The sequence below is a fragment of the Leifsonia sp. EB41 genome (assembly GCF_041262565.1).
Taxonomy (GTDB): domain Bacteria; phylum Actinomycetota; class Actinomycetes; order Actinomycetales; family Microbacteriaceae; genus Leifsonia.
In genome coordinates, this window is sequence record NZ_JBGCCJ010000001.1 from 2,241,763 (window position 1) to 2,466,939 (window position 225,177).

At 70.5% G+C, this 225,177-nt stretch carries 217 protein-coding genes, 1 tRNA gene, 3 rRNA genes, 5 pseudogenes and 1 riboswitch (2 of these 227 cut by a window edge); of the genes and pseudogenes, 125 read left to right on the forward strand and 101 right to left on the reverse strand.

What is annotated here, in order from left to right; translation table 11 throughout:
• The 5 genes in view from ABH923_RS11105 to ABH923_RS11125 are tightly spaced (at most 3 nt apart) and all read right to left on the reverse strand, a layout consistent with a single transcriptional unit that may run on beyond the window.
• Positions 1–850 carry the 5' portion of a peptidoglycan D,D-transpeptidase FtsI family protein gene (locus ABH923_RS11105; protein ID WP_370055421.1) on the reverse strand. 605 nt of this gene lie to the left of the window's left edge, so 850 of the gene's 1,455 nt are visible here — the first part of the coding sequence; the start codon lies at positions 848–850; its stop codon lies beyond the left edge, outside the window.
• Positions 851–853: 3 nt separating this feature from the next.
• Positions 854–2,233: an FtsW/RodA/SpoVE family cell cycle protein gene (locus ABH923_RS11110; protein ID WP_370055422.1), complete on the reverse strand. Its 1,380-nt coding sequence runs from the start codon at positions 2,231–2,233 to the stop codon at positions 854–856.
• Between the two features lies 1 nt (position 2,234).
• Positions 2,235–3,482: a PP2C family serine/threonine-protein phosphatase gene (locus ABH923_RS11115; protein ID WP_370055423.1), complete on the reverse strand. Its 1,248-nt coding sequence runs from the start codon at positions 3,480–3,482 to the stop codon at positions 2,235–2,237.
• Between the two features lie 3 nt (positions 3,483–3,485).
• Positions 3,486–4,079 carry an FHA domain-containing protein gene (locus ABH923_RS11120; RefSeq protein WP_370055424.1) on the reverse strand — a complete coding sequence of 198 codons (594 nt, stop codon included), beginning with the start codon at positions 4,077–4,079 and terminating at the stop codon, positions 3,486–3,488.
• The gene (locus tag ABH923_RS11125) at positions 4,076–4,789 is read right to left on the reverse strand and encodes an FhaA domain-containing protein (RefSeq protein WP_370055425.1); all 714 of its coding nucleotides are present in this window, start codon (positions 4,787–4,789) and stop codon (positions 4,076–4,078) included. The genes ABH923_RS11120 and ABH923_RS11125 overlap by 4 nt, the downstream gene beginning before the upstream one ends.
• Before the next feature lie 153 nt (positions 4,790–4,942).
• Here ABH923_RS11125 and ABH923_RS11130 point away from each other — a divergent pair.
• Positions 4,943–5,026, forward strand: a tRNA-Leu gene (locus ABH923_RS11130).
• Positions 5,027–5,138: 112 nt separating this feature from the next.
• On the opposite strand, the gene ABH923_RS11135 is transcribed toward ABH923_RS11130, so the two are convergent.
• From ABH923_RS11135 to ABH923_RS11160, 6 genes are all read right to left on the reverse strand, one after another.
• Positions 5,139–6,200: a tetratricopeptide repeat protein gene (locus tag ABH923_RS11135; RefSeq protein ID WP_370055426.1), complete on the reverse strand. Its 1,062-nt coding sequence runs from the start codon at positions 6,198–6,200 to the stop codon at positions 5,139–5,141.
• Positions 6,200–7,429: a 26S protease regulatory subunit gene (locus ABH923_RS11140; protein WP_370055427.1), complete on the reverse strand. Its 1,230-nt coding sequence runs from the start codon at positions 7,427–7,429 to the stop codon at positions 6,200–6,202. Before ABH923_RS11140 ends, ABH923_RS11135 begins: the two co-directional genes overlap by 1 nt.
• Before the next feature lie 66 nt (positions 7,430–7,495).
• Positions 7,496–8,704, reverse strand: coding sequence for an ABC transporter permease (locus ABH923_RS11145; protein ID WP_370055428.1), 1,209 nt, complete (start codon positions 8,702–8,704; stop codon positions 7,496–7,498).
• Positions 8,701–9,384: an ABC transporter ATP-binding protein gene (locus tag ABH923_RS11150; RefSeq protein ID WP_370055429.1), complete on the reverse strand. Its 684-nt coding sequence runs from the start codon at positions 9,382–9,384 to the stop codon at positions 8,701–8,703. Before ABH923_RS11150 ends, ABH923_RS11145 begins: the two co-directional genes overlap by 4 nt.
• Positions 9,381–10,475 (reverse strand): peptidoglycan-binding protein, encoded by a 1,095-nt coding sequence (locus ABH923_RS11155; protein ID WP_370055430.1) that lies wholly within the window; start codon positions 10,473–10,475, stop codon positions 9,381–9,383. The genes ABH923_RS11150 and ABH923_RS11155 overlap by 4 nt, the downstream gene beginning before the upstream one ends.
• Positions 10,462–11,073 carry a hypothetical protein gene (locus ABH923_RS11160; RefSeq protein WP_370055431.1) on the reverse strand — a complete coding sequence of 204 codons (612 nt, stop codon included), beginning with the start codon at positions 11,071–11,073 and terminating at the stop codon, positions 10,462–10,464. Before ABH923_RS11160 ends, ABH923_RS11155 begins: the two co-directional genes overlap by 14 nt.
• Positions 11,074–11,201: 128 nt before the next feature.
• Here ABH923_RS11160 and ABH923_RS11165 point away from each other — a divergent pair, with 128 nt between their 5' ends.
• Positions 11,202–11,852, forward strand: coding sequence for a response regulator transcription factor (locus ABH923_RS11165; RefSeq protein WP_370055432.1), 651 nt, complete (start codon positions 11,202–11,204; stop codon positions 11,850–11,852).
• 11 nt (positions 11,853–11,863) lie between these two features.
• On the forward strand, positions 11,864–13,069 hold the full coding sequence (locus ABH923_RS11170) for a sensor histidine kinase (RefSeq protein ID WP_370055433.1): 1,206 nt from the start codon (positions 11,864–11,866) through the stop codon (positions 13,067–13,069).
• A 13-nt stretch (positions 13,070–13,082) separates the two neighbouring features.
• On the opposite strand, the gene ABH923_RS11175 is transcribed toward ABH923_RS11170, so the two are convergent.
• On the reverse strand, positions 13,083–14,255 hold the full coding sequence (locus ABH923_RS11175) for an APC family permease (RefSeq protein WP_370057346.1): 1,173 nt from the start codon (positions 14,253–14,255) through the stop codon (positions 13,083–13,085).
• Positions 14,256–14,422: 167 nt separating this feature from the next.
• Between ABH923_RS11175 and ABH923_RS11180 the strand changes: the two genes are divergently transcribed.
• From ABH923_RS11180 to ABH923_RS11195, 4 genes are all read left to right on the forward strand, one after another.
• The gene (locus ABH923_RS11180; protein ID WP_370055434.1) at positions 14,423–14,863 is read left to right on the forward strand and encodes a MarR family winged helix-turn-helix transcriptional regulator; all 441 of its coding nucleotides are present in this window, start codon (positions 14,423–14,425) and stop codon (positions 14,861–14,863) included.
• Positions 14,860–15,741, forward strand: a complete 882-nt coding sequence (locus ABH923_RS11185; RefSeq protein ID WP_370055435.1) for an MFS transporter — start codon at positions 14,860–14,862, stop codon at positions 15,739–15,741. Before ABH923_RS11180 ends, ABH923_RS11185 begins: the two co-directional genes overlap by 4 nt.
• Before the next feature lie 88 nt (positions 15,742–15,829).
• A complete protein-coding gene (locus ABH923_RS11190; RefSeq protein ID WP_370055436.1) occupies positions 15,830–16,267 on the forward strand; it encodes a hypothetical protein in 438 nt (145 codons plus the stop codon).
• A 102-nt stretch (positions 16,268–16,369) separates the two neighbouring features.
• Positions 16,370–16,933: a hypothetical protein gene (locus tag ABH923_RS11195; RefSeq protein ID WP_370055437.1), complete on the forward strand. Its 564-nt coding sequence runs from the start codon at positions 16,370–16,372 to the stop codon at positions 16,931–16,933.
• On the opposite strand, the gene ABH923_RS11200 is transcribed toward ABH923_RS11195, so the two are convergent.
• From ABH923_RS11200 to ABH923_RS11210, 3 genes are all read right to left on the reverse strand, one after another.
• On the reverse strand, positions 16,914–17,477 hold the full coding sequence (locus ABH923_RS11200; protein WP_370055438.1) for a dihydrofolate reductase family protein: 564 nt from the start codon (positions 17,475–17,477) through the stop codon (positions 16,914–16,916). The genes ABH923_RS11195 and ABH923_RS11200 overlap by 20 nt on opposite strands.
• A 43-nt stretch (positions 17,478–17,520) precedes the next feature.
• On the reverse strand, positions 17,521–17,745 hold the full coding sequence (locus ABH923_RS11205; RefSeq protein WP_370055439.1) for a hypothetical protein: 225 nt from the start codon (positions 17,743–17,745) through the stop codon (positions 17,521–17,523).
• Between the two features lie 125 nt (positions 17,746–17,870).
• A complete protein-coding gene (locus ABH923_RS11210; RefSeq protein ID WP_370055440.1) occupies positions 17,871–18,284 on the reverse strand; it encodes a MerR family transcriptional regulator in 414 nt (137 codons plus the stop codon).
• Positions 18,285–18,413: 129 nt separating this feature from the next.
• On the opposite strand from ABH923_RS11210, the gene ABH923_RS11215 reads away from it, so the two are divergent.
• Positions 18,414–18,632 carry a hypothetical protein gene (locus ABH923_RS11215; RefSeq protein ID WP_370055441.1) on the forward strand — a complete coding sequence of 73 codons (219 nt, stop codon included), beginning with the start codon at positions 18,414–18,416 and terminating at the stop codon, positions 18,630–18,632.
• A 22-nt stretch (positions 18,633–18,654) separates the two neighbouring features.
• On the opposite strand, the gene ABH923_RS11220 is transcribed toward ABH923_RS11215, so the two are convergent.
• Positions 18,655–19,092, reverse strand: coding sequence for a MarR family winged helix-turn-helix transcriptional regulator (locus ABH923_RS11220; RefSeq protein WP_370055442.1), 438 nt, complete (start codon positions 19,090–19,092; stop codon positions 18,655–18,657).
• A gap of 56 nt (positions 19,093–19,148) precedes the next feature.
• Complete coding sequence (locus ABH923_RS11225; protein ID WP_370055443.1) at positions 19,149–19,964, reverse strand: shikimate 5-dehydrogenase; 816 nt, start codon at positions 19,962–19,964, stop codon at positions 19,149–19,151.
• A 102-nt stretch (positions 19,965–20,066) separates the two neighbouring features.
• Here ABH923_RS11225 and ABH923_RS11230 point away from each other — a divergent pair, with 102 nt between their 5' ends.
• The 4 genes from ABH923_RS11230 to ABH923_RS11245 all read left to right on the forward strand — a co-directional run bounded on the left by ABH923_RS11230 (position 20,067) and on the right by ABH923_RS11245 (position 25,448).
• The gene (locus ABH923_RS11230; RefSeq protein WP_370055444.1) at positions 20,067–21,257 is read left to right on the forward strand and encodes an ROK family transcriptional regulator; all 1,191 of its coding nucleotides are present in this window, start codon (positions 20,067–20,069) and stop codon (positions 21,255–21,257) included.
• Positions 21,258–21,404: 147 nt separating this feature from the next.
• Entirely contained in the window at positions 21,405–22,952 is a 1,548-nt protein-coding gene (gene mmsA / locus ABH923_RS11235; RefSeq protein ID WP_370055445.1) for a multiple monosaccharide ABC transporter ATP-binding protein, read from the forward strand.
• Positions 22,952–24,301 (forward strand): multiple monosaccharide ABC transporter permease, encoded by a 1,350-nt coding sequence (gene mmsB, locus ABH923_RS11240; RefSeq protein WP_370055446.1) that lies wholly within the window; start codon positions 22,952–22,954, stop codon positions 24,299–24,301. The genes mmsA and mmsB overlap by 1 nt, the downstream gene beginning before the upstream one ends.
• A 55-nt stretch (positions 24,302–24,356) precedes the next feature.
• The gene (locus ABH923_RS11245; protein ID WP_370055447.1) at positions 24,357–25,448 is read left to right on the forward strand and encodes a substrate-binding domain-containing protein; all 1,092 of its coding nucleotides are present in this window, start codon (positions 24,357–24,359) and stop codon (positions 25,446–25,448) included.
• Positions 25,449–25,616: 168 nt separating this feature from the next.
• Here ABH923_RS11245 and ABH923_RS11250 read toward each other — a convergent pair whose 3' ends face one another.
• A complete protein-coding gene (locus ABH923_RS11250) occupies positions 25,617–26,267 on the reverse strand; it encodes a GntR family transcriptional regulator (RefSeq protein ID WP_370055448.1) in 651 nt (216 codons plus the stop codon).
• A gap of 114 nt (positions 26,268–26,381) precedes the next feature.
• Here ABH923_RS11250 and ABH923_RS11255 point away from each other — a divergent pair, with 114 nt between their 5' ends.
• On the forward strand, positions 26,382–27,062 hold the full coding sequence (locus tag ABH923_RS11255) for a GntR family transcriptional regulator (RefSeq protein WP_370055449.1): 681 nt from the start codon (positions 26,382–26,384) through the stop codon (positions 27,060–27,062).
• Between the two features lie 98 nt (positions 27,063–27,160).
• On the opposite strand, the pseudogene ABH923_RS11260 reads toward ABH923_RS11255, so the two are convergent.
• The 5 genes and pseudogenes from ABH923_RS11260 to ABH923_RS11280 all read right to left on the reverse strand — a co-directional run.
• A pseudogene (locus ABH923_RS11260) lies at positions 27,161–27,559 on the reverse strand (DUF6328 family protein); the annotation flags it as partial.
• Positions 27,556–27,960 (reverse strand): hypothetical protein, encoded by a 405-nt coding sequence (locus ABH923_RS11265; protein WP_370055450.1) that lies wholly within the window; start codon positions 27,958–27,960, stop codon positions 27,556–27,558. The pseudogene ABH923_RS11260 and the gene ABH923_RS11265, both read right to left, overlap by 4 nt.
• Before the next feature lie 52 nt (positions 27,961–28,012).
• Entirely contained in the window at positions 28,013–28,318 is a 306-nt protein-coding gene (locus ABH923_RS11270) for an AzlD domain-containing protein (protein WP_370055451.1), read from the reverse strand.
• Positions 28,315–29,058 carry an AzlC family ABC transporter permease gene (locus tag ABH923_RS11275; RefSeq protein WP_370055452.1) on the reverse strand — a complete coding sequence of 248 codons (744 nt, stop codon included), beginning with the start codon at positions 29,056–29,058 and terminating at the stop codon, positions 28,315–28,317. Before ABH923_RS11275 ends, ABH923_RS11270 begins: the two co-directional genes overlap by 4 nt.
• A gap of 30 nt (positions 29,059–29,088) precedes the next feature.
• Positions 29,089–29,652: a TetR/AcrR family transcriptional regulator gene (locus tag ABH923_RS11280; protein WP_370055453.1), complete on the reverse strand. Its 564-nt coding sequence runs from the start codon at positions 29,650–29,652 to the stop codon at positions 29,089–29,091.
• A gap of 90 nt (positions 29,653–29,742) precedes the next feature.
• Here ABH923_RS11280 and ABH923_RS11285 point away from each other — a divergent pair, with 90 nt between their 5' ends.
• Entirely contained in the window at positions 29,743–31,047 is a 1,305-nt protein-coding gene (locus ABH923_RS11285; protein WP_370055454.1) for an MFS transporter, read from the forward strand.
• On the opposite strand, the gene ABH923_RS11290 is transcribed toward ABH923_RS11285, so the two are convergent.
• The gene (locus tag ABH923_RS11290) at positions 31,031–32,050 is read right to left on the reverse strand and encodes an NADPH:quinone reductase (protein WP_370055455.1); all 1,020 of its coding nucleotides are present in this window, start codon (positions 32,048–32,050) and stop codon (positions 31,031–31,033) included. The two genes, ABH923_RS11285 and ABH923_RS11290, sit on opposite strands and share 17 nt — an antisense overlap.
• A 32-nt stretch (positions 32,051–32,082) precedes the next feature.
• On the reverse strand, positions 32,083–33,282 hold the full coding sequence (locus tag ABH923_RS11295; protein ID WP_370055456.1) for a MarP family serine protease: 1,200 nt from the start codon (positions 33,280–33,282) through the stop codon (positions 32,083–32,085).
• A 116-nt stretch (positions 33,283–33,398) separates the two neighbouring features.
• Here ABH923_RS11295 and ABH923_RS11300 point away from each other — a divergent pair, with 116 nt between their 5' ends.
• The 8 genes from ABH923_RS11300 (at position 33,399) to ABH923_RS11335 (ending at position 45,190) form a co-directional block, all read left to right on the forward strand.
• A complete protein-coding gene (locus ABH923_RS11300; protein WP_370055457.1) occupies positions 33,399–34,646 on the forward strand; it encodes an ROK family protein in 1,248 nt (415 codons plus the stop codon).
• A 139-nt stretch (positions 34,647–34,785) separates the two neighbouring features.
• Positions 34,786–36,138, forward strand: coding sequence for an extracellular solute-binding protein (locus ABH923_RS11305; protein ID WP_370055458.1), 1,353 nt, complete (start codon positions 34,786–34,788; stop codon positions 36,136–36,138).
• 1 nt (position 36,139) lies between these two features.
• On the forward strand, positions 36,140–37,102 hold the full coding sequence (locus tag ABH923_RS11310) for a carbohydrate ABC transporter permease (RefSeq protein WP_370055459.1): 963 nt from the start codon (positions 36,140–36,142) through the stop codon (positions 37,100–37,102).
• Positions 37,102–37,938 (forward strand): carbohydrate ABC transporter permease, encoded by an 837-nt coding sequence (locus ABH923_RS11315; protein WP_370055460.1) that lies wholly within the window; start codon positions 37,102–37,104, stop codon positions 37,936–37,938. The genes ABH923_RS11310 and ABH923_RS11315 overlap by 1 nt, the downstream gene beginning before the upstream one ends.
• Positions 37,939–37,967: 29 nt before the next feature.
• Complete coding sequence (locus ABH923_RS11320) at positions 37,968–40,958, forward strand: alpha-mannosidase (protein ID WP_370055461.1); 2,991 nt, start codon at positions 37,968–37,970, stop codon at positions 40,956–40,958.
• A 131-nt stretch (positions 40,959–41,089) separates the two neighbouring features.
• Positions 41,090–41,749 (forward strand): response regulator, encoded by a 660-nt coding sequence (locus ABH923_RS11325; protein WP_370055462.1) that lies wholly within the window; start codon positions 41,090–41,092, stop codon positions 41,747–41,749.
• Positions 41,746–43,434: a hypothetical protein gene (locus ABH923_RS11330; protein ID WP_370055463.1), complete on the forward strand. Its 1,689-nt coding sequence runs from the start codon at positions 41,746–41,748 to the stop codon at positions 43,432–43,434. The genes ABH923_RS11325 and ABH923_RS11330 overlap by 4 nt, the downstream gene beginning before the upstream one ends.
• Positions 43,435–43,873: 439 nt before the next feature.
• Positions 43,874–45,190 (forward strand): hypothetical protein, encoded by a 1,317-nt coding sequence (locus ABH923_RS11335; protein WP_370055464.1) that lies wholly within the window; start codon positions 43,874–43,876, stop codon positions 45,188–45,190.
• Between the two features lie 51 nt (positions 45,191–45,241).
• Here ABH923_RS11335 and ABH923_RS11340 read toward each other — a convergent pair whose 3' ends face one another.
• Positions 45,242–46,417, reverse strand: coding sequence for an RtcB family protein (locus ABH923_RS11340; RefSeq protein ID WP_370055465.1), 1,176 nt, complete (start codon positions 46,415–46,417; stop codon positions 45,242–45,244).
• A 292-nt stretch (positions 46,418–46,709) separates the two neighbouring features.
• The gene (locus tag ABH923_RS11345; protein ID WP_370055466.1) at positions 46,710–47,165 is read right to left on the reverse strand and encodes an Lrp/AsnC family transcriptional regulator; all 456 of its coding nucleotides are present in this window, start codon (positions 47,163–47,165) and stop codon (positions 46,710–46,712) included.
• Positions 47,166–47,247: 82 nt separating this feature from the next.
• On the opposite strand from ABH923_RS11345, the gene ABH923_RS11350 reads away from it, so the two are divergent.
• Positions 47,248–47,868 carry a LysE family translocator gene (locus ABH923_RS11350; protein WP_370055467.1) on the forward strand — a complete coding sequence of 207 codons (621 nt, stop codon included), beginning with the start codon at positions 47,248–47,250 and terminating at the stop codon, positions 47,866–47,868.
• A 21-nt stretch (positions 47,869–47,889) separates the two neighbouring features.
• On the opposite strand, the gene ABH923_RS11355 is transcribed toward ABH923_RS11350, so the two are convergent.
• From ABH923_RS11355 to ABH923_RS11375, 5 genes are read right to left on the reverse strand one after another with little or no spacing between them, the layout of a single operon-like run.
• A complete protein-coding gene (locus ABH923_RS11355; protein WP_370055468.1) occupies positions 47,890–48,564 on the reverse strand; it encodes an NUDIX domain-containing protein in 675 nt (224 codons plus the stop codon).
• The gene (locus ABH923_RS11360; RefSeq protein ID WP_370055469.1) at positions 48,561–48,920 is read right to left on the reverse strand and encodes a YciI family protein; all 360 of its coding nucleotides are present in this window, start codon (positions 48,918–48,920) and stop codon (positions 48,561–48,563) included. Before ABH923_RS11360 ends, ABH923_RS11355 begins: the two co-directional genes overlap by 4 nt.
• Before the next feature lie 58 nt (positions 48,921–48,978).
• Entirely contained in the window at positions 48,979–49,959 is a 981-nt protein-coding gene (locus ABH923_RS11365; RefSeq protein ID WP_370055470.1) for a YihY/virulence factor BrkB family protein, read from the reverse strand.
• Entirely contained in the window at positions 49,949–50,137 is a 189-nt protein-coding gene (locus tag ABH923_RS11370; protein ID WP_370055471.1) for a hypothetical protein, read from the reverse strand. Before ABH923_RS11370 ends, ABH923_RS11365 begins: the two co-directional genes overlap by 11 nt.
• Positions 50,138–50,148: 11 nt before the next feature.
• Positions 50,149–50,580, reverse strand: a complete 432-nt coding sequence (locus tag ABH923_RS11375) for a phage holin family protein (protein WP_370055472.1) — start codon at positions 50,578–50,580, stop codon at positions 50,149–50,151.
• A gap of 103 nt (positions 50,581–50,683) precedes the next feature.
• Here ABH923_RS11375 and ABH923_RS11380 point away from each other — a divergent pair, with 103 nt between their 5' ends.
• From ABH923_RS11380 to crcB, 3 genes are all read left to right on the forward strand, one after another.
• On the forward strand, positions 50,684–51,238 hold the full coding sequence (locus ABH923_RS11380; RefSeq protein ID WP_370055473.1) for a universal stress protein: 555 nt from the start codon (positions 50,684–50,686) through the stop codon (positions 51,236–51,238).
• Positions 51,239–51,312, forward strand: a riboswitch (Fluoride riboswitch).
• A gap of 20 nt (positions 51,313–51,332) precedes the next feature.
• Positions 51,333–51,782: a CrcB family protein gene (locus ABH923_RS11385; protein WP_370055474.1), complete on the forward strand. Its 450-nt coding sequence runs from the start codon at positions 51,333–51,335 to the stop codon at positions 51,780–51,782.
• A complete protein-coding gene (gene crcB, locus ABH923_RS11390; RefSeq protein ID WP_370055475.1) occupies positions 51,779–52,156 on the forward strand; it encodes a fluoride efflux transporter CrcB in 378 nt (125 codons plus the stop codon). The genes ABH923_RS11385 and crcB overlap by 4 nt, the downstream gene beginning before the upstream one ends.
• An 18-nt stretch (positions 52,157–52,174) precedes the next feature.
• On the opposite strand, the gene ABH923_RS11395 is transcribed toward crcB, so the two are convergent.
• The gene (locus tag ABH923_RS11395; protein WP_370055476.1) at positions 52,175–52,528 is read right to left on the reverse strand and encodes a nuclear transport factor 2 family protein; all 354 of its coding nucleotides are present in this window, start codon (positions 52,526–52,528) and stop codon (positions 52,175–52,177) included.
• A 67-nt stretch (positions 52,529–52,595) separates the two neighbouring features.
• On the opposite strand from ABH923_RS11395, the gene ABH923_RS11400 reads away from it, so the two are divergent.
• On the forward strand, positions 52,596–53,096 hold the full coding sequence (locus ABH923_RS11400; RefSeq protein WP_370055477.1) for a hypothetical protein: 501 nt from the start codon (positions 52,596–52,598) through the stop codon (positions 53,094–53,096).
• A 25-nt stretch (positions 53,097–53,121) separates the two neighbouring features.
• Here the strand turns inward: ABH923_RS11400 and ABH923_RS11405 are convergent, their stop codons facing one another.
• On the reverse strand, positions 53,122–53,574 hold the full coding sequence (locus tag ABH923_RS11405; protein ID WP_370055478.1) for a MarR family winged helix-turn-helix transcriptional regulator: 453 nt from the start codon (positions 53,572–53,574) through the stop codon (positions 53,122–53,124).
• Between the two features lie 134 nt (positions 53,575–53,708).
• On the opposite strand from ABH923_RS11405, the gene ABH923_RS11410 reads away from it, so the two are divergent.
• From ABH923_RS11410 to ABH923_RS11420, 3 genes are all read left to right on the forward strand, one after another.
• A complete protein-coding gene (locus ABH923_RS11410) occupies positions 53,709–54,938 on the forward strand; it encodes an MFS transporter (RefSeq protein WP_370055479.1) in 1,230 nt (409 codons plus the stop codon).
• 7 nt (positions 54,939–54,945) lie between these two features.
• Positions 54,946–55,953, forward strand: coding sequence for a hypothetical protein (locus ABH923_RS11415; RefSeq protein ID WP_370055480.1), 1,008 nt, complete (start codon positions 54,946–54,948; stop codon positions 55,951–55,953).
• 91 nt (positions 55,954–56,044) lie between these two features.
• Complete coding sequence (locus ABH923_RS11420) at positions 56,045–57,436, forward strand: beta strand repeat-containing protein (RefSeq protein ID WP_370055481.1); 1,392 nt, start codon at positions 56,045–56,047, stop codon at positions 57,434–57,436.
• An 80-nt stretch (positions 57,437–57,516) separates the two neighbouring features.
• Here ABH923_RS11420 and ABH923_RS11425 read toward each other — a convergent pair whose 3' ends face one another.
• The 7 genes from ABH923_RS11425 to ABH923_RS11455 form a co-directional block, all read right to left on the reverse strand.
• Complete coding sequence (locus ABH923_RS11425; protein WP_370055482.1) at positions 57,517–57,879, reverse strand: hypothetical protein; 363 nt, start codon at positions 57,877–57,879, stop codon at positions 57,517–57,519.
• Positions 57,880–57,972: 93 nt separating this feature from the next.
• Positions 57,973–59,013, reverse strand: coding sequence for an NAD(P)/FAD-dependent oxidoreductase (locus ABH923_RS11430; RefSeq protein ID WP_370055483.1), 1,041 nt, complete (start codon positions 59,011–59,013; stop codon positions 57,973–57,975).
• The gene (locus ABH923_RS11435; RefSeq protein ID WP_370055484.1) at positions 59,010–59,558 is read right to left on the reverse strand and encodes an isoprenylcysteine carboxyl methyltransferase family protein; all 549 of its coding nucleotides are present in this window, start codon (positions 59,556–59,558) and stop codon (positions 59,010–59,012) included. Before ABH923_RS11435 ends, ABH923_RS11430 begins: the two co-directional genes overlap by 4 nt.
• On the reverse strand, positions 59,555–60,667 hold the full coding sequence (locus ABH923_RS11440) for a type III polyketide synthase (RefSeq protein WP_370055485.1): 1,113 nt from the start codon (positions 60,665–60,667) through the stop codon (positions 59,555–59,557). The genes ABH923_RS11435 and ABH923_RS11440 overlap by 4 nt, the downstream gene beginning before the upstream one ends.
• A 71-nt stretch (positions 60,668–60,738) precedes the next feature.
• On the reverse strand, positions 60,739–61,143 hold the full coding sequence (locus ABH923_RS11445; RefSeq protein WP_370055486.1) for a RidA family protein: 405 nt from the start codon (positions 61,141–61,143) through the stop codon (positions 60,739–60,741).
• Positions 61,140–61,934 (reverse strand): IclR family transcriptional regulator, encoded by a 795-nt coding sequence (locus ABH923_RS11450; RefSeq protein WP_370055487.1) that lies wholly within the window; start codon positions 61,932–61,934, stop codon positions 61,140–61,142. The genes ABH923_RS11445 and ABH923_RS11450 overlap by 4 nt, the downstream gene beginning before the upstream one ends.
• Complete coding sequence (locus tag ABH923_RS11455; RefSeq protein ID WP_370055488.1) at positions 61,931–62,992, reverse strand: sugar kinase; 1,062 nt, start codon at positions 62,990–62,992, stop codon at positions 61,931–61,933. Before ABH923_RS11455 ends, ABH923_RS11450 begins: the two co-directional genes overlap by 4 nt.
• 113 nt (positions 62,993–63,105) lie before the next feature.
• On the opposite strand from ABH923_RS11455, the gene ABH923_RS11460 reads away from it, so the two are divergent.
• From ABH923_RS11460 to ABH923_RS11475, 4 genes are read left to right on the forward strand one after another with little or no spacing between them, the layout of a single operon-like run.
• Positions 63,106–64,356, forward strand: coding sequence for an amino acid deaminase (locus tag ABH923_RS11460; RefSeq protein WP_370055489.1), 1,251 nt, complete (start codon positions 63,106–63,108; stop codon positions 64,354–64,356).
• On the forward strand, positions 64,353–65,003 hold the full coding sequence (locus tag ABH923_RS11465; protein ID WP_370055490.1) for a bifunctional 4-hydroxy-2-oxoglutarate aldolase/2-dehydro-3-deoxy-phosphogluconate aldolase: 651 nt from the start codon (positions 64,353–64,355) through the stop codon (positions 65,001–65,003). Before ABH923_RS11460 ends, ABH923_RS11465 begins: the two co-directional genes overlap by 4 nt.
• A gap of 8 nt (positions 65,004–65,011) precedes the next feature.
• On the forward strand, positions 65,012–66,619 hold the full coding sequence (locus ABH923_RS11470) for an amidohydrolase family protein (protein ID WP_370057347.1): 1,608 nt from the start codon (positions 65,012–65,014) through the stop codon (positions 66,617–66,619).
• Positions 66,604–67,179, forward strand: coding sequence for an RBBP9/YdeN family alpha/beta hydrolase (locus ABH923_RS11475; RefSeq protein WP_370055491.1), 576 nt, complete (start codon positions 66,604–66,606; stop codon positions 67,177–67,179). Before ABH923_RS11470 ends, ABH923_RS11475 begins: the two co-directional genes overlap by 16 nt.
• 19 nt (positions 67,180–67,198) lie before the next feature.
• Here the strand turns inward: ABH923_RS11475 and ABH923_RS11480 are convergent, their stop codons facing one another.
• From ABH923_RS11480 to ABH923_RS11505, 6 genes are all read right to left on the reverse strand, one after another.
• On the reverse strand, positions 67,199–68,350 hold the full coding sequence (locus ABH923_RS11480) for a mannitol-1-phosphate 5-dehydrogenase (RefSeq protein WP_370055492.1): 1,152 nt from the start codon (positions 68,348–68,350) through the stop codon (positions 67,199–67,201).
• 12 nt (positions 68,351–68,362) lie between these two features.
• The gene (locus ABH923_RS11485; protein WP_370055493.1) at positions 68,363–68,800 is read right to left on the reverse strand and encodes a PTS sugar transporter subunit IIA; all 438 of its coding nucleotides are present in this window, start codon (positions 68,798–68,800) and stop codon (positions 68,363–68,365) included.
• Positions 68,797–70,410 (reverse strand): PTS mannitol transporter subunit IICB, encoded by a 1,614-nt coding sequence (locus ABH923_RS11490; RefSeq protein WP_370055494.1) that lies wholly within the window; start codon positions 70,408–70,410, stop codon positions 68,797–68,799. The genes ABH923_RS11485 and ABH923_RS11490 overlap by 4 nt, the downstream gene beginning before the upstream one ends.
• A 30-nt stretch (positions 70,411–70,440) precedes the next feature.
• Positions 70,441–72,144, reverse strand: a complete 1,704-nt coding sequence (gene ptsP, locus ABH923_RS11495; protein ID WP_370055495.1) for a phosphoenolpyruvate--protein phosphotransferase — start codon at positions 72,142–72,144, stop codon at positions 70,441–70,443.
• Between the two features lie 2 nt (positions 72,145–72,146).
• Positions 72,147–72,413, reverse strand: a complete 267-nt coding sequence (locus ABH923_RS11500; protein WP_370055496.1) for an HPr family phosphocarrier protein — start codon at positions 72,411–72,413, stop codon at positions 72,147–72,149.
• A gap of 63 nt (positions 72,414–72,476) precedes the next feature.
• Entirely contained in the window at positions 72,477–72,785 is a 309-nt protein-coding gene (locus tag ABH923_RS11505; protein WP_370055497.1) for a PTS sugar transporter subunit IIB, read from the reverse strand.
• Positions 72,786–72,950: 165 nt separating this feature from the next.
• Between ABH923_RS11505 and ABH923_RS11510 the strand changes: the two genes are divergently transcribed.
• Positions 72,951–74,657: a BNR-4 repeat-containing protein gene (locus tag ABH923_RS11510; protein WP_370055498.1), complete on the forward strand. Its 1,707-nt coding sequence runs from the start codon at positions 72,951–72,953 to the stop codon at positions 74,655–74,657.
• A gap of 105 nt (positions 74,658–74,762) precedes the next feature.
• A complete protein-coding gene (locus ABH923_RS11515; RefSeq protein WP_370055500.1) occupies positions 74,763–76,664 on the forward strand; it encodes a transcription antiterminator in 1,902 nt (633 codons plus the stop codon).
• A gap of 66 nt (positions 76,665–76,730) precedes the next feature.
• Here ABH923_RS11515 and ABH923_RS11520 read toward each other — a convergent pair whose 3' ends face one another.
• The 4 genes from ABH923_RS11520 to nucS form a co-directional block, all read right to left on the reverse strand.
• Entirely contained in the window at positions 76,731–77,141 is a 411-nt protein-coding gene (locus ABH923_RS11520) for a hypothetical protein (protein WP_370055501.1), read from the reverse strand.
• A 95-nt stretch (positions 77,142–77,236) separates the two neighbouring features.
• Positions 77,237–77,932: an HAD hydrolase-like protein gene (locus ABH923_RS11525; RefSeq protein WP_370055502.1), complete on the reverse strand. Its 696-nt coding sequence runs from the start codon at positions 77,930–77,932 to the stop codon at positions 77,237–77,239.
• 37 nt (positions 77,933–77,969) lie between these two features.
• Positions 77,970–78,392: an SseB family protein gene (locus tag ABH923_RS11530; RefSeq protein WP_370055503.1), complete on the reverse strand. Its 423-nt coding sequence runs from the start codon at positions 78,390–78,392 to the stop codon at positions 77,970–77,972.
• A complete protein-coding gene (nucS, locus tag ABH923_RS11535; protein ID WP_370055504.1) occupies positions 78,392–79,087 on the reverse strand; it encodes an endonuclease NucS in 696 nt (231 codons plus the stop codon). The genes ABH923_RS11530 and nucS overlap by 1 nt, the downstream gene beginning before the upstream one ends.
• A gap of 33 nt (positions 79,088–79,120) precedes the next feature.
• On the opposite strand from nucS, the gene ABH923_RS11540 reads away from it, so the two are divergent.
• Positions 79,121–80,164 (forward strand): lactonase family protein, encoded by a 1,044-nt coding sequence (locus ABH923_RS11540; protein ID WP_370055505.1) that lies wholly within the window; start codon positions 79,121–79,123, stop codon positions 80,162–80,164.
• Between the two features lie 72 nt (positions 80,165–80,236).
• Here ABH923_RS11540 and ABH923_RS11545 read toward each other — a convergent pair whose 3' ends face one another.
• A complete protein-coding gene (locus ABH923_RS11545) occupies positions 80,237–81,493 on the reverse strand; it encodes an MFS transporter (RefSeq protein WP_370055506.1) in 1,257 nt (418 codons plus the stop codon).
• Positions 81,494–81,604: 111 nt separating this feature from the next.
• Here ABH923_RS11545 and ABH923_RS11550 point away from each other — a divergent pair, with 111 nt between their 5' ends.
• Together ABH923_RS11550 and ABH923_RS11555 are read left to right on the forward strand one after the other, a co-directional pair.
• On the forward strand, positions 81,605–82,672 hold the full coding sequence (locus tag ABH923_RS11550; RefSeq protein WP_370055507.1) for a LacI family DNA-binding transcriptional regulator: 1,068 nt from the start codon (positions 81,605–81,607) through the stop codon (positions 82,670–82,672).
• A 161-nt stretch (positions 82,673–82,833) separates the two neighbouring features.
• On the forward strand, positions 82,834–84,042 hold the full coding sequence (locus tag ABH923_RS11555; protein ID WP_370055508.1) for an amidohydrolase: 1,209 nt from the start codon (positions 82,834–82,836) through the stop codon (positions 84,040–84,042).
• Positions 84,043–84,073: 31 nt separating this feature from the next.
• Here the strand turns inward: ABH923_RS11555 and ABH923_RS11560 are convergent, their stop codons facing one another.
• Entirely contained in the window at positions 84,074–85,408 is a 1,335-nt protein-coding gene (locus ABH923_RS11560; RefSeq protein ID WP_370055509.1) for an MATE family efflux transporter, read from the reverse strand.
• Positions 85,409–85,584: 176 nt separating this feature from the next.
• On the opposite strand from ABH923_RS11560, the gene ABH923_RS11565 reads away from it, so the two are divergent.
• The gene (locus ABH923_RS11565) at positions 85,585–86,211 is read left to right on the forward strand and encodes a hypothetical protein (protein ID WP_370055511.1); all 627 of its coding nucleotides are present in this window, start codon (positions 85,585–85,587) and stop codon (positions 86,209–86,211) included.
• Positions 86,212–86,411: 200 nt separating this feature from the next.
• Here the strand turns inward: ABH923_RS11565 and ABH923_RS11570 are convergent, their stop codons facing one another.
• Complete coding sequence (locus ABH923_RS11570; protein ID WP_370055512.1) at positions 86,412–86,735, reverse strand: hypothetical protein; 324 nt, start codon at positions 86,733–86,735, stop codon at positions 86,412–86,414.
• 46 nt (positions 86,736–86,781) lie between these two features.
• Here ABH923_RS11570 and ABH923_RS11575 point away from each other — a divergent pair, with 46 nt between their 5' ends.
• From ABH923_RS11575 to ABH923_RS11610, 8 genes are all read left to right on the forward strand, one after another.
• The gene (locus ABH923_RS11575) at positions 86,782–86,958 is read left to right on the forward strand and encodes a hypothetical protein (RefSeq protein ID WP_370055513.1); all 177 of its coding nucleotides are present in this window, start codon (positions 86,782–86,784) and stop codon (positions 86,956–86,958) included.
• A gap of 106 nt (positions 86,959–87,064) precedes the next feature.
• The gene (locus tag ABH923_RS11580; protein WP_370055514.1) at positions 87,065–88,015 is read left to right on the forward strand and encodes a hypothetical protein; all 951 of its coding nucleotides are present in this window, start codon (positions 87,065–87,067) and stop codon (positions 88,013–88,015) included.
• Positions 88,016–88,083: 68 nt separating this feature from the next.
• Positions 88,084–89,028: an ATP-binding cassette domain-containing protein gene (locus tag ABH923_RS11585; RefSeq protein ID WP_370055515.1), complete on the forward strand. Its 945-nt coding sequence runs from the start codon at positions 88,084–88,086 to the stop codon at positions 89,026–89,028.
• Positions 89,025–90,722 carry an ABC transporter permease gene (locus ABH923_RS11590; RefSeq protein ID WP_370055516.1) on the forward strand — a complete coding sequence of 566 codons (1,698 nt, stop codon included), beginning with the start codon at positions 89,025–89,027 and terminating at the stop codon, positions 90,720–90,722. Before ABH923_RS11585 ends, ABH923_RS11590 begins: the two co-directional genes overlap by 4 nt.
• A gap of 8 nt (positions 90,723–90,730) precedes the next feature.
• The gene (locus ABH923_RS11595; protein ID WP_370055517.1) at positions 90,731–91,204 is read left to right on the forward strand and encodes a GbsR/MarR family transcriptional regulator; all 474 of its coding nucleotides are present in this window, start codon (positions 90,731–90,733) and stop codon (positions 91,202–91,204) included.
• 98 nt (positions 91,205–91,302) lie between these two features.
• A complete protein-coding gene (locus ABH923_RS11600) occupies positions 91,303–91,758 on the forward strand; it encodes a hypothetical protein (protein ID WP_370055518.1) in 456 nt (151 codons plus the stop codon).
• Positions 91,759–91,791: 33 nt separating this feature from the next.
• Entirely contained in the window at positions 91,792–93,747 is a 1,956-nt protein-coding gene (locus ABH923_RS11605; protein WP_370055519.1) for a M13 family metallopeptidase, read from the forward strand.
• A 158-nt stretch (positions 93,748–93,905) separates the two neighbouring features.
• A complete protein-coding gene (locus ABH923_RS11610) occupies positions 93,906–94,820 on the forward strand; it encodes a serine hydrolase (RefSeq protein ID WP_370055520.1) in 915 nt (304 codons plus the stop codon).
• 3 nt (positions 94,821–94,823) lie between these two features.
• Here ABH923_RS11610 and ABH923_RS11615 read toward each other — a convergent pair whose 3' ends face one another.
• From ABH923_RS11615 to ABH923_RS11635, 5 genes are all read right to left on the reverse strand, one after another.
• Positions 94,824–95,879 carry an NAD-dependent epimerase/dehydratase family protein gene (locus tag ABH923_RS11615; protein ID WP_370055521.1) on the reverse strand — a complete coding sequence of 352 codons (1,056 nt, stop codon included), beginning with the start codon at positions 95,877–95,879 and terminating at the stop codon, positions 94,824–94,826.
• Complete coding sequence (locus tag ABH923_RS11620) at positions 95,876–98,443, reverse strand: rhomboid family intramembrane serine protease (protein WP_370055522.1); 2,568 nt, start codon at positions 98,441–98,443, stop codon at positions 95,876–95,878. Before ABH923_RS11620 ends, ABH923_RS11615 begins: the two co-directional genes overlap by 4 nt.
• 55 nt (positions 98,444–98,498) lie before the next feature.
• Entirely contained in the window at positions 98,499–99,887 is a 1,389-nt protein-coding gene (locus ABH923_RS11625) for a glycine--tRNA ligase (protein ID WP_370055523.1), read from the reverse strand.
• Between the two features lie 66 nt (positions 99,888–99,953).
• Positions 99,954–100,577 carry a GNAT family N-acetyltransferase gene (locus ABH923_RS11630; protein WP_370055524.1) on the reverse strand — a complete coding sequence of 208 codons (624 nt, stop codon included), beginning with the start codon at positions 100,575–100,577 and terminating at the stop codon, positions 99,954–99,956.
• A 34-nt stretch (positions 100,578–100,611) separates the two neighbouring features.
• Positions 100,612–101,928: a glutamyl-tRNA reductase gene (locus ABH923_RS11635; RefSeq protein WP_370055525.1), complete on the reverse strand. Its 1,317-nt coding sequence runs from the start codon at positions 101,926–101,928 to the stop codon at positions 100,612–100,614.
• 113 nt (positions 101,929–102,041) lie between these two features.
• On the opposite strand from ABH923_RS11635, the gene hemE reads away from it, so the two are divergent.
• From hemE to hemL, 11 genes are read left to right on the forward strand one after another with little or no spacing between them, the layout of a single operon-like run.
• Positions 102,042–103,190, forward strand: a complete 1,149-nt coding sequence (hemE, locus tag ABH923_RS11640; RefSeq protein ID WP_370055526.1) for a uroporphyrinogen decarboxylase — start codon at positions 102,042–102,044, stop codon at positions 103,188–103,190.
• Positions 103,187–104,830: an NAD(P)/FAD-dependent oxidoreductase gene (locus tag ABH923_RS11645; protein WP_370055527.1), complete on the forward strand. Its 1,644-nt coding sequence runs from the start codon at positions 103,187–103,189 to the stop codon at positions 104,828–104,830. Before hemE ends, ABH923_RS11645 begins: the two co-directional genes overlap by 4 nt.
• Positions 104,831–104,837: 7 nt before the next feature.
• The gene (locus ABH923_RS11650) at positions 104,838–105,158 is read left to right on the forward strand and encodes a hypothetical protein (RefSeq protein ID WP_370055528.1); all 321 of its coding nucleotides are present in this window, start codon (positions 104,838–104,840) and stop codon (positions 105,156–105,158) included.
• Positions 105,159–105,196: 38 nt separating this feature from the next.
• Complete coding sequence (locus ABH923_RS11655; protein WP_370055529.1) at positions 105,197–105,607, forward strand: phage holin family protein; 411 nt, start codon at positions 105,197–105,199, stop codon at positions 105,605–105,607.
• On the forward strand, positions 105,597–105,812 hold the full coding sequence (locus tag ABH923_RS11660) for a DUF3618 domain-containing protein (protein WP_370055530.1): 216 nt from the start codon (positions 105,597–105,599) through the stop codon (positions 105,810–105,812). The genes ABH923_RS11655 and ABH923_RS11660 overlap by 11 nt, the downstream gene beginning before the upstream one ends.
• Before the next feature lie 43 nt (positions 105,813–105,855).
• A complete protein-coding gene (gene hemQ, locus ABH923_RS11665; protein WP_370055531.1) occupies positions 105,856–106,590 on the forward strand; it encodes a hydrogen peroxide-dependent heme synthase in 735 nt (244 codons plus the stop codon).
• Positions 106,587–107,768: a ferrochelatase gene (locus ABH923_RS11670; protein ID WP_370055532.1), complete on the forward strand. Its 1,182-nt coding sequence runs from the start codon at positions 106,587–106,589 to the stop codon at positions 107,766–107,768. Before hemQ ends, ABH923_RS11670 begins: the two co-directional genes overlap by 4 nt.
• Positions 107,765–108,763 (forward strand): hydroxymethylbilane synthase, encoded by a 999-nt coding sequence (hemC, locus tag ABH923_RS11675; RefSeq protein WP_370055533.1) that lies wholly within the window; start codon positions 107,765–107,767, stop codon positions 108,761–108,763. The genes ABH923_RS11670 and hemC overlap by 4 nt, the downstream gene beginning before the upstream one ends.
• Entirely contained in the window at positions 108,760–109,557 is a 798-nt protein-coding gene (locus ABH923_RS11680; RefSeq protein WP_370055534.1) for a uroporphyrinogen-III synthase, read from the forward strand. The genes hemC and ABH923_RS11680 overlap by 4 nt, the downstream gene beginning before the upstream one ends.
• A 50-nt stretch (positions 109,558–109,607) precedes the next feature.
• Positions 109,608–110,579, forward strand: coding sequence for a porphobilinogen synthase (gene hemB, locus ABH923_RS11685; protein ID WP_370057348.1), 972 nt, complete (start codon positions 109,608–109,610; stop codon positions 110,577–110,579).
• Positions 110,576–111,931, forward strand: a complete 1,356-nt coding sequence (gene hemL, locus ABH923_RS11690) for a glutamate-1-semialdehyde 2,1-aminomutase (protein WP_370055535.1) — start codon at positions 110,576–110,578, stop codon at positions 111,929–111,931. The genes hemB and hemL overlap by 4 nt, the downstream gene beginning before the upstream one ends.
• A 65-nt stretch (positions 111,932–111,996) precedes the next feature.
• Here hemL and ABH923_RS11695 read toward each other — a convergent pair whose 3' ends face one another.
• From ABH923_RS11695 to ABH923_RS11715, 5 genes are all read right to left on the reverse strand, one after another.
• Positions 111,997–112,233: a hypothetical protein gene (locus ABH923_RS11695; RefSeq protein WP_370055536.1), complete on the reverse strand. Its 237-nt coding sequence runs from the start codon at positions 112,231–112,233 to the stop codon at positions 111,997–111,999.
• 38 nt (positions 112,234–112,271) lie between these two features.
• The gene (locus ABH923_RS11700) at positions 112,272–113,525 is read right to left on the reverse strand and encodes a sugar ABC transporter permease (RefSeq protein WP_370055537.1); all 1,254 of its coding nucleotides are present in this window, start codon (positions 113,523–113,525) and stop codon (positions 112,272–112,274) included.
• Positions 113,525–114,361, reverse strand: coding sequence for an ATP-binding cassette domain-containing protein (locus ABH923_RS11705; protein WP_370057349.1), 837 nt, complete (start codon positions 114,359–114,361; stop codon positions 113,525–113,527). Before ABH923_RS11705 ends, ABH923_RS11700 begins: the two co-directional genes overlap by 1 nt.
• Positions 114,362–114,501: 140 nt before the next feature.
• Positions 114,502–115,620 (reverse strand): sugar ABC transporter substrate-binding protein, encoded by a 1,119-nt coding sequence (locus ABH923_RS11710; RefSeq protein WP_370055538.1) that lies wholly within the window; start codon positions 115,618–115,620, stop codon positions 114,502–114,504.
• Between the two features lie 148 nt (positions 115,621–115,768).
• Positions 115,769–116,950 (reverse strand): ROK family protein, encoded by a 1,182-nt coding sequence (locus ABH923_RS11715; protein WP_370055539.1) that lies wholly within the window; start codon positions 116,948–116,950, stop codon positions 115,769–115,771.
• A 149-nt stretch (positions 116,951–117,099) separates the two neighbouring features.
• Here ABH923_RS11715 and ABH923_RS11720 point away from each other — a divergent pair, with 149 nt between their 5' ends.
• Positions 117,100–117,486 (forward strand): hypothetical protein, encoded by a 387-nt coding sequence (locus ABH923_RS11720; protein WP_370055540.1) that lies wholly within the window; start codon positions 117,100–117,102, stop codon positions 117,484–117,486.
• Positions 117,487–117,665: 179 nt separating this feature from the next.
• Positions 117,666–118,346, forward strand: coding sequence for a DUF3800 domain-containing protein (locus ABH923_RS11725; protein WP_370055541.1), 681 nt, complete (start codon positions 117,666–117,668; stop codon positions 118,344–118,346).
• 141 nt (positions 118,347–118,487) lie between these two features.
• Here ABH923_RS11725 and ABH923_RS11730 read toward each other — a convergent pair whose 3' ends face one another.
• Positions 118,488–118,877 (reverse strand): DUF1304 domain-containing protein, encoded by a 390-nt coding sequence (locus ABH923_RS11730; RefSeq protein WP_370055542.1) that lies wholly within the window; start codon positions 118,875–118,877, stop codon positions 118,488–118,490.
• Between the two features lie 24 nt (positions 118,878–118,901).
• On the opposite strand from ABH923_RS11730, the gene ABH923_RS11735 reads away from it, so the two are divergent.
• On the forward strand, positions 118,902–120,122 hold the full coding sequence (locus tag ABH923_RS11735) for an FAD-dependent oxidoreductase (protein ID WP_370055543.1): 1,221 nt from the start codon (positions 118,902–118,904) through the stop codon (positions 120,120–120,122).
• An 8-nt stretch (positions 120,123–120,130) separates the two neighbouring features.
• Here the strand turns inward: ABH923_RS11735 and ABH923_RS11740 are convergent, their stop codons facing one another.
• From ABH923_RS11740 to ABH923_RS11750, 3 genes are read right to left on the reverse strand one after another with little or no spacing between them, the layout of a single operon-like run.
• Positions 120,131–120,511, reverse strand: a complete 381-nt coding sequence (locus ABH923_RS11740; RefSeq protein WP_370055544.1) for a DUF1304 domain-containing protein — start codon at positions 120,509–120,511, stop codon at positions 120,131–120,133.
• A 28-nt stretch (positions 120,512–120,539) separates the two neighbouring features.
• Positions 120,540–121,562: an MDR family oxidoreductase gene (locus ABH923_RS11745; RefSeq protein ID WP_370055545.1), complete on the reverse strand. Its 1,023-nt coding sequence runs from the start codon at positions 121,560–121,562 to the stop codon at positions 120,540–120,542.
• A gap of 45 nt (positions 121,563–121,607) precedes the next feature.
• Positions 121,608–122,384 (reverse strand): isocitrate lyase/phosphoenolpyruvate mutase family protein, encoded by a 777-nt coding sequence (locus ABH923_RS11750; protein WP_370055546.1) that lies wholly within the window; start codon positions 122,382–122,384, stop codon positions 121,608–121,610.
• Positions 122,385–122,429: 45 nt separating this feature from the next.
• Here ABH923_RS11750 and ABH923_RS11755 point away from each other — a divergent pair, with 45 nt between their 5' ends.
• Positions 122,430–123,947 carry an LssY C-terminal domain-containing protein gene (locus ABH923_RS11755; RefSeq protein ID WP_370055547.1) on the forward strand — a complete coding sequence of 506 codons (1,518 nt, stop codon included), beginning with the start codon at positions 122,430–122,432 and terminating at the stop codon, positions 123,945–123,947.
• 25 nt (positions 123,948–123,972) lie between these two features.
• Here the strand turns inward: ABH923_RS11755 and ABH923_RS11760 are convergent, their stop codons facing one another.
• Together ABH923_RS11760 and ABH923_RS11765 are read right to left on the reverse strand one after the other, a co-directional pair.
• Positions 123,973–125,556 (reverse strand): Na+/H+ antiporter, encoded by a 1,584-nt coding sequence (locus tag ABH923_RS11760; RefSeq protein ID WP_370055548.1) that lies wholly within the window; start codon positions 125,554–125,556, stop codon positions 123,973–123,975.
• 99 nt (positions 125,557–125,655) lie between these two features.
• A complete protein-coding gene (locus tag ABH923_RS11765) occupies positions 125,656–126,543 on the reverse strand; it encodes a rhodanese-related sulfurtransferase (RefSeq protein ID WP_370055549.1) in 888 nt (295 codons plus the stop codon).
• Positions 126,544–126,624: 81 nt separating this feature from the next.
• On the opposite strand from ABH923_RS11765, the gene ABH923_RS11770 reads away from it, so the two are divergent.
• Complete coding sequence (locus ABH923_RS11770) at positions 126,625–127,413, forward strand: polyprenol monophosphomannose synthase (protein WP_370055550.1); 789 nt, start codon at positions 126,625–126,627, stop codon at positions 127,411–127,413.
• 10 nt (positions 127,414–127,423) lie between these two features.
• Positions 127,424–127,954: a YbhB/YbcL family Raf kinase inhibitor-like protein gene (locus ABH923_RS11775; RefSeq protein WP_370055551.1), complete on the forward strand. Its 531-nt coding sequence runs from the start codon at positions 127,424–127,426 to the stop codon at positions 127,952–127,954.
• A gap of 4 nt (positions 127,955–127,958) precedes the next feature.
• Here ABH923_RS11775 and ABH923_RS11780 read toward each other — a convergent pair whose 3' ends face one another.
• Positions 127,959–128,597: a LysE family translocator gene (locus ABH923_RS11780; RefSeq protein WP_370055552.1), complete on the reverse strand. Its 639-nt coding sequence runs from the start codon at positions 128,595–128,597 to the stop codon at positions 127,959–127,961.
• Positions 128,598–128,628: 31 nt separating this feature from the next.
• On the opposite strand from ABH923_RS11780, the gene ABH923_RS11785 reads away from it, so the two are divergent.
• Genes ABH923_RS11785 through ABH923_RS11795 form a run of 3 tightly spaced genes read left to right on the forward strand, consistent with a single transcriptional unit; the run spans position 128,629 to position 132,282 of the window.
• Positions 128,629–130,200: an MmgE/PrpD family protein gene (locus ABH923_RS11785; protein WP_370055553.1), complete on the forward strand. Its 1,572-nt coding sequence runs from the start codon at positions 128,629–128,631 to the stop codon at positions 130,198–130,200.
• Positions 130,200–131,099 (forward strand): methylisocitrate lyase, encoded by a 900-nt coding sequence (gene prpB / locus ABH923_RS11790; RefSeq protein ID WP_370055554.1) that lies wholly within the window; start codon positions 130,200–130,202, stop codon positions 131,097–131,099. Before ABH923_RS11785 ends, prpB begins: the two co-directional genes overlap by 1 nt.
• Positions 131,100–131,157: 58 nt before the next feature.
• Complete coding sequence (locus tag ABH923_RS11795; RefSeq protein WP_370055555.1) at positions 131,158–132,282, forward strand: bifunctional 2-methylcitrate synthase/citrate synthase; 1,125 nt, start codon at positions 131,158–131,160, stop codon at positions 132,280–132,282.
• 108 nt (positions 132,283–132,390) lie between these two features.
• On the opposite strand, the pseudogene ABH923_RS11800 reads toward ABH923_RS11795, so the two are convergent.
• Positions 132,391–133,597 (reverse strand): annotated as a pseudogene (locus ABH923_RS11800) (acetyl-CoA C-acetyltransferase).
• A gap of 130 nt (positions 133,598–133,727) precedes the next feature.
• Between ABH923_RS11800 and ABH923_RS11805 the strand changes: the two are divergent.
• The gene (locus tag ABH923_RS11805; RefSeq protein ID WP_370055556.1) at positions 133,728–134,480 is read left to right on the forward strand and encodes a RadC family protein; all 753 of its coding nucleotides are present in this window, start codon (positions 133,728–133,730) and stop codon (positions 134,478–134,480) included.
• Here ABH923_RS11805 and aspS read toward each other — a convergent pair.
• On the reverse strand, positions 134,404–135,732 hold the full coding sequence (gene aspS, locus ABH923_RS11810; protein WP_370055557.1) for an aspartate--tRNA(Asn) ligase: 1,329 nt from the start codon (positions 135,730–135,732) through the stop codon (positions 134,404–134,406). The genes ABH923_RS11805 and aspS overlap by 77 nt on opposite strands.
• A gap of 106 nt (positions 135,733–135,838) precedes the next feature.
• On the opposite strand from aspS, the gene ABH923_RS11815 reads away from it, so the two are divergent.
• The 10 genes from ABH923_RS11815 to ABH923_RS11860 all read left to right on the forward strand — a co-directional run bounded on the left by ABH923_RS11815 (position 135,839) and on the right by ABH923_RS11860 (position 149,502).
• Entirely contained in the window at positions 135,839–136,546 is a 708-nt protein-coding gene (locus tag ABH923_RS11815; RefSeq protein ID WP_370055558.1) for a histidine phosphatase family protein, read from the forward strand.
• Complete coding sequence (locus tag ABH923_RS11820; protein ID WP_370055559.1) at positions 136,543–137,163, forward strand: TlpA disulfide reductase family protein; 621 nt, start codon at positions 136,543–136,545, stop codon at positions 137,161–137,163. The genes ABH923_RS11815 and ABH923_RS11820 overlap by 4 nt, the downstream gene beginning before the upstream one ends.
• A 2-nt stretch (positions 137,164–137,165) precedes the next feature.
• A complete protein-coding gene (locus ABH923_RS11825) occupies positions 137,166–137,903 on the forward strand; it encodes a cytochrome c biogenesis CcdA family protein (RefSeq protein ID WP_370055560.1) in 738 nt (245 codons plus the stop codon).
• A complete protein-coding gene (locus ABH923_RS11830; protein WP_370055561.1) occupies positions 137,887–139,512 on the forward strand; it encodes a cytochrome c biogenesis protein ResB in 1,626 nt (541 codons plus the stop codon). Before ABH923_RS11825 ends, ABH923_RS11830 begins: the two co-directional genes overlap by 17 nt.
• Before the next feature lie 10 nt (positions 139,513–139,522).
• On the forward strand, positions 139,523–140,605 hold the full coding sequence (gene ccsB, locus ABH923_RS11835) for a c-type cytochrome biogenesis protein CcsB (protein ID WP_370055562.1): 1,083 nt from the start codon (positions 139,523–139,525) through the stop codon (positions 140,603–140,605).
• Positions 140,606–141,273: 668 nt separating this feature from the next.
• A 16S ribosomal RNA gene (locus tag ABH923_RS11840) occupies positions 141,274–142,797 on the forward strand.
• A 417-nt stretch (positions 142,798–143,214) separates the two neighbouring features.
• Positions 143,215–146,328, forward strand: a 23S ribosomal RNA gene (locus ABH923_RS11845).
• A gap of 133 nt (positions 146,329–146,461) precedes the next feature.
• Positions 146,462–146,578 (forward strand): 5S ribosomal RNA (gene rrf, locus ABH923_RS11850).
• Together the 16S, 23S and 5S rRNA genes form the textbook arrangement of a ribosomal RNA operon.
• A gap of 130 nt (positions 146,579–146,708) precedes the next feature.
• Positions 146,709–148,508, forward strand: coding sequence for a hypothetical protein (locus ABH923_RS11855; protein ID WP_370055564.1), 1,800 nt, complete (start codon positions 146,709–146,711; stop codon positions 148,506–148,508).
• Positions 148,483–149,502, forward strand: a complete 1,020-nt coding sequence (locus ABH923_RS11860) for an HAD-IIA family hydrolase (protein WP_370055565.1) — start codon at positions 148,483–148,485, stop codon at positions 149,500–149,502. The genes ABH923_RS11855 and ABH923_RS11860 overlap by 26 nt, the downstream gene beginning before the upstream one ends.
• A gap of 24 nt (positions 149,503–149,526) precedes the next feature.
• On the opposite strand, the gene ABH923_RS11865 is transcribed toward ABH923_RS11860, so the two are convergent.
• Positions 149,527–150,519, reverse strand: a complete 993-nt coding sequence (locus tag ABH923_RS11865; RefSeq protein ID WP_370055567.1) for an o-succinylbenzoate synthase — start codon at positions 150,517–150,519, stop codon at positions 149,527–149,529.
• 57 nt (positions 150,520–150,576) lie between these two features.
• Here ABH923_RS11865 and ABH923_RS11870 point away from each other — a divergent pair, with 57 nt between their 5' ends.
• The 3 genes from ABH923_RS11870 to ABH923_RS11880 all read left to right on the forward strand — a co-directional run bounded on the left by ABH923_RS11870 (position 150,577) and on the right by ABH923_RS11880 (position 153,753).
• Entirely contained in the window at positions 150,577–151,488 is a 912-nt protein-coding gene (locus ABH923_RS11870; protein ID WP_370055568.1) for a 1,4-dihydroxy-2-naphthoyl-CoA synthase, read from the forward strand.
• Positions 151,489–151,549: 61 nt separating this feature from the next.
• Positions 151,550–152,743 carry an AMP-binding protein gene (locus ABH923_RS11875; RefSeq protein ID WP_370055569.1) on the forward strand — a complete coding sequence of 398 codons (1,194 nt, stop codon included), beginning with the start codon at positions 151,550–151,552 and terminating at the stop codon, positions 152,741–152,743.
• Positions 152,744–152,769: 26 nt separating this feature from the next.
• On the forward strand, positions 152,770–153,753 hold the full coding sequence (locus tag ABH923_RS11880) for a 1,4-dihydroxy-2-naphthoate polyprenyltransferase (RefSeq protein ID WP_370055570.1): 984 nt from the start codon (positions 152,770–152,772) through the stop codon (positions 153,751–153,753).
• Here ABH923_RS11880 and ABH923_RS11885 read toward each other — a convergent pair.
• Positions 153,741–154,055, reverse strand: a complete 315-nt coding sequence (locus ABH923_RS11885) for a DUF4229 domain-containing protein (RefSeq protein ID WP_370055571.1) — start codon at positions 154,053–154,055, stop codon at positions 153,741–153,743. The two genes, ABH923_RS11880 and ABH923_RS11885, sit on opposite strands and share 13 nt — an antisense overlap.
• Before the next feature lie 42 nt (positions 154,056–154,097).
• Here ABH923_RS11885 and ABH923_RS11890 point away from each other — a divergent pair, with 42 nt between their 5' ends.
• Together ABH923_RS11890 and menD are read left to right on the forward strand one after the other, a co-directional pair.
• Positions 154,098–154,451, forward strand: a complete 354-nt coding sequence (locus ABH923_RS11890) for a PLD nuclease N-terminal domain-containing protein (protein ID WP_370055572.1) — start codon at positions 154,098–154,100, stop codon at positions 154,449–154,451.
• On the forward strand, positions 154,444–156,219 hold the full coding sequence (gene menD, locus ABH923_RS11895) for a 2-succinyl-5-enolpyruvyl-6-hydroxy-3-cyclohexene-1-carboxylic-acid synthase (protein WP_370055573.1): 1,776 nt from the start codon (positions 154,444–154,446) through the stop codon (positions 156,217–156,219). The genes ABH923_RS11890 and menD overlap by 8 nt, the downstream gene beginning before the upstream one ends.
• A 36-nt stretch (positions 156,220–156,255) precedes the next feature.
• On the opposite strand, the gene ABH923_RS11900 is transcribed toward menD, so the two are convergent.
• Entirely contained in the window at positions 156,256–157,182 is a 927-nt protein-coding gene (locus ABH923_RS11900) for a LysM domain-containing protein (protein ID WP_370055574.1), read from the reverse strand.
• Positions 157,183–157,274: 92 nt separating this feature from the next.
• Here ABH923_RS11900 and ABH923_RS11905 point away from each other — a divergent pair, with 92 nt between their 5' ends.
• Positions 157,275–157,820, forward strand: coding sequence for an acyl-CoA thioesterase (locus ABH923_RS11905; protein ID WP_370057351.1), 546 nt, complete (start codon positions 157,275–157,277; stop codon positions 157,818–157,820).
• A 26-nt stretch (positions 157,821–157,846) separates the two neighbouring features.
• Here the strand turns inward: ABH923_RS11905 and ABH923_RS11910 are convergent, their stop codons facing one another.
• Positions 157,847–159,217: an FAD-binding oxidoreductase gene (locus ABH923_RS11910; RefSeq protein ID WP_370055575.1), complete on the reverse strand. Its 1,371-nt coding sequence runs from the start codon at positions 159,215–159,217 to the stop codon at positions 157,847–157,849.
• Between the two features lie 94 nt (positions 159,218–159,311).
• Between ABH923_RS11910 and ABH923_RS11915 the strand changes: the two genes are divergently transcribed.
• Positions 159,312–160,265 carry a DNA-3-methyladenine glycosylase gene (locus ABH923_RS11915; protein WP_370055576.1) on the forward strand — a complete coding sequence of 318 codons (954 nt, stop codon included), beginning with the start codon at positions 159,312–159,314 and terminating at the stop codon, positions 160,263–160,265.
• A gap of 34 nt (positions 160,266–160,299) precedes the next feature.
• On the opposite strand, the gene ABH923_RS11920 is transcribed toward ABH923_RS11915, so the two are convergent.
• The 3 genes from ABH923_RS11920 to ABH923_RS11930 form a co-directional block, all read right to left on the reverse strand.
• Positions 160,300–160,854, reverse strand: a complete 555-nt coding sequence (locus ABH923_RS11920) for an SRPBCC domain-containing protein (protein ID WP_370055578.1) — start codon at positions 160,852–160,854, stop codon at positions 160,300–160,302.
• Between the two features lie 134 nt (positions 160,855–160,988).
• Positions 160,989–162,578, reverse strand: coding sequence for a phytoene desaturase family protein (locus tag ABH923_RS11925; RefSeq protein ID WP_370055580.1), 1,590 nt, complete (start codon positions 162,576–162,578; stop codon positions 160,989–160,991).
• Between the two features lie 10 nt (positions 162,579–162,588).
• Complete coding sequence (locus ABH923_RS11930; protein ID WP_370055581.1) at positions 162,589–163,494, reverse strand: LysR substrate-binding domain-containing protein; 906 nt, start codon at positions 163,492–163,494, stop codon at positions 162,589–162,591.
• Between the two features lie 248 nt (positions 163,495–163,742).
• On the opposite strand from ABH923_RS11930, the gene ABH923_RS11935 reads away from it, so the two are divergent.
• Positions 163,743–167,372, forward strand: a complete 3,630-nt coding sequence (locus ABH923_RS11935) for a proline dehydrogenase family protein (RefSeq protein WP_370055582.1) — start codon at positions 163,743–163,745, stop codon at positions 167,370–167,372.
• On the opposite strand, the gene ABH923_RS11940 is transcribed toward ABH923_RS11935, so the two are convergent.
• Both ABH923_RS11940 and ABH923_RS11945 read right to left on the reverse strand, forming a co-directional pair.
• Positions 167,369–167,725 (reverse strand): hypothetical protein, encoded by a 357-nt coding sequence (locus ABH923_RS11940; RefSeq protein WP_370055583.1) that lies wholly within the window; start codon positions 167,723–167,725, stop codon positions 167,369–167,371. The genes ABH923_RS11935 and ABH923_RS11940 overlap by 4 nt on opposite strands.
• Positions 167,726–167,761: 36 nt before the next feature.
• Positions 167,762–168,037: a hypothetical protein gene (locus tag ABH923_RS11945; RefSeq protein WP_370055584.1), complete on the reverse strand. Its 276-nt coding sequence runs from the start codon at positions 168,035–168,037 to the stop codon at positions 167,762–167,764.
• Positions 168,038–168,086: 49 nt separating this feature from the next.
• Here ABH923_RS11945 and ABH923_RS11950 point away from each other — a divergent pair, with 49 nt between their 5' ends.
• Positions 168,087–168,935, forward strand: coding sequence for an aldo/keto reductase (locus tag ABH923_RS11950; protein WP_370055585.1), 849 nt, complete (start codon positions 168,087–168,089; stop codon positions 168,933–168,935).
• A 45-nt stretch (positions 168,936–168,980) separates the two neighbouring features.
• On the opposite strand, the gene ABH923_RS11955 is transcribed toward ABH923_RS11950, so the two are convergent.
• The 5 genes from ABH923_RS11955 to ABH923_RS11975 all read right to left on the reverse strand — a co-directional run bounded on the left by ABH923_RS11955 (position 168,981) and on the right by ABH923_RS11975 (position 172,226).
• Complete coding sequence (locus ABH923_RS11955; RefSeq protein WP_370055586.1) at positions 168,981–169,187, reverse strand: ATP-binding protein; 207 nt, start codon at positions 169,185–169,187, stop codon at positions 168,981–168,983.
• Positions 169,156–170,493, reverse strand: coding sequence for a histidine kinase dimerization/phospho-acceptor domain-containing protein (locus tag ABH923_RS11960; RefSeq protein ID WP_370055587.1), 1,338 nt, complete (start codon positions 170,491–170,493; stop codon positions 169,156–169,158). Before ABH923_RS11960 ends, ABH923_RS11955 begins: the two co-directional genes overlap by 32 nt.
• The gene (locus ABH923_RS11965; protein WP_370055588.1) at positions 170,490–171,224 is read right to left on the reverse strand and encodes a response regulator transcription factor; all 735 of its coding nucleotides are present in this window, start codon (positions 171,222–171,224) and stop codon (positions 170,490–170,492) included. The genes ABH923_RS11960 and ABH923_RS11965 overlap by 4 nt, the downstream gene beginning before the upstream one ends.
• A gap of 89 nt (positions 171,225–171,313) precedes the next feature.
• Complete coding sequence (locus ABH923_RS11970) at positions 171,314–171,739, reverse strand: SRPBCC family protein (protein WP_370055589.1); 426 nt, start codon at positions 171,737–171,739, stop codon at positions 171,314–171,316.
• Positions 171,740–171,788: 49 nt separating this feature from the next.
• A complete protein-coding gene (locus ABH923_RS11975) occupies positions 171,789–172,226 on the reverse strand; it encodes an Lrp/AsnC family transcriptional regulator (protein WP_345839942.1) in 438 nt (145 codons plus the stop codon).
• 333 nt (positions 172,227–172,559) lie between these two features.
• On the opposite strand from ABH923_RS11975, the gene rocD reads away from it, so the two are divergent.
• The 3 genes from rocD (at position 172,560) to ABH923_RS11990 (ending at position 176,228) form a co-directional block, all read left to right on the forward strand.
• A complete protein-coding gene (gene rocD, locus ABH923_RS11980) occupies positions 172,560–173,822 on the forward strand; it encodes an ornithine--oxo-acid transaminase (RefSeq protein WP_370055590.1) in 1,263 nt (420 codons plus the stop codon).
• An 86-nt stretch (positions 173,823–173,908) separates the two neighbouring features.
• A complete protein-coding gene (locus tag ABH923_RS11985; protein WP_370055591.1) occupies positions 173,909–175,426 on the forward strand; it encodes a peptide MFS transporter in 1,518 nt (505 codons plus the stop codon).
• Between the two features lie 139 nt (positions 175,427–175,565).
• A complete protein-coding gene (locus ABH923_RS11990; RefSeq protein ID WP_370055592.1) occupies positions 175,566–176,228 on the forward strand; it encodes an MOSC domain-containing protein in 663 nt (220 codons plus the stop codon).
• A 14-nt stretch (positions 176,229–176,242) separates the two neighbouring features.
• Here the strand turns inward: ABH923_RS11990 and ABH923_RS11995 are convergent, their stop codons facing one another.
• A complete protein-coding gene (locus ABH923_RS11995) occupies positions 176,243–177,127 on the reverse strand; it encodes a hypothetical protein (RefSeq protein ID WP_370055593.1) in 885 nt (294 codons plus the stop codon).
• Between the two features lie 76 nt (positions 177,128–177,203).
• On the opposite strand from ABH923_RS11995, the gene panD reads away from it, so the two are divergent.
• Together panD and ABH923_RS12005 are read left to right on the forward strand one after the other, a co-directional pair.
• Positions 177,204–177,641, forward strand: coding sequence for an aspartate 1-decarboxylase (panD, locus tag ABH923_RS12000; RefSeq protein WP_370055594.1), 438 nt, complete (start codon positions 177,204–177,206; stop codon positions 177,639–177,641).
• Positions 177,638–178,168: a hypothetical protein gene (locus tag ABH923_RS12005; protein ID WP_370055595.1), complete on the forward strand. Its 531-nt coding sequence runs from the start codon at positions 177,638–177,640 to the stop codon at positions 178,166–178,168. Before panD ends, ABH923_RS12005 begins: the two co-directional genes overlap by 4 nt.
• Before the next feature lie 10 nt (positions 178,169–178,178).
• On the opposite strand, the gene ABH923_RS12010 is transcribed toward ABH923_RS12005, so the two are convergent.
• A complete protein-coding gene (locus tag ABH923_RS12010) occupies positions 178,179–179,465 on the reverse strand; it encodes a saccharopine dehydrogenase C-terminal domain-containing protein (protein WP_370055596.1) in 1,287 nt (428 codons plus the stop codon).
• Between the two features lie 133 nt (positions 179,466–179,598).
• Here ABH923_RS12010 and ABH923_RS12015 point away from each other — a divergent pair, with 133 nt between their 5' ends.
• Positions 179,599–180,507, forward strand: a complete 909-nt coding sequence (locus ABH923_RS12015; protein ID WP_370055597.1) for a LysR family transcriptional regulator — start codon at positions 179,599–179,601, stop codon at positions 180,505–180,507.
• Positions 180,508–180,521: 14 nt separating this feature from the next.
• On the opposite strand, the gene ABH923_RS12020 is transcribed toward ABH923_RS12015, so the two are convergent.
• The 3 genes and pseudogenes from ABH923_RS12020 to ABH923_RS12030 all read right to left on the reverse strand — a co-directional run.
• Positions 180,522–181,382, reverse strand: a complete 861-nt coding sequence (locus ABH923_RS12020; RefSeq protein WP_370055598.1) for an aldo/keto reductase — start codon at positions 181,380–181,382, stop codon at positions 180,522–180,524.
• Positions 181,383–181,503: 121 nt separating this feature from the next.
• Positions 181,504–182,475, reverse strand: coding sequence for an aldo/keto reductase (locus ABH923_RS12025; protein WP_370057352.1), 972 nt, complete (start codon positions 182,473–182,475; stop codon positions 181,504–181,506).
• 282 nt (positions 182,476–182,757) lie between these two features.
• Positions 182,758–183,381 (reverse strand): annotated as a pseudogene (locus tag ABH923_RS12030) (alpha/beta hydrolase fold domain-containing protein); the annotation flags it as partial.
• On the opposite strand from ABH923_RS12030, the gene ABH923_RS12035 reads away from it, so the two are divergent.
• The 3 genes and pseudogenes from ABH923_RS12035 to ABH923_RS12045 all read left to right on the forward strand — a co-directional run bounded on the left by ABH923_RS12035 (position 183,380) and on the right by ABH923_RS12045 (position 186,245).
• The gene (locus ABH923_RS12035) at positions 183,380–184,006 is read left to right on the forward strand and encodes an MBL fold metallo-hydrolase (protein ID WP_370055599.1); all 627 of its coding nucleotides are present in this window, start codon (positions 183,380–183,382) and stop codon (positions 184,004–184,006) included. The pseudogene ABH923_RS12030 and the gene ABH923_RS12035 overlap by 2 nt on opposite strands.
• Before the next feature lie 81 nt (positions 184,007–184,087).
• Positions 184,088–185,692: pseudogene (helR, locus tag ABH923_RS12040) on the forward strand (RNA polymerase recycling motor ATPase HelR); the annotation flags it as partial.
• Positions 185,693–185,756: 64 nt separating this feature from the next.
• Positions 185,757–186,245: a hypothetical protein gene (locus ABH923_RS12045; protein ID WP_370055600.1), complete on the forward strand. Its 489-nt coding sequence runs from the start codon at positions 185,757–185,759 to the stop codon at positions 186,243–186,245.
• Here the strand turns inward: ABH923_RS12045 and ABH923_RS12050 are convergent.
• Both ABH923_RS12050 and ABH923_RS12055 read right to left on the reverse strand, forming a co-directional pair.
• Entirely contained in the window at positions 186,242–186,490 is a 249-nt protein-coding gene (locus ABH923_RS12050) for a glutaredoxin family protein (protein ID WP_370055601.1), read from the reverse strand. The two genes, ABH923_RS12045 and ABH923_RS12050, sit on opposite strands and share 4 nt — an antisense overlap.
• Positions 186,491–186,499: 9 nt before the next feature.
• Positions 186,500–187,165: a nucleoside/nucleotide kinase family protein gene (locus tag ABH923_RS12055; protein ID WP_370055602.1), complete on the reverse strand. Its 666-nt coding sequence runs from the start codon at positions 187,163–187,165 to the stop codon at positions 186,500–186,502.
• Between the two features lie 102 nt (positions 187,166–187,267).
• Here ABH923_RS12055 and ABH923_RS12060 point away from each other — a divergent pair, with 102 nt between their 5' ends.
• Entirely contained in the window at positions 187,268–190,228 is a 2,961-nt protein-coding gene (locus ABH923_RS12060) for a glycosyl hydrolase (protein ID WP_370055603.1), read from the forward strand.
• A gap of 62 nt (positions 190,229–190,290) precedes the next feature.
• Positions 190,291–190,794, forward strand: a complete 504-nt coding sequence (locus ABH923_RS12065; protein ID WP_370055604.1) for a MarR family winged helix-turn-helix transcriptional regulator — start codon at positions 190,291–190,293, stop codon at positions 190,792–190,794.
• A 10-nt stretch (positions 190,795–190,804) separates the two neighbouring features.
• On the opposite strand, the gene ABH923_RS12070 is transcribed toward ABH923_RS12065, so the two are convergent.
• Both ABH923_RS12070 and ABH923_RS12075 read right to left on the reverse strand, forming a co-directional pair.
• The gene (locus ABH923_RS12070; protein ID WP_370055605.1) at positions 190,805–191,635 is read right to left on the reverse strand and encodes an amidohydrolase; all 831 of its coding nucleotides are present in this window, start codon (positions 191,633–191,635) and stop codon (positions 190,805–190,807) included.
• A gap of 1 nt (position 191,636) precedes the next feature.
• On the reverse strand, positions 191,637–192,977 hold the full coding sequence (locus tag ABH923_RS12075) for an alpha-L-fucosidase (RefSeq protein ID WP_370057353.1): 1,341 nt from the start codon (positions 192,975–192,977) through the stop codon (positions 191,637–191,639).
• 129 nt (positions 192,978–193,106) lie between these two features.
• Between ABH923_RS12075 and ABH923_RS12080 the strand changes: the two genes are divergently transcribed.
• The 8 genes from ABH923_RS12080 to ABH923_RS12115 all read left to right on the forward strand — a co-directional run bounded on the left by ABH923_RS12080 (position 193,107) and on the right by ABH923_RS12115 (position 201,964).
• The gene (locus ABH923_RS12080) at positions 193,107–194,483 is read left to right on the forward strand and encodes an alpha-L-fucosidase (RefSeq protein ID WP_370055606.1); all 1,377 of its coding nucleotides are present in this window, start codon (positions 193,107–193,109) and stop codon (positions 194,481–194,483) included.
• Between the two features lie 95 nt (positions 194,484–194,578).
• The gene (locus tag ABH923_RS12085; protein WP_370055607.1) at positions 194,579–195,826 is read left to right on the forward strand and encodes an ABC transporter substrate-binding protein; all 1,248 of its coding nucleotides are present in this window, start codon (positions 194,579–194,581) and stop codon (positions 195,824–195,826) included.
• Positions 195,827–195,830: 4 nt separating this feature from the next.
• A complete protein-coding gene (locus tag ABH923_RS12090) occupies positions 195,831–196,814 on the forward strand; it encodes a carbohydrate ABC transporter permease (RefSeq protein ID WP_370055608.1) in 984 nt (327 codons plus the stop codon).
• Positions 196,804–197,676: a carbohydrate ABC transporter permease gene (locus ABH923_RS12095; RefSeq protein WP_370055609.1), complete on the forward strand. Its 873-nt coding sequence runs from the start codon at positions 196,804–196,806 to the stop codon at positions 197,674–197,676. The genes ABH923_RS12090 and ABH923_RS12095 overlap by 11 nt, the downstream gene beginning before the upstream one ends.
• A 39-nt stretch (positions 197,677–197,715) precedes the next feature.
• On the forward strand, positions 197,716–198,840 hold the full coding sequence (locus tag ABH923_RS12100; protein ID WP_370055610.1) for a mandelate racemase/muconate lactonizing enzyme family protein: 1,125 nt from the start codon (positions 197,716–197,718) through the stop codon (positions 198,838–198,840).
• Complete coding sequence (locus ABH923_RS12105; RefSeq protein WP_370055611.1) at positions 198,840–199,823, forward strand: aldo/keto reductase; 984 nt, start codon at positions 198,840–198,842, stop codon at positions 199,821–199,823. Before ABH923_RS12100 ends, ABH923_RS12105 begins: the two co-directional genes overlap by 1 nt.
• 26 nt (positions 199,824–199,849) lie before the next feature.
• Positions 199,850–200,548, forward strand: coding sequence for a GntR family transcriptional regulator (locus ABH923_RS12110; protein ID WP_370055612.1), 699 nt, complete (start codon positions 199,850–199,852; stop codon positions 200,546–200,548).
• A 117-nt stretch (positions 200,549–200,665) separates the two neighbouring features.
• Positions 200,666–201,964: an enolase C-terminal domain-like protein gene (locus ABH923_RS12115; protein WP_370055613.1), complete on the forward strand. Its 1,299-nt coding sequence runs from the start codon at positions 200,666–200,668 to the stop codon at positions 201,962–201,964.
• Positions 201,965–202,039: 75 nt separating this feature from the next.
• Here ABH923_RS12115 and ABH923_RS12120 read toward each other — a convergent pair.
• Both ABH923_RS12120 and ABH923_RS12125 read right to left on the reverse strand, forming a co-directional pair.
• Positions 202,040–202,788 (reverse strand): annotated as a pseudogene (locus ABH923_RS12120) (SDR family NAD(P)-dependent oxidoreductase).
• Positions 202,789–202,831: 43 nt separating this feature from the next.
• Positions 202,832–203,683, reverse strand: a complete 852-nt coding sequence (locus ABH923_RS12125; protein ID WP_370055614.1) for a fumarylacetoacetate hydrolase family protein — start codon at positions 203,681–203,683, stop codon at positions 202,832–202,834.
• Positions 203,684–203,762: 79 nt separating this feature from the next.
• Here ABH923_RS12125 and ABH923_RS12130 point away from each other — a divergent pair, with 79 nt between their 5' ends.
• Positions 203,763–204,092 (forward strand): L-rhamnose mutarotase, encoded by a 330-nt coding sequence (locus tag ABH923_RS12130; RefSeq protein WP_370055615.1) that lies wholly within the window; start codon positions 203,763–203,765, stop codon positions 204,090–204,092.
• Between the two features lie 7 nt (positions 204,093–204,099).
• Here the strand turns inward: ABH923_RS12130 and ABH923_RS12135 are convergent, their stop codons facing one another.
• The gene (locus ABH923_RS12135; protein WP_370055616.1) at positions 204,100–205,110 is read right to left on the reverse strand and encodes a LacI family DNA-binding transcriptional regulator; all 1,011 of its coding nucleotides are present in this window, start codon (positions 205,108–205,110) and stop codon (positions 204,100–204,102) included.
• A 315-nt stretch (positions 205,111–205,425) separates the two neighbouring features.
• Here ABH923_RS12135 and ABH923_RS12140 point away from each other — a divergent pair, with 315 nt between their 5' ends.
• The 14 genes from ABH923_RS12140 to ABH923_RS12205 all read left to right on the forward strand — a co-directional run bounded on the left by ABH923_RS12140 (position 205,426) and on the right by ABH923_RS12205 (position 220,827).
• Positions 205,426–206,745 (forward strand): ABC transporter substrate-binding protein, encoded by a 1,320-nt coding sequence (locus tag ABH923_RS12140; protein WP_370055617.1) that lies wholly within the window; start codon positions 205,426–205,428, stop codon positions 206,743–206,745.
• A gap of 73 nt (positions 206,746–206,818) precedes the next feature.
• Positions 206,819–207,766, forward strand: a complete 948-nt coding sequence (locus ABH923_RS12145) for a carbohydrate ABC transporter permease (protein ID WP_370055618.1) — start codon at positions 206,819–206,821, stop codon at positions 207,764–207,766.
• Positions 207,763–208,596 carry a carbohydrate ABC transporter permease gene (locus tag ABH923_RS12150; RefSeq protein ID WP_370055619.1) on the forward strand — a complete coding sequence of 278 codons (834 nt, stop codon included), beginning with the start codon at positions 207,763–207,765 and terminating at the stop codon, positions 208,594–208,596. Before ABH923_RS12145 ends, ABH923_RS12150 begins: the two co-directional genes overlap by 4 nt.
• Positions 208,597–208,655: 59 nt before the next feature.
• Positions 208,656–210,926, forward strand: a complete 2,271-nt coding sequence (locus ABH923_RS12155) for a family 78 glycoside hydrolase catalytic domain (protein ID WP_370055620.1) — start codon at positions 208,656–208,658, stop codon at positions 210,924–210,926.
• A 135-nt stretch (positions 210,927–211,061) separates the two neighbouring features.
• Positions 211,062–211,379, forward strand: a complete 318-nt coding sequence (locus ABH923_RS12160; RefSeq protein ID WP_370055621.1) for an L-rhamnose mutarotase — start codon at positions 211,062–211,064, stop codon at positions 211,377–211,379.
• A gap of 19 nt (positions 211,380–211,398) precedes the next feature.
• A complete protein-coding gene (locus tag ABH923_RS12165) occupies positions 211,399–212,769 on the forward strand; it encodes an MFS transporter (protein ID WP_370055622.1) in 1,371 nt (456 codons plus the stop codon).
• Positions 212,770–212,792: 23 nt separating this feature from the next.
• Positions 212,793–213,956 (forward strand): L-rhamnose isomerase, encoded by a 1,164-nt coding sequence (gene rhaI, locus ABH923_RS12170; protein WP_370055623.1) that lies wholly within the window; start codon positions 212,793–212,795, stop codon positions 213,954–213,956.
• 50 nt (positions 213,957–214,006) lie between these two features.
• A complete protein-coding gene (locus ABH923_RS12175; RefSeq protein WP_370055624.1) occupies positions 214,007–216,043 on the forward strand; it encodes a bifunctional aldolase/short-chain dehydrogenase in 2,037 nt (678 codons plus the stop codon).
• Positions 216,040–217,488 (forward strand): rhamnulokinase family protein, encoded by a 1,449-nt coding sequence (locus ABH923_RS12180; RefSeq protein ID WP_370055625.1) that lies wholly within the window; start codon positions 216,040–216,042, stop codon positions 217,486–217,488. Before ABH923_RS12175 ends, ABH923_RS12180 begins: the two co-directional genes overlap by 4 nt.
• A gap of 10 nt (positions 217,489–217,498) precedes the next feature.
• Entirely contained in the window at positions 217,499–218,284 is a 786-nt protein-coding gene (locus ABH923_RS12185; RefSeq protein ID WP_370055626.1) for a nucleotidyltransferase domain-containing protein, read from the forward strand.
• An 89-nt stretch (positions 218,285–218,373) separates the two neighbouring features.
• Entirely contained in the window at positions 218,374–219,012 is a 639-nt protein-coding gene (locus ABH923_RS12190) for a hypothetical protein (protein WP_370055627.1), read from the forward strand.
• Entirely contained in the window at positions 219,009–219,179 is a 171-nt protein-coding gene (locus ABH923_RS12195; protein ID WP_370055628.1) for a hypothetical protein, read from the forward strand. The genes ABH923_RS12190 and ABH923_RS12195 overlap by 4 nt, the downstream gene beginning before the upstream one ends.
• A 176-nt stretch (positions 219,180–219,355) precedes the next feature.
• A complete protein-coding gene (locus ABH923_RS12200) occupies positions 219,356–220,087 on the forward strand; it encodes a dienelactone hydrolase family protein (protein WP_370055629.1) in 732 nt (243 codons plus the stop codon).
• Positions 220,088–220,179: 92 nt separating this feature from the next.
• Positions 220,180–220,827: a GNAT family N-acetyltransferase gene (locus ABH923_RS12205; RefSeq protein ID WP_370055630.1), complete on the forward strand. Its 648-nt coding sequence runs from the start codon at positions 220,180–220,182 to the stop codon at positions 220,825–220,827.
• 171 nt (positions 220,828–220,998) lie between these two features.
• Here the strand turns inward: ABH923_RS12205 and ABH923_RS12210 are convergent, their stop codons facing one another.
• The gene (locus ABH923_RS12210; RefSeq protein WP_370057354.1) at positions 220,999–222,297 is read right to left on the reverse strand and encodes an MFS transporter; all 1,299 of its coding nucleotides are present in this window, start codon (positions 222,295–222,297) and stop codon (positions 220,999–221,001) included.
• Positions 222,298–222,302: 5 nt separating this feature from the next.
• Positions 222,303–222,731, reverse strand: coding sequence for a MarR family winged helix-turn-helix transcriptional regulator (locus tag ABH923_RS12215; protein ID WP_370055631.1), 429 nt, complete (start codon positions 222,729–222,731; stop codon positions 222,303–222,305).
• 82 nt (positions 222,732–222,813) lie between these two features.
• Between ABH923_RS12215 and ABH923_RS12220 the strand changes: the two genes are divergently transcribed.
• The 3 genes from ABH923_RS12220 to ABH923_RS12230 form a co-directional block, all read left to right on the forward strand.
• The gene (locus tag ABH923_RS12220; protein WP_370055632.1) at positions 222,814–223,665 is read left to right on the forward strand and encodes an alpha/beta fold hydrolase; all 852 of its coding nucleotides are present in this window, start codon (positions 222,814–222,816) and stop codon (positions 223,663–223,665) included.
• A gap of 100 nt (positions 223,666–223,765) precedes the next feature.
• Complete coding sequence (locus ABH923_RS12225) at positions 223,766–224,815, forward strand: biotin/lipoate A/B protein ligase family protein (RefSeq protein ID WP_370055633.1); 1,050 nt, start codon at positions 223,766–223,768, stop codon at positions 224,813–224,815.
• An 81-nt stretch (positions 224,816–224,896) separates the two neighbouring features.
• Positions 224,897–225,177 carry the 5' portion of a hypothetical protein gene (locus tag ABH923_RS12230; protein ID WP_370055634.1) on the forward strand. It continues 88 nt past the right edge of the window, so 281 of the gene's 369 nt are visible here — the first part of the coding sequence; its start codon is at positions 224,897–224,899; its stop codon lies off the right edge, out of view.

Sequence of the window (225,177 nt, forward strand, 5' to 3'; positions counted from 1 at the left end):
CGAACGGGATGTTGCAGGACAGGATCTGCGCGGTCGCGATCGACACCGTCGCGCCCGGGCCGCAGGTGGTCAGCGAGTCGTTCTTGACGATGGTCGGGGAGCCCGGGAGGGGAAGCGAGGCCACGTTCGGGAGCTGGCTGTCCTTGGTGTACTGGCCCGTCCCGAAGGCGGAGGCGCTCATCACCGGCTTGAACGTGGAGCCGGGCGGGTTGAGGTTGCCGCCGATGGTGCGGTTGGTGAGTGGGCTGCCCGCGGTGTCCAGAAGCTGCTGGTAGGCCGTGTTGACGGCCGCGGTGTCGTGGGAGGCCAGAACATTCGGGTCGTAGGTGGGCTTCGACACCATCGCGAGGATCTTGCCGGTCTTCGGCTCCAGCAGCACCACGGCGCCCTGGTAGTTGCCGAGCGCGTCCCAGGCCGCCTGCTGGGCCTTCGGGTCGATCGTCGTCTCGACCGTCGCGCCCTGCGGGTTCTTGCCGGTCAGGATCGAGTTGATCCGCTCGAAGAACTGCGAGTTGGAGGTGCCGGACAGCCGGTCGTCGAGGGCGCCCTCCAGACCGGTCGCCTCGCCGTTGACCGGGTAGAAGCCGGTCACGGCCGAGTACAGCGGCCCGTTGCTGTACTCGCGCTGCCACTTGTAGACGTCGCTCGAGGGCACGGACTGCGCGATCGGCTGGCCGGCGACCAGGATCGCGCCGCGCTGAGCTGCGTAGCTGTCGTTCCGCGCGCGGGTGTTCCGTGCGTCGGCGGCCAGGCTGTCCGCCTGGAACGCCTGCAGGATGGACGTGGACACCAGGAGTGCCAGGAACATCACCAGCACGATCGTGCTGACCCGCTTGATCTCACGATTCATCGTTCAGCTCACCACCAGACGGGGTTGGTTGCGGACGGTGTCGGAGAGTCGCAGCAGCAGTGCCACGATGATCCAGTTGGCCACCAGGGACGAGCCTCCCGCGGCGAGGAACGGCGTCGTCAGGCCCGTGAGCGGGATGACCCGCGTCACGCCGCCGATGACGATGAAGCACTGCAGGCCCACCGTGAACGACAGCCCCACCGCGAGCAGCTTTCCGAAGTCGTCCTGCCCGGCGAAGCCGATCCGGAGGCCGCGCGCGACGAAGATCAGGTACAGCGCGAAGATCGCGAACAGGCCGGCCAGCCCGAGCTCCTCTCCGATGCTCGCGATGATGTAGTCGCTCTGCGCCACCGGGGTGACCCAGGGTTCTCCCTGGCCGAGCCCGGTGCCGATCAGGCCGCCGTGCGCGAGGCCGAAGAGGCCCTGGACGAGCTGGAAGCTTCCGCCCTGCGCGTCGTAGACCTTCTGGGAGAACGGGTCGAGCCAGTTCGCGAACCGGTCGTGGACGTAGGGGAGGAGCTGGCTGGCGATGATCGCGCCTCCGCCGATAAGCAGCAGACCGAGGATCACCCAGCTGATCCGGGCGGTGGCGACGTACACCATAACGAGGAACAGCCCGAAGATGAGGAGGCCGGTGCCGAGGTCGCGCTGGAACACGATGACGGCCATCGACATCAGCCAGACGATCAGCAGGGGGCCGAGGTCGCGGGCGCGCGGGAAGCGGATGCCGAGGAACTTCTTGCCCACCATCGACAGCGAATCCCTGGCCTGCACCAGGTAGCCGGCGAAGAAGATCGCGAGGCAGAGCTTGGCGAGCTCGCCCGGCTGGAAGCTGAACGGGCCGATGCCGATCCACACCCGCGCCCCGTAGATCTCCCGACCGATGCCGGGCAGCATCGGCAGGAGCAGCAGCACGAGCGCGGCGAGGCCGAAGATGTAGGTGTAGCGCTGCAGCACGCGGTGGTTGCGGATGACGACGATGACCGCGATGGCGCAGGCGATGGCGATGCCGGCCCAGGCGATCTGCTTGACGCCCGCGCTGTTCCAGCCGGAGTCCTTGAAATGGATGTCGATGCGGTAGATCTCTGCGATCCCGAGCCCGGTCAGGACGGTGGCGATCGGGAGCAGGAACGGGTCGGCCTGCGGGGCGACGATCCGCAACGCGATGTGCATCCCGAGCACGAGGGCCGCCAGGCCGGCGCCGAGGTAGACGAGCGTGAGGTCGACGTGGCCGAGCGCGCCGAGCTGCACGAGCACGATCGCGGCCGCGTTGATGCCGCAGGCGATGACCAGGAGGAACAGCTCGAGGTTGCGCTGTTTGGCGGGCAGGCGCAGCCGCTTGACCGGGCCGGTGGCCGGCCTGGCCTGCTTCCGCTCGCTCACGCTACTGTTTTGCGGCATCGGTCAACTGGTCCACGATCGCGCGGGCGGCCGCCAGGTCGTCCGCGTTGATGGTCTGCTGCACGAGCTGCTTGTCGTACTGCGGGAGGCTCTTCACCGGCACATCGGACTCCTCGTACACGTGCGAGAGCACGATCGGCCCGAGGTTCTGCTGCACGCCCTGGTAGATCGCGACCTTGCCGGTGGGCGACGAGCCGACGAAGAAGCGGGACTGGGTCCACTGGTACCCGAAGAGCACCGCGAGCACGATCGCGACGACGAGCACAGCCAGCCCGATCATCCACGTGAGCCGGCGGCGGCGCGCCCGGCGCTCGTCCTCCTCGATCAGCTCGTCGAAGTAGTCGTCCGACTGCGGCTCGAAGTGCGTCGGTCCGGTGGCGGGCCGCACCGGGTGGAGGCGGAGGGTCGGGAGGCGCGTGGCGCGGGTCGCGGGCTTGGGCTCGCCGAACTGGAGGGGGGCGGCCGCCGAGCCGACCGTGATCGGCTCCTTCACGACGTCGCCGCGGGCGACGTCCGCGATGTCGAGGATCACCACGGTGACGTTGTCGGGCGCCCCGGCGTCGAGGCTCTGCTTGAGGAGCTTGTCCGCGACCTGCTTGGGCGCGTCGCGCGCGCCGAGGGCCGCGAGGAGGTCGTCGTTCTTCACGACGCCGCTGAGCCCGTCCGAGCAGATCAGCCAGCGATCGCCCGGTCGCGTCGCGAGGATGAGGGTGTCGATCTCGGGGGAGGCGTCGACGTCGCCGAGCACGCGCATCAGCACAGAGCGGCGCGGGTGGACCATCGCCTCCTCCTCCGTGATGCGGCCGCTGTCGACCAGCCGCTGCACGAAGGTGTGGTCGACCGAGACCTGGCTGAGCTCGCCGTCGCGGAAGAGATAGATCCGGGAGTCGCCGATGTGGGCGATGGCCATCTCGTCGCCGACCCGCATGAGCGCGCTGACGGTGGTGCCCATCCCGGTGAGCTCCGGATGCTCGAAGACGGTCTCGGCGAGCAGCGAGTTGGCGGCGATCAGCGCGGACTGGAGGGCGAACTCCGCCTCCGGAGCCGTCTCGTACTCGCCGTCTGCCTCCTTGATGCGGTTGACCGCGATCGCGCTGGCGACGTCCCCGCCGGCATGGCCGCCCATGCCGTCGGCCACCACGAACAGCTCATGACCCGCGTAACCGGAGTCCTGGTTGTTCGAGCGGATCTTCCCGACGTGGGAGACGGCCGCTGCCCGATTGCCTGCCACGGGTTACCGTCGCAGCTCGAATGTGGTGGTCCCGATCTTGATCGGGGTGTCGAGCGGGACCTGGGTCGGGACGGTGACACGCCGGCCGTCGAGGAACGTGCCGTTGGTCGAGTCCAGATCCTGGATCATCCACTCGTCGTTCCACAGGAGCAGGCGGGCGTGGTGGGTGGAGGTGTAGTCGTCGCGGATGACCAGCCCGGACTCGCTGGACCGGCCGATCGTGATGGGGTCGCGGCCGAGCGCGAGCTCGGTGCCCGCGCGCGGCCCGGAGGTGAGGACGAGGCGGTGGGCCGTCTGGACGCTGGCCTTCGTGCCGCCCCCTGCGGTGTTGGCGCCGGCCGGGAGGTTGGAGACGGGCGCGTGCTGCATGACCGGCTCGGTCGGGCCGGCGGGAACGGGGACCGCTGCGGGGGCTGCGGCGGGCGCGGCTGCCGGCGTCGGGAACGGCGAGGCGGCAGCCTGCGACTCCGGGAGCTTGCGCACGCGCTGGCCGAACAGGTCGGTGCGGAGGGCGTAGACGATGCCGAACACGAACAGCCACAGCAGCAGCAGGAAGCCGAACCGCAGCACCAGGAGGGTGAGCTCGCTCGGATTCACGAGGTGCTCCAGAAGTTGTCGCCCTGCGCGGAGCCGGGGGAGGGCGCCGCCTGCGGGAGCACGCGGAAGACGATGCGGGTGCGGCCGATGGTGACGACGGAGTCGGGTTCGAGGATCGCCTTCTTCACCGGCTGCCCGTTCAGCTTCGATCCGTTGGTGGAGCCGAGGTCCTCCACCTGGGCGCGGCGGCCGTCCCAGATGATCATGACGTGCCGGCGCGAGATGCCGGTGTCGTCGACCGTGATGTCGGCGTCCTGTCCGCGGCCGACGACCGTGCGGCCCCCGGTGAGCGGGTAGTGCCGGCCGTCGATGTCGAGCACCGGCGTCCAGGCGACGTCGCCTTTCACGTTCTCGGAGTCGATCTGGAGCATCCCCACGCTGATGTCGGGGTCCTCCCGGAGGTCGATGGAGAGCCCGCCGGCGAACGCGTAGTGCTGGCTGGTGGCGTGCTTCTGCGCGAACGCCACGAGTTCGTCGGTGAGCGCTGCGCCCATCGAGCTCATGCGCTTGTAGTCGGCGCCCGACATCCTCAGCACGAAGCGGTTCGGCGCTAGGACCCTGTCTCGGGAGACGACGGCCGCCTTGGTGTCCATCTCCTTGCGGATGGCGCTGGTGAGCTCCACGGGTTGCAGCCCGGAACGGAAGGTCTTCGCGAACGCGCCATTGACGGCGCGCTCGAGCCCCCGCTCGAAGTTGTCCAGAATGCCCACTAGTCTCCCGCTCCCGGCTTGGCCAGCTACATGCATGTTAGTCGGAACCCCCTGGAAGACGACCCTGCACGGCTGCCTCCCAGGTGAAGAGCCTTTTCAGAGGGCTCGCGGATTCGTTCTCGGAGACGCTGTCGTGTTAGTCTTCCTGGGTTCGCGCGAGTGGCGGAATTGGCAGACGCGCTGGCTTCAGGTGCCAGTGCCCGCAAGGGCGTGGGGGTTCAAGTCCCCCCTCGCGCACGAACGAGAGGGTCGCCTCGACGGAATGTCGGGAGCGGCCCTTTCTGTTTCTTGTCGCTGTACTCCTGCGTCGACGGCGGGCCGGACGGCCTCAGGCACGAGGAAAGGCTGCTCACAGCTGTCTCGATCGCCGTATGTACGTGCACAGGATGAGCACCGCGTAGCAGAGCAGCGCGCCCGTCAGCCATACGCCGCTGGAGCCCGTCGGTGAGACCGCAGTCACGATGAGCGCGGCGTAGACCGCGACTCCGAGGAGTGCGATCCAGCAGATCCAGCGGTCGAACCGCCACGCCGCGCGGAGGATCTGTCTCAGCCGGATGCCCGCACCCGCGACGAAGCGCACGCCGAGCACCGTCCAGCCGAGGCCGATGGCGATCACGACCAGGATGGTCGCGACCTTGGCGTCGAGTGCGGCGACGCTCGAAGAGCCCTCAGCGGCTGCGATGGACGCGTTCCGGAGCACGACGGACGCCACGACTCCGGCGCCGAGGAGGATGCGGCCGCGGTTCACCGTCGCCGCGACCGCGGCGAGGACATTGCGCCGGGCGAGATCGGAGACGGGATTCGCGGCGAGGACATCCACGAAGCCCGCCGCGGCCGCGCCGGTCGCTCCCTGGCGCATCGACGCGACGGCGAGGTTGTTCCTGGCCGACTCCATCTGGGGATCCAGCGCAAGGGCCCGGCGGAACGCCTTCTCGGCGTCCTTCGGGGAGTGCTGCGCGAGGTGCACGTTGCCGACCATGAAGTGGGTGACGGCTTGGTGCGGCGCGAGCTCGACGGCGCGGAGGGCGGCCGCGAGGGTGGCGCGGGTCGCGGTCCCTGCCACGAGGTCGACCGAGGCCGCCTGCATGTGGGTCTGCCAGGTCAGTGGCGCGAGCTCCCGCGCCCGGGCGGCGGCCCCCGCCGCAGCATGGTGGTTGCCCGCATCCGACTCGGCGAGGGCGAGGACCCGCCACGCCCATTCGTCCTCCGGAGCGAGGGAGACCGCACGCCGCGCGCTCTCGGCCCCTCTGCGCGCGTCGCCGGAGTCGACCAGGGCGCGCGCGTGCAGGCACAGCGCGCGAACGTCCTCCGGCGCCGAGGCGAGGTAGGGGCCGAGCAGTCGCAAGGCGTCGAGTGGCCGGGAGGCGTCGAGGTAGACGGCCGCGCGCTCGGTGACACTCGCGTCGGCCACTACAGTCGTCGCATCCGACGCAGATAGGCGCCGAGCTCGGAGTAGGTGCCGTCGTCGTTGCCGAAGGCGACGACATTCCGCGCGCTGTCCAGCCAGGAGGTCGTCGACGGCTTGACCTGATCCAGCGCGGCGAGGAGGTCGGCCATCGCGATCAGGCGCGGCACGCCGCTCCGCACGCTGTCGAGCAGTGCCCGCTCCGCCGCGAGCTCGCAGACGTACGCGATGTCCGCCCCGGAGAACAGCTCCGTCCGTTTGGCGAGCTTCTCGAGGTCGATGCCTTCCACGGGGCGGGAGGCGAGATGCGTCCGGAAGATGGCCATCCTCGCGTCGTGGTCCGGCGGCAGCACGAGAACCGTGCGGTCCAGCCGGCCGGGGCGGCGCATGGCCGGATCGACGTCCCACGGCTGGTTGGTGGCGGCCAGCACGAAGACGCCCTCGTTGGTGCCGTCCACACCGTCGAGTTCGGTCAGGAGTTGGTTGACCGTTCCGCGGATCGCGCTGTTCCTGGTCTGCGACCGGCGCTGGCCGAGCGCGTCGATCTCGTCGAAGAAGAGGACGCACGGCGCCTCGCGCCGCGCGAGCTGGAACGCCTCGTGGACGTTGTGCTCGCTGTTCCCCATGTACGGATCGAGGATGTCGGTCAGCCCGATCGAGATGAAACGGGCCCCGATCTCGCCGGCGACGGCGCGGGCGATGAACGTCTTCCCGCACCCGGGAGGTCCGTACATCAGGAGGCCGCCGCGCAGGCTCTTGGCGTACAGCTTCCGGAGCTCGGGGTTTCCGAGCGGCGCGAGGAAAGATGCCTGCAGGCGGTCCTTCACGCTCTGCATCCCGCCCACATCGCGGAGGGTCACGCTCGGCGACTCGGCGTCGAACGCAGGCTCCCCATCCGGCTCGTCGCCGCGGACGAACGCCGGCAGGGCGACACCATCCACCTCCTGCTCCGCGGCCTTCCAGTCGAATTCGTCCGGTCGACCGGGTGGGGCGGCCTCCGGGGCCGGAGCGGTCTCAGCGGCCGGAACGGGAGGCCGGCCGCTCAACGACCAAGCCATCAGCTCTCGGGCCTCCTGATTCGCCGGGTCCGACTGGAGCACGGAACCCATCACGGAGACGGCCTCCTCGCCGAGGCCGCGCTCGAGCAGCAGTCTCGCAAGGTGCAACCGCAGAGCGACATCGTCCGGCGCAGCGTCGACGGCGCGCCGGAGGGAGTCGAGCAAGGCATCGTCCACGTTCGGAGCTTAGCGACCGCGGAACCCCCGACGCGGTTCCGTGGCGAGGCTGTGTCGCGGCGGCGCTCATTCCGGTGCTCGCAGCGCCTCCGACGGCGAAAGCCGCGACGCACGGATCGCCGGGTAAACGCCCGCGATCGCTCCGGTGAGCACCGACGCCGTCAGCGCCACCGCGAGCGCCGCGGGCGGGATGACAACCGTCTCCCCTTGGGTGGACGCGATGACCGCCGTCGCCGCGGCCCCCAGGAGTGCGCCGGCCAGACCGCCGGCGGCCGCGAGCAGCAGTGCCTCGGTGAGGAACTGCGCGGCGATGTGCCGGGCGCGTGCGCCGAGCGCCCGTCGGAGCCCGATCTCCGAGCGTCGCTCGATGACCGACACGATCATCACGTTGGCGATGCTGATCCCGCCGACGAGGAGCGCGACGCCGGCGAGGGCGAGGAAGAGGTCGACGAAAGCGTTCCGGGCGGTGATCCGCGCGATCAGCAGGTCGGACGGATGACGCACCTCGATCGCCTCCGGCTGCTGCGGTGACACGGTGAAGGGGAGGACGGCGGCCACCGCAGCCACCTGGTCGGGATCGCTGCGCACGTAGATGCGGGTCGCGGCTCCGTCGAAGCCGAGGAGCCGTTCGGCGATCGGAAAGGAGATCAGCGCCGCGTCGTCGATCTCCGGCGCGACCGCCGAGGCGGCGAGCACGCCGGCCACGGGCCACAGCCGCCCGTCGATGAGGACCGTCGTCGCGGGGTCGACCCGGTCGATCCCGAGGTTGCGGGCGGCGCCGAAACCCAGCACCACCTCGGGGTAGGCCTCGGCGACGCGGTCGAGGTACCGGCCGAGGACGGGGTGGGTTCCCATCACCCGCAACAGGGTCGGCTCGGCGGCGAGCACGGAGATGCCGCTGGTCTGCAACTCGGGGATGACGGCGCTGCGGCGCACGGTGACGCCCGCGACGGTGCCGACCGCGGTGACGGCTTCGACGGGAGCAATCGCCCGCACCATCGTCTCGGCGGTGAGCGGGAGCTCTGTCGCGTTCCCGCTGAAGGTCTGGCCGGCGGCGACGGTGAGGAGGTTGCCCTCTTGTCCTAACTCGTCGAGCAGCGCCGACTGCGCGGACGCCGCCAGTCCGGTGACACAGACCAGCGACGCGACCGCGATCGCGATCCCGGTCACCGAGAGGGCGCTCCGCAGCCTGCGTGCGGCGAGGCCTCCCCAGCCGGCTGCCAGGGCGTCGAGCGCCCGGAGCGTGGACCGTTGGGAGGTCGCACGCGGTCTCATCGCGTGCCCCCCGTGTCGGAGACGATCCGGCCGTCCACCACGGTGACCGTGCGGCCCAGCCCGGCCGCCACCCCCGGATCGTGGGTGACCACGACGACGGCGGTCGTCCCGTCGGCGAGACCGCACAGTAACTCCATCACCGCCCGCCCGTTGACCGAGTCCAGATTGCCGGTCGGTTCGTCGGCCAGCACGAGGCTCGGGCGCCCGGAGACCGCCCGGGCGATGGCGACCCGCTGGCGCTCCCCGCCGGACAGGTGCACCACTCTTTCGCCGGCGCGGTGGGCGAGCCCGACGCGCTCCAGGGCCGTGAATGCGGCAGAGCGGCGCCAGGACGCGGGTCCGCCGCGATAGAGCAGTCCCGTCGCGACGTTCTCCAGCACGCTGAGGTGCTCGATCAGGTGGAACTGCTGGAAGACGAAGCCGATGCCGAACGCGCGCAGCGCGGCGATGTCGCGGTCGGCGAGCGCGGACAGGTCGTGACCGGCGAACAGCACGCTCCCGGCGGTGGGACGCTCCAGCCCGCCGAGGATGCTCAGGAGGGTTGTCTTCCCGGAGCCGGACGGCCCCACGACGGCGACCGTCTCCCCGGCATCGATGGACAGCGTCGCCCCGGTGAGGGCGGAGATAGGCACGGGTGAGCGGTAGACCATCCCGACCCGGTCGAGGACGACGAGTGTCATGAGGACGGGACCACCACCTCGTCGCCGGCGTGCAGGCCGCTCGATGTCACTTGCACCAGTGTGTCGGCGAAGAGACCGGGAGTGACGCCGACAAGCCTCCGCGTCACGCCGTGCCGGACGTAGACCCCGTAGCCGCCTCCCTGGAGCGCGACCAGCGCCGTGACCGGGACGGCGAGGACGTCGTGCACCGTGCGGTCGGTGACGTCGATCGTGACGGGCGCCTGATCCAGTCCGGCCGCCGCGGCGGGGTCGTCGAGCACGATCGTGGCCGGCACGGTCGGGGGGCCGTTCTGCTGACCGGACCCGGACCCCGATGCGTCCGGGTTCGCCGCCACGGCAGACACCGTGGTCACGTGCGCCTTCACCTCCGTTCCGGCCGGAAGCGTGACCGTGACGGCGTCGCCGATGTGGACGAGGGAGGTCTGCGTCACCGGCACATCCGCGCTGACCACGACCTGGGTCGAACCGACCGACAGGGCGGGCTGGCCGTCCCCGATCCGGGAGCCCGGAGGTGCTGCGACGCCGAGGATGCGCAGCGGCGATGCCTCGAACACGATCGCGGAACGGCTCACGGCGCCGGTGGCAGGCATCCCGAGTGAACGCTGCCAGCGCTCCACCGCGATCGCAGTCGTGCCGGTGAACACCCCGTCGACGGTGAGGTCGAGTCCTGTCGCGTAGCCGAGGGCGACCAGATCCTGTTCCAGCTGGGTGACGTCCGGTCCCGGCGGGACCCCCGCGCTCAGGTCGCGCCAGGCGGGGATGGTCCCGGCGAGGAGGACGACGGGCCTGTCGTCGACCGCGAACAGGGTCGCGCCCTGGGTCACGGTCGAGCCGACCGTCGCGGTCGCCGTCACCGTTCCGGAGGCCGGACTGAAGATGGTGCGCGCTGCCCCGTGGCCGAGCGTGCCGGAGAGCTGCGTCGTGCTGGACAGCGTGGTCGCGATCACCTTCGCCGACGCTGTCGGCACCGCCGGAGGAGCGGGGGGCGGCGTGCGACCGGACGCCCACGCCGCACCCCCGGCGCCGGCTGCCACGATCGCCACGGCCGCCGCCGCGATCCAGAGCGCGCGGTTGCGCCTAGTCCTTGGCAAGGCTCGTCAGCTCCGAAGCGCGGATCTCGGCGTCCAGTACGGTCCTGCACGCGTGGAAAGCCCGTTGCACGGCCGGGTCGGCCTTCCCGAGGCTGCCGTTGTTCGGCAGGTCCTGGGCCCTCAGCCCGAAGCCGTGGCCCGGTGTGTAGGTGCTGCTGCTCGTCGGATCGTGCATGTTCGGCATGCCATTCTGGCGCAGGCATTGGGCGGAGCGGACTCCCGCGGCGACCAGGGCAGGAGGTGCAGGCGGTTCGTCGCTCGGGCTGAAGCCGGCCGCCGCGGCAAGCGGACCGCAGGCGTGTTCGAGATCCGACAGCGTCCCCCGGCTGAGGTTGTCGAGGCTGCGACGGTCGGAGTACACGTGGCCCTCGGCGTCGAGGACCGGCTCGCTGTAGGTGGGGGCGCCGTGCGAGCGGATGCACTCGGCGACCGCGTGGATCGCCGCGACCCTGTCCGTCCCGGTCCCGGACGTCGCCCGCGCCGATCCCAGCACAGGGACGGTCGGCCCGGAGCCGGAGGTGCAGCCGCCGAGTGCGAGCGCGAGCACGGCGAACCCGGTGGCGAGCGCGGCGAGTGCGGACCCAGGCGTGCGTGTCATGTCGGCCTCCCGATCATCTCGTCCCGGCGGATCCGGGACACTCGACTCCGTTCTAGGCGGAGGGCGGTGACACCTTCCGAACGCACGCTGTTATCGCGGTGTCACACGGGCGCGGCGACAATGTGGTCATGCGTGTACTCGTGGTGGAGGATCACCGTCAGCTCGCGGACCTGATCGTCGAGGGCCTGGCGGACGCGGGTCTGGCGGCGGACGCGGTCTACGACGGGGCCCGCGCGCTGGAGCAGACCGAAGAGGAGGACTACGACGTCGTCGTGCTCGACCGTGATCTCCCGGGGGTGCACGGCGACCGGGTCTGCCGCGAGCTGGCGAGCCGGGATCCCGCCGTGCGGATAATCATGCTCACCGCCGCAGCGGACGTGTCGGACCGTGTGGACGGCCTCGAGCTGGGCGCGGACGACTATCTCGGCAAACCGTTCGCCTTCGAGGAGCTGATCGCCCGGGTGCGCGCGCTCGGCCGGAGGGAGGCGTCGAAAGCCGCGGTGGTCCGCCGTGGGGACCTCGTGATCGACCGCCCTCGTGTTCGCTGCTCCCGCGCCGGCCGGCCGCTCGCCCTCACCCGCAAGGAGTTCGGGGTGCTGGAGGCGCTCGCCGCCGCCGACGGCGGTGTGGTGAGCGCGGAGGAGCTCCTCGAGCACGTGTGGGACGTCAACGCCGACCCGTTCAGCAACACGGTCGCCGTGACGATCGCGAGACTGCGCAAGAAGCTCGGTGAGCCCCCGCTGATCGAGACCGTCGTCGGGGTCGGGTACCGGTTATGAGGAGGTTCGCGATGACGGCCCGCATGAAGCTGGCTCTCCTGTTCTCCGGCCTGTTCGCGATCGCCGGTTTCGTCCTCGTCGCGCTGACCTACGTGCTCGTCGCGTCGAACGTGAAGTCGACGGACATCAGCACCCCCGCAGACAGCAAGAGCTTTGTGAAGACCTGCGCCGAACTCGGTGCGAACGGTGCTCCGGTGGATCCGACCCTCAAGATGAAGTGCGGCACGCTGCTCTCGCATTCGACCGCCGCAGCTGCCGCCGCCCAGCGCGCCGACATGCTGCAGACGCTCGCGGTGGACGCACTCCTCGTCCTCGCGGTGCTGACCGTCGCGGCCGGCTTCGCCGGTTGGTTCGTCGCGGGCCGCATCCTGCGACCGGTGCGGTGCATCACGGCGGCGGCCCGGGCCGCCGGCGACGGAGACCTCACCGCCCGCCTCGCCCTGGGCGGACCCCGTGACGAGATCCGGGAGCTCGCCGACACCTTCGACGGCATGTTGGACACGCTGGAGGAGGCGTTCGCCGCGCAGCGCCGCTTCATCGCGAACGCGAGCCACGAACTGCGCACCCCGCTCACCGTCATCCGCACCCGGGTGGACGTCGCCCTCGCCAAACCGGAGGCGTCGATCGCCGACCTCCAGCGGATGGGCGAGGACGTCCGCGCCGAGACCGAGCACGCCGGAGACCTCGTCGAGGCCCTCCTCACCCTCAGCCGCAGCGACTTCGGCCCGCACCGCGAGGAGCGGATCCGGCTCGCCGAACTCACCCGCCGGGTGGTCGACCGCACGAGCGCCCCCGGCATCACGGTCTCGCTCACGGGCGATCCCGGTGACATCACGGGCGACCCCGACCTGCTGGAACGACTGATCGGCAACCTGGTCGACAACGCCGTCCGCTACAACGCGCCGGATGGCGCCGTGACTATCTCCATCGCGGAGAGCGACGAGCACACCGTGTTCCGGATCCAGAACACCGGGCCCGCGATTCCGCAGGAGGAAGTCGCCCGGCTCCTAGAACCCTTCACCCGGCTCAACGACCGAGTCGGGGAGGGCTTCGGGCTGGGCCTGAGCATCGTGGCCACGATTGCGCGCGCGCACGACGCGACCCTCGACGTGCTCGGCTCGCCCGATGGCGGCCTCGATGTCACGATCACGTTCGGCCAGCCCCGCGGGCCGATCCCGGCAGACACCGACGTCGAGGATCAGCTCGAACGGATCTGAGGATGCTCGCGCCTCACCGCGCGACACGCAGCCGCACGGCTCGGTAGACGACTCCCACCGCCAGTACCAGGACGCCCGCCACGATCGACGCCACCGGCAGCGTCACCACCAGCACCAGGCATCCCACCGCTCCCGCGACCGTCAGCGCGCGCGGGTACCGCCGGTTCGTCGGGTCCTGCGTCCAGGCCGACAGGTTCGCCACGACGTAATAGAGGAGAACGCCGAACGACGAGAAGCCGATCGCGCCGCGGAGGTCGGTCACCGCGACGAGCACGCAGACCACGAGCCCGAGCGCGAGCTCGGCGCGGTAAGGGACGCGGAAGCGCGGGTGCACGGCGGCGAACCAGCTCGGGAGGTCACGGTTGCGGGCCATCGCGAGGCTCGTCCGCCCGATGCCGGCGATCATCGCGAGCAGGGCGCCGAGCGCTGCCGCGGCTGCGCCGACGCGGATCACGATGCCCGGCCAGTCCGCTCCCGTGGTGTCGGCCACGGCGCTGAGCGGGGCGGTCGCCGACGCGAGTCCTGCGGCGCCGAGCGCGTGGAGCGCGGACAGCGCGACGAGCGCGTAGACCACGAGCGCGATCGTCAGGGCGGTCGTGATCGCGCGCGGGATGGTGCGCGCCGGGTCGACGACCTCCTCGCCCATCGTGGCGATGCGGGCGTAGCCGGCGAACGCGAAGAAGAGGAAGCCGGCCGACTGGAGGACGCCGTAGACCGTCGGGGTGACGCCGGGGGCGGCCGCGCTCGCCGCGGCGTGGGTGAAGCCGATGACAACGGCCACGGTAAGCGCGAGGAGGGCCACCCCGACCAGGATGCGGGTGAGGAGGGCCGTCCGCGTGATCCCGAGCGTGTTGACGACCGTCAGCACCACGACCGCGAGGATGGCGACGGGCTTCACCCAGGCCGCGGGCACCGCGTAGGTGGCGAACGTGATCGCCATCGCGGCCGAGCTGGCGGTCTTGCCGACCACGAACGACCAGCCGGCGAGGAAGCCGGGCCACTCGCCCAGCCGCTCGCGCCCGTAGACGTATGTGCCGCCCGAGGTCGGGTACTGGGCAGCGAGCTGCGCGGAAGAGGTCGCGTTGCAGAAGGCGATGAAGCCGGCGATGACCAGGCCGACCAGCAGCCCGACGCCGGCGGCCGCGGCGGCGGGGGCGAACGACGCGAAGATCCCGGCGCCGATCATCGAGCCGAGGCCGATCGTCACGGCGTCGCCGAGGGTCAGCCTCCGGGCGAGCGCGCCAGGTGGCGGGGAGGCGGGGGTGGTCACGGGCGGCAGCCTAGCCGCCGCGCGTGAATCGCAATTAGACAGTCTGAGCTGCACAGTTACGACTGAACAGCTAGACTGTCGATATGCCCGATCCCTCCGTCTCCTCCATCCGCGCGGCCCTCGACCTCCGGGTCGCCTTCGCGCGGCTCCGCCGCCGGCTGCGCGAGGTGGCGACCGAGCCGGCCGGTCTCAGCGCGCAGCAGTCGTCCGCGCTGGCGCGCATCGGCAAGGGCGAGGGCAACACGGCCTCCCGCCTGGCGGAGCTGGAGGGCGTGCGCCCGCAGTCGATGGCCACCACGATCGCGTCGCTCGAGGAGCTCGGCCTCGTCGTCCGCACGCCCGACCCCACCGACGGCCGCCGCCAGCTCGTCTCACTGACCGACGCCGGGCGGGAGGCTGAGAGCGGCAACCTGGATGCCCGGCGCGAGTGGCTCGTGCAGGCGATGGAGGAGCGGCTCACCGAGGACGAACGCCAGACTGTGCTCGCCGCGACCGTGCTCATCGACAAGCTGGTGAGCGCGTGATCGACCTGATCGCCGCCAAGCCCGGCCCCGCCGACCGGTTCGACCGGCGGCTGCTCGCGCCGATGATGATCGGCGCCGTGCTCAACCCGGTCAACTCGTCGATCATCGCGGTCGCGCTCGTCCCCATCGCCACCGCGCTCGGCGCGCCGGCCTCCGAGACGGCCTGGCTGGTGTCCTCCCTCTACCTGGCGACCTCGATCGGGCAGCCGCTCGTCGGCCGGCTGGTGGACATGTTCGGGCCGCGGAAGCTGTCCGTCGCCGGCGCCATCCTGACCGGGCTGGCCGGGGTGATCGGCGTGTTCGCGCCGAACATCGCCGTGCTGGTGATCGCGCGCGTCATCCTCGGCTTCGGCACCTGCGCCGGCTACCCGGCGGCCATGTACCTCATCCGCAGCGAGGCGACCCGCACCGGGATGCGGAGCCCGGCGGGCGTGCTGACCGCGCTGTCGGTGACGACCCAGACCATCGCGGTCATCGGGCCGACGCTCGGCGGCCTCCTCATCCAGGTGGGCGGCTGGCGGGCGACGTTCGCTGTGAACATCCCGCTGGCGATCGCGTCGCTGGTGCTCAGCCTGCTCTTCCTCCCGAAGTCGACGGCGCTGGACGCGACCCGGCCGCCGCGGGGACGGCTCGACTACCTCGGCGTCGCCCTGTTCGCCGGCACGCTGGTGAGCCTCCTGCTCTTCCTGATGGACATCCATCTCGCGCAGCTCTGGCTGCTCGGGCTCGCCGCGGTGTTCGGTGCGGCCTTCGCGCTCTGGGAGCTGCGCCGCCCCGACCCGTTCATCGACGTGCGGGTGTTCGCGGGCAATATTCCGCTGTTGGTCACGTATGCGCGCGCCGTGCTCGCGGCGACCGTCTCGTACTGCTACCTCTAACGGGTTCACGCAGTGGCTGGAGGGCGGCCGCGGCCTGTCGCCGGCGGCCGCGGGCCTCATCCTGCTGCCGACTTTCGGGGTCGGGATCGTGGTCGCGTCCCTGTTCGGACGCAAGCCGGAGATCCGCTGGAAGCTCATCGTGGGCGCGGCCGGTCAGATCGTGATGGCCGTGCTGCTGCTCCTGGTGGGAGCGGAGGCCGCGATCTGGTTCCTCGTGCTCATCGCGATCGTCACCGGCATCCCGCAGGGCCTGGTGAACCTCGCCATCCAGAACACCCTCTACCACCAGGCCGACCCGACCCGGATGGGCGCGACGTCGGGTCTGCTGCGCACCTTCATGTACCTGGGCGCGATGCTCGCCTCGGCGGCCACCGGAGCGTTCTTCCACACGACGGCAGACACCGGCGGCCTGCACGACCTGGCCTGGTTCATGCTCGGCGCCGGCGCGCTGTTCCTGGTGATCACGCTCGTGGACCGCTCCCTGCGACGGGTCGACCGGCTCGCGACCGGGGTCGCCGGCCACTGATCGCCCCGTCGCCGAAGGGCACGTCGTTGCCCCTAAAAGCGGGTTTTAGGGGCGTTGACGTGCCCCTCGGCGGTTGATTGCCTCGCGCCGTAGAATCCTCTCGTGTCCGAGGACGTCCCGGTGCTGAGCGAGCAGCTCTTCGACGTGTTCGCGAGCGGGAGCTGGATCTTCCTGCCCGCCGGTCCCGCACGCGGCGTCGCGACCGAGCTGGAGGCCGAAATCCTCGACGAGCAGTTCTCCTGGTGCGAGAACCCGCACCTCGGTGAAGGCTCAGGGCTGCTCGTCCTCACCTCCGCCATGAACGGCTGGATGCTGCTGCACGGCGCCACCGAGACGGTCGGCTGGGCCGCCGGGCTCCTGAGCGAGCAGCGGGACCTCTACCGGGCGACGATCGACGTGCGGCTGCCGGCGATGAGCTGGAGCTTCCTGGAGCGCGGAGCGCCGACCCGCTCGGTCTCGGTGGAGCTGGGCGACGACGGCGACCTGGTGACCCGCACCTCCGGCCACCCGCTCCCGTTCGAGTCGGACGGCGTGCACCTCCCCGGCACGGCAACCGGGTACGACGCCTTCTTCTACCCGGTCGCCATCCTCGGCGAGCACGGCGTCACGCTGCACGACCTGGAGGTCGCGCTCGACCGGCCCAGCGTCACGCTGCGGGTGAACTGACCCGGTAGCGCAGCATCACGGTCCCGGACGGGAAGGCGTGCTCCTCAAGCAGTTCGAGGTTCAGCATGAGGTCGGTCGGCAGCGCGGCCGTGCCGCCGCCGACGGACACCGGGACGAGGTAGAGCACGACCTCGTCGACCAGTCCGGCGCGGAAGGCCTCGGCCGCGAGCGTCGGGCCGCCGATGGACACGTCGCCGGGCGCGGCCTCCACCAGTGTGCGGACGGCGGCCGGATCGAACACCGGCTCGACGGTGGTGCGGGGCGTCGTGACACCGGTGAGCGAGGACGAGTACACGACCTTGTCGGCGTCGCGCCAGATGTCGGCGTACTCGCGCATGACCGCCGGCTCGTCGTGGGATCCGATGTCCTGCCACACGTGCATGGTCTCGAACATGCGACGGCCGTAGAGGTAGGTCCCGATGCCGCGCTCCCGGGCGTTCACCGCGGCGTGCACCTCCGCGTCGGGAGTGGCCCAGTCGAAGGAGCCGGAGGTGTCGACGGTGTAGCCGTCAAGGGACGCGAGAGCCGAGAAGACGAGCGACATGCGGCGACTCTAGGCCTCCGGAGCGGCGGAGGGGAGGGGTACCTCAGTGCGGGAAGAGCACGGCCAGCGCCCGCAGCTCGTTCCCGAAGACCAGCGGCACGACCACGTCGAGCACGAATCCGATCACGAGAACCAGCGACGCGGCGCCGGCCGCGAGGATGACCAGCGTGGAGAACAGCCTGAGGTAGGCGTTGTCCGCCACCTCCGCGAGCGTTCCCCGTGCTCGCACCAGGCCCCCCTGGTGGTGGCGGTGCTCCAGCGTGGTCATCGTCTCCCCCTCCTCGGCCGGCCCCTCGTCCGGCTGATGGGTGGCCGTCCGCCGGGCGGAGCGGCCACGACATCAAGTCAAGCGGGGGAGGGCGCCGGGGGCATCGGTCGATGGTCGGGAGGGGGTCATCCCGTGGGATGATCTCCGGCCACCGTGCAGCCGTACCCGGTGTCGGGCGCCTGCGGGACGTCGCCGGTCGCCGAGGCGAGGCGCCGGGCGAGCTGCTCGCGGCGCGCCTCCAGGACCGCGATCGCGGCCTCCACCTCCGCGAGGCCGTCGAGGTAGGCGGCGACGGAGGCCGGGCACTCGTCGCTGCGGGCGTGCCCAGAGCCGAGGCAGGCGATGAAGGGCGCGGCCTTCCCCGGCGGGATGCCGGTGGCCGCCAGCTCGCGGATCTCCCGGACCGCGCGCAGCTGGGCGTCGTCGTAGTCGCGGTAGCCGTTCGGCAGCCGCCCGGGCGCGACGAGACCGAGGCGCTCGTAGTAGCGGACGGCCTTCACCGTCACGCCGGCGCGGCCGGCCAGCTCGCCGATCTGCATGTTCCACCTCGCGGAGCCGGGATGATTCGCTCCGCCGTCAGCTTAAACCCTGACCCCCGGGTCATGGTCGAATCGCGCTACACTATTAGTTAGTGCCCTAACTAGTTACACGTCGGTGGGAGAGTCGAGATGTCCGGTCGCTTCGCGCAGTGGTACGCGAGCTGGAACGCCAAGCTGATCCGCGTGGCCGGTCCCGCGCAGCTCGGCGCCGGGCATCCCGAAGGTCCCGACCTCCGTTCGCCGGCCGCGCCGTGCCCGATCTGCGGGCACCCGATGACCGAGCACTCCGTGCTGCGGCCCGAGGGGCAACGCGACGCCAGCCGGCTGGTCTGTCCTATCGCCGCCTGAAGCCCGATCGCGCCTGACGCGCTCAGGACTCCCGGACGGCCGCCGCGATGATCGTCCGCAGGCTCTCGCGCAGGTTCAGGATGTCGTCCACCGGCAGACCGAGCCGTTCCACGATCCGCGGCGGGATCTTCTCCGCCTCGGCGCGCAGCTCGCGCCCTGCGCGGGTGAGGGTGACCTCCAGCGCTCGCTCGTCGGCCGAACTCCTCCTGCGTTCGACGTAGCCGTTCGCCTCCAGCCGCTTGAGCAGCGGGGAGAGGGTGGCCGGCTCGAGCTGCAGCGCGTCGCTGAGTTCCTTCACCGACCGCGGCTCGCGCTCCCAGAGGGCGAGCATCACCAGGTATTGCGGGTGGGTCAGGTTGAGGGGCTCCAGCACGGGCCGGTACAACGCGATCACGCTGCGCGCGGCGACGGCGAGGCCGAAGCAGACCTGATTCTCCAGGGCGAGGAGGTCTTCTGACACGTCGGTAAGTCTAGGCTCCGGCCCGGCCATGCTGCCTGATCACTCGGTCTGCCTGATCACTCGGCCCGGGAGAACTCGGACGCCCGCGACACCTGGTCCGGGGTGAGCGCGACGCCGGTGTACCGCTCGAACTGACGCGCCGCCTGCAGGGCGATGACCTCCGCGCCGGTGATCAGCCGCTTGCCCGCCGCCCGTCCCGCCGCGATGAGCGGCGTCTCGGACGGGAACGCGACGACGTCGAAGACGACGGACGAGCGCTCCACGAACGCGTCGCCGAACGACCGCGCGGACTCGTCGGCTCCGCGCATCCCGAGCGGCGTGACGTTCACGATCACGTCGAAGTCCGGCTCGGGCTCGCTCGCGGTCCAGGTGTAGCCATACTTGCCGGCTAGCGCCGTGCCGGCCTCCTCGTTGCGGGCCAGCACCGTCAGGTCGTCGAACCCGGCGCCGCGGAACGCCGCGACGACCGCCTTGGCCATGCCGCCGGACCCGCGCACGACGACGCGCGACGCCGGATCGACCGCGTGCTCGGAGAGGAGCTGGGCAACCGCCTCGTAGTCGGTGTTGGAGGCCGTGAGCAGCCCGTCCTCGTTGACGACGGTGTTGACCGACTCGATCGCCAGCGCCGACGGCTCGAGGTTGTCGACCAGCGGGATGATGGCCTCCTTGAACGGCATCGACACCGAGCACCCGCGGAAGCCGAGCGCCCGGATGCCGCGGACGGCGCCCTCCAGGTCGTCGGTGGTGAACGCCTTGTAGACGAAGTTCAGCCCGAGCTCGTCGTACAGGAAGTTGTGGAACCGCGTGCCGATGTTGCTGGGACGGCCGGAGAGCGAGATGCAGACCTGCATGTCCTTGTTCAGGATGGGCATGCGTCCATTGTCGCAGCCCGCCTGAACACCTTCGCAGCCGCCCCTGTCCAACCGTTACGTTCACAACTTGACTACATCTCAGACATCATTCACTCTTATCGCATGACCGCCACACAGGGTCTTCCCTCGCGTGGCGCACGCAATCCCGGGTCGCAAGGCGCGCTGAGGCACTTGAACCAGGAGCGGCTCGTCGAGTTCCTCCTGGCCAACGGACCATCCACCCAGGCTGAGCTGGCGCGCGGGACGGGGCTCTCCACCGCAACCGTGTCCAACATCGTCCGGGACATGGCCGCGAAAGGCGTCGTCGAGACCTCGCCGGTGACCTCCAGCGGCCGCCGCGCGCTGCTCGTCCAGCTCACCGACACCGGGGACATCGCGGTCGGTGTGGACTTCGGCCGCCGGCACGCGCGCATCGTCCTCTCCACCCTCGGCTACGAGGTGATCGCGGAGGAGGCGATGGCGCTCCCGCTGGGCTACGACGTGTCCGACGCGGTGCGGCAGGCAGCCGAGCTCCTCGACCGGATGCTGGCGGACGGCGGGCACGACCGGCAGGCCGTCCTGTCGGTCGGGATCGGCATCCCCGGCCCCATCGACCGGCGCACCGGAACCGTGCTGCAGGGCGCCATCCTCCCGGAGTGGGTGGGCGTGCGGCTGCGCGACCTGGAGGACGCGTTCCGGTTCCCGGTGGTCGTGGACAACGATGCCAACCTCGGCGCGCTCGCGGAAGTGACGTGGGGCGCCAACCGCGGTGTCCGCAACCTGATCTTCGTGAAGATCGGCACCGGCATCGGCGCCGGGCTGATCCTCAACGGCCTGCCGTACTACGGGTTCCTCGGGATCACGGGCGAGCTCGGCCACACACCGGTCACCGAGCAGGGCGTGATCTGCCGGTGCGGCAACCGCGGCTGCCTGGAGACGATCGCGTCCACGAGCGTGATGCTCGAGACGCTCGGGCACGGGGTCAACGCCCCGGTCAGCACGGCGGACATCCTGCGGCGCGGACGCGAGCGGGACCCGGCCGTGCTGCGGGTGGTGAGCGACGCCGGGACGGCGATCGGCCAGGCCATCGGCAGCATCGCGAACGTCATCAACCCGGAGCTGGTGCTCATCGGCGGGCCGCTGGTCGGGCTCGGGGACGCGCTCCTCGAGCCGATCCGGCGCGGCATCCAGCACAACGCCATCCCGGTCATCGCCGAGACGACGGTCGTGCGGATCTCGTCGCTCGGCGACCGCGCCGAATCGCTCGGCGCTGCTGCCCTGGTCATCCAGGGCGCCCTCGACGGCAACGAGTAGGCGCCGCATCCCGTGCACGGGATACCGTTATGCATCCGTTGTCTTCACTATTTGACGTCAAGACTGAACTTAGCGTTTACTACTTAGGCGCAAGCGAGTCACCCGCGCAGCGACCACCCAGCCCGAACAGCACACCAAGGAGCGACGATGCCGTCGAACGCAGTCATCCTGCAGATGCGCGCCATCACCAAGGAATTCCCGGGAGTGAAGGCGCTCGAGGATGTCTCCCTCACCGTCCACGCCAACGAGATCCACGCTATCTGCGGCGAGAACGGCGCAGGCAAGTCCACGCTGATGAAAGTCCTCTCCGGCGTGTACCCGTTCGGGACTTATACGGGGGACATCGTCTACCAGGGCGAGGTCATGCGCTTCAAGGACATCAAGTCCTCCGAGCAGCGCGGCATCGTGATCATCCACCAGGAGCTGGCGCTGATCCCGGAGCTCTCGATCACCGAGAACATCTTCCTCGGCAACGAGCCGGGCCGCGGCGGCGTCATCGACTGGAGCGCGGCCAAGCGCCGCGCCATCGAGCTGCTCGCGCGCGTCGGCCTGAACGACGACCCGGACACGCAGATCAAGAACATCGGCGTCGGCAAGCAGCAGCTCGTGGAGATCGCCAAGGCGCTCAACAAGGACGTCAAGCTCCTCATCCTCGACGAGCCGACCGCCGCACTCAACGAGGCCGAGTCCGCCCACCTGCTCGACCTGATCGTCGGTCTCAAGCACAAGGGCGTCAGCTCCATCATCATCAGCCACAAGCTCAACGAGATCGAGAAGGTCGCCGACCAGATCACGATCATCCGCGACGGCCGCGCGATCGAGACCCTCGACGTGAAGGGCGATGGCGTGGACGAGGACCGCATCATCCGCGGGATGGTCGGCCGCACCCTCGAGAGCCGCTTCCCCGACCGCACGCCGGACATCGGCGACGTCCTCTTCGAGGTGCGCGACTGGGTCGTGCAGCACCCGCAGGTCGCCGACCGGCTCGTCGTCAAGAACTCCAGCTTCACCGTCCGCCGCGGAGAGATCGTCGGCTTCGCCGGGCTCATGGGCGCCGGCCGCACCGAGCTCGCGATGAGCGTCTTCGGCCGCTCCTACGGCACCTTCGTCTCCGGCGAGATCTACAAGGACGGCAAGGAGATCCAGGTCCGCAACGTCTCCGAGGCGATCGACAACGGCCTCGCCTATGTGAGCGAGGACCGCAAGGTGCTCGGCCTCAACCTCCTGGACGACATCAAGCAGTCGATCGTCGCCGCCAAGCTGAAGAAGATCGCGAAACGCGGCGTCGTGAACGACCAGCAGGAGTACGCGGTCGCGGACGAGTACCGCAAGAGCCTCCGGATCAAGACCCCGGACGTCGACCGCGGCGTCGCGACCCTGTCGGGCGGCAACCAGCAGAAGGTCGTGCTGGCCAAGTGGATGTTCACCGATCCCGACATCCTCATCCTCGACGAGCCCACCCGCGGCATCGACGTCGGCGCCAAGTACGAGATCTACGGCATCATCCAGGCCCTCGCGGCGCAGGGGAAGGGCGTCATCGTCATCTCCTCCGAGCTGCCGGAGCTGCTCGGCATCTCGGACCGCATCTACACGATCTTCGAGGGCCAGATCACCAACGAGCTTCCGATCGCGGAGGCGACCCCCGAGACCCTGCTGAAAAGCATGACGTCCGCCAAGAAGAAGGCCACCCGATAATGACCACTCAGATCGAAGAGAAGAAGAAGTCCGGCGGAATCCGCGACCTCGGCAAGATGTTCGGCGGCGGCCAGTCCACCGGTCGCCAGTTCGGCATCCTGGGCGCGCTCGTCGTCATCGTCCTGCTGTTCGAGCTGCTCACCGGCGGCAAGACCCTCGACCCGGTCAACCTGATCAACCTGGTCAACCAGAACGCGTACGTGCTGGTGCTGGCGATCGGCATGGTCATGGTGATCATCGCCGGCCACATCGACCTGTCGGTCGGGTCGGTGGCAGCGGTCGTCGGCATCATCGTCGCGCAGTCGATGACGCAGTGGAACTTCCCCTGGCCGCTCGCGATCCTGCTCGGCCTCGTGGTGGGCGCAGTGATCGGAGCCTGGCAGGGCTGGTGGGTCGCCTATGTCGGGGTTCCCGCGTTCATCGTGACCCTCGCGGGCATGCTCATCTTCCGCGGCCTCAACCAGCTCATCGGAAATGCCAACACCATCCCGGTGCCGGACGGCTTCACCTTCATCGGCGGCGGCTTCCTCCCCGAGTGGGGCCCGGACACCGGCTATAACAACTCGACCCTCCTGCTCGGCATCGTCATCGCCGTCGTCATCGCGCTGCTGGAGGTCCGCACCCGCCGCAGCCAGACGAAGATGGGCTCCGACAAGGCCCCGCTGTGGGTGAGCGTCTTCAAGGTCGTCGTGCTCGACGCCGTCGTGATCTACTTCACGTTCCTGTTCGCGGGAGGCCGCGTCGGCACGTCGTTCCCGGTCTCGGGCATCATCCTCGGCGTTCTGATCATCCTCTACTCGTTCGTCACCCGGAACACGATCTTCGGCCGCCACATCTACGCGGTCGGCGGCAACTCGCACGCCGCGGAGCTGTCCGGCGTCAAGATCAAGCGCGTCAACTTCTACGTGATGATGAACATGTCCGTGCTCGCCGCGCTGGCCGGCATGATCGCCGTCGCCCGATCGGTCTCCTCCGGCCCGCAGGACGGCCTCGGCTGGGAGCTCGACGCGATCGCCGCCGTCTTCATCGGTGGCGCCGCGGTCTCCGGCGGCATCGGCACCGTGGCCGGCTCGATCGTCGGTGGTCTCGTCATCGCGGTCCTCAACAACGGCCTCCAGCTCCTCGGCGTGACGAGCGACTGGGTGCAGATCATCAAGGGCCTCGTCCTCCTGATCGCCGTCGGCATCGACGTCTACTCGCACCGCCGCGGCGGCCCCTCGCTGATCGGGCGCCTGCTCGGCGGCCGAGGTCGCCGGGAGTCCGCGGTCGACGCGGCCGGCGCCGAGCAGCCCGCCGTGCTCCCCACGTCCGACCCTGCCGAGGACTCGGCGCGGTCGCTGACCTCCTGACCCGCACCTCCCTTCGAAGAACCCTGCACCATCACAACCAGAGAAAGAGATACGAATGCGCAAGATCGCACTCGCGACCGTGGCTGTCGCCGCTGCCGCCGCGCTGGCCCTGTCGGGCTGCTCGAGCCGTGACGGCTCCGGCACCGCCTCGACCGCCTCGGGCTTCGCCAAGGACGCCTCCATCGGCGTCGCCCTCCCGACCAAGACGTCGGAGAACTGGGTCCTCGCCGGTGGCCTGTTCACCGACGGCCTCAAGGCGGCCGGTTTCAAGGGCGACGTGCAGTACGCCGGTGGCTCGGGCGTCTCCGACCAGCAGTCGCAGATCCAGTCGATGATCACCAACGGCGCCAAGGTCGTCATCATCGGCGCCGTCGACGGCGGCCAGCTCGCCGCGCAGGCCAAGGCCGCGCACGACGCCGGCGCGACCGTCATCGCGTACGACCGCCTCATCCTCAACACCAAGGACGTCGACTACTACGTCGCGTACGACAACGAGAAGGTCGGCGAGCTGCAGGGTCAGGCCCTCCTCGACGGCATGAAGGCCAAGTACCCGGGCAAGACCAAGTTCAACATCGAGCTGTTCTCGGGCTCGCCCGACGACGCCAACTCGAAGGTCTTCTTCGACGGCGCCATGAAGATCCTGCAGCCGAAGATCGACGACGGCACGCTGAAGGTCGTCTCCGGTGAGACCGACATCAAGCAGACCGCGACCCAGGGCTGGCTGCCGGCGAACGCGCAGACCCGCATGGACACCCTGCTCGCGAAGAGCTACGGCTCGACCGAGCTCGACGGCGTCCTGTCGCCGAACGACACCCTGGCCCGCGCCATCATCACCTCGGTGAAGGGTGCAGGCAAGGCGGTCCCGATCGTCACCGGTCAGGACTCGGAGGCCGAGTCGGTCAAGTCCATCATGGCGGGCGAGCAGTACTCGACCATCAACAAGGACACCCGCAACCTGGTCAAGCAGGCCATCGACATGGTCAAGGACCTGCAGGCGGGCAAGAAGCCGGCGACGAACGACGACAAGTCGTACGACAACGGCGTCAAGGTCGTCCCGGCCTACCTCCTGAAGCCGATCATCGTCACCAAGGCGAACGCGGCGGAGGCCTACGCCAACGACCCGACCCTGGAGCCGCTGACCAAGTAGTCGTCAGCGCAGAGCAGAAGGCCGGTCCCTCTCGGGACCGGCCTTCTGTCGTCCCCCCTGGACTGCCCCCTCTGGCCGGACTGATCACACGGTAACGCCGGCGAACGGTCTCGGGCATCCGGGGCAGCACGGATATCGCCGCCCGTGGTGGCTCGGAGGGAGCCGTGGTCAGAGCTCCGCGAGGACCTCCCCGATCCGCGTCACGGAGTCGTCGATGAGCGTGACCGCGGCGCGACCGTCGCGGCGTGCGATGGCCTCGCGGAGATCGCGCGTGAAGCCTTCGAGGGCGAGCGGGTCGAGGCGGCCGTGCAGCTTGCGGCCGAGCCGGCGGACCTGGGGGAGCACGTTGTTGAGCGCTCGGAGGCGGACCTGGTTGCCTTCGATGCGCGTGAAGGTGCTGACGAGGTGCGCCCACACGGTGATGAACTTGACGGTGTCGTCCTGCGAGGCCGCCTCGAGGAGCTCGGTCTGGATGTCCCCGATGACCTCATCGTCCGCGGCCTCCCAGAGCGGGAGTCCGCGCAACGCCGCGCCGGCCCACAGGTCGCCGGCGACCTGCACGGAATCGAGGACGCCGTGGATGTCGAACGGGGCCACGCGTGTGAAGCGGTTGCGCTCCATCTCGACGAGGCCCTGCTCGGCGAGTCGGTCGAGCGCGTGGCGGATGGGGGTGCGGGAGATCCCCAGCCACTCGACGAGGTCGGCGTCGCGGAGGCGTTCACCCGGTTCGAGGGTGCCGTCCATGATGGCGGCTTCGATGCGCACATAGGCCTCTTCGGAGAGGGAGATGCGGGCGACGTGGGCGGTGGGCATTGGCATGGTCGGGTGCTCCTGGGTCGGGGGGTGGAACGAGCAGTTTGCTCTGGTCAGATGCTTACTGGTAATCTATAAATATACCAGAGCAAAACTGAGTTCATGAAACGAGTTCCCCCCATGACCCTCGAAGAACTCCGCCAGCGCTTCCCCTCGCTCGCGGCCGACCGGCGTCTCCTCCGAAACGATGTCTACGCGGTACTCCTCGCCGGCATCATCACAGGAGACCTCGCACCAGGCGAGCGCCTCAAAGACGGGGAGCTCACCGATGCGCTGCGCGTCTCCCGCACCCCGGTGCGCGAGGCGATAGGCAGGCTGCAGCAAGTCGGACTGATCCGCACGGCCCCCAACCGCTACACCCTGGTGTCGCCCCTCGAGATCCGCGAGATCGTCGACGTCATCGGCGTGCTGCGCCTCCTGATGCCCCCGGCGATCCGCCACGCGGTCCAGGGTGTCGATGTGGATACGGAGCTGGAGCTGACGGTCGTGGCCGAGCGGCTCGAGCGCGAGAGCGACGGAATGGGCGACACCTCGCCGATCGACGCGTTCCAGCGCTCGACCGCGGCCATCCTGGCCGTGATCCCCGACCGCGTGCTCGCCGAGACGATCGAGAACCTCATTCCGCGTTTCGTCCGCTACGTCACGCTGTCGGACGAGGGCGCGGCTGCGGTCTCGCGGGAGCGCGTTCTCGAGTTCGTGCGGGCGGTGGTCCTGCGCGACGACAAGGCGGCGGCCGTCCTGGAAGAGATGCTCCTCGAGCTCTCCGGGGTGCTCAGTCCGCGCGTCGGCGGAGCCGGCTGAGCACGGCCGCCGGGAACACCAGCAGCAGGAGCACGAGCACCAAGCAGGATCCCGGCGCCCGCGACGATCGCCGGGGTGATGCCCAGCGTCACGTCGAAGACGAAGAAGACCACGCCGGAGGTCAGCAGGGCCACGAGGGTCAGGTTGATCCTCAGCAGCCGGTTGGCGATGGCGACGGACTGCGCCTTCTCGTGGTGCCGGAAGAGCTGGCGGTGCAGCGCTACGGGTGCGAGCCCGAGCGCGGTGCTGCCGGCGGCGAGCACGACGAGGACCAGGTAGAAGCCGACCTGGAACGCGTCCAGTGTGCCGAAGCGCGCCTGGAACGCGATCGCGAGCAGGAAGCCGCTGATGAGCTGGGTGCCCGTCTGGGTGACCCGGAGCTCCTGCAGGATCTCGTTCCAGTTGCGGTCGGCGCGCTGCGTCGCCGACTCCGGGCGTCCGTCGTCCGGGTCGATGTCGTCCCGGCCCGGCGGCTGCGGTTCCGGAGTCTGGGTCATCGCTCCATCGTCGTCCGGGGAGGGGACCCACGCAACGGGTGGACTCCTTGCGCCGCCAGTGCCGCGCGGTAGAACCGCACGAGCTCGGCGGCGCTGGGCCGCTTCGCCGCCATCGTCGCGGTGTCCGACCTCCGCGCGGCCATGTGGTGCCGCCACGACTCCGCGGCGCACCGGTGGTCCCACGCGACGGCCGCCGCGGCCTCCAGCGTCCGGCACCAGCCGATCAGCTCCCGGCCGTCCGAGCCCGGCGCCCAGGTGACGACGCGGTACCAGACGTCGGGCCGGTTCGGGTCGCCGAACGCGAACCGGCGGACGACCGCATACGGCGTGCCGAGGGCACCCTGGCTCAGCACCCATTCCGAGGGCTGCGCGTTCGCCACGGGATGCCAGGATACGGTCACGTCAGAACGTTAGAGACGGCCGCCGACACCGGGTACGCGGCGCCGCCGGGCCTCAGGTCAGCAGCCGGATGAGCGCCGCGACGACGGCCGCCGCGGGCACCACCACGATGAACGGCACGCGCAACGCGTACAGCCCCGCGGCGATGGCGACCGCGGGCAGCCGCGCGTCCAGGTGCAGCGACTCGCCGGCGCCGAAGGTCTGCACGCAGATCAGCGCGGCGAGCAGGGCGGCCGTCAGCAGGTCGCTCGTGCGCGCGACGACGGGATGGTCGAGCGCCTTGGGCGGGACCAGCCAGCCCACGGCCTTGAGTGCGAGCACGGCGATCGAGCCGAGCAGGATGATGTTCCAGGTCGTCACGGCTCGACCTCCCGCTCCATCGGGATGGGGTCGGGATGCGGCCGGTCGTCGCCCCGGCCGAACAGGTTGAGGACGCCGAACACGATCGCGACGACCGCAGCTGCGAGCACGGGCAGACCTGGCATGAGGACGGGCGTCAGCAGGGTCGCGACGAACCCGGCGGCGACGGCGACAGCCTGGGTCTGGCGTGCCTTCAGCCGTGGCCAGAGGAGTCCGAGGAACGCGGCGGCCGCCGCCGCGTCCAGGCCGTACGCCTTCACATCGCCGATCAGGTTACCGAGGAGCGCCCCGGCAAGGGTCATCAGGTTCCAGCCGAGATAGACGACGAGGCCGGTCACCCAGAACCCGATGCGCTGCGCGCGCGGCTCGGTCTGGGCGGTGGCGACCGCAGTGGACTCGTCGATGGTGAGCTGGGTGGCCGCGGATCGCCTCCAGAAACCGGGGCCGATGATGCGTGACAGGCGCAGCGCATAGAAGGAGTTGCGCACGCCGAGGAGGGCGGCGGAGGCGATGGCCGTGCCGCCGGCCGCGACCCCGCCCGACGCGAGCACGCCGATGAGGGCGAACTGCGAGCCGCCGCTGAACATGACGAGGCTGAGGACGCACGCCTGCCACACGTCGAGTCCCGACGCGGTCGCGAGCGCGCCGAACGAGATGCCGTACAGCGCCGTCGCGACGCCGACCGCCCAGCCTGAGCGGGCGGCGGCGCGCTCCTGTTCGGTGCGGGGACGGCGTGCCATTCTGACGAGACTAGCGGGCCGGGACGACGCCTACCGGGCGGAGCCGGCGCCCGGCCGGAACAGCCGCGCGACCATGTCCTCCGCCGTGGTGTCGCCGAGCGTCCACGGCTGGAAGATGACGCGGTTGACGATCGGGGCGATCACGACGTCCATCACGTCGTCCTCGGTCACGCCGGTCTCGGGGTGCCGCGCGAGCAGCATCCCCGCCTCCGTGCGCCGGTTGCGGAGGCAGTCGGAGGTGCGCTCGCCCGCCGCGCCCGCGCCGCCGCGCAGCAAGGCCGCGTTGACCGGCTTGCGGAAGTGGGTGACGATCCCGCTCGCCCAGTCGGTGAGGTCGTCGCGCAGGTCGCCGCGGTCGGCGAGCGGACGGTCGGTGTCGAGGTGGTAGGTGGCGATGTCGTTGAGGAGGGTCGGGAGGTCGCCCCAGCGCCGGTAGATGCTGGTCGGGTTGACCCCGGCGCGCTCGGCGATCATCGGCACGGTGACGCGCTCGCTGCCCTTCTCGCGGACGAGGTCCTCGACGGCGGTGCGGACGCTGTGGATGACCGCGGCGCTGCGTCCGCCCGTCCGCTTCGACGGTGTGGTCGTAGTCATGGGAATAGCTTAAAGCAAAGATTGTTGCTTTTTACCAGACCGCGCTTTATAGTCCATTAAAGCAATCAAATTTGCTTTTAGGAGGCCGAGATGTCCACTGCAGGAGAGAGCTGCCCGACCCTCACGACCGGGTCCATCACAGCCACCCGGCCGCGCGCTCGCTCGCTGCGGCTGCGCCCGACCGCCGCGTTCACCGGCACAGCCCTGGCGTTCGTCGCCGTGGCGCTCGCCGTCGGCGCGCCCAGCCCGCTGTTCGTCCTGTACCAGCAGGAGTGGGGCTTCCCGTCCTGGCTGCTGACGGTCGCCTTCGCGATCTACGCGGTGACGCTGCTGATCACCCTGCTCGTCGCCGGTTCGCTGTCCGACCACATCGGCCGCCGTCCGGTGCTGGTCGGCGCGCTCGCGCTTCAGATCGCGGCGATGCTGATGTTCCTGTTCTCGAAGGACATCGGGTCGATCATCGCCGCCCGCTCGGTGCAGGGCGTGGCCACCGGCGCCGCGATGAGCACCTTCACCGCCTCCCTGGTCGAGCTGGCCCCCGAGAGGCAGAAGAAGCTGGGCGCGACCATCGGCTCGACAGCCCCGGTCGGCGGGATCGCGCTCGGTGCGTTCTTCACCGGGCTGGCCGTGCAGTTCACGGCCCAGCCGACGACGCTCGTCTTCGTGACGCTGGCGCTGCTCTTCGCCGCGGGCATCCTCGTCGTGCTGGCGTCGCCGGAGACCGTCGCGGCCCGTCCCGGCGCTCTGCGCTCGCTGACGCCGCGGCTGTTCATCCCGCGGGCCGCACGCGGTGAGTTCGTGGCGGCGCTGCCGCTCTTCCTCGCGACCTGGATGCTCGCCGGGCTGTTCATCGGACTGTCCCCGTCGATCCTGCACGGCGTCTTCCACCTGGACTCCGGCCTCCTGAACGGCGCGATCGTCGCGGTGCCGCCCGCGGTCGGCGCCATCGCCGGGCTGCTGCTGACCCGCGCGCCGGCCCGGACAACAACGGTCTGGGCGATGGCGGCGATCATGGCCGGGATCGCGCTGACCGCCGTCGGGATCGGCGCCGGCCTCCTGCCCGTGCTGTTCGCGGGCGCGGTCGTCGCGGGAGCGGGCTTCGGCGCCGGGTTCTCGGCGATGCTGCGGATCATCGCCCCGCTCGCGCCGAACGACCAGCGCGCCGAGCTGTTCGCCGGGGTGTTCCTGGTGAGCTACCTGGCCTACGGCGTCCCCGCGCTGGCGGCGGGCGAGCTGATCGGCGTCGTCGGTCTGCTGCCCACCGCGCTCGGCTACGCGGCGGCCATCGCCGTAGCCGCCGCGGTCGCGATGGTGGTGCAGATCGTGCGGCTGGCGCGCGGTGTGCGTGCCGAGGCGGCGGCCTCCGCGGAGCCCGCCCTCACGCCAGGTCGATGAGCACCTTGCCCACGGCGCCGTCCTTCACAGCGTCGTGGGCGGCCGCCGTCTCCTCCAATGGGAAGCGCGTGATCGGGAGGCCGTGCTCGGCCCCCACGGGCAGCGCGCCCGCCGCGACAGCCGCCGACACTGCGCGCACCGCGGCCGCCTTGGCCTCCGGCGTGACCGTGTAGGTGAGCAGGAACTGCCAGCGCAGGTTCTTCTGCATGGCCGGGCGGATCGGCATCGTCACCTCGGTCGAGCCGGGAGCGTCGGCGTAGACCGAGATCGTGGCGCCCCGGGCGGCGACCTTCGTGTCGAGTTCGGCGTTCGCGCTGGCGTTGACCTCCACGACGATATCGACGCCGCGCGGGGCGAGTGCGCCGATCGCCTCGGCCGTGTCCGGCTCGCGGTAGTTGACGACATGGTGGGCGCCCGCGGCACGCGCGAGCTCGGCCTTCTCGTGGCTGCTGACGGTCGCGATCACCGTGGCGCCCGCCCAGACGGCGAGCTGGATGGCCGCGTGGCCGACCGCTCCCGCGCCTCCCGCGACGAGCACCGTCCGCCCGTCGAGCGTGCCCGGCGCGAGTTCTGCCGCCACGCCCTCGTGCGCCGTGAGCGCGCGGTGCGCCGTGAGAGCGGGGATGCCGAGCGACGCCCCGACGTCGAAGCTAGCGCTCTCCGGTAGCGGCACGACGAGCGCCTCCGGGAGGACGACGAGCTCCTGGGCCGTGCCGTCCGGGCGCTGGTAGGCGGCGTCCCACACCCAGACCCGGTCGCCCGGACGGACCGCGCCGACACCCGCGCCGACCTCGTCGACCACTCCGGCGCCGTCCTGGTTCGGCACCTGCGCCCGCGGGAGGTCGGCCGGGCCGCTGCCCTGTCGCGCCTTCCAGTCAGTCGGGTTGACGCCCGAGACATGGATGCGCACGCGCACCTCGCCGTCTCCGGGGTGCGGCTCGGCGCGTTCGCCGAGGACGAGGACGTCGGAGTCGCCGGTCGAGGTGTAGCTGACAGCCTTCATGGCTCAAGCCAACCACGTGGCGGCGCCCGTCGTCAGCCCGCGGAGCAGGCTCCCGAGCTGATCGGCGCCGAGCCGACCGAGGCGAGCACCGGGTGGAGCTCGTCCAGGGTCAGCGCGTAGCCGGTCTGCGGGTCGATGGTGGAGCGGGCGAAGACGACGCCGACCACATCGCCCGCCTGGTCGAGCAGCGGGCCACCGGAGTTGCCCGGGCGGATCGTTCCGCGCAGCGAGTAGATCTGGCGCTCGACCGAGCCGCTCTGGTAGATGTCCGTTCCGCGGGCGGTGACCTGGTCGCGGACGCGCTGCGGGCTGATCGTGAACGGCCCGTCACCGGGGTAGCCGGCCGCGTACGCCGAATCGCCGGCGCCCAGGTTCTGACCGAGGTGCAGCGCAGGCGCCCGGAGGTCGGTGACGTCGAGCACGGCCAGGTCGCGCTCCGGGTCGAACGCCACGAGCGTGGCCCGGTCGACCGTCGTGCCGCCGGACTCGCGGACCACGACCGACGAGGCGCCCGCGACGACGTGCGCGTTGGTGACCACACGGCCCGGCTGCACGACCCAGCCGCTGCCTTCGGAGTCCACGCCGCAGGCCGGCTTGGACGCGAGAATGGTGACGGTGGACTGCTGCGCCGAGGCGACCGCGGCGGGGACGTTCGGGTCGGGTGCGCCGATCGTCTTGATCGACTCGCCGCCCTCGAAGACCTTCGGCAGTCCGGCCCCGGCGAGGGCGTCGTCCACAGCGCCGAGCACGGTCGAGGAGGGGATCGGCGCGATGCTGTTCAGGGTGGAGACGACCTGCGACGAGTTCGCGGCCTGTACAACGGTCGCGAGGCTGGTGGCCATCGCGAAGCCGGCGACGAGCCAGACGACGACGGCCCAAGTGACGAAGCCGAGGACCGCGCCGATCAGCGAGTCCACCCACTTGACCGGCCCGTGCCGGAGCACCTTGCCGATCACCGACGCCGCCGCGGTCGCGAGCGCGTAGACGATGCCGGCGCACACGACCAGGACCACCGCGGCCACGATCGAGCGCTGGCTGACGCCGGTCAGCCCGGAGGCGGCCATCCAGTTCACGACCATCGGCGCCAGCAGGAGCCCGAGCGAGAGCCCCACTCCGAGCCCGATCAGCGCCCCCGCTGCGCGGATGGCGCCATTGCTCCAGCCTGCCGCCATCGCGAGGACGGCGAGCACCAGCAGCACGACGTCGACCACGATCTCCACGGCTCTCACCATGCCCCACCAGGCTGGGCGCGGGCTGGGGTACAGATGTACGGAGCCGGAAACCTGGATGTGCGTGGGTATATTACGAGGGACGCCGGGTTCCCGACCCGAGCGTGGAGGAGGATGCCGTGCCGAAGGGAGCGAACCTCCCGGCGATCGCCGCGTTCAACGAGACCGTGGTGCTGGACGCCGTGCGGCGCTCGGAGGGCGGCCTCAGCCGTGTCGAGCTCGCCTCGGTCACGGGCTTGTCGGCGCAGACCGTGACGAACGTGACCCGCCGGCTGCTCGGCCAGGGCCTGATCCGGGAGGCCGGAAAGCAGAGCGAGGGCAGCCCGGGCAAGCCGCGCACCCTGCTCCGCCTGGACCCCGCCGGCGCGTACGCGGTCGGTGTGCATCTGGACCCCACCGTGATCACCTGCGTGCTCCTCGACCTCGAGGGCGAGGTGGTCGAGCACCTGCGCCGGCCGTCCCCTCCGGACGGTGACGCGAAGGCGACGCTCGCCGTCACCCTGGAGGCCATCCGCGTGCTGCTCGCGACACCGGGCGTCGACGCGTCGCGGGTGATCGGCGTGGGTGTCGCCGCTCCCGGCCCTCTCGACACCGCGACCGGCGTCGTCGTCCGTCCGCCGCTCGTCCCCGGCTGGAACGACTTCCACCTCCGCGACGAGCTCACCGCCGCGACCGGCCTCCCGTCGCTGGTCGCGAAGGACGTGATCAGCGCCGCCGTTGCCGAACGCTGGCGCGACCCCGCGGGCGCGAGCAAGGACTACGCGTTCATCTACTACGGCACCGGCGCCGGCATCGGCCTTGTCCTCGGCGGCGAGGTCTACACGGGATCGACCGACAACGCGGGCGACGCCGGCCACGTGCTGGTGGACCCGGGCGGAGCGCTGTGCGCATGCGGCCGCCGCGGCTGCTGGGGCGAGTCGGTGCGGCCGCAGCGCCTGGTGACGCAGGGGCTCTGGGCCGGAGTGCTGACAGCGCCGGCGGGGTTGTCGGTCGTCGATGGGGTCGATCCGGACCTCGACGTGGAGGTCGTCGACGCGCTCTTCACGCAGCTGACCGAGGCCGCCGACGCGGGCGACGAACGGGCGGCGGCGATCATCGACCGCTCCATCCGCAACACGGCGTACTACCTGTCGAACCTCACGGCGTTGCTCGATCTCGACCGGGTGGTGTTCGGCGGCCCGTCATGGTCGCGCGTGGAGCGGCGCTACCTCGGCCAGCTCGACGACCGTCTCGCCGAGATCGACATGGGGATCCTGACCCATCCGGTGCTTCTCGAGGGGAGTGCTGTGGGGGAGGACGTGGCGGCCGTGGGGGCGGCGTGTCTGGTGCTGAATGAGACGTTCTCGCCGCGGGTGGGGCGCGGCTGAGCCGCCTCCTCTCACGTCCCCCACTCGAGGGTGGACACGCGATTTGCTCTGCGCTCTTTACTTATAAATCAATTTGATTTATAAATTACGAAGAGTCCGCGGCATGGGAGCCGGAGGACCCCAATGCAAAGGAGCATCGATGAAGCGAAGCAGGGTTGTGGTCGCAGCAGTCGCCGCCGCCGCACTCGTCGCACTGGCGGGCTGTTCGTCGTCGTCCGGGGGTGGTGACGGCAAGACCATCAAGGTCGCCTTCCAGGATTTCGGGTCGGACATCATGGCCAACTTCATGAACAAGGCCAAGACCGACTTCGAGAAGGCCAATCCCGGCACTACGGTCGACCTGGTGCCCATCAAGGCCGCGGAGAACGACTACTACACCAAGCTCGCTCTCATGAACCGGGCCGCCACCACCGCGCCTGACGTGATGAGCGAGGACACCTTCCTCATCCGCGCCGACGCCCAGGCCGGGTACCTCGCGCCGCTCGACTCCTACGTCTCGAAGTGGTCGGACTGGTCCAACTTCTTCGACAACGCCAAGGACGCGGGCAAGGGTGACGACGGCAAGGTGTACGGCATCCCCACCGGCACCGACACCCGCGGGCTCTGGTACAACAAGCAGATCTTCGCCAAGGCCGGCATCCCCACGCCGTGGCAGCCGAAGAACTGGGCGGACGTGATCAGCGCGGCCAAGAAGATCAAGGCCGCCGACCCCGGCGTCATCCCGCTCAACATCTTCTCCGGCAAAGCCGCGGGTGAGGCCAGCTCGATGCAGGGCTTCGAGATGCTCATGTACGGGGCGAGCCAGAAGGGTCTGTACGACGACTCCAACTCCAAGTGGATCACCGGCTCGAAGGCGTTCATCGACGCGCTCGACGTGATCAAGGAGGTCTACCAGGGCGGCCTCGGCCCGAGCCAGGAGGTCACCAGCGACACCAACTACCAGAACACGATCAACAACGAGCTGGTGCCGCAGGGCAAGCTGGCGATCAACCTCGACGGCTCCTGGGCCTCCAACGCGTGGCTGCCCACCGGCGCCACCCCGTGGGCCGACTGGGACACGGTGATGGGCACGGCGAAGATGCCGACGCAGAACGGCGGCGCGCCCGGCTCGATCAGCCTCTCCGGCGGCTGGACGTTCTCGATGGGCTCCAAGAGCTCGGCGAAGGACACGGCCTGGAAGTTCATCACCTTCGTGACCGACAAGCAGCGCTCGCTCGAGTACAACATCAACACGGCCGGCATCCCGGTGCGCAAGGACGTCGCGGACGACGAGAAGTACAAGACGTCCAACCCGACGTCGGAGTTCTTCTCCTCCCTGGTCGCGGTCACCAAGTTCCGCCCGGCGACCCCGGACTACCCGAAGATCTCCAACGGCATCCAGGTGGCGATGGAGTCGGTGATGACCGGGCAGGCCACTCCGGCCCAGGCCGCCAAGACCTACGACGACTCGGTCGTGGGGATCGTCGGTAAGGACAAGACGGAGTCGAAGTAACGTGACCTCCACTCTGGATGCCGTCGGCACCGACGCGCGCGGCCGGACCACCCCGGTCCGGCCGCCGCGCGGTCCGAGGACACGTTCGCGCGCACACGCCCGGCGCTCGCTCGCCCGGGCCGTCCCCCTGGTCCCGGCGATCGGCCTGCTGGTCGTCTTCCTGGTCGGGCCGATCCTGTCGTCGTTCTACGGCTCGTTCACCAACATGTCGCTCACCGGCTCTGCGGCGGCGTCGGCGCAGTGGGTGGGCCTCCAGAACTACATCGACCTGTTCACGAGCCCGGACTTCCCGGTCTCGGTGTGGCTGACCCTGGTCTTCCTGATCGGCTCGGCCGTGATCGGCCAGAACATCGTCGGCATGGTGCTCGCCCTGCTGATGCGCAGCGGCAGCCGGTGGGTCGGCGCGCTCGTCTCGACCTTCGTGGTCGGCGCCTGGGTGCTGCCGGAGATCGTGGCGGCGTTCGCGTCGTACGCGTTCTTCAGCCAGCACGGCACGCTCAACGCCATCCTCGCCGGGTTCGGCATCGTCGGGCCGTCCTGGCTGTTCGCCTTCCCGATGCTGTCGATCATCCTCGCCAACACCTGGCGCGGCGCGGCGTTCTCGATGCTGGTCTACTCGGCGGCGCTGCAGGAGGTGCCGCCGGAGATCACCGAGGCGGCGGAGGTCGACGGCGCCAACGGGGCCAAGCGGTTCTTCCTCGTGACGCTGCCGATGATCCGGCGCAGCATCTCCACCAACCTCATGCTCATCACGCTCCAGACCCTCTCCGTCTTCACGCTCATCTACGTGATGACCGGCGGCGGGCCGGGCAACAAGAGCATGACCCTGCCGGTGCTGGCCTACCAGGAGGCGTTCAAGTTCTCCGAGCTCGGCTACGGCACCGCGATCGCGACCATCCTGCTGCTCGTCGGGGCGGTCTTCGCGATCGTCTACGTGCGAGCGCTCAAGACGGAGGTGGACTGATGAGACTCTCGTCGCCCAACGGCATCGCCCTCAAATGGACGGCCAACGTCCTCCTGCTGCTCATCGGCGTGGTCTTCGTGCTGCCGCTGGTGTGGGTGGTGCTGGCCTCGTTCGACGGCAGCGCGACCCTCTCGGTCGCGTGGCCGAAGCAGTGGACGCTGGAGAACTTCCAGAAGGTGCTCACGCCCGAGCTGGCGTTCGTGCCGCTGTGGAACAGCCTCCTGCTGTCGGCCGGGTGCGCGATCCTCACCGTGGTCATCGCGGTGCTCGCCGCCTACCCGCTGTCGCGCTACCGCAACCGGTTCAACCGGCCGTTCCTCTACGCGATCCTGTTCGGGACCTGTCTGCCGATCACCGCGATGATGGTGCCGGTCTACAGCCTCTTCGTGTCGCTCAACCTGATCGACTCGCTCGGTGGGACGATCCTGTTCATGGCGGCGTCATCGCTCCCCATGGCCATCTGGATGACGAAGAACTTCGTCGACTCCGTGCCGATCTCCCTGGAGGAGGCGGCCTGGGTCGACGGCGCGTCCAGCATGAAGACACTGTGGACCGTCGTGGTCCCGCTCGTGCGGCCCGGGATCGCGGTGGTGTTCATCTACGTGTTCGTCGCCGCGTGGGGCAACTTCTTCGTCCCGTTCGTGCTGCTGCTCAGCCCCGGCAACCAGCCGGCGGCGGTGAGCATCTTCACGTTCTTCGGGCAGTACGGCGCGGTCGCCTACGGCCAGCTCGCCGCCTACTCGCTCATCTACTCCGTGCCCGTCATCGCGCTCTACGTGATCGTGTCCCGTGCGCTGGGCGGCTCGTCCGCGCTCGCCGGCGCGGTCAAGGGCTAGCCGTACCTCTTATATAGAAGGAGTCCTCCTTGTACCAGCAGAACCAGCTCGCCGAGTTGCGGGTCGACCGTTTCGTCCGCGAGCGCCTGACGCCCGCCCTCGAACGGGCGTCCGTCCCGGTGACCGTGGAGGCGTGGGAGGTGCCGGACGAGCCGGTGCCGTTCGCGCAGGCGATGGAGGGCGCCTTCGAGCCGTTCGCCGTCGGGAGGCCGTGGGGGCGGCCGTGGGGCACGGTCTGGTTCCGCGTGACCGGGACGGTCCCGGCCGAATGGGAGGCCACCGCCGATGAGGTGGAGCTGGTCGTCGACCTCGGCTTCACCGCGGGCCAGGTCGGCTTCCAGGCGGAGGGGCTGGTCTGGGCGACGGACGGCACGATCGTCAAGGCGCTGGAGCCGCTCAACAACTACGTGCGGCTGCAGGCGGCGCCGGGGGAGTCGTTCGAGCTGTTCGTGGAGGCGGCATCCAACCCCGACGTGGGGTCGGACTGGTCGTTCCGGCCCACGCCGGTCGGCCGCAAGTCGACCGCGCCGACGGACTCCATCTACACGCTGCGACGGGTGGACGTCGTCCACCGCGACCGGGAGGTGTGGGAGCTCATCCAGGACATCTTCACGGCGCGCGGCCTGGCCGCCGAGCTTCCGGCGACCTCCCCGCGCCGCGCGGCCTTGTTCGCTGCGCTGGAGGACGCGGTGACGGCGGTCGACCCGTTCGACGTCGGCGCGAACGCCTCGGCCGGTCGCGCGGCGCTCGCCGACGTGCTGGTGTCGCCCGCCGCCGCGACGGCGCACCGGGTGTTCGCGGTGGGCCACGCGCACATCGACTCCGCCTGGCTGTGGCCGGTGCGCGAGACGATCCGCAAGTGCGCGCGCACGTTCTCCAACGTCCTCGACCTCATGGACCAGGACCGGGGCTTCGTGTTCGCGTGCTCGTCGGCGCAGCAGTTCGCGTGGATGCAGCAGTTCTACCCCGAGCTGTTCGAGCGCATCCGCGTCCGCGTCGCCGAGGGCCGCTTCGTCCCGGTCGGTGGGATGTGGGTGGAGTCGGACACCAACATGCCCGGCTCGGAGGCGATGGCCCGCCAGTTCGTGGAGGGCAAGCGGTTCTTCCTGGAGGAGCTCGGCTACGAGCCGCGCGAGGTCTGGCTGCCCGACTCGTTCGGCTACTCGGGCGCCCTGCCGCAGATCGCGCGCGAGGCGGGGATGGACTACTTCCTCACCCAGAAGATCTCGTGGAACGAGACGAATAAGTTCCCGCACCACACCTTCGACTGGGAGGGCATCGACGGCACGCGCATCTTCACGCACTTCCCGCCGGTCGACACCTACAACTCCATCCTCTCCGGGGGAGAGCTCGCCCACGCCGAGCAGAACTTCGCCGACAAGGGCCGCGCGAACACCTCGCTCGTGCCGTTCGGGTTCGGCGACGGCGGCGGCGGGCCGACCCGCGAGATGGTCGCCGCGGCCGCGCGCACGGCCGACCTGGAGGGCTCGCCGACCGTCCGCGTCGCGGCGCCGTCCGCGTTCTTCGCCGCCGCGCGCGCCGAGTTCGACCCGGCGCCGGTCTGGGCGGGGGAGCTCTACCTGGAGTTCCACCGCGGCACCTACACCTCCCAGGCGCGCACCAAGCAGGGCAACCGCCGCAGCGAGGCGCTGCTGCACGAGGCCGAGCTGTGGGCGGCGACCGCGGCGGTCAGGGCCGGCGCGGCGTATCCGGCGGAGGAGCTGCGCGAGGCTTGGAGGACGGTGCTGCTGCAGCAGTTCCACGACATCCTGCCCGGGTCGTCCATCGGCTGGGTGCACGACCAGGCCGTCGAGAACTACGCCGCCGTGGCGCGCAGCCTGGAGGATCTGATCGGGAGGTCGCTGGCGGCGCTCGCCGCGGGGGCGACCGACCGCGATGCTGTCGCCAACGCCTCGCCCTACAGCGTGGACGGGATCGCGCCCGGTGCCATCGGCGTGCCGGCCCGCGGCTCGGACGCCCGCGTCGAGCGCGACGGCGACGGCCACCGGCTCGTCAACGACCGCATCGCGGTCACGGTCGACGCCGAGGGGCTCATCCCGTCGATCGTGGAGCTCGCGACCGGCCGGGAGGTCGTCCCCGCCGGCACCCGCGCCAACCTCCTCCAGCTCTTCCGGGACACTCCCACGCAGTGGGACGCCTGGGACGTCGACATCGAGTACCGGCTCGCGGGGGAGGACCTCACGCGGGTGGAGTCCCTCGAGGTCGCCGCCGAGACGCCCGAGTCGGTGTCGCTGCGCCTGGTCCGCCGCTTCGGCGCCTCCACAGTGACCCAGACACTGACCCTCGCCGCCGGGTCGCCCGCGCTCGACATCGAGACCCACGTCGACTGGCACGAGCGCCAGCGGATGCTGAAGCTCGGCTTCCCGGTCGACGTCCACACCACGTCGGCGCGCTCGGAGATCCAGTTCGGGCACATCGAGCGGCCGACGCACACCAACACCAGCTGGGACGTCGCCCGGTTCGAGACCAGCGCGCACCGCTGGGTGCACGTGGCGGAGCCCGGCTTCGGCGTCGGCGTCGCCAACGACGCGACCTACGGCCACGACATCACCCGGCACGAGCGCGAGGGTGGCGGCACCTACTCGCTGGTGCGCCAGACCCTCCTGCGCGCGCCGCTGTTCCCGGACCCGGAGGCCGACCAGGGCGAGCACACGCTGCGCAGCTCCCTCGTGGTCGGCGGCGTGGACGAGGCGATCGAGGCGGGCTACCGGCTGAACCTCCCGCTGCGGTCGGCCGCTGCCGCGGTCGAGCCGCTCGTCGCCTCCTCGTCGGCGGGCGTCGTGGTCGAGACCGTCAAGCTCGCCGAGGACGGCTCGGGCGACGTTGTCGTCCGGCTGTACGAGGCGCACGGCTCGCGGACGTCGACCACGCTCGCGGTCGGCTTCCCGTACGAGCGGATCGAGCGCACCGACCTGCTGGAGCGGGTGACCGGCGACGCCGGGACGACGCTCGCGCTGCGCCCCTTCGAACTCGTCACGCTGCGGTTCGTCCGCGGCTGACCCAGACCGCCCGCCCCGGGCCGCGCGAACCCCGGGGCGGGCAACATCCAGCGACCTGCACCGTTCTGATCCCGAACGGGGGGCGCGTAATGCGGGCAATACATACTGCACGCCCGGTTAGTCTTTCCAACGTGGCGGTCGGTATGTGGCGCAGGCGGGTGCTCGTGGTCGAGGACCACGCCCTGATGCGTTCGCTCGTGGCCGACGCCTTCGGGCAGCGCGGATTCGAGATCACCACCGCGCCCTCCGCGCTGGACGCGCTGCGGCTCGTGGACGACGCCGACCCCGACCTGCTCGTGACCGACATCGACCTCGGCTCCCGGCCCAACGGCGTGGAGCTGGCGACGATCGTCCGCGAGCGCGCCCCGCACGTCGCGGTGATGTTCCTCAGCAACCTGTCGCGGGAGGCCGCGGCGGCCCAGGCCCGCGACACCGTCGAGGGGGCCTCCTTCGTCAACAAGGGCGCGATCGGTTCGGTCGCCGAGCTGGTCGACGCCGCGGAGGCCGTCCTGGCCGACCGGCCCGTCGAGCACCTGACCGGCTCGACCGGCTCGCAGGGCGCGCTCCTGCGGCTGAGCCCTGCCCAGCGCGAGACGACCCGGCTGCTCGCCGCGGGCCTCACGAACGCGGAGATCGCACGCCGGCGCGGCGTCTCGGTGCGGGCGGTCGAGAAGAGCGTGGAGCGCGTCTTCCAGGCGCTCGGCCTCACCGGGGACGACGGCATCGCCCCGAGGGTGGCGGCCGCGACCCTCTACACGGCGACGTTCGGCGACCCGGGGTCGGGGTTGTGAACCCGTCCGTCGCGTCGCGGATACGGCGCATCGTCGCGCAGGCGACCGGCCGTCACGCCATCACCTGGTGGACGTGGCTGATCACGGCCCCGGTCGCGCTGACCGTGATGTCGGGGCTTCAGTACGTCACCGGCGGCCCCTGGGCGGTCGTCGCGGTGGCCGCCGTCGAGCACCTGGGGGTCGGCCTCCTCATGCTCGTGGGCTGGGCGCTGCTGCGCGTCACGCCGGCGCCGGTGCGTGCCGCGACGGTGATCGCCGTGTTCGCTGTGATCGGCGTCCTCCGTCCCCTCCTCTTCCTCGCCGCCGGATGGCTGCTGGGCATCCCTGCCGCCGCCGGTGACCTCGGCGGCCGGATGTCGATCAACCTGGTCACGTCCGTCGCCGTGTTCTCGCTCATCGCGATCGGTGTCCAGCTCGTCGAAGACCATCTCGGCGTCTATCGACGGCTCCGTGCGGCGCAGGAGGCGTCGGCGCGTGATGCGGTGCTGGCGGCGGACCGTGCGCGCGCACTGCGGGACTCGGCCCTGGACGCCGTCTCCGAAGGACTGGAGCGCGCCACCGTCGCGGCCGAGAGCCACGGCATCCGTCCCGCCGATGCGGCGAACCTGCTTCGCGAAGTGGCCGAGCAGATCGTGCGCCCGGCCAGCCACCGGGTCTTCGACACCGACGCCCCGGCGGGCGAGGAGTCCGAAGCCGGCCGGGTGCGCAAGCGCGACTGGATCGCCTCGGTGCTCGGCGGGATGCAGGCGGCCCCACCGCTCCTGCTCGCCGTGCTGTTCGCGGTGATGGTGCTGCCGTTCGGCGTCTGGCAGTACGGGCTGCTGTTCTGCCTCCCCCCACTGCTGTGCGGCCTTCTCGTGATGTGGGGAGGGAATGTGCTGTTGGCGCGAGCGGCGACGCGGACCCCTCCCGCCCTGCGTGTTGTCGCCCTGCTGACCGGGTACGGCCTGATCGGTGTGCTGCTCTCCGCGAGCAGCGAGGCCACGGTCCGCGTGATGGGCGGCGATCCCGAGCTGGTCTGGTTCGAGGCCGCCTCGTACTGGCTGGTCGGCCTCGGGGTCGCCTTCGTCGCCTCGCTCACGGCCCAGGTGCGCCGGGATCAGAGCGAGCTCGAGGAGGCGGTCCAGGACAACATCCGCGCGGCGGCCGCCATCCGAGGCACCTTCGAGACGGAACGGGCCGCGCTCGCGAGACTGCTGCATTCGGGAGTCCAGTCCGAGCTGATCGCCTCCGCGCTCGCCCTGGCTGCCGGTCCCTCGGCGGATGCGTCGGCCGAGTTGCGCAGGGTGGTGTCGAGCATCCGCGCCGAGCTGAGCGCGCCGCGCGTGGAGCCGGACGCCGCCGAGCGGATCGCTGCCCTGGTCGAGAGCTGGGGATGCGCCATCCCGTTGCGGTCGTCGTTCGGCGACGACGTCTGGGAGCGTCTGCGCGAGCCCGTGCGCGCCGCCGCGGTGATCGACACGATCTCGGAGGGCCTGGCGAACGCGGTGCGCCACGGCGACGGGTCGGAGGTCACGCTCGACGTCCTCGCCGCACCCGGAGACGGCGTCTCGGTCGTGATCGTCTCCGGAGGGGCGCTGTCCGCCGCCGTGCCGGGGATCGGGCTCCGTCAGCTCGCCGAGCGCGGGGCCGTTGCACTGCAGGAGGCCGCCGGCCGCGTCGAGCTCGCCGTGGCGATTCCCTAGCATCCCGTCTGCGGTGCGAACGTCAGTCGTACCAGCCGTACCCGGCGGCGTCTGAGTGGACTCGCAGGGTTACCTTCGAGGTGATCGGAACCCGCATCCGTCTTCGTCAGGGCCGGGGTGTTTCCGCGCGACCCGAACGCGCGGGATGCGCCCCGCCCCCGGCATCCCGCGGCATTCTCCGGCTGTCCGCTTTCCTGCGCGAGTTCGTCCGTTCGCCGGTGTCGTGCCCGGAATTGGTGCGATCTATTCGTCTGCATTGATAGAACGTTCAGCGGAAATTTGATAAGAATGATCGGTACGCCTGATTGCGTCGTCCCCCCGCGACGCTCGGACCCGACCGTCCCAGGCGAGTTCCGTTCTTCCCAGGAAGGCCAGTTTGCCCGAGTCCTCTGCCCCCTTGCGGCCTCGCCGCAGTACTCGGGGACCCGTCGTACTCGACGTGGACGAGCAGACGCAGGCAGTCGCCGACCCGATCATGGACTTCACGCGGGCCGAGTCGCTGGCCCCGCCCGCGACGGTCGTCCCGGTGGCGCCCGCCGCTCCGGCGCCGATGAGCCGCCGTGCCGCTCTGGAGGCCGAGCGTGCCCAGGCGCGCCGGACGCGGGACGCTGAGAAGGCGCAGGCGGCGCAGGTCGTCGCGCCGCAGTCGGTCGCACCGGCTCCGCAGGCCGCTCCGGAGGACGGCATCGCGTCGCTGTTCGCCGAGACCTTGGGGGCTGAGACCCCCGCAGCCGAGCGTGTTGCGGTGGAGAGTGTTGCGGCCGAGAGCGTCGCCGCCGAGAGCACGGTGGCCCGCCGTCGCGCCGAGCAGCACACCCCGTCGCGGAAGAAGAAGCGCGTCGTCCGCGAGCGCGTCGTCGTCAAGCCGACCCGCCCCTCCCGCGCCGAACGGCGTGCCGCCGCGCAGCAGTCGTCCGTCCCCGCCGCGCAGGTCGCCGCCGGTCCGTCGGTCGCCGACCGCACGAACCCCCGCCACCCGCGTCTCGGCATCTACCGCAAGCTCCACACCGAGGGCCGCCACCGCCGCGGCTTCCACCTCTTCGTGCTCGTCGCGCTGACCGCGTTCTTCGGCACCGCCTCCCTCCCGGCCTATGCGACGTCGGGCGAGGCCTCCGTCGGTGGGGCAGCGCGCACCGCACTCGCCGTCCAGACCCTGACCGGCGGCAACGCGACCGCGCAGGTCGTCTCCCGCGACGGCCTCGGCATCGCCGAGAGCCCGCAGGCCCTCGACTCGACCACCAACAGCAGCGTGTCGCCCACTGTGCAGGCCCTGGCGGTGCAGCTCATGGGCGCGGTCGCCGCGGGCCGCCTGGTCGGCTCCACGCCGAACCACATCCCCGAGATCGCGAACCTCGCCGAGGGCAAGGTCGTCCCGAACTGCGGCGTCGACTACCGCGTGCTGCAGGCGATTTCGGTCGCGCTGGACAACTTCAGCCAGGTCGGCATCAGCGACATCAACCGCAAGTGCACCGGCCAGATCGAGGGCGCGGGCACCGACTCCGCGCACTACGCGGACGGCGGCGGCCACGCGGTCGACTTCTACCTCCTCAACGGCTCGGCCCTCACCGGCGGCGACTCCAAGTCCCTCCAGCTCATCCGCCTCCTCGACCCGCTGGTCCCCAAGGGATCCGGCCTGGGCCAGTCGGAGTGCCGCGGCTCGATCAGCGTCCAGAACTTCGCCCCGTTCGACGACACCTGTAACCACGTTCACATCGACTTCCTGAAGTCGCAGGGGGCGACGCTCCGCTACGGCTGAGCCGGCCGTGGCCGCGCCGCCGAAGCGACGCGACCACGCCGACCCGATGGGTCAGTCGCCCTTCACGTTGACGATCTGACGCAGCGTGTGCCGGACCTCGACCAGGTCGGCGGCGTCCGCCATCACCTGGTCGATCGGCTTGTACGCCTGCGGGATCTCGTCGAGGAACGCGTCCGTGTCACGGAACTCGATCCCCGTCATGGCCTCCCGCAGCTGGTCGATCGTGAACGTCCTCCGCGCGGCCGACCGCGAGTACTGCCTCCCGGCGCCGTGCGGCGACGAGTGCAGTGCGAGCGGGTTCCCGAGGCCGGCGACGACGTAGGACGCCGTCCCCATCGAGCCGGGGATGAGCCCGAGCTGGCCCTCGCGGGCCGAGATGGCGCCCTTGCGGGACACCCACACATCCTTGCTGAAGTGCCGCTCGCGCTCCGTGAAGTTGTGGTGGCAGTTGATCCGCTCCTGCTCGAGCACAGCCGTCCCGAAGTACTCGGCGGTCTGCCGGATGACGCGGTCCATCATCTCCTCGCGGTTCAGCAGTGCGAAGTGCTGCGCCCACCGCAGCTCGGCGATGTACGCGTCGAACTCCGGCGTCCCCTCCACCAGGTAGGCCAGATCGCGGTCCGGGAGGTCGATCCACCACTTCGCCATCAACCCCTGAGCGACCGTGATGTGGTGCCCGGCGATCCGGTTCCCGACGCCGCGGGAGCCCGAGTGCAGGAAGAGCCACACCGTGTCGGTCTCGTCCAGGCTCACCTCGATGAAGTGGTTGCCCGAGCCGAGCGAGCCGAGCTGGCGCTGCCAGTCCTTCACGTAGCCGGCCGGGTCGAAGCCGACCTCCGCGGCCATCCGGGTGAGCTCGTCAACGCGTGGTTCCGCGGTCGCGACGACGCGGTTGTTCTTGCCGCCCGCCGAGAGCGGGATGGCACGCTCGATCGCCTCGCGCAGTGCCGACAGCGGCGTCGGCGCCGCCTCGACGTCGTCGCGGGTGAACTGGGTGCGCACGGCGATCATGCCGCAGCCGATGTCCACGCCGACGGCAGCGGGCATCACCGCGCCGAGGGTGGGGATGACCGAGCCCACGGTCGCGCCGAGGCCCAGATGCGCATCCGGCATCAGGGCGAGGTGCGGGTGGATGAATGGCATCCGCGATGTGGTGACCGCCTGGTCTCTGGTGTTGTCCTCCAGCAGGGAGGCCCAGTTCAGCAGGCGGTTCGAGATTCTCTCCATTGTCCTTTCGTCTCTTCTCGGGGTGGTCCGGGAACGGCCCACGCACCTCGAAGCGAGGAGGAGAGGACAGCCCCGGGAACGGTCGGGGCTGTGCGGCATCCGTGGATGCGGTGCTACAGCCCCCGAGAGCGCTCATTCTGCGGGAGGGCGCGCTGATAGCGCTTCAGGTCGAGGCTGTCGTGCCGCATCCTGATCCTTCCGCCGTGAGCGTTCCGCTGGGGCCGTCCTGCGCCGGTCGGCGCAGGATTCCAGACCTTACACGCTCGCGGCTCGCCCTGTCCAGCACCGGAGCTCACCCCAACGGCACCGAAACCCCCGACCCCAGCCGCTTCATGACCAGCGTCGACGTCATCCGCTGGATGCCCGGCAGCCCGCCGAGCTCGCCGTCGTAGAGCTCCTGGTAGGCCGCCAGGCTCGGCGTCAGGATGCGCAGCATGTAGTCCGGGTCGCCGAAGAGGCGTTCGGCCTCGATCACGTTCGGGATGGCGACCACCGCCTCCTCGAACGCCCCGACCGTGTCCGGGTCGGTGCGGCTGACCGTCACGAACACGATCGCCTCGAACGTCAGTCCGACCGCGGTCGGCGACACGACCGCGCGGTACTGCTCGATGACGCCCGACTGCTCCAGTTCGCGCACCCGGCGGTGGCAGGCCGACAGGCTCAGCCCGACCGTGGAGGCCAGTTCTGTGACGCTGATGCGGCCGTCCTGTTGGAGGGTTGAAAGAATCTCCCGGTCGAGGCTGTCCATGAAAACTATTCTCCCGCTGTTTCGGCGATTCCGCCGCAGATATCGAAGCACCTTTCGCAGATATTGCCGTAGCTTCTGCGTCATGAATCCCGCACTGGTCGCGCAGTTCTGGACGATCGGCGTCCTGCTGACGCTGACGCCCGGCGCCGACTGGGCCTACATCATGGGCGCCGGCGTGCGCGCGAAGTCCGCAGCGCCCTCGATCCTCGGGATGCTGACCGCCTACGCAGTGGTCATCGCGGCCGTCGCGCTCGGTGTCGGCGCGCTCGTCACGCGGTTCCCCGTCGTCCTCACGACGCTCACGCTCGGCGGCGGCGCGTACCTGGTCTGGCTCGGGATCACCGCCCTCGTCAAGCGGGCCGAGCCGGTCGGGCCGCACGGCGAGCCGATCGTCGGGAGCGCGACCTCGCAGTTCCTCCGCGGCGCGGGGGTCTCCGGGTTCAACCCGAAGGGCCTGCTGCTGCTGCTCGCGCTGCTGCCGCAGTTCACGTCGCCGACCGGGATGCCGGCGGCGGTCCAGATGCTGGTGCTCGGTGCGATCCAGCTGGCCGACATCGCAGTCATCTACACGATGGTGGCCCTGCTCGCGCGGCGGTTGCTGCGGTCCCGGCCGCGCGCTCTCGTGATCGTGGGGAAGCTGTCCGGTGCGATGATGGTGCTCATCGGCGTGAGCCTGCTCGTCGAGCGGTTCCTGCAGCACTGACCCGCGTCGGCCGCGCCGAACTCAGAACAGGTTCAGCGCCGCCCACTGCAGCAGGATGACGGTCTTCCCGTCCACGATCCGCCCGTCCGCCACCATCGCGAGAGCCTCGTCGTAGCGGACGACGACCGGTTCAATCTCCTCGCCCTCCTCGGCCACGCCGCCCCCGCCGACGATCTCGCCGGGCCGGTACTCGGCCGCGTAGAAGTGCACGCGCTCGGTCACCGAGCCCGGGCTCATGAACAGGTCGAACAGGTGGCGGAGGTCGCCCACCCGCACGCCCAGCTCCTCGGCGGCCTCACGGCGGATCGCCTCCTCCGGGGCGTCCCCGTCCAGCAGGCCGGCGGCAGCCTCCACCAGCATCCCGTCCGGGTGGCCGTTGACGTACGCCGGGAAGCGGAACTGCCGGGTGAGCAGCAGGGTGCGCGCGGCTGGGTCGTAAAGCAGCACGGTCGCGCCGTTGCCGCGGTCGTAGGTCTCGCGCGCCTGCGTCACCCACGCGCCGTCGCGCCCGCGGTAGTCGAAGGTGGTCCGGCGCAGGACGTGCCAGCCGTCGGACACGACCTCCACGTCGGTGACTTGGACGGACGGATTTCCGGTCGCGTCGAGGCCGGTGCGATGCAGCCCGGTGCGTCCCCTGCTGTCCGGGACGTCGTGCCCGGGTCGTGCGTCGTGCTCCGTGGATCCCTCACCGCTCATGGCAGGAGGGTATCGGACCTCTCTCCCGGGCGAATGTACGAGCCGACGATCTCGCGGACCTCGACACCGCCGCCTTGCCAGGTGGCGGGGTTGCGGCGGGCGATCGCGAGCGCGGCCTCCCGGTCGGCGGCCTCCACGATGCCGATGCCCGCGATGATCTCCTTGCTCTCGGTGTACGGCCCGTCCGTGACGCCGTCGCCGCGCACGGAGGTCGCCTCCGTGAACGGGGCGAGCGCGAACGCCGCGGTCAGCGATCCGTCGCCGATCAGGTCCTCCGAGTGCCGGTCGTGCTCGGCGAGCTCCTCGGGAGTGCCGGCGACGCCGTTGCCGTAGATGAAGATGGCGAACTGGGCCATGAGCGATCCTCTCTGTCGTCACCAGGACGTCGAACCGGCCGGTGCGGATTCGACAGCGTCAGCGCAGTTTCCGCCGCATGGCACGCACGGCCAGGATGTCGGCCGCGTCGGCATCCTGCGCCTTCACGATGGCCTTGTCCGACTTGAGCGGCAGGTCGTAGCCGTTTTCGACCTCCACCCCGGCCAGGATCAGCCGGGCACGGGCGATCTCCGCGTCGAAGACCGCGCCAAGCAGCAGCACGACGTTGGCGATCCAGATCCACAGCAGGAACACGATGATCCCGGCGAGCGTGCCGTACGTCTTGTCGTAGTGCCCGAAGTTCGCCACGTAGAAGGCGAACAGGGCGGAGGCGACGCCGAGCAGGACGATGGCCACGACGGCCCCGGGGGTCAGCCAGCGGAACTTCGGTTGTCGGATGTTCGGCGTCGCCGAGTACAGCAGCGCGACCAGCAGCACCAGTGCGAACACGACCACCGGCCAGCGCAGGATCGACCACGCCGTCTTGGCCGCGTCCCCGACACCGAGAACGTTGCCGAGCGCCTGGAGGACCGGCCCGGAGATCACGAGCAGCACAGCCACGATGGCGATGAGAACCAGCGACGCGAGTGTCACGCCGAGCTGGACCGGGCGCAGCGCGAACGCCGACCGGCCCTCCCGCACGCCGTACACCCGGTTGAGCGCGCGCCCGAAGCCGCCCACGTACCCGGACGCCGACCAGATCGCGCCGACGATGCCGATCACCAGCGCGACGCCGGTGGCGGGGGAGGTGGCGAGTGCCTCGATGGGGGCCTGGATCACAGTGAGCATCCCGGGAGCGAGCTGGTCGATCATCCCGAACAGCGCATCGATGCCCGACTTGCTCTGACCGACCAGACCGAGCACGCTGACGAGCGCGATCATGGCCGGGAACAGCGACAGCACGCCGAAGTAGGTGAGTCCCGCCGCGAGGTCGGTGCACGACGCCTGGCCGAAGCTGCGCAGCGTGCGCTTGAGGATGTAGCCCCACGGCAGGCGGCGCCGGGAGGCCTCAGCGGCCACGCGTCATCCCTCGCGCCACAAGAGCGGCGGCGCCACCCAGCACCGTCAGGAACGCCGCAGCGGCGATGACGGGGTGCGACCGGATCTGCACACGCACGTTGAAGGTGGCGAAGATGTCGTCGAGCGTCCCGGCGAGCTGGTCGCGCGTCTCCTCCAGCTCGAGCTTCAGTGTGTTCATCCCCTTGCCGCTCACGGCCGTTCCCCCTTCAGCGCCTGCACGTCGGCCTTCAGCTCCGGCCCCAGATCCTCCGGGACCGGCGGCATCCCGCGCTTCAGCATCCCCCGGCCGATGAGGGCGATGATGATCGCCAGCACGATCAGGATGCCTGCGACGATGAGCGCCGCCAGCCAACCGGGCACGATGAGCGCGAACGCGAACACGGCGGCCGCGACGAGGACGCCGAGCGCGAAGAACACGAACACCAGGGCGCCGACGAGGAGTCCGGCTCCCACCCCCGCGGCCTTCGCCTTCGCCGTCATCTCGGCTTTGAACAGGGCCAGCTCGGCGCTGAGCAGCCGCTTGAGCTGGGCTGTCGCGTCGCGCGTCAGCTCCGGCAGCGGCCGGAGTCCGCGGGTGGTCCGGCGGCGCTCGCGGGGGAGCGCGGCCTTGTTCTCGGTCATTGCGTGGCCTCCCTGGGTTCGCGTCCGAACGTACCCCACGGCTGGGGAGGTGCCAAGGGAGCGCCCTCACCGCGTGGCCCACGCGATGGTGCACACTAGTCGCATGAGCGGCATCGGCGGCAAGGGGGCGGGCGGCGGCGGATCGGCCGGCATCAGACCCGGGGGAGTGCTCGTCGCGGTCGTCCCCGGTCAGCCGACTGCGGTGCTCGACGCGGCGGCGCGGCTCGCCGACGACCTGGACGTCCCGCTGGTGTGCGCCAACGTCGACCCCAACCGGTACCTGGTCTCCAGCTACGTCGACGGCACCGTCGTCGCGCTGCCGTACGACCCCGACCTCCCCGAAGTGGAGGACGAGACCTTCGACGCCGAGCTGGAGTCCGACATCCGGGAGGCGCTGAACGGCCGCGGCGTCCCGTACTCCCTCAAGCAGCTCGCGGGCGACCCGGCCTGGGCGCTCGCCCGCCTGGCGGACGAGATGGACGCGCGGTACATCGTGGTGGGCACGCGCGAGGCGGGCCTGCGTGGCAGCCTCCGCGAGTTCTTCAACGGCTCCGTCGCGGTGCACCTGGCGCATCGGCAGCACCGGCCCGTGATCGTGGTGCCGCTGGCGCCGGTCAGCGGGTCGGGCGCGCTGCCGTGGGAGGACCCGCCGGTATAGTGGTCCAGCGGCGATGGATCTCGCCGGGGCCCACGGCCCGAACCGCGACGGTCGCTGATAGTTCCTGCGCTTCATTGTGAAGGGTGGATGCCGCTTGCCCGCGAGAACCCCGTTGCCTGTGCACCTGCACTGGCGCTCCGTCCTGCTCGTCTTCGCCGGCGGTGCGATCGGCACCACCGTGCGCTACCTGCTGTCGGCCGCCGTGCCGACCGTGGGCGGCATCCCGCTCATCACGCTCGTCATCAACGTGACCGGCGCGTTCGTGCTCGGCTGGCTGCTGGAGGCGCTGGCCCTGCGGGGACCGGACGCCGGGCGGCGCCGCGACCTGCGGCTGTTCGCCGGCACCGGCATCCTGGGCGGGTACACGACCTACAGCTCGTTCGCGGTGGACACGGACGGGCTGTTCGTGGCGCACAACCCCGGCGGCGGCATCGGGTACGCGGTGGCGACGATCCTGATCGGCGCGTTGGCGTCGGTGGCGGGGATCGCCGCTGCTGCTGCGCTCGGGAGGCGACGTGCGCGCCGGGCGGGGGCGGTCGAGTGACGCCGCTGCTGGTGCTCGCCGTCGCGGTCGCGGGCGGCCTCGGAGCGGTGGCGCGGCTGGTGTTCGACGGCGTGCTGCGCAGCCGGTTCCGGATCAACTTCCCGTTCGGCACGACGGTCATCAACGTGACGGGGTCGTTCCTGCTGGGTCTCGTCACCGGGCTGGCGCTCGCGCACGGCCTGCCGCCCGAGTGGCGGGCCATCCTGGGGACCGGGTTCCTCGGCGGCTACACGACGTTCAGCACCGCGAGCTACGAGACCGTGCGGCTGGCGCAGCAGCGGCGGTACCGGGCGGCGCTGTTCAACGGCGTGGGCATGCTGATCCTCGCGCTCGCCGCGGCCGGACTGGGACTGTGGCTGGGCGGCCTGCTCTGAGGCCGTCGCCGCGCAGGCTCAGGCCTGCTGCTCCATCCACCACTCGGTGAACTCCCCGGCTCGGCCGTCGTCGGCCAGCACCACCACCCACAGGTTCGAGTAGGTGGGCCCGTCGTGGTAGTCGGTGACGCCCTCCACGAAGTATTGCGACCCGTCCTGGCCGAGCAGCCGCCACTCGAAGTCGACCGAGCCGGGGTCGTCCTGCGCGTCGAGCCAGCCCTCCACGATCTCGAGGTGACCGTCCCACGGCTCGGCGAACGGCTCGGTGCGGTAGCTCGCGTCCTCGGTGAAGAGGGCCCGGATGTCGTCGGGGTCGTTCGTCTCCCACGCGCGGCGATAGCGGTCGATCCAGGACGTGATCGCGTCGGCCATGTTCCCCGTTATACGCCCAGGCCGTGCGCGCCCGCCAGACTTGACAGCGCGCCGCTACTCTGGGCGCATGGTGGGGATCTTCCGCGAGTGGTCGGAGTTCAACGTCGCTGTCGCGGGCGCCGGCGCGGCCCTGGGCGGCCTCCTGATCGTGGCGCTGTCGGTCAACATCCGGCAGATCGCGGAGTCGCGGGGGCTCGCCGCGCGGGCCGGTGCGTCGATCGCGACCCTCATCCTCGGCGTCGCGCTGAGCTGCGCGGCGCTCATCCCCGGGCAGGTGCCGTGGGGGTTCGGCGTGCAGGTGGTCGTGGGGACGCTGATCGGCGGGTTCGTCGCCGTCCGGTCGTCGATCGCGATCCGGCGGGACTCGGCGACGACGGGGTACGGACGGTACGACGCCGAGCGCATCTCCCTGTTCACGGTGCCGTTGCTGCTGGACCTGGCCGGCGGAGTGCTGCTGCTCAGCGGGGTCGCGGCGGCCGGGCTCGTGCTCGTTGCGGTGGCGACGATCCTCGCGATCGTGACCACCGTGGTCTTCTCGTGGGTGGCGCTGGTGGAGGTGCTGCGGTAGGTCGCGCGGTCAGCTCCGGGCCCGATCAGCTTCGCGCGAGGGCGAGCTGCGGCAGGGCGTCGAGCAGCGGCGCGAGCTCGGGGATGCTGTGCGCCTCCTGGAGGGCGGCCTCCAGCGCGTCGTCGTGCACCGGACGGGCGCTGTCGAGCAGTTCGTGGCCTCCGGAGGTCAGCTCGGTGTAGATGCCGCGCCGGTCGTCCAGGCAGTCGATGCGGGTCAGGAGGCCGCGCTCCTCCAGGCGGTTGACCAGTCGGGTGGTCGCTGACGGGCTCAGCGCGCTGGCGCGGGCGAGCTGCTGCATGCGCATGTGCCAGCCGTCCTGCCGGCTGAGTGCGTCGAGGACGGTGTACTCGACGACGGAGAGGCCGGCTGCGCGGGAGAGCGCCTTCTCCAGCTCGTTCTCGATGAAGTTGTGCAGTGCGGCGAGGGTGCGCCAGCCCTGTGCGCGCACCTCGACGGCGTCGTCGGCGATGCCCATGTGCGGTCTCCTCGTGTTCTGTTGGTGGCTCGTGCTTGCGCAAAGTAATTGCATGTGCAACTATTTATGACGCGTCTGCAAGTACTTAGTGTACGCGGTCGCCCCTCCCATCCCCGACTTTCCCAGGAGTTCTCATGCCTGCTGGCCTGATCGCCCTCGCGCTGGGCGGCTTCGGCATCGGCCTCACCGAGTTCGTCATCGCCGGCCTGCTGCCCGAGGTGGCCGCCGACTTCCACGTCGACGCCGCCGCGGCCGGCTGGCTCATCTCCGGCTACGCGCTCGCCGTCGCCGCCGGCGCGATCGGCCTCACCGCCGCCGTCACCCGCCTCCCGCGCAAGACCGTGCTGCTGGGATTGATGGTGCTGTTCATCCTCGGCAACGCGATCTCCGCCCTGGCGACCGACTACCCGACGATGCTCACCGGACGCCTCGTCGCCGCCCTCTGCCACGGCGCCTTCTTCGGCATCGGCTCGGTCGTCGCCGCGAGCCTGGTCGACCCCAGCCGCAAGGCGCGGGCCATCGCCATCATGTTCACCGGTCTGACGGCCGCAAACGTCCTCGGCGTGCCGTTCGGGACGCTGCTCGGTCAGCAGTTCGGGTGGCGGTCGACGTTCTGGGCGATCACGGTCGTGGGAGTAGTGGCGTTGGCGGGTGTGGCGGTGCTGGTGCCGGGCGGCTCCGCGGCTTCCGGCCAGGACTCCGGTGCTGCCTCCGGTCTCCGCACCGAGCTCCGCGCCTTCCGCTCCGGCCAGCTCTGGCTCTCGCTGGCGGCGACCGTCCTCGGCTTCGGCGGGATGTTCGGCGCCTTCACCTACATCGCCTACACACTGACCGGGCTCTCGGGCTTCCCCGCGGCCGCGGTCCCGTGGCTGCTGATCCTGTTCGGGCTCGGGCTGTTCGCCGGGAACGCGGTCGGGGGGAGGTTCGCCGACCGCTCGATCGACGGGACGCTGCTCGTGGTGCTGGGCGTGCTCGCGGTGATCCTCGCCGCGTTCGCGCTGCTCGCCGCCCAACCGGTCGCCGCCGTCATCGCGCTCGTGCTGATGGGGGCGTTCGGCTTCGCGACGGTCCCCGGCCTCCAGCTCCGCGTCCTCCGCTCGGCCGACGCCGCTCCGACGCTGGCCTCCGGCGCGAACATCGCCGCGTTCAATGTCGGAAACGCCCTCGGCGCCTGGCTGGGCGGCCTCACCATCGCGGCCGGGCTCGGCTACGCGTCGCCGCTGTGGGTCGGAGCGGCGATGACCGTCGCAGCCCTCGGCGTCGTCGCGGTCGCGGCGGCCGCCCGAAGCGGACGCTTCCGGTCCAGTAGACGGGGGGGTACACTCGCACCTGTCTCGAACGGAAGACCGACGATCAGGGGGTGATCGTGTGGTGGATGTGCCCGAAGTGCGGCGCTCCTCTCTCGCTCCCCTGCGGCTTCTGATCGGATCCCTCGTCCTCGGCGGCGGCATCGTCGCGCTGGGACTGCTGTTCGGCGGCGGCACCGCGAACGCGGTCGATTCGCCGGCCCCCGGCCCGCTGGGCGGAGTGGCCGCGACTGTTGCGTCGGTGACGCCTGCGGCTCCGGCTCCCGTGCGGGAGGTGGCGGCGCAGGTCGTCCAGCCGGTGGCGAGCGTGGTGCAGCAGGTGGCCGCCGCCGCGCCGGTGGAGGCCGTGGTGAGTCCGGTCGCCCACGTGGCGGATCGGGTGGTGGCGGCGCCGGCGGAGCTGGTCGCTCCCGCCGCTGCGGCACCGGCCTCGGGTGGCGGGGCCTCGGGCGCTGGGTCCTCGACCTCCGGAGCGTCCGGGCAGGCCGCCGACACCACTGCTTCACTGGCGCCGAGCACCCTCGCACTGGTGAGAACTCTTGCCGCGCCGCTCACTCAGGTGACGTCGGTGCTCGCGAACCACCCCGTCGGCACGCTCACCGCGCCGATCGCGGCCGCCGCTGACGGCGTCCTCGCGGGCGTCGCGGGAGTCGTGGTGGGCACCGTCCGACCGGTTGCCGTTCCCGGAGTCGCTGGGCCCGCGGGCGAGCAGTCCGCCATCCCGTCGGTCGACGTCCAGCCGGCCGTCGCTCCTGTGTCTGCCGCTGCGGCGAGCACTGTGCGTGCCGATGCTCCCTACTCGCCGACCTTCGTGTCGACCGCCGGCGCGCCCTCCGCGCTGCTAGCTGACGCCCCGCGCGGCGACTCCGACGTGCCATCGCCGGGAACCCCTTCGGGTGTGCTCGGCACGAGCCCGGGCGCCGCCCAGGCTGGCGGTTACAGCTCAGGGTTCGCCACGCTCGGAGGCAGCGCGGCCTGGCCCGCAACGGCCGTGAGTGGCCGCGCCGGCCTCCCGGCGGACGACGACCTCCCGACTTCACCCGGATTCGATCACGACATCAGCCCCGACTGAGTGGGCCCCTTCTGCTGAGCGCATCCGCGCGACGCAGAAACGGACCCGAGCTCCCGACCGGGAGTCACGAACTCACTCGAAAGGCTGAACGATGAACAAGTATGTCTCCAGAGGGTTGTGGTTCACCCTCTGCGTCGGCGGGCTCTGGCTCGCCGGCACCGCGGCCGCGAACGCCGCGGAACAACCGATAACAACAGGATCCGGCGGCGTCGCATCCGGCGACCAGACTGCGATCGGCGTCACGGCGCCGGTGACCGTGACCGGAAACGGGATCGCCGTGCTCGGCGACTCCACGGCCTCCGGCACCTCCGCCGCTCCGGCAGCGCCTGCGCAGGCTCCCGTCGTCACCACCAGCGGACTCGGGTCCGTGGCCGGCGGCGACCAGGCCCTGCTCAGCGTGTCCGTGCCGGTCACGGTGTCCGGGAACGCGGCGAGTGCGGCGGGCGACGCGACCAGCGGCGCTGCGCCGGCGGCCGTGGCACCTGCGCCCGCGGCTGCCGCGCCCGAGCCTGCGACGACCTCGGGTTCGGGTGGTGTGCTGTCCGGCGCGCAGGCGCCGGTCGCCGCGGCGGTTCCGGTGAACGCGACCGGCAACTCGGTGGCGGTGTTGGGTGACGCGAGCAGCGGAGGTTCGGCCGCTCCGGCGTCCACCACCTCCACCGCTCCCGCCTCAGGTCTGACGACCTCAGGTTCCGATGGTGTGCTGTCGGGTGCTCAGGCGCCGGTCGCCGCGGCGGTTCCGGTGAACGCGACCGGCAACTCGGTGGCGGTGTTGGGTGACGCGAGTAGCGGCGGATCTTCGACGTCCGCTCCTGCGTCTGCTGCTGGCACTCCTTCCACCTCGGGCGCGAACGGTGTGCTGTCCGGGGCGCAGGTTCCGGTGGGCGCGGTGGCTCCTGTGACCGCTTCCGGCGACTCGGTGGCGGTGTTGGGTGACGCGAGCAGCACCGGTGGCGTGACCGCTCCTGCCACGTCGGGCGCGGTCATGCCGGTCACGACGGGTGACGGCAGCATCCTCGGTGGCGCGCAGGTGCCGATCGGTGTCGCACTTCCGGTCACAGCGGGCGGCGACGCCGTGGCTGTCGGCGGGAATGCGACGACCGGCGCCGTGACCACTCCGGTCGCGTCCGGTACGACGATCACGGGGACGGGTCAGACCGACGGGACCGCAGGGCCCGGAGCCACGACCGGGATCGTGACCGACCCGGCAACGGGGGCCTCCGCCGCACTGGGCTCGACGGCGCTCGGCGGAACCGCCCTGGGCTCGTCAGCGCTGGGCTCGTCAGCCCTGGGCTCGTCAGCGCTGGGTTCATCGGCGCTGGGTTCGACCGCGCTCGGATCCACCGGGCCGACCGCATCCGTGCTGGCGTCGACCGGTTCGGACGCGCTGACCTTCGGGTCGATCGCCGCACTGCTGGCGATGCTCGGAACCGTGCTGCTCTTCGGAGCGGCGAACAGGGAGCGCCGCCACCACACGCGGTGACGGAGGCTCTCGCACTACGCGACAGGGCTGGGTCGGTCGCAGGACCGGCCCGGCCCATCGCCGCGCGCACTCCGCACTCCTCAGAACCCGATCGGCCGCCCCGGTGTCAGCGGCGCCTCGCTTGCGTCGAACATCTCCCCGCAGTTGTATTCGGCCTCCCGCCGTTCGACCTCCGCGATCAGGGCCTTGTTCAGCATCTCGGACCAGCTGCTGTCCTTCTCTTCGAAGGAGGTCGAGCGGTAGGCCGCGCGGGCGCGGTTGCGCAGCGTCTCGGACAGGTAGAACGTGACCGTCGTCCTCCGGGCCGTGGTCACGGTGCCGGCGACAGCGGTCGGCCGCTCGGGCGTCTCCGCCGGACGCTCATCCGCGAGCGGGCACTCCTCCTGCACGTCCAGGATGTCCTCCGCGTCCGGGATGGCCGGGGAGAGGTCTTGAAGAGTCACGAACGAACCTCGCAAAATACCGCATGTGTCATCTACCGGCAACATACTACGAGATGAGATGGCAGGAGACCAGAGAAGGAGCAGACGCCTGTCTCAGCGCGACAGGCGCTCGACGATCGCGCCGAAGAGCTGCGGCCGCGCGGTCGCGGTCGGCACGATCCGCGGACGGAACGGCGACCGCGCGGCGACCACCAGCCCGGTCGTCAGCATCCGGAAGTCCCGCGTCGTCGCCCGCCACGCACGCTCGTACTGCTCGGTGTTCCCCGCGCGCACGGCGGCGACGGCGGCGCGCGCCTGCGCGAACCCCACCCGCATCCCCTCGCCGGTGAGCGCGTCGACGTACCCGGAGGCGTCCCCCGCCAGGAGCACGCGGCCGGACGCCCGGGAGCGCGAGCGTTGCAGGAGCGGTCCGGCGCCGCGCGCGTCCGTCACCGGTTCCGCACCCGCCAGGCGGTCGGCGAGCTCCGGGATCGTGGCGATCGCGCCCTCCTGGTCGAGCGGGCGCGGGCCGAGCACGGCGACGCCGACGGTGCGGTCGTCCACAGGCGTCACGTAGGCCTCCACGAGGGGGGACCAGTGCACCTCGACCAGGTCCGTCCACGGCGCGACCGCGTAGTGCCGGCGCAGCCCGTACCGCCGCCGGACGGGGTGCTGCGCGCGCCCCTCCAGCCCGAGCAGCCGCCGGACGGGGGAGTGGAGGCCGTCCGCGGCGATCACCCACGGTGCGTCGATCGTCTCCCCGCCGGCGAGGCTCAGCTCCACACCGTCCCTGCGCTGGGTCAGCGCGGCCACGCGTCCGCGGACCACCGGCGTCCCCAGCTCGGCGGCGCGCCGGGCCAGCTCGCGGTGCAGCACCGTGCGGCGGACGCCGCGTCCCGGCCGCTCGGCGAAGCGGTGCTCGACGCGTCGCGCGCCGTCCAGGTAGGCGATCCCGTCGAGCCGGTGGCCGGGCGGGTCGACCCCGATGCGGTGGAGGGCGGCGAGGGCGCCAGGCATGAGGCCCTCCCCGCAGGCCTTGTCGATCGGATCGTCGCGGGGCTCCACCACGACGACCTCCATGCCCGCGAGCCGCGCTTCGATGGCGCACGCCAAGCCGATCGGACCACCGCCGACCACGACGAGCTCGGTCGTCATGCTGAGGCGGAGGAGGCCGACGAGGCGGACGCGGCGGCGGGGGAGGCGAGCGCCCGGTTCTCGCACGGGAGCCGGAAGGCGAGCAGCAGCACCGCGTTCAGCACGGTGAAGGCGAGCGCGGTGATCCACGCCGTGTGCACGAGCGGGAGGGCGAACCCCTCCACGACGACGGCGACGTAATTCGGGTGACGCAGCCACCGGTACGGGCCGCGCTCGACCAGCGGGAGGCCGGGGACCACGATGACGCGCGTGTTCCAGCGCGGGCCGAGCGTCGCGATGCACCACCAGCGCAGCGCCTGGCTCGCCAGCACGAGCACGAGCATGGGCCAGCCGAGCCACGGCAGGAACGGCCGGTCGAGCAGCCAGACCTCGGCGAGGCACGCGAGCAGGAGGCCGGTGTGGAGGGCGACCATCGGCGGGAAGTGCGCGCGACCGTACTCGACGCCGCCGCGGGCGAACGACCAGCGGGCGTTGCGCGCGGAGACGACGAGCTCGGCGATCCGCTCGGCGCCGGTGGCGAGGATGAGGACGGTGTACCAGATCACGCGGCCGAGCCGATCGTGCGCGCGGCGGTGTCCGCGGCCTCCGTCCCCGCCGCCCACCTCAGCAGCACCAGCTCGCTGGTCACGCCGGGCCCGAGCGCGAACAGCAGCCCGACCGTCCCGGCCGGGTGCGCGTCCAACTGCTCGGCCAGCACGTGCAGCACCGCCGCCGACGACAGGTTGCCCACGCGCGCCAGCGACCGCCAGCTCGCCTCCAGGGCGTCCTCCGGCAGGTCGAGCGCCCGGGCGAAGGCTTCCAGCACCTTCGGGCCGCCGGGGTGCGCGGCCCAGGCGCTGACGTCGGACACCTCCAGATCGTGCTCGGCGAGGAGGCCGCGGGCATCGTCGGCGAAGTTGTTGTCGATCACGTCGGGCACACCGGCGCTCAAGACGATGCGGAAGCCGGTCCCGCCGATGTCCCAGCCGATCACGTTCTCGGTGTCGGGGTAGATGCGGCTGCGGGTGTCGACGACCTCCGGGCCGGGGAGGCCGAGCTCGCGGGCGCGATCGTCGCCCGCCATCACGACCGCTGCGGCGCCGTCGCCGAAGAGCCCGCTCGCGACGATGTTCGCCATCGAGTCGTCGCGCGCCTGCACGGTCAGCGAGCACAGCTCCACCGAGAGCAGCACCGCGATCTCGCCGGGGTGCCCGGCCAGGTAGTCGTGCACGCGGGCGATCCCGGCCGCGCCGGCGACGCAGCCGAGCCCGAAGCTCGGTAGCCGCTTGACGTCGGGCCGCATCCCGAGCCGCTGCACGAGCTGGGCGTCGATGGAGGGGGCGGCGATCCCGGTGACGGAGGTGAAGAGGAGGTAGTCGACGTCCGTGGCCTGCAGGCCCGCGGTCGCGAGCGCCTGGGTCACGGCGCGCTCGGCGAGCGTGGTGCCCTCGGCGATGAAGAAGTCGTTCGACTCGCGGAACGATGCGATCGAGCTGTACCGCTCGAGCGGCATCACGAGGCTGCGCGTCTCGACCCCGCTGGCGGCGTGGATGCGCCGCATGACGGCCTGCCGCTGCGGGTCGCTGGTGATCATCGCGAGGAGCGCGGCGGTGATCTCGCCCTGGCTGTAGCTGCGGGCGGGCAGCACAGGCGCCACGGCGACGATACGGCTCACATGCGAAACGTACCACCGGGGTGGTTCCGGAGTGTGAGGTCGGGGTGAACTGCCAGACCGGGGCGGCGCGGTCAGCTCACGATGGCGAACGCGTCGATCTCCACCAGCATCTCCGCCCGCGGCAGCCCCGTGAACACCGTGGTGCGTGCGGGAAGCACCCCGGAGGCGACGCGGCCCGCCAGGAACTCCCCGTACGCCTCGTTCATGGCCGCGAAGTCGTCGCGCGTGGTCAGGTAGACGCGGAGCATCATCACGTCGTCGAAGCCGGCGCCGCCCGCCGCGAGCACGGTCTCCACGTTGCGGAGGGTGCGCTCGGTCTGCGCCTTCACGTCGCCGGGGTGGAGGTACTCGTTCGTTTCCGGGTCCACCGGACCCTGGCCCGAGACCTGCAGGAACGGGCCGCGCCTCACCCCTTGCGAGAAGGTGTGGGCGGGAGCGGGGGCGTCGGTGGTGGTGACAGCGATGCGGTCGGTCATGGGGTCTCCTTCGGTGGGGCGTGGGACGGCGTGGGCGCGGAGGCGGTCGCAGGCGACGCCCCCAACTCACCCGAGATGCGCTCGGTCGCCTCGCGCAGCACCGGCAGCAGCGCGAGCACGCCGTCGTGCGGCAGCACCACGTTCGGCACGGAGATCGACACGGCGGCGGCGACCCGTCCGTCCGGTCCGTGGACGGGCGCGCCGACGCAGTTCATGAAGGTCTCGTGCTCCTCGTGGTCCTCCGCCCAGCCGCGCTCGGTGCTGACCGCGACGTCGGCGAGCAGCCCGGCGACGGTGACGTGCGTCCGCGGGGTGAAGGCGTGGAGGTCGAGGCCGGCGGCGACGCGCTCGCGCTCGGCCGGGTCGAGGCCGCCCAGCAGAACCTTGCCGACCGCGGTCGCGTGAATGGCCGCGGGGAGGCCGATCCGGCTGTACATCCGCAAGCCCTGGCGGGACTCGACCTTGTCGATGTAGGTGACGACGCCGTCCTGGTAGGTCGCCAGGTGGACGGTCTGGCCGGTCTCGGCGGCCAGTGCGCGCAGGATCGGCGCCGCCGCGGTGCGCACGTCGACGGCGTCGAGCGCGTCGGACGCCAGCGCGAACACCGCCGGGCCGACGCGGTAGCGGTGCGCGGTGTCGTGGGCGGCGAACCCGCGCGACTCCAGTGTCTGCAGCAGTCGCAGGACGGTCGACTTGTGGACGCCCAGCTCGGCCGACAGCGCATCCAGTGTGCGCACGCCCCGCGACAGGAGGTCGAGGACGTCGAGCGCGCGGGCGACGGACTGGCTCATCGGATGCGATCCACGGGCGCGGCGGCCAGGGGCGCCGAGGACGGTGGCGCCGCGTGCCACGGGATCTCGCCCGGATGAACCCGCCAGCGCTCCCACACGTCGTCCGCCGCGCCCGCGATCGCGTCGCGCTCGCCGAAGGTCGGCACGGTCAGCGGCCGGTCGCCGTGGCCGATCAGCGTCAGTGCGGCGAGCGAGTGCCCGAGGCGGAGCGCGGCCGTGTCGTCCCGGCCCTCCGCGAACCCGGCGAGGAACCCCGCCGCGAACGCGTCGCCTGCGCCGACCGGCTCCACGACCTCCACGGTCAGGCATGGCACATGGGTCTCGCCGCCGTCGCGCCGGTACGCGGAGGCGCGGCGCTCCTCGTCCTTGAGCACGAGCGTCCGCAGGTGCGGGAGGTCGGCGAAGAGCCGGGCGGGGTCCGCGTGCCCGAAGTGGGCGTGCGCCTCCTCGTGCCCGGCGAAGAGCAGGTCGGCCTGGCCGAGGAGGCTGTCGAGCGCCGCGCGGTCGCGGCCGGTCCAGAGGGCGGGGCGGAGGTTGAGGTCGACGCTGACGAGGGTGTCCGGGCCGACGAGCGTGCGGAGGTTCGCCGCCACCTCCGCGGTGGAGTCCGAGAGCGCCGGCGTGATGCCCGAGGTGTGGACGATGGTCGCGCCGCCGAGCAGCGCGGCGGTGGGTTCGGCGCGGAGCTGCTCCACGCCGAGCGCGGAGGCCGCCGACCAGCTCCGGTAGTAGTGCATCCGGGTCCGTACGCCGCCGGGGCCGGCCACGGGCTCCTTCACGTAGAGGCCGGTCGGGCGGCCGGAGTCCCGCTCGACGGCCGAGGTGTCGACGCCGGCCTCGCGCGCGGCCGCGAGGACGCGGTCGCCGAAGCCGTCCACCCCGAGCCGTGACACCCACGCGGTCGGGAGGCCGAGGCGGGCGAGCGTGGTGGCGACGTTGAACTCCGCGCCGCCGACGTCGGACCCGAAGCTGTGCGCCTCCGCCAGCGGGAGGTGGTGGTCGGGATAGAGCACGACCATCGCTTCGCCGATGGTGACCAGAGCTGCAGGCGTCGCCATCCGTGCTCCCCTTCTCGTACCGTCGGCCTTTCGCGAGGGACTGGGCTCATGCTAGACAAGAGTGCACTGGATGCGCAACGAGCGTTGCGCATCGTGCAATGACGAGGAGACGCATGGACGAGTTCAAGGCGGTGCCGCTCGGCTTCACCTCCGCCGACGTCGTCGACCTCCCGCGCACGCGCCCGCTGCTGCGCGACTTCCCGACGCCGATCGTGACCCTGAGCGAGTCCGCGGTCGCCCACAACCTCGCGACGATGGCCGACTGGTGCGCTGAGGCGGGCGTCGCCGTCGCGCCGCACGGCAAGACGACGATGAGCCGCGAGCTCTGGCAGCGCCAGCTCGACGCGGGCGCCTGGGGCATCACGGTGGCGACGCCGTGGCAGGCGTCGGTCGCGCTCGGCTGGGGTATCCCGCGGGTGCTGCTGGCGAACGCGCTGGTGCAGCCGGCGGCGCTGCGTGCGCTCGCGCCCGACGCGGACCGGCTGACCGTGTGGGCCGACTCGCCGCGCTCGGTGGAGATCATGACGGAGGCGCTGACGGACGCCGACCCGGCTGCCCCGCTCGCGGTCCTGGTCGAACTCGGCGGGGCCGGCGGGCGCACGGGGGCTCGCGGGGTGGAGGCGGCGCTCGCCGTCGCTGCGGCGGTCGCGGGCTCCCCGGTCCTGCGACTCGCCGGGGTCGCCGGGTACGAGGGCGCCCTCGCGCACGACGCGACGCCGGAGTCGCTCGACCGCGTCCAGCGCTACCTGGAAGAGCTGCTTGCCCTGCACGACGCGATCGAGGCCGCCGGGCTCTACCCGCCGGGCGGGCCGGTCATCCTCACGGCGGGAGGCAGCGCCTACTTCGACCAGGTCGCTGACGTGCTCGCGCCGCGCCGCACGACGGGAGGCGGCGCCCGGGACGTGGAGGTGCTGCTGCGGTCGGGCGCCTACATCACGCACGACGACGGCTTCTACCGCTCGATCACTCCGCTGCGCCGTGTCGGAGGCGGACGGCGCGAGTTCCACGCCGCGATCCACGGCTGGGCGACCGTGGTCTCCCGCCCCGAGCCGGGGCTGGTGCTCGTGGACGCGGGCAAGCGCGACCTCCCGTACGACGAGGGACTGCCGATCCCGCAGGCCATCCGGCGGTTCGGGGAGCCCGTGGCCGTCCCGCTGGAGGGCGCCGCCGTCAGCGCGCTCAACGACCAGCACGCGTTCGTGCGGGTGCGGGACGGCACAGCGGTGGAGGTCGGCGACGTCATCCGCTTCGGGCTCTCGCACCCGTGCACGACGTTCGACAAGTGGCGCGCGCTCGCCGTGGTGGACGACGCGCTCGCGGACGAGCCGAGGGTGATCGGGATGCTGGAGACGACGTTCGGATGACCACGCTCGACACGACAGGGAGCCCCATGCTGATCGAGACCCTCACCGCCGACCGCGCGCTCGCGGTGGTCCGCGCGCCGCGCATCGACGATCCCGCCGCGCTCTGCCGCGCGCTCGTCGCCGGCGGCATCCGCACCGTCGAGTTCACCTTCACCACTCCGGACGTGGAGGCCGTGATCGAGGCGGCCGCCGCCGACCCGCACGGCGCGCTGGTCGGGGCGGGCACCGTGACGGACGAACGCACCGCGGAGGCGGCCATCGCGGCGGGCGCGCAGTTCTTGGTGACGCCCGGGCTCAGCGCGGGCGCGGCAGCGGTCGCGCGCGAGGCGGGGGTGCCGATCATGCTCGGGGCGCTCAGCCCGTCGGAGGTCATGCGGGCGGTCGAGCTGGGATCGGCCGCGGTGAAGGTGTTCCCGGCGTCCGCTGTCGGGCCCGGCTACCTGAAGGATCTGCGCGGGCCGTTCCCCGGCACCCCGTTCGTGCCGTCGGGCGGCCTCCACGCGGGCAACGCGCGCGAGTGGATGGCGGCGGGCGCCCTCGCCGTCACGGCCGGGTCGAGCGTGGTCGGGGTGGGGGACATCGAGTCGGCGGCGTGGGACGCGGTGACCGAGAAGGCGCGCGCGTTCACCGCGGCGGCGGCCGGGTGAGCGCTGCCGTGGATGCCGCGCCGCTGCTCATCCGCGGCGGCCTCCTCCTCGACGGCAGCGGCCGGCCCGGACGCGTCGGGGACGTGCTCGTGGTGGGCGACCGGATCGTGGAGGCCGGCCGCCCGCTGAACGCCACCGGCGCCCGTACGATAGACGCCGCCGGTCTCGCTGTGGCTCCCGGCTTCATCGACATGCACGCGCACGCCGACCTGGCCGTCCTCGACGATCCGCTGAACCTGGCCGCCGTCACCCAGGGCGTGACGACGCAGGTCGTCGGCCAGGACGGCCTGTCGTACGCACCGGCGAGCGAGGGGACGCTCGGCGTCCTGCGCGAGCAACTCGCCGGCTGGAACGGCCCGCGGGGTCCGGAGGCCGGCTGGGCGGAGGTCGCCGGCTACCTGGCCGAGGTCGATCGGCGCGGACCCGCGGCGAATGTCGCCTACCTGGTCCCGCACGGCACGGTCCGCCTCAACGTCGTCGGGACGGACGACCGGCCGGCGACACCGGCCGAGCTCGCGGCGATGCGCGCCCAGGTCGACCGCGGGATGCGCCAGGGGGCCTTCGGTCTGTCGGCGGGCCTCAGCTACGCTCCGGGGATGTTCGCGGACACCGCGGAGCTGGTCGCGCTCTGCGAGGTCGTCGCGGCGCGCGGCGGGTACTTCGCCCCGCACCAGCGCTCCTACGGCGCGGGTGCGCTGGAGGGCTACGCGGAGATGATCGGGATCGCCCGCCGCTCCGGCTGCGCCCTCCACCTCACGCACGCGACCATGAACTTCGCCGTCAACCGCGGGCGCGCGGGCGAGCTGCTCGCCCTCATCGACGGGGCGCTCGCGGTCGGCGTGGACATCACCCTCGACAGCTATCCGTACCTCGCCGGGTCGACCACGCTCTCCGCCCTGCTGCCCGGTTGGGCGGCGGCCGGCGGCCCCGATGTCACGCTGCGACGACTTCGGGACCCCGCGGACCGGGCACGCATCGTCCACGAGCTGGATGTCGCAGGCTCCGACGGCGCGCACGGCGTCCCCGTCGACTGGAGTGCCGTGGAGGTCTCCGGGGTCCGCGATCCCGTGCTCTCGAACCGGGTGGGTCGCACGATCGCCGACCTCGCCGCCCGGGAGGGCCGGCCTCCCGCCGGCCTCGCCCTCGACCTCCTGGCCGCCGACCGGCTCGGCACCGGCATCCTCCAGCACGTCGGCGACGAGGACAACGTCCGCACGGTGATGCGCCATCCGCGGCACACCGGCGGCAGCGACGGCCTCCTCGTCGGGGACAAGCCGCACCCGCGCGCGTGGGGGACCTTCCCGCGCTACCTCGGTCACTACGTCCGCGAGGAGGGCGTCCTGACCCTGGAGGACGCGATCGTCCACCTGTCGGCGCGGCCGGCAGCGCGGCTCGGGCTCACCGACCGGGGCAGGATCGCGCCGGGGATGGTCGCCGACCTCGTGCTGTTCGACCCGGACACCGTCACCGACCGCGCCACTTTCGCCGAGCCGCGCCTCCAGGCTGCCGGCATTCCGTGGGTGCTCGTCGCGGGCGTCCCGGTCGTCGCGGACGGTCACCGGACGGAGGCCACGCCCGGCCGGGCGCTACGCTCGGCCTCATGCGCGCCTTCCTGATCCTGCACGGCTGGGGCAACTTCCGCCCGCCGGGGCATTGGCAGTACGAGCTCGCCGCCGCGCTGCGCGAGCGCGGTGAGCGCGTCGTCTACCCGCAGCTCCCGGACGCGCAACAACCGGACCTGAGCGCGTGGCGCGAGGCCGCGGCGGCAGCTCTCGCAGAGGCGTCGGAGGGCGAAGCCCGGGTGACTGTGATCGCCCACAGCCTGAGCGCGATGCTCTGGCTGGGCGCGCGGCCTGACGACACGGAGGCCGGGTCGGCCGTGGAGCGCGTCCTCCTCGTCGCACCGCCGTCGCCGGGTTACCTGCGTGAGAATCCGGAGGTCGCCGCGTTCGCCGCGCTCGAACCGACCCGCCCCGCGGCAGGGACCCGCATCGTCGCGTCCGACGCCGACCCGTGCAACCCGGAGGGCGCGGTCGCCGTCTATGCCGAGCCGCTCGGCATCCCGCTCACGACCATCCCGGGCGGCGGGCATCTCACGCCCGCGTCCGGATACGGGAGGTGGCCGTCGGTTCTCGACTGGTGTCTCGACCCGACGGCCACGATCGTCCCGCGCTAGCGCCGCGGGGGCGGAACGCTCAGCGTTCGGCGGCGCGCACGACCGCCACAAGGGGCTCGAACAGCGGGTCGCCGCGCTGGACGTCCATGACCTCGTCCACGATGTCCTCCGGCTCGGCGCGCTGGAGCAGCAGTTGCAGCTCCACGCTCTGCGTGTCCTCGGGCACGTCGAAGCGGAGCGCAGCGCCGATCGCGGCGAGCAGCGCCTCCGGGACGCCGCCGACGTACTGCACGTAGTCGGCGGCCGGGCCGACGAACCGGTCGTTGCGGCCGAGCTTGCGCAGCGGCTCGCGGCCGACGCGGGTCACCTCGTCCACCAGGTACGGGTTGCGGAACCGGTTCAGGATCTTCGCCCGGTACGCGGCCAGTTCCTCCGGGTCGAGCCCGTGCTTGGCGCTCAGCGCAGCCGACGTCTCCTCCAGTGCGGCCTCCGTCGCCGCCAGCACCGACGGGATGCCGATCGCCTCGCTGATGATCGTGGCGCCCGCCAGGAAGCCCGTGTAGGCCACCGTGGCGTGCCCCGTGTTGACCGTGAACAGCTTGCGCTCGATGTACGGCCCGAGGGAGTCCACGAAGTGCGCGCCCGGGATCGGCGGCACGTTCCCGTTGAACGGGCTGCGGTCGACCACCCACTCGTAGAACGTCTCCACCGTCACGTCGATCCCCGCGTCCGGCGCCTGGGCCGGCACGATCCGGTCGACGGCCGTGTTCGCGAACACCGCGCGCGCGGCCAGCTCGTCGCGGGTGTCGTCGTCCGGGAGGCCGTCCATCAGTTCGGCCGCGAGCAGGTCGGTCGCGCCGATGGCGTTCTCGCACGCCATCACCGCGAGCCGCGGAGCGTCGGACGCCCGGGCGGCGAGCCCGCGTGCGATCACCGGCGCGACGAAGCGCAGGATGCGCGGGCCGACGGCGGTGGTCACCACGTCCGCGGTCGCGATCTCCGCGACCAGCGCGTCCTCCGCGGTCGCGCTGTTGATCGCCCGGAAGCCCGTGACGGTCTTGGTCTCCGCGTCGTCCCCGACCAGGTGGACCTCGTACGAGTCCGCCGCGTCGAGCGCGTCGATCAGTTCGGCGTTGACGTCCGCGAACACCACCTCGTACCCGGCCTCGTGGAGCAGGAGCCCCACGAAGCCGCGCCCGATGTTGCCCGCGCCGAAGTGAACGGCTTTCATGCGACCCCCGTCTCAGTCGTTGACGTCGCCGAGCAGCGCGAACAGGGCGTCCGCGTCCGGCGCGTCGATGAGCTGCTGCACATCGTCCTCCTCCGAGAAGAGGATGGCGATCTTGCTCAGGATGTCGAGGTGCTCGTTGTTCTTCCCGGCGATGCCGACGACGAACCGCACCTCCTCGCCGCCCCAGTCGAGCGGCGAGGAGTAGCGGATGAAGGAGAGCGCCGAGCGCACGATCTCGTCCTTGGACTCGTTGGTGCCGTGCGGGATGGCCAGGCCGTTCCCCATGAAGGTGGAGACGGTCGCCTCCCGCTGCCCCATCGAGTCGACGTACCCCGGCTGCACGGCGCCCGCCCTGACGAGCAGCTCACCCGCCTCCCGGATCGCGTCCTCCCGCGTGGTCGCGCTGCCCGCGGCCACGACGTTCGCCCGGTCGAGAATCGTGTCGGTCATTTGGTGGCGTCCTCCGTGACGGTCTGCTGCTTGGCGACGAGGTCGACGACCTCGTCGTACTTGGGGCTGTTCATGAAGTTGTCGACGGACACGTGCAGCGAGTCAGGCGACTGGCCCTTGGCCCGGTCGGTGAGCTCCCGCTGCGTGATCACCAGGTCGGCCGTGCCGTCGAGGTTGCTGATGGCCTGATTCGTCACCGTGACCCCCTCCACGCCGGCCTTCTTGATCTTGTTCCGCAGCACGGACGCGCCCATCGCGGACGAACCCATCCCAGCGTCGCACGCGAAGACGATGTTGCGCACCAGCCGGTCGGTGCCGTCGCCCTGCGCGTCGCCGGTGTCGTGCTCGCCCTCCTGGACCAGGCCCTCGAGGATCGAGGACTCTTTGCCCTTGTTGGCCTCGGTCTGCGCGACGGCGGCGTGCAGGTCGCCCGCGTTGCCGCTGGCCAGGTCGCGCTTGCGGCTGGCCCGCAGGATGATCGAGGCGACCACGAACGACACCGTCGCGGCGCCGATCACCGAGAGCGTGACGCCCACGATGCTGCTGGCCGGCGACTGGATGAGCACCGCGATGATCGATCCGGGCGACGCGGGAGCGCGCAGGCCCGAATTGAACGTCACGTTGATCGCGATGCCGGTCATGCCGCCGAGGATCGCCGCGATGACGATCATCGGCTTCATCAGAACGTACGGGAAGTAGATCTCGTGGATTCCGCCGACGAACTGGATCAGCGCGGCGCCCGGGGCGCTCGCCTTGGCGATGCCGAGGCCGAAGATCGAGTAGGCGATCAGGATGCCGAAGCCGGGGCCGGGGTTGGCCTCCAGCAGGAACAGGATCGACTTGCCCTGCTGCTGCGCCTGCTCGATGCCGAGCGGGGTGAGCACGCCGTGGTTGATGGCGTTGTTGAGGAACAGCACCTTGCCCGGCTCGATCAGGAGGCTCGCGAACGGCAGCAGGTGCGCCGTGACCAGCCAGTTGACCGCGTTGCTCAGGATCGAGCTCAGCCACTCGACGAGCGGCGCGATGCCGAAGAAGGCGCCGATCGACAACAGCATTCCGACGATGCCGGCGGAGAAGTTGTTCACCAGCATCTCGAAGCCGGCTTTGATCTTCCCCTCCCACAGGCGGTCCACCTGCTTCATCACCCAGGCGCCGAGCGGGCCCATGATCATCGCGCCGATGAACATCGGGATGTTCGAGCCGACGATGACACCCATGGTCGCGATCGCGCCGACCACGCCGCCGCGGACGCCGTAGACCATGCGGCCTCCGGTGTTCGCGATCAGCAGGGGCAGCAGGTAGGTGATCATCGGGCCGACGAGGCCCACGTACTGCTGGAAGGTGTGGCCGCTCGGGTCCTGGGCGAGCACGGTGGCCGCGCCGCTCCAGCCGATCTTGGCCTGGTCGCCGAAGCCGCCCAGGATTCCGCTGATCGCCCAGCCGGTGTTCTGGAGCCAGCCGGTGGCGATGAAGAGGGCCGTGATGAACCCCCAGGCGATGAACGCCGGGATGTTCGGCATGACCATGTTCGAGAGGAAGGTCCCGAAGCGCTGCACGTGGACGCGAGCGCTACTGGGCTGCTTCGGCGTCGTCGCTGTCGCCGATGTCATGATGGTGCCTCGTTTCTGTGTCGGTCCTGCCTAGGCAGGTGGTTGGGCGAACCCGGCGGCCGTGGTTCGGACGGCCTCCCGGGCTTCGGCCGCGCCATCGGCGGCCAGTGCTGCCCCGGCCAGGGCTCTCGCCTGGTCGAGGGTGTAACGCGTGAGGGACAGCCGCACGTCGGCGAGGGCCGCGGGCGACATCGAGAGGGTGGTCGCGCCGAGGCCGACGAGCACCACCGCGAGCAGCGGGTCGGCCGCGGCCTCGCCGCAGATCCCGACCGGCTTGCCGTGCGCGGCCCCGGCAGCGCCGACCTCGCCGACGAGGCGGAGGACGGCAGGGTGCCACGGGTCCTGGAAGCCGGCGACCGAGCCGAGCAGGCGGTCGGCGGCCATCGTGTACTGGGTGAGGTCGTTGGTGCCGATGGAGGCGAAGGAGGCCTCCCGCAGCACCCGGTCGGCCAGCAGCGCGGCGGACGGGACCTCCACCATGACGCCCACGGTCTTCAGCCCGAACTCGCCGGCCAGCGTCATGAAGTAGCGGGTCTCCTCGACGGTCGCGACCATCGGGGCCATCACCCACAGGTCGGCCTTCGTCAGCGCGTCGGCCTCGGCGAGGGCGGTGAGCTGCTCGCGGAGGATGTCCTCGTTGGCGCGGAGCGCCCGGATGCCGCGCAGGCCCAGCGCCGGGTTGTCCTCGTGGGCGTCGTTGAGGAACTCCAGCGGCTTGTCCGCGCCCGCGTCGAGCACCCGCACGACGACCTTCTTGCCGGGGAACGCATGCAGCAGCTTCACGTACTGCTCGCGCTGCTGCTCCACGGTCGGCGCCATGCGCGCGTCGAGGAAGAGGAACTCGGTGCGGAACAGGCCGACGCCCTCCGCTCCTGCGTCGATCGCCTTTTGCGCGCCCTCGGCCGAGCCGAGGTTGGCCAGCAGCGGGATCGCGGTGCCGTCGGCCAGCGCGCCGGGCTCGAGACCGCCGGAGAGGGCGGCCTCCCGCTCGGCGATGCGGCGGCGGGCGTCGTCGGACTGCGCCGCGGTCGGGGCGACGGTGACGGCGCCGGCTCCGGCGTCGAGGATCACCTCGGTGCCCGCAGCCAGGTCGTCAGCGCCTGCGACGCCGACGATCGCGACGATCGCCTTCTCGCGGGCCAGGATCGCGGTGTGGGAGGTCGGCCCGCCCTCCCGGGTGACGAGGCCGAGGACCTTCGTCAGGTCGAGCAGCGCCGTGTCGGCCGGAGCGAGGTCGCGGGCCACCAGGATGTACGGCTCGTCCGACTCCGGAACGCCCGGCGCGGCGTGGCCCTCCAGAGCCGCGATCACCCGCTGGGCCACGTCGTCCAGGTCGGTGGCGCGCTCGCCCATGTAGCCGCCGAGGCCGATGAGCATGTCGCGGAACACCCCGAAGCCCTCGAACACCGCTCGCTCGGCTGTCGTGCCGCCGTCGATCCGGGAGGCCACGTCGTCGGCGAGGGAGGAGTCCTCCGCCATCATCGACTGCGCCTCCAGAACGTCCGCCGCGGTCCCGGTCACCCGGCCGGCGCGCTCGCGCAGGTCGGCGGCGACGGTCGCGACGGCCTGCGCGACGCGGGCCTTCTCCTCGTCCGGGGTGCGGGTGCTCGGGGTCGCCTCCGGCTCGGGCAGCGGGTCGGACATCCGGAGCACGCGGCCCAGCGCGATGCCCTGCCCGATGCCGGCCCCGGTGAGTTGCGTCGTCGCCGCTGTCTGGTCTGTGGTCTCGGACATGATCAGGCGTCGTGGTCCGTGGTGAGGATCACGGCCAGGTCGTCGAGGACGGATTCGCCGTTCGCGGCGTCGGTCGTCAGCACGATCTTGTCGCCGTGGTCGATGCCCAGCGAGATGACGCCGAGGATGCTGCCGGCGTCCACCGTGCGGCCGCCCTCCTTCGACAGCGACACCTTCGCACCGGAGGCGCCGACGGCCTCCACGAAGAGCTTGGCGGGACGGGCGTGCAGCCCGTGGGTCGATCCGACGGTGATGATCCGCTCAGCCATTGTTCCGGTCTCCTTCGTTGTCGAGTGGCACGGTACGCCGCAGTTCCGCGGTGCCAGTGGCTCTCATCGTGCCCCGGCCTTCGCGTTCAGGGCCAGATCCAGCGCGAGTGCACCGTCGAGTGCGGCGGGCGACACGGGCGGCAGGACGGCGACGGCGGTGCCGGTGGCGGCGGCCCGCGCACGCAGCGCGGGGACCACGGACTCCAGGTGCGCGCCGACGAGCACGACGTCCACCGCGGCGAGCGAGTCGAGCTGGCTCGCGCTGCCCGCGGCGACCTGCACCCGCAGCCCGCGTGCCGCAGCGGCGCTGCGGAGCTTCACAGCGACGAAGGTGCTGGAGGCGCCGGCGCCGCAGACAACGATGATCTTCATCGACCTCATGCCTTCCGGTGGTGCACGAACGGGTGAAACGGGGTGGAACGGGTGGTCCGGTGGATCGTGACCATGCTCGCCCTGACGCCCAGGTGGGGGCCAGGAGGGTTTCTTCCTGGGGGTGCGGAAACCGACAGACAGTTCATCATGCATTAGTGTTTCAATGTGAATCACAAGAGTATTACCAACTTTCTGGCGTTCGGAGCGGTCCTGACCGTTCTGGCCGGCGGCTCTATGCGAGCCACGCCCGTGCAGGCGGCCGCAGCTCTCAACTGCAACCCCGCGAATGTCGCGGCGCCCGTGCTTGAAGACGGCCCGGAGGTCCTCGCCTCACGTCCAGTCACCGATGCCACCGGGAGGCAGGAGAACACGGCCGCAGCGTTCTCGCTGAATCAAGCGGTGGTTCGAGATGAACCCCGGGGGATCACCTACGTCGCGTACTACGACGCGACGTTCACCTTGACGGTCGCCGCTCAGACTGCAGACGGTGCGTGGTCGACCGAGAAACCACGAAAGCTGCTGTTGGATGCGTCCGATAACCGCGTGGGTTGGTCCGAGGTGACCCTGGAGAGGGATCGTAGCGATTCGCACCAGGAACTGAGCATCGCAGTCGACTCTTCCGGCGCGCTTCATCTGGCAGGCGCCATCCACAACGAGGACATCCTGTACTGGCGCGAAACCGTACCCGGGGACCTTGGATCGCTGACATTCCGTTCGGAGCTGCCCGGCGCGTCGAAGAACGGCTGGATGTCATCTCTTTCCAATGAGCGCGTTGCAAGCTATCCCACCTTCTTTCAGGGTGGGGACGGAGCGCTGCACATGATCTTCCGAGATGGGATCACGAACGCAGCGAACAACTTCATCTATTCGTACGACGCCGCTTCGACCCGCTGGTCGAGTGTGACGGGGCTTGCCCCCCTCTGGAACGGTGACGGCAAAGACTTCAAGACGGCGCCCGGCGTGTACGGGGCATACCCGACCACACCGGTGTGGCGGGACGATAAGTCGGGTGGGATGTTCCACGTGGCTTGGGTTTGGCGAGGCCACGACAGCAAGAACACGAACCTTTCGTATGCATGGTCGAGGAACCTGAAGGACTGGTATCCGATGAATCGGAATCCGGTTGACCCAGGAATTGCGTTGAGTCTTCCTTTCACTCCAATGAGGTCTGAGACGTTGGTCGATGCCGGTACTCACGGGGGGTTGGTGAATGGTCAGGTTCAAGTCGGCTTCGACTACTCCGGCCGCGTGATGCTCACCTACCCGCGCAACAATCCGCACGGTGACACGAAGCTCTACGCAGCGCGCCCGACCGGGCAGGTCAACTCTGCCGGGACGACATGGCGGATCAGCGACCTCACCGCGGTGGCGAACGATATGAACAACGTCGCGGGCGAGCCTCTCGCGACCTACATCTCCACCTGGAACGGTGCCCAGACGCTGGAGCAGCCGCGGATGTGGCACCCCTCGCCGGTCTCCCTCGGAGGCGGGCGATTGATCGTCCGCTACGCATGCACGAATCCGGTGACCTGGCAGACCGAATTTCGAATGTTCAAGGCGTCAGACACGGGCATTTCCGGGGTGACCTTCGGCATGGAAGACACGTTCGACAGCAAGCGGGAAATCCCTGAGGAGATAAGCGAACGAGACTCGTCGACGGGCCGATACCCGTTGGCCACCCGCTACGCCAGCACGGCGCCCTTCGTGGTCGAGGCAGGCACCGGATGGGCTCCCGAACTCACCGGAAGGACGGCACGCATCATCATGCGATGGGAAGCAGGAGGGTATGTCTCCAACAATGTGTGGCCTAGTGCGGAATACTTTCCGGCGTCGGGTAGTGCCCTGCGCATCTACCTTGTGGATGCGGGCTGAGCGAGCGCCCAGCCGTTCTTCCTGAGGGCCGGAAATCTGGCGCGGCCCGCCTGCGGTAACCCCGGCCGAGTGATTGACTCGGTTGCGGAAAGGTGGTCGCGTCGCATGGCGCTCTCGGCGAAGCAGACGAGGATGCTCGACATCCTGTCGCGTCGTGCTGCCTGGGTGACGGCCGCCGAGCTGGCGCACGACCTGGGCGTGACCTCCCGCAGCATCCGCAGTTACTCCGCCGCGCTCGGCGAGCTGGTCGAGTCGGGGCCGAACGGCTACCGCGTGAAGGGGGAGGCCTACGCCGCCTACCTCGCCGACACACCAGGGTCCTCCCCGTCGGCGGGTTCGCCGCAGGAGCGCCTCGCCTTCCTCGCCCGGCGGCTGCTCGACGAGCCGGAGGGGATCGACGTCTACGAGACGGCGGAGAGCCTCTTCGTGAGCGATTCGACCATCGAGTCGGACCTCACCCGGGTCCGCAGCCTCCTCGCCGACACCGAGCTCGAACTCGACCGGCACGGTCCGGTCGCGCGGTTGAACGGGCCGGAGATCGCGCGGCGCAAGCTGATCAGCCGGCTGTTCCGGGACGAGATGCGGCAGGGCGTCGTCGACATCTCGCGCATCCAGGAGGCGTTCGAGTCGGAGGGGCTGGCCGCGTTCAAATCCGATCTGGTCGAGATGCTGGACGCGCGCGGGTTCTTCGTCAACGAGTACGGCATCAACGACGTGCTGCTGCACATGGCCGTCGCCCTCGACCGCGTCGCCAAGGACCGGGTGCTCCCGGCGGCGGGCGCGGCGGAGGCGGGGGAGGCCCTGCGCGGGCTGGCGGACGACCTCGGCGGGCTCGTGCGCACCCACTTCGACGTGGAGCTCGACCCGACCGAGCTGCGCTACCTCGCCATCCTGCTGCGCACGCGGGTCATCGCGCCGGGAGCGCGCGCCGACAGTGTCGCCGAGTTCGTCAGCGAGGCCGACCTCGAGACCGTGCGCGGGATCGTCGCGCGGGCCTCCACCGAGTACCTGGTCGACCTCCGCGACGAGGACTTCATCGTGCGGCTCACCCTGCACGTCCAGAACCTGGTGGCGAGGGCGCACGAGAACACCTACTCGCGCAACCCGCTCACCCGCTCCATCAAGAGCTCGTACCCGATGACCTACGAGCTGGCCGTCTACATCGCCAGCCGGTTGCAGGCGGCCGAGGGGATCGCGGTCAACGACGACGAGATCGCCTACATCGCGATGCATGTCGGCGCCTATCTGGAGCAGCAGTCGCGCCGCAGGGACGCCGTGCGCACCGCGGTCGTCTGCCCGAACTACTACGACATGCACATCCTGCTGCGCGAGAAGCTGGAGAGCGCGCTCGGCGACGAGTTGGACATCGTGAGCGTCATCACCTCCACCGACGCCGACTGGTCAGCGATCGACGCCGACCTGGTGCTGACCACGATCGACCCGCGCGGGCGGCGGGAGAACACGGTCATCGTGCAGCCGTTCCTCACCGCGACCGACGTGGAGCACATCCGGCAGTCGGTCGCGCGCATCCGCCGGCAGCGCCGCAGGGCCGGGATCAAGAACGAGCTGCTGGAGTACTTCGACGAGAGCCTGTTCCTGCGCAACTTCTACGCGCGCGACGCGATCACGATGATCCGCGCCCTCGGGGACAGGATGATCGCGACGGACGCGATCGGCCGCGACTACGTGGAGCAGGCGGTCGAGCGCGAGCAGATGTCGTCCACGGCCTTCACGGACACCCTCGCAGTGCCGCACGCGATGACGATGAACGCCAAGCGGACGGCGATCGCGATCGTCGTCAACGACACCGCGATGGACTGGGGTGACGCGCGGGTGAACGTGATCGCGTTCATCGCGTTCTCGGAGGGCGGCCGGGCGGCGTTCCAGACCGTCTTCGATCAGTTCGTGGAGGTCTTCTCCGACCGGGAGGCCGTCCTCGGCCTCATCCGCCGCGCCGACACCTTCACCGCCTTCATCGACGAACTCGTCCGCATCATCGACGCGTAGCCGCCGAAACGTGAGAAGTCGCGGGAATCGACCGTGCGATTCCCGCGACTACTCACTGTTCGATCGTCAGTTGGCGGTGACGAGATACGTCACGGCGACGCCGGGGGTGCCCACGGCGACGGTGTACGTGGCGTTCTTGTAGACGGCCTTGCTGTCGGTCGCGCCGGGCTGGACCGTGTAACCGGCCTTCTCGAGAGCGGCCTTCGCGTCGGCGAAGCCGTTCTTGTCCTTCGGCTGGACGGTGACGGACCAGCCGTCGTTCTTGTCGCCGTTGGCCACGAGGACGGTGCCCGCGACGATCGGGACGTCCGACTTCGGGAAGTCGGACGGGAGCGACATGGAGGTCGCCTCCTGGGAAGCCGACGCCGAGGGCGTCGAGCTGGAGCCGTTACCGCTGCCGGAGCAGCCGGTCAGTGCGGCGATGGACAGTGCCGCGACGAGGGCGGCGGGGACGAGCAGTTTGCTGTTGGTGCGCATCATTCTTCCTAGTGCTGTATGCGGTTCGGTAGTACAACACTCCAGCGTACTGCGCAGCCTCCGACACTGATCGCCGCGGGCCTCCGGCGCCCGGCTCAGCCCAGCAGCAGCGTGCTGAGCTGGTCGGCCGAGTGCACGACCGCGATCGCGCCCGCCGCCTCGGCCGGGGAGCCGTAGCCCCACTCCACGAGGATCGTCGGGATGCCGTGCTCGCCCGCACCCTCCACGTCGTATGCCCGGTCGCCCACCATCACGGTGTGGTCGAGCGCGACGCCCAGCTCGCCGAGGCGACGCAGCGCGTCGGCCACGACATCCGCCTTCGCGCTGCGGCTCTCGTCCTCGGTCGCGCCGGCGATCACGTCGAAGAACTGCGCGAGCTCGAAGTGCTCCAGGATGCGCGTGGCCTGGGCCTCCGGCTTGCTGGTGGCGACGGCGAGCGGGATGCCGGCGGCCTGCAGACGCTGCAGGAGGCCCCGGACGCCGGGGAACACGGCGCTGTCGAACGCGCCGTTGGCCGCGTAGTCCGCGCGGTAGACCGTGAGGGCGGCGCGAGCGCCGGCCTCGTCGAAGCCGGCCATCTCCTGCAGCGAGTCGAGCAGGGGAGGCCCGACGTACTCCACGAGTTCGGCGGGGGTGGGGATCGGGAGGCCGAGCGTCTCGAACATACGCACCAGGGAGGACGTGATGCCCGGCGCGGAGTCCGTGAGGGTGCCGTCGAGGTCGAAGAGGACGCAGGTCCAGGTGCGCGCGACGGGCGCGGGGGCCTCGGTGATCGTGGTCGGGTTCGTCATAGCCGTCTAATGCTATGTGAGATGTACGAATGTATCGTCAGTGCTCGCTGAGAGCCGACTCGATGTGCGAGCGCGCGACGACCATCGTGTGGGCGGCTCCCGGGTCGAACTGCACGGCCACGAAGTCGGCGTTGGCGATGTAGCCGAGCGCTTCGGCAGCCGGGACGATCACGGCCTGCACCCGCGTGCCCTTCCCTCCCGCGGCGCCGACGGCGTTGCGCAGCGCCTTCATCGAGGTGAACAGCGGCAGCACCGGCTCGCCCGCTGTGGACTGGATGGTCCGCAGCCGCACCTCCCCGGGCTCGGACCCGGTGACGTCGACAACGAGGCCGCCCTTCGTCGCGGCGTCGAGCAGCGCCTGGAGGTTCTCCAGCGTCGGCTCGGCGGCGATCGCGGCGAGGGCCTTGCGGACGGGGCCGTTCTCGTAGGTCTGCGGGAAGCGGCCGGCGGGGGCGGCCATCAGAAGAGCCTGCTGTCGCTGTCGTCCAGGCCCCGCATGGCGTCGTAGTCGAGCACCAGGCAGCGGATGCCCCGGTCCTCGGCCAGTGTGCGGGCCTGAGGTTTGATCTCCTGCGCCGCGAACACCCCGGACACCGGCGCCAGCAGCGGGTCGCGGTTCATCAGCTCCAGGTAGCGGGTGAGCTGCTCGACGCCGTCGATGTCGCCGCGGCGCTTCAGCTCGACCGCAACCGACGCCCCGTGCTCGTCGCGGGCCAGGATGTCCACCGGGCCGATCGCGGTCATGTACTCGCGGCGGACCAGCACGTGGCCGTCGCCGAGGAGGTGGATCTGCTCGGCAAGCAGCTTTTGGAGGTGCGCCTCCACGCCGTCCTTCTGCAGCCCGGGGTCGACGCCCAGCTCGTGCGCGGAGTCGTGCAGCACCTCGTGGATGGACACGATGAGCATGTCGGCCGTCTTCGCCTGGGTGACGCGCCAGACCTCGGTGATCCCGGCCTCCTGCTGCAGCTCGTCCGGCTCGTCGACCGTGAGCGTGCAGGGCGGGCTCATCCAGTTGAGCGGCTTGTAGGAGCCGCCGTCGGAGTGGACGAGGAGGCTGCCGTCGGCCTTGAGCATGAGCAGGCGCTTGGCGAGCGGGAGGTGGGCGCTCAGGCGGCCGGCGTAATCGACGGAACAGTTGGCTATCACGAGGCGCACCGGTCAAGTGTACGGTGCTGGCAGGATGTGAGGATGGCCCACGACCTCCTCATCGGCACGTACACGCAGCGCCTCCCGCACGTCGACGGTCACGCCGATGGCGTGCTCTCAGCGCGCTTCGACGGCACGGCGGTCGTGGAGGTGGCCGTGGCGGCCGAGCTGCCGAACCCGTCGTGGGTGGCGGTGGCGGCGGACGGCTCCCACGTCTACGCGGTCGAGGAGACCGGACCCGACGGCGGCGTCTCGGCGTTCGCGCGCTCGGCGGACGGCTCGCTGCGCCTGCTCGGCCGGGTGTCGAGCGGCGGGGACTCGCCCGCGCACCTGGCGCTGCATCCCTCCGGTCAGTTCTTGCTGACCGGGACCTACGTCGGCGGCACGGTCTCGGTCTTCGCTCTCGGCGGCGGTGCGATCGGCGAGCGGACGGCCTTCATCCAGCACGAAGGCCATGGCCCGGACCCTGCGCGCCAGGAGGTTCCGCACGTCCATCAGCTCTCGGTCGACCCGGTGACCGGGGATGTCGTGGTGGTCGACCTCGGGCTGGGGGAGGTGCGCTGGTACGAGCTGTCGTCGTCCGGTTCGCTGACACTGCGCCCCGAGGCGACCGTCACGGTCGGCGCGGCGGGCTCGCGCCATCTCGCGTTCCACCCGGACGGTCGGCACGCCCTCCTGTTGAACGAGCTGGACAGCACGCTCGACGTGCTGCGCCGGGAGGGCGACCGGTTCGAGCGGGTCGCCTCGGCGGGCACGCGCGGCCCGGACACCGCGGGCGCGAACCTGCCCGCCGCCGTGCGGGTGACGGACGACGGGCGCACGGTGCTCGTCACCAACCGCGGGGACGACACGATCGCGGTGTTCGCCTTCGACGCGGCGTCGTCGGCCGTCGACCTCGTGGATGTCGTGCCGGTGGGCGGCCGCGCCCCGCGAGACCTCGTGCTGTCGCCGGAGGGCGACCGCGTGCTCGCCGCGTGCCAGGACAGCGACGAGGTGGTCGTCTTCGCGTTCGACGCCGCGTCGCGCGCGCTGCGCCGGCTCGGCTCGTCGCCGGTCCCGACCCCCGTCTGCCTGGCGTTCGCGTAGCGCACGCACATTCGTGCCGAATGTCACGTTTCGCGCCGCGATACCCAACATTCGTGCCGAATGTGCGGCGGGCTACTCGGCGGCGGGCTCCAGGCGCGTCCGGCGCTGCGCAGCGGGGCGCACCGCTGGCGCCGCGAGGAACGACGCGACCAGCAGCACGAGGATGAGGTACAGCGCGTTCAGGAGGCCGAACTCCTTGCCCAGGAACCCGATCAGCGGCGGCCCGACCAGGAACGCGCAGTACCCGATGATCGCCACCGCCGACACGCGAGCGGCCGGGTTCTCGTTGCCCTCCGACGCGGCCGACATCCCGAGCGGGAAGCCCAGCGAGACGCCGAAGCCCCACAGCACCGTGCCGATCACGGCCACCCAAAGCGGGCCGCCGAGGATGAAGAGCAGCAGGCCGGCCACGCCCATCGCCGCCGTCACGCGGATCGCGGCGACGCGTCCTACCCGGTCGACGATCGGTCCGCCGAGCACGCGGCCGAGCGTCATCGCCGCGACGAAGAAGCCGAATACGAGCGCGCCGGTGGAGTTGGACTGGCCGTGGCCGTCGACCGTGGCCAGCGCGATCCAGTCGTTGGCCGAGCCCTCGCCGAACGCCATGCCGAGCATGACCACGCCGATGAGGATGAGCCGCCAGTCCGCCCACACCGCCAGCGACGCGCGCAGCCGCTGACCGAACGGGACGCGCGGCTTCTCGGCCGTCTCGTCGCCGAGGTCGGCCTCCCGCGGGATGAAGCGGATCGCGACCAGCGCCACCACGACGAGCACGACGGCGATGAAGGAGAGGTGCCAGACGACGCCGATGTGGAGGGCCGCGGCGGCCGCGCCCATCCCGGCGCCGAGCACCGTGCCCAGGCTGAAGAAGGCGTGCATGAGCGGCATCAGCGTCTTGCCGATCTCCCGCTCGACCGCCGTGCCCTCGACGTTCATCATCACGTCGACCATCCCGTTGCCGAAGCCGAGCAGGATGAGGCCGACCGCCACCATCGGCACCGCGTGGAACACAGTCGAGCCGAAGCCGATCGCCAGCGTGCCGATCGCTACGATCACCAGGCTCCCGACCATCCCCTTGTGCGGGCCGAAGCGCACCAGCACGAGGGAGGACACCGACAGCCCGACGATGGCGCCGGCCGACATCCCGAGGATGAGCAGTCCGACCGACGACGGGTCGCGGCCGAGGTCGAGGTCGTCGCGCACGCCGGGGATGCGGGCCACCCAGGTCGCCATCGCGAGTCCGCTGAGGATGAAGATGACGAAGACCGCGTTGCGCCAGGCGCGCAGTTCGCCGCGGTCGCGGGTCGTCGTCGGGGTCGGCTGTGACATCGGCTGTCCTGGGAGGAGCGGGGGCCGCGAGCGGCCGGCGGGTTCTGGTGGGGGAGCGGATTTCGCCACTCGAATCGTTTCGATCGAAACGATTCGACTAAGCTACCACACGTGAACGACAGCAGCACACCCCTCGCGGGCACCCGGCCGACGCTGGCCGCCGTCGCCCGCCTGGCCGGTGTCTCCAACTCCACCGCCTCCCTCGCCTTCTCCGGCACGGGCCCCGTCTCGGACTCCACGCGCGAGCGTGTCCTGGACGCCGCCAAGCAGCTCAACTACGCCGGGCCCGACCCACGCGCCCGCTCGCTGCGCCGCGGCCGGTCGGGGATCGTCGGCGTCGTGATGGAGGAGCGGGTCGGCGACGCGTTCCGCGACCCGATCAAGATCGCCCTGCTCGACGGCATCTCCGACGAGATCGCCGCCGTCGACGCCGGCCTCCTCATCCTCACCGACGCGGGGGAGACCGCCCAGCGCATCGAGGACGCCCCGATGGACGCGGTGGTGCTGGTCGGCTGCAGCCCGCGCCTCGACGAGTCGGTCGCGATGCTGCGCCAGCGCGGCATCCCGCTCGTGGCGATCGAGGGCGACCCGGCCGACGACGTCCCCTCGATCGGCCAGGACAACCGGGAGGCCACCCGCCTCGCCGCCCAGCACCTCCACGACCTCGGCCACCGCGACGTCGCGGTCGTCACACTGCCGCTCCCGCGCGACCGCGTGCGCGGTCCGCTGACCCCCGCGATCGTGCGCGCCAGCAGCTCCACCACCGCCACCGAGCGCCTCGCCGGCGCCAGGGACGTGTTCCCCGACGCGGGCGGCTGGACGACCCGCGGCTCGTTCGTGGAGGAGGGCCGGATCGCCGGCGCCGCGCTGCTCGGCGACCCGTCCCACCGCCCCACCGCGATCGTCGCCCAGAGCGACCTGCTCGCCGCCGGCGTGATCCGCGCCGCCGAGGAGCTCGGCCTGTCGGTGCCGGGCGACGTCAGCGTTGTCGGCTTCGACGGCGTCCGCGTCGACGGCCTCTGGCCCTACGACCTCACCACCCTGGTCCAGCCCGCCGTCGAGAAGGGCCGCGCCGCCGGCCGCGCCATCGTCGACATGCTGGAGGGCCGCGCCCCGACCCCCACCTCCTTCACCAGCGAGTTCCACCCCGGCAACACCACCGCCGAACCCCACCCCTAACCCCTAACCCCTCACCCCGCCCCACCCCGCTCCCGTCCCCCCCCCGTCGCCAACGGAGGACTTCCACCCCGCCACCGCTCGGATCTCCTCCGCTGACCGACTTCCCGTGCCACAGCCCCACCGATCTCCTCCGTTGCCGACACCCGCATAGGGTGGACCGCATGGACCTCGAAGCCCTCTACCGCGACCTCCACGCCCACCCTGAGCTCTCGTTCCAGGAGCACCGCACCGCTGGCATCGTCGCCGAGCACCTGTCCGCCCTCGGTCTGGAGGTGCACACCGGCATCGGCCGCACCGGCGTCGCCGGCGTGCTCCGCAACGGCGACGGCCCGACCGTGCTGCTGCGCGCCGACATGGACGCGCTGCCCGTCCGCGAGGAGACCGGCCTCCCGTGGGCGTCGACCCAGACCGCGCCCGGCGACGATGGCAACCCCGTCCCGGTCATGCACGCGTGCGGCCACGACATCCACATCACCTGCCTGCTCGGCGCCGTCGAGCGCTTCGCCACCTCCACCGACGACTGGTCGGGGACGGTCGTGGCCGTGTTCCAGCCGGCGGAGGAGCACGGCGGCGGCGCGGACGTGATGGTCCAGGACGGCCTCTACGCGAAGGTCCCCACGCCGGACATCGTGCTCGGCCAGCACGTCACCCCGTTCCCCGCCGGCATGGTGGGCGCCCATCCCGGCCCCGCGATGGCCGCGGTCGACGCCTTCGAGGTGACGCTGCACGGCCGTGGCGGTCACGGCTCGCGCCCGGAGACGACCATCGACCCGGTGGTCATGGCGGCCTCAGCGGTCATGCGCCTGCAGACCGTCGTGTCGCGCGAGACAGCACCGCAGGACACAGCGGTGGTCACGGTCGGCACCCTCCACGCCGGCACCAAGAACAACATCATCGCGCCGTCGGCGACCCTCGGGATCAGCGTGCGCAGCTTCGACGAGACCGTCCGCGCCCGCGTGCTGGAGGGCGTCGACCGCATCCTCCGCGCCGAGCTGCTGGCCAGCGGCTCCCCGCACGAGCCGACGACGGAGTGGGGCGAGCGCTACCCGGTCACGGTCAACGATCCGGAGGCCACGGCCCGCGTGAACGCCGCGTTCGCGTCCGAGTTCGGCGAGGAGGCCGTCCTCGAGCCGGGTGCGCTGTCCGGCAGCGAGGACGTCGGCAACCTGGCGACGGCCGCGGGCGTCCCGCTCGTCTACTGGCTGCTCGGCGGTGGCGACCCGGAGACCGTGCGCGCGGCGATCGCGGCGGGGACCGTGGAGACGGACATCCCGTCCAACCACTCGCCGTTCTTCGCGCCGGTGGCGCAGCCGACGATCGACGTGGGCGTGCGGGCGCTGGTGGCGGCGGCGCGGGAGTGGTTGGGCTAAGCCGGAGGTAGCGGGGTGCGCCTGCGCCCCGCTACCGCTCCGCCCCCGCCCGCATCCACACCCGCCCGCGCGCCCGCAACCCCAGCGTCACCGCCCGCGCCCCGAGGTACCCGAACGCGAACGCCGCCGTCAGCGCCGCGAGCCCGCCCGCGTCAGGCGACCCCCAGGCCACCACCGCGAGCGCCAGCGGCACGAACACCGCGACGTTCAGCACCCCCGTCAGCGCAAGATAACGCGCGTCTCCCGCGCCGATCAGCACACCGTCGAGCACGAACACGTAGCCGCCCAGCGGCGCGCTCACCCCGATGATGGCGAGCGCCGCCGGCAGCAGCGCCGCCACCGACGGGCTGCTCGTGAACAGTCCCGCCGCGACCGGGCTGAGCGCGACGGTCGCCGCGCCGAGGACCACGCCGGCGCCGAGCCCCCACTGCACGCACCGGCGCAGGACCTCGCGGACGTCGCCGGGCTCCCCGGCGCCGAGCCCCTTGCCGACCAGCGCCTGCGCCGCGATCGCGAGCGCATCAAGGGCGAACGCGAGCGTCGCGAAGACGGTCATCGTCACCTGGAAGGCCGCGAGCTCGTCCGGTCCCAGCCGGGTCGCGCAGAACACGGCCAGCAGCATCGCCGCGCGCAGGCTCGCCGTGCGCAGGAACAGCCACCCTCCCGCGCGGGCGGTCCGGCCGATCCCGGCATGGTGCGGGAGCAGCGGTGAGCCGACGCGTCGCGCGTGCCGGACCACCACGACCGCGTACACGACGACCATCGCCCACTGCGCCACGACGGTCCCGAGCGCGGAGCCGGCGATACCGAGTCCGGCCAGATAGATGAAGCAGAAGTTGAGCAGGATGTTCGCCCCGAACCCCGCGACGGCGACTGCGAGCGGGGTGCGCGTGTCCTGGAGGCCGCGGAGCAGCCCGGTCATCGCGAACACGAGCAGCATGGCCGGGAGGCCGAGCATCGAGATCGAGAGATAGGTCTCCGCCTGGGAGGCGACCTCGGCCGACGCGCCGAACAGCCCCACCAGCAGCGGGGAGGCCGCCCATCCGGCCGCCGCGAGCACGACTCCGAGGGCGAGCGCCAGCCAGCTCCCGTCCACCCCGGCGGCGACCGCCCCCCGTTCGTCACCCGCGCCCAGCCGGCGCGCGACGGCGGGCGTGGTCGAGTAGGCGAGGAACACCATGAGCCCCACGACGGTCTGCAGGATGGCACTCGCGATCCCGAGCCCGGCGAGTGGCGCAACCCCGAGGTGCCCGACCATGGCCGAGTCGGCCAGCAGGAACAGCGGCTCGGCCACGAGCGCGCCGAGCGCAGGGACGGCGAGCTGCAGGATCTCGCGATCGAGCGGGCGGCGGGGGAGGACGTTCACGGCGGGGACAACGCTACCGCGAGGGGATGACACGGGCGGTGCCGGTGACCGATATCCCAATACCGTCCCGGAATACCGTCGCAGAACACAGCGCTTCCACCACCGGTCGCCGCCGAGCGTCCCGGTGACCTCGTGTCGGTCGCCCCGGTGTCGGTGGCTGTTCCTACAGTGGAGGGATGAGCCACCTGATGCCGGAACTGCTGTCCACCTGGTCCTGGCGTCTCGAGCGGGTCCGCAATGGGCGCACGGTGCTCACCAAGGGGCAGGCGGCGTCCGCGCGCACCGACCTCCTCCACGATCGGTCCGCGCATCCGGCCGACTACTCGGGCTACGAGGAGGAGTACAGCTCGGCTGTCGACGCGCTGGGCGTGCTCGCGCAGCAGGCCAACCGCAGCGACGACCTCCTCTCGGTGCTGCGTTCCGAGCGGCGGCAGGCCGACGGCCCGCCGCGCGAACGGTACGCCACAGCGCCCGACAGCGCGGGAGCGCAGCGCGCCTCCCTCGCCGCCGAGCACGATCGCGTTCCGGCGGGGCTCCCGGAGGCTCTGGACCAGTGGGTGCACCGGCTCATCCGCTTCCGCAGCGGCGCCAAGATCATCGCCCCGGTCGAAGCCGCGCGCGCCGAGATCCGGCTGCGCAACGAGGCCGACCTCAACCCGGGCGCCTACCGCAACGCGACCGCGGCGCCGTACTTCGGGAGGGTGATGCGGGAGCTCGGCGAGATCGCGACCTCCCAGCGGCCGGGAGTCCACCTCTCCCGCCGCGGGCTCCACCGCGGCCTCTCCGACGACTCGTTCCTGTGAGCAGGACGTCGGCGCGGCGCCGTCGTGCGGCGCCGTGGCCGGTCGCTGCGGTCGCGCTGCTGCTGGCCCTCGCCGGAGCGGGAGGCTACGCCGCGCTGAACGGCGGAGGCGCTCCGGCCGGACCGACGGCGGCAGGCGCCTCGACGCCGGCGCTCCCCTCCCCGCCCGGCGCCCGCACGGCTGCGGGCGTGCTCGACGCGTCAGGCGCACGTGCCGCGCTCGCTCAGCTCCCGGTGAAGGGCCGCGCGCCCGCGACCGGGTACGACCGCGTCGCCCGCTTCGGCGAGGCGTGGCTCGACGTCGACAGGAACGGCTGCGACACGCGGGACGACATCCTCGCCCGCGACCTCGCCGCGGCCACCCGGCGCGCGGACTGCGCGGTCCTCACCGGCACCCTGAGCGACCCGTACACCGGCCGCAGCATCGCGTTCACCCGTGGGGTGCAGACGTCGGCGCTCGTCCAGATCGACCACGTCGTCGCGCTGCTCGACGCCTGGCAGACCGGCGCCCAGGGGTTGAGCCAAGAGGGCGCGCGTCCAGCTCGCGAACGACCCGCTCGAGCTGCTGGCGGTGGACGGGGCGACGAACCAGGCGAAAGGCGCGGGCGACGCCGCGACCTGGCTGCCGCCGAACCGCGGATTCCGCTGCGAGTACGCGGCCCGCCAGGTCGCGGTGAAGGCGAAGTACGGACTGTGGGTGACGGCCGCGGAGGGCGCAGCGCTCAAGGGGATCCTGGCGGGGTGTTGAGCGCCGCGTCGGCACTGTGTCGGGCCGCGACCGGCCGCTACGATCAACGCATGCAGCAGCCAGAGCGCATGATCCCCGGCCAGTCCGGCGTCACCGCGGTGCGACCGTGACGCCCGCCGAGGCGGCCGCCCTGCTCGGGCTCCCCGAGAACGCGACGGAAGCGCAGATCGGCGAAGCGTACGCCGCACACATCGCGACCGTCCCGGAAAGGGACATCGCCGCCGTCGACGCGCTCGCGCGGGCGAGGGACGCCCTGCTCGCCGGGGTCCGCTGGCAGCCGCCGCAGAGCGCTGGTGCGCCGCAGGACTGGGGACGGCCGCAGGGTGGGACGACGCCGATCGGGCTCGGGACGCAGCCGGGAGGGGGAGTGCCGCCGACGCCGCCGGCTGGTGCGCCGCAGGGCGGATTCATGCCGCCGACGCCGAACACGAATCAGCCCGCCTATGCGCCTCAGCCGACTCCAGCGCCGCAGGGAGCACCCCGGCACGCCGCATACCCGCCGCCGCAGCCCGGGTTCCACTCGCAGACTGCCCCCGCGCCGCAGTACACCACTCCTCAGCAGCCCGCATACCAACAGCCCTACCCCGGCTACCCCCAGGCCCCCGCCCACCCCCGCAAACCCCTCTCCAACGGCGCCATCATCGGCATCGCCCTCGGCAGCACCGCCCTCCTTCTCGTCGTCCTGCTCGTCGCGGTCATCGCCCTTACCGGCAATGCCCAGCGCAGCCTCGCGGGCGCCTCCCAGAACGGCTCCGCAGCCGCGCCGTCCACGGTCCCGTCGAGCGGCGACCCGTCGGCGGCCGACCAGAGTTACGTCATCGACGGCGTGACGATCCAGCCGGAGCAGGGGTGGACCTTCCTGCTGACCTCCCAGCGCGACTGCCCCGCCGCCGAGGTGATCGTCGGATTCGCGGACACCGTCGACGGCGACTCCATCGATCAGCACACCGACACCGTGTCGCTGAAGGCGGGCGTCCCATACACCTACACGGTTCCCGACACGGCCTCCACGCACCAGTACGCGGGCATCGACGACCTGCAGTGCATCCCGACCTGACCCGGACACGCGTAAGGATTCCGTTAAAAGTTTTCACAATTTACTGAATCAAGCGTAGAGTCACGCACATGACCACAGTGATTGAGGCCTCGGGCCTCGAGAAGCGATTCGGCCGGGTCCGGGCACTCGACGGGCTCGACCTCACCGTCACCGAGGGTGAAGTCCACGGATTCCTCGGGCCGAACGGCGCAGGCAAGTCGACGACCATCCGCGTCCTCCTCGGCCTCGCGCGCTCCAACGGCGGCACCGCCCGCGTCTTCGGCAGCGACCCCTGGCGGGACGCCGTCGCCCTGCACCGCCGCATCGCCTACGTCCCCGGCGACGTCAGCCTCTGGCCGAACCTCTCCGGCGGCGAGGCCATCGACCTCCTCGCGCGGCTGCGCGGAGGCACCGCCGACAAGGCCGCCTACGCCGAGCGCAAGAAGCGGCTGATCGAGGTGTTCCAGCTCGACCCGACCAAGAAGGGCCGCGCCTACTCCAAAGGCAACCGGCAGAAGGTCGCGCTCGTCGCCGCCTTCGCGACCCCGGCCGACCTCTACATCCTCGACGAGCCGACCAGTGGACTCGACCCGCTGATGGAGGCCACCTTCAACGCCGAGATCGCCCGCATCTCCCGGGACGGCGCGACCGTCCTGCTGTCCAGCCACATCCTCTCCGAGGTGGAGCAGCTCTGCGACCGGGTCAGCATCATCCGCGAGGGCAAGACGGTCGAGACCGGTACGCTCGACGAGCTCCGCCACCTGACCCGCACCGAGATCTCGTTCGCGGCCGACGGGACGACGGACGAGCAGCTCGCCCGCATCCCGGACGCCCACGATCTGCGCACCGACAACGGCCGCGTGAAGTTCACCGCCGACAGCGACCGCCTCCCGCCCGTACTCGCGGCGCTCGCGGACCTGAACGTCAAGAGCCTGACCGTCGCCCCGCCGTCGCTGGAGGAGCTCTTCCTCCGCCACTACGGCGACGAGCTCGCCGGTGTGACCGAGCTGGAGGCGGAGGCGAAGGGGCGATGAGCACCACGACCACCGACCTCCCGGCCACGCGCGCCGGGCACACCGCGGTCCCTGAACGCGGACGCGTCGCGACCCTGGGCGTCCTGCTCCGCCAGCGCCTGCGCCGCGACCGCTGGCAGCTCCTCATCTGGATCCTCTGCATCGCGTTCCTCGCGCTGTTCTCGGCGGCGAGCATCGACCAGACCTACGGGTCGGCGTCCGGCCGCGCGGAGCTGATCCGGCTCGCGATCGCGAACCCGACGGTCCTCGTCCTCCGCGGCCTCCCGCAGGGCACGGGCCTCGCCGCGGTCACCTTCTTCGAGATCTACACCTTCCTCGCGCTGCTGGCCGGGCTGATGAACACGTTCCTCGCCGTCCGGCACTCCCGGGCGGAGGAGGAGTCGGGTCGCGCCGAGCTCGTCGGCTCGACCCCCGCTGCGCGGATCACCCCCACGGTCGCGACGGTCATCCACGGCGTCCTCGCGGACATCGTGCTCGCGCTGGCCACGGCGCTCGGCTTCATGGCGTCCGGTCTCCCGGCGTACGGCTCGCTCGTCGCGGGAGCCGCGGTCGGAGGGGCGGGCATCGCCTTCCTCGCCGTCGGCCTCCTGCTCGCCCAGGTGATGAGCACCTCGCGCGGCGCGAACGGCTACGCCTCCGCGGTCGTGGTGCTCGCCTGGGTGCTGCGCGGGATCGGCGACGCGATCGGCACGGTCACCGGCTCCGGCACGACGATGGTCTCCGGCTGGCCGACCTGGCTCACCCCGATCGGCTGGGGCGAGCAGTTCTCGCCGTACGTCCGCAACGACTGGACGCCGCTGCTCCTCCAGCTCGGCTTCGCGGCCGTGCTCCTCGCGGCGGTGTTCGGCCTCCAGGCCGTGCGCGACTCGGGTGCGGGAATCGTCCCGGAGCGTGCGGGCAGGCGGGACGCCCTCCCGACGCTGAACGGCCCGCTCGGGCTGGCCTGGCGCCTCCAGTGGCCGACCGTCCTCGGCTGGACGATCGGCGGCCTCGCCACCGGCGTGCTCGCCGGCGCGCTCGGCAGTGTGGTCAGCACGTCCATCGCGAACGACCCGAGCCTGGGGAACATCCGGGATGCCGTCGCCCACCTGGGCGCGGGCGGCTCCGGCCCGATGACGGCGCTCTTCCTCTCCGCGATCATGTCGATCGTCGGCGTGCTCGCCGCGGCGTGCGCGGTGCAGGCGGTCATCCGGCTGCGCCAGGAGGAGGTCGGCGGCTCGGCCGAGGTGATGATGTCGACCCCGGTCTCCCGGGTCCGCTGGCTGCTCGACTTCGTGCTGGTCGGACTGATCGCGATCGTGCTCGTGCTGCTGGCGGCGGCACTCGCGGCGGGCCTGTCTGCGACGGCGGCCGGGGAGAAGGCGACCGTCTTCAACGACGCGTTCGCCGCCGCGGCGGCCCAGTTCCCGGTGGCGCTCGTCTACCTCTGCGTGCTGACGCTGGTGTTCGTGGTGCTGCCGAGCTGGACCGTCCCGGTCGGCTGGGCCGCCCTCGGCGCCGGCGCCTTCCTCGGCATCTTCGGCGCCCTGATCAAGGTGCCGGACTGGCTGCGCCACTTCTCCCCGTTCGCCGACGCCCCTGTCGTCGTCGGGAAGGTCGATTGGACCGGTGGATACTGGATGTTCGGCATCGCGGTGGTCGCGCTCGCCGCCGCCGCGGCGCTCATCCGACGCCGGGACTTCGCGATCGGTTAGGGACGGGCATGGCCAGGGACGAACGGGCTCTGACGGAGATGATGGAGCACTCCGCGGCGGTGCTGACCGCCGCGGGGTTCCCGAAGATGCCCGCCCGCGTGCTGATGGCGCTCACGGTCACCGACTCGGCCGGGCTCACGGCGGCCCAGCTCGCCGAGCGGCTGGACGCGAGCCCGGCGGCGATCTCCGGGGCGGTCCGCTACCTCCAGACCCTCGGGATCGTCCGGCGCCTGTCGCAGAACGGCAGCCGCCGCGACCTCTACCAGATGCCGGCCGACTGGTACGCGCTGATGGTCCGCAACAGCCCGATCTACGGCGTGCTCGCCGACCAGGCGGACGCCGGCCTCGCGGCGGTCGACGACCCGGACGACCCTGCAACGGAGCGGCTGCGCGACATGGCCGGCTTCTACCGCTTCATGCAGGACCGGCTGCCGGAGATGCTGAACGAGTGGGAGCAGATCCGGGCATCCCGGGATGCGTGAGCGCGTCGGCACGCGGATCGGTTCGGCGACCGGCGTGCCTCGCCGACCGCTCGTGAACATCTGAAATGCTAATGATCGGACTCACCAGGGGGATCGACATGCGTTTCACCACTCCGGCGCGGAAGGCGCTGGTGGTCGCGGTGCTGCTCGCGGTCAACGTGGCGCTCGCGCTGCTGTTCGACGCCCTCCACTCGGAGCCGGCCTCCATCGTGCTGACCGTGCTGCAGGTCGCCGGGTGGTACATCGTCTCCAGGATGTTCCGCGGGCCGGGGGAGGCTGTGCGCGCCGCGCGCCCGTGGTGGCGGATGACGAACCGGCCGCTCCTGTCCGGGGTCTTCGGCGTCGGCTATGCGCTGCTCGCCGTGGTCAACATCGGGTTCTCGCTCGCCGGGTTCGGCAGCCTCTCCGGCACGGTCTCGATCCTCGCCGAGCTGGTCCTGGCGGCGCTCTTCCTGAACTCGTACGCCTGCCTCCGTCCGCGGCGCGGCGCGCCTCGACAGGTCCCTGCCCGGCGGCAGTCCCGCCCGCGCGTCCCCGGCGGCGCGCGCACCTGACAGGCGGGGCGCCCGCGCCGTAGGCTGGAGCGCATGACGCTCTCCTCCGGCATCGCCACCGACGAACTCGATCCCACGATCCGCCCGCAGGACGACCTGTTCCGGCACGTGAACGGCACCTGGATCGACCGTACAGAGATCCCCGGCGACAAGGCGCGCTGGGGCTCCTTCATGGAGCTCGCCGAGAAGTCGGAGGCCGCCGTCCGCGAGATCGTGGAGGCCGCGCAGACCGCCCCCGAGGGCACAGAGGAGCGCAAGTTCGGCGACCTCTACACGAGCTTCCTCGACGAGGACCGCGTCGACGCGCTCGGCGTCGAGCCGATCCGGGCGCAGCTCGCGATCGCCGACGACGTCGCCAGCATCCCGGAGTTCCTGAAGACCCTCGGCGAGCTGGAGCGGCACGGCGTCGGCGGCATCTACCAGCTGTTCGTCGACAACGACCCGGGCGACCCCAGCCGCTACCTCGTGTTCGCCGAGCAGGCGGGCATCTCGCTGCCCGACGAGTCCTACTTCCGCGAGGAGCGGTTCGCGCCGATCCGGGAGGCCTTCGCCGCGCACGTGCAGCGGATGTTCGAGCTGGCCGGCTTCCAGGACGCCCCCGAGCGCGCCCAGCGGGTCTACGACCTCGAGGTGGAGATCGCGGCGCAGCACTGGGACAACGTGACCTCCCGCGACTCCGAGAAGACCTACAACCTGTTCTCGTGGGCCGACGCCACGGCCCTGTTCGGCTCGACGGACCTGGACGACTGGGCCGCCGGTCTGGGCGCACCGCAGGGCGCGCTCGCCGAGGTGGTCCTGCGCCAGCCGTCCTTCACCTCCGGCGTCGCCGGCCTCCTCACCGAAGACAAGCTGCAGTCCTGGAAGGACTGGCTGGCCTGGCAGATCATCCACGACTCCGCCCCGTACCTGACCGGCGACTTCGTGGACGCCAACTTCGACTTCTACGGCCGCACCCTCACCGGCACGCCGGAGATGCGGGCCCGCTGGAAGCGCGGCGTCTCACTCGTGGAGGGCGTGATGGGGGAGGCCGTCGGCCGCATCTACGTCGAGAAGCACTTCCCGCCCGCCGCCAAGCAGGAGATGGACGAGCTGGTCGCCAACCTGATCGAGGCCTACCGGCAGAGCATCCAGAAGCTGGAGTGGATGGGCGAGGACACCCGCCACCGCGCCCTCGACAAGCTCGGCAAGTTCACGCCGAAGATCGGCTTCCCGGTGAAGTGGCGCGACTACTCCGCGCTCGTCATCGACCCCACCGACCTGGTCGCAAATGTGCGCGCCGCCGCGCTGTTCGAGTTCAACCGCGAGCTGAACAAGATCGGCAAGCCGATCGACCGCGACGAGTGGTTCATGACCCCGCAGACGATCAACGCGTACTACAACCCCGGCTTCAACGAGATCGTGTTCCCCGCGGCCATCCTGCAGTACCCGTTCTTCGACGAGAGCAGGGACGCCGCCGCGAACTACGGCGCGATCGGCGCGGTCATCGGTCACGAGATCGGCCACGGCTTCGACGACCAGGGCTCCAAGTTCGACGGCGACGGCAAGCTGGACGACTGGTGGACCGCCGCCGACCGTGCCGCGTTCGAGAAGCGCACCGGCAGTCTGATCGCCCAGTACGACGCGCTCGCCCCGGCGCAGGTGCCCGACCACCACGTGAACGGCGCCCTCACCATCGGCGAGAACATCGGCGACCTCGGCGGTCTCGGCATCGCCTGGAAGGCGTACCTCCTCTCGCTCGGCGGCGAGCAGCCTCCCGTGGTGGATGGTCTGAGCGGCGCGGAGCGGTTCTTCCTGAGCTGGGCGCAGGCCTGGCAGCAGAAGGGTCGCGACGAGGAGGTCATCCGCCTGCTGGCGATCGACCCGCACTCGCCGAACGAGTTCCGCTGCAACCAGATCGTCCGCAACATCGACGCCTTCTACGAGACGTTCGGGGTCGCGGACGGCGATGCGCTATGGCTGTCGCCGGAGGAGCGCGTGACCATCTGGTGACGCGTGGGGGAGTGCGTGAAAGGGATCGCCCAGCCACCCCTCCGGCGAGGTAACATCGTCCCTATCGCGTCGAGGAAACCCTGCCTCGCCGCGTCGCGGGCCGGGGGGACCGCAGCACGGACCGAAGCCCCGACTCGGAAGAAAGACCCAGCGCGACTGTGACGATCCAGACCCCGGAGACCGACCACCGCCGCCGGCACGCGAGCCCACGCCGTGGACGGCACCGCCGGACTGCTGCCGCCGCTCCGGAGGTGTTCAGCCGCGGCTTCGACGCGCTCGGCCGGCTGGCCATGCAGGGCGTCCAGGTCTCGGCGCGGGCGACGGACCTGTCCACCGGCGAGGTGCTGTTCTCGGTGGACGACCACGTCGTGATGCCGACGGCGAGCATCGGCAAGGTGCTCCTGCTGGTGGAGGTCGCCGCGCGCCTCCAGTCCCGGCAGCTCAGCCCGCTGGCCCAGCTCGACCGCGCCCCGCAGGACACGGCGGGGGAGTCCGGCATCTGGCAGCACCTCCAGGTCCCCGCCCTCCCGGTCGCCGACCTGGCAGCCCTCGTCGGGGCGACGAGCGACAACCTCGCGACCAACGTCCTGCTGCGCCGCGTCGGCCTGGAGGCCGTGAGCGCCCGCACGGAGTCCCTCGGCCTCACCCGCACCGCCCTCCTCGACCTGGTCCGCGACCACCGCGGCCCGGACGACGCCCCGCAGCTCTCGGTCGGCAGCGCGAACGAGCTCACCTGGCTGTTCTCGGCGCTGGCCCGCGGCGAGGTCGTGGACGCCGCGACCAGCCGCCAGGTCATCTCCTGGCTGTCCCTGAACAGCGACTTCTCCCTGGTGTCGAGCGCGTTCGGCCTCGACCCGCACTCGCACCGCCACCCGGAGCACGGCATCCTGCTGGTCAACAAGACCGGCACCGACGCGGGAGTCCGCAGCGAGGTCGGCGTGCTGCGCGGGCCGCGAGCCGGGGTGACGTATGCGGTGTCGACGTACTTCGACGACACCGCGCTGCCGGCGCGGCTGTCGGTGATCGACGGGATGCGGACGGTGGGGCTGGATCTGCTGGAGTATGTGTTCTGAGGGTCAGCGCCCCGCGATGAACCCATCCTCCGCCGCATAGTCGAACCAGCGGTCGTCCCTGGCGCGCTGCGCGAGCGTCGGGAACGCCTCCTCCCAGCCCTCACCGCGGCGCTCGGCCGAGCGCGCCTCCCGCACGGCCCAGTCCACCGCATCCACGACGGCCTCCCGGTACGGGACCGGCTGGCGATACCCGAGCTGCACCGTGGCCGCCGCCATGCTGAGCAGCAGCGGGTTCGCGACGCTCCAGGGCGTGCCGCCGACCCCGTCCACGGGCGGCCCGGGGAAGCCGACGACTTCCACGTCCTGGTCGAGCGCCGCGTACACCGCGCGGGCGATCTCCGCGACACTGACGGCGTCCTCGTCCACCGCGTTGAGCACGCGGTGGCCGGGGTGCGCGGCGCACAGCGCGATCAGCTCGGCGATGTTCACGGTGGACGACGTGCTGAACCGGTTGGCGCCGTCGTCGGAGAGCAGCACCGTGCGGCGGCCGTCCAGCGCGCGCTTGATGAAGTACCACTCCCGCAGCGCCGGGCTGAGCGGGCCGTGGATCGCGCCGGGGCGGAGGATGCTCACTGGCAACCCTTCGACCGCCAGCAGCCGGCGCTCCATCGCCGCCTTGAGCGGTGAGTACGTTCGCTCGTCGTTGTCGACCGTCGGATCGGTCTCGCGCAGCGGGAGGGGATAGTCGGGGAAGTCGTCCGGCCCGGTCACGATGTCCAGGTAGCCGCCCTCCCGGCCGACGTAGACGGAGCCGGTGGAGATCACCACGAGCGAGCCGACGTCGCCCGCGAGCGCGGCGAGCTGATCGGCGTGCTTCGGCTCGTACGCCACCGTGTCGAGGACAAGATCGTGGCCGCGGGCCAGCGCGAGCAGTGCGTCCGTGTCGTCGCGGTCGAGGCGGACGGTCGTGACGTCCAGGTCGTTCAGGGCGGTGTCGCCGGGGTGGCGGCCGCGGTGGGCGACCAGCACCGACCAGCCGTCGGCGGCGAGCCGGCGCGCGGCGGCCGAGCCGATCTGCCCGGTCCCGCCGATGACCATCGCGGTGCGCACGCCCCTCACCCCAGCAGCGTCCGCGCCAGCGCCAGGTACTCCCGCGCGTTCGCGTCGGGCAGGTACGCCCGCCCGATCGCGTTGCCGATCGCCGGCAGCGACACCGCGTCCGGGTACGCCAGCCACAGCGTCTCGTACGTCGGGTTGAACTTGCTCTTGAACGCGAACAGCGAGGCGAACCCGTAGGCCGGCTCCAGCGTCCGAGCCAGGAACGCGAGCAGTCGGTCCATCACTGCCGGTCCCTCGGCAGAGGAGTCTGCATCGGCAGCGGCAGGCCCCGCCGGCTTCGTCGCCAGGGGCGCCCCCGACAGACTCAGCACCTCCACCCCCTCGCCGCGCATCCGCTGGGCCGCCGACGCGATGACGAACTCCATGATGCCCGGGATGCTCTTGTCCGCCCGGCGCATGAAGTCGATCGTGTAGCCGACCACCCGGTCGTCGTGCCAGCTCGGCAGCCAGCTCGTGACCGCCTGGAGGTCGCCCTGCGGGTTGTAGGCGAGGTAGAGCCGCACCTCGGGGTCCTTCAGCTCGGCCATCCCGCCGAGGGTGAAGCCCATCTCGGGCAGCTCCTTCTCGGACACCCACTGCTCGCTCAGCGCGACGATCTGGTTCTGCTGGATCGGGGCCAGCTCGGCCCACGTCGTCCACAGCGTCGAGATGCGCTCCTTCACCCCCCGGTTGTGCGCCTGGCGAACCTTCTGCCAGGGCTTGCCCTGCATGTCGAAGGTCTGCGGGTGCATCAGCGTCTCCTCGCCGACCGACACGCTCTGCCAGCCGAGCGACTCGAACACCGGGAGGAACGCGCCGTGGATGCTGTAGAACGCGGGCGTCCAGCTGTTCGCGTCGCAGAAGCCGATGAAGTCGATGATCGTCTGCTCGGCACGGTCGGGGCGGCACACCGGGTCGGACAGGGTGATCGCCACCCCGTTGATCACCCGGTAGGCGACGGCGGCCTCCCCGTCCTCCGAGAACCAGTAGACGTTGTCGGGCCAGGTGCCCATGAAGCCGAGCGTCCCGCCGCCGCCCGCGCGCAGGAGCTCCCGGAAGCGCAGCTCGTCGCCGACCGTGCGGCCGGTGGAGGTCGCCCGGTACAGCCGCATCGTGCCGATCACGAAGATCAGCCAGAACACCGGGCCGACCCACTGGTAGAGCAGCAGCGTGAACGGCGACGTCGGCACGATGACGGGGCCCAGCACGGACTCGAAGCCCGAGGGCACGAACCGGCGCAGCGCGGACGCGAACACGTCGCCGATGGAGGCCTCCGGCACGAACGACGACAGCGTGGCCAGGCCCGCGATCAGGTACAGGACCGCGAGCAGCGCGAACGCGACGACCGCCAGGATGGTGAAGCGCACGACCGCGTCCCTGGGCGCGCGGATCTGGAACTGGCGCCGCGTCGCCACCAGCAGCGCGATCGACGCCAGCGGAACCAGCAGCGTCGCCAGCAGCCACAGCAGCACCTCGATCGCGGGCGCGAGGGCGTCGATGCTGTCCACGTTGATCGAGATGTCGCCGCCGGGCAGCGCCGTGAACGGGAGGAGGATCATCGCCGCGTTCACGACGATCCCGAGCAGCCACGCGAAGTGCCGGCCGCGGCGGAGGCCGATGGCCGTCACGATCAGCAGCACGAGCGGCAGCAGGCTGAGCAGCAGCGGGCCGACCCCCTGCACCGAGACGGCTGCGAGCTCGTCATGGCAGTTGGTCGTGTCGGCGGCCTTGCACGCCGCCAGCACCGTTGCCGCGGCGACCTCCCGATGCTGGAACAGCGCCGAGACGAACGAGAGCGGGCCGAGTCCGCCGGGCGGCAGGAGCGCGGCGAGCGGGCCGATCGCGGTGATCGCGACGATCGCGGCGACCAGGTTGCGGGTCTCCCCGTGCGAGCTGCGGCGCATCCGGTGCAGTGGGCCACGGCGGAGGATGACGCCGAGCGCGAGGCCGAGCAACGCCGCGAACAAGCGATAGACGTTGTTCTGGTCGCCGTTGTAGAGCACGAACATGATGACGGTGGCGAAGGTGAGCAGCCGGATCCGGCGTCGCCACAGGGTCGTCGCGAACGCGCTCGCCGTGACCAGCGCCCCGACGATCCCGATGGTCGGGTCCAGGGTGAAATCGAATTCGGTGGCGTGCGCGAGGATCTCGCCCACGTTCGCCGCCGCCCACTGGCCGAGCACGCCGAGCGTGATGCCCAGCACCCCGGTGACCAGGAAGGCGACGATCAGGCGCACGGTGCCGAGCAGCCGTTCGGCCGCCGCGAGCACCGTCAGCGCCAGCAGGAACGAGACCACGAGCTGGATCGGGTCCTCCGGCACGAAGAGCGCCGTGAACGGCGTCCACCAGTACCCGGCCCGGATGGTCGTCGGTACGCCCGCCGCCCAGACCAGCGAGCCGCCGCCCACGCTTGCGGCGCTCCACAGCGTGCCGGTCGCGATGGAGGTCGCGAGCACGATCAGGGCGAGGGCGACGCTCGCGGGCGCGACCTGCACGTAGGCGCGCAGCATCGCCAACGCCGGGGGTCGCCCTGGGGGCGGATCCGCCTGCGGCGCTGGTGCGGTGTTCGTGGGGGCCGTGCTCATCGTGTCTCCGTCGCGGTGGCCCCCACCCTAGCGGTCGCCCTCCGTTTGCGGAGGGTCAGATCTCGCGCAGACGCTCCGCGAGGTAGCGGTCGAGGCCTTCGAGCGGGATGCGCTCCTGCTTCATCGTGTCGCGATCGCGCACGGTCACCGCGTCGTCCTCGAGCGAGTCGAAGTCGACCGTGACCGCGAGCGGCGTGCCGATCTCGTCCTGGCGGCGGTACCGGCGGCCGATCGCGCCCGAGTCGTCGAAGTCGACGTTGCGGCGCTTGCGGAGCTTGTCGGCCAGGCCGCGCGCGAGCGGCGACAGCGCCTCGTTGCGGGACAGCGGGAGGACGGCGACCTTGACGGGCGCCAGGCGCGGGTCGAGGTGAAGGACCGTGCGCTTGTCGGTGCCGCCCTTGGCGTTCGGCACCTCCTCCTCGTCGTACGCGTCGACCAGGAACGCCATCAGCGCGCGGGTGAGGCCGAAGGACGGCTCGATCACATACGGGACATAGCGCTCGTTCTTGTTCTGGTCGAAGTAGCTGAGGTCTTTGCCCGAGTGCTCGATGTGCGTCTTCAGGTCGAAGTCGGTGCGGTTGGCGACGCCCATCAGCTCGCCCCACTCGCTGCCGACGAAGTCGAACTTGTACTCGATGTCGATCGTGCGCTTGGAGTAGTGCGCGAGCTTGTCCTTCTCGTGCTCCAGGCGGCGGATGTTCGCCGGGTCGATGCCGAGGTCCACGAACCAGTCCCAGCAGAGGTCGATCCAGGTCTGGAACCAGTCCTCGTCGGTACCGGGCTCGACGAAGAACTCGATCTCCATCTGCTCGAACTCACGGGTGCGGAAGATGAAGTTGCCCGGCGTGATCTCGTTGCGGAAGGCCTTGCCGATCTGGCCGATGCCGAACGGCGGTTTCTTGCGCGCGGCCTGCAGCACGTGCGCGAAGTCGGTGAAGATGCCCTGAGCGGTCTCCGGGCGCATGTAGTGGAGGCCGGACTCGTCGTCCACGACGCCGAGGAAGGTCTTCATCAGGCCGGAGAACTGCCGGATCGGCGTCCACTGGCCCACCTTGTCCGGGTGGTCCGGGTCGGCGATGTCGTCGAGGCCGTTCGCCGGCGCGTGGCCGTGCTCGGCCTCGTACGCCTCGAAGAGGTGGTCGGCGCGGTAGCGCTTGTGCGTGATGAGCGACTCGGTCAGCGGGTCGCTGAACACCTGGACGTGACCGGAGGCCTCCCACACGGCGGTCGGCAGGATGATCGCCGAGTCGAGGCCGACCATGTCGCCGCGGCCGCGCACGAAGGAGTTCCACCACTCGCGCTTGATGTTCTCCTTGAGCTCGACGCCGAGGGGACCGTAGTCCCACGCCGAGCGGGTGCCGCCGTAGATCTCCCCGGAGGGGAAGACGAATCCGCGGTGCTGCGCCAGCGTGATGACGGATTCCAGTCTCGACGGTGCGGCCATGGGTGCTCCCTGTTCGGTGCCGGGGGTTGTGGGGGACCCGTCCATCCTACTGAGGATGCGCCGACCTCACCGGCCCGCGCGGAAGTCGTCCTCCAGGATCGCGTACACGGCGGTGTCCGACCACTCGCCCTTGAAGATCTCGCTCTGGCGCAGCAGTGCCTCCTGCTTCATCCCGATGATCCCGCAGAGCCGCGCCGACGCCTCGTTGCGGGCGTCGAGCTGGGCGAAGACGCGGTGGCCGCCGAGCGTGTCGAAGCAGAGCTCGAGGAGGCGGGTCGTCGCCTCGGTGGCGTAGCCGCGGCCGTGCACAGCGGGGTGGAACACCCAGCCCATCTCGAACTTCGCCCACTCCGCCTTCTTGAGGAACAGGCTCACGTGGCCGATCACCCGGCTGTGGCCGCCCTCCGGGTCCGGGAGCTCGACCGCGTACACGATGCCGTCGCCGTCGGCGGCGAGGCGGTTCATCGCGATGCGCTTGCGCAGGTGCTCCGCCGACTCGTCGTGGTCGTGCACCTCCCAGAAGAGGTAGCGGGCGACATCCTTCAGGCGCTCGAACTCGTGCCCGTTCTCCAGGTCGCCGCTGTTCAGCGGGCGGAGCAGCAGGCGCTCGGCGCGCAGCTCCTCCGCGGCGTAGGGCAGGCCGGTGGCCGCGTGCGGCTCGGTGGCGGTGATCGTGGCCTCGTCGCTCACGTGTCCTCCTCTGGTGGGTGCTCCTGGACGGACGTCAGGAGGCGGCGGTCTCGTCGTCGACGGCTCGGAGCGCGTGCGGGCGGGGCGCCTCTTCGACCTCCACGCCGAACAGCGCCGACGTCGCGTCCACGAACGCCTGCGCCTCGCCGTTCCTGGCGAGCTCGCGCCCTCGGACCGACGGGGTGTGCAGGAGCACACCGGCCAGGTGGCGCAGCGCCGCCTCGGTCTGCTCGGAGGAGTCGCCGCGCGAGCGGGCCCGGGCGATCTCCGCGTCCAGGATGCCGAAGACGTGGGTGCGGAGGGCGACGAGCGCGGGCGTGACGGCCTGCTCGGCGTTCTGCGCCGCGAACTCCGCGGCGGCGGCGCCGACGAGCTCGCGGGCGTCGGCCGCGGCGTTCAGCTCCTCGACCGGCGCGTGGATGCTGATGGTCTCCAGGTCGAGCAGCTCGACGTCGCGGAGCGCGGCGACGGCCGGGTCGACGTTGCGGGGGAGGCCGAGGTCGATGACGAGGCGGCGCTCGGCGGCGTCCGGCGCGGCGATGGCATCGGCCAGCAGGGAGCGGGTGATGACGTGATCGGTGACGGCCGAGCAGGTGACGACGAGGTCCGCGGCGCCGAGCGCCTCCAGGAGGTCGTCGGACTCGACGGGGACGACATCGTGCGAGAGGGCGAACTTCGCCGCGCGCCCGGTCGGCGAGAACACCTGCACGTCGACCACGCCGCGCTCGCGCAGTGCGGCCAGGCTGGCGCCGGCGTACTTGCCGGTCCCGACGAGGAGCACGCGCACGGCGGCCCAGTCGCTGATCCGGCTCTCCGCCAGCTCGAGCGCGAGGCGGACCATCGAGCGGCCGGCCGTCATGATGCCGGTCTGGTTCTTGACCCCGCGGGAGGTCCGCGACGCGACCTGGAAGACGCGCTCCAGGCTTGCGGTCACGGTGCCGGAGGCGCGGGCCGACTCCAACGCCCTGCGCACCTGCCCGGCGATCTCGCCCTCCCCGACCACGACCGACTCGAGGCCGCTGGAGACGGAGAAGAGGTGCTCGGCGACGGCGTCGTCGCTGTAGACGGCGCTGGAGGAGCGGAGCAGGGCGGCGTCGATGCCGCTGGCGGCGGCGACGGTCTCGATCACCTGGTCCGTGGTCGCGCCCGCGGCGAGCGGCTGCGCGTCCACGTCGAGCGCGTGTACGTCGAGATAGGCCTCGAAGCGGTTGCAGGTGGCGAGGACGACCGAGCCTGCGACGATTCCGTGCTGCTCCGCGAGTGCCGCGGTGACGGCGGGCGCATGGCGCTCGAGCCGTTCGAGGAGGTCGAACTCCGCAGTGCGGTGGCTCGACGAGAAGCAGAGAAGCACGGGGGAAAGAATACGCTCGGCGCCGACCAGACTCGAATCGGGATACCCCGTCCTGTGGCTGTTCGACATGATTCCCGGGGGATTGGCAGATTCGGCCCTGGCAGAATCATCGGGTGACCTCCCTCGACCCGACCCACCCGCTCTCCGAAGGCCGAACAGCGGGCAGTCGCCTGATCCGCTCCTATCAGGGCGAACGGCAGGAGACCGTCCCCGTCTGGTTCATGCGCCAGGCCGGACGGTCGCTGCCCGAGTACCGGGAGCTGCGCGTCGGCACGCGCATGCTCGACGCCTGCCTCGACCCCGCGATGGCGAGCGAGATCACGCTGCAACCGGTGCGCAGGCACGGCGTGGACGCGGGCATCTTCTTCAGCGACATCGTGGTGCCGCTGAAGCTCGCCGGCGTGGCCGTGGAGATCCAGCCCGGCAAGGGTCCGGTGTTCGAGAGCCCGGTGCGCACCTCCGACGACGTCGCACGGCTGGAGGAGGTCGACCCGGCCTCCCTCGGCGCCGACACGTTCGCGCCGATCGCGGAGGCCGTGCGCCTGACGACGGCCGAGCTCGGCGACACCCCGCTGATCGGCTTCGCCGGCGCCCCCTTCACCCTCGCCGCCTACCTCGTGGAGGGCGGCCCCTCCAAGGACCACATCCGCGCGCGGACGCTCATGCACGCCGACCCGGAGACCTGGGCCCGCCTGATGGCGTGGAGCGCCGACGTGACGGGAGCCTTCCTGCGGGCGCAGCTCCTGGCGGGCGCGAGCGCCGCCCAGCTGTTCGACTCGTGGGCGGGGTCGCTGTCGCTGCACGACTACGTCGAGCACGTCGCCCCCGCCTCCGCGCGTGCGCTCTCGCACATCCGCGATCTCACCTACGAGGTGCCGCGACCGCAGGACGCCGACACCGACGCTCCCGTGAACGACGAGCCGCTGGTGCGCAACGTGCCGATCGTGCACTTCGGCGTCGGGACCGGCGAGCTCCTCAAAGCCATGCACGAGGTGGGCGCCGACGCGGTCGGGGTCGACTACCGCACGCCGCTGGACGAGGCCGCCCGCCGGCTCGGGCACGTCGTCCCGGTGCAGGGCAACGTCGACCCGGCGATGCTCGACGCGCCGTGGGAGGTCCTGTCGGCTCACGTCGTGGACGTCCTGGAGCGCGGCCGGGAGGCGCCGGCGCACGTGCTGAACCTGGGCCACGGCGTCCCGCCGGAGACCGACCCGACGGTGCTGACCCGCGTGGTCGAGCTCGTCCACGGATGGCGGGCATGACCTCCGAGCCGCTCGATCACGACGCCGTCACGGAGAGCATCCGGCACGCGGTGGAGGCCCCGCCGACGCGCATCGTCGTGATCGGCGGCGGCGTCTCGGGACTGGTCGTCGCGCGCGAGTGCGCCCGCCCGGGCTTCGAGGTCACCGTGCTGGAGGCCTCCGCTCGGGTGGGCGGTTCGGTGGCGCCGCTGGAGCTCGGCGGCATCACGGTCGACGCCGGCGCAGAGAGCTTCGCGACCCGCGGCGGCCACGTCGCCGCACTCCTCGCCGACCTGGGCCTCGCGGACGACGTCGTGGAGCCGAACCCGGCAGGCGCGTGGGTGCGCAACGGAACGCGCACGGTCCCACTGCCGAAGGCCGGCCTGCTCGGCATCCCGAGCTCGCCGTTGGCGACGGACGTCGTCGCCGCGATCGGCTGGGGCGGCGCGGTGCGCGCCTATATGGACCGGCTCCTCCCCGTGCTGAAGATCGGCCAGGAGCGCAAGCTCGGCACCCTGGTGCGCAAGCGCATGGGGTCGAAGGTCCTCACCGAGCTGGTATCCCCGGTCGTGACCGGCGTGTACTCGGCCGATCCCGACGACCTCGACGTGGATGTCGTCGCCCCCGGACTCAACGCGGCGCTCACGCGGCTCGGATCGCTGTCCGGCGCCGTGGGCGAGCTGCGCTCGGCCGCCAAGGCGGGGAGTGCCGTGGGGGGCATCCGCGGGGGCATGTGGCGCCTTCCGGCGGCGCTCGCCGCGGACATCGAGGCGCGGGGCGGGATCATCCGCACCGATGCGGCGGTCGCGTCGGTGTCGCCGTGGGTCGCACCCGACCCGGAGGACGTCGCCGCTGCGGCGGTGGAGGCGGCGATGGCCGACGCCGTCGACGAGGCGGCGCTCGACGGGCTCGAGCTCGCCGGGCAGCTCCCCGCGGAGCCGACCGAACCTGCCGCGGAGCCCGCCACCTCGCGCCCGGCCCGCTGGACCGTCACGCTCGCGGACGGCTCTGCCCTCGACGCCGACGCCGTGGTGGTCACCGCCCCCGCCGACGCCGCCCTTGCGCTCCTCCCCGGCATTGACGCCGCCCTCGGGGACCTCGCCGGTCTCGACTGGCCTCCCGCGTCCAGCGTGGAGCTGGTCACGCTGGTCCTCACCGACGACCGGGTCGGCGCCGCACCGCGCGGCACCGGCGTGCTGGTCGCCGACGGGCCGGACTCCGGCGTCGCCGCCAAGGCGATGACGCACTCCAGCGCCAAGTGGGCGTGGGTCGCGGAGGCCGCCGGTCCGGGCCGCCACGTCGTGCGGCTCTCGTACGGCCGCGCCGGCCGCGCGTCCGAGACGCTCGCCCTCTCCGACGCCGAGCTCCGGGAGCGTGCGATCGCCGACGCCGCCGCGCTGCTGAATATTCCGCTCACGGAATCCGCTGTCTCCGCGTTCGCCCGGACCCCCTGGACGAACGCCCTCCCCTATGCGACAGTGGGGCAGCGGGAGCGCATCCAGCGCGTCCGCGACGGAGCTGAGAACGTCGACGGGCTCGAGGTGACCGGCTCCTGGCTGACCGGAACCGGTCTCGCGTCCGTCATTCCGGACGCGCGCCGGGTGGCGGAACGGGCCAGGGGTCTACGCTGGAAGGCACTGACCGACGACCTGGAGGGGTGAGGACGGAATGCGGGGCAAGATTCTCTTCGTGACGGGGGCGGCGGTGGGCTACGTGCTCGGCACGCGCGCCGGTCGCAAGCGTTACGACCAGATGAAGTCGGCCGCCCTCAAGGTCTGGGAGTCGCCGGGGGTGCAAAAGCAGGTGAACGCCGTGGAGGACTTCGTCGCGGCGAAGATCGGCGAGGCGCCGGAGGCGATCTACATCACGATCAAGAAGGCCGTGGTCCGGGCGAACGATCGCCGCAAGGAGGCTCGCGCCGACTCCCGCACGACGGGGGTGGCCGTGGTCGCCGTCACGCGAGATGATCCTGACGAAGTGATCCGGTAGCGCAGTCAGTACGAGTGTCACGGAAGGGCGGTGAGCCGATGACCGATCGGGAACGTGCCAGGTCGCAGTCGCTCGGTGAGCTGATCGCGTCGCTCCCGCGGCTGCTGATCCAGCTCGTCAAGGCCGAGCTGGCGAACCTGAAGGCCGAGTACTCCGAGAAGGCGAAGTATGCCGGGATCGGCATAGGCCTCTTCGTGGTGGCCGCTGCCTTCCTGTTCTTCGCGCTCGGGGTGCTCGTCGCCGCGGCGATCCTCGGGCTCTCGCTCGTGCTGCCCGGCTGGGCCGCCGCGCTCATCGTCTTCGGCGGGCTGGTCGTGATCGCGGTGATCCTCGCGCTCATCGGCGTCGGCTCGCTCAAACGGGTGGACGGCGCCGCGCCCAAAGAGACCATCGCCAGCGTCAAGTCCGACATCGACGCCGTGAAGGGGCTGGGCAAGTATGACAACTGACCGAAGCGGCGTCGAGAAGGCCCGCGCCGACCTGGCCGCGACCATCGACGCCATCCAGTACAAGGTCAACGTGCCCGCGCGGGCGTCCGAGCGGTTCCGCAGGCTCCGCGACGACAACCCGCTGGCGCTCGTCGGACTGGCGGTCGGGGTGGCCGTCGTCGTGGGAGGCGCGGTCTGGGGGATCGTCGCGGCCTCCCGCCGCTGAGCCTGGTTTTTGCCTTCTCAGCTTTGCGAGGGAGACTGTCGGTATGAGTACCCCGGCTGCCGTTCCGGCAGAGTCGACCGCCCCCGAAGACACCGCCCCCGAAAGCCCCAGCGGCTTCACGCTGTGGGCCGTCCTGCGCCGGGACCCCGCCCGTCCTGACGACCTCGACGGAACCGACGTCCCCAAGGCCGTCCAGGAGCTCGAAGGCGTCATCGCCGACATCGAGCTGCAGGGCGTCGTCACCCGCGGACTCTACGACGTGAGCGGCCTCAAGGCCGACGCCGACATCATGATCTGGCTGCACGGACCGGAGGCCGAGGCCCTGCAGTGGGGTCTCCGCCAGCTCCGCCGCACCCGCCTGTTCAAGGCGCTCCTCCCGACCTGGAACGCGATGGGCGTGCACCGCGACGCCGAGTTCAACCGCCAGCACGTCCCCGGCTTCCTGCGCGGCAAGGAGCCGAAGGGCTGGCTGTGCGTCTACCCGTTCGTGCGCAGCTACGAGTGGTATCTGCTGCCCGACGAGGAGCGCTCGAAGATGCTCGCCGAGCACGGCCGCAAGGGCGCCGCATTCCGCGGGGTGCTGGCCAACACGGTCGCGTCGTTCGCGCTCGGCGACTACGAGTGGATCCTGCCGCTGGAGGCCGACGAGCTCACCGACCTGGTCGACGTGATGCGCGAGCTCCGCTACACCGACGCGCGCCGCCACGTGCGCGAAGAGGTCCCGTTCTTCACCGGCCGCCGCATCCAGCCCGCCGAGGTCGTCGAGGTGCTGCAGTGACGGACACGGAGGCCGTACCGCGAGTGCTCGGTGCGACGGACGCCGCCGCGTCCGGCCCGGAGCACGTGACCGAGCCGGTCGCGTACGACGCGATCCTGCTCGCCGGGTTCGGCGGCCCGGAGGGTCAGGACGACGTCATCCCGTTCCTCCGCAACGTGACCCGCGGCCGCGGCATCCCGGAGGAGCGCCTGGAGGAGGTCGCCCACCACTACCGCCATTTCGGCGGCGTGAGCCCGATCAACGACCAGAACCGCGAGCTGAAGGCGGCGCTGGAGGCCGAGCTCGCCTCCCGCGGCATCGACCTCCCCGTGCTGTGGGGCAACCGCAACTGGGACCCGTACCTGGAGGACGCCCTCGCCGAGGCGCAGGAGCGCGGCCTCACCAAGCTGATCGCCATCGCGACGAGCGCGTACTCCTCCTACTCGAGCTGCCGGCAGTACCGCGAGGACTTCGCCCGCGTGCTGGAGGAGAAGGGATTGGAGGGCACCATCCAGATCGACAAGGTGCGCCAGTTCTTCGACCACCCCGGCTTCGTCGAGCCGTTCATCGAGGGCGTCCGCAACGCCGTGGACGAGCTGCGCGAGCGCGTCCCGGGCATCGACCCGGCGACGGAGATCCGCATCCTGTACTCGACGCACTCCATCCCGTCGACGGACGCCGCCAAGTCCGGCCCCGCCGACCGCGGCTTCGGTGAGGGTGGAGCCTACGCGGCCCAGCATCTCGCCGTCGCGGAGGTCGTCTCGCAGGAGGCCGCCGGCGGCGTCATCGGCTGGGATCTGGTCTACCAGTCCCGCTCGGGCCCGCCGTCGATGCCGTGGCTGGAGCCCGACATCAACGACCGCATCGCGGAGCTCCCGGCGCTCGGCGTCAAGGCCGTGATCATCGTCCCGCTCGGTTTCGTGAGCGACCACATGGAGGTGCTCTGGGACCTCGACAACGAGGCGATGGAGACCAGCGAGGAGAACGGCCTCGTCGCCGTCCGCGTGCCCACCCCCGGTACCCACGCCCGCTACGTGAAGGGCCTGGTCGACCTCGTGCTGGAGCGCCGCGACGGCGTCCCGGTCGAGCAGCGCCCAGCGCTGACCACGCTCGGCCCCTGGTACGACGTGTGCCGCCCGGGCTGCTGCGAGAACGTCCGCCTCGGCTTCAAGCCGGCCGCCGCGGGACTCGCGCCGTGAACGGCACGGTGAGCAGGGCCGACGGCGCGTCCGCGCGCCGTGACGGCGTGCTGCGCATCGGCACGCGGGGCAGCGCGCTCGCTGTCGCGCAGACGACCGCCGTCGCCGAGTCGATCGCCCGGGCGACCGGCCTCGACATCGAGCTGGTCACGATCACCACGCACGGCGACACCTCGCGCGAGTCGCTGTCGGAGCTCGGCGGCACGGGGGTGTTCGCCACCGCGCTGCGGGAGGCCCTCCTCGCCGACGAGTGCGACCTCCTCGTCCACTCGCTCAAAGACCTCCCGACCGCCCCGGCCCCCGGCCTGGTCATCGGCGCCGTGCCCAAGCGGGCGGACGCCCGGGACGCGCTCTGCGCGCGCGACGGCCTCACGCTCGACACGCTGCCGCAGGGCGCGAAGGTGGGCACCGGCTCGCCGCGCCGCGTCGCCCAGCTCAAGTCGGTGCGCCCTGACCTGGAGGTCGTGGACATCCGCGGCAACGTGGACACCCGGCTCGGCAGGGTCGCGGAGGGCGACCTCGACGCCGTCGTGCTCGCCGCGGCCGGCCTCGGCCGGCTCGGCCGCCTCGACGCGGTGACCGACTTCTTCGCGCTGTCGCAGGTGCCGACCGCTCCCGGCCAGGGCGCGCTCGCGCTGGAGGTGCGCGCGGGCGAGCAGACCGGCCGCGGCGACGTCGCCCGGGCGCTCAAGGCCGTCGACCACGCGACCACGCACGCCTGCGCCTCCGCCGAGCGCGCCGTGCTCGCGGGGCTCGAAGCCGGCTGCGCCGCCCCGATCGGAGCGTCCGCGCTCGTCGACGACGGCCTCCTGTTCCTCACCGCCACCGTGTACCGCCCGGACGGGACCGAGCGGCTCACGGCATCCCACGCCGCTACTCCGGACTCCTTCGGCCTCGCCGACCTCGACGAGGCCGCGCGCGAGGTCGGCGCCCGCGTGGTGGCCGAACTGCTCGGCGCGGGGGCTGCCGACCTGGCCCCGCTCGGGAGCGAATGATGCCCTCAACGCCGTCCTCTCCGAAACCGCTCGCCGGCTGGCGGGTGCTCGTGCCCCGGGGAGGGCCCTGGGGCGACTCGGTCGCCGCCGACCTCCGCGCCAAGGGCGCGTCGCCGGTCGTGGCCGCGATGATCAACTTCGCGCCGACCGCCGACGCCCCGGCTCTGGAGGCCGCCCTCGCGCGGCTCGCGGCCGGCGGATTCGACTGGGTGACGGTCACCAGCGCCACCACCGTCGACGTGCTGAGCGCCGCCCGCGCGGTCGTCCCGCCCTCCACGCGGATCGCGGCCGTCGGCGAGACCACCGCCGCCGCGCTGGCCGCCGCGGGGTACGCCGTCGACCTGGTCCCGGCGGAGGACAACTCCGCGCGCGGACTGCTCGCCGAGTGGGAGGCCGCGACCGAGGGCGTCGTCCCGCTGCGCATCCTCACCCTCCGCTCCGAGATCGCCAAGCCCCTCCTCACCGAGGGGCTGCGCCGTATCGGGCACGACGTGGAGTCCGTCGTCGCGTACCGCACGATCGGCATCCGCGTTCCGGAGAACATCGTCTCTGACGTGCGGGACGGCCTCGTCCAGGCCATCCTCGTCACGAGCGGCTCCGTGGCCGAGCAGGTGCAGGTGCAGCTCGGCCCGATCCCCGAGACCACCCTCGTCGCCGCGATCGGCCCGCAGACCGCGCGCGACGCCAGGGAGTACGGCCTCCGCGTCGACGTGATCGCCGACGAGCGCACGGCGGCCTCCCTCATCGAGGCGGTCGCCGCCGCCGCGACCGCGCACCGGTCCGCCGCCTCCTGAGCGTGCGCTGGCACCCAGCGGCGCGGCGTAGGCTGGGGAGAGTGAGTGAGTTGCATCCCGTCGTACGGCCCCGGCGCCTCCGGCAGTCACCTGCCATGCGCCGTCTGACGGCCGAGACCCGCCTCCACCCGGCCGAGCTGATCCTCCCGCTGTTCGTGCGGGAGGGCGCCTCCGAGCCGCAGCCGATCGGCTCCATGCCGGGCGTCGTGCAGCACAGCCTCGACTCCCTGAAGCGCGCGGCCGTGGAGGCCGCGGAGGCAGGGGTCGGCGGCGTCATGCTCTTCGGCGTCCCGGAGACCCGCGACGCGACCGGCACCGCCGCGACCGACCCGGACGGCATCCTCAACGTCGCCACCCGCGCGCTCGCCTCCGAAGTCGGCGACGCGCTCGTCGTGCAGACCGACCTGTGCCTGGACGAGTTCACCGACCACGGCCACTGCGGCGTGCTCGACGGCGAGGGCCACGTCGACAACGACGCCACCCTGCTGCGCTACCGGGACATGGCCATCGCGCAGGCGGAGGCCGGCTCGCAGCTCCTCGGCCTGAGCGGGATGATGGACGGCCAGGTCGCCGCCGTGCGCGACGCGCTCGACGCCGCCGGCCGCATCGATGTCGTCATCCTCGCCTACGCCGCCAAGTACGCCTCCGGCTTCTACGGTCCGTTCCGGGAGGCCGTCGACTCGCAGCTCTCCGGCGACCGCCGCGCCTACCAGCAGGACCCGGCCAACCGCCGCGAGGGTCTGCGCGAGGCGCAGCTCGACCTGGACGAAGGCGCCGACATCCTCATGGTGAAGCCGGCCCTCAGCTACCTCGACGTCCTCAGCGACGTCGCCGCCATCAGCGACGTGCCGGTCTGGGCCTACCAGGTCTCCGGCGAGTACGCGATGGTGGAGGCCGCAGCCGCGAACGGCTGGATCGACCGCGAGCGCGTCATCGAGGAGACCCTGATCGGCACCCGCCGAGCGGGCGCCGACGCCGTGCTCACCTACTGGGCGACCGAGGTCGCAGGATGGCTCCGATGAACAACACCGACTCCCAGGACCTGCAGGGCCTGGCCGACGGCGCCGCCATCGGCGACGTGAACCTGGCCCAGTTCGAGCGCGCGCAGCGCGTGATCCCCGGCGGCGTGAACTCCCCGGTCCGCGCCTTCCGCTCGGTCGGCGGCACGCCGCGCTTCATGGTGTCGGCACACGGGCCCTACATCGTGGACGCGGAGGGGCGCGAGTACGTCGACCTGGTCGCGTCATGGGGTCCGGCGATCCTCGGCCACGCGCACCCGGCCGTGATCGACGCCGTGCAGGCGGCCGCCGCGCGCGGGCTCTCGTTCGGCGCCTCGACACCGGCCGAGACCGAGCTGGCGGAGGCCGTGCTCAGGCGGGTGCCGTTCATCGACAAGCTGCGGCTCGTCTCCACCGGCACCGAGGCGACCATGACCGCGATCCGCCTGGCGCGCGGCTTCACGGGCCGTCCGCTGCTGATCAAGTTCGCCGGGCACTACCACGGCCACTCCGACAGCCTCCTCGCCGAGGCCGGCTCTGGGCTCGCGACGCTGTCGCTGCCCGGCTCCGCCGGCGTCACCGAGGCCACCGCCGCGCAGACCCTGGTCCTCCCGTACAACGATCTGGACGCCGTGCGCGCCGCCTTCGAGGCGAACGGTCCGGACATCGCGGCCGTCATCACCGAGGCCGCGGCCGCGAACATGGGCGTCGTCGCCCCCGACGAAGGCTTCAACGCCGCGCTGACCGACCTCGCCCACGAGTACGGCGCGCTGCTCATCCTCGACGAGGTGCTCACCGGCTTCCGCGTGAGCGATGCGGGCTACTGGGGTCTGGATCGCGGCTACACGCCCGATCTGGTCACCTTCGGCAAGGTCATCGGCGGCGGGATGCCGCTGGCGGCCGTCGGTGGACGCGCGGAGCTGATGGACTTCCTCGCACCGACCGGCCCGGTCTACCAGGCGGGCACCCTCTCGGGGAACCCGGTCGCGGTCGCCGCGGGCCTCGCCACGCTGGCCCACGCCGACGAGGCCGTCTACGACCGGCTGGACGTCGTGGCCGAGACGCTGTCGGCCGCGGTCTCGGATGCGCTGGCCGCGGAGGGTGTCGCCCACCGCGTTCAGCGTGCGGGCAACCTGTTCAGCTTCGTCTTCGGCGACTTCGCGGCCGCTCCGCGGACCTACGCCGAGGTGCTGTCGCAGGAGGCGTTCCGCTACCGGCCGTTCTTCCACGCGATGCTCGACGCGGGCGTCTCACTGCCGCCGAGCGTCTTCGAGGCCTGGTTCGTCACCGCCGCCCACGACGACACCGCCGTCGCGCGCATCCTCGACGCCCTCCCCGCCGCCGCCCGCGCCGCCGCCCAAGCCACCCCGGCCTGACCTCACTCGAGACGTGAGTAATCGCGGGAATCCAATCGCGGATTCCCACGATTACTCACGTCTCGTCAGGTGTCGGCGGGGGAGGGGGTGCGGGAGAGGGATTCGACGTAGGTGTAGGTGGCCGAACTCGGCCAGCCGTCGGCGTCGAGGAGCGCGTAGACGTCGAAGTTGAGCTCCCCGCCGCCACCAGCCGCGCGCCGCAACGTCCGCGGCGGGATGTCCGACGACGCCCGCACGGTCACCGTCTGCGGGTCGACGCCCGAACGGAGAAGGCGGGCGTGGAAGGTGGTGGTTCGGGTCACCGGTCCACCTTCTCACACCCGCCCAGAGGGCTGTCCGCCTAGGCTTGCCCGTGCGATTCGCGCGAGCGGCGGGACAGCGAGTCGATGATCACGGCCAGCAGAAGCACCGCTCCGGTGATCATGAAGCGGTACGACGAGTCGAGGTTCATCAGCGTCAGACCGTTCGAGATGGACTGGATGACCAGGATGCCGAGCAGCGCCGACCACGCCGACCCGCGTCCGCCGAAGAGGCTCGTACCGCCGATGACGGCCGCAGCGATCGCGTTCAGGTTCGTGTCGGTGCCGCCCGATCCGGCGCTCACCGACGCGAGTCGCGCAGCGGCGAGCAGGCCGCCGATCGCCGCGAACGTCGAACACAGGATGAACACGCTGATGAACACCCGGTTCACCTTGATACCGGCACGTCGTGCGGCCTCCACCGAACCTCCGACGGCGAAGACCGAACGGCCCCACTTCGTGCGCGTCAGGAAGAAGTTCATGATGATGACGAGCACGACGAAGAACAGGAACATCGCTCCGGTGCCGCGGTCCGTCGAGAGGTACCAGACGGCGATGCACAGGCCGATCAGGAGCAGTCCCGCCTTGATCAGGACGACGGCCATCGACCCCTCGGACAGCCCGGCGTTGCGACGGCGGACGTTGCGGCGCCAGTCGGACCAGAACATCGAGCCCGCGGCGATGACCGCCAGCGCGTACGCCGCCCACGGCGGGAGGAACGTCTGCTGGGCGAAGTTGACGATCCACGAGTTGTAGGGGATGTTGATCGAGCTGTTCGGTCCGAGGATCCAGAGCTGCACGCCCAGGAAGCCCAGCAGACCGGCCAGCGTGATCACGAAGCTCGGCACGCCGAACCGGGTGAAGAGCTGGCCGTACAGGAAGCCGATCGCCGCGCCCGCCAGGATGGCGACGATCACGGTGAGCGCCAGCGGCCAGTGCAGCTGCGTGAATCCGACGCCGAGGATGGCCGCGGACACACCGCTCACCGAGCCCACCGACAGGTCGATCTGACCCAGCAGCAGCACGAGCACGATGCCGATGGAGATGGTCCCGATCGCCGCGCACTGCAGTGTCAGGTTGACCAGGTTGTTGGCGCTGAGGAAGTTCGGGTTGAGGATCTGGAAGACCACCCAGATCACGACGAGCCCGACGACGACCGGCAGGGAGCCGAGGTCGCCGCCGCGCACACGGCGCCCGAAGGCGCGGACCGCGCCGCCGAGCCCCTCCTCGCGGATGAGCCGCTCGTCCTGGAGGTCGGCCGCGACCTGGGCCGGAGTCTCTGGTGCCTTGGTCATCAGTCCTGCTTCCCTTCGCTGTGCTCGACGTGCTCCACGCGTTCCTCGATGCGTTCGGCTCGCTGCGCGACGACGTTATCGGTGGCGCCGGTGATCGCCGAGATGATCTCTTCGTAACTGACGTCGGGGACGCGGAAGTCCCCGTTGTTGCGGCCGAGGCGCAGCACGGCGACCCGGTCGGCGACGGCTTGGACGTCGGCCATGTTGTGGCTGATCAGGATGACCCCGAGCCCGCGTTCGCGCAGCCGCTCGATGAGGTTCAGAACCTCAGCGGTCTGGGCGACGCCGAGGGCCGCAGTCGGCTCGTCGAGGATGACGACGCGCGGTTCGCCGATCAGCGAGCGGGCGATCGCGACCGTCTGGCGCTGACCGCCAGAGAGCGACGCGACCGCGATGCGCACCGACGGGATGCGCGCCGAGAGCTGCCGCAGCAGGCTCCACGACCGCTTCTCCATCTCCTCCTCGTCGAGCGTTCCTCGGGTGACCTCCCGTCCGAGGAAGAGATTGGACACGACGTCCAGGTTGTCGCAGAGCGCGAGGTCCTGGAACACCGTGGCGATGCCGAGCCCGCGGGACGCCGACGGCGAGGGGATGTTAACATCCTGTCCGTCGAACGTGATCGTTCCGGCGTCCTGCGGGTGCACTCCCGCGAGGATCTTGACCAGGGTCGACTTGCCTGCCCCGTTGTCGCCGACGAGCGCGACGACCTCCCCCGGGTAGACGTCGAGGTGGATGTCGGTGAGCGCCTGGACGGCACCGAATCCCTTCGACACTCCTCGTAGAGAGAGGATGGGCTCTCGGCTGGACCGCTCCTGGTCGGTGACCGCGGATTCCATCGTCACGGCGTTCTCCTTCGGGCCTGACGCGTCGTACGCGTGTAGCTGTCGGTGCTTGGGCTAACTGTATGGCGGAACCACCCGGTCCGGGGATGCGGGATTCCGCGCCCCGGGCCGGGTGGCCCCTGGTGGTTCGACGACTACTTGATGCCGTACTTGTCGCACGCCGCCTTGTAGTCCGCGGTGCAGATCATCGCAGCGGAGTTGGGACCGTAGAACTGGTCCTTCACGACCGTGGACTCGATGTTGTCCGTGGTCACCGCGACCGGGGTCAGCAGGATGGACGCGATCTTCGCGCCGCCCGCCGTGGCCACCTGAACGGTCTGCTCGGACGGCTTCTGGCCCTTGGTCAGAGCGATGGCGAGCGTCGCCGCCTGCTCAGCCTCCGGCTTCAGCGCCTTGTAGACCGTCATGTACTGGTCGCCGGCGAGGATCCGCTGGATACCGGCGAGCTCGGCGTCCTGACCGGTGACAGGCGGGAGCGGGCTCACGTTGGCGGCCTTCATAGCGGCGATCGCGCCGCCGCCCGTGCCGTCGTTGGCGGCGTAGACGCCGGTGATCTTCTTACCGAACTGCGACACCTGGCCGGACACCCAGTTCTGGGCCTGGGCCGGGTCCCATCCTGGTGTGTCGTACTCGGCGAGGACCTTGTAGCCGCTGCTGTCGATGACGCTGTGCGCGCCCTTCTTGAACAGGGTGGCGTTGTTGTCGGTCGGCGAGCCGTTGACCATCAGGATGCCGCTGCCGGACGGGACGCCGTCCTTCTTCAGCTTGTCGACCAGCGCGGTCGCCTGGAGCTGTCCCACCTTCTCGTTGTCGAACGAGATGTAGTAGTTGAGGTCCGGGCTGTTGATGAGGCGGTCGTAGGAGATGACCGGGATGTTCTTGGCCTTGGCCTCTCCGACGATCGACGCGGCGGCCTGCCCGTCGAACGGGTCGAGGACGAGCACCTTGACGCCCTGGGTCAGCATGGACTCGGCCTGCTGCTGCTGCTTGCTGGCGTCGCCGTCCGCGTTCGCGTACAGGACGGTGCAGCCGGAGCAGAGCGACTTGACCTTCGCCTCGAAGTAGGGCTTGTCCGCCGCCTCGTAGCGGGCCGTGACGGAGTCGGGGAGGAGGAGACCGATCTTGGCGTTCGCGGCGCCCGACGCGTTGTTCGTAGAGGTGTTGCCGGAACCGTTCGAACAGGCTGTGAGGGTGAGTGCTGTGGCCAGGATCGCAGCGGACACCATGACCGCTCTCTTGGTGGCGATCTTCATTGAAAAACCTCCGATTCGAAGCCGCCGACGTTGGCGACTGGGTTGAGTGTGTCAGGGGCCGCGGCTTGGCGTCAATACTTGAATTCAAGCTTTCGATAACGGTTCGTCACGGACGGGGGTCAACGGGGGACACCGGCTCGTCGCGGTCTCAGACGGCGACGCCGCCGCCCGTGATCGAGATGCTGTCGACCGCGTGCGCGACCGCGCCGAGGGTCGCCGCCCGGACGCCGAGCTGGCCCTGGACGATGTCGGGCATCAGGTCCTCGCTGACGATGATCGAGCGTTCGACCGCATGACGCATCGGGCCGAGCAGCAGCTCCCCGGCGCGGGCGAGTTCGCCACCGACGACGACCCGCTCCGGGTCGAGGAGGTTGCAGAGGTTGGCTGTGGCGATCCCGATGTGCCGGCCGGCGTCCGCGATCGCGCGGATGCAGCGGGCGTCGCCGGCCATCGCCTGCAGGACGACGTCGCCCAGCTTCAGGCTGCCGAGGTGGTCGCGCAGCTCGTCGAGGACGGCGGGGCCCCCGGCGATGGCCTCCAGGCAGCCGCGGTTGCCGCAGCGGCAGAGCGGGCCGTTCTCCCGGATCGTGGTGTGGCCGAACTCGCCGGCCACGCCGTTGTTCCCACGGAAGAGCTGGCCGTTGAGCAGCAGGCCCGCGCCGATCCCGTCGCCGACGTCGAGCGTGATCGAGGTGCGCTTGCCGCGGCCGGCGCCGAGGCGCGACTCCGCCAGAGCCGTGAGGTTGGCGGCGTTGTCGATGAAGACCGGGCGCTTCACCCGGCGCTCCAGGGCGTCCGCGATCACCACGCCGTCCCAGCCGCGCATGATGCCGCTGCGCGCGATCGTGCCGGTGGCCCTGTCGAGCGGCGCCGGCACCGCGAGGCCGACCGCCAGAACCTCGTCGCGGGACGCGTCGACCGAGTCGAGCATGTCGTTCAGCAGCAGCGCGACCTTGTCGAGCTCGTTGTCCGCGCGGTGGTCCTTGGCCAGCGGCATGTGGTTCTCGGCGACGACCGTGTTCGCCACGTCCGCCAGCGCGACGCGCAGGTGCCGGGTGGAGAAGTGGACGCCGACCACGAGCCCGAGCGCGTGCGCGAGGGTGACGTGCTGGGCGCGCCGGCCCGAACGGATGCTCTGCGCGGTGTGCAGCACGCCGGAGGTGGCGAGCTCCTTGACGATGTTGGAGACCGTGGCGGGGGAGAGCCCCGTAGCGCCGGCCAGCTCCACCTGCGTCAGTCCGCCGTGTTTCTTGATGGCGTCGACAATCCGAGCCCGGTTGGCTTCACGAAGTGAAGTCTGCGAGCCCGGAGTTCGCCGCTGCGTTGCCACGACGAGAAGGATACATGCCGCTCGGGCACGCGGATCATGAGAGTCCTGCCACCGCTCGGCGCCCTCCTTCGCGGCCCTCCAAGCCAACGGTTACGGGTTTGTGAGATTCACGACCCCCGCCGACCCCGGTCGGCGGGCAGGATAGACCTATGGCCGACCTGCACGTTCACCCCGACCGCCTGGAGATCCACCTCACCAGGGCCGAGAAGGTGCTCTCCGTGCGTCGGGAGGATCTGGTGATCCCGCGCGAGAGCATCCGATCGGTCGCGATCACGGAGGACCCGTGGATCTGGATCCGCGGCATCCGCGCCCCGGGAGCCGCCGTCCCGCTCACGCTCTCGGTCGGCACCTGGAAGTTCCACGGCGGCAAGGACTTCCTGCTCATCAAGGGCAAGCAGCGCGCCGCGGTCGTCGTCGACCTCGACGGCGAGGAGTTCTCGCGCGTGATCGTGTCGACGCCGCACGCCGCGAAGCTGGTGGAGGCGCTGCGCGTGGACGTGGGGCAGATCCCGGCCGACGGGGAGATCATCGACTGACGACGGCCGCGCGAGCGGGAAATGATCTTTCATTTCAATTTGAGTCAGATGGGCGCGGCTCCGCTCGGGTGAACACCCCGTGCGGGAACCTGGGTCGATGCTCCTTGCGTACATCGACGAATCGGGAAACACGGGTGACGTGGCTCTAGGAGGGGCCACCTCCCACTATGTGCTGGGCTGTGTACTCGTGGATGCCGCCAAGTGGTCGTCGGGCTTCGACGAGCTGGTCGATTTCCGGCGACGACTTCGCGACGATCCGATTCGCCGTTCCGGTGCGGGCTGAAGTCAAGGCGAACTATTTGATCCGGGCCAGCGGTCCGTTTCGACCGCTTGCCCTGGCACCCGCCGAGCGTTCGCTTATCTATCGAGCGCATCTCGACATGCTCGCGAAGGTTGAAGCACGAGCTTTCGCAGTCGTCATCGACAAGCAGCAGAACGGCTTGAGCGGTCCGGCGTGCTTCGAGTTCGCGTGGACGACGTTGCTGCAGCGGCTCGAGCGCACGACCCATTACGAGAATCAGACGATGATGCTCATCCATGATGACGGCGAGCATGATGCGGTCCGGCGGATCGTCCGCAAGGCACGCCGGTTCCTCACCGCTGGGGTCCTCGGCGGCGGAGGGACTGTTCGCGTCGATGCTAAGCGTTTCGTGGACGACCCGGTCGCGAGGGCATCGCACGAGAGTTATTGGATTCAACTGGCCGACCTGGTCGCCTACGCAGGTTTGCGCGCAATTGTGCCTCCGAGTCGCTCGGTCGCGGCGGTTGCCCCGCAAACGACGTGGATGCAGGTCGGAACTGCTGCTCACTCGGCCGTGAACCGCTATTCGGGCGGTCCTCCAGGGATCGTGTTCCGTTAACGAGAAGGCCCCCGGCCTGTGCCGGGGGCGGGAAGCGCCTACCCCCGGCATACGCCGGGCTCAGCACTTACAGACAACATAACAGTCGTGCCTGCGAAGCGGTGGGAGGTCGTACGCATGTCGACCGACCGCGGGCGCGGCTCACCCCGCGTGCGCGACCGAGAACAGCACCAGCCCCACCAGCGGCGGCACCCCTTGCAGCAGCGCCGCGCCCCAGAACCGGCGCCCCGTCGTGAGCAGCACGATCGCGGCCAGGACCATGCACGCCCCCGTGAAGAACATGATCCCGAAGCCGACGTGTCGCAGGGTAGTCCAGTACAGCACCAGCCCGACGGCCGTGCCGCCCGCGAGGAACAGGTTGTAGAACCCCTGGTTGTAGGCCATCGGCCGCACCACGTCGGCGTCCCGCTGCGTCGTGAGCCCGAATCGGCGCCAGACGTTCGGCGACGACCACAGCATGCTCTCCATCGCGAAGAACACGAGGTGCACGACGGCCGCGATCGCGAGGAGGACGGAGCCGAGGATCGTCATGGGGGGAGACTACGCTGCGTGGTGATGGAATCGCTGCAGGCATCCTGCGCCATCTCCGGGGGCGGACCCGCCGGGATGATGCTCGGGCTGATCCTCGCCCGCGCCGGGCTCGACGTGGTCGTGCTGGAGAAGCACGCCGACTTCTTCCGCGACTTCCGCGGCGACACCATCCACCCGTCGACCGTCGGCGTGCTCGGCGAGCTCGGACTGCGGGACGCCTTCCTCGGCCTCCCGCACACCAGCATCCGCACGCTCGACGCTGTCGTCGACGGCACCCGGCTGCACCCGATCGACTTCGGGAGACTGCCGCCGCCCGACGACTTCCTCGTCCTCGCGCCGCAGTGGGACTTCCTGACGTTCCTCGCCGGGCAGGCCGAGCAGTATCCGAACTTCCGGCTGCTGATGCGCACCGAGGCGACGGGGCTGATCCGCGACGGCGACGCGGTGCGGGGGCTCACCGCGGAGGGACCGGACGGACCCGTGCGGGTGGAGGCCGACCTCACCGTCGCGGCGGACGGCCGCGACTCCGTCCTCCGCGCCGCCGCGGGCCTGCGTCCCCGGCGGTTCGGCGTGCCCATCGACGTCATCTGGTTCCGCCTCCCGAAGCCCGCGCAGACCCAGCCGTCGACGCTCGCCTACCTGGGCGACGGCGCGATGGTGATCACGATCGACCGCGGCGACTACTTCCAGACCGGCCTCGTGATCGCGAAGCGCGGCATCGACGCGCTGCGCTCCGCCGGCCTCCCGGCCTTCCGCTCGGCTGTGGCGGGCGCCGCTCCGTTCCTGCGCGAGTCGTTGGAGACGATCACCGACTGGGAGCCCCTGAAGCTGCTGAGCGTCCAGATCGACCGGCTGCCGCGCTGGTACCGGCACGGCTTCCTCGCCATCGGGGACGCCGCGCACGCGATGTCCCCGGCCTTCGGCGTCGGCGTCAACTACGCCGTGCAGGACGCCGTCGCCGCCGCGAACGCGCTCGCCGCAGCGCTCCGCGACGGTCCCGTCGACCTCCGCCTCCTCGACGCCGTGCAGCGACGTCGCCTCCCGCCGGTCGAGTGGATGCAGCGCATCCAGCTCGCAGCCCACCGCGGCATCTCCCGCCCCGGCGCCGGGCCGCTGCTCTCGCGCTCGCCGTCGCCCGCGCTGCGGCTGGCCATCGGCGCGGCCACCCCCGTCGCGCAACGTCTCACCGCGCGCCTGATCGGCCGCGGCCTCCGACCCGAGTCGGTCGCGCCGTCCCTGCGCTGAGCGCCGGGCTACGAGAACAGCATGAGGACGATGCCGATCAGCGGCAGGATGCCCTGGATGAGCGCCGGCCGCAGATACCCGCGCCCGGTCGTCACGAGCACGACGGACGCCGCCAGCATGCTCCCCATCGTGAAGTAGATGAGCGCCAGCCCGGCCGGGTGGGCCCCCACGCCGAACAGGATCAGCCCGATGATCGCGCCGATCGCGAGGAAGAGGTTGTAGAACCCCTGGTTGTAGGCCATCGGCCGCGTGGTGTTCGCCGCCGCCTGATCGGCGACCCCGAACCGCTTCCACACGGCGGGCCGCACCCATCCGACGCTCTCCATGAAGAAGATCCCGACGTGGAGCGCAGCAGCCAGCGTGACGACGACGGTCGCGAGCACGATCATGCGGTCAGCCTAACGGCAGCGACGCGAATCAGGCCCGAACGTCGACCACGGTCCGCCCACGCAGCCGTCCGGCCAGGATGTCCTCCGCCGCCGCGATGGCCTCCGCGAGCGGGACGAACCGCGTCATCGCGGCGAGCGCCTCCTCGTCCAGGTCGGTCGCCAGCCGCCGCCAGGCCGTCTCGCGGACCGCGGCAGGCGCCTCCACGGAGTTGATCCCGACCAGCGTCACCGCCCGCAGGATGAACGGCATCACCGTGGCCGGGAGGTCCGGCCCCTGCGCGAGCCCGCACGCCGCGACCGTCCCGCCGTACCGGGTCTGCGCGAGCACGTTCGCGAGCGTGTGGCTGCCGACGGAGTCCACGGCGCCGGCCCACTTCTGGCTCTGCAACGGCCGGCCCTCCAGGGACAGCTCGCCCCGGTCGACGATCGCCGTCGCCCCGAGGTCCGTGAGGTAGCCCTCGAGCTCCTCCGGGCGACCCGTGGAGGCCGTAACCGGATAGCCGAGTTTCGCCAGCAGGGCGATGGCGACCGACCCGACCCCGCCCGCCGCTCCCGTGACCAGCACACTCGAACCGGCGGCGTGCACGGCCTCCGGCAGGACCCCGTTGCGCTCCAGCGCGAGCACGGCCAGCATCGCCGTGAACCCCGCCGTCCCGATCGCCGCGGCCTGCTCGGAGCTCAGCGCGTCCGGCACCCGCACCAGCGCGTCCCCGCGCACTCGCGCCCGCTCGGCCAGCCCGCCGTGGTGGCTCTCCCCGATCCCGTCGCCGTTGAGCACGACCCGGTCTCCCGGCCTCCACCGCGGATCGTCGGAGGCCTCCACCACGCCCACCAGATCGATCCCCGGGATGAGCGGCGACACCCGCGCGACCCCCGGCTTCCCGGCGATGGCGAGCCCGTCCTTGAAGTTGAGGTCGGAGAACTCGACGGCGACCGTGACGTCCCCCGGCATGAGGAAGGCGTCGGTCAGTCGCCGCACCTCAGCGGTGTGCGCGAGGATGCGGGACCCCTCCTTCTCCTGTTCGATGACGATGGCGCGGAAGTCGTTCATTCTTGTCCTTCGGTCGTGGCGACGGGGTGGGCGATCGCGCCCGACTCAGTTCAGCGTCGGGACATCCCGCGGCAGCTCCCCGCCCGCGTACAGCTCCGCGGCCGTCCGCTGCACGGCGGCGAGCGCCACCCGCTGCGGCCACGGCCCGTACGAGACCCGCGCGACCCCCAGCTCGTGCAGCCGCGCCGGCGGCAGCGACCCGGGCACCGCGATCACGCTCAGCTTGCGCGCCCCGAGCCCGGCGACGAGCTGCGTCACCGTCTCCTCGTCGAGGCGGCCGGGCACGAACACGCAGGTCGCACCCTCGTCCAGGAACGCCCGCCCGCGCCGGATCGCCTCCTCGGTCTTCTCCGCCGCCGTCGGGTAGGCGTTCCTGATCCAGACGTCCGTGCGTGCGTTGAGCGCGAACGGCACGCCCTCGGCGTCGGCCGCCGCGACGGCCGCCCGGACGTGCGCGACCGCGTCCTCGAACGGACTCACCTGGTCTTCCAGGTTCGCCCCGACCGCGCCGACGCCGATCGCCCGGCGGATCGTCTCGCCCGGGTCGCCGTACCCGGCTTCGAGGTCCGCGCTCACCGGGAGGTCGGTGGTCGCGACGATGCGCCCGACCATGTCGAGCATCAGGTCGAGCGGGATGTTCTCGCCGTCCTCGTACCCGAGCGCCGCCGCGATCGAGTGGCTGGCCGTCGCGAGCGCGCGGGTCTCCGGGAGGGCCGCGACGGCTTTCGCGCTGATCGCGTCCCAGACGTTGACGACCTGCAGCAGTTCGGGGGCGTCGTGGAGACGGCGCAGCTCGGCGCCGCGTTCCGTGATGGTGGTCATGACGCCACCCTACGACCCGCGCCCGACGCGCTCTAGGATGAGCGCATGGCGGGTGCCGCTGAGCCGGAGGGGCCGCCGCGAGCGGAGCCCGCGGTGGGCGGGGGAGGGCCGTCCGACGCGCCGACCGCCCTTTCTGCCGCGGCCGCACCCGGCCCGGTCAAGACCCTCTCCGCCACCGGCCGTCGGGTGTCCGTCAACGCCGTCGTCGACAACCTCTTCTTCGTGTTCGGGGGCGTCGCGGCCGTCTGGCTCGCGTTCCTCATCTTCACCGAGAGCTTCTCGTGGGGCTGGTTCCTGCTGCTCTTCTTCGTCGTCTTCTGGATCGTGCTCGCCTACCTGGTGCTTCCGCGCCTGCACCGCATCCTCACCCAGATCTACGTGCCGGACTACTTCATCGGCCGCGCCCGCACCAGCGACGGCCTCCTCGGAGACCCGATCAACCTGGCGCTGCTGGGGTCGGAGGCGCAGCTCGACGAGGCGATGACCGCTGCCGGGTGGACGCGCGCCGACGATGTGACCGCCGCCTCGAGCCGTCGCATCATCACCTCCACGCTGTTGCGCCGGAGCTATGACGAGGCGCCGGTGAGCCCGCTCTTCCTGTTCGGGCACCAGCAGGACGTCGCGTACCAGCAGGAGGTGAAGGGCAATCCGGCCAAGCGTCACCACGTCCGGTTCTGGCGGTGCCCGGAGGGCTGGCTGCTACCGGGAGGCCACCGCGTCGACTGGCTGGCGGCCGGGACCTTCGACCGCTCGGTGGGCTTCTCGTTGTTCACACTCCAGATCACGCACAAGATCGACGCGAACACGGACATCGAACGCGACCACATCGTCTCGACGCTGACGAGCGCCGACATCGGCGCGGAGGTCGCTGTGATCCGGGACTTCTCGTCCGGCTATCACGCCCGCAACGGCGGCGGCGACGCCATCGAGACCGACGGCGACCTCCCTGTCGTCGACCTGTCGGAGGTGCTGGTGGAGCCCCGCGCCGTCGCAGTCGCCTCGGACGCGGACCAGCGAAGGCTCGCCCGCGTCGAGCACCGCCCGGTGCCCACGACGCTTGGCTTCCTGCTCATGGTGCTGCGTGTGCTGGCGGGCGTGCTGACCGTGGTGCTCACCGTCCTGGCCTGGCCGCTGTTCATCCGGTCGGAGCTCGTATCCGCGACCGGCAAAGCCCTGACCGCCGCGGAACAGCAGAGCGCCGACCTGGTCTTCGGGATCGCGATGGGACTGTTCGCCGCGGGCCTGGTGTTCTATTTCGCGATCGCTCTGCTCGTCTTCACAGGGAGCAACTGGGCCCGGATCGTCGCCATGTCGTACAGCGCCCTGCTGATCGTCCTCGCCGCGATCGACTTCTTCAACGGCGGCGAGCAGGTCACCCTTCGCACCAACATCCTCGGCCTCCCGCTCGACATCCTGGTGGTGCTCGCCCTGTCATCCCAGCGCGCACGGTTGTGGGCCCGGCGCCCCCGCTTGCGCGAGCGACGCGGAAGGCCCTCCGACGCGAGCGCCCAGGGATCGGCCACGCCCGCCCAGGAGCCCGCCGCCCAGCAGCCCGTCACCTAGGAGGCCGCCACCCGGTACTCCACCTTCACATCAACTTCTTCCCCTCCGCCCCTCCCGCCTTCAGCGCCGACTCCTCGGCGTCCAGGAAGGCGAGCACCGACCGCACGGCCGGCTCCTGGTACCGCCCTTCGGCCCGCGCTTCGAGGACCGCCTGCCGTTCCGCCACGATCATCGACCGCCGCAGCTTCCGGTACTCGAGCGGGGCAGGGACCTCCGCGTCCGGAACCGGGTTCTCGAGCGCTTCCGAGAGGAAGACCGCGTTGACGCGCAGCCGTTCGATCACCCGCTCGTCCTCCTGCCCGGTCACCCGCGACTCCAGGTGCTCCAGCCCGGCCGCCTGCGCCTCGGCGAGGAGCCGCTCCATCTCGCCCGCCTCCTGAGCGAAGTCCGGGGGCGGCAGCTTCAGCCGGCGGATGACCCACGGCAGCGCGAGTCCCTCCAGCAGAGTCGCCACCACCACCACGAACGCCAGGAACTGCAGGAATTCGCGATGCGGCGTCGACTCCGGCAGCAGGAACACCGCCGCGAGCGTCACCACACCGCGGATCCCGGCGAACGACACCGCGATGCCGGTCGGCCAGGTCCAGCCGCGCTCCCGGAGGCGTTGCGGCCCGTACCGGTACAGCGCGGTCGTCCCGACCATCCACAGGAACCGCGCCAGGAACAGCGCGAGCAGCACGGCGATGCAGATCCACACGGTCTCGGAAACCGTGATGCCCGAACGGAACGCCGAGTTCAGGATGCTCGACAGCTCCAGCCCGATGAAGAGGAAGACCGCGTTCTCGAGCAGGAACTCGATCGTTCGCCAGTTGATCGTCTCCGCGATCCTGGCCTCCGCCGTCTGGATGGTGGGCGAGCGGTAGCCGAGGTACAGGCCGGCCACGACGACCGACAGGATGCCCGACCCGTGAAGGAACTGCGACGGGATGAACGCCAGGTACGGCGTGATCAATCCGATGGACGTGTCCAGCACGGGGGAGCGGAGCTGCTTGCGGATGAGCGAGAGCACCCACCCCACAAGGAGGCCCATCCCGACCCCGACCACGACCGCGATCACGAAGTCGCCGGCGATGGCCCACGGGTTCACGATGCTGACGATCGCGGCGATGCTCGCGTTCAGCGCCACCAGGGCGGTCGCGTCGTTGAGCAGGCTCTCGCCCTCCAGCACGGTGACGAGTCGCCGCGGGAGGTGCACCCGGCCCGCGATCGCCGTCACCGCCACCGTGTCCGTCGGCGCCACCACCGCCCCGAACGCGAAGGCCGCCGCGACCGTGATCGCCGGCACCACCAGCCATGTCGTGAAGCCGACCACGACCACCGTGAACACCACGAGCCCGACCGAGAGCAGGAGGATGCCGTCGCGCCTGGCGCGCACGTCCACGATCGACGTCTGGATGGCCGCCGCGAACAGCAACGGAGGCAGCAGCCCGTAGAGCACGACCTCCGGCTCCAGCGCCACCTGCGGCACCCCGGGGATGAAGGACGCGATCGCGCCCACGACCACCAGCACGACGGGCGCCGACCAGTTGACGCGCCGCGAGAGGCCAGTGACCGTGACCGTGACGACGACGAAGGACACGATCCAGACGATGGTGGTGACCGGATCCATGAGGTTCATCTTGGCCGCAACGCGAAACGGCCAGCAATGGTTCCCACGAATCGGTGGAGAACTCGCCGAAGCCGGAGACTGTGGAGGACTACGGCTGCGTCATGCGGCGTGCGCGGCGCACTCCACCACGTCGCACTCCTCGCACACCACCAGCTGCTCCCGGCACGACGGATCGCTGCAGTTCCGCATCCGGTCGGTCGCCGTCCCGCACGCCGCGCAGCGCCCGACCACCGCGGAGTGGTCCGAGAACCGCACCGACCCGCGCCCGTCGAACACGTACAGCGACCCTTCCCACAGCCCGTCGTCCCCGAAGCGCTCGCCGTAGCGGACCACGCCGCCGTCGAGCTGGTAGACCTCGCCGAACCCGCGCGAACGCATCAGCCCGGACAGCACCTCGCAGCGGATTCCGCCGGTGCAGTACGTCACGACCGGCTTGTCCTTGAGGTGGTCGTACCGTCCGCTTTCGAGCTCGGCGACGAACTCGCGGGTCGTCGCCACCTCGGGCACGACCGCCCCGCGGAACCGGCCGATCTCCGCCTCGAACCGGTTGCGTCCGTCGAAGAACACCACGTCGTCGCGGGAGTCCAGGAGCGCGTGCAGCGCATCCGGGTCCAGCCGTGAGCCTCCGCCGACGACGCCGGACGCATCCACCCGGAGCTCCGACGGCGCACCGAACGACACGATCTCCTCGCGAACGCGCACCGACAGCCGAGGGAAGTCCAGGCTCCCTCCCGAGACGTCCAGCCCCGACCCGTCGCTCCACTTCACGTCGAGGTCGTGGAAGGCCGCGTAGTCCTTGGTCTTGCGCAGGTACCGCTTGAGCGCGCCGAGCTCCCCGCCCAGCGTCCCGTTGATGCCGTCCTTCGACAGCAGGATGCGCCCGCGCAGCCCGAGCGCCTCACACAGATCGCGCTGCCACAGCCGCACCGCATCCGGGTCCGACAGCGGTGCGAAGGCGTAGTAGAGGAGGACTTTCGCGACGGGCACCGGGGGATGCTAGCAGCGGCGACTGCGAGAACAGACAGATTCGTTAGTCATCCGTTCAGCGGAATGGACCAGAGTGGTTGTATGCGAACCATCGTCATCCTGCCCACGTATAACGAGCGGGAGAACATCGGACCCGTGGTCGGCCGCATCCGCGCCTCGGCCCCGGAGGTCGACGTGCTCGTGGTCGACGACGGTTCGCCGGACGGCACCGGCGAGATCGCGGACGCGCTCGCCGCGACCGACGCCAACGTCAAGGTGCTGCACCGCGCAGGCAAGGAGGGCCTCGGCGCCGCCTACCGGGCCGGCATGGCCTGGGCGCTCGACGACGGGTACGACGCGGTGGTCGAGATGGACGCCGACGGCTCGCACCGCCCGGAGGAGCTGCCCTCCCTGCTCGCAGCGCTCCGCCACCTCCCGCAGGGCGATGCGGCGGACGGCGCCGACCTCGTGCTGGGCTCCCGCTGGGTCCAGGGCGGCGGCGTGGTCAACTGGCCCGCGCGCCGGCGGTTCCTCTCCAAGGGTGGCAGCACGTACTCCCGCTTCTGGCTGGGCGTCCCGGCGAAGGACGTGACCGGCGGCTACCGCGCGTTCACCGCCGATGCGCTCCGCCGCATCCACTTCGAGGACGTCGAGAGCCAGGGCTACTGCTTCCAGATCGACATGCTGCGCCGCGCATACGACGCCGGCCTCAGTGTCGTGGAAGTGCCGATCACGTTCGTCGAGCGCGAGCACGGTGTCTCCAAGATGAGCGGCGGCATCGTCGCCGAGGCCATGTTGCGGGTGACCGGCTGGGGGATCGTCGGGCTCCCGCGCCGCTTCCGCCGGCGTCCCGTCCCCGCCACCGTGACGGAGACGACGCAGCGGGCGTAGCGTGAGCGCTATGTCGAAAGATCCGCTGGAGCGCTTCGGCGCCGTTCCTCAGTTCACGGTCACGAGCGACGACGTCGCCGACGACCGCCCGCTCGGCCGCGCGCAGTGGGGCGCGGGCGGAGGCGGTGGCGATGTGTCGCCGCAGCTTTCCTGGAGTGGGTTCCCCGCCGACACGAAGAGCTTCGCCGTCACCATCCACGACCCGGACGCCCCGACCGGCTCGGGCTTCTGGCACTGGGCCGTCTACAACATCCCGGCGTCGGTGACCTCGCTGCCATCCGGCGCGGGAGCGGAGGGCGGCGGGAGCCTCCCGCGGGGCGCCGCCATGCTCTCCAACGAGCTGCGCTCGAAGAGCTTCACCGGTGCCGGCCCGCCTCCCGGAACCGGCACGCACCACTATCACGTGGTCGTGCACGCCCTCGACGTCGACCACCTCGACCTCGACCCGGAGTCGACGCCGGCCGTGCTGGGCTTCAACGCGCACTTCCACTCGCTGGGCCGCGCCGTGGTCACCCCGGTCGCGACCGCAGGGGACATCTAGCCGCTCAGTGCTTGTTGCCGGTGAGGGCGAGCACGCCGCCCAGCCCGATCATCATCACGCCCCCGGTCGCACCGAGCCGTTCGACCCGCTTGGGGGACCGCCCGAACCACGCCCGGGCGGTTCCCGCGGCGAGCGCCCACACGCTGTCGAATGTCAGCGCCAGCAGCAGGAACACCACCCCGAGCTCGAAGAGCTGCACCGGGATGCCGCCCGCCTTGTAGTCGACGAACTGCGGCAGCGCCGCGACGAAGAAGACCAGAGACTTCGGATTGGTGACCCCGACCAGCATCCCCTCGCCGATGATCCGCCAGCGCGACCTCCGCGGAGGCGTCGCCTCGTGCGTCACCGCGGTGTGCCTGCGGTGCCGGATGGCCTGCACGCCGAGGTACATCAGGTACGCCGCTCCCGCGTACTTCACGATCGTGAACGCCACCATCGACTGCGCGACGAGCGCCCCCACGCCGAGCGAGACCGCGACGATGAGCGGCAGCATCCCGAGCGCGTTGCCGAGCACGCTCAGCAGGCCGCCGAGCCTCCCGAGCGCCAGCGACCGCCCGATCACGAACAGCACGCTCGGTCCTGGGATCACGATGAGCGCGATCGACGCGAGCGCGAACGCGAGCAGGGAGGGCGGCGGGACCATAGCAGGAGCGTAGGCGAGGTAGGTTCGTTACGTGAAGCTCCACAACGTTCGTGTGCACAGAAGCGACGAGCACCTCGCCCGTCAGGATCAGCTCGCCTGGAAGATCGCGGAGGTCGCCGCCGACCCTGTGGAGGTCGACTCCGAGGTCGCCGACATGGTGATCAACCGCGTCATCGACAACGCCGCCGTGGCCGCGGCCTCCCTCACCCGCAGGCCGGTCGTATCGGCCCGCTCGCAGGCGCTGGCCCACCCGCTGCCGTCCGCGCAGCTCGAGGAGCTGACGGCCTCCGCCGACCATCCGCAGGACGGCTCGACGGTGTTCGGCGAACCGCAGCGGACCCGGGTCAGCCCGGAGTGGGCCGCCTGGGCGAACGGCGTCGCCGTGCGCGAGCTCGACTACCACGACACCTTCCTCGCCGCGGAGTATTCACACCCCGGCGACAACATCCCGCCGATCACCGCCGTCGCCCAGCATGCCGCCCGCGCCTACGGCCTGACCGGCCGCGACCTGGTGCGCGGCATCGCGACCGGCTACGAGATCCAGATCGACCTCGCGAAGGCGATCAGCCTGCACGCGCACAAGATCGACCACGTGGCCCACCTCGGCCCGAGCGCCGCGGCCGGCATCGGGACACTGCTGCACCTGCCGCCGGAGACGATCTTCCAGGCCATCGGCCAGGCGCTCCACACCACGACTGCCACCCGCCAGTCGCGCAAGGGGGAGATCTCGAGCTGGAAGGCGCACGCGCCCGCGTTCGCCGGCAAGATGGCCGTCGAGGCGATCGACCGGGCGCTGCGCGGCGAGACCAGCCCCACCCCGATCTACGAGGGCGAGGACGGCGTGATCGCCTGGCTGCTCGACGGCCCGAGCGCCTCCTACGACGTGCCGCTGCCGGAGGCCGGCGAGGCCAAGCGCGCGATCCTCGACTCGTATACGAAGGAGCACTCCGCCGAGTACCAGGCGCAGGCCTGGATCGACCTCGCGCGCAAGCTCCACAAGGAGCACCCGGAGGCCGCCGACCCGGAGCGTGTGGAGAGCATCGTCATCCACACCTCGCACCACACGCATTACGTGATCGGCTCCGGCGCGAACGACCCGCAGAAGTACGACCCCACCGCGTCGCGCGAGACGCTGGACCACAGCATCCCGTACATCTTCACGGTCGCGCTGCAGGACGGCGGCTGGCACCACGTGGAGTCCTACCTGCCGACCCGTGCCGCGCGCCCCGACACCGTCGCGCTGTGGGGCAAGGTCACCACGACCGAGGACCCGGAGTGGACCCGCCGCTACCACTCGATCGACCCGGCCGAGAAGGCGTTCGGCGGCCGCGTCGTCATCACGCTCGCGGACGGCCGCGTGATCGAGGACCAGATCGCCGTCGCGGACGCCCACCCGCTCGGCGCCCGGCCGTTCGCCCGCGCCGACTACGTCGCCAAGTTCCGCTCGCTGGCGGCGGAGGTGCTGGAGGAGGCCGAGATCGAGCGCTTCCTCGCCCTCGCCGAGCGCCTCCCCGAGCTGTCCGCCGCCGAGCTCGGCGGCCTCACCATCACCGCGCGTCCCGGCCTGCTGGCCGGATTCCCCGCGCCGAGAGGACTGTTCTGATGCTGTATTCCTCCCTTCCCGCGCATGAGAAGCGCGCGGCGTTCCGGGCGCGGCTGGCGTCCGGCGAGCTCGTCAGGATGCCCGGCGCCTTCAACCCGCTGAGCGCGCGCCTCATCGAGCGCAAGGGCTTCGAGGGCGTCTACATCTCCGGCGCCGTGCTGTCCGCCGACCTCGGCCTCCCGGACATCGGGCTCACCACCCTTACCGAGGTGGCCGGCCGCGCGGCCCAGATCGCGCGGATGACCGACCTCCCGACGCTCGTCGACGCCGACACCGGCTTCGGCGAACCGATGAACGTCGCCCGCACGGTGCAGACGCTCGAGGACGCCGGAGTCGCCGGCCTCCACATCGAGGACCAGGTGAACCCGAAGCGCTGCGGTCACCTCGACGGCAAGCAGGTCGTGGACGAGGACACCGCGCTCAAGCGCATCCGCGCCGCCGCCGACGCCCGCCGCGACCCGAACCTACTGATCATGGCGCGCACCGACATCCGCGCCGTGGAGGGGCTGGAGGCCGCGATCGACCGGGCGAAGGCTCTGGTCGACGCTGGCGCCGACGCGATCTTCCCCGAGGCCATGGCCGACCTCGCCGAGTTCGCGGCAGTCCGCGCCGCGGTGGACGTGCCGATCCTGGCCAACATGACCGAGTTCGGCAAGAGCGACCTGTTCACGGTCGACCAGCTCCGCGACATCGGCGTGAACATCGTCATCTGGCCGGTCTCTCTGCTCCGCCTGGCGATGGGAGCCGCCGAGCGCGGCCTCGACCAGCTCCTGGCGGAGGGCACCCTGGAGCCGATGCTCGGATCGATGCAGCATCGCGCTGAGCTGTACGACCTGATTGACTACGAGGGCTACAACGCGTTCGACACTTCGGTGTTCAATTTCGAAGTGCGCCGCTGAGCGCTGCTCACAGCCGCATCAGCACGAGTCACGACCACAGCAGCGAAGGAGCAGCACAATGACCGACCCCGAGATCCACAAGGGCCTCGCCGGCGTCGTGGTGGACACCACGAACATCTCGTCCGTGAACCCGCAGACCAACTCGCTGCTGTACCGCGGCTACCCGGTGCAGGAGCTGGCCGCGAACTGCTCGTTCGAGGAGGTCGCCTGGCTGCTGTGGAACGGCGAGCTGCCGACGCCGGACGAGCTGGCCGGGTTCGTGAACCTGGAGCGCAGCCTCCGCCGCATGGACGACCGGACCCGCCGGGTGCTGGACGACATCCCGGCGTCCGCGCACCCGATGGACGCCCTGCGCACCGCGGTCAGCCAGCTCGGCGGCATGGACCCCACGCTGGAGCAGGAGAACGGCATCCTCGACCCGGAGCTCAACCACAGCCGCGCCGTCTACCTCTTCGCCCAGCTCCCGACGATCGTCGCGTACATCCAGCGCCGCCGTCGCGGGCTCGACCCGGTGGAGTCGCGCGACGACCTCGACTACGCGGAGAACTTCCTCTGGCTGACGTTCGGCGAGGTGCCGGACGACGTGGTCGTGAACGCCTTCCGCGTCTCGCTCGTGCTCTACGCGGAGCACTCGTTCAACGCCTCGACGTTCACCGCGCGCGTCATCGCGTCCACCCTGTCGGATGTCTACTCGGCCGTCACCGGCGCCATCGGCGCACTGAAAGGCCCGCTGCACGGCGGCGCGAACGAGGCCGTCATGCACACCTTCGACGAGATCGGCAGCGCCGAGCGGGCCGAGGCGTGGCTGGACGACGCCCTCGCCGAGAAGCGCAAGATCATGGGCTTCGGCCACCGCGTCTACAAGAACGGCGACTCCCGCGTCCCGACCATGCGCGCCTCCCTGGAGACGCTGGTCGAGCACTACGACCGCCAGGACATGCTCGACCTCTACGACGCGCTCGAGAAGGCGATGGGCGACCGCAAGAACATCAAGCCGAACCTGGACTACCCGTCCGGCCCGGCCTACAACCTGATGGGCTTCGACACCGAGACCTTCACCCCGCTGTTCGCCGCGGCCCGCGTCACCGGCTGGACCGCCCACATCTTCGAGCAGTACGCCGCCAACTCCCTCATCCGCCCGCTCTCCCTGTACACCGGCCCCACCGAGCGCCACCTCCCCTAACCCCAACTCTGTCTTCCGCAAGCAACGGAGGAGACCCGCCCCACCATGGGCCGGATCTCCTCCGTTGACTGCTTTTCCGGGGTCAGCGCGCCTCGATCTCCTCCGCTGTCAACGCCACAGCAGCAGCGCATCCCCCTGGCCGCCGCCACCGCACAGCGCCACCGCCGCCCGTCCGGACCCCCGCCTGGCCAGCTCATGCGCCGCATGCCCCGCCAGCCGTGCCCCCGACGCTCCAATGGGATGCCCCAACGCGATCGCCCCGCCGTGGATGTTGACCTTCTCCGCATCGAGGTCCAGGTCGGCCGTCGACTGCAGGGCCACCGCCGCGAACGCCTCGTTGATCTCCACCAGGTCGAGGTCGTCCACACTCCACCCGGCCCGCTTCAGCGCTGCGTTGATGGCGTTCGACGGCTGGGAGTGCAGGGAGTTGTCCGGCCCCGCGACCTGCCCGCTGGCCCCGACGACGGCGAGCCACTCCAGCCCGAGCCGCTCGGCGTTCTCCCGCGAGGTGAGGATCAGCGCCGCCGCGCCGTCGCTCAGCGGCGACGAGTTGCCCGCGGTGAGCGTCCCGCCCTCCGCGAAGCTCGGCCGCAGCTTGGCCAGCACGTCCACCGTCGAGTCCGGACGCACGCCCTCATCCACCGCCACGACGATCGGGTCGCCCTTGCGCTGCGGGATGCTGACCGGTGCGATCTCGTCCGCGAAGACCCCGGAGGCCGCCGCCGCGCCCGCGCGCTGGTGGGACGACGCAGCGAACGCGTCCTGCGCCTCTCGCGTGAGGCCGAGCTTCTCCGTGTAGCTCTCGGTCGAGGCGCCCATCGAGATCTTGTCGAACGCGTCGGTCAGCCCGTCGTAGGCGGCTGTGTCGAGCGCTTCGAGCGAGCCGTAGGTCCAGCCCTTCCGCGAGCCGGGGAGGATGTGCGGGGCGTTCGTCATGGACTCCTGACCGCCTGCCGCGACCCACGGTCGCCTCGCCGGCGCGGATGAGTCGAGCGGCGTCGATCACGGCCGCCAGTCCGGACAGGCACACCTTGTTGATGGTCGTCGCCGGCACGTCCCAGCCGATCCCGGCGGCGATGGCCGTCTGCCTGGCCGGGTTCTGGCCCGCGCCGGCCTGGAGAACCTGCCCGAAGATCACGGTGTCGATGTCGGACGCCTGGAGCCCGGACTGCTCGATCGCCTTCCGAAGCGCGACCGTGCCGAGCTGCACGGCGGTCTGGCTCGCGAGCACGCCGGTCACCTTGCCGAGCGGGGTGCGCGCGGCGGACAGGATGACGACATCGTTCGGGCGGGGTTCGGGGATGCTGCTGGTCATTGCGGGGCGACTCCTTCGTCGGCTGATTCTCTCCACCCATTGTCATCCACAGGTGGAGGCCGCTGGTCAGTTCTCCACAGATTGAGACGATCGGCCACGAACGACCCCGTCCGGTTCCTAGCGTGGACGCATGTCCGAGTCGGAAGAAGCAGAGGAGTCCCTTGCCCATGTACCGAATCACGACCGTCCACGGGAGCGGATGCGCCGGCTCGGCGTCGGTTCGCTCACCGACGACGAAGTCCTCGCTCTCGTCCTCGGCTCCGGCCAGGTGGGGCGGAGCGTCCTGTCCCTGGCGCGCGCCATCCTGGGCCGCTGCGGCGGGTTCCCCGGGCTCGCGACGATGGACTTCGCCCGGCTGGAGACCCTGCCGGGCGTCGGCCCCGCGACCGCCGGCCGGCTCGTCGCCATCATCGAGATCTGGCGCAGGGCCGGGCGGTCATCCGCCTGGACGCGGCTGGTCGATCACGACGCCATCGCGGAGGTGGTCCGACCCGAGCTGCTGCACCGCGACAGCGAGCGGTTCGTTGTGGTCGTCGCCGATCGCGCCGCCCGGCCCCTGGAGCTCGTGCTCGTGCGCGACGGCGGCGTCGACGAGCGGTCCATCCAGCCGGCCGACATCCTCCAAGCCGTGCTCACTCGCGGCGGGCGCTCGTTCGCCGTCGCGCACAATCATCCGGCGGGATCGCTCGACCCGTCCGTGGCCGACACCGTCCTCACCCGCAGGCTCGACCAGGCGGCGGCCACCATCGGGCTCCGCTTCCTCGGCCACATCCTGGTGGCCGGCGAACAGTGGACCGCGCTCTCGGCTACGGGGTCAGTCGCGTCGGTCCGCGGAAGAGATAGGTCGTCTCGCGCAGGTTGGCGAGGTGCAGCATCAGCATGAGCACGCGCGCCAGCCCCATCCCGAATCCGCCGTGCGGCGGGATGCCGTAGCGGAACGTCGCGAGCACGTCCTCCAGCTCCTCCACCGAGAGGCCCTTGTCCACGGCCTGCTCCTCGAGGACCTCGACGCGGTGCTCGCGCTGGGCGCCCGTGGAGATCTCGACCCCGTTGAAGATCAGGTCGTAGCTCTTGGTGATCGACGGGTCCTCGGCGTGGCGCATGTGGTAGTACGGCCGGATGCTCGAGGCGTAGTCCGTCAGGAACACGAACTCGTGTCCGTAGGTCTCCTTCACATAGGCGGAGATGCGGCGCTCGCCCTCGGGGTCCATGTCGTCGTCCGCGCGCGGGACCTCGTAGCCCTGCTCGGCCACGATGCGCTTGGCCTCGGCCAGGGGGATGCGCGGGAACGGGGTCGTCGGAACGGTGACCTCGACGCCGAACAGCGCCTCGATCTCCGCGCCGTGCTTCTCCTTGACCGCCGTGAAACCGGTGACCAGCAGGTCCTCGTGCACCTTCATGACGTCCTCGTGGCTGTCGATCCAGCTCAGCTCGGTGTCGACGCTCGTGAACTCGGTCGCGTGCCGGCTGGTGAAGCTGGGGTCGGCACGGAACGCCGGGCCGATCTCGAACACGCGGCCGAAGCCGGCGGCCTGCGCCATCTGCTTGAAGATCTGCGGGCTCTGGGCGAGGTAGGCGGTCGTCTCGAAATAGGGCAGCTCGAAGAGCTCCGCGCGCGACTCGGACGCCGACGCCATGAGCTTCGGGGTGTGGATCTCGATGAAGCCGTTGTCCACCCAGTACTGGCGCATCGCGTGCTCGAGCGTGGTCTGCACGCGGAAGATGAGGTTGTGCTTCGGCTCGCGGAGGTCGAGGAACCGCCAGTCCATGCGCTTGTCGATGCCGCTGTCTGCGGCGATCGGCGTCTCGGGGATGGCGGCCGTCTCGACTTCGAGGGTGTTCAGCTTGATCTCGATGCCGCCGAGCTTGACCCGCTCGTCGTGCTTGAGCTCGCCGGTGGCACGCACGAACGACCCCTGCGACAGACCGGAGATGGTCGTCGCGGGCTCGTCGGCCACCACGGCGCCGTCCTCGTCGACCGTGCGCGGATTGACGAGCTGAACAGCGCCCGACTCGTCGCGCAGCACGACGAACTGCACCTTCTTCTGGTCGCGGACGGTTTCGACCCATCCGGCGACACTCACGGGGCCGTCGGGCAGAGCGGCGAGGTCTTTGATCAAAACGCGTGCGGTCACGATCGACAAGCCTACCGCTCGCCATTACCGCCCGAGAGGGGAGGCCGGCTGCCCAGCACTCCCACGCTCAGTGAATTCAAGGCAAGGCGCTCCGTAGACTGGTGCGGTGGTAGCAAGCCAGGTACATCTCGTCCGTCACGGAGAGGTGTTCAATCCCGACGGCATCCTGTACGGCAGGCTGGCGGGCTTCGGGCTGTCCAAGCTCGGCCATCGGATGGCGCAGGCCGCCGCCGACGATCTGGCCGCCCGCTCCCGCCCGGTGTCCCTGCTGCGCATGTCACCGCTTCAGCGCACCCGCGAGTCGATGGCGCCGATCGCGGCGGTCTTCGGCCTGGAGCCCGAGGTGGACGAGCGCATCATCGAGCCCACCAACCACTTCGAGGGCACCAACATGCGCCGTGCCCTGAAGAACCCGGCCAACTGGCCGTTCATCGTCTACCCGCCCCGGCCGAGCTGGGGCGAGGCCTACACCAGCATCGAGAAGCGGATGCGGGAGGCCGTCGACGACGCGTTCGACTCCGTCGAGTCCGGCGACGTCGTCCTGGTCAGCCACCAGCTCCCGATCTGGGTCATGCACCTCTCGGCAGCGGGCGAGCGGTTCCCGCACGACCCGCGCAAGCGGCGCTGCGCGCTCTCCAGCATCACAACCTTCGAGCGGACCACCGAGCCGGCCCCGGCACCCCAGCCGCGCCCCGGCGAGGCGCAGGTCCCGGCCGACCCGGATGCCCCGCCCGTCGTCCGGGTGGTGGAGGTCGGCTACGTCGAGCCTGCCGCCAGCCTGAGCAACGCCGCGACCGATGTGGGGGCCGTGTGACCTCCGTCCGACTCCCCGCGCGCCGCCGCCTAGCGCTCCTCCTTCCCGCGGCCGCCGCGGCCACGGCGCTCCTCCTCTCCGGGTGCACGTCCAACGACGCCCTCGCCAACCAGTACCGCTCCGGCAACGGCCAGAACTACATCGCAGGCGACGGCAGCGTGAGCGAGTACGCGGCGGCGAACCGCGGCGCCCCGGTCGCCTTCTCCGGCAAGCTCGCCGACGGCACCTCGGTGTCCTCGAAGGACTACGCAGGCAAGGTCCTCGTCGTGAACTTCTGGTACGCGGGCTGCCCGCCGTGCCGGGTGGAGGCGCCCGACCTCGAGTCGCTGTCGCAGAAGTACGCGTCGCAGGGCGTCAGCTTCCTCGGCGTCAACCTCTACGACTCCGCGAGCACCGCGGCCAGCTTCGAGCAGGACAAGGGAGTGACCTACCCCTCCGTCCTCGACCGCGACACCGGGTCCGTCCTGCTCGCCTTCAGCAAGACCGTCCCACCCAAGGCCACACCGACCACGATCGTGATCGACAAGCAGGGCCGCGTGGCCGCCCGTATCCTCGGCGCCATCCCGGACAAGAGCATCCTCGACTCGCTCATCTCCGACGCCGTGGCCGGGAAGTGACCGTGAACGTCGGTCAGATCGTCTTCAGCGGCCAGCTCCTGCTCGCACTTCCCATCGCGCTCCTCGCGGGACTGGTCTCGTTCGCCTCCCCGTGCGTGCTCCCGCTCGTGCCCGGCTATCTCGCCTACGTCGGCGGGATGAGCGATCCGGGCGGCAAACGCGACCGCAGCCGGGTCCTGACCGGGGTCGCCCTGTTCGTCCTCGGCTTCGCCGTCGTCTTCATCGCCTACGGAGCCGCTTTCGGCGCGCTCGGCCTGTGGCTAGTCCGCTGGCAGGAGGTGGTCATCCGGGTGCTCGGCGTGCTCGTCATCCTGATGGGCCTCGTCTTCATCGGCCAGTTCTCGTTCCTGCAACGCACCATCAAGCCGACCTGGCGTCCGGCGACCGGCCTGATCGGGGCGCCGCTGCTCGGCGTCGTGTTCGGGCTGGGCTGGACGCCGTGCATCGGCCCGACCCTCGCGGCGATCAGCGCTCTGAGCGTCGGCAGCGGATCCCCGTGGCGCGGAGCCCTGCTCGGGCTCTTCTATTGCATCGGCCTCGGCATCCCGTTCCTGTTGGTCGCACTGGGCTTCGACTGGGTCGCCGGCTCCGTGGCCTTCCTCAAGCGGCACATCCGGGTCATCAACATCATCGGCGGTGCGCTGCTCGTCGTCATCGGAGTCATGATGGCGACCGGTCTCTGGACCGCCATGATGTCGCAGTTCCTGGGGGTGATCTCCGGCTTTGTCCCGGCCATCTGACCACATCGACGTCGCGCCTCCGCGCGAGGACCCGAACGTCGTCCAGCCCAAGCTCGGCCCCCTCGGCTGGCTGCGCTGGGCCTGGCGTCAGCTCACGAGCATGCGCACGGCGCTGTTCCTGCTGCTGCTGCTCGCGATCGCGGCAGTCCCCGGCTCGCTGTTCCCGCAGCGCGGCGCCGACCCGAACGGCGTCACCAAGTACTTCAGCGACAACCCGCAGCTCGCACCGGTGCTCGACAAGTTCCAGCTCTTCGACGTCTACACGTCGTTCTGGTTCTCGGCCATCTACCTGCTGCTCTTCGCATCGCTGATCGGCTGCATCATCCCGCGCACGGCGCACCACTTCCGCGCCTTGCGGGCCCGCCCGCCGCGCACGCCCGTCCGGCTCACCCGGATGTCAGCCTTCCAGGCGCGAATCCTCCCCGCCGAGCTCCGCGCGGACGCCCCGAACCCGATCGAGGCGGCGCGCCAGGTGCTCCGCCGGTCGCGCTATCGGGTGTCCCTCTACCAGGACGCCCGATCGACCTCGGTTTCCGCCGAGCGCGGCTACCTGCGCGAGACCGGCAACCTCGTCTTCCACATCGCTCTGCTGGGCGTACTGGTCGCCGTCGGCATCGGCGGAGGCTTCGGCTACACCGGCCAGAAGGTGGTCGTCGTCGGCCAGAGCTTCGTCAACAGCCTGCCGTCCTACAACTCGTTCAACCCGGGGAGGTTCTTCTCCGACGGATCGCTCGAGCCGTTCTCCATCCGGGTCAACAGCCTGGATGTCGCGTACGAGACCAAGAACCCGAACGCCAAAGGCACACCGCTCGACTACACCGCGAAGGTGACGACGACGGGTCCGGGCGACACCTCGAGCGATTCGACGATCAAGGTCAACGAGCCGCTGGCGATCGGCGGCACGAACGTCTATCTGCTCGGCAACGGCTACGCGCCGACCATCACCGTCCGCGATCCGAAGGGCAAGGTGGTGTTCAGCGACTCGGTCCCGTTCATCGCAGAGGACGCGCAACTCACCTCGCTCGGCTGGGTGAAGGTGCCGGACGGCCTCCGGGAGCAGGTCGGCATGATCGGCTTCTTCTACCCGACGGTCGGCAAGAGCGCGACGGCCGCCGGCGCCCTGACCTCGACGTTCCCCGGGCTGAACGATCCCGTCCTCAGCCTCAACGTGTACGCCGGCGACCTCGGTGTCGACAGCGGCGTCCCGCAATCGGTCTACAGCTTGAACACCGACAAGATGTCCCAGCTCGCCGGCCCCGGCACGAAGACCAAGGCGCTGCAATTGAAGCCGGGACAGACCGTCGAACTCCCGAGCGGGCTCGGCACGATCTCGATGGGCGACGTCAAGCGCTACGCGTCGCTCGACGTCCACCACGATCCCGCGCAGGGCTGGGTCCTGCTCTTCGCGATCCTCATCCTCGGCGGCCTGCTGACATCGCTCTTCGTGCCGCGCCGCCGCATCTGGGTCAAGGCCGTCGAGAACCGCGACGGCTCACTGACCCTGGAGTACGCTGGCCTCGCCCGTGGTGAGGACCCCAACCTCCTCGCGGCTGTGACCGCCGTCGCCGACGAGCACACCGCACTCCTCACCCGAACCCCGACGAATTAGGCTTGCACTCGTGACCGAAACCCTGTCCCAGTTGTCCACGGTCTTTATCTATGTGGCGATGGGGTTCTACGCGGCCGCGTTCATCGCGTTCGCGCTCGACCTCGCCCGCAGAGGAGCCAGAGCCACGGCCGAGGAGGCCGCGGTCGTCCCGAGCGCGGTCGCCCGACGGGCGGAGGTCGCCCAACCGGTGGGAGCGACGGCCGCGCGGATGTCCGCGTCCGGCGGTGGTGCAGTAGCGCCTCCCTCGACGCCGCCGTCGTCCGCGCTCGGCCGGCTGTCGTCGCGGATCAGCACCCGGCTCGAGGACGACGTGATGAACGGCGCCGCCTCGTCGGTGTCGATCAAGTGGGCGTTCGGTCTCACCATCGTCGGCTGGGGGTTCCACCTGATCGCCGACGTCCTGCGCGGCATCGCGGCCGACCGGGTGCCGTGGGCCAACATGTGGGAGTTCTCGATGACCGGCACGCTGGTCATCGTCGGCGTCTTCCTGGTCGCTAACCTCAAGTGGGACATCAAGTACCTCGGCACGTTCATCATGGGCCTGGTCCTGGTGCTGCAAGGGATCGCCTTGCTCCGGTACTACGTCCCGGTGGTCCCGCTGCAGCCGGCGCTGCAGTCGTATTGGCTCGTGATCCATATCATCGTCGCCGTGCTGGGCACGGCGTTCTTCGCACTCGGCTTCGCGCTGTCCGGTCTCCAGCTCCTGCAGTACCGACGCGAACGACAGGTCGAGGAGTCGCGTCCCCAGCAGTTCAAGTTCCTCGCGACGCTCCCCAGTGCGGTCGCTTTGGAGAACCTCGCGTACCGGATCAACATCGTCGGCTTCATCGCCTGGACCTTCACGCTGATCGCCGGAGCCATCTGGGCCGAGAAGGCGTGGGGTCGGTATTGGGGCTGGGACACCAAGGAAGTCTGGACGTTCATCATCTGGGTGATCTACGCCGGCTACATCCACGCGCGGGCGACGCGCGGCTGGCGCGGATCGCGTTCCGCGTGGCTCGCGATCATCGGCTTCGCCGCGGTGCTCTTCAACTTCGGCGTCGTCAACGTGTTCTTCCACGGACTGCACGCCTACTCGGGGCTCGGATCCTGACCGGATCAGCTCCTCCCGCATGACGCGGTCGCCCTCGGGGCGGCCGCGTTTTCGCGTTCCAGGGGGAGACTTCCGCGGAATCACGCGGATCCGGCCCTGCGACACGCCCGGGATGTTCCCGGAATTTGCGACGTCCCGGAGGCCTGCGTAAAGTACTTACTTGTCACCCCAAAGGTGCGGGAGAGCGGAAGAGCTCCCCGGCCTCAAGCGGGACCGAATCCTTAGCCTAGCGGCAAATCTCAACTTGAAAGAGTTGCTTTGCTGCGCTTAGGATTAACACCCCACTCACTGAGCAGGTCTGACCGGTTCGGTTCGTGCAAATCGGATGTATCCCACGATGGATGAACGAGAGAGCGCGAAACGGCCAACTTGACAAACTGACTGAGAGTGGTAAGGTAGAGAAGTTGCCTCACAGAGAAGCCCGAGAGGGTTGAAGGTGAGAGCGTCCGATCCTTGAGAACTCAACAGCGTGCACAATGTCAAATGCCAAAAACCTCGGCATTGACCCGAAGACCTCGGTCTGAAAGTCGATGCATGAGATTCCTTTGGATTAGAAACAGAATGTCAGTAGATATTCGAAACTAGTCAAGACAAACTCGCAGGAGACGAGATATTCCTCTCCGATCCTGCACTATGTTTCCAGTCGCTTGCGACTTGGAGCAAAACATTTTACGGAGAGTTTGATCCTGGCTCAGGACGAACGCTGGCGGCGTGCTTAACACATGCAAGTCGAACGATGAACCTGGAGCTTGCTCTAGGGGATTAGTGGCGAACGGGTGAGTAACACGTGAGTAACCTGCCCTTGACTCTGGGATAACCTCCGGAAACGGAAGCTAATACCGGATATGACGCACGGAGGCATCTCCTGTGCGTGGAAAGAACTTCGGTCAAGGATGGACTCGCGGCCTATCAGGTAGTTGGTGAGGTAACGGCCCACCAAGCCTACGACGGGTAGCCGGCCTGAGAGGGTGACCGGCCACACTGGGACTGAGACACGGCCCAGACTCCTACGGGAGGCAGCAGTGGGGAATATTGCACAATGGGCGCAAGCCTGATGCAGCAACGCCGCGTGAGGGACGACGGCCTTCGGGTTGTAAACCTCTTTTAGTAGGGAAGAAGCGAAAGTGACGGTACCTGCAGAAAAAGCACCGGCTAACTACGTGCCAGCAGCCGCGGTAATACGTAGGGTGCGAGCGTTGTCCGGAATTATTGGGCGTAAAGAGCTCGTAGGCGGTCTGTCGCGTCTGCTGTGAAATCCCGAGGCTCAACCTCGGGCCTGCAGTGGGTACGGGCAGACTAGAGTGCGGTAGGGGAGAATGGAATTCCTGGTGTAGCGGTGGAATGCGCAGATATCAGGAGGAACACCGATGGCGAAGGCAGTTCTCTGGGCCGTAACTGACGCTGAGGAGCGAAAGCGTGGGGAGCGAACAGGATTAGATACCCTGGTAGTCCACGCCGTAAACGTTGGGCGCTAGATGTGGGGACCATTCCACGGTTTCCGTGTCGCAGCTAACGCATTAAGCGCCCCGCCTGGGGAGTACGGCCGCAAGGCTAAAACTCAAAGGAATTGACGGGGGCCCGCACAAGCGGCGGAGCATGCGGATTAATTCGATGCAACGCGAAGAACCTTACCAAGGCTTGACATATACGAGAACGGGCTAGAAATAGTCAACTCTTTGGACACTCGTAAACAGGTGGTGCATGGTTGTCGTCAGCTCGTGTCGTGAGATGTTGGGTTAAGTCCCGCAACGAGCGCAACCCTCGTTCTATGTTGCCAGCGCGTAATGGCGGGAACTCATAGGAGACTGCCGGGGTCAACTCGGAGGAAGGTGGGGATGACGTCAAATCATCATGCCCCTTATGTCTTGGGCTTCACGCATGCTACAATGGCCGGTACAAAGGGCTGCAATACCGTAAGGTGGAGCGAATCCCAAAAAGCCGGTCTCAGTTCGGATTGAGGTCTGCAACTCGACCTCATGAAGTCGGAGTCGCTAGTAATCGCAGATCAGCAACGCTGCGGTGAATACGTTCCCGGGCCTTGTACACACCGCCCGTCAAGTCATGAAAGTCGGTAACACCCGAAGCCAGTGGCCCAACCCTTGTGGAGGGAGCTGTCGAAGGTGGGATCGGTGATTAGGACTAAGTCGTAACAAGGTAGCCGTACCGGAAGGTGCGGCTGGATCACCTCCTTTCTAAGGAGCATCTGGCACCCTCGGGTGTCCAGGCGCCGGATCTGAGCGAACGTCTCAGCCGGTTAGCTCATGGGTGGAACATTGACATTGGTGCGGAGCCGAACGGCTCGAACTCAGTACATCTCTTGTAGATAGGAACGGTTCGGACCTGGAAGCCCCGCACATGCACGCTGTTGGGTCCTGAGGGACCGGACCTCATCCGATCGGATGAGAACCGAATCCTCTGGACCTTTTCTGGTCGGCCATAACTAGGCCGGCGGAGAAGGTACCGCCCGTACTTTGAGAACTACACAGTGGACGCGAGCATCTTAGATTCGAACCTTCGGGTTCGAATCACATAGATGATCTGATTTATTAGATCATTGGTCAATCTGCTCATCTTCGGATGAGCCGATCGATTCTATAAAACTCATGTGATTTCAAATTTCTAAGAGCAAACGGTGGATGCCTTGGCATCTGGAGCCGAAGAAGGACGTAGTAATCTGCGATAAGCCTCGGGGAGCTGATAAACGAGCTTTGATCCGAGGATCTCCGAATGGGGAAACCCCGCTGGGCCCGTAAGGTGACCCAGTGACTCCCGCCTGAATATATAGGGCGGGTAGAGGGAACGTGGGGAAGTGAAACATCTCAGTACCCACAGGAAGAGAAAGCAAAAGCGATTCCGTTAGTAGTGGCGAGCGAAACCGGAAGAGGCTAAACCGATCATGTGTGATAGCCGGCAGGCGTTGCATGGTCGGGGTTGCGGGACTTTTCAGCAGCTTCTGCCGAACTGCAAGCGTTACAGAGGATCATAGGCGAACGGCATTGAAAGGCCGGTCATAGAGGGTGCCAACCCCGTAGCCGAAATGGTCCAATGGCGCGAAGAGTATCCCAAGTAGCACGGGGCCCGAGAAATCCCGTGTGAATCTGTCAGGACCACCTGATAAGCCTAAATACTCCCAGATGACCGATAGCGGACAAGTACCGTGAGGGAAAGGTGAAAAGTACCCCGGGAGGGGAGTGAAATAGTACCTGAAACCGTTTGCTTACAAACCGTTGGAGCCTCCTTGTAGGGGTGACAGCGTGCCTTTTGAAGAATGAGCCTGCGAGTTAGCGATATGTGGCGAGGTTAACCCGTGAGGGGTAGCCGTAGCGAAAGCGAGTCTGAATAGGGCGATTCAGTCGCATGTCCTAGACCCGAAGCGAAGTGATCTATCCATGGCCAGGTTGAAGCGACGGTAAGACGTCGTGGAGGACCGAACCCACTTAGGTTGAAAACTGAGGGGATGAGCTGTGGATAGGGGTGAAAGGCCAATCAAACTTCGTGATAGCTGGTTCTCTCCGAAATGCATTTAGGTGCAGCGTTGCGTGTTTCTTGCCGGAGGTAGAGCTACTGGATGGCCGATGGGCCCCAAAAGGTTACTGACGTCAGCCAAACTCCGAATGCCGGTAAGTGAGAGCGCAGCAGTGAGACGGTGGGGGATAAGCTTCATCGTCGAGAGGGAAACAACCCAGACCACCAACTAAGGTCCCTAAGCGCGTGCTAAGTGGGAAAGGATGTGGAGTTGCACAGACAACCAGGAGGTTGGCTTAGAAGCAGCCACCCTTGAAAGAGTGCGTAATAGCTCACTGGTCAAGTGATTCCGCGCCGACAATGTAACGGGGCTCAAGCACGCCACCGAAGTTGTGGCATTGACATTATTGGTAGGCCTTCGTGGTCCAGCCGTGTTGATGGGTAGGAGAGCGTCGTGTGGCGAGTGAAGCGGCGGTGTAAACCAGCCGTGGACGCCACACGAGTGAGAATGCAGGCATGAGTAGCGAAAGACGGGTGAGAAACCCGTCCTCCGAAAGACCAAGGGTTCCAGGGCCAGGCTAATCCGCCCTGGGTAAGTCGGGACCTAAGGCGAGGCCGACAGGCGTAGTCGATGGACAACGGGTTGATATTCCCGTACCGGCGAAGAACCGCCCAAGCTAATCCAGTGGTGCTAAGAGTCCTAATCCTGGACACCGATCCCTTCGGGGTGACGGTCCGGGCCTAACGCTCGACCCCATGCTGGTGCGGCTAGCGTATTAACAGGTGTGACGCAGGAAGGTAGCCCAGCCGGGCGATGGTTGTCCCGGTGTAAGTGTGTAAGCCGAGAGATAGGCAAATCCGTCTCTCACATAGGCCCAGGCACGATGCGTAGTCTTCATTGACGAAATGGGTGATCCTATGCTGCCGAGAAAAGCATCGACGCGAGGTTCAAGCCGCCCGTACCCCAAACCGACTCAGGTGGTCAGGTAGAGAATACTAAGGAGATCGAGAGAATCGTGGTTAAGGAACTCGGCAAAATGCCCCCGTAACTTCGGGAGAAGGGGGGCCTGAGGCGTGAACGGACTTGCTCCGGGAGCGTTTGAAGGCCGCAGAGACCAGTGGGAAGCGACTGTTTACTAAAAACACAGGTCCGTGCCAAGTCGCAAGACGATGTATACGGACTGACGCCTGCCCGGTGCTGGAAGGTTAAGAGGAAGGGTTAGCTTCGGCGAAGCTCAGAATTTAAGCCCCAGTAAACGGCGGTGGTAACTATAACCATCCTAAGGTAGCGAAATTCCTTGTCGGGTAAGTTCCGACCTGCACGAATGGCGTAACGACTTCCCAGCTGTCTCAACCGCGAACTCGGCGAAATTGCACTACGAGTAAAGATGCTCGTTACGCGCAGCAGGACGGAAAGACCCCGTGACCTTTACTACAGCTTGGTATTGGTGTTCGGAGTGGCTTGTGTAGGATAGGTGGGAGACTTTGAAGCGGACACGCCAGTGTTCGTGGAGTCAATGTTGAAATACCACTCTGGTCACTTTGGATATCTAACTTAGAACCGTAATCCGGTTCAGGGACAGTGCCTGGTGGGTAGTTTAACTGGGGCGGTTGCCTCCCAAAAAGTAACGGAGGCGCCCAAAGGTTCCCTCAACCTGGTTGGCAATCAGGTGTCGAGTGTAAGTGCACAAGGGAGCTTGACTGTGAGACTGACAAGTCGAGCAGGGACGAAAGTCGGGACTAGTGATCCGGCAGTGGCTTGTGGAAGCGCTGTCGCTCAACGGATAAAAGGTACCTCGGGGATAACAGGCTGATCTTGCCCAAGAGTCCATATCGACGGCATGGTTTGGCACCTCGATGTCGGCTCGTCGCATCCTGGGGCTGGAGTAGGTCCCAAGGGTTGGGCTGTTCGCCCATTAAAGCGGTACGCGAGCTGGGTTTAGAACGTCGTGAGACAGTTCGGTCCCTATCCGCTGCGCGCGTAGGAAATTTGAAAGGATCTGACCCTAGTACGAGAGGACCGGGTTGGACGAACCTCTGGTGTGTCAGTTGTTCCGCCAGGAGCACCGCTGATTAGCTACGTTCGGGATGGATAACCGCTGAAAGCATCTAAGCGGGAAGCCGGCCTTGAGATGAGATTTCCATGCCTTCGGGCGAGAGGCTCCCAGCTAGACTACTGGGTTGATAGGCCGGATGTGGAAGTGGGGACTAAAGACCCATGGAGCTGACCGGTACTAATAAGCCGATAATTTGATAATCACTACTCTCATACCGTTGTAAGGCGGGTATGAGGGGCTGAGATTGCCCGCGTCCACTATGTGGTTCTCGATGTACGGTCGAGAACTGATTCAAGCTAAAGCTTGATCGTTCACTTTGATACATCAATAGTGTTTCGGCGGCCATAGCGAGAGGGAAACGCCCGGTTACATTCCGAACCCGGAAGCTAAGACTCTCTGCGCCGATGGTACTGCAGGGGGGACCCTGTGGGAGAGTAGGACACCGCCGGACTTCTTTGTGAGATGGCCACCCAGTGATGGGTGGCCATTTCGCGTTAACGGCACAATTCGCTCGGGCGATGCCCGGGGCGATCCACGCACATAGGCTGGGCGCAAACCCCGGCACCCCGACAGGAGAAGTCGTGAGCGACACACCGGCAGACGACGACAGGACGTCCGCCTCGAGCGGCAGCGACCGCGGTCGAGGCACGGATCGCCCACGCAACAGCAGCGGCCGGGACGGCGATCGCTCCGGCGGCGCCCCGCGGCGAGACTCGGGTCAGGGCTATGGGCGGTCCCGGGACCGCGATGGCGCGGACCGCAAGGGCGGCTCCGGCGGATCCTCCCGCACCGGTGGCCCGAGCCGGCCGCGAGACGGTCAGTGGAGTCGCGACGGTCAGCGAGGCGGAGCTCAGCGCAGTGACGCGCAGGGCCGCGGAGGGCAGGGACGCGACGGATATCGCGGCGGACAGAACCGTGATGGCCAGAGCCATGACAACCAGAACCGCGGCGGTCAGAACCGCGATGCTCAGCGCCGTGACGGCCAGGGCGGTGGCGGTCAGTGGAACCGTGACGGTCAGGGCCGCGGTCCGCGGACCGGTGGCGGTCAGGCCCGCGATGGGCAGCGTCGCGAGGGCCAGTGGAGCCGCGATGGTCAGCGTCGTGACGGTCAGGGTGGCGGCGGTCAGCGGAATCGCGACGGTCAGGGCCGCGGTCCGCAGAGCGCTGGCGGTCAGGCCCGCGATGGGCAGCGTCGTGAAGGCCAGTGGAACCGGGACGGCCAGCGCCGCGACGGCGAGCAGGCTCGTGGCCAGCGAGGCGGTTCCTGGGACGCCACGCGTTCGCGTGATGGGTCCGGATCCCGTGGGTTCGCCGGCGGCCGCGACGGCGCCGGGTCCCGGGGCGGTCAGGGTTCGTACGGTGATCGGGCAGGTCGTCCGGCCGGCGCCGGTGGCTCGCGAGGTTATGGCCGCTCCGACGACAAGCTGTGGACGAGGGACGGTCGTCCCGCGCGCGGTGATCGCGACGCCCGTGCGCACGAGTACGAGCTCAGCGCAGAAGAGGAGCTGGCTCGAGAACTCCGGTCGGTACGTCCACGGCACGATGACCCCGACCTCCCCGCGGATGTCGAGGCGCGCGACCTGCCGAAGGAAGCTCGCGTCGAGCTCAAGACGCTCAGCAAGGACAACGCCGACTGGGTCGCGCAGCACCTGGTCATGGCCGGGCGCCTGATCGACGAGGACCCGGAGCTCGCGCACCGTCACGCCCTGTCGGCCGCGCGACGTGCCGGACGCATCGGTGTGGTGCGCGAGACGCTCGCCATCACTGCGTATGCGAGCGGGGACTTCGCGCTCGCGTTGCGCGAACTCCGCACCTACCGGAGGATCACCGGATCCAACGACCAGATCGCGTTGATGGTGGACAGCGAGCGCGGGGTCGGCCGACCCGACCGCGCGCTCGAGCTGGGACGGTCGATCGACCGCAGCACGTTGCCGTCCGAGGTCCAGGTCGCGCTGGCGATCGCCATGTCGGGCGCCCGGCTCGACCTGGGGCAGGAGGAGGCCGCACTGGCCGAGCTGGAGATCCCGCAGCTCGACCCGAACCGCGCGTTCACGTGGAGTCCGGACCTCTTCCACGCCTATGCCGAGGTGCTCGAAGCACTCGGCCGCGACGCCGACTCCGCGTCCTGGCGCGAGCGCGCCGAACGTGCCGAGCTCGCGCTCGAGGAGGCGCAGGCCGACGCCGAACTCGAAACGGTCCACGTGATCGAGGAGGAGTTCGAGCTGGCCGTGGTGATGGATGACCTCGAGTCGTTGGAAGCGGACGAAGGTGCCGACGATGCTGTGGCCGGCGAAGCCGACGCCGGGTCGACCGACGAGGCCGCGACCGATGAGACCACGGAGGACGAGCCGCACGATGGCGCTGTTTCGACGGACGAGTGACACTGTGACGCCGTTGGCCGGTGTCGACCTTGTGCTGGCCGACCTCGACGGGGTCGTCTACACGGGGCCGAACGCGATCCCGTACGCCGTCGACAGCTTGAACCGTGTGGCTGAAACCGTCAGGGTCGGTTACATCACGAACAACGCGTCTCGGACCGATGCGTCCGTGGCCGCGCATCTGCGCGAGCTGGGGCTGCATGTCGAGCCGCGTGACGTGGTCACCTCGCCGCAGGCCGCCGTCCGGCTGCTGAGTCAGCATGTGCCGGCGGGATCAACGATCCTCGTCGTCGGCGGGGACGGCCTGGTGGACGAAGTCCAGAAGGGCGGGTTCTCCGTCACGCGCTCGGCCGACGACGATCCCGCCGCGGTCATCCAGGGCTTCTCGCCCGACATCGGTTGGGCGCAGCTCGCGGAGGCGTCGTTCGCCCTCCAAGGACGCAGCGACAGCGAGCGTCCGTGGATCGCGACGAACACGGACTGGACCATCCCGGTCGAGCGCGGCATCGCGCCGGGCAACGGGACGCTGGTCTCCGCAGTCCACACCGCTGCCGGCCGGCTCCCGCTCGTCGCGGGTAAACCCGAGGTGGCGATCTTCGAGGAGGCCGTCGCCCGCTTCGATGCCACGAAGCCGCTGTTCATCGGCGATCGGCTCGACACGGACATCCTCGGCGCGAACCGCGCGGGGATCGACTCGGTGCTCGTGCTCACCGGGATCGACCGCGCCAAGCAGCTGCTCGCGGGGGACGCGAACTCGCGGCCGACTTACATCCTGGGCGATCTGCGCGGGTTGGATGAGCCGTATCCGGAGGCGAAGACCGCGAAGAACGGTGCGGTCACGGTCGGGAAGTCGACCGTCGCGATCGACGGCAACGATGTCCGCATCCTCAGCGAGGGCGACGATGAGCTCGACCTGCTGCGGGCGGCGTGCCGGGCGATCTGGGATTCGGGACGCGCGATCTACGGACTCGAGGTGCCCGAGCGGCTGTACGGCTGACGCTCTCGGTTCCTCGCACCGCTGTCAGAGCGCCGCCGCGTGCTCCACGATCCGGTAACAGCGGCGCACGCGGTCGAGCCACCACTCGGTCCGATCGTCCGGGGCCGCGAGGCGGTCGAGCTGTGCCGTCGACACCCGCGGGCGGCCGACGGGGATCGCACCGTCCACCGGGATGAGCGGCGACTCTGCGACATCGTGCTCGAACAGCGCCACGGTGCCGAGGCCGCAGTCGAACGCGAGGTCGGGGACAGCGGCGGCGAGCTGCGCACCCATCGCTATGCCGACCGAGGTGTCCAGTGCGCTGGAGATGACGACCGGGAGGCCGGCCTCCGCCACGATCCGCAGCGCTGCATGGATGCCGCCGAGCGGCTGGGCCTTGATGACGAGCAGGTCTGCGGCACCGGCGCGCGCGACCTCCAGCGGGTCGCTCGCCTTGCGCACGCTCTCGTCGGCGGCGATCGGGATGTCCATGTAGCGCGTGCGCCGGCGGATCTCGGCCAGCTCCTCAACGGTCGCGCAGGGCTGCTCGACGTACTCGAGGTCGAACGGGGCGAGCGCGTGGATGGCGTGCTCGGCCTCGTCCACGTTCCACAGGCCGTTCGCGTCGATGCGCACGCGGCCCTCCGGACCGAGGTGCTCGCGGACCGCTCGGACGCGGGCCACATCCTCGGCAAGGGTCTGGCCGGGTTCGGCGACCTTCACCTTGGCGGTGCGGGCACCCGGGTATCGGTCGAGGACGGCGGCCACGTCAGCCGCCGCGACGGCCGGGACGGTGGCGTTGACGGGGATCCTGTCGCGAAGAATCGCGGGGGAGGTCCGCCAGCCGAAGTCGATCGCGGCGTGCAGCCAGGCGGCGGACTCCTGGTCGTCGTACTCGACGAAGGGGGAGAACTCCGTCCAGCCCTCGGGGCCCTCGAAGAGGACGGCCTCCCGGACGGTGATACCGCGGAACCGGGAGCGCATCGGGAGCCGGACGACGCGCGCTGTCCCTAACAGGTCGGTGAGTTCGGGCAGCATTGCACCAGTTTGGCACGCGGCCCGATTTCGCAGTGCGCTCGACCGTAGGCTTGTGGCATGTCTTCGGCAGTATCAGACCTCTTCGACCCCGCGGTGTGGACGGACGTCCCCGGATTCGGGGGGCTCACCGACATCACGTACCACCACGACGTGAGCGGGCGCATCGCGCGGATCGCGTTCGACCGGCCCGACGTGCGCAATGCCTTCCGCCCGCACACGGTCGACGAGCTGTACGCAGCGATGGACGACGCCCGCACGAACCCGAAGATCGGGGTCGTGCTGCTGACGGGCAACGGGCCGAGCCCGAAGGACGGCGGCTGGGCGTTCTGCTCGGGAGGCGATCAGCGCATCCGCGGCCGGGACGGGTACAAGTACGCCGAGGGCGAGACGGCGTCCGGCATCGACGCTGCGCGCAGCGGTCGGCTGCACATCCTCGAGGTGCAGCGGCTGATCCGGTTCATGCCCAAGGTCGTCATCGCCGTCGTCCCCGGGTGGGCGGCGGGAGGCGGCCACTCGCTGCACGTGGTGTGCGACCTCTCCATCGCGAGTGCGGAGTACGGCAAGTTCAAGCAGACCGACGCCGACGTGGGGTCGTTCGACGCCGGCTACGGGAGCGCGTACTTCGCGCGTCAGGTCGGGCAGAAGTTCGGGCGCGAGGTGTTCTTCCTGGCCCGCGAGTACTCGGCGCAGCGCGCGTACGAGATGGGGGCGGTGAACGCAGTCGTTCCGCACGCCGAGCTGGAGGCGACGGCGGTCGAATGGGCGCAGGAGATCCTGACCAAGTCGCCCACGGCGATCCGGATGCTCAAGTTCGCCTTCAACGCGGTGGACGACGGGATGGTCGGGCAGCAGGTGTTCGCGGGGGAGGCGACGCGGCTGGCGTACGGGACCGACGAGGCGGTCGAGGGGCGCGACGCGTTCCTCGAGAAGCGGGAGCCGGACTGGTCGCCGTTCCCGTGGCAGTACTGAGTGGGTGCGGTGCGGATGCACGCGATCGGAGCGGGCGGATGGCCGCAGTGGTGAGGGCGAGGTGACGCGACCGTATCGAGTGGTGGACGCCCGCCGGACGCGGGAGGTCTTCGCGGCGTTGAGGGAGGCGCTCTCGGAGGGCGGTGCGGCGGTCGTGCCGCGGAACGTGGGCGCGGATGGCGCTCTGCCGAGCGGCGCGGGAGGCGGGGGTGGTGCGTGGCCCAGCGCGATGGAGCGGGCTCCGCAGAATGTTGCGCTCGTCATCGAGACGTCCGGGTCGACCGGGGTGCCGAAGCGGGTCGCCCTCTCCGCCGACGCGCTGCTGGCCAGTGCGGCCGCCTCCGCCGGCGTGATGGGAGGTCAGGGGCAGTGGCTGCTCGCCCTCCCGGCGCACTACGTGGCCGGAGCGCAGGTGCTGGTCCGGTCGCTGGCGGCCGGGACGGAGCCCGTCGTCTACGGCGATGGCCACTTCGATCCACTGCGGTTCGCCGGGGTGGCGGGCGAGCTGGCCGATGACCTCCGCTACACGTCGCTCGTCCCGGTGCAGCTCGCGCGGCTCGTCGACGCGGCCGAAGGCGGGGCCCGCGAGGTTGGAGCCGCCTTGCGCAGGTTCGACGGCATCCTCGTGGGCGGGCAGGCCCTCGACCGAGGGCTGCGTGAGCGGGCCGAAGCGCTGGGGGCGCGGCTCCTCGCGACGTACGGGTCGAGCGAGACGGCGGGCGGGTGCGTCTACGACGGGGTTCCGATCGGGCCGACCGTCGTCCGGGAGGTGGACGGGCTGCTCGAGATCAGTGGGCCGACGCTCGCGGAGGGCTACCTCGGCGATCCTGAGCGGACGGCGGCGGCGTTCCACGAGGAGGACGGCGTCCGGTGGTACCGCACGGGTGACCTCGGGGAGGTGCGCGATGGGCGCGTGATCGTCCGCGGGAGGTCGGACAACGTCATCATCTCGGGTGGCGAGAAGGTGCTGCTGGACACGGTCGAGAGACTCGTCCGCTCGTGGGACGGGCTCGGGGACGCGGTCGTCGTCGCGGCCGAGGACCCGCGGTGGGGACAGGTCCCGGTCGTCGTCACGACGGGCAGTGCCGAGCTCGCCGGACTCCGGAGCCTGGTCGCCGAGCAGCTCGGGCGCGCCGCGGCGCCCGCCCGGATCGTGACCGTCGGCGAGCTCCCGCACCTCAGCAGCGGCAAGCCGGACCGGATCGCGGCCGCGCGGCTCGCGCGTGGCGACGCCGACGAACGGCCTGGGGCATAGCGGTTGTTGTTACGATTCCCACTGTGATGAGCCAGAACAACCCTCGAATGCAGCGGATGGCGCCGCCCCCGGCGCGCGGACCTCGTGGCGGGCGGAGCGGGCGACCGGGCGCCAAGGCCTCCGCCGTGCGTCCGGCCACGGCATCCGACTGGATCGCCGGCGCGCGGCTGCGGACGCTTCCGCTCGCTGTCGCTCCCGTGCTCATCGGCGTCGGCGCGGCGAAGGTCGTGGAGGGCGCGGGCATCTGGCACCCGATCCGCTCGCTGCTCTGCTTGGCGGTCGCCGTGCTGCTCCAGATCGGCGTCAACTACGCCAACGACTACTCGGACGGCATCCGCGGCACCGACCAGTACCGGGTCGGGCCGGGTCGCCTCACCAGCTCGGGCAAGGCCGCGCCCAAGAAGGTGCTCACTGTCGCCCTCACCTTCTTCGGCCTCGCGGCGGTCGCGGGGCTCATCCTCGTCCTGCTCACCCAACTCTGGTGGGTGCTCATCGTCGGGGCCGCTGCCATCGCGGCCGCCTGGTTCTACACCGGGGGCAAGCGTCCGTACGGCTATTACGGCCTCGGCGAGGTGTTCGTCTTCGTCTTCTTCGGGATCGTCGCCACGGCGGGCACGACCTACATGCTGGCGAAGACGGTGAACCAGGAGGCCTGGCTCGGCGGCGTGATCGCCGGACTCATCGCGTGCGCGGTGCTCATGGTCAACAACATCCGCGACATCGAGCCCGACCGGCTCGCCAAGAAGCGCACGCTCGCCGTCCTGCTCGGCAACCGCGCCTCCCGGATCGTGTTCTGCGTGTTCCTGCTCGTGCCGTTCGGCATCCTCGCGGTGCTGGCGCTGTTCTACCCGTTCGCGTGGTTCGGGATGTTCGCGCTGCTCGCGGCGCTGCCGGCGTGCGTCATCACCCTGTTCGGCAAGACGCCGCGCGAACTCATCACGGCGCTGCAGCTCACCAGCCTCACCGGGCTGCTCGTGGCGCTCGCGCTCGGCGCGGCCTACGCCTTCTGACCCGGCGCGTTCTTGTGGGCCTCGCCCGCAGCGGCCTCCGCCTGCGCGGCGTCGATCGCCTCGTCCTCGGCGTCGTCCGCTGACGGAGCCGGCTTGTCGCGGTGGCGTGCCGCGTACAGGTCGGACGCGACAGCGTGGCGCTGCTTGGCGAGCAGGATGTACGAGAGGCACAGGCCGATGAGGGCCGCGGCGATGACGGACGCGTACCAGACGATTCCGAGCAGAAGCAGGATCACGAGCGGCACCGCGAACAGCACGAGGCGCAGCACGGTGTAGGTCAACCAAGAGGGAATCCGCTTCACCCTCCCAGCTTAGGCAGACTCGCTGAGAGTTACGATGTAGGCATGGTTCGCCTCTGGATAGTCCTCGGCGTCGCAGCCGCGGTTTTCTACATCTATTCGGTGGCAGACTGCGCCCTCTTCGACCGTTCCAGGGTGCGTGGCCTACCCAAGCCCGTGTGGGTGCTCGTCATCGTCCTGTTCCCGATCATCGGCGGGATCCTCTGGTTCCTGATCGGCCGCGGCCGACGACGCACGGAGGTCGGCCGGAGGATCAGCGCCCCGGACGACGACCCCGCCTTCCTCGGCAAGCTCCGGATCGACCACGACCAGGAGGAGCGCATCCGCCGGCTCGAGAAGGAGCTGGCCGACCTCGACGACAACGGTCCGGACGACCAGACCGGCCGACGGGATGGGTGACCCGCGGGTCTCGGAAGAGCCCGCGGCGGTGGAGCAGACCGGGAACCCGGCGACCGACTACGCGCTCGCGCTCCTCGCCGGCTTCGTGGAGGCGGGTGTCTCCGACATCGTCGTGAGCCCGGGATCGCGCTCTCAGGCGCTCGCGCTCGCCGCGGCCGAACTCGAACGCGCGGGCGCCGCGCGGCTGCACGTGCGGATCGACGAGCGCGTCGGCGGCTTCCTCGCGCTCGGGCTGACCCGGGAGACCGGCGCCCCGACGGTGATCGTCACGACCAGCGGCACGGCGACCGCGAACCTCCACCCGGCCGTGCTGGAGGCGCACGAGGCCGGCATCCCGATGATCGTCGTCACAGCGGACCGGCCGAGCGAGCTGCGCGGCATCCGCTCGAACCAGACCACGCGGCAGGACGGGCTCTACGGGACCGTCGTGCGCGCCAGCCATGACGTCACGGCGCCCGTCGGCGCGGAGGGCGAGCAGGAGGAGGCACGGACGCTTGCGCGTTCCGCCGTCGAGGAGGCCGTGGGCGCGTCGACCGCGGATCCCGGGCCTGTGCACCTCAACGTCGGATTCCGCGAGCCGCTGTCGGTCGCGGTCCCGCCCGTGCGGGGAGTCGCCCCCGGCGACCTGCCGGCGACGGCCGGACCGGCGGCGCTCGGCCGTGAGGTCGTGGAGCTGCCGGATGGCCCGTTGACGGTCGTGGTCGCCGGAGCGGACGCCGGAGTCGCGGCGGCGGAGCACGCCCGCGCGGGCGGCTATCCGTTGCTCGCGGAGGTGTCGAGCGGCGCCCGCTTCGGGCCGGAGCTGGTGGTCGCGTACCGCGAGCTGCTGCGGGACGAGTCTTTCGGCGCCCGGGTCCAGCGGGCCGTCGTGTTCGGGCATCCCACGCTCAGCCGGGAGGTCCCGGCCCTGCTTCTGCGCGACGACGTCGAGGTGCTGGTCGTCGCGCCGACCGGTCGCGAAGCGTACAACCCGGGCCGGCGCGCACGGGTCGTCGGCGGAGTCAGTGCGCCCGCCGGCGTCGACCTCCGCAGCCCGGAGGTGCGGTCGTGGGTCGGGAGCTGGGTCTTCGCGAGCCGGCGCCTGACCGAGGAGGCCGAGCGGGCGGCAGACCCCGCGGCATCCGCCCCCGACGTCGAGAAGGCGCGATCGTACGAGCCGGCCGACGCGCTCGCGTTCGCGCGCGCCGAGCTGGCCGCTGTTCGCGCGCCGATCACCCGGCCGCTGCTGGCGGAGGCCCTCTGGCGGTACACCTGGCCGCACGACCGGCTCGTGCTGGGAGCGTCCCGCCTCATCCGGGACGCCGACCGGCTGGTTGCGGGGAAGAAGATCGTGGTGCACTCCAACCGTGGCCTCGCGGGCATCGACGGGACGATCGCGACGGCCACGGGCATCGCGCTCGCCGCCGAGGCGCGGGCGATGGAGGCCGGCGCTGCCGCAGGTGTCACCCGGGTGCTGCTCGGCGACCTCGCCCTGCTGCACGATGTGGGCGCGTTGCTCGGAGGGGCCGGGGAGGCGCGCCCACACCTGCAGGTCGTGGTCGGCAACGACGGCGGCGGGACGATCTTCGACGGGCTGGAAGTCGCGGCGACCGCGCCGGCCGAGGCGTTCGACCGGGTGCTGTACACGCCGCAGGCGGTCGACCTGTCGGCGCTCGCTCGCGCGTACGGCTGGGAGTACGGGCGTGCCCGCACCAAGGGTGAGCTCGACCAGGCGTTGTCGGCGCCGCCGGCGGGAGCGAGCATCCTCGAGGTGCCGCTGGCGCGCTGAGCGGTCGCGACCGTCGGGGAGGGAGAGCGAGTCCTCCTACAGGCTGTCCGGGTCCAGGTTGAGCGCCGTCGAGGCGAGCAGGTACTGGTTGCCGCCGTCGCCGGGCAGGTCCGGGTTGAGCCAGAGGAGCCACTCCACCGGGATGCCGAAACGATCCGCGACGGCCGTCGTCGTGTCGCCCTGCGCGACCTCGTAGCGTCGCGGGGCGCCGCTCGCGGTCTTCGCCGTCACCGCGCCGGCCGCGTTGGGCCGGGCTCCCGAGTCGACGGGGTGCACATTCGACGGACGGACAGGCACCGACCAGCGGACCGTGTCCACTGCGAGCACCTTGTCCGGGCCGAGCTCCTGCGGCACTCCGTCGAACGATGCCGCTGAGGAGTAGGTCACGAGCGTGCCGAGATAGGACGGCTGGCCGGCGCCGGCCAGCAGCGCCGTGGACGCCGCGGCAGGGGCGGAGGTCGGGCCGCCGAGCTGGTGGTCCCCGACGCCGTGATAGGTCAGGCCGTCGCCGACGCGCGGCGCGATGTCGATGAAGGTGACCGACACCGGGACCGGGACCGTCGAGGTGAAGTTCGAATACTGCGCCGAGTAGGTGTTGTCCCCGTTCGAGACCACCCGGTAGTGGAAGTGGATGCTGCCCTTGGGCGACGCGACGCTCGCCTCCGCGACCACGGTGCCGGCCGGGACCGGCGTCAGCGTCGGCGGCGGAACCGGCGTCGGCGTGGGTGTGGGAGTCGCCGTCGCCGTGCCGTAGCTGCGCTCGTCCGCCATCGGCGTCGTGGTGGGTTTCGGCGTCCGCGAGTGCGTCGGCGCGGCGGCCGGTCGGCCTCCGCCCGCGAACAGCGCGCAGCCCGCCAGCACCGAGACGACGGCGACAGCGGTGACCGCGACGGCCGCCGTCCGTCGAGCGCGTGCGCGAGCGGCTTTCGACGCAGTGAGACCCCGGAATATTCGATTCAGCACGATTTCCCCCTCGCAGAACCCTAGCGGGCTTGGAGAGGGTCCACAACGAAGATGAGGAGCGCTTGGCGCATCACTAACATGACGGCGTGCACATGATCTTCCGGACGATGCTCCACGCATTCCTCTCCCGGTTCGGCGCGCGCCTCGACCACTGGGACGTGGCCCGCACCCGCTTCCGGGTGCTGCCGACGGACCTCGACATCCTCAAGCACATGAACAACGGCGTATACCTGTCGATCGCCGATATCGGGCGGTTCGACCTGCTTCGCAGGAACGGCGTCTGGGGGATCTTCGAGCAGCGTGGCTGGTATCCGGTGGTCGCGTCGGAGACCATCTCGTTCCGCAAGTCGCTGGAGCTCTGGCAGTCGTTCGTGGTCGAGTCGCGCATCCTCGGTTTCGACGAGAAGGCCGTCTACGTCGAGCAGCGCTTCACGGTCGACGGCGAGATCTACACCCAGGCTTTCATCCGCGGCCGCTTCCTGAAGCGCAGCGGTGGCGTGGTCTCCATCGAGGAGCTGCTGGAGGCCGTCGGGCCCGCGCCGACCGATTTCACCATCCCGGAGTGGCTGCTGGAGTGGGGCGCGGACGCAGCGCTGCCCTCGACGCGTGCGGAGGCGCCGAGCGTCTGGGCCGATTGAGCTGTGGGCCGACTGAGCGCTGCCGCTCAGGCCGGACCGAACGCGAAGACGCCCTCCGGGTCGTAGCTGGCGCGCGCCTCGGTGAGCCGAGCGCCCACGTCGGCCGGCCAGGAGGCCGCGAACGTGGCAGGGTCGGTCAGGTCGGCCGCCCAGTTGACGTTGGTGACCGCGGAGATGCGGTGCTCCAGCGCGCGGGAGATCGCCTCTGCCGACGCGGGCGCGGCGGAGTCGAAGGTCGCGGGATCGGCAGCGATGGCGCTCAGGGTGAAGCCGCTGTCGCGTCCGCCGACCGCCGTGCCGTCGTTCGTGTCGCGCCGGGCTGCACCGCCGAGCTGGCGGATCTCCACGGCGAGGAAGGGCGAGTCGACCTTCGGGCCGGCGACGTCGAGCAGGGCGTCGCCGTCCGCGGCGTCGAAGTCGTCGAGCATGAAGCCGCGGATCCAGGCCGGGGAGCCCTCCTCCGGGTCATTGTGGATGGTCGCGACAGCCGTCGTCGGGATCTCGCCCACGAAGTCGAGGAAGACCGGCGCCGCCGAGCGGATGGGGGCGAACAGGCGCTCGCCCTCCGCTGCGTCGCCCGGGTAGGCGAACCGCACGCTCAGCACGGTGCGTCCGCGCAGCGGCGGAGGCGGCCCGTCGACGTCGGGGATGCGCAGCAGGACGACGGAGGTGGTGGCCACCTCGCCGAGCGAGCCCGCCCAGTCGACCCACGCGCGGAAGGCCGGCTCGATGGCCTCGCCCTCGAAGAACACGCTGCCCGCGTAGAGGGTGGTGAGCGGCACCAGTTCGAGCGTCATCTCCGTGACGACACCGAGGCCGCCCTTGCCGCCGCGGAGCGCCCAGAACAGCTCAGAGTGCGAATCGGCGTCGGCCGTCACGATCTCGCCCTCTGCGGTGACGACGCGGAATCCGCGCACCCAGTCGGCGGTGAAACCGTGCGTGCGGGCGAGCGGGCCGAGGCCTCCGCCGAGCGTGTAGCCGACCGCGCCGACGCTGGTCGAGGAGCCGGTGACCGGGGCCAGCCCGAACTCGGCGGACGCGACGATGACCGGCGCCCAGCGGACTCCCGCGCCGAGCCGGACGAGCCGGGACGCGGGATCGACGTCGATGGCGTCGAGTGCGCGGGTGGAGACGATGAGGCCGCCGATGATCGGGGCCTCCGAGCCGTGGCCGGTGGCCTGGACGCGTACCGGGAGGCCCTGCTCGCGGGCGAAACGCACGGCCTCCGCGACGTCCTCCTCGCCGGCGACGGCGACCACGACATCCGGGTCGTGGATGACGGTGGGATTGAAACAGGCGACTTCGGCGGCGAGCCCCTCGTCGCCGCGCACGTAGACGGTTCCGTGGACGCGGTCGCGGAGGCGCGCGACGGCGTCGGCTTCGATCTCGATTCCCATGAGGCGAACCTAGGGGAGGCCACCGACACGCGGCCAGCCCCGTCGTCGGCGCCGCAGTGCGCCGCAGTCAGCCGCGTGACGTAGCATGCCGTGCATGACCGCCGTGCTCCCCGCCGACGCCCCCTCCGGGCGCGCCGTGGAGACCGTGTACCGCCCGGACGGTCCACTGGACCTCTCCGGCACGCTGGGCCAGCTCGGCCGCGGGGCGTACGACCCGACGACCACCTGGGACCTCGGCGGGATGTGGCGCACCTGGCGCACACCGGAGGGGCCTGCGACGCTCCGCGTCCTCCGGCCCGCGGCCGACGGCAGTGTCGCGGCGGCGGCGTGGGGTCCCGGCGCGCACTGGGTGATCTCCGCAGTGCCCGGGCTGCTCGGCCGCGGCGACGACTGGTCGGCGCTCGACGTCGGGTCGCATCCGCTGCTGAGGCAGAGCCTGCATCGCAACCCCGGGCTCCGTCTGACGCGCACGGGGCTCGTGCTGGAGGCGCTCCTCCCGGCGATCATCGAGCAACGGGTCACCAGCCTGGAGGCCTACCGCTCCTGGGCGCGGCTGCTGCGCTGGTACGGCGAGCCGGCGCCGGGGCCCGCGCCGGAGGGGATGCGGGTGGTGCCCACGCTCCAGCAGTGGCGCGGCATCCCGTCGTGGGACTGGCATCGCGCCGGGGTGGATCCGCGGCGCGCCCGTGCCGTCCAGGCGGTGCTCGTGCTGGCTCCGTCGCTGGAGCGCGCGATCGGCGCCGCCGCCTCCCTCGACGCCGCGGAGACCGCCCTCCGCACCATCTCCGGCGTCGGGCAGTGGACCGCGGCCGAGACCCTGCAGCGCTCGCACGCGCATCCCGACCTGGTCAGCGTCGGCGACTACCACCTGGCGCATCAGGTCGGCGAGGCGCTCACCGGCTCGCGCGTGGACGACGACGGCATGCTCGAACTGCTGGAGCCGTGGCTCGGCCAGCGTCAGCGCGTCGTGCGGCTGATCCTGGCCAGCGGGTTCCGGTTCCAGCGCCGGGGGCCGCGCATCACGCTGCAGGACCACCGCTGGCACTGAGCGGCGGCCGGAGCTGCAGCCGGCGCAGGAGTGCTCAGCCGGTGGTGCCGTTCCGCTGCGCGGTCTGGTGCTCGACGCGGATGTCGTGGTCCAGCTCGCGGCACAGCGTCTCGTAGTGCTCGCGCATCGCCGGGTAGTAGTCGTCCCAGCTCGGCAGCGGCTTGCCGTTGTGCGCCGCCACGAGGCGGTCGAGGTAGTAGTCCCAGCCGATGCAGTAGTCCGCCGAGGTGCCGACCGCGCGCAGGCGCTGGCCGAAAGTGACGGTCGTGTGACCGCTCGCCTCGGTCAGGTGGACGAACATCACGAGCGAGTCCGGCGCTTGGCCGACGTCGACGTGGAGGCGGTGCGGGGCGTCGCAGAGCATGACGGCGACGTTCTGCCACTCCGCGCCGTCGCCCTCGGCGTTCATCCGGAACTTGACCGCGCCGGTCGAGCCCGTGCCGGTGTACTCCCCGATCCACTCGGCAAGCCGGGGAGACCTGCTGAAGTAGGTCCACACCTCCTCGATCGGAGCTTTGAAGATGCGGTCGAGCACCACGTACACTCCGTCGTCCTTGCGTACGAGTCGTCCTGTCGGCTGCGGCATCATGGTGACCTCCTACAGAGTCCCCCTCGTGATCCACACACTAGTCACCGGTTCGCGATTCCGGCAGGGGGCCACGCCTGGGTGTCGCGTGCGAGTCCTTCCAGTCCTCGAAGGCCAGACATCGCAGGCGAGTGCGATCAGCCCTCCAGGACCGCCATCGCCGCGTTGTGGCCGCCGAGCCCGCTCACCGCGCCGCCGCGGCGCGCTCCCGAGCCGCAGAGCAGGATGCGCGGGTGCCGTGTCGCGACGCCCCAGCGCTCGGCCGGGGTGCGCAGGTCGTCGCCGTCCTCCGCGAACGGCCAGGACAGCGGTCCGTGGAAGATGTTGCCGCCCGGCATGTTGAGCGCGTGCTCGAGGTCGCGGGTGGTCTTCGTCTCGATGCACGGGTTGCCGTCGCCGTCGGTGAGCAGGAGGCTCTCGACCGGCTCGGCCAGCACCGAGTTCAGGGAGGCGAGCACGGCGTCCTGGAGCCGCTGGCGGGTGGCGTCGTTGTTGTCGTCGGTCAGCCAGCGGTCGGGGGTGTGCAGGCCGAACACCGTGATGGTGTGCGCGCCGCTCTCCGCGAGCTCGGGGTCCAGGATGCTCGGGTCCGCGAGCGTGTGGCAGTAGATCTCGCAGGGCAGGAGCTCCGGCATCACGCCGCGCAGCATCCCGTCGTGGGCGGACTCGAGCTGCGTGAGCGTCTCGTTGATGTGGAACGTGCCGCCGAACGCCGCGGCCGGGTCCACCGACTCGTCGCGCAGCCGCGGCAGCCGCTCCAGGAGGAGGTTGACCTTGACCTGGGCGCCCTCCGCGCGCGGACGGGGCGGGTCGGCGGTCTCGCCCAGGAGGCGGTCGAGCACATCCGGAGCGACGTTGACGAGCACGGTGCCGCCGTCCACCCGGCGCTCGTGGCCGTTGCGCGTGTAGGAGACGGTGCCGTCCGGGCTGATGGAGGTGACCTCCGCGCCCGTGACGATGCGCGCGCCTGCCTCGCGGGCGACGCGGGCCAGCTCGCCGGTCACCGAGCCCATGCCGCCGACCGGGACGTCCCACTCGCCGGTGCCCTGACCGATCACGTGGTAGAGGAAGCAGCGGTTCTGGGACAGGTCGGGGCTGTCGACGCTGGCGAACGTGCCGATCAGCGCGTCCGTCGCCGCGACGCCGCGCACGAGGTCGTTGCGGAGGCGGGACTCGATGAAGCCGCCGATCGGGCGCTCGATGAGCGCGTCCCAGAGCTCGTCGTCACCGACGAGGGCCTTCGCCTCGCTGCGGGTGAGCAGAGGCTCGGTGACCGTGGGCCAGAGCGCGCGGGCCACGGCGCCCGTGGACTCGTAGAAGCGGTCGAACGCCTCGGCGTCGTCGGCGGCGCCGATCCGGGCGAAGGACGCAGCGGTGGCCTCCGCATCGGTGTTGTCGATGAGGAGGCCCGCGCCATCGGGGTCGCCGGGCACCGGCGTATAGGAGGAGTAGCGCCGCCGGGCCAGCCGGATGTCGAGGCCGAGGTCTTCGATGATCCGCTGCGGCAGCAGGCTGACCAGATAGGAGTAGCGCGACAGCCGGGCCTCCACGCCGGGGAACGCCTGGGCGCTCACGGCCGCGCCGCCGACGTCGTCCAGTCGCTCGAGCAGGATGACGCTGCGTCCTGCTTTGGCGAGGTAGGCGGCGGCAGTGAGGCCGTTGTGCCCGCCGCCGACGATCACGACATCGTGGCTCGCGGCTGCGGGAGAGGCTGCGGGGTCGGTCATGGCTCAGAGCCTAAGGGATGTGCTCCGGGGGCACCGCCTCGGCCAGCGCCCGGCGGGCGGCGACCACGCCGGGGGCCGACGCCGACGAGCGCCGCGCGGACGTGAAGATGGTGCGCCGGGGCGATCCGGGGAGGGGGAGGAGCGCCACTTCGGGCCGCGCGCCGGCCCAGACCAGGTCGGGGAGGAGGCCGACCGCGTTGCCCGACGCGACCAGCCGGATGTGCGTCACCAGGTCGGCGGTCTCGAACCGCACATCCGGCTCGAAGCCGGCGGCGCGGCAGAGCTGGACGGCCCAGGTGCGCGACACCGTCCCCTCCGGCTCCAGCACCCACGGGAGGTCGGCGGCGTGCGTGAGGGAGGTCGCGCGGATGCGCGCGGCGCGGTCGGCCGAGGTGGCGAGGTGGATGCCGTCGGCGGCCAGTGCGGTGCGGTCGAGGTCCGCGCGGAGCGGTCGGGTGCTGCCGGGGTACTGCTCGGCGACGGCGAGGTCGAAGTCACGTGCCGAGACGTCGAAGAGGCCCTGCTCGGGCTCCCGCTCGGTGACCTCCACCCGCAGTTCGGGGTAGTCGCGGGCGAGGGCCGCGACTGCCGCAGGGAGGATCGCGTGGGCGGCGGACTGGAAGACCGCGACTCGGACGACCCCGGCCACGGTCGCGGCGGAGCCGGCGACGGCGGCCTCCGCGGAGTCGAGGGCGTCGAGGATGGCGGCGGCGCGCTGGGCGAGCAACTCGCCCTGCGGCGTGAACTGCAGGCGGCGTCCGGACTTCACGAGGAGGACGGCGCCTGCCTCGTGCTCCAGCGTGGCGAGCTGCTGGGAGACGGAGGACGGGCTGTAGGAGAGGGCCGCCGCGACGCCGGCGACGGTGCCGCGGATCCTCAGTTCGTGGAGGAGGCGGAGTCTGCGGATGTCGAGCATGCCAACCATTCGGTCTAGGTGAACGATATTGTTCGGAAACGTTCGCTATTGCCGATGGTAAACCACGTCGAGAATGTATCCACAGGCATCGGCGACTGCGACTTATCCACGGATTCCCGGACATCGCGCATCGCCTCAGGAGCGAGGAATACAGTCGTGGACATGGTTGAAGACACGGACGACGCACGCACGCTGCGGACCGAGGCGCCGAGCGCGCCTGTGGCCGGCGCGCACGCTGCCGGCGAGGTGTGCCGCCCGCGCAACTGGCTCAGGAGGCCGTCGAGCTCGTCCGGCGCTGGCTCGCCGAGAGCGCCCGCAGCGGCCAGGCCGCACCGCGCGATCCCGCCGCCGAGCGACTGGCCGGCGTGCTGCGCGACCCGCGCGGGCTCGACTTCGCGGTCGGGTTCGTCGACGGTGTGGCACGGCCGCAGGACCTGTTCGTGGCCGGATACAACCTCCAGCGGGTCGCCAAGAAGATCCCGGCCTTCCTGCCCTGGTACATGCGCGCGGCCATCTGGCTCGGCGGAGTCTTCGGGCCGGTGCTGCCGTGGGTCGTCATCCCGATCGCGCGGCGCGTGCTGCGCAGCATGGTCGGGCACCTGGTGGTCGATGCGACGCCCGAAAAGCTCGGGCCGGCGATCGCGCACCTGCGCTCGCCGAGGGACCCGGAAGGGCACGGCGCGCGCCTCAACCTCAACCTGCTCGGCGAGGCCGTGCTGGGCGAGGAGGAGGCCGCTCGGCGGCTGGAGGGCACGCGTGCGCTCCTGTCCCGCGACGACGTGGACTATGTCTCCATCAAGGTGTCGTCCATCGCCTCCCAGCTCTCGATGTGGTCGTTCGACGAGACGGTCGACCGGGTCGTGGAGCGGCTCGTGCCGCTGTACGAGCTCGCCGCGGCCTCGCCGTCGCCCAAGTTCATCAACCTCGACATGGAGGAGTACCGCGACCTCGACCTCACGATCGCGGTCTTCGAGCGCATCCTCGGCCGCCCGGGGCTGCTCGGGCTGGAGGCGGGGATCGTCCTCCAGGCGTACCTCCCCGACGCGTTGGACGCACTCCAGGGGCTGACGGAGTGGGCCGCGCAGCGCCGCGCCCAGGGCGGCGCGCCCATCAAGGTTCGCGTCGTGAAGGGCGCGAACCTCGCGATGGAGCGCGTGGACGCAGCGATCCACGGCTGGCCGCTCGCGACCTACGGGAGCAAGCAGGCGACCGACACCAACTACAAGCGCGTCCTCGACTGGGCGCTGACCCCGGAGCACGCCGACGCCGTCAAGATCGGCGTCGCCGGGCACAACCTGTTCGACGTCGCGTACGCCTGGCTACTCGCCTCGCACCGCGGCGTGACCGGCCGCATCGACTTCGAGATGCTTCTCGGCATGGCGACGGAGCAGGCGGAGGCCGTCAAGCGCACGGTCGGGCAGCTCCTGCTCTACACGCCCGTGGTGGACCCGGGCGAGTTCGATGTCGCGATCTCGTACCTCATCCGCCGGCTGGAAGAGAACGCGAGCCAGGAGAACTTCATGTCGGCCGTGTTCGAGCTGGGCTCGGACCGCGGGCTGTTCGACCGGGAGCGGGACCGCTTCCTGGCGTCGGTCGCCGAGCTGGCGGCGGACGCCTCGCCGCGCGGGGCGGCTCCGCTGCCCAACCGGCAGCAGGACCGCTCGCGCGAGTGGGAGCAGGAGACGGCGGAGTCGTTCACGCGACCGCCTGCGGTGGACGCGGAGGCGTCGCTCGGCAGTGGCTCGGCAGCGCCGGAGGAGGGGCTCACCAGCGTCGTGCTGGGGCTGACCCGGGGGTCGGGTGGGGTCACGCTGGAGCCGCCCGCCGTCGCGGGCGCCGCTTCGACCGGATTCCAGAACACCGCGGACACCGACCCGTCGCTCGCGGCGAACCGGGCGTGGGGGCGGCGCATCCTGGCCCGCTCGGCCACCAGCGACCTGGGCGTCAACACCATCGCGGCGGCGGAGGTCACGGACGCCGGTCACCTCGACCGCATCCTGACCGCCGTCCGCTCGTCGGGCGCCGCGTGGGGCACCCGGCCGGGCTCCGAGCGCGGAGCCGTCCTCGACCGGGCGGGGCACGCGCTGGAGGCCAACCGCGACCGCCTGATCGAGGTCATGGCGAGTGAGACGGGCAAGACGATCGCCGAGGCGGACGTCGAGGTGAGCGAGGCCGTCGACTTCGCGCACTACTACGCCTCGCTCGCGCGCGAGCTCGACGCGGTGCAGGGCGCGGTGTTCGTGCCCTCCGCGCTGACGGTCGTCACGCCACCGTGGAACTTCCCCGTCGCGATCGCCGCCGGCGGCGTGCTGGCGGCGCTCGCCGCGGGCAGCGGTGTCGTCATCAAGCCGGCCCCGCAGGCACGTCGTGCCGCGGCCGTCATGGTCGAGGCGCTGTGGGAGGCCGGCATCCCGCAGGACCTGCTCGCGCTCGTCGACGTCGCGGAGAACGACCTCGGGCGGCGGCTCGTGGCGGACCCCCGCGTCGACCGCGTCATCCTGACCGGCTCGTATGAGACGGCCAAGCTGTTCCGTTCCTGGCGGCCGGAGCTCCCGCTGCTCGCCGAGACGAGCGGCAAGAACGCCATCATCGTCACGCCGAGCGCCGACTACGACCTCGCCGTGGCCGACATCGTGAAGAGCGCGTTCGGCCACGCCGGGCAGAAGTGCTCGGCGGCGAGCCTGGTCATCCTCGTCGGCTCCGCAGCGCGTTCCGAACGCTTCCGCAACCAGCTGGTGGACGCGACGAAGAGCATGCGCGTCGGCTACCCGCAGGACCCGGTGAGCCAGATGGGGCCGCTGATCGAGCCCGCATCCGGCAAGCTGCTGCACGCGCTGACCACCCTCGGCGCCGACGAGGAATGGCTCGTCGAGCCGCGCCCCCTCGACGACACCGGCCGCCTGTGGTCACCGGGCATCCGCACCGGCGTGCAGCCGGGGACCTACTTCCACCTCACCGAGTTCTTCGGCCCGGTGCTCGGGATCATGACCGCGAGCAGCCTCGAAGAGGCGATCCGGTACCAGAACGCGATCGAGTACGGCCTCACCGCCGGCCTCCACTCGCTCGACTCCGACGAGCTGGCGCAGTGGCTCGAGACGGTGGAAGCGGGCAACCTCTACGTCAACCGCGGCATCACGGGTGCGATCGTGCGGCGTCAGCCGTTCGGCGGCTGGAAGCGCTCGTCGGTCGGCGCCGGCACCAAGGCGGGCGGCCCCAACTACCTGCTCGGCCTCGGCTCCTGGCAGCCGGAGTCGGGCGCGTCCAGCTCCAGCCTCCACCTGCGCGGTCTGGAGCCCCGTGTCCAGGACCTGATCGAATCCGGGCAGTCATCGATGGACTACCCCGCGTTCGACCTCGTCCGCCGCTCGGCGCTCAGCGACGCGATCGCGGTGGCCACCGAGTACCACCAGGCGAAGGACGTCTCCGCGCTCGGGGTGGAGCGGGACATCTTCCGCTACCGGCCGGTCCCGGTCGCCATCCGGCTCTCGGAGGGCAGCGGCCTGCCCGAGCTGCTGCGCGTGATGGCGGCGGCGACGGTCGCGCGGTCGGCGTTCACGGTGAGCACGAGCATCGCGCTGCCGCGCGGAACGCAGCAGCTCCTCAAGGCCCGTGAGGTGGAGGTCGTGGTCGAGACGGACGAGCACTGGCTGTCGCGCGTGCGGGGCCGCCGTATCGCGGCCCACCGCATCCGCCTCATCGGCGGTGACCCGGTGGCGCTCGCGACGGCTCTCGGCGGGACGCCGGACGTCGCTGTCCACAGCGGTGCGGTCACCCCGTCCGGGCGGATCGAGGTCCTGCCGTTCCTCCACGAGCAGGCCATCTCGATCACCAACCACCGCTTCGGCAACCCGACGACGTTCTCGGAAGGGGTGATCTAGGGGGTTACCGGGCCGTCGGGCAGCTCCCACGAGTGCGACTGCGGCCAGCGCGCCGGGATGCTGCCGGTCGTGCGGCGATGGAGGTCGCCGTTATCGCTGACCCACACGTGCATGCGGCGGTAGACGGTCGGGTACGTCGAGCCGGTGAGGAAGCCCGCCGTGAGGAGGGCCGGGAGCCACACCAGTGGGTTGATCACTTCCAACGCCATGCGCCAGGGCGGCGGCATGACGAGATGGCGCAGCCACATCTCCTCGGCGCGCAGATCGCCGTCGAGATGCCAGTCGTCGTTCATGCGGCGCATCAGCTCCGTCCGAAGCTTCTGCTGCGCCATCGTGTGCATGGTGTCGATCATGCCGTAACCGGCGATCGGAACCGCTGAAGCGACGCGCTACTCCTCCTCTTCCTCCAGCTCGAGGAGTTCGTCGGCGGCGTCGCGGTTGCCGAGAGCCGCCAGCCGGCGCAGCTCGTCGAGATCGCCGCGCTCGGCGGCGAGTTCGACCAGGGCATCCTCGGCGTCGGAGCTGCCGGCGTCGGCGAGTCGCCGCAGGAGGGCGAGGTCCTCGGCCTCGATGGCGGCCTCGACGGCGAGGGCGACGGCGTCCGGATCGGACGGCAGCGGGACGTCGGTCGGCGGGCCGGGGTCCGGCGGGGGTGTGGCGGGCATGGCACTCCTTCCGATGAGCGCCACCTTACCCGGGGCTACGCTGAGGCGCATGACCGAGAACCCGCCCACAGCCGCCGTGCCCGCGATCCCCCTCAACGCCGGGACCAGCATCCCGCAGCTCGGCCTCGGGACCTGGCCGCTCGACGACGCGGAGGTCGAGCGCGCCGTCGTCGCGGCGGCCGGGCTCGGCTACCGCCACGTCGACACCGCGGCCAAGTACGGCAACGAGACCGGCGTCGGCCGGGGCGTGCGCGGCAGCGGGCTCGACCGCGAGGAATGGTTCGTCACGACCAAGCTCGACGGCGGCTACCAGGGCGACGACCGCGCCGTCGCCGGGCTCGACGCGAGCCTCGGACGGCTCGGACTCGACTACGTCGACCTCCTGCTCATCCACTGGCCGCTGCCCGGACGCGACCGGTACGTGTCCACCTGGGAGACCTTCATCCGGCTCCAGGAGAGCGGCAAGGCGCGCGCGATCGGCGTCTCCAACTTCAAGCCCGGCCACATCGACCGGCTCATCGCCGAGACCGGGGTGACGCCCGCGGTCAACCAGATCCAGCTCAGCCCGGCCATCCCGCGCCGCGAGCAGCGCGCGTACGGGTCAGAGCACGGCATCGTCACCGAGTCGTGGAGCCCGATCGGCGGCTCCGGCGACCTGCTCGCGGCGCCGGTGCTCGCGGAGGTCGCGGCGAAGCACGACCGCACTGTGGGGCAGATCGTGCTCCGCTGGCATGTCCAGAACGGCCTCGTCGCCATCCCGAAGTCGCGCAACCCCGAGCGGATGGCGGAGAACCTCGCGGTCTTCGACTTCGAACTCGACGCGGACGACATCGCGGCGATCGACAGCCTGGACGAGGGGCCGGACGCGGGAGTGGACTCCGACCACACCGGGCACTGACGCGGCGGCACTTCTGCGCGCCCGTCGACCCGCGTCAGTCCCGCGTCAGACCCGGACGAGCGGCAGCCGCACCGTCACCACGAGACCGCCGGTCGGCGCGTTCGCAAGCTGGACCGAGCCTCCCGCTGCGCCTGCCAGCGCCGCCACGATCGCCAGGCCGAGGCCGCCGCCTCCACCGGCGCGGGAGGTGGTGCGGGCCCCGTCGGCGCGGGTGAAGCGGTCAAGGGCCACCGGGATGAACTCCTCCGGCATCCCCGGGCCCGAGTCGTGCACGGTGAGCACCACCCACTCCGGCTCCACGCGCAGCGCGGGCGCTCACGACATCCTCCACCGCGGCCGGCCGCGGCTCCGGCGGCACGACCTCGATCGGGCCGTCCACTACGTCGCTCAACCGCGGCACCGGCCCGGTGTCCGAGCGGGCGTCCCTGGCGCGGATCGCCGTGATCGCGTTGCCGAGCAGGTTGTCGAGGATGCGCCCGAAGTCCGTGGGCGAGAGCGCAACCCTGGCGTCCGCGCTCGGTCGACGCTTGGGGTCGTACTCGAAGTCCACCGAGATCGAGCCGACATCCTCGGCGCTGCTGACCAGGAGTCGAGCGCGGTCGATCGCGTCGGTCAACTCGTCCACCAGCGTGCGCCAATCGATGCGGCCGCTGGACGGGCCGGCCTCGATCCGCGAGAGCTCCAGCAGGTTGTTGGCGAGCGTGCCCAGGCGCAGGGCGGTCGAGTGGGAGGAGCGGATGTCGTCCAGCAGCGCGTCGGCGTCGCCCGCGTCCAGCTCGGCCAGCTCCAACTGTCCGCGCAGCACGGCCAGCGGCGTGCGCAGCTCGTGGCTGGCGTCCGACACCATCTGCCGCTCGCGGTCGGCGGACGCCCGCAGCCGGCGGATCAGGTCGTTCAGGGTGGTCGCCAGCTCGGACAGCTCGTCCTGGGCCGGGCCCACCGTCAGCAGGCCCGCGGCGTCATCGGTCCCCGTCGGCTCGCCGCCGGCGATCCGGTCGGCCTGCTCGCGCATCCGGCTCACCGGTCTCAGCGCTGTGCGGGCCAGCAGCCACGACGCCCCGCCGAAACCGAAGATGAGCACACCGGCGCCGATCAGCAGCGCGAGGGTGAGGCGGTCGAGGATGAGCGAGGTGGTCTCGTCGTTGCGCGCGGCGACCACGTGCATCGTGCCGCGCTTGGTGACCACCGGCTTCACGAGCACCTCGTAGGTGTCGTCCTGGATCTGCACCGTCGTCGCCGAGGGCGGGAAGGACAGCAGGTGGTCGATCCGGTTCTCCAGCCCCGTCGGCAGCGTGGAGTCGAGGATGACGCCGTTCGAGTCGACGATGCCGAGCTCCTGGCCGCCGCCGGGCAGGTCGAACGGCCCGGACGGGTTCGCCAGCACCGACGCGGCGGGGGCGGTGACGTCGTTGTTGAGGAGAGTGACGGTCGCGTTGTGGAGGATGGAGGACACCCCCACCCGGATGACCACCACCGCGACCAGGCCGAACAGGGTGGCGACGATGAGACTGCCGATCGTGATGCGCGCGGAGATCGACAGGCGCCGCAGCCAGGTCACGGCGCCGGCGTCTCCGTCGTCGCCTTGGCCTCGGTCTTGTCGCCCTTCGACTCCAGTGCGTTCTTCGCGTCCAGCCGGTAGCCGCGGCCGCGCTCCGTCACGATGGACAGGCCCGCGCCCGCCAGGTCGAGCTTCTTGCGCAGGTAGGAGACATACTGGTCGATGACGTTGGTGCCGATGTTGTCCGTCGTGCCCCACACCGACTCGAGGATGTCGGCGCGCGACAGCGTCTTGTCGGGGTTCGTGGCGAACAGCCGGAGCAGAGTGAACTCCCGGCGACTGAGCGGCATCTCGTGCCCGGAGACCAGCGCCTGGTGCTCGTGCGAGTCGATGGTGAGCCGGCCGACGCTGACCTGCGGCCGCATCCCGGTCGGTTCCCGGCGCAGCAGCGCGCGCACACGCGCGGCCAGCTCGGCGAACGCGAACGGCTTGGTCAGGTAGTCGTCGGCGCCCGAGTCGAGGCCGTGCACGCGGTCCTCGATGGCGTCGCGCGCCGTGAGGAGCAGGATCGGCATCGGGTTGGCGGCCTCCCGGATGTGCCGGCACAGCTCGAAGCCGCTCATCCCGGGCAGCATGACGTCGATCGCGGCGGCGGAGAAGGTGTCCCCGCGCAGCGCGATGAGGGCGTCGACGCCGTTGGTGACCAGGGTGACGTCGTATCCTTCGGCGGCGAGACCCCGCTCGACGAGGCCTCCCATGTCCGGATCGTCTTCGACAACGAGCAGCTTCATGCGCCCATCGTGCCACTGATCGCCGTGGTCGCGCTCGGATCGGAGGGTCGGCGGCTTGACGTCTGCTGAATGTTTTCGCAGAACGGTCGTCAGGTTTCCTCCACCACGGACTTGAGCGAGCCCAACGTCATGCCCCAGTTCTCGCTCATCCGCTCGGCCTCCGCCGTGTCGGCGCAGCCGTCCTGGGTGATGGTCACCTCGGTGCCGCCTGCGTCGTCGGCGAGCAGGTAGGAGACGGTCTGGTAGCTCTCCGGAACGTCCGGTTTGCCGCTCAGCGGGCTGTAGTAGCTGGAGACGAGGCGCTCGCCGGGGACGACCTCCAGGATCGTGCCCTTGTCCTCGTACGGCTTGCCCTCCCACTCGCCGCGGTAGCGGATCGGGCTGCCTTCCTGCCAGTCTGTCTCCACGCGGCTGCCGAACAGGTAGCGCGCGATCGTGTCGGGGTCGGTGATGGCGTGCCAGACGTCGGCGCGCGGGACGTCGACGTGGATGGTCGCTCGTGCTGTCGTGGTCATGGGGACAGCATCCACCCGTCGGCCACCGGCGGATAGAAGATTCGCGACGTCAGCTGTTGCCGCGGTTGATGAGCCGGGAGAGGACGATCGCGCTGCGGGTGTGGTCGACGTTCGGCGCCAGGCGCACCTTCTCGAGTGCGGCCTCCAGGCTCGGGATGTCGCGCGAGCGGATGTGGACGATCGCGTCGGCGCTTCCGGTGACGGTGCCCGCGTCGACGACCTCCGGGACCGCGGAGAGGATGCGCAGCAGCTCCTCGGGTGAGACGGTGCCGCGGCAGAACAGCTCGACGTAGGCCTCGGTGCTCATCCCGTCGATGGCCGGGTCCACCTGGATGGTGAAGCCGCGGATGACGCCGTCCCCGACCAGCTTGTCGACGCGGCGCTTGACCGCCGAAGCGGACAGGCCGACGACCCCGCCGATGTCGCCGTAGCCGGCGCGCGCGTTCTGACGGAGCAGGTCGAGGATGCTGCGATCGAGGTTGTCCACGGCGCAAGCATACGGTGAATCTTTGCGCGGAGGTGGAGGTTACGCGGGAATCGTGCGCGATTTCGCAACGGATGAGCGCGATGGTGAATCGGGTTGCGTTCGTCTCGAAATGCCCGCACGAATGCTGCGAATCGTGGCCTTGTGCGGCGATTTCGTGCGCGAAGACGCAGCCAATCGCCGACATCCGCGTGTGAGACTAGCTCACAGCTTCGGTGGCGCGCCGTGACGTCCCGGCCGGCGATGACGCCTGCCCGCGACGGCTGGGCCCGTCGCCGACCTCCGCACGACGACCTGCCGCACGATGGCGTGCCGCACGACCCAGAGAGGACGACCATGACCGACACCGTCGCCCACCGCATCCACCCGTCCACCCCCGCGCCGACGGGGCGCCAGGCCCAGGCGATCGCGCTCGAGGACGAGCACGCGGCGCACAACTACCATCCGCTCCCCGTCGTCATCGCGGAAGGACAGGGCGCCTGGGTCACCGACATCGACGGCCGCCGCTACCTGGACTGCCTGGCCGCGTACTCAGCCGTCAACTTCGGCCACTCCAACCCGCTGCTGCTGGACGCCGCACGTGCCCAGCTCGACCGGATCACGCTCACCAGCCGCGCCTTCCACAACGACCAGCTCGGCCCGTTCGTCACCGAGCTCGCCGCGCTCGCCGGCAAGGACATGGTGCTGCCGATGAACACGGGCGCGGAGGCCGTCGAGACCGCGATCAAGGTGGCGCGGGCGTGGGGCTACCGGGTGAAGGGCGTGCCGGACGGGCGCGCGAACATCGTCGTGATGGCGGGCAACTTCCACGGCAGGACCACCACGATCGTGAGCTTCTCCGACGATCCGGATGCGCGTGACGGGTTCGGACCGTACACGCCGGGATTCCGCAGCGTGCCGTACGGGGACGCCGCCGCCGTCGCCGACGCGATCGACGCCGACACGGTCGCGGTGCTGGTGGAGCCGATCCAGGGCGAGGCGGGTGTCGTCGTGCCGCCGCCGTCGTTCCTCCCCGCACTGCGCGCGCTGTGCGACGAGCGACGCGTTCTCCTGGTGGCCGACGAGATCCAGTCGGGTCTCGGACGGGTCGGGGCGACGTTCGCGTGCGACCTGGTGGGTGTCGTGCCCGACCTCTACCTGCTCGGCAAGGCGCTCGGCGGCGGGATCGTCCCGGTGTCGGCGGTCGTCGGGAACCGCGACGTGCTGGGCGTCCTCCACCCGGGCGAGCACGGGTCGACGTTCGGCGGGAACCCGCTGGCCGCCGCGGTCGGCCGCGCCGTCGTCGCACTGCTCGCGACCGGTGAGCCCCAGGAGCGAGCCGAACTCCTCGGCCGCCGCCTCCACGGCGACCTGGCGCGGCTGATCGGCCACGGAGTGCAGGAAGTGCGCGGCGCGGGCCTCTGGGCGGGCATCGACATCGACCCTGCGCTCGCCACGGGGCGCGAGGTGTGCGAGCTGCTGATGGAGCGCGGGGTGCTCGCGAAAGATACGCACGGCTCGACCATCCGGCTGGCGCCGCCGATCGTGGTGGAGCCGGGGGACCTCGACTGGGCGGTGGAGCAGTTGGAGGGGGTGCTGCGGGAGTTGGGGGAGAGGTGAAGGTGGTTATCCTCCTGTGGAGTCTTACGTACAGAATGTGAATCCCGGGGTTCACCTCTGCGTCGGGTAGTGGCAACATGGGCGCCATGAGTAACACCCACAGATCCAACGGACCCGAAGGCGAAGCGGAGGACGGCGGAGCGACCGCCACCACCACCGCCCCCACCGACTCCAGTCACGGGTTCTTCGGGCAGCCGCGCTCGCTCGCCAACATCTTCGGGGTGGAGATGTGGGAGCGGTTCTCCTTCTACGGGATGCAGGGCATCCTTCTCATCTACTTGTACTACAGCACGGCCAAGGGCGGCCTCGGGATCGACCAGGCGACCGCTGCCGGCATCGTCGGCGCATATGGCGGTGCGGTCTACCTTTCCACGATCCTCGGTGCGTGGCTGGCGGACCGGCTGTTCGGTTCCGAGCGGGTGCTGTTCTGGAGTGCTGTCGTCATCATGGCGGGGCACATCTCTCTCGCCCTGCTGCCCGGTGTCGCCGGCGTGATCGTCGGTCTCCTCCTGGTCGCCGTCGGCAGCGGTGGCTTGAAGGCGAACGCGACGCGCATCGTCGGGACGCTCTACGACGAGCACGACTCCCGTCGTGACGCAGGGTTCTCGCTCTTCTACCTCGGCATCAACCTGGGCGCGTTCTTCGGGCCGCTGCTGACCGGGCTGCTGCAGTCCACGCTCGGCTTCCACTGGGGCTTCGCGCTCGCCGCGGTCGGGATGGCGATCGGCCTCATCCAGTACTCGCTGGGTCGCAAGCGCCTCCCCGATCTCGCGCGCGAGGTGCCGCACCCGCTGCCGCGCACGCGTCTCCCGCTGGTGATCGGGATCGGCGTGGCCGGCGTCATCGTCATCGTCGCCCTCGTCCTCACCGGGCTCATCAACGCGATCAACCTCGCCCTCTGGGTCATCGGCATCACCATCGTCGCGGCGATCGCCTACTTCGTCGTCATCCTCAGCTCGAAGCTGCTGAGCGGCACGGAGCGCAGCCGGATCGTCGCCTTCATCCCGCTCTTCATCACGAACGCGGCGTTCTGGTCGCTGTACCAGCAGCAGTTCACAGTGGTGACGATCTACTCCGACAAGCGGCTCGACCGGATGCTGTTCGGGTGGGAGTTCCCGGTCTCGTGGGTGCAGTCCATCAACCCGATCTTCGTCATCATCCTGTCCGGCGTCTTCGCGGCGATCTGGACCAAGTGGGGTGCGAAGCAGCCGTCGACGCCGCTGAAGTTCGCGGCCGGGACGGTCGTCATGGGCCTGGCGTTCTTCCTCTTCCTGTTCTGGGTCGGCGGCGGAGCGAACAGCACGCCGCTGCTCGCGATGATCGGCATCCTGCTCGTCTTCACGATCGCGGAGCTGCTGATCTCGCCGGTCGGCCTGTCGGCGTCGACGAAGCTGGCGCCGCACGCGTTCCAGGCGCAGATGGTGGCGCTGTACTTCCTGTCGGTGGCGCTGGGGACGGCGATGTCGGGGCAGCTCGCGAAGCTGTACTCGCCGGCGACGGAGGGCATCTACTTCGGGGTGATCGGCGCGGTCGCGGTGGTGATCGGCGTGGTGCTGGCGGTGATGAGTCCGTGGGTGCTGCGGATGATGCGCGGGGTGCGGTAGAGCCCGTCGGCAACGGAGGAGATCGCGAGCGACACTCCGTGGCGTAGCAGTGAACGGAGGAGATCGGCGGCCGGTGTGGCCGGATCTCCTCCGTTGCCGACGGGAGCGGGGCGCGGGCGCGTGCGGGCATACTGGGGGCATGGGTGAACGGGGTGACGGGGCTCGGGTTCTTGCGGTGTGCCGGGTAGCGCAGCTGCGGCCGGATGACGGCAACGTGGGTGTGACGGCGATCGACAAGCAGCCGGTGGAGTCACGGCTCAAGGTGCGCGGGCTCGGACTCTACGGCGACGTGCAGGCCGACCGCAAGCACCACGGCGGCTCCACGAAGGCGCTCTACGCGTACGCCGACGAGGCCGCCGCGTGGTGGGCCGCGGAGCTCGGCCGGCCCATCCCGCCCGGGCTCTTCGGCGAGAACCTGCGGACGTCCGGCCTGGACGTCGACGGCGCCGAGATCGGCGAGCGCTGGCGGATCGGCGAGAAGCTGGTGGTCGAGGTGACCTGTCCGCGCACTCCGTGCGCGACGTTCCAGCGCCGGATGGGCGAGCCGCAGTGGGTGCGCCGGTTCAGCGAGGCGGGGCGAGTGGGCGCGTACCTGTCGGTCGTGCACGCCGGGACGGTGGGCGCGGGCGACGCGGTGGAGGTCGTGCGGCGGCCGGGACACGGCGTGACGATCGCGTCGTGGTTCACGGCGGCGGACGCCGACCAGGCCGAGGCGCTGATGGCGGCGGAGGCCGCCGGTGGGCTCGAACTCGCACGGGAGATGCGGGAGTCGATCGCGACGGTGCGCGGCCGCGCGGCGTGACGCGCGGAGGCCGCCTAGTCCTCGTCCAGCCCCAGCTCGCGCCGCCAGTGCGCGAGGAACTCCGCTCCGGCGGTGTCGTGCACAGCGTCGCCGATCGTGATGACCTCGTACGGCCGGTCCAGCACACCGTCGGCCGGCCGCACATCCACGTGGGCGACCTCCCGGCCGGTGCTGTGGACGTAGTCGGCCATCTTGTAGTCGCTGCGGGAGTCGCCGATCGACCTCCAGCGGTGCGGCAGCGCGCCGCGCTCGGCGAAGTAGTCGAACGCGCGCTGGGCGCCGCGGTCTTTGTCGAGCAGCACGGACTCGATGTCGGTGGAGATGATCGTCGGGTCGATGCGGAAGGGAACATCCCCCGCAGCGTCCGGGACGACGCGCTCGCCGTAGCGGAGCCCGAGGCCCAGGCCGGTCAGGAGGTCGAAGGCGGCGTCCTGGAAACGGGACTGGGCCTCCTGGTACGTCTCCGCGTCGACATCGGTGCGCTGCTCGACGGAGATCATCGCGCGCTTCGTCTCGTCGAAGAACATCGTGTCGGCGAAACGCTCCCGGACCAGCGTCCGGATGCCGTCGACCGCCGCAGCGGGGAGGGCGACCGACGCGTCGACCGCGACCTCACCCATCCCGTCACCCGTGATCGGCGCCCACGCGCCGCCCTTCTCGAACACGCCGAACATCCGCGCGCCGTGCGACTCCAGCGCGTCGCCCAGGCCCGCGTCGCACAGCGGAGCGACCACCTGGTGGCGGATGAAGTCGCCGGAGCGGCCGGTGATGAACGCGATCGGCACGCCCGCGGCCGTCATCGCGACCAGGTCGGTGACGATGCTGCGGATGGCGATGGTCCGGGTGACGGGGCTGGCGATCGGGCCGTCGACGTCGAAGAGGAGTCCGAGGTTGTGCACGCTCCATTCTCCCGCGCGGGACGAGTGCGCCCCGAACCGCGGGAGAATGGATACCAGGCCACGAAAGGAACGTCCCGTGCTCCGCACCATGTTCAAGTCGAAGATCCACCGCGCCACCGTCACCCACGCCGACCTCCACTACGTCGGCTCGCTGACCGTCGACCTCGACCTGATGGAGGCCGCCGACCTGCTGCCCGGCGAGCAGGTCGCCGTCGTCGACGTGACCAACGGCTCCCGGTTCGAGACCTACCTGATCGCCGGTGAGCGCGGCAGCGGGGTCATCGGGGTGAACGGGGCGGCGGCGCACCTGGCCGAAGTCGGCGACACCGTCATCGTCATCTCCTACGCGCAGCTCGACAACGCCGAGGCGCGGGAGTTCGTGCCGACGGTCGTGCACGTCGACGGCGGCAACCGCATCCTCGCGGTCGGCGCCGACCCGGCGGAGGCGCTGAGCGAGGGCGTGAGCGTCCCGCCGTTCGCGGTGCCGTCCGCCGCCGGCACCGTGGTCGCGTGACGTACCAAGCGACCGAGCGCATCCACACCGTCGAGGCGCGGCGCATCGAGCTGGAGGCCGAGGTGCCGTTCGCCCAGCTCCGGCGCGCATTCGAGGAGCAGGTGCCCGAGCTCGATCGGAGGTTGCAGAGCGGCCTCCTGGACCAGGGCGCGGACTGGTCGACGCTGACGCGCATGCTCGAGGGGCCCGGGACGCACGGCCTCGTGCGGTTCTGGACCGACGACCCCCGCCCGGTCATGCGGGTGGGCGGCGTCGACACGGCCAGCGTCAGCTATCTCGTCGGCGACTACGCGACGGCCGCACGGATGTACCGACACGACGCGGGCGCGCTGCTCTATGCGCCGCTGCGCGTCGAACTGCACGACGCGGGTGGAGGCCGCACCGTGCTCAGCGTCGAGCAGCCGAGCGCGCCGCTGCGCGGGTTCGGCAACAACAAGATCACGCAGGCCGGCTACGAGCTGGACCGGAAGCTGGGCGACTTGCTCGAAGACCTCGGGCTTCCGCGCCCGAGCGTGCTGCGCCTGTAGCTGCCGGCGGTCAGGGCTCCCGCAGCCCCCAGGCCTGCCCGTAGCCGCCCTCGGTCACCGGCCGCTCCATCAGCTCCAGGAACGGCCGTGCCGGGAACGCCTCCGGACCGAGCACGCCGGCGCCGGTCCAGGTCCCGTTGGCGAGCAGCTCCAGCGCGATCACCGGGTTGAGCGCCGTCTGCCACACCACGCACTGCGCGTCGTACTCGCGCATCGTCCACTCGTTGTCGGCCACGTGGTAGAGATACACGCTGCGCGGGAGGCCGTCCTTCCCGGTGCCGGTCACCCACACGCCGGCGCAGGTCTTGCCGGTCATCCGCGGGCCGATGCCGGCCGGGTCGGGGAGGGCGGCGGCGACCACGTCGCGCGGGGCGACCTCCACCGGGCCCGCCGCGCTGCGGACCCGCAGGGGCGACGTGGAGTCCAGCCCCAGCAGGTGCAGCGTCTTGAGGACGCCGATGAACTCCGCGCCGAGCCCGTACTTGAAGGTCACCCGCTCGGCGTCCAGCCACCGCGGCATCAGCAGCACCTCCTCGTGCTCGACGTTGACGCACTCGACAGGGCCGATGCCCTCGGGGAAGTCGAAGACCTCCGGCTCGCTGAACGGCGGGGTGGTGAACCAGCCGTCGCCCTCCTCGGTCAGCCGGCGCTTCTCTAAGATCACGGGAGGGTTGAGGCACTCCTCGATGGTCGTCCAGATGCTGAAGGAGGGCGCGAAGATCTCGTTGCCCTCGTCGTCGCGGACCACGAGGTTCGCGCCATCGCGCGTGCCCAGCTCGTCGATGTGCGAGAACAGCTCATCGGAGGCGTACCGGGCGAACACGTCGGACAGGCCCGGCTCGACGCCCATGCCGACCAGGGCCAGGCGGCCGGCGGCCTCCCAGCGCTGGTTCTCCGCGAACTGGGCGTCGCCGAGCTTGACGCCGGTGCGGCGGTACGGCTCGGTCTCGTGCGGGTGGGAGAGGCTCATCGCCATGTCGAGGTAGTCGGCGCCCGCCGAGAGCGCTCCCGCGAAGATCGACTCCACGAAGGAGGGCTCGACGGCGTTCATGACGTGGGTGGCGCGGTGCTCGCGGGCGACGGCCGCGACCGAGCTCGGGTCGGAGGCGTCGATGCGGGTCGCGGTGAAGCGGCGGGCGACGTTCTCGCCGTGCCGCTCGCGGATCCACGCGACTGCGGCCTCCGCCCGGGACAGGTCGTAGTCGCTGACGACGATGGACTCGAAGAACGACCGGCGGGCGGCGATCTTCGCGATGGCGTTTCCGACGCCACCGGCGCCGATCAGCAGGATGCGCATGGTGCTCATTGTGCCCGCGCGGCACCGATTCGGCACGAATCGCGAAAATGAAGCGCGCAGAGTCGACATTCGTGCCGAATTGACCAGTCGTCAGGGTGATGGAGACCGCGCGATTGACACGTACTATTGCTGAATGGAACTTCGCCAGCTCGAGCACTTCGTCACCGTCGCGGAAGAGCGGCACTTCACGCGCGCGGCGGAGCTGCTGCAGATCTCCCAGTCCGGGCTGTCGGCCTCCATCCGCTCGCTGGAGCAGGAGCTGGGCACGTCGCTCTTCATCCGGAGCACCCGCCGCGTCGAGCTGACGACGGCAGGCCAGGCGCTGCTCGCGGACTCCGTGCGCACGCTGGCCAGCGCCGCTGCGGCCCGCAACGCCGTGGCCGCCGTCCGCGGCCTGCTGCGCGGCCGCCTGACGATCGGCGCCGAACCGTGCCTCGGGTCGGTCGACCTCCCGGCCGAGCTCGCGGCCTTCCGCACGGCGAACCCCGGCGTGGAGGTCCGGCTGCGGTACTCGGGGTCGGAGGAGCTGGTGGAGGCCGTCGCCGGCGGCCGCGCGGACGTCGCCGTGGTCGTCGACACCGGCCACACCCCGAGCGGTGTGCGCCTGCGTCCGCTGAGCACCCAGTCGCTGCTCGTGCTCTGCCACCCGGAGCACCCGTTCGCGGCGCAGGACAGCGTCCCGATCGAGGCCCTGCGCGGCGAGCCGCTGGTCGGCTTCCAGGAGGGCTGGGCCGCGCAGACACTGGCCAGGCGCGCGTTCGCGGCGGCCGGCTTCGACTACCGCGCGGCGATGGAGGTCAACGACGTCCACCCCCTGCTCGACCTGGTCGGCTACAACCTCGGCATCGCGGTGGTCCCGGCGAGCTTCGGGCGCAAGCGGCCGGAGCAGCTCCGGGCGGTCGCGCTCAGCGGGGACGTGCCGGAGTGGACGGTGGCCGTGGCGGTGTCGGATGAGCCGAGTCCGGCGGCGGCCGCGTTCCTGCGGCAGTTGGCGCGGGTGGAGGCGCCGACTCCCGTCGATGCCTCCACGACCGCTGCCTGACGTCCCGCGGGAGGCTACGCCGCGTTCAGCGTCGCCAGCTCCTCGGACGTGAGCTCCACGTCGACCGCCGTGAGGGAGTCCAGAATCGTCTTCGGCCGCGACGAGCCCGGGATCGGGATGACGCGCGGGCTCTGGGCGAGGTGCCAGGCCAGGGCCACGACCTGCGGGCTCACGCCGCGGGCGGACGCGACGTCGGCGAACGGTGCGAACCGGTCGCCCAGTCCGCTCGCCTTCGAGATGCCGCCCAGCGGGCTCCAGGGCAGGAACGCGATTCCGCGCTCGTCCGCCAGCTCCAGCTCGGGCTCGCTGGAGCGGAAGGCCGGCGAGAACTGGTTCTGCACCGAGGCCAGTCGGCCGCCCAGGATGTCCTGCGCCTGGCGGATCTGCTCGGGGTCGGCGTTCGAGATCCCGGCGTAGCGGATCAGCCCCTCGTCGAGGAGGTCGCGGACGGCGCCGACCGACTCGGCGTACGGGACGCCCGGGTCGGGGCGGTGGAACTGGTACAGGCCGAGCGCGTCGCCGCCGAGCCGGCGCAGGGACTCCAGCGCGGCCTCCCGGATGTGCTCGGGACGTCCGTCGACGGTCCAGCTTCCGTCTCCCGGGCGCAGGTGACCGCCCTTCGTCGCGACCAGGACGGTGGAGGCGTCGCCGCTCCACGTGCGCAGCGCCTCGGCGATGAGCTCCTCGTTGTGCCCAACCTCGTCGGCGTGGAGGTGGTAGGCGTCGGCCGTGTCGATCAGGGTGACGCCCGCGTCGAGCGCTGCATGGATGGTGTCGATCGAGCGGGCCCGGTCGGGGCGGCCCTCGATCGACATGGGCATTCCGCCGAGGCCGATCGCGGACACCTGCAGGTCGGCCAGTGCGCGGTACTTCATTCGTTCTCCTTGCGTGTGCGAATCATGTGGGGCGCGAGGGGCACGTTGTTGTCACCTTTCGTGCGCGAAAGTGACAACAACGTGCCCCTCGGCGGGAGAGGAAAGGGGGAAGGGGGAAGGGCTACCAGGCGTAGTCCTCGGGGGCCGTCTTGTGGCCGGGGAAGATCTCGTCCAGCCGCGTGAGCGCCGCGTCGTCCAGGTGGACGTCGAGGGCGCGGATGGCGGCGTCGAGCTGGTCGCGGGTGCGCGGGCCGATGATCGGGCCGGTCACACCGGGGCGGGTGAGCAGCCACGCGAGGGCGACGTCGCCGGGCTCGTGGCCCAGTTCCGCCGCGAACGACTCGTATGCCTCGATCGCGTCGCGGTGGGTGGCGAGCGTCTCCGCCGCGCGGCCCTCCAGGCGGCGCCGGCCCTCGTTCTGCTTGCGCAGTACGCCGCCGAGCAGGCCGCCGTGCAGCGGCGACCACGCGATCACGCCGACGCCGTTCGCCTGTGCGGCCGGAAGCACCTCCAGCTCCACCTGCCGGGTGAGGAGGTTGTAGATGGACTGCTCGCTGACCAGGCCGAGGAGGTCGCGCCTGCGGGCCTCCGCCTGGGCCGTCGCGATGTGCCAGCCGGCGAAGTTGCTCGAACCTGCGTACAGGATCTTGCCCTGCGTGACGGCGACGTCGATCGCCTGCCAGATCTCGTCCCACGGGGTGTCCCTGTCGACGTGGTGGAACTGGTAGATGTCGATGTAGTCGGTCTGCAGCCGCTTCAGGCTGGCGTCGAGGGCGCGGCGGATGTTCAGCGCGGACAGCTTGCCCTCGTTGGGCCAGTCGCCCATCGCGCCGTAGAGCTTGGTGGCGAGGACCGTGCGCTCCCGGCGGCCGTCGCCCTGGGCGAACCAGTCGCCGACGATCGTCTCGGTCGCGCCGTGACCCTTATGGCGGCCGTAGACGTTCGCGGTGTCGAAGTAGTTGACGCCCGCCGCGTGGGCGGCGTCCATGATCCCGTACGAGTCCTCCGCCGTGGTCTCCGGCCCGAAGTTCATCGTGCCGAGCACGAGGCGCGACACCTTCAGTCCGGAGCGGCCGAGCTGCGTGTACTGCATGTCAGTCATGGCGCCAGCCTCCGCCGGAACGGGCGAGAAGTCCAACAGGGGACGTGGATGGGATTGTGCGATCCGGCTCATGGATCGCCGGGCGCTCAGAAGTCGTGGAAGCGTCCGGCCTCCGCGATCACGTCCTCCGCGACCGGGAGGTCGGGCCCGCCCATGAAACCGTGGGCGGCGCCGAGGACGATCCGCAGCCGGGCCGGGACGCCCGCGTCGGCGCACGTCGCGGCGAGGCGCTCCGCGTCCGGGAGCAGGGAGTCGTCCGAGCCCGACGGCGACGTAGACGGGCGGCAGGCCGCGGACGTCGGCCGCGAGGTCGGGAGCGTCGGCGAGGTTTCCGCCGCCGGCCCAGCGGGCGAACGACCACTCGGAGAGCTCGCGGCCAGGGCCTCCCGGCGCGGCGTCGTCGTACGAGGCGAGCGTGAGGTCGACGTTCGGGTTGGTGAGCACGAGAGCGTCCGCCCGTGCATCGCGTGCGGCGGCGAGGGCGACCGTTCCGCCGGCGGAGTCGCCCCAGAGCACGACGCGGGAGAAGCCGTCCGCGCGGAGGAGGTCCGCCGCCGCGACCGCGTCGGCCGCCGACGCGGTCAGCGTCGCCTCGGGGGCGAGGCGGTAGGCGACCGAGAGCACGACGACGTGCAGGCCGCCTGCGATACGGCGGCAGTACCCGTCCTGCAGCTCCAGGTCGCCGAAGAGACCGAAACCGCCGTGGAGGAAGACCACGGCTGTGCCGCCCGCCGCGGGTCGTGCCGGCTGGTAGCGGCGCGTCGGCACCGCGGAGGCCGCGCCCTCCGACACCGTGCCGTCGAACGGCCACCGCGGACGGGCGAGCGCGCGCTCGCGGGCGTCGCGTCTCAACTCGGCGATGTCGGGAGGCTGCACGCGGACTAGCATCCCACTCATGCGCGAAGTGATCCCCGGAGTCCATCGGCTGCAGTCCGCCCGCGCCGGCAACGCCTACCTGATCGAGGAGGACGACCGGGCGGTGCTCGTCGACACCGGACTCCGGTCGAGCGCGGAGGCCGTGGTCGCCGAACTCGCGGCGGCCAGCATCCCGAGGGTGACCGACGTCGTGCTCACGCACTACGACCCCGACCACGTCGGCGGCGCGGCGGCCGTGCAGCGCGCGACGGGCGCGCGGGTGTGGCTGGGCGCCGCGGACGCGCGGATCCTGCGCGGCGAGGAGCCGCCGCCCACGCGCATGCGCCGCGCGATGTTCCGGAGCGGGTGGCTGGGCCGCTCCGAGCTGCCGGACCTGACCGCGCTCCCCGACACGGCAGAGACGGAGGTCGCACCCGGTGTCGTGGCCGTCCCGGCGCCGGGCCACACGCCTGGGCACCACCTTGTCCGCTGGCGCGGGGTCGCGTTCATCGGCGACGCCGGTCGTGTCGCCGGCGGGCGTCTCGTGCACCTCCCGGGCCTTCTGATCAGCGACCGCGCGGCGGCCGATGCGACGCTCGCCGCGATCACGGCGTCCGCTCCCCGACTCGTCTGCCCGGGTCACGGCGCACCTGCACGACTGGTGTGACGCTCTCCCCCTGCATTTCCAGGATACGGGAGAGCGGGGGGCTTGCGGCAAGGCCCCGGTGCGGGCGGAGAATCGTCGATCGTGACTGCCTCCTCGCCTGCCTTCGCCCTGCCCGAGAACCTCCGCGCCAAGTCCGTTCCCGCCCTCATCGCCGCCGACGAACGGCACTTCGCCGCCATCGACGGCACCCTCCGGACGACCATCGCCGAGCTGTCCGATCAGCTCGCCGCCGAGCTGCGCGCGCCCGGCGGTCACGGCCAGAAGGCGCTCGACCGGGACACCGAGGTCCGGCGGTTGAGCTCCCGGTTGCGCGCGCTCGGGCGGTTCGGGATCGACGTCTGCCTCGGACGGATGGTCACCGATGCCGCGGAGACCGTCTACATCGGCCGCTTCGGGCTGACCGGCGACGACGGCGAGAAGCTGCTCGTCGACTGGCGGTCGCCCGCGGCCGAGCCGTTCTTCGGGGCCACGCTCGGGGACCCGATGGGGCTGGTCAGCCGGCGACGGTACCGCTGGACGAAAGGGCGGGTGGCCGACTACTGGGATGAAGTCTTCGCGGCCGAAGCCCTCGACGACGCCACTGAGCGGGCCGCGTTGGACGACCAGTCCGCCTTCATCGCGAGCCTCGGCGCGAGCCGGTCGCCGCGGATGCGGGACGTGCTCGCGACCATCCAGGCCGACCAGGACGCCATCATCCGGGACGGCTCCCGTGGCGCACTCGTTGTGGACGGCGGCCCGGGCACCGGGAAGACGGTCGTCGCGCTGCACCGCGCGGCCTACCTGCTGTACTCCGACCCGCGGCTGTCGCAGGGGCACGGCGGCGTGCTGTTCGTCGGGCCGAGCCCGGCCTACCTCGCCTACGTCTCCGACGTGCTGCCGAGCCTCGGCGAGGAGGGGGTGCAGCTCTGCACGCTGCGCGACCTGCTGCCGGAGGGCGCGTCCGCCGAGCCCGAGGCCGACGAGGAGGTCGCACGGTTGAAGGCGTCGGCCGCGATGGTGACGGCGGTCGAGCGGGCCGTCCGGTATCACGAGGTCCCGCCGTCGCGCGGGATGGTCGTGGAGACCGAGTGGGCCGACCTCCCGCTGACGCCCGACGACTGGGCGGACGCGTTCGACGCCGCAGGGGCGGGCGCGCCGCACGACGAGGCGCGCGACGAGGTGTGGGAGGAACTGCTGACGATCCTGGTGGCGAAGGCCGGCGACGCGATCCCGGAGGCCGCCCTGCGCCGCCAGCTCACGCGGAACGACGGGCTCCGCGCGGCCTTCACCCGCGCGTGGCCGCTCCTCGACCCCGCGGGCGTGCTCGGCGACCTGTTCTCGGTGCCCGCCTACCTGCGGGCGTGCGCGCCGTGGCTGAGCGACCAGGAGGTGCGGGCGCTGCAGCGGGAGGAGCCCCGGGCGTGGACACTGTCCGACCTCCCGCTGCTCGACGCCGCACGGCAGCGGATCGGCGACCCGGCCGCGAACCGGGTGGCGCGCGAGCGGGAGGCCGTGCTCGCCTTCGAGCGCGAGGGCCGCAACCGCGTGGTGGACGACCTGATCGCCGCCGACGACGGCGAGGGGCTGGTCACGATGCTGAAGGTCGAGGACGCACAGCGCTCCCTCATCGACGAGGCCGCCCTCCCGAGCCTCGACCCCGACCTGCTGGCCGGGCCGTTCGCGCACATCGTCGTGGACGAGGCCCAGGAGCTCACCGACGCCGAGTGGCGGATGCTGCTGCGGCGCTGCCCGTCACGCAGCTTTCACGATCGTGGGCGACCGGGCGCAGGCGCGGCACGGGTTCACGGACTCGTGGTCCGGGCGGCTGGCGGCTGCGGGCATCCCGGACGTGCGCGTCTCCACGCTGACCGTCAACTACCGGACGCCGGAGGAGATCATGGCCGAGGCCGCGCCGGTGATCCGGGCGGCCATCCCGGACGCGAACGTGCCGACGTCGGTCCGCAGCAGCGGCCTGCCGGTGGTGCGCGGGAGGCGGGACGACCTGGACGGGATCGTGGCCCGGTGGCTCGAGGAGAACCCGGCGGGGATCGGGTGCGTGATCGCGGCCGGGGGCTCGCGGGGCTGGTCGTCGCCGTCCGACCGCCTTCGCGTGCTCACGCCCGCGCAGTCGAAGGGGCTCGAGTTCGACCTGGTCGTGCTCCTCGATCCCGACGGGTTCGGGGACGGGATCGAGGGGGCGGTCGATCGGTACGTGGCGATGACGCGGTCGACGCGGGAGTTGGTGGTGCTGGCGGGCTAGACCTCCAGCGCCGCCTGCAGCTCCGCGTCGCTCGGCTCCACGAGGTGGCGCCCGTCCGGGAACACGATCACCGGGATGTTGGTGCGGCCGCTGATCGCGTGGGCGCGGTCGGCCTCCTCCGGGCGGGCGACGAGGTCGATGTACTCGTAGTCGGCGCCGAGGCGGTCGAGGAGGGACTTGGAGCGGATGCAGTCGCGGCACCAGTCCGCGCCGAACATCGTGACGGTGTCGAAAGTGTCGGTCATGCCTCCAGGCTAAGCGGCGCCGACTGGGAGTCCGCCGTCCACGATGAGTGTCGCGCTCGCCGCGGTCGGCTCGATGAGGCGGGCGTTGGCTCCGTCGACGTCGCGCGCCCAGGCGAGGGCGGCCTCCGGGGTGCGGCCGTGGCGGGTGTGCCGGTCGACGAGCCGGCGCAGCCGCTCCTCCTCGGTCGTCGTGACGAACCAGGACTCGGCCAGCAGCGGTGGGATGCGCGACCACGGGTCGGTCGGCGCCAGCAGGTAGTTTCCCTCCACGACGATCAGCCGCGCGCCGGGCAGGACGGCCAGGCTCCCGGCGATGGGCTCGCCGACCGCGCGGTCGAAGGCCGGTGCGTAGACGGGGTGGTCGCGCTCGCCGTGGACGCGTTCGAGCAGCGCTACGAAGCCCCAGCCGTCGAAGGTGTCGATCGCGCCCTTGCGGTCGTGGCGGCCGAGCGCCTCCAGGGTGGCGTCGGCGAGGTGGAAGCCGTCCATCGGGAGGTACGCGGCGACCGGCTCGCCGGCCTGCTCGTTCGCTGCACCCACCACCGCGCGGGCCAGCGTCGTCTTGCCGGAGCCGGGGCTGCCGGCGATCCCCACGATCGCGCGGCGGCGGTCCGCGGCCAGATGGAGGCCGCGTCGGGCGAGCGTGTGCGGGTCGGCGGGTGACAGTGAAGGCATACCGACATTGTCGCGGGCGTCGGGCGGAGCCGATCAGTAGTGTCGTGAGGAAAACAAATGCTATGCTCACGACACCAGCCCGTCGCTCGAAGGAGATCGCCGATGCCCGCAGAAGACCAGCACCGCACGTTCGACGCCCACCGCGCCGCTCTCCAGGACCCGCCGATCGAGTACCGCCCGGAGCTGCGCTGGTGGCTGGCCGAAGGCCTCCACACCGACCGCACCCTGCGCTTCGAGATCGACGCGGCCCACCGGCTCGGCTTCGGCGGCATGGAGTTCCTGGCGATGGACGAGCAGGCCATCGACCACGCGCGGTACGGCTGGGGCTCGGAGGAGTGGGTGCACGACTCGCAGCTCGTAGTGGAGGAGACCACGGCGCGCGGGATGTCGGTGAGCTTCACCTCCGGCACCAACTGGTCGAACGCGAACCTGCCGACGATCGACCCCGACCACCCGGCCGCGGCGCGCGAGCTGAACGTCGTGGTCGAGGAGGTCCGCGCGGGCGCGGGCCGCAGCGGCGCGCTCCGCCGCATCGACTTGGACGCGCAGCGGGAGGAGAGCCTCCTGCCCGGGCACCGCATCGCGCCGAAGACGCAGGAGTTCTTCGCGGTGGTGGCGGCGCCCCTGGTCGAGAACGGCGACGTCCCGGTCCTCGACGCGGACGGAGTCCTCGACCTCACCGCCCTCGTCAGCGACGGCGCCCTCGACTGGGAGCCCGCCGACGACCGCGAGTGGAGGCTTTTCACCTTCTGGTCGCACGGCACCGGCCAGACGGCCTCCCCGTCCGCGAGCGTCAACTACACCGTCAACTATCTGGAGCGCGCCGGCGTGGACGCGGTGATCGACTACTGGGGCTCGACCGTCCTGACGCCCGAGCTGCGCGCCCTAATCGCCCGCAACCCGCGTGCGCAGATGTACATGGACTCCCTTGAGCTGAACACCTGGGGCGACGGCGGCCTGTTCTGGGGTGCGTCGGTCGCGCGGGAGTTCCGCGAGCGCCGCGGGTACGACATCACGCCGTGGCTGCCGTTCCTCACCCGCAGCGTGCTGCTGATGGCGTCGGCGACGACCTACCGCCACCAGCCGACCCCGGCCCAGCGTGCGACCGTGGAGAAGGTGCGGCACGACTACGTGGACACGCTCACCGACCTCTACATCGAGAACATGCTGCGGCCGTTCGCCGCGTTCCTGCACGAGAACGGCATCCTGCTGCGCTCGGAGATCAGCTACGGCCTCCCGTTCGAGCTGACCCGTCCCGGGCCGGAGGTCGACGGGATCGAGACCGAGTCGCTCGAGTTCGGCTCCCAGATCGACGCGTACCGGCTGCTCGCCGGGCCGGCGCACCTGTTCGGCAAGCAGTACTCGTCGGAGACCGGCGCGACGACGCGCAACCACATGCTCGACCACCGCTTCTACGACCAGATCATCGCGACCCAGCTCGCGGCCGGCATCACCAAGACCGTGCTGCACGGCTGGGCGAGCACCGCGGGCGCGGAGCGAGCGACCGAGTGGCCGGGGCACGAGGGGATGTGGCCGGGATTCTCCGAGCGGTTCGACCTCCGGCAGCCGGCGAGCGAGTTCTACCCGCAGTGGAACAAGGCGGTCGGCCGGTTCCAGTACCTGCTGCGTCAGGGGATGCCGCGCATCGACGTGGGCATCCTCCGCACCGACCACTTCGTGGACAACATGTCCGGGATGTTCTTCCTCGACGAGGCGGGCGAGCGCATCCCTGACGAGGTCGCCTACGGGCAGATGTGGATGCGGAACCGCGAGAACCACTGGTGGCAGGACCTCGGCATGCAGGACGCCGGCTGGAGCTACGAGTTCCTCGACGGCTCGCTGCTGCTGCGCGACGAGGTGGTCTTCGGCGACGGGCTCGTGCAGCCGGAGGGCCCGGGCTACCAGGCGCTGATCGTGTACCAGGAGGCCCTGAGCGCGGACGTCGCGCAGCACCTCCTCGACTGGGCGCGGCAGGGGCTCCGGGTGCTGATCGTGAACGGCGCGCGCGAGCTGAAGCTGCTGATGACCGGCGAGTTCGTCGTCAACGAGCGCGCGGCCTCCCGGACGCCGGGGCTCGACCACCGCGACGATGAGCTCGCCGCGATCATGGCCGAGCTGCGCAGCCTCCCGACTGTGACGGAGGTTGACGACCCCGCGCGCACCGTGGCGGCGCTGCGCGACCTCGGCGTGGTGGGCCGCGCCGAGTTCACCGCCGAGAACCGCGACGTGCTCGGCTACCTGCGCGAGGACGGCGAGCTGCTGCACGTGTACCTGTACCACTTCCTGTACGAGACCGGCGAGGACACCGTGGTGGAGGTCGCGCTGCCCGGGCTCGGGACGCCGTACCGGGTCGACCCGTGGACCGGCGCGCTCGCCGAGCACCGCGGGGTGCGCACGGACGGCGACCGCACGCTCGTGACGGTCGCGCTGGCCCCGGGGGAGACTGCGCTGCTCACGGTGGACCGCTCGCAGCGTCCCGCGCCGTCGCAGCCCGTCGAGCGCGAGGTCGTGACAGCGGTCGACGGCTGGACGATCGCCGTCGAGAGCTGGGACGCGGGCGAGAACGAGCTGATCGTGGAGGACCGCGGCCTCGGCTACGAGAGCCGGGAGCTGCGGCCGACGACGGCGGTCAGTGCGCTGTCGGCGGCTGGTTCCGACCTCCTGCCGTGGAGCGAGCTGCCGGGCGTCGGCCCCGAGGTGTCGGGGGTCGGGGAGTACCGCACGTCGTTCACGCTCGACGCGGCCGCGGCGTCCGGGGAGCGGCTCCTGCTCGACCTCGGCTCGACCGCGGGAGGCCTGGGCTCGGTGGTCGTGAACGGCGGGGAGGCCGTGGGCTTCGACACGTCGCGCCCGGTGGTCGACATCACCGACGCTGCGAGGGAGGGAGTGAACACGGTCGTGGTCCGGGTGGCGAGCTCACTGAACAACCGGCTCATCGCGCGCGGGTATTACGACGACATCCCGGACATGGGGCTGTTCCTGATGGGGCGGCAGGGGCCGCACGTCACGGTCGTGCGTCCGCACGGTCTGCTCGGGCCGGTGCGCGTCGTGCGGGAGGGGTGAGCCCGGCTGCGATACTGGCCAGACAGACGAGAAGCGCGACACGACGAGAAGGAGGTGGCAGCGTGTCGGACGACACCGACCTCTCGCCGGTCATCGAGCAGGACCCGCTAGACCTGCGCCTGTCGATCGCGTCGATCGTGCACTGGGCCGACAGCCGGGACGTGCGCGTGCGGGTCATGGAGCAGATCGGCTTCCCGGTCGACGACATCCCGATGTTCGTCGTCGTCAACCAGCTCGCCTACCGTGGAGCGCTGCGCCCGACCGACCTGGCGGCGACCCTCGGAACGGGCAAGGCGAACATCTCCAAGATCGTCCGCCGGCTGGAGGAGATCGATCTGGTGGGGCGGGTGCCGTCGCCGCGCGACGAGCGGAGCGTGCTCGTGGCGCTGACCGCCGCCGGCCGCGAGCTGGGCGAGCGGATCATGGCGGTCGCGCAGGCCCAGGTGGACGAGGTCACCCTCGGCTGGGACCCGCAGGAGGTCGAGAACCTCCGCCGGTATGTGGCGCGGTTCGCGCGGCACGCGTTCGCGGGGCTGGCGATGACGCCCGGGTTGCGGGAGCGGTAGGGTCTCGGGGCTACCGCGCGGGCAGCCGGTAGGCGCGCTCAGCGGCGTGCGTGAGCACGTCGGCGCGCTCATCCGCGGAGAGTCCCGCGAGCAGCGCATCCGCTGTCGCCCATGTCTCCGCGTAGGGCCCCGCCAGCGTCGAGACGGGCCAGTCGCCGCCGTACAGCACGCGCGCCGGCCCGAATGCGTCGAACGCGTGTGAGACGTACGGCCGCAGCTGAGCGGCGTCCGCTCCGCCGCCGAGCGTGGTCAGGCCCGACAGCTTGACCGACACGTTCGGCCGGCGGGACAACTCGGCGAGGAGTCCGGCCCACGGCTCCGCGGAGTCGGCGCCGACCGGCGGCGTACCGAGATGGTCGACGACGAGCCGCAGTGACGGGAGTTCGTCCGCGATCGACAGCGCGTGCTCCAGGTGGCGGGGGAGCACGCCGATCACGTCGAAGCTGAGGCCGCGCGCGGCGAGCAGCGCGAGCGACGCGCGCACCTCCGGTCGCCCCAGCCAGTCGGCATCGGGCTCGTCGTGGATCAAGTGCCGCACCCCGACGAACGTCGGATGCTCCGCCCACCCGTCGAGCTGACGCGCCGCGGCGGCCGGGTCGAGCAGGTCCACCCACGCCACGACCCCGGCGACCAGCGGCGAGGACACGGCGAACATCGCCGCCGAGTCCTCCACCGAGTTCGCCGCCTGCACCAGGACGACCCGGTCGATGCCCGCCTGCTCCAGCTGGGGCCGCACCTCGTCGAACGCGAACGTCCGGTTGATCGGCGCCAGCGCGTCGGTCAGCCAGGGGTACGCGACCCGGTCCAGATCCCAGAGATGCAGGTGGGCGTCGACCGTCATCTCAGGCGGCCAGGTCGAAACGGATGAGCGTCGGGCCGGCCACGGCGGGCTCCTGCACCGTGACGGTGATCGTCTCGCCGTCGCGGGAGGCCGCGACCGGGGTGCCGTCCGCGAGTCGAGCGCTCGCCGCATCCACCGCAGCGGCGGCCGTCAAGCGGACCTCGCCGGTGGCGTCCACGAAGGCGTTCGCGGTGTCGCCCGTGCGGGTCCAGCGCACCCACGGCTCGTCCGACGCGGCCGCGAGAGACGAGTCCAGCGTGGTCGATCCGAAGACCGCGTCGCCGTTCACGGCGTTCCAGGCGGCGAGGTGCTCCAGCGTCCGCCGCTGCAGGTCGGGCACGGTCCCGCGCGCGGTCAGCCCCACGTTGAGCAGCAGGTTTCCGCCGCGCGAGACGATGTCGACGAACGACTTCACCGCGTCCGGGCCGTTGAGCAGGTGCGTCTCGTCCTCGACCTGGTTGTAGCCGAACGAGAAGCCGATGCCGCGGCAGTTCTCCCAGGCGCCGGAGGCCTCGACGTCGGTGCCCTGCTGGTACTCGCTGGTGCGGAAGTCCCAGTGCGTCTCGCCCCAGCGGTCGTTCGAGACGCCGTCCGGGCGGGCCGCGTAGAACTTCTCGAACAGCCGCTCCATGCTGAACGGGCCGGACGGCTTGCCGGCGTCCGGCCACTCGATGTCGCCCCAGAGGATGTCGGGGGAGTAGCGCTCGATCAGATCGTCCACGTGCGTGTAGGCGTACTCGGCGTAGGCCGCGTCGACCGGACGGCCGAACGCCTGGCCCTCCGACGTGATCGGCGGGAGCTGCGAGAAGTGCCAGTCGAGGCCTCCCGAGTAGTAGACGCCGAAGCGGAGGCCGGCGTCGCGGGTGGCCTTCTCGAACGCGCCAACGAGGTCGCGGCGCGGGCCGCGGGCGACCGTGTTGCGGCCGTCGGTGCCCGGCGCGTCCCAGAGGGTGACGCCGTCGTGATGCTTCGTGGTCGGCACGAAGTAGCCGGCGCCGGTGCTCTTCACCAGCGCGATGAACTCCTCGGGATCGAACTCGGCCGGGTCCCACTGGTCGAGGAAGTCGTCGTACGGGGCGCCGCCGAAGACCTCGCGCTGGTGCTCGGCCGCGGGGCTGTCCTCGATGCGGATGGTGTTGTAGTACCACTCGGCGTACGGGTTGTGCCGGAACCAGTACTCCTTCTCGATGGTGCCGAGCTCACCGATCGGCTCCGCCCAGGCGGGCACCGAGTACGGGCCCCAGTGCACGAAGACCCCGAGCTTGGCGTCTCCGAACCACTGCGGCACGTCGCGTTCGAACCGGCGGTAGTTCTCGGGGCGGACGGGATCGTCTTTGAACATGGCCACGCTGAGGCTCCTTCTGCGCTGAACGGATGTGGTGGGCGGGCGATTGTGGATCGGCCACTGGTCCCATATCCTATAGGCAATAGGCTTCACCCTGAAAGACCTACTCGAAGGAGAGTTCGTTCCGTGACCCCCACCCTCACCGCGGCGCCCGACTCGTTCGTGCGCACCGACCTCGTGAAGCTGCCAGGCGGCGAATGGTTCACCGGAGCAGGCTTCGGCCTGTTCGTGCACTGGGACCACGCCAGCCAGCAGGGGATCGAGATCTCCTGGCCGCTGGTCGGTCGTTCCATCATCCCCGGTTCCGACCGCGTCGAGGACACTGTGACGGTCGAGCAGTACCAGTCGACTGCTGCGACGTTCGATCCGGTCGAGTGGGACGCCGTCGCCCTGGCCCGGCTCGCCAAGCAGGCGGGCGCGCGTTACGTCGTCTTCACCGCCCGGCACCACGCCGGCTACTCCATGTTCCACACCGCGCACTCGGACTTCGGCATCCAGCACTCGCCGTTCGGCCGCGACATCACCAGGGAGTTCGTGGAGGCCATCCGGGCGGAGGGCATCCGCGTCGGCATCTACTACAGCCTCCCGGACTGGAACCACCCGGACTACCCGGCGTTCACGATGGACGACCGGCCGTACCCGCTGGAACACTGGCCGGCGGCCGCCGATCCCGCCAACGCAGGCACCCCCGTCGCCGACGACCGGCACCGCCGCCCGACGCCCGAGCAGTGGGCGCGCTACCAGGACTACCTTCGCGGGCAGCTCACCGAGCTGCTCACCGGCTACGGCACGATCGACCTGCTCTGGTTCGACGGCGAGTGGGAGCGCTCGGAGGAGGAGTGGGACAGCGCGGGCCTGCGCGCGCTGATCAAGTCCCTCCAGCCCGACGTGGTCATCAACGACCGGCTGCTCGGCCAGGGCGACTACAAGACGCCGGAGCAGGGCTTCCCCGTCACGGCCCCGGACGGCCCGTGGGAGCTCTGCCTCACCATTGGCCAGATGTGGGCGTGGCGCCCGGGCGACACCAAGAGCAAGAGCACGGTGTCCCTGCTGACCACGCTGATCGAGGTCGCCTCCCGCGGCGGGAACCTCCTGCTCAACATCGGCCCGAAGGGCGACGGCAGCCTCAACGGGTCGCAGGTGACGACGCTGGAGGAGATCGGCGCCTGGATGGACGCCCATTCCGAGAGCGTCGTCGGCGCCGCACCCACCAGCGGCGTCGACTTCTACGGCCCGTCGACCGCGCGGCAGGGCAGGCTCTACCTGCACCTCGTCATGCGTCCGATCGAGCAGGTGATCGTGCGCGGCATCCCCGTGGAGCGGGTCCGTTCGGTGCGGCTGCTCGCGACGGGCGAGGAGCTCCCGTTCGAGCGGAACGTCGAGGTCCACGAGCAGGCGGAGCAGAGCGGCGAAGCGCTCGGGGAGCTGCACATCCCTGCGCCAACCGCGTCGGGAGCGGCGATCGACGTGATCGCGATCGACTTCGAGCCGCTCGCGGAATAGACCAGTCGGACTACTTGAAACCTATATCAAACACCCTATAGGATCGCGCCAACACGGCGATCACCTTGATGAATCCAATGGAGGAGGCACAGCAAGTGACACCACGAACCAAGCGCGCAGCGGTACGGGCCGGTACCGCCATTCTGCTGGCAGGAGCGCTCACCGCGCTCGCCGGTTGTGCGGGCGGCGGAGGCGGAAACGCCGCCGGCGGCCCGATCAGCATGTACACCTGGGTCAGCAGCCAGAGCGACCGCGACCAGTGGCAGGGCTTCATCGACCTCGGCAAGAAGGTCGACCCCAAGCTGGACGTGACGATCGAAGGCCCGAGCTTCAACGACTACTGGACGAAGGTCAAGACCCGGCTGAGCGGATCCAACCCGCCCTGCCTCCTGACCACCCAGGCCGCCCGAGCGCAGGAGCTCTCCGGGCTGCTGATGCCGCTGACCGACCTGATCAAGAAGAACAACCTCGACACGTCGAAGTTCGACTCGTCCATGCTCAAGGGCATGACGGTGGACGGCAGCATCCGCGCCATCCCCTACGACGCCGAGCCGATCGTCCTCTACTACAACGCGGACGCGTTCCAGAAGGCCGGTCTCGCCCTCCCGAGCGCGACCTACACCCGTGACCAGTTCCTCTCCGACGCGAAGAAGCTGACCACGGCCGACCACAAGGCGCTCGCGATCGAGCCGGGCTTCTTCATCCCGAACGCGTGGGCGATCGCCGACGGCGCGGAGGCGGTCAAGAACGGCAAGCTCGACCTGACCAACTCCAAGCTGGTCGACTCGGTGCAGTCGTACTTCGACCTGGTCTCCAAGGACGGGATCGCGAAGGCTCCGGAGGCCGCGGACGGCAGCGACGTCGCCCAGTCGGCGTTCACCTCGGGCGCGAGCGACATGCTCATCGAGGGACCGTGGATGTACGGCACCTTCGCCGCCGCCGCCAAGTTCAAGCTGGGCGTCACCATCGTCCCGACCGTGTCGGGCGAGGCCAAGGGCATGACGGCCGGCTCCGGCTTCGGCATCGCGAAGAACTGCAAGGACCCGGACAGCGCGTTCAAGGCGATCATGGCCATGACCGACACGAGCGTCCTGAAGGGCCAGGCCGAGAAGCGCGGAATCGTCCCGTCCCGTCCCGACGCGCAGTCGGCCTGGGCGGACGGCAAGTCCGCCGAGGCGTACAGCGCGGTGCAGGCCCTGCTGAAGGACGCCAAGGCGCAGCTCACCACCCCGACCTGGAACCAGGTCGAGACCCTCTTCACCCAGTACGGAGTCGAGGGCTACCGGGGTGACAAGACCGCCAAGGACGTCATGAGCACGATCCAGAACTCGGTGGGGCAGTAGGCGGATGTCCTCGCCACTGATCACGGGCGCCGTCGTCTCGGAGGAGACGGCGGCGCCCGCCGCGCCCGAGACCCGGCCGTTCCACGTCCCGCATCCCACGCCGCCGCGCGGCCGCAACAAGCGGAAGGGCGACGGCCTCACCGCCCTCGCCTACCTGTGGCCCGGCCTCGCCGGCTTCACGTTCTTCATCGTGGTGCCGCTGCTCGGGTCGCTGGTCATCAGCTTCTTCGAGTGGCCCTTGTTCGGCGCGCCGACCTTCGTCGGCTTCGCCAACTACCAGAAGCTGTTCAGCGACCCGACCTTCTACACGGTGCTCCTGAACACCGTGATCTTCGCGTTCGTCTACACCGCGCTCAACCTGGCGCTCGCCCTCGCGGTGTCGCTGTGGCTGAACACGCGGGTCAAGGGCGCCGGCTTCTGGCGGGTCATCTTCTTCCTGCCGGCCATCACGCCGATGGTGGCCAACGCGCTGGTCTGGCGGCTGCTGCTCAGCGACAACGGGATCGTCAACTCGGCGCTGCACTCCATCGGCATCCAGGGGCCGAGCTGGCTCTCGGACTCCCGGTTCGCGCTGGCGTCGGTCATCGCGATGTCGGTGTGGCAGTCGTTCGGCTACAACGTGATCGTGCTCTCGGCGGGCATCGCCGGCATCCCGAAGGAGCTGCTGGAGGCTTCCCGGATGGACGGCACGAACGCCTGGCAGCGGATGCGCTCGATCATCCTCCCGATGATCTCGCCCGCGCTGTTCTTCACCATGACCATGACGATGATCGGCGCGTTCCAGGTGTTCGTGCAGCCGCAGATCCTGACGCAGGGCGGGCCGGGCGAGTCGACGAACACCTTCGTGCTCTACCTGTACCGCAACGGCTTCGTGTTCGACCGGCTCGGCTACGCGTCCGCGCTCGCGTGGATGCTGTTCATCGTCGTCATGCTCATCACCGCGCTGCAGTTCGCCGGACAGAAGAGGTGGGTCAACTATGACAAGTGAGGCAACCCGGGTGCGCCGCCGGCTGCGCCCTGCGCAGCGCAAGGTGGTCGCGACGACCTGGCTGAACACGGCGGCGGTCGCCGTCGTGGCGCTGCTGTTCACGTTCCCGTTCATCTGGATGTTCTTCTCGGCGCTCAAGCCCGAGTCGGAGGTCTTCTCTCCCACGCCGTCGTTCATCGGCTCCGAGGTCAAGTGGTCGAACTTCGTCGACGCGTGGACGCTGGTGCCGTTCGGCCGGTTCATCTTCAATGGCTTCTTCGTCGCGCTCTGCGGCTCGCTGCTCTCGGTGATCGTCGCCGTGCTGTCGGCCTACGCGTTCTCGCGGCTGCGATTCAAATACCGCGACCGGCTCTTCCTGCTGTACGTGCTCACGCTCGTGCTGCCCCAGGAGGTGCTGGTCGTGCCGCTGTTCATCATGATGAACCAGCTCGGCCTGGTCGACACCTACGTGGCGCTCATCATCCCGTTCGCGTTCACGGCGTTCGGCACCTTCCTGCTGCGCCAGTTCTTCCTGACCATCCCGATCGAGTACGAGGAGGCCGCGATCATCGACGGCGCCTCACGGTTCCGCACGCTGTGGTCGGTGCTCCTGCCGCAGCTCGCCGCGCCCATCTCGGTGCTCGGCGTCTTCTCGTTCGTCGGGTACTACAACTCGTACCTCTGGCCGCTCATCATCATCAACAGCCAGGACCTCGCCACCGTGCCACTCGGGCTCTCGATGTTCACCGGCGAGCACGGGACGCAGTGGAGCCTGATGATGGCCGCCTCCACCCTGGCGATCATCCCGTCGCTGATCATCGTCGCGGTGCTGCAGCGGCAGCTCATCAAGGGCGTCGCCCTCGGCGGCTTCGGCGGGCGCTGACCCGCCACCGCCCCGACCTTCACCAGAAAGCAGGACACCATGACCCTCGCCCCGCCCTCAGCCCGCACCGCCGTCGACGGCACCATCGTCAGCGCCGAGGCGTGGCTGAGCGACCTCGAGGTCGAGACGGTCCGCACCGACGCCGTGCAGTCGTTCCTCAAGCAGGAGACGATCTTCGTCCGCCTCCGCACCGCGGGCGGAGTGGAGGGCATCGGCTACAGCTACACGATCGGGACGGGCGGGGAGGCTGTGCTCAGCCTCCTGCGCACCTGCCTGCTCGACGTGCTGGTCGGCATGGACGCCAATCGTCCGGAGGCCGTGTGGCGCGCTCTCTTCTCGGCTACGCGAGCGACCACAGTCGGCGCGATCACGTCGCTGGCGCTCGCCGCCGTGGACACCGCCGTGTGGGATGCGCGCTGCAAGGCCTCCGGGCTTCCCCTCTGGGTCGCCGCGGGCGGATCGCGGCCGAGCATCCCGTTGTACGACACCGAGGGCGGCTGGCTGCACTTCGACACCGACGAGCTGGTCGCCCAGGCGCTCGAGTCGCAGCGCCGCGGCCTGAACGGCGTGAAGATCAAGGTCGGCAAGCCGCGCGGGCACGAGGACGCCGAGCGGCTCGCCGCCGTGCGGGCCGCTGTCGGCCCCGGCATGGACATCATGGTCGACGCCAACCAGTCGATGACGGCCGCGGAGGCGATCCGCCGGGCCGCGCTGTTCGAGCCGCTGGACATCTTCTGGTTCGAGGAGCCGCTGCCCGCCGAGGACGTAGCCGGCCACCGCCGGCTCGCCGAGTCGACCACGCTGCCGATCGCGGTGGGGGAGTCGATGTACTCGGTCGGGCACTTCCGCGAGTATCTGCAGGCCGGCGCCGCCTCCATCGTGCAGGTGGACGTCGCACGCGTCGGCGGCATCACGCCGTGGCTGAAGGTCGCGCACCTGGCCGAGTCGTTCAACGTCGCCGTGGCGCCGCACTTCCTGATGGAGCTTCACGTGTCGCTCTGCTGCGCCGTGCCCAACGCGCTGTACCTGGAGCACATCCCGCAGCTTCGCGCGGTGACGAAGCGCGAGCTGGTCGTCCGCGACGGCCACGGCGTCGCCTCGGACGCGCCGGGCCTCGGGATCGAGTGGGACCTCGACGCGATCGAGGACCGGAGGGTGGCGTGATGGCGCGCGTCGAGCGGGGGCCGATCGGCTACGGCGCGGCCGCGCTGGGGAACCTGTACGCGGCGCGACCGGACGACGTCTGGCCCGAGATCGTCCCCGCGGCGTGGGAGGTGGGGATCCGGTATTTCGACGTGGCGCCGCACTACGGGCTCGGCCTCGCGGAGGAGCGCCTCGGCGAGGGGCTGCGCGGCCTGCCGCGCGACGAGTACGTGGTCTCGACCAAGGTCGGCCGGGTGCTGGAGCCGAACCCGGACCACCGGCCAGGCGACACCGACATCGCCAACCTGTTCGAGGTGCCGTCGACGCGGCGGCGGCGGCTCGACTACTCGCGCGACGGCGTGCTGCGCTCGGTGGAGGACTCGCTGAACCGGCTCGGCCTGGACCGCATCGACATCCTCTTCGTCCACGACCCCGACCAGCACGAGCGGGAGGCGCTCGACGGCGCGTTCCCCGCGTTGGAGGAGCTGCGCTCGCAGGGCGTCATCCGCTCGTACGGCGCCGGGATGAACCAGTCCGCGATGCTGGAGCGCTTCGTGCGGAACACCGACCTCGACGTCGTCATGTGCGCGGGCCGCTACACGCTGCTCGACGGGACCGCCGGGGCCGACCTGCTCCCGGCGGCGCTGGAGCGCGGGGTGGACGTGGTGATCGCCGCCGTCTTCAACTCGGGCATCCTGGCGACCGAACGGCCCGGGGCCGGGGCGACGTTCGACTATGGCGCCGCGCCCGCGGCACTGGTCGAGCGCGCGGGCAGGATCGCGGACGTCGCGCGGCCGTACGGTTTCACCCTCCCGGAGCTGGCCGTCCAGTTCCCGCTCCGGCATCCCGCGATCTCCACCGTCGTACTCGGCGCCGAGACCCCGGAGCAGATCGTCCGCAACGCCGGACTGGCGGCGTCGCGGGTGCCGGACGAGCTGTGGGCGGAACTGGACGCCGCGGGGCTGACACCGCCGAACATCCTGCATCCTCTTTCCTCTATCTAGCAGGCCTGCAAGCCTAGGATGTGCACATGAGCATCGAACCTTCCCCCAGCGAACACTTCCTGCCCGCGCGGCGGGCGCTGGCCGATGACGTCTACGACGCCGTGCTCGGCCTGCTCATGGACCAGGTGATCGAGCCGGGCAGCCGCGCCAGCATCGACGGGATCGCCCGCCAGCTCGGCGTCTCGCCGACCCCGGTGCGGGAGGCGCTCGCGCGGCTGGAGTCCGAGGGACTGGTCGTGAAGAAGGCGTTGAAGGGGTATACCGCAGCGCCGCTGCTCGACAGCGAAGGACTGCGCGAACTGTTCGAGATGCGGCGCCTGCTGGAGCCGTACGCCTCCCGCAACGCGGCCGGCGAGATCGACGCCCAGACGCTGGACCAGCTGGAGCAGCTCTGCGAGGACATGCACCGCAGCGGCGAGGCGGCGCAGACCGGCGATGACCGCTTCAAGGACTACAAGGACTTCGCCAACGCGGACGCCGACTTCCACCGCCTGATCGCGGCGCACTCCGGCAACGCGCTGCTGGCCGACGCGATCTTCCGGCTGCGCTCGCACATGCACCAGTACCGCATCTACTTCAAGCACGGCGTGGTTGACGAGACCTCGGGTGAGCACGAGGCCGTCCTGGAGGCGCTGCGGTCCGGCGACGCAGCGCGCGCCGAGCAGGCGATGCTCGACCACATCACGAAGTCGTACACGCGCATCGCGACCAGCCTCGACGACTAGGCCCTCCTCACACATTCGTCACGAATGTCGCTTGTGCGCGCCGCAAAACGCACATTCGGCACGAATGCGGGATCGTTGCGGTGGCGATGTGGACCTATATCCAATAGGATGTTTCCTATGAGTACCGTGACCGGCTTCGAGACCCTGGATGTGCGCTTCGAGACGTCCGCCCTCCTCGACGGCTCCGACGCGATGAACCCCGACCCCGACTACTCCGCCGCCTACCTGCGCGTGAGCACCGACGCTCCCGACGGGCTGGAGGGCCACTCCTTCGTCTTCACGATCGGCCGGGGCAACGACGTCCAGGTCGCCGCGATCGAGGCCGTCGCACACCGTGTGATCGGCCGGGACGTGGAGGCCGTGCTCGAGGACCTCGGCGGCTTCTGGCGGGAGTTCGTCCACGACTCACAGCTCCGCTGGCTCGGCCCGGAGAAGGGCGCGATGCACATGGCGATCGGCGCGGTCGTCAACGCGTTCTGGGACCTCAAGGCCAAGCGCGCCGGCCTCCCGCTGTGGCAGCTGCTCGCGCGCATGACGCCGGAGGAGCTGGTCGACCTGGTGGACTTCCGCTACCTCAGCGACGCGCTGACGCGGGAGGACGCGTTGGCGATCCTCCGCGCCGCCGAGCCCGGCCGGCCCGCCCGCGAGGCCGAGCTGCTCGCGATCGGGTATCCCGGCTACACGACGACCCCCGGCTGGCTCGGCTACTCCGACGACAAGCTGCGCCGCCTGGCGCGGGAGGCTGTCGACGAGGGCTTCCAGCAGATCAAGCTCAAGGTCGGCGACCGCCTGGAGGACGACCTCCGCCGCCTCCGCATCGCCCGCGAGACCGTCGGGCCGGACATCCGCATCGCGATCGACGCCAACCAGCGCTGGGACCGCGACCAGGCCATCGAGTGGATCCGTGCGCTCGAGCCGTTCGATCTGGCCTGGGTCGAGGAGCCCACCAGCCCCGACGACGTGCTCGCCCACGCGGCGATCGCGCGCGCAGTGGCACCGGTGCGCATCGCCACCGGGGAGCACGGGATGAGCCGCGTGCTGTTCAAGCAGCTCCTGCAGGCCGAAGCCGCCGCCATCGTGCAGATCGACTCCACCCGCGTCGCCGGGGTGAATGAGAACATCGCCATCCTCCTGCTGGCCGCGAAGTTCGGCGTGCCGGTGTGCCCGCACGCGGGCGGCGTCGGCCTCTGCGAGGCGGTGCAGCACTTCTCGATGTTCGACTTCGTCGCGGTCTCCGGCAGCCAGGAGGGCCGGATGATCGAGTACACCAAGCACCTGCACGAGCACTTCGTCACCCCCGTCGAGCTGGAGGGCGGCCGCTACCGCGCGCCGCTCGCGCCCGGCATCGGCATGGAGATGCTCCCGGAGTCCCTCTACGCCCACCAATACCTGCCGCTCGCGGTCCCCGCTCCCTGACGAGCAACGCCGAAGGGCACGTAAACGCCCCTAAGTCGAGGTTTTTGGGGCGTTTACGTGCCCTTCGAGCGTGGGTCAGCGGCGCGGGCGGAGGGAGTACATGCCGCCGTCCACGGCCAGGATGACGCCGTTCGAGGAGGCGGAGCGCGGCGACGCGAGGTAGGCGACGGCGTCCGCGACCTCCTGCGGCTGCACAAGCCGGCCGCTCGGCTGGCGGGCTTCCAGCGCGGCGCGCTCGGCGTCCGGGTCGGCGGCGCTGTCGAGCAGGCGGCCGACCCAGGGGGGGTGTCGGCAGTGCCGGGCGCGACCGCGTTGACGCGGATCCCGAACGGCAGGCAGTCGGCGGCGATTGCGAGGGTCATGGCCGAGATGGCGCCCTTGGTGGCGGAGTACAGCACGCGCTGCGGGAGGCCGGCCCAGGCGGCGATCGAGCTGGTGAGCACGACGGCCGGGGAGGGCGACGCCTTCAGGTGCGGCATGGCGTGCCGGATGGTGCGGGCGGAGCCGATGACGTTGACGTTGAGGACGCGCGCCCACTCGGCGTCGTCGTTGGCCTCCACGTCGCCCTGTGCGCCGATGCCGGCGTTGGCGACGACCACATCCAGCCGACCGGCGTCGGCGATCACCGCGGCGATGGCGTCTCGAACGGAGTCGTCGTCGCCGATGTCGCAACGGATACCCGTATGCGGTGCGATGACCGCGGATGCATCGAGGTCGAGCGCGTACACGCGCGCGCCGCGGGCGGCCAGCTCGTCGGCGATGGCCTTGCCGAGGCCGGATGCTCCGCCCGTGACCGCGGCCACGAGCCCTTCGAAGTCGGACAACGTCGTCTCCTTGTCGATGGTGCGGGGTCGGTGGTGCGGGTGGTCAGGGTGCCGGGCGTACGGTGCTGTGCTGCTCGCCGAGGCCGTCGATGCCCAGCCGGACTTCGTCGCCGGCGCCGAGGTAGGGGAAGCGACCGGAGAGGCCGACGCCTTCGGGGGTGCCGGTGTTGATGAGGTCGCCGGGTTCGAGGACGGTGAACTGGCTGAGCCGGTAGACGATCTCGGCGACGCCGAAGATCAGGTCGGAGGTGTTCGAGTCCTGGCGCGGCTCGCGGTTCACCTGCGACCAGATCCGCAGCCCGGACCCGTCGCCGACCTCGGCGGTCGGCACGAGCCAGGGGCCCAGCGGGTTGAAGGTCTCGAAGCTCTTGCCCTTGCTCCACTGGCCGAGCGAGCGCTGCAGCTGGTACTCGCGCTCGGAGACGTCGTTGGCGACCGCGAAGCCGGCGATGTGCCCCAGTGCTTCCTCGGGGGAGGTCAGGTAGCGGGCGCGGGTGCCGATGACGGCGGCGAGCTCGACCTCCCAGTCGGTCGTCGTGGATCCGGGCGGCAGCAGGATGTCGTCGTGCGGCCCCACGACCGTGTTCGGGTGCTTGTAGAACACCACGATGTCGGTGGGAGGCTCGGAGCCGGACTCGCGGGCGTGGGCCGCGTAGTTCATCCCGATGCAGATGACGGCCTGCGGGCGGGCGATCGGCGCGCCGATGCGCAGCCCCGTCGTGTCGAGTTCCGGGAGCTCGCCGGCGAGGGCGGCGGCCTCCGCGCGTGCCAGCCCGTCGGCGGCGAGGAAGGCACCGTCGATGTCGGCGGTCAGCGGGCGCAGGTCCCAGGCCGTCCCGCCATCGCTGACGACCGGGAGCTCCGATCCGGGTTCGCCGAGTCGCATGAAACGCATGAGGGTCCTTTCGCCGTCTGCAGCAACCCTATTACTATTTCCTATAGGAATCCAAGATCAGGCTCCCGGAAGGAATCACATGCGCGTCGCCCTGCACTCCGTCCTCCGCGAAGGCCACGAGGCCGCCTACGAGGAGGCGCACGTCGTCATCCCCGACGACCTCGCCGCCTCGTTCGCCCGCCTCGGCATCCGCGATTGGACGATCTGGCGCAGCGGACGCGACCTCTTCCACCTGGTCGAGTGCGACGACTTCGCCGCCGCGATGCACGCGCTGGACGACGATCCCGCGAACCAGCGCTGGCAGGCCTTCATCAACCAGCACGTCGATCACTTCGTCACGACCGCCGAGGGACCCGACGGAATGGTGCTGGGCGAAGTGTGGCGACTGGAGGGCCAGCGCCAGGGCTGAGCGCGCCCTACCGCCGCGTCGTGCTCGCCCGCACCACCAGCTCCGGCTGATACAGCACCCGCCGCGCCTCCAGCTCCGGGTCGGCGGCCTCCTCGAGCAGGATCTGCACGGCCGTCTCGCCGATCAGGTGGCTCGGCTGGCGGATCGACGTAAGGGGCACGACCGAGGCGCCGGCGAACTGGATGTCGTCGTAGCCGATCAGGGCGATGTCGTCCGGGACCGCGAGGGTGCCGTCGATGATCAGGGTCTGCAGCAGTCCGATCGCCAGGAGGTCGTTGGCGGCGAAGACCGCGTCCGGACGGTCTGCGGCAGCGCGGTCGGCGATGGTCTGGCCGGCGCGGCGGCCCTCCAGGACGTTGAGCGCGTCGACGTCCACGACCTCCAGGGTCACCCCGGGATGGCGCTCGACGACCGAGCGGGCGCCGGCCAGGCGATCCGCTACCTGCTGGATGGCGAGCGGGCCGCCGACGAAGGCGATGCGCGTTCGGCCGGTCTCGATCAGGTGGGTCGCGGCCATCGCGCCGCCGGCGACGTCGTCAACCGAGACCGAGCTGAAGGTGCTGTCGCTGCTGACCCGGTCGACCAGCACGGCCGGGATGCCGCGGTCGCGCATCCGTCGCAGGCGCGCCGCCGCGTCGCCGACCGGGGCGAGCAGCACGCCGCGCACACGCAGCTCCTCGAACAGGTTGAGGTAGCCCGACTCGCGGTCCTGGCGCTCGGTGCTGTTGCCGACGATCACCGAGTAGCCGGCGTCCGCCGCCGCGTTCTCGGCGGCTGTGGCCACGTCGGTGAAGAACGGGTTGGCGCCGCTGAGGCTGATCAGGCCGATCGCCTGGCTGTGCCCGAGTCGGAGCTGGCGGGCGGCCTCGTTGCGCACGTAGGAGAGCTTCTCCATCGCGAGGTGGACCCGTTCGACCGTCTCTGCGGACACGATCTCGGGCCGGTTGAGCACATTGGACACGGTCCCCACCGAGACCTGAGCCAGTGCTGCGACGTCTTTGACGCTTGCGGAAGCCATAGTGATTCCCCTCTCGCCGGTCATCGTAACGGATGCTCGGGTTGAATCGAAACAATTTTCAAGTCGACACAGGATGAGAATGATTTCACCCCACAGTCATGACGATTAAAGTCCTGGTCAAAACTATTATCCGCAACAAGTTCACGAAGCCTGTCGACTTGAACTCACGATTCAGTGTCGAATTTCGCCGCCGTTACTGAATCGACACAATTGGTTCTTGACGTAATCCTCCACAAGACTTATCTTCATGTGAAGCGTTTCAAAACACCCCGAACACCCAGGGGCGGAAGCGTCCCGAATACAAGGAGGTATTTGATGTTCTCTCGCAGGACGACGACCAGGGTCGTCGCCACACTCGGCGGCATCGCCATCGCGGCGCTCGCGCTCGCCGGCTGCAGCTCGTCGGGCGGAAACTCGAACGGCCCGGTGACCATCTCACTGCTCGCCGCGGGCAACGACCCGGCCAGCACCAAGTTCGCGAACGACCTCTCGACCGCGTTCCACAAGGCCAACCCCAAGATCACGGTCAAGGTCGAGACGCGGCCCGCGGGCACGGACGGTGACAACCTCATCAAGACGCGCCTCTCCACCGGGGACATGAACGACGTGTTCCTCTACAACTCGGGCTCCCTGTTCCAGGCGCTGCACCCCGACACCCAGCTCCAGCCGCTCACCGACGAGGCCTGGGTGAAGGACATCACCGACGACTTCAAGAAGACGGTCAGCACCTCGAAGGGCACCTACGGCGCCCCGACCGGCACGACCTTCGACGGCGGCATCATGTACAACAAGAAGGTCTACGAGAAGCTCGGCCTGTCGGTGCCCACCACCTGGAGCGAGTTCATCTCCAACAGCGAGAAGATCAAGGCCGCAGGCATCACCCCGGTGATCCAGTCCTACGGCGACACCTGGACCAGCCAGCTCTTCGTGCTGGCCGACTTCGCCAACGTCAACGCGAGCGACCCGAAGTGGGCCGACGACTACACGGCGAACAAGTCCAACGCGAAGTACTCGAAGCAGCCGGCGCTGGCGGGCTTCACGCACACGCAGGAGATCTTCGACAAGGGCCTGATGAACAAGGACTATGCGTCCCTGACCAACGTCAACGCCCTGAAGATGCTGGCGACCGGCGAAGGCGCGCAGTACCCGATGATCACCACCGTGATCAGCAACGTGCTGCAGTCCAACCCGGACAACATCAACGACATCGGCTACTTCGCGGTCCCGACCGACTCGGGAGCCCCGCACGCCACCGTCTGGGAGCCGGGCGGCGCGTACATCCCGAAGACCACCACCGGCGACAAGCTGACGGCCGCGAAGAAGCTGGTCGCGTTCATCAATTCGCCCACAGGCTGCGACATCCAGAACAGCGCAGGCACCCCGGCCGGCCCGTTCGCGATCAGCACCTGCAAGGTCCCGGACAGCGCCCCCGCGCTGGTCAAGGATGAGCTCAAGTACCAGGACGACAAGAAGACGGGCCTCGCGCTCGAGTTCCTGTCCCCGATCAAGGGCCCGAACCTGGAGAAGATCCTGATCCAGGTCGGCTCGGGCATTTCCAACGCCCAGCAGGGCGCGGCCCTCTACGACCAGGATGTGAAGGCTCAGGCCCAGCAGCTCGGTATCAAGGGCTGGTGAGCCCGTCCGGGCCGGCGCTGCGGCGCCGGCCCGGACACCACACACCCCCAGAAGACTCGACGAGGAGCAGACTATGTCGACGGCAAGCCCCGCGACCGCCACCCAAGCGGCCGACATCATCACCGAGGTGGGGGCCTCGGTACGGAACAGACCACGGAAGAGCCGGATGCGGTCGCACTATCCGACCTGGTTCTTCATCCCCGCGATCGTCCTCTACGTGATCTTCTTCGCGATCCCGACGGTGTCGTCCTTCTACTTCTCGCTGACCCGCTGGTCGCTGTTCGACTCCCAGTTCATCGGGTTCGCGAACTACGTGCAGTTCTTCCAGGACCCGCAGCTCTACACGAGCTTCATCCACACCCTCATCTACGCCGTGCTGACCTCCGGCGCGAAGGTGATCCTCGGCTTCGCGCTGGCGCTCCTGCTGACCTCCCCGGTCGTGGGCCGCGGCTACCTGCGGGCCGTCGTCTTCTTCCCGGTCCTGCTCTCGACGATTGGCGTCGGCATCCTGTGGAAGTCGCTGCTGGACCCGTTCCACGGCATGGTCAACGCGGTGCTCGGCTTCTTCGGCCTCCCGCAGCCCGGCTGGTTCACCGACCCGAACCTGGCGCTCTACACGATCGCCGGCGTCGACATCTGGAAGGGCGTCGGCATCGCGACGCTCATCTTCATGGCCGGCATGGTCGCCATCCCCACCGAGTACTACGAGGCGGCCCGCATCGACGGCGCCGGCGGCTGGAACATCCTGCGCCGCATCACCATCCCGCTGAGCCGCGGCGCGACCGCGACGGTCATCATCCTGTCGCTGATCGGCGGCCTGCGCTCGTTCGACATCATCTGGGCGACCACGGGGGGCGGCCCCGGCTTCACCAGCGACGTGCTCGCGTCGGTGATCTACAAGCAGTACCAGGCGGGCTTCTACGGCCTGTCGACGGCGGGCAACGTCGTCCTCTTCCTCGTGGTGACGCTGATCATGGTGCCGCTGTCGTACGTCCTCAACAGAAAGCAGGTGGAGCTGTGACCCGCACGAAGGTCCGCGCCTGGATCGTCGGCGTCGTCGCGATCCTGGTCTCCGTCGTCGTCTTCCTCGTCCCGTTCGCCTTCGTGGTGCTGCAGGCGTCGAAGTCCCCGGACGACGCCTCCAGCCTCGCCTTCACCTGGCCGAAGGAGTGGCAGTTCTTCCCGAACCTGATCGCGGTGCTGCAGAGCGGCGACGGACTGATCTGGCGGGCGTTCCTCAACTCGTTCGTCCTCACCGTCGGCTCGGTGGCGCTCATGGTGGTGCTGTCGGCGATGGCCGGCTACATCCTCGCCCGCAAGCGCAGCAAGTGGGGCCCTGTCGTGAACTTCTTCGTGCTGGCCGGCCTGATCGTGCCGCCCGCCGTGGTGCCGACCATCTGGGTGCTGCAGGGGACGGGGCTCTACAAGACCATGCCTGGCATGATCCTGATCGAGACCACCTTCGGACTGTCGTTCTGCATCCTGCTCTTCCGGGCCTTCTTCAACACGGTGCCCAAGGAGCTGGACGAGGCGGCGGTGCTGGACGGCGCGGGCCGGGTGCGGCTGTTCTTCCAGGTCATCCTGCCGCTGCTGAAGCCGGTGATCGTGACCGTGATCGTGGTGCAGTCGGTGTTCGTCTTCAACGACTTCGCCGGGCCGCTGTACTTCCTTCCCGGCTCCGACAATGCGACAGTGCAGACCACGCTCTACACCTTCGCCGGACAGAACCTGAGCTTCTACAACCTGCTCTTCATGGACATCCTGCTCATCACCATCCCGCCGCTGGTCGCATACATCTTCTTCAACCGGCAGATCGTCGCCGGCATGACGAGCGGCGCGGTCAAGGGCTGACGGCTCCATCCACCGACACACATAACCGAAACCGAACACGAAACCGGAGACACGGAAACATGACTTGGCACGCCCAGATGATCGCCGCCGACCAGGCCTTCGACGGAGCCCCGCTGCTGCGCAGGGAGTTCGCGCTGGAGGACGGCCATGGCGCCGTCACCCGCGCGACCCTCACGCTCACCGCCCAGGGGGTGGTGGAGGCCTGGCTGAACGGCCGCGCCGTCTCGGACGACGTGCTCACTCCGGGCTGGAGCAGCTACGAGTGGCGCCTCCGCTACGCGACCTACGATGTGACCGCGCTGGTCGAGGAGACGACGGTGCTCGGCCTCGCCCTCGGCAAGGGCTGGTTCGGCGGCCGCCTCGGCTGGTCGGGCGGCGGCTCCTGGTACGGCGACACCCAGGGCGCGTTCGCGCAGCTCGTGGTGGAGTTCGCCGACGGCAGCACGCAGCTCATCGTCACCGACGACGCCTGGACCAGCGGCCCGAGCGCGGTGCTCGCGAACGACCTGTACGACGGCGAGACCATCGACGCGCGCCTTCGCGACGACGCCTGGAAGAAGCCCGGCTTCGACGGCGACGGCTGGACGGGAACGCACGCCGTCGAGTTCGACACCGCGAAGCTGGAGCCGTACATCGGCCCCTCGGTGAAGCGCTGGGCCGCCCTCCCGGTGCAGGAGATCAGCACCTCCCCGTCGGGCAAGACGCTGATCGACTTCGGGCAGAACCTGGTCGGCTGGATCAAGGTGCGCGTGCAGGGTCCCGCCGGCACGGAGGTGACCATCCGGCACGCCGAGGTCCTGGAGCACGGCGAGCTCGGCGTGCGTCCGCTGCGCTCGGCGCAGGCGACCGACCGCTACCTCCTCAGCGGCGGAGTGGACGAGTTCGAGCCGACCTTCACCTTCCACGGCTTCCGCTACGCCGAGGTCACCGGCTGGCCGGGCGAGCTGAAGGCGGAGGACCTGACGGCTGTCGTGATCGGCTCCGAGCTGACCCGCACCGGCGAGTTCAGCAGCTCCGACCCGCTGCTCAACCAGTTCCACGAGAACGTGGTGTGGGGGATGCGCGGCAACTTCGTGGACGTCCCCACCGACTGCCCGCAGCGCGACGAGCGCCTGGGCTGGACCGGCGACATCGCCGCGTTCGCGCCGACCGCGGCCTACCTCTACGACGTGGAGGCGTTCCTGTCCGACTGGCTGGTCGACCTCGACCTGGAGCAGCAGCACAACGAGGGGATCGTCGGCTTCGTCATCCCGGACGTGCTCAAGTACATGCCGCACCCCGAGGACTTCGGCAAGCCGAACACGACCGCGCTCTGGAGCGACGCCGCCGTCTGGGTGCCCTGGGACCTCTACGAGGCGTACGGCGACACCGCGGTGCTGGAGCGCCAGTTCGACTCGATGGCCTCGCACGTCCGCCGGGTGAAGTCGCTGCTCTCGCCCGCCGGCGTCTGGGACGGCAACTTCCAGTTCGGCGACTGGCTCGACCCGGACGCCCCGCCGGAGGACCCGGCGAAGGCGAAGGCCGACAAGGGCGTCGTCGCGACGGCGTGCGCCTACCGGTCCGCACGGATCCTCGCCGACACCGCAGCGCTGCTCGGCCGCACGGCAGAGCACGCGGAGTTCGAGGCGCACGCCGCGGACCTCCGCGCCGCATTCAACCGCGAGTACGTGTCGGGCGGCGTCGTGAAGAGCGACTGCACCACGGTGTACTCGCTGGCGATCGTCTTCGGGCTGCTGGACGCGGCGGACGAGGAGTTCGCGGGCGACCGGCTCGCCGAGCTCGCGGCGGAGGCCGGCTACCGCATCTCCACCGGGTTCGCCGGCACGCCGTTCATCGCGGACGCACTGACGCAGACCGGCCGCACCGACGTCGCCTACCGCCTCCTGCTGGAGAAGGAGTGCCCCTCCTGGCTCTACCCGGTGACAATGGGCGCGACCACGGTGTGGGAGCGCTGGGACTCGATGCTGCCGGACGGCACCATCAACCCGGGCGAGATGACCTCCTTCAACCACTACGCCCTCGGCGCGGTGGCGGACTGGATGCACCGGGTCGTCGGCGGCCTCGCGCCGCTGAAGCCCGGCTACGCGTCGGTGCTCGTCGCTCCGCAGCCGGGCGGCGGCCTCACCGAGGCGGCCACCTCGCTGGAGACCCGGCACGGCCGGGTGTCGGTGCGCTGGAGCCTGGACGGCGACCTCCTGACGGTCGACGCCGAGCTCCCGGAGGGCGTCGACGGCATCCTGCGGCTGCCCGGCCGCGAGGACCAGCAGCTGAGCGGCGGCCCGGTCTCGGTCACCGCGGAGGTTCCCTCGTCCGTGGGCGCGCTGCGCTGAGAGACGGGGGTGAGCGACCATGCGGCGCGAGTGCCTCTGCTCGGCACCGCGCCGCGTGGTATGCTTTGAATCGATTCAGCTTGAATCGATTCACAACAGATCAACGACGAGAACACAGACGACGAGGGAGTTGACGTGGAACGGGTGTGCTTCACGATGCGGCTGAAGCCGGAGCGGGTCGCAGACTACCTGGCCGCGCACGAGACGGTCTGGCCGGAGATGCTCGACGCACTGCGCGAGACGGGCTGGTCGAACTACTCCCTCTTCGTCGACCGGGAGGAAGCGCTCGTCGTCGGTGTCCTGGAGACCGACGACTTCGATGGCGCGATCGCCGCGATGAACGAGCGCGAGGTCAACGCGCGCTGGCAGGCCACGATGGCCGGCTTCTTCGCGGAGGAGACCGCTCCGGACAGCACGATGAAGCGGCTGACCGAGTACTTCCGTCTGGTTTGAGCAGAGAGGACACGAAGACGTGAGAGTCGGAAGCAGCAGCACGACAGGATGGCGGGCCACCAGCTCCGTCGCGATGAGCAACTACATCGAGTCGGGCTCGATCATCGCGATCGCCACCAGCCTCGGGTTCTGGCAGGCGGAGTTCCACCTGACCGACGGGTTCGTCGGCATCCTCGCCGCATTCAGCGCCAACGCGTTCGGCGCGGCCATCGGCGCGATCCTCGGCGGCCCGCTCACCGACCGGCTCGGCCGCAAGTTCATCTACACCTACGACCTCCTGCTCTACATGCTCGGTGTCCTCCTCGCGGTGTTCGCCGTCAACGCGGGGATGCTGTTCGCGGCGTTCCTGATCACCGGCATCGCGGTCGGCGCGGGAGTCCCGGCCTCCTGGACCTACATCGCTGAGCAGGCGCCCGACCACGCCCGCGCCAAGCACGTCGGTATGGCGCAGCTCGCCTGGTCGATCGGCCCGCTCATCGGCTTCGCCCTTGCCGCCGCGCTCGCGCCGCTCGGCCTGCTGGGCAGCCGGATCATCTTCTTCCACCTGTTCGTGGTGGCCGGCATCGTGTGGTGGGTCCGTCAGGGCCTGCCGGAGTCGAAGCTCTGGACCGACGTCAAGACCGGCGCCGTCTCCACCGCCGCTTCCGGGCGCGGGATGCGCGCCCTGTTCTCCAAGCGGGTGAACCTCACGGCGCTGCTGTTCCTGTTCGGCGTCTACGGGTTCTGGAACCTCGTCGCGGGCCAGGCGGGCATCTTCATGCCGCGCGTCTACGAGGCCGCGGGCGTGCACAGCGCCGTCGAGCAGGACCTCCTGCAGGTGCTGGTCTGGGGCTGCACGGTCGCCGCGACCTACTTCGGGTTCATGCAGCTCGCCGACCGGATGTCGCGCCGTATCCTCTATGGGATCGGCGCGGTGCTCGGCATCGTGGCCTGGTTCGTGCTCGTGTTCGCGCCTCCCGGCCTCCCGACACTGCTGACCTTCGCGATCACCTGGGGCGTCGCCTCCGGCATCGGCGCGCAGGCGTTCTACGGCGTCTGGACGGCCGAGCTGTTCGCCACCCCGTACCGGGCGAGCGCGCAGGGCGTCCTGTTCTTCGCGGCGCGCATCGCCGTCGGCCTGCTCAGCTCGGTGTTCCCGGTGCTGCTCGCCAGCACGGGCGTGCCGACCGTCGGCCTCATCCTCATCGGCTTCCTCGCCGTCGCGCTGCTCATCGGCGTGATCTGGGCTCCGGCCACGCAGGGGAAGTCGCTGCGGCAGATCGAGGCCGAGAGATACGGCTCACCTTCCAACGTTCGCGACGAAGCGCGCGCGCGGTGGAGCTCAGGGGCAGCGCGGAGCGATGCCGCGACCCCAGCGCCGAGGGAGCCTGCGACCGAGGTTTCAGAATGACAGTCCCGACCGAAAGGGAGACCATGACCCTCACCGACGACATCCGCTCGCAGCTCGCGCTGCAGGCGATCGAGCTGCCTTCGTGGGCGTTCGGCAACTCGGGGACGCGCTTCCGGGTGTTCGGCACGCCGGGCACGGCGCGCGACCCGTTCGAGAAGATCTCGGACGCGGCGCAGGTGAACACGCACACCGGTCTCGCGCCCTCGGTCGCCCTGCACATCCCGTGGGACAAGGTGGACTCCTACGCCGACCTCAAGAAGCACGCCGAGGACAACGGCGTCGAGCTCGGCACGGTCAACTCGAACACGTTCCAGGACGACGACTACAAGTTCGGATCGGTCACGCACTGGGACGACCGCATCCGCCAGAAGGCGATCGACCACCACTTCGAGTGCATCGACATCATGAACGAGACCGGGTCCCGTGACCTGAAGATCTGGCTCGCGGACGGCACCAACTATCCGGGTCAGGACTCGATGCGGGCGCGGCAGGACCGCCTGGCGGACAGCCTCCAGAAGATCTACGAGCGGATCGGCGAGGGCCAGCGCCTGGTGCTGGAGTACAAGTTCTTCGAGCCGTCGTTCTACCACACGGATGTTCCGGACTGGGGCACCAGCTACGTGCAGACCGCGGCGCTCGGCGAGCGGGCGATGGTGTGCCTGGACACCGGCCACCACGCGCCGGGGACGAACATCGAGTTCATCGTGATGCAGCTCCTGCGCCTCGGGAAGCTCGGCTCGTTCGACTTCAACAGCCGGTTCTACGCGGATGATGACCTGATCGTGGGCGCCGCCGACCCGTTCCAGCTCTTCCGGATCGTGTTCGAGGTCATCCGCGGCGGCGGCTACGCCAACCCGGACGTCGCCTTCATGCTCGACCAGTGCCACAACCTGGAGGCGAAGATCCCGGGCCAGATCCGCTCGGTGCTGAACGTCCAGGAGGCCACCGCCAAGGCGCTGCTGGTCGACACCGAGGCGCTCGCCGCCGCGCAGTCCGCCGGCGACGTGCTGGCCGCCAACACGGTGTTCATGGACGCCTTCAACACGGACGTCCGTGCCGACCTGGCCGCCTGGCGCGAGACCCGCGGCCTCCAGGCCGACCCGATGGCCGCCTACAAGGCGTCCGGCTACCAGCAGAAGATCGAGACCGAGCGCGTCGGCGGCACCCAGGCCGGCTGGGGCGCCTGAGCGTCCGCACCATCCACTCGCAGACCTCCACGCAGAAGGAACCACGCAGAATGACGAACGAGACCGTCGCGGCCCTCCTGGCCCGGTCGAACCGCCTCGGCGCCGACCCGAAGAACACGAACTACGCCGGGGGCAACACCTCCGCCAAGGGCGTGGAGACCGACCCGGTGACCGGGGAGCCGGTCGAGCTGCTGTGGGTGAAGGGCTCCGGCGGCGACCTCGGCACGCTGAAGGAGCAGGGTCTCGCGGTGCTGCGGCTGGACCGGTTGCGCGCCCTCCAGAACGTCTACCTCGGAGTGGACCGCGAGGATGAGATGGTCGCGGCGTTCGACTACACCCTGCACGGCAAGGGCGGCGCGGCGCCGTCGATCGACACGGCCATGCACGGCCTCGTGGATGCGGCGCACGTGGACCACCTGCACCCGGACTCCGGCATCGCGATCGCGACTGCAGCGGACGGGGAGGCGCTGACCTCGACGATCTTCGGCGGTCGCGTGGTGTGGGTGCCGTGGCGCCGCCCCGGCTTCCAGCTCGGACTCGACATCGCCGCGATCAAGGCGGCGAACCCCGACGCGATCGGCACCGTCCTCGGCGGTCACGGCATCACCGCGTGGGGCGACACCTCCGAGGAGGCCGAGGCCAACTCGCTGTGGATCATCCAGACAGCCGCCGACTACATCGCGGCGCATGGCCGGCCCGAGCCGTTCGGGGCGCGCATCGCGGCGAACGAGCCGCTGGCCCCGGCTGAGCGGAAGGCCAAGGCAGCAGCACTCGCGCCGACCATCCACGGGCTGGCCTCGACGGACAAGCCGCAGGTCGGCTCGTTCACCGACGACGACGCGGTGCTCGACTTCCTCGCGTCGTCCGAGCACACCCGTCTCGGCGCTCTCGGCACCTCCTGCCCGGACCACTTCCTGCGCACCAAGGTCAAGCCGCTCATCCTCGACCTCCCGGCCGACGCCTCCATCGAGGACTCGCTCGCCCGGCTGACGGAGCTGCACGAGCAGTACCGGGCCGAGTACACCGCGTACTACGAGCAGTACGCGACGCCCGAGTCCCCGGCCATGCGCGGCGCGGACCCGGCGATCGTGCTCATCCCGGGCGTCGGGATGTTCTCCTACGGCAAGGACAAGCAGACCGCACGGGTCGCCGGCGAGTTCTACATCAACGCGATCAACGTGATGCGCGGCGCGGAGGCGCTCTCGACGTACGCGCCCATCTCGGACGCCGAGAAGTTCAACATCGAGTACTGGTCGCTGGAGGAGGCCAAGCTCCAGCGGATGCCCAAACCGAAGTCGCACGCGGGCCGCATCGCGCTCGTCACGGGCGCGGCCTCCGGGATCGGCAAGGCCATCGCCACCCGGCTCGCGGCCGAAGGCGCGTGCGTCGTCATCGCCGACCTGGACCTCGCGAAGGCGCAGGCCGCCGCGGCCGAGCTGGGCGGCACGGACGTCGCGATCGGGGTGGCGGCGAACGTCACCAGCGAGGCCGACATCCAGGCCGGCATCCAGGAGGCGCTGCTGCAGTTCGGCGGCCTCGACCTGATCGTCAACAACGCCGGCCTCTCCATCTCCAAGCCGCTGCTGGAGACCACCGAAGCCGACTGGGATCTCCAGCACGACGTGATGGCCAAGGGGTCGTTCCTGGTCTCCAAGGCGGCAGCGAAGGTCCTCATCGAGCAGGGCCTCGGCGGCGACATCGTCTACATCTCCTCCAAGAACTCGGTGTTCGCGGGGCCGAACAACATCGCCTACTCGGCGACCAAGGCCGACCAGGCCCACCAGGTACGGCTGCTCGCGGCCGAGCTCGGCGACTACGGCGTGAAGGTCAACGGCATCAACCCCGACGGCGTCGTCCGCGGCTCCGGCATCTTCGCCGGCGGCTGGGGCGCCAAGCGCGCCGCGGTCTACGGCGTGCCGGAGGAGGAGCTGGGCAAGTACTACGCGCAGCGCACCCTGCTCAAGCGCGAGGTGCTGCCGGAGAACGTCGCCAACGCGGTCGCGGTGCTCACCTCCAGCGACCTCGATCACACCACCGGACTCCACATCCCCGTCGACGCGGGCGTCGCGGCGGCCTTCCTGCGATGAGTGCGGTGCGGGCGGGCACGGTCGCCGCGGTCGACCTCGGGGCGACCAGCGGGCGCGTCATGCACGCCCGCGTCGGCGCGAACACGCTGGAGCTGACCGAGGCGGCGCGCTTCCCGAACGCTCCCGTGCGGGTGCAGGAGGGCGGCCGCGAGGCGCTGCACTGGGACGTGACCGGGCTCCACGCCCACGTCCTGGACGGGCTTCGCGCAGTCGCCGACGCCGACCCCGGCCTCCGGAGCGTCGGCGTGGACGCGTGGGCCGTCGACTACGGCCTGCTGCGCGCCGGCCGCCTGCTCGGGGAGCCGTACCACTACCGCGACGAGCGCACCGCCGCGGGCGTCGAGCTCGTACACGCGCGCGTCGCGCCCGAGGAGCTCTACCGCGAGGGCGGCCTCCAGTTCCTGCCGTTCAACTCGCTCTACCAGCTCGCGGTCGACCAGGAGTCGGGGGCGCTGAAGGCCGCGGACGGGCTCCTGCTGGTCCCGGACCTGATCACGTACTGGCTGAGCGGCCAGTCCGTCGCCGAGCGCACCAACGCCTCCACCACCGGGCTGCTCACCGCCGATGGGTCGTGGAACGATGCGCTCATCGAGCGGCTGGGCCTTCGGCGCTCGCTGTTCCCGGCGCTCGTGGACGCCGGGACGCTCGTGGGCTCCCTGCTGCCGTCGCTCGGCCTCCCGTTCGCCGGGGCCGGTCCCGCGGTCACGGCAGTCGGCGCGCACGACACCGCGTCCGCCGTCGTCGCCGTGCCGATGGACGCCGCCCGCGCCGCGTACATCTCCTGCGGGACCTGGGGTCTGGTCGGCGTCGAACTGGAGGGCCGCGTCGTCAGCGACGCGGGCCGCGCCGCCAACTTCACCAACGAGGGCGGCGTGGACGGCCGCGTCCGCTACCTCCACAACGTCATGGGGCTGTGGCTGCTGAGCGAGTCCATCCGCGAGTGGCAGCGGCGCGGCCTCCCGGTGACCCTGGAGAGCCTGCTCGCCGAAGCCGCCGCGCTGCCGCGGCCGGCCGACCTGTTCGACGCGGACGACCCGCGGTTCATGGCGCCGGGCGACCTCCCGTCGCGCATCGCGGACTGGTTCGCCGAGCGCGGCCTCCGTTCCCCGGCGAGCCCGGCCGGGATGGTGCGGGTCATCGTGGAGAGCCTCGCGGAGGCCTTCGCGGCCTCCGTTCGCGCCGCCTCCGAACTGTCCGGCGTCCCGGTCGAGACGGTGCACATCGTCGGCGGGGGAGCGCGCAACGCCCATCTCTGCCAGGCGACCGCCGACCGGGTCGGCGTCCCCGTGCTCGCCGGGCCGGTGGAGGCCACGGCGCTCGGCAACGCGCTCGTCCAGGCCCGTGCCGTCGGACTCGTGTCCGGCGACCTGGAGACACTGCGTGCGCTCGTCGCCCGCAACCATGTGCCCGTGCGGTACGAGCCGGCGCGGGTGACTGTGCGTTGATGGTGCGCTGATGGAGCATCACGAGCGGGCGATCGAGCGGTACGTCGCGGACGTGTCCGCCGACCCGGAGGTGCTGGCGGTCGTCGTGAGCGGCTCGGTCGCGCGCGGGGCCGAGCGGGCGGACTCCGACGTCGACCTGTACCTGGTCGTCACCGAGTCGCGCTGGGACGAGGCGTACGCCGCGCGCCGCCTGATGTTCACCAGCACGGAGGGCATCGGCTACGACGAGGGCTACTTCGACGTCAAGCTGGCAACGCTGTCCTACCTGGACGACGCGGCCGAGCGCGGCGACGACCCGGTGCGGGACTCCTTCGCCTCCGCGCGGGTAGTGTTCAGCCGGGTGCCCGACCTCCCGGACCGCTTGGCGCGGGTGACGCAGGTCTCGGCGGCCGACTGGCGTGATCGTGTCGCGGGCTTCGTGGCGCAGTGCCGGCTGCACGGCGGCTACTTCCTCCCGCAGGCGCACGAGCACGGCGACCCGCTGCTGCTCGCGCACGCCTCCGTCCACCTGGTGACGTCGGCCGCGCGGGCGCTGCTCGCGCACAACCGGGTGTTCTTCCCCGGGCCGAAGTACCTGCGGGCGCGGGTGGCGGGGCTCGCTTCGGCGCCTCCCGGGTTCGGTTCCTTGCTCGATGACGTGATCGCTTCGCCATCGCCGACGACGGCCGCCGCGCTGCTGGAGGCCGTGGAGACGTTCGTGGGCGGCGCGCTGCCGCGCCACGAGACACTGTCGCGCTTCGTGCTCGACAACGAGCTCGCGTGGCGCTACCGCACAGCGCCGCCGGAGTACTCCTGATCGCACCCGCGCCCGACTCGTTCGGGGGCTTGGCGGACGCGCGAGCGTGAGCGAAGCTGACCTTCGTGCGATCGAGTGGAGGACCGAGGGTGACCATGCGCGGATCCGACCTCCGATCCCGGGTGACGCGGCGCTGGGCCGGCTACGTGGCGCTGCTGGTGGGCGCGTTGGTTACGCTCGCGACGACGACTGTCGCGCGGGTCGAACTGGCCGGGGCCGGGGCGGGTATCGAGCTGCTGATCGGCTCGATCGTGGTAGGGGGCGGCCTGGTCGCGTTCGTCGTGGGGGCCTGGCTGTGGTTCCTGCCGAGCGCGCGGCTCCGCGCCGAATTCGGTCGTCGCCATCCGGAGGCCGTGGTCGACATCGCGCGCCGCGACGACTTCCGGGGGCTCCTCGACGTCGATGAGCTGGGCATCGCCGAACGGGACCTCCCGTACTTCGTGGTCCTCGTCGCCGACGGCGTGGGAATCGTCGCCTGGGCCGCCGGGGACCCGGGAACTGCACCGCGCCGCCTCACGACCGTCACGTGGGACCGGCTCGGGCCGCTGGAGCTGTCCGCCACACCCGACACGCTGCCGCTCTACGTCGTCGAGACGACCGTCGACGGCGATGCCTGGCTGCAACTCACCTTCGGCGGCATCGTCCCGCGGTCGTACCCCCGCTCGCTGAGTTCGCTCGAAGCGCTGGAGGCCGTCCGGACCGCCGCCGACTCCGGGGTGCGCCCGTGACCCGGACCAGGCTGCTCACGATCGCCGGCGTCTGCGGCGCCGTCGTCATCGTGCTGCTGTTCCTCCAACCCGCGTTTCCGTCCGCTCCGCTGCTGCCCGTTGCCCTGGTCGTCGGGTTCGTCGGCGCGCTCATCGCCCGGGCGCTGTGGTGGAGTGACCGCGACTAGCCGCGCCCTGGACGCCCGACCACGCACCCGCTACGCTCATCAACGGTCCAGGACCGCGGAGGAGGTGAGCACTGTGATCGACCACACATACGGGTGCTCCCCGTCCTCGCATCGAGCGGCGACTGATCGACCGGTCGCCGGGAGCGCCAGCAGGCAGCTTTCGAAAGGCGACCATCATGAACCTCTTCACTGACGACACCACCGTGGACGGCGTCCGCCGCCGCGGCTTCCTCCTGGAGGGCGTCCCCGGCGTCCTCTGGACCACTCCCGCCGCTACCCCCGGCGCGCCGCTGATCCTCTCGGGTCATGGCGGCGGCCTCCACAAGGAGGCTCCCGGGCTGGTGGCCCGCGCCCGGCGACTCGTCCTCGACCATGGCTACGCCGTCGCCGCGATCGACGCGCCTGGGCACGGCGACCGTCCGCGCCCGGCGCGCGACCAGCAGTGGGTCGACGCCATGCTCGACGCCCGCGAGCGGGGCGAGCCGCTCGATCCCGTCATCGCCGAGTACAACGCCTCGCTCGCCGAGCGGGCCGTGCCGGAGTGGCGGGCGACGCTCGACGCGCTCCAGCAGCTCGACGACATCGGCGCCGGCCCGGCGGGGTTCACCGGGATGACGCTGGCCTCGGCCATCGGCATCCCGCTCGCCGCCGCCGAGCCGCGCATCCGCGCCGCCACCTTCGGCGGGATCGCGGCGCACCGCTTCGTCCTCGACGCAGCGCGGGAGGTGAGCATCCCGATCGAGTTCCTGTTCCCGCTGGACGATGCGGAGATCACCCGGGAGTCCCAGCTCGAACTGTTCGACGCGTTCGCCTCGGCCGAGAAGACGCTGCTCGGGTTCCCGGGCAGCCACTTCCGGGTGCCCGCCGAGCGGCTGGACACGGGGCTCTTCCCGCGCGTGTTCGGGTGACGCGTGCGGGGACGCGGCGTCCGTCGCGTCCCCGCATGGCGCTTGCCTGTCGACGCCCCGCAGCGTAGTTTCGCGCCAGAGGGGAGGCCGCCATGAGCGACGCCGACGCCACCACTTTCACGATCCGCCCGCTCGACACCTCCACCTGGGACGCCTTCGTCGCGCTCTGCGACCGGCACGGCGGCGGCGGATTCGGCGGCTGCTACTGCACCTGGTTCCACCGCGACGCCCACTCGGCGCCGGGGTCGCAGCCCGAGCGGCCTGCCGACTTCACCAGGGAGTTCAAGCACGACCTCGTAAAAGCCGGGGACGCGCACGCCGCGCTCGTCTTCGACGGCGACCGCGCCGTCGGCTGGGCGCAGTTCGGGAGCCCAGAGGAGCTGCCCGGGATCTACCACCGCAAGCAGTACCTGGAGACGGCGACCAGCCTCCCGGACTACCGGATCACCTGCATCTTCGTCGACCGCGCCTACCGCGGCCGGGGCGTCGCCCGCGTCGCGATCGCCGGTGCGCTGGAGTTGATCGCCTCGGCCGGCGGCGGCGTGGTCGAGAGCTATCCGCGCGAGACCGACAAGCGCATCTCGCCGTCGTTCCTCTACAGCATGACCCGCCAGGTCTTCGAGGACGCCGGCTTCGAGTACGACCGCCCGAAGGGCACCGTCAACTGCGTCATGCGCACCACCGTCCCCGCCGACGCGAACGGAGGAGATCCCTCACGCCCCACCGCCCCACGACGGTAAACGGAGGACATCCCGCTCCAGCCACCCCGAATCTCCTCCGCTGCCGACGCCCCAAGGCCGACGGCCGCCGCGGCGAACGGAGGAGCCCCGCCCCGAACGGCCACGGATGTCCTCCGTTGCCTGCCGACACGCGGACGGGCAGCGCCGATCTCCTCCGTTGCCGACGGCCGCTCAGCTTGCGCGCGTCGCGGTGACCTCGGTCTCCTCGAGCTCTTCGCGAGCTTCCTCGCGCGGGCTGAGGACGACGCGAGGCCTGAGCCCCGAGAACCGCACCCGCATCCCGCGGTACTTCACGAGGTAGAACACACCCACCAGCGCCGCCGCGAACCCGCTCGCGCCGCCGACGCCCATCGCCCAGCGCGGGCCGAACGTGTCGGCCACCCAGCCGACGATCGGCGCGCCGACCGGAGTGCCGCCCATGAAGATCGCCATGTAGATCGCCATGACCCGGCCGCGCAGCATCGGGTCGGTGGTCATCTGCACGGTCCCGTTCGCGGTGGTCATCAGGGTCTGCGACGAGACGCCGATGATGATGAGCGCGAGCGCGAACAGCCAGTAGGTGGGCATCACCGCGGCGATCACACAGCCGGCGCCGAAGAACGCCGCTCCCGCGAACAGCAGCGAGACGCGCGGCCGCTCGCGGCGGGCCGACAGCAGCGCGCCGACCACCGACCCGATCGCCATGATGGAGGACAGCAGCCCGTACTCGCCCGCGCCCTGATGGAACACGCTCACCGACATGGTCGAGATGAAGATGGGGAAGTTGAGCCCGAAGGTCCCGATCAGGAACACCATCACCAGGATGACCACGATGTCGGGCCGCAGCCGCACGTAGCGGAAGCCGTCGACCAGCCCACCGCGCGAACGCTTGGCCCGCTCGGTCCGGTACAGCTTCTCCTTGCGCAGCAGCATCAGCGACAGCAGCACGGCGCCGAACGTGGCCGCGTTGATCAGGAACACCCAGCCCGCGCCGACCGCGGCGGTCAGGAGGCCGGCGACGGCAGGGCCGAGGAGCCGGGCCATGTTGAACGACGCCGAGTTGAGCGCCACCGCATTGGACAGGTTCGGCCCGGCCACGAGCTCCGACACGAAGGTCTGCCGCGCCGGAGCGTCGAACGCGGCGACCACGCCGAGCAGCAGCGCGAACACGTACACGTGCCAGAGCTGCACCACCCCGGTCACGGTCAGGATGCCGAGCCCCAGACCGAGCAGCCCCATCATGCCCTGCGTCATCATCAGCAGCTTGCGCCGGTCGAGGTGGTCGGCCGCCCAGCCGGTAACCGGCAGGAGGATGAGCTGCGGCCCGAACTGCAGCGCCATGACGAACCCGACCGCCGCCGCGTTGTTGTGGGTGAGCTGGGTGAGGACGATCCAGTCCTGCGCCGTGCGCTGCATCCAGGTGCCGACGTTGGAGACGAGGGCGCCGCCGGCCCAGATGCGGTAGTTGACCCCGGCGAGGGAACGGAACATGGCGCTCACGAGTCGGCGATCTCCCTCATGATGGCCGCGGCCTCGGCGAGGGTCTCGCGCTGCTCGGGGGTGAGCGTGCGCAGGCGCTGGTTCAGCCAGGCGTCGCGGCGGCGGCGCGTCTCGGTGACGAGCCGGAGGCCGGACTCGGTGGGGACGACGATCACCTTGCGCCCGTCGACCGCGTCCGCGGTGCGCTGCACGTAGCCGGCCTGCTCCAGGTGGTTCACGGTGCGGTTCATGGAGGGCGGGGTCACGCGCTCGTGCTCGCTCAGCCTCCCGATCGTCCCGGAGCCCTCGCGGACGAGGAACGCGAGCGTGGAGGTCTGCGTGTCGCTCAGCTCGTCGTCCTCCTTCTCGGCGCGCAGGCGTCGCCCCAGACGCGCAACGGCGATGCGCAGCGCGCTGCTGAGGTCGTGCGTCGAGAGGCGTCCCATAGATAGTTAGCCTAACAAATTAGGCTGGCTAAATAAACCGCGTTCGCCCACGGCGTGCCAGGGGGCGTGCCAGACTGAGCGCGTGCAGCGAGAGTTCAGCGCCGACGACGGCCTCCGCATCTTCTTCGACGTGTACCCGGCCGAGCGCCCGCGAGCCGCCGTGCAGGTGGCGCACGGGGTGGGGGAGCACGCCGGCCGCTACCGCGAGCTCGCCGAGCACCTCGTCGCCGAGGGGTACACCGTGTACGCCGACGACCACCGGGGCCACGGCCGCACCGGGATGGAGCAGTGGCACGGCGACGCGAGCAAGCTCGGGAGGCTCGGCCCGGGCGGGCTGCGCGGCGCCCTCCGCGATCTGCGCACGTTCGGCCGGCTCATCCGCGACGAGAATCCGGACCTCCCGCTGGTGTTCATCGGCCACAGCTGGGGCTCGCTGATGGGCCAGATGGCCCTGAACCACCACGCCGACGAGTACGACGCGGCGGTGCTCTCCGGCACCGCCTACCGGATGATCGGCTCGATGAACGGCGGCGACCTGAACAAGCGGCACGCCCACCTCGGCACCACCGGGGCGGAGTGGCTGAGCCGCGACCCGGCTGTGGCGCAGGCGTTCGTGGACGACCCGCTGTGCACGCTCGTCCCGCTGCAGAAGCTGTTCGGGATGGCCGACGCCGCCCGGCTGATCGGGCGCCCGGCGCGGCACCTGGCCCGCGACCTCCCGCTGCTCATCGCGGTCGGCGGGGACGACCCGCTGGGAGGCCCGGCCTCCGCCCGCAAGCTCGAGCGCTCGTACCGCACCCGCTCGGGCCTGAGCGACGTGACGACCATCGTCTACCCCGGCGCCCGCCACGAGATCTTCAACGAGACCAACCGTGCAGAGGTCTTCGCCGACGTCACCGCCTGGCTCGACCCCCGCCTCCCGGCCCGCACCTGAGCAGCAATCTCTTCCGGACTTGTGTACGCGACACGCCGTCGTCGGGCGTGCACAAGTCCGGAAGAGATAGCTGGATGCGCGACGGTTCTAGGCTGGGGTCATGCATGGTGAGTACAAGGTCCCTGGCGGCAAGCTCGTCGTGGTCGACCTGGAGGTGGAGGACGGCCTGATCGCCGGCTTCCGGTTGGCGGGCGACTTCTTCCTGGAGCCCGACTCCGCCTTGGAGGCGATCGACGCCGCCGTCAACGGCCTCCCCGCCGAGACCGACTCCAAGACCATCGCCGCCGCCGTGAAGGACGCCCTCCCCGAGGGCGCGTCGCTGCTCGGCTTCTCGCCGGAGGCCGTCGCCGTCGCTGTGCGCCGCGCGCTCGCCCGCGCGACGAGCTGGCGCGACTACGACTGGCAGATCGTCCACGCCAAGGCCGTCTCCCCGCTCATGCACCTGGCCCTCGACGAGGTGCTGACCACCGAGGTCGGCGAGGGGCGCCGCGGCCCGACCCTCCGCATCTGGGAGTGGGACCGGCCCGCCGTCGTCATCGGCAGCTTCCAGTCGGTGAAGAACGAGGTCGACCCCGTGAACGCAGAGAAGTACGGCGTCGAGGTGGTCCGCCGCATCACCGGCGGCGGCGCGATGTTCATGGAGGCCGGCTCCGTCGTCACCTACTCGATCTACGCTCCCGCCGACCTGGTGCAGGGGATGAGCTTCGCCGACAGCTACGCGTTCCTGGACGAGTGGGCCATCATCGCGCTCAAGTCGCTGGGGATCGACGCGAGCTACGTCCCGCTCAACGACATCACCAGCCCGAAGGGCAAGATCGGCGGCGCCGCCCAGAAGCGTCTCGGCTCCGGCGCGGTGCTGCACCACGTGACGATGAGCTACGACATGGACGGCCAGAAGATGACGGAGGTCCTCCGCATCGGCCGCGAGAAGATCAGCGACAAGGGCATCACCAGCGCGGCCAAGCGCGTCGACCCGCTTCGCAGTCAGACCGGGCTCAGCCGCGCCGAGATCATCGAGCAGATGAAGACGACGTTCCGCAGCCTGTACGGCGCGACGGACGGCGACCTCACCGAGGCGGAGTACGCAGAGGCCGAGCGGCTCGTGACGTCGAAGTTCGCGACGGAGGAGTGGCTCTACCGGGTGCCCTGACCCTGGCGGCGCCGGCCCGGCGAGCTTGGTGGTTCCTGTGCGTCCGCGGAGCGTTCAGAACCGTCCGGTACCCTGGACGGCGTGAATTGGTGGGCCGTGGTCGTGGTGGTGGGCATCGTCGCGGTGATCGTGACGGGTGTGAGGCTCGGCTGGATCGACCTCTCCAACAAGGCCAATCGCGGCTCCAACAGCATGAGCGGCGCGATCGGAGGCTCGTTCGACGAGATCTTCGCGCCGACGCGCCACGAGGCCCAGCAGGAGCTCGACCGCCAGTCGTTCCTCCCGGCGCCCGCCCCGCTCCCCGGCGACGGCGGCGACGCGGGTGCGTGGGGCGCCGGCAAGATCACGATCGACGTCGGCTC

What these genes read in the sequence shown, in the direction of transcription:
- ABH923_RS11145 (WP_370055428.1), bottom strand. Translation starts at nt 8,704, where the DNA reads ATGAGACCGCGTGCGACCTCCCAACGGTCCACGCTCCGGGCGCTCGAC.
- ABH923_RS11150 (WP_370055429.1), bottom strand. Translation starts at nt 9,384, where the DNA reads ATGACACTCGTCGTCCTCGACCGGGTCGGGATGGTCTACCGCTCACCC.
- ABH923_RS11160 (WP_370055431.1), bottom strand. Translation starts at nt 11,073, where the DNA reads ATGACACGCACGCCTGGGTCCGCACTCGCCGCGCTCGCCACCGGGTTC.
- ABH923_RS11165 (WP_370055432.1), top strand. Translation starts at nt 11,202, where the DNA reads ATGCGTGTACTCGTGGTGGAGGATCACCGTCAGCTCGCGGACCTGATC.
- ABH923_RS11170 (WP_370055433.1), top strand. Translation starts at nt 11,864, where the DNA reads ATGACGGCCCGCATGAAGCTGGCTCTCCTGTTCTCCGGCCTGTTCGCG.
- ABH923_RS11175 (WP_370057346.1), bottom strand. Translation starts at nt 14,255, where the DNA reads ATGATCGGCGCCGGGATCTTCGCGTCGTTCGCCCCCGCCGCCGCGGCC.
- ABH923_RS11180 (WP_370055434.1), top strand. Translation starts at nt 14,423, where the DNA reads ATGCCCGATCCCTCCGTCTCCTCCATCCGCGCGGCCCTCGACCTCCGG.
- ABH923_RS11200 (WP_370055438.1), bottom strand. Translation starts at nt 17,477, where the DNA reads ATGTCGCTCGTCTTCTCGGCTCTCGCGTCCCTTGACGGCTACACCGTC.
- ABH923_RS11205 (WP_370055439.1), bottom strand. Translation starts at nt 17,745, where the DNA reads ATGACCACGCTGGAGCACCGCCACCACCAGGGGGGCCTGGTGCGAGCA.
- ABH923_RS11210 (WP_370055440.1), bottom strand. Translation starts at nt 18,284, where the DNA reads ATGCAGATCGGCGAGCTGGCCGGCCGCGCCGGCGTGACGGTGAAGGCC.
- ABH923_RS11215 (WP_370055441.1), top strand. Translation starts at nt 18,414, where the DNA reads ATGTCCGGTCGCTTCGCGCAGTGGTACGCGAGCTGGAACGCCAAGCTG.
- ABH923_RS11225 (WP_370055443.1), bottom strand. Translation starts at nt 19,964, where the DNA reads ATGCCCATCCTGAACAAGGACATGCAGGTCTGCATCTCGCTCTCCGGC.
- ABH923_RS11230 (WP_370055444.1), top strand. Translation starts at nt 20,067, where the DNA reads ATGACCGCCACACAGGGTCTTCCCTCGCGTGGCGCACGCAATCCCGGG.
- mmsA (WP_370055445.1), top strand. Translation starts at nt 21,405, where the DNA reads ATGCCGTCGAACGCAGTCATCCTGCAGATGCGCGCCATCACCAAGGAA.
- mmsB (WP_370055446.1), top strand. Translation starts at nt 22,952, where the DNA reads ATGACCACTCAGATCGAAGAGAAGAAGAAGTCCGGCGGAATCCGCGAC.
- ABH923_RS11245 (WP_370055447.1), top strand. Translation starts at nt 24,357, where the DNA reads ATGCGCAAGATCGCACTCGCGACCGTGGCTGTCGCCGCTGCCGCCGCG.
- ABH923_RS11250 (WP_370055448.1), bottom strand. Translation starts at nt 26,267, where the DNA reads ATGCCAATGCCCACCGCCCACGTCGCCCGCATCTCCCTCTCCGAAGAG.
- ABH923_RS11255 (WP_370055449.1), top strand. Translation starts at nt 26,382, where the DNA reads ATGACCCTCGAAGAACTCCGCCAGCGCTTCCCCTCGCTCGCGGCCGAC.
- ABH923_RS11275 (WP_370055452.1), bottom strand. Translation starts at nt 29,058, where the DNA reads ATGGCACGCCGTCCCCGCACCGAACAGGAGCGCGCCGCCGCCCGCTCA.
- ABH923_RS11280 (WP_370055453.1), bottom strand. Translation starts at nt 29,652, where the DNA reads ATGACTACGACCACACCGTCGAAGCGGACGGGCGGACGCAGCGCCGCG.
- ABH923_RS11285 (WP_370055454.1), top strand. Translation starts at nt 29,743, where the DNA reads ATGTCCACTGCAGGAGAGAGCTGCCCGACCCTCACGACCGGGTCCATC.
- ABH923_RS11290 (WP_370055455.1), bottom strand. Translation starts at nt 32,050, where the DNA reads ATGAAGGCTGTCAGCTACACCTCGACCGGCGACTCCGACGTCCTCGTC.
- ABH923_RS11295 (WP_370055456.1), bottom strand. Translation starts at nt 33,282, where the DNA reads ATGGTGAGAGCCGTGGAGATCGTGGTCGACGTCGTGCTGCTGGTGCTC.
- ABH923_RS11305 (WP_370055458.1), top strand. Translation starts at nt 34,786, where the DNA reads ATGAAGCGAAGCAGGGTTGTGGTCGCAGCAGTCGCCGCCGCCGCACTC.
- ABH923_RS11315 (WP_370055460.1), top strand. Translation starts at nt 37,102, where the DNA reads ATGAGACTCTCGTCGCCCAACGGCATCGCCCTCAAATGGACGGCCAAC.
- ABH923_RS11340 (WP_370055465.1), bottom strand. Translation starts at nt 46,417, where the DNA reads ATGGAGAGAATCTCGAACCGCCTGCTGAACTGGGCCTCCCTGCTGGAG.
- ABH923_RS11345 (WP_370055466.1), bottom strand. Translation starts at nt 47,165, where the DNA reads ATGGACAGCCTCGACCGGGAGATTCTTTCAACCCTCCAACAGGACGGC.
- ABH923_RS11350 (WP_370055467.1), top strand. Translation starts at nt 47,248, where the DNA reads ATGAATCCCGCACTGGTCGCGCAGTTCTGGACGATCGGCGTCCTGCTG.
- ABH923_RS11355 (WP_370055468.1), bottom strand. Translation starts at nt 48,564, where the DNA reads ATGAGCGGTGAGGGATCCACGGAGCACGACGCACGACCCGGGCACGAC.
- ABH923_RS11360 (WP_370055469.1), bottom strand. Translation starts at nt 48,920, where the DNA reads ATGGCCCAGTTCGCCATCTTCATCTACGGCAACGGCGTCGCCGGCACT.
- ABH923_RS11370 (WP_370055471.1), bottom strand. Translation starts at nt 50,137, where the DNA reads ATGAACACACTGAAGCTCGAGCTGGAGGAGACGCGCGACCAGCTCGCC.
- ABH923_RS11375 (WP_370055472.1), bottom strand. Translation starts at nt 50,580, where the DNA reads ATGACCGAGAACAAGGCCGCGCTCCCCCGCGAGCGCCGCCGGACCACC.
- ABH923_RS11380 (WP_370055473.1), top strand. Translation starts at nt 50,684, where the DNA reads ATGAGCGGCATCGGCGGCAAGGGGGCGGGCGGCGGCGGATCGGCCGGC.
- ABH923_RS11395 (WP_370055476.1), bottom strand. Translation starts at nt 52,528, where the DNA reads ATGGCCGACGCGATCACGTCCTGGATCGACCGCTATCGCCGCGCGTGG.
- ABH923_RS11400 (WP_370055477.1), top strand. Translation starts at nt 52,596, where the DNA reads ATGGTGGGGATCTTCCGCGAGTGGTCGGAGTTCAACGTCGCTGTCGCG.
- ABH923_RS11405 (WP_370055478.1), bottom strand. Translation starts at nt 53,574, where the DNA reads ATGGGCATCGCCGACGACGCCGTCGAGGTGCGCGCACAGGGCTGGCGC.
- ABH923_RS11410 (WP_370055479.1), top strand. Translation starts at nt 53,709, where the DNA reads ATGCCTGCTGGCCTGATCGCCCTCGCGCTGGGCGGCTTCGGCATCGGC.
- ABH923_RS11420 (WP_370055481.1), top strand. Translation starts at nt 56,045, where the DNA reads ATGAACAAGTATGTCTCCAGAGGGTTGTGGTTCACCCTCTGCGTCGGC.
- ABH923_RS11430 (WP_370055483.1), bottom strand. Translation starts at nt 59,013, where the DNA reads ATGACGACCGAGCTCGTCGTGGTCGGCGGTGGTCCGATCGGCTTGGCG.
- ABH923_RS11445 (WP_370055486.1), bottom strand. Translation starts at nt 61,143, where the DNA reads ATGACCGACCGCATCGCTGTCACCACCACCGACGCCCCCGCTCCCGCC.
- ABH923_RS11450 (WP_370055487.1), bottom strand. Translation starts at nt 61,934, where the DNA reads ATGAGCCAGTCCGTCGCCCGCGCGCTCGACGTCCTCGACCTCCTGTCG.
- ABH923_RS11455 (WP_370055488.1), bottom strand. Translation starts at nt 62,992, where the DNA reads ATGGCGACGCCTGCAGCTCTGGTCACCATCGGCGAAGCGATGGTCGTG.
- ABH923_RS11460 (WP_370055489.1), top strand. Translation starts at nt 63,106, where the DNA reads ATGGACGAGTTCAAGGCGGTGCCGCTCGGCTTCACCTCCGCCGACGTC.
- ABH923_RS11465 (WP_370055490.1), top strand. Translation starts at nt 64,353, where the DNA reads ATGACCACGCTCGACACGACAGGGAGCCCCATGCTGATCGAGACCCTC.
- ABH923_RS11475 (WP_370055491.1), top strand. Translation starts at nt 66,604, where the DNA reads ATGCGCGCCTTCCTGATCCTGCACGGCTGGGGCAACTTCCGCCCGCCG.
- ABH923_RS11480 (WP_370055492.1), bottom strand. Translation starts at nt 68,350, where the DNA reads ATGAAAGCCGTTCACTTCGGCGCGGGCAACATCGGGCGCGGCTTCGTG.
- ABH923_RS11485 (WP_370055493.1), bottom strand. Translation starts at nt 68,800, where the DNA reads ATGACCGACACGATTCTCGACCGGGCGAACGTCGTGGCCGCGGGCAGC.
- ABH923_RS11490 (WP_370055494.1), bottom strand. Translation starts at nt 70,410, where the DNA reads ATGACATCGGCGACAGCGACGACGCCGAAGCAGCCCAGTAGCGCTCGC.
- ptsP (WP_370055495.1), bottom strand. Translation starts at nt 72,144, where the DNA reads ATGTCCGAGACCACAGACCAGACAGCGGCGACGACGCAACTCACCGGG.
- ABH923_RS11500 (WP_370055496.1), bottom strand. Translation starts at nt 72,413, where the DNA reads ATGGCTGAGCGGATCATCACCGTCGGATCGACCCACGGGCTGCACGCC.
- ABH923_RS11505 (WP_370055497.1), bottom strand. Translation starts at nt 72,785, where the DNA reads ATGAAGATCATCGTTGTCTGCGGCGCCGGCGCCTCCAGCACCTTCGTC.
- ABH923_RS11515 (WP_370055500.1), top strand. Translation starts at nt 74,763, where the DNA reads ATGGCGCTCTCGGCGAAGCAGACGAGGATGCTCGACATCCTGTCGCGT.
- ABH923_RS11520 (WP_370055501.1), bottom strand. Translation starts at nt 77,141, where the DNA reads ATGCGCACCAACAGCAAACTGCTCGTCCCCGCCGCCCTCGTCGCGGCA.
- ABH923_RS11525 (WP_370055502.1), bottom strand. Translation starts at nt 77,932, where the DNA reads ATGACGAACCCGACCACGATCACCGAGGCCCCCGCGCCCGTCGCGCGC.
- ABH923_RS11530 (WP_370055503.1), bottom strand. Translation starts at nt 78,392, where the DNA reads ATGGCCGCCCCCGCCGGCCGCTTCCCGCAGACCTACGAGAACGGCCCC.
- ABH923_RS11540 (WP_370055505.1), top strand. Translation starts at nt 79,121, where the DNA reads ATGGCCCACGACCTCCTCATCGGCACGTACACGCAGCGCCTCCCGCAC.
- ABH923_RS11545 (WP_370055506.1), bottom strand. Translation starts at nt 81,493, where the DNA reads ATGTCACAGCCGACCCCGACGACGACCCGCGACCGCGGCGAACTGCGC.
- ABH923_RS11555 (WP_370055508.1), top strand. Translation starts at nt 82,834, where the DNA reads ATGGACCTCGAAGCCCTCTACCGCGACCTCCACGCCCACCCTGAGCTC.
- ABH923_RS11565 (WP_370055511.1), top strand. Translation starts at nt 85,585, where the DNA reads ATGAGCCACCTGATGCCGGAACTGCTGTCCACCTGGTCCTGGCGTCTC.
- ABH923_RS11585 (WP_370055515.1), top strand. Translation starts at nt 88,084, where the DNA reads ATGACCACAGTGATTGAGGCCTCGGGCCTCGAGAAGCGATTCGGCCGG.
- ABH923_RS11590 (WP_370055516.1), top strand. Translation starts at nt 89,025, where the DNA reads ATGAGCACCACGACCACCGACCTCCCGGCCACGCGCGCCGGGCACACC.
- ABH923_RS11595 (WP_370055517.1), top strand. Translation starts at nt 90,731, where the DNA reads ATGGCCAGGGACGAACGGGCTCTGACGGAGATGATGGAGCACTCCGCG.
- ABH923_RS11600 (WP_370055518.1), top strand. Translation starts at nt 91,303, where the DNA reads ATGCGTTTCACCACTCCGGCGCGGAAGGCGCTGGTGGTCGCGGTGCTG.
- ABH923_RS11605 (WP_370055519.1), top strand. Translation starts at nt 91,792, where the DNA reads ATGACGCTCTCCTCCGGCATCGCCACCGACGAACTCGATCCCACGATC.
- ABH923_RS11620 (WP_370055522.1), bottom strand. Translation starts at nt 98,443, where the DNA reads ATGAGCACGGCCCCCACGAACACCGCACCAGCGCCGCAGGCGGATCCG.
- ABH923_RS11625 (WP_370055523.1), bottom strand. Translation starts at nt 99,887, where the DNA reads ATGGCCGCACCGTCGAGACTGGAATCCGTCATCACGCTGGCGCAGCAC.
- ABH923_RS11645 (WP_370055527.1), top strand. Translation starts at nt 103,187, where the DNA reads ATGACCTCCGAGCCGCTCGATCACGACGCCGTCACGGAGAGCATCCGG.
- ABH923_RS11650 (WP_370055528.1), top strand. Translation starts at nt 104,838, where the DNA reads ATGCGGGGCAAGATTCTCTTCGTGACGGGGGCGGCGGTGGGCTACGTG.
- ABH923_RS11655 (WP_370055529.1), top strand. Translation starts at nt 105,197, where the DNA reads ATGACCGATCGGGAACGTGCCAGGTCGCAGTCGCTCGGTGAGCTGATC.
- ABH923_RS11660 (WP_370055530.1), top strand. Translation starts at nt 105,597, where the DNA reads ATGACAACTGACCGAAGCGGCGTCGAGAAGGCCCGCGCCGACCTGGCC.
- hemQ (WP_370055531.1), top strand. Translation starts at nt 105,856, where the DNA reads ATGAGTACCCCGGCTGCCGTTCCGGCAGAGTCGACCGCCCCCGAAGAC.
- ABH923_RS11680 (WP_370055534.1), top strand. Translation starts at nt 108,760, where the DNA reads ATGATGCCCTCAACGCCGTCCTCTCCGAAACCGCTCGCCGGCTGGCGG.
- hemL (WP_370055535.1), top strand. Translation starts at nt 110,576, where the DNA reads ATGAACAACACCGACTCCCAGGACCTGCAGGGCCTGGCCGACGGCGCC.
- ABH923_RS11700 (WP_370055537.1), bottom strand. Translation starts at nt 113,525, where the DNA reads ATGACCAAGGCACCAGAGACTCCGGCCCAGGTCGCGGCCGACCTCCAG.
- ABH923_RS11705 (WP_370057349.1), bottom strand. Translation starts at nt 114,361, where the DNA reads ATGGAATCCGCGGTCACCGACCAGGAGCGGTCCAGCCGAGAGCCCATC.
- ABH923_RS11710 (WP_370055538.1), bottom strand. Translation starts at nt 115,620, where the DNA reads ATGAAGATCGCCACCAAGAGAGCGGTCATGGTGTCCGCTGCGATCCTG.
- ABH923_RS11720 (WP_370055540.1), top strand. Translation starts at nt 117,100, where the DNA reads ATGGCCGACCTGCACGTTCACCCCGACCGCCTGGAGATCCACCTCACC.
- ABH923_RS11730 (WP_370055542.1), bottom strand. Translation starts at nt 118,877, where the DNA reads ATGACGATCCTCGGCTCCGTCCTCCTCGCGATCGCGGCCGTCGTGCAC.
- ABH923_RS11735 (WP_370055543.1), top strand. Translation starts at nt 118,902, where the DNA reads ATGGAATCGCTGCAGGCATCCTGCGCCATCTCCGGGGGCGGACCCGCC.
- ABH923_RS11740 (WP_370055544.1), bottom strand. Translation starts at nt 120,511, where the DNA reads ATGATCGTGCTCGCGACCGTCGTCGTCACGCTGGCTGCTGCGCTCCAC.
- ABH923_RS11745 (WP_370055545.1), bottom strand. Translation starts at nt 121,562, where the DNA reads ATGAACGACTTCCGCGCCATCGTCATCGAACAGGAGAAGGAGGGGTCC.
- ABH923_RS11750 (WP_370055546.1), bottom strand. Translation starts at nt 122,384, where the DNA reads ATGACCACCATCACGGAACGCGGCGCCGAGCTGCGCCGTCTCCACGAC.
- ABH923_RS11755 (WP_370055547.1), top strand. Translation starts at nt 122,430, where the DNA reads ATGGCGGGTGCCGCTGAGCCGGAGGGGCCGCCGCGAGCGGAGCCCGCG.
- ABH923_RS11760 (WP_370055548.1), bottom strand. Translation starts at nt 125,556, where the DNA reads ATGGATCCGGTCACCACCATCGTCTGGATCGTGTCCTTCGTCGTCGTC.
- ABH923_RS11770 (WP_370055550.1), top strand. Translation starts at nt 126,625, where the DNA reads ATGCGAACCATCGTCATCCTGCCCACGTATAACGAGCGGGAGAACATC.
- ABH923_RS11775 (WP_370055551.1), top strand. Translation starts at nt 127,424, where the DNA reads ATGTCGAAAGATCCGCTGGAGCGCTTCGGCGCCGTTCCTCAGTTCACG.
- ABH923_RS11780 (WP_370055552.1), bottom strand. Translation starts at nt 128,597, where the DNA reads ATGGTCCCGCCGCCCTCCCTGCTCGCGTTCGCGCTCGCGTCGATCGCG.
- prpB (WP_370055554.1), top strand. Translation starts at nt 130,200, where the DNA reads ATGCTGTATTCCTCCCTTCCCGCGCATGAGAAGCGCGCGGCGTTCCGG.
- ABH923_RS11795 (WP_370055555.1), top strand. Translation starts at nt 131,158, where the DNA reads ATGACCGACCCCGAGATCCACAAGGGCCTCGCCGGCGTCGTGGTGGAC.
- ABH923_RS11805 (WP_370055556.1), top strand. Translation starts at nt 133,728, where the DNA reads ATGTCCGAGTCGGAAGAAGCAGAGGAGTCCCTTGCCCATGTACCGAAT.
- ABH923_RS11860 (WP_370055565.1), top strand. Translation starts at nt 148,483, where the DNA reads ATGGCGCTGTTTCGACGGACGAGTGACACTGTGACGCCGTTGGCCGGT.
- ABH923_RS11865 (WP_370055567.1), bottom strand. Translation starts at nt 150,519, where the DNA reads ATGCTGCCCGAACTCACCGACCTGTTAGGGACAGCGCGCGTCGTCCGG.
- ABH923_RS11870 (WP_370055568.1), top strand. Translation starts at nt 150,577, where the DNA reads ATGTCTTCGGCAGTATCAGACCTCTTCGACCCCGCGGTGTGGACGGAC.
- ABH923_RS11880 (WP_370055570.1), top strand. Translation starts at nt 152,770, where the DNA reads ATGAGCCAGAACAACCCTCGAATGCAGCGGATGGCGCCGCCCCCGGCG.
- ABH923_RS11890 (WP_370055572.1), top strand. Translation starts at nt 154,098, where the DNA reads ATGGTTCGCCTCTGGATAGTCCTCGGCGTCGCAGCCGCGGTTTTCTAC.
- menD (WP_370055573.1), top strand. Translation starts at nt 154,444, where the DNA reads ATGGGTGACCCGCGGGTCTCGGAAGAGCCCGCGGCGGTGGAGCAGACC.
- ABH923_RS11905 (WP_370057351.1), top strand. Translation starts at nt 157,275, where the DNA reads ATGATCTTCCGGACGATGCTCCACGCATTCCTCTCCCGGTTCGGCGCG.
- ABH923_RS11910 (WP_370055575.1), bottom strand. Translation starts at nt 159,217, where the DNA reads ATGGGAATCGAGATCGAAGCCGACGCCGTCGCGCGCCTCCGCGACCGC.
- ABH923_RS11915 (WP_370055576.1), top strand. Translation starts at nt 159,312, where the DNA reads ATGACCGCCGTGCTCCCCGCCGACGCCCCCTCCGGGCGCGCCGTGGAG.
- ABH923_RS11920 (WP_370055578.1), bottom strand. Translation starts at nt 160,854, where the DNA reads ATGATGCCGCAGCCGACAGGACGACTCGTACGCAAGGACGACGGAGTG.
- ABH923_RS11925 (WP_370055580.1), bottom strand. Translation starts at nt 162,578, where the DNA reads ATGACCGACCCCGCAGCCTCTCCCGCAGCCGCGAGCCACGATGTCGTG.
- ABH923_RS11930 (WP_370055581.1), bottom strand. Translation starts at nt 163,494, where the DNA reads ATGCTCGACATCCGCAGACTCCGCCTCCTCCACGAACTGAGGATCCGC.
- ABH923_RS11940 (WP_370055583.1), bottom strand. Translation starts at nt 167,725, where the DNA reads ATGATCGACACCATGCACACGATGGCGCAGCAGAAGCTTCGGACGGAG.
- ABH923_RS11945 (WP_370055584.1), bottom strand. Translation starts at nt 168,037, where the DNA reads ATGCCCGCCACACCCCCGCCGGACCCCGGCCCGCCGACCGACGTCCCG.
- ABH923_RS11950 (WP_370055585.1), top strand. Translation starts at nt 168,087, where the DNA reads ATGACCGAGAACCCGCCCACAGCCGCCGTGCCCGCGATCCCCCTCAAC.
- ABH923_RS11955 (WP_370055586.1), bottom strand. Translation starts at nt 169,187, where the DNA reads ATGCCGGAGGAGTTCATCCCGGTGGCCCTTGACCGCTTCACCCGCGCC.
- ABH923_RS11965 (WP_370055588.1), bottom strand. Translation starts at nt 171,224, where the DNA reads ATGAAGCTGCTCGTTGTCGAAGACGATCCGGACATGGGAGGCCTCGTC.
- ABH923_RS11970 (WP_370055589.1), bottom strand. Translation starts at nt 171,739, where the DNA reads ATGACCACGACAGCACGAGCGACCATCCACGTCGACGTCCCGCGCGCC.
- rocD (WP_370055590.1), top strand. Translation starts at nt 172,560, where the DNA reads ATGACCGACACCGTCGCCCACCGCATCCACCCGTCCACCCCCGCGCCG.
- ABH923_RS11985 (WP_370055591.1), top strand. Translation starts at nt 173,909, where the DNA reads ATGAGTAACACCCACAGATCCAACGGACCCGAAGGCGAAGCGGAGGAC.
- ABH923_RS11990 (WP_370055592.1), top strand. Translation starts at nt 175,566, where the DNA reads ATGGGTGAACGGGGTGACGGGGCTCGGGTTCTTGCGGTGTGCCGGGTA.
- ABH923_RS12010 (WP_370055596.1), bottom strand. Translation starts at nt 179,465, where the DNA reads ATGCGCATCCTGCTGATCGGCGCCGGTGGCGTCGGAAACGCCATCGCG.
- ABH923_RS12015 (WP_370055597.1), top strand. Translation starts at nt 179,599, where the DNA reads ATGGAACTTCGCCAGCTCGAGCACTTCGTCACCGTCGCGGAAGAGCGG.
- ABH923_RS12020 (WP_370055598.1), bottom strand. Translation starts at nt 181,382, where the DNA reads ATGAAGTACCGCGCACTGGCCGACCTGCAGGTGTCCGCGATCGGCCTC.
- ABH923_RS12025 (WP_370057352.1), bottom strand. Translation starts at nt 182,475, where the DNA reads ATGCAGTACACGCAGCTCGGCCGCTCCGGACTGAAGGTGTCGCGCCTC.
- ABH923_RS12035 (WP_370055599.1), top strand. Translation starts at nt 183,380, where the DNA reads ATGCGCGAAGTGATCCCCGGAGTCCATCGGCTGCAGTCCGCCCGCGCC.
- ABH923_RS12050 (WP_370055601.1), bottom strand. Translation starts at nt 186,490, where the DNA reads ATGACCGACACTTTCGACACCGTCACGATGTTCGGCGCGGACTGGTGC.
- ABH923_RS12055 (WP_370055602.1), bottom strand. Translation starts at nt 187,165, where the DNA reads ATGCCTTCACTGTCACCCGCCGACCCGCACACGCTCGCCCGACGCGGC.
- ABH923_RS12060 (WP_370055603.1), top strand. Translation starts at nt 187,268, where the DNA reads ATGCCCGCAGAAGACCAGCACCGCACGTTCGACGCCCACCGCGCCGCT.
- ABH923_RS12070 (WP_370055605.1), bottom strand. Translation starts at nt 191,635, where the DNA reads ATGACGGTCGACGCCCACCTGCATCTCTGGGATCTGGACCGGGTCGCG.
- ABH923_RS12075 (WP_370057353.1), bottom strand. Translation starts at nt 192,977, where the DNA reads ATGTTCAAAGACGATCCCGTCCGCCCCGAGAACTACCGCCGGTTCGAA.
- ABH923_RS12090 (WP_370055608.1), top strand. Translation starts at nt 195,831, where the DNA reads ATGTCCTCGCCACTGATCACGGGCGCCGTCGTCTCGGAGGAGACGGCG.
- ABH923_RS12095 (WP_370055609.1), top strand. Translation starts at nt 196,804, where the DNA reads ATGACAAGTGAGGCAACCCGGGTGCGCCGCCGGCTGCGCCCTGCGCAG.
- ABH923_RS12100 (WP_370055610.1), top strand. Translation starts at nt 197,716, where the DNA reads ATGACCCTCGCCCCGCCCTCAGCCCGCACCGCCGTCGACGGCACCATC.
- ABH923_RS12105 (WP_370055611.1), top strand. Translation starts at nt 198,840, where the DNA reads ATGGCGCGCGTCGAGCGGGGGCCGATCGGCTACGGCGCGGCCGCGCTG.
- ABH923_RS12110 (WP_370055612.1), top strand. Translation starts at nt 199,850, where the DNA reads ATGAGCATCGAACCTTCCCCCAGCGAACACTTCCTGCCCGCGCGGCGG.
- ABH923_RS12115 (WP_370055613.1), top strand. Translation starts at nt 200,666, where the DNA reads ATGAGTACCGTGACCGGCTTCGAGACCCTGGATGTGCGCTTCGAGACG.
- ABH923_RS12125 (WP_370055614.1), bottom strand. Translation starts at nt 203,683, where the DNA reads ATGCGTTTCATGCGACTCGGCGAACCCGGATCGGAGCTCCCGGTCGTC.
- ABH923_RS12130 (WP_370055615.1), top strand. Translation starts at nt 203,763, where the DNA reads ATGCGCGTCGCCCTGCACTCCGTCCTCCGCGAAGGCCACGAGGCCGCC.
- ABH923_RS12135 (WP_370055616.1), bottom strand. Translation starts at nt 205,110, where the DNA reads ATGGCTTCCGCAAGCGTCAAAGACGTCGCAGCACTGGCTCAGGTCTCG.
- ABH923_RS12140 (WP_370055617.1), top strand. Translation starts at nt 205,426, where the DNA reads ATGTTCTCTCGCAGGACGACGACCAGGGTCGTCGCCACACTCGGCGGC.
- ABH923_RS12145 (WP_370055618.1), top strand. Translation starts at nt 206,819, where the DNA reads ATGTCGACGGCAAGCCCCGCGACCGCCACCCAAGCGGCCGACATCATC.
- ABH923_RS12155 (WP_370055620.1), top strand. Translation starts at nt 208,656, where the DNA reads ATGACTTGGCACGCCCAGATGATCGCCGCCGACCAGGCCTTCGACGGA.
- rhaI (WP_370055623.1), top strand. Translation starts at nt 212,793, where the DNA reads ATGACCCTCACCGACGACATCCGCTCGCAGCTCGCGCTGCAGGCGATC.
- ABH923_RS12175 (WP_370055624.1), top strand. Translation starts at nt 214,007, where the DNA reads ATGACGAACGAGACCGTCGCGGCCCTCCTGGCCCGGTCGAACCGCCTC.
- ABH923_RS12180 (WP_370055625.1), top strand. Translation starts at nt 216,040, where the DNA reads ATGAGTGCGGTGCGGGCGGGCACGGTCGCCGCGGTCGACCTCGGGGCG.
- ABH923_RS12185 (WP_370055626.1), top strand. Translation starts at nt 217,499, where the DNA reads ATGGAGCATCACGAGCGGGCGATCGAGCGGTACGTCGCGGACGTGTCC.
- ABH923_RS12200 (WP_370055629.1), top strand. Translation starts at nt 219,356, where the DNA reads ATGAACCTCTTCACTGACGACACCACCGTGGACGGCGTCCGCCGCCGC.
- ABH923_RS12205 (WP_370055630.1), top strand. Translation starts at nt 220,180, where the DNA reads ATGAGCGACGCCGACGCCACCACTTTCACGATCCGCCCGCTCGACACC.
- ABH923_RS12210 (WP_370057354.1), bottom strand. Translation starts at nt 222,297, where the DNA reads ATGTTCCGTTCCCTCGCCGGGGTCAACTACCGCATCTGGGCCGGCGGC.
- ABH923_RS12215 (WP_370055631.1), bottom strand. Translation starts at nt 222,731, where the DNA reads ATGGGACGCCTCTCGACGCACGACCTCAGCAGCGCGCTGCGCATCGCC.
- ABH923_RS12225 (WP_370055633.1), top strand. Translation starts at nt 223,766, where the DNA reads ATGCATGGTGAGTACAAGGTCCCTGGCGGCAAGCTCGTCGTGGTCGAC.